The sequence below is a fragment of the Pseudomonas sp. MDV22-iso1 genome (assembly GCF_058145095.1).
This window is the reverse complement of sequence record NZ_JBYVMF010000003.1, coordinates 114719-344182: the sequence shown is the minus strand read 5'-3', so window position 1 is coordinate 344182 and position 229464 is coordinate 114719. Positions and strand designations below refer to the sequence as shown.

Annotated in this window: 208 protein-coding genes, 10 tRNA genes and 6 pseudogenes (2 of these 224 only partly in view); 141 read left to right on the top strand and 83 right to left on the bottom strand. The window is 57.9% G+C overall.

Features of this window, described 5'->3' with window-relative positions:
* The 6 genes from fadB to AC3ZVB_RS06130 all read left to right on the top strand — a co-directional run.
* Positions 1-7: the 3' end of a fatty acid oxidation complex subunit alpha FadB gene (gene fadB, locus AC3ZVB_RS06155; protein ID WP_490146063.1), read on the top strand. 2141 nt of this gene lie to the left of the window's left edge; only the last 7 of its 2148 coding nucleotides appear in the window; the start codon falls outside the window, past its left edge; its stop codon occupies positions 5-7.
* A gap of 32 nt (positions 8-39) precedes the next feature.
* Positions 40-1215 (top strand): acetyl-CoA C-acyltransferase FadA, encoded by a 1176-nt coding sequence (fadA, locus tag AC3ZVB_RS06150; RefSeq protein ID WP_162437423.1) that lies wholly within the window; start codon positions 40-42, stop codon positions 1213-1215.
* 98 nt (positions 1216-1313) lie between these two features.
* Positions 1314-1550 carry a DUF1653 domain-containing protein gene (locus AC3ZVB_RS06145; protein ID WP_162437422.1) on the top strand — a complete coding sequence of 79 codons (237 nt, stop codon included), beginning with the start codon at positions 1314-1316 and terminating at the stop codon, positions 1548-1550.
* 114 nt (positions 1551-1664) lie between these two features.
* Positions 1665-4295: a type I DNA topoisomerase gene (topA, locus tag AC3ZVB_RS06140; RefSeq protein WP_490146062.1), complete on the top strand. Its 2631-nt coding sequence runs from the start codon at positions 1665-1667 to the stop codon at positions 4293-4295.
* 141 nt (positions 4296-4436) lie between these two features.
* On the top strand, positions 4437-4961 hold the full coding sequence (locus AC3ZVB_RS06135) for a DUF6586 family protein (protein ID WP_490146061.1): 525 nt from the start codon (positions 4437-4439) through the stop codon (positions 4959-4961).
* A gap of 105 nt (positions 4962-5066) precedes the next feature.
* A complete protein-coding gene (locus AC3ZVB_RS06130; RefSeq protein WP_162437460.1) occupies positions 5067-5300 on the top strand; it encodes a hypothetical protein in 234 nt (77 codons plus the stop codon).
* A gap of 87 nt (positions 5301-5387) precedes the next feature.
* On the opposite strand, the gene sulA is transcribed toward AC3ZVB_RS06130, so the two are convergent.
* Complete coding sequence (gene sulA, locus AC3ZVB_RS06125; protein ID WP_162437419.1) at positions 5388-5861, bottom strand: SOS-induced cell division inhibitor SulA; 474 nt, start codon at positions 5859-5861, stop codon at positions 5388-5390.
* A gap of 10 nt (positions 5862-5871) precedes the next feature.
* Complete coding sequence (lexA, locus tag AC3ZVB_RS06120; RefSeq protein WP_046026989.1) at positions 5872-6480, bottom strand: transcriptional repressor LexA; 609 nt, start codon at positions 6478-6480, stop codon at positions 5872-5874.
* 230 nt (positions 6481-6710) lie between these two features.
* On the opposite strand from lexA, the gene AC3ZVB_RS06115 reads away from it, so the two are divergent.
* The 4 genes from AC3ZVB_RS06115 to AC3ZVB_RS06100 all read left to right on the top strand — a co-directional run bounded on the left by AC3ZVB_RS06115 (position 6711) and on the right by AC3ZVB_RS06100 (position 12686).
* The gene (locus AC3ZVB_RS06115) at positions 6711-7418 is read left to right on the top strand and encodes a TetR/AcrR family transcriptional regulator (RefSeq protein ID WP_162437418.1); all 708 of its coding nucleotides are present in this window, start codon (positions 6711-6713) and stop codon (positions 7416-7418) included.
* A gap of 158 nt (positions 7419-7576) precedes the next feature.
* On the top strand, positions 7577-8587 hold the full coding sequence (gene nagZ, locus AC3ZVB_RS06110; RefSeq protein ID WP_490146060.1) for a beta-N-acetylhexosaminidase: 1011 nt from the start codon (positions 7577-7579) through the stop codon (positions 8585-8587).
* A 12-nt stretch (positions 8588-8599) separates the two neighbouring features.
* Positions 8600-9346 (top strand): S-methyl-5'-thioinosine phosphorylase, encoded by a 747-nt coding sequence (locus tag AC3ZVB_RS06105; RefSeq protein ID WP_490146059.1) that lies wholly within the window; start codon positions 8600-8602, stop codon positions 9344-9346.
* Positions 9347-9386: 40 nt separating this feature from the next.
* On the top strand, positions 9387-12686 hold the full coding sequence (locus AC3ZVB_RS06100) for a DEAD/DEAH box helicase (RefSeq protein ID WP_490146058.1): 3300 nt from the start codon (positions 9387-9389) through the stop codon (positions 12684-12686).
* A gap of 336 nt (positions 12687-13022) precedes the next feature.
* Here the strand turns inward: AC3ZVB_RS06100 and AC3ZVB_RS06095 are convergent, their stop codons facing one another.
* Genes AC3ZVB_RS06095 through mfd form a run of 3 tightly spaced genes read right to left on the bottom strand, consistent with a single transcriptional unit; the run spans position 13023 to position 19754 of the window.
* Entirely contained in the window at positions 13023-15716 is a 2694-nt protein-coding gene (locus AC3ZVB_RS06095; RefSeq protein WP_490146057.1) for an SNF2-related protein, read from the bottom strand.
* Between the two features lie 11 nt (positions 15717-15727).
* Positions 15728-16294: a CsiV family protein gene (locus tag AC3ZVB_RS06090; RefSeq protein WP_162437413.1), complete on the bottom strand. Its 567-nt coding sequence runs from the start codon at positions 16292-16294 to the stop codon at positions 15728-15730.
* A gap of 10 nt (positions 16295-16304) precedes the next feature.
* Positions 16305-19754 (bottom strand): transcription-repair coupling factor, encoded by a 3450-nt coding sequence (gene mfd, locus AC3ZVB_RS06085; RefSeq protein WP_490146056.1) that lies wholly within the window; start codon positions 19752-19754, stop codon positions 16305-16307.
* A gap of 363 nt (positions 19755-20117) precedes the next feature.
* On the opposite strand from mfd, the gene AC3ZVB_RS06080 reads away from it, so the two are divergent.
* The 5 genes from AC3ZVB_RS06080 to AC3ZVB_RS06060 all read left to right on the top strand — a co-directional run bounded on the left by AC3ZVB_RS06080 (position 20118) and on the right by AC3ZVB_RS06060 (position 28148).
* Positions 20118-21581: a glyceraldehyde-3-phosphate dehydrogenase gene (locus AC3ZVB_RS06080; protein WP_162437411.1), complete on the top strand. Its 1464-nt coding sequence runs from the start codon at positions 20118-20120 to the stop codon at positions 21579-21581.
* Positions 21582-22100: 519 nt separating this feature from the next.
* Positions 22101-23306, top strand: a complete 1206-nt coding sequence (locus AC3ZVB_RS06075) for an HlyD family secretion protein (protein ID WP_162437410.1) — start codon at positions 22101-22103, stop codon at positions 23304-23306.
* Positions 23303-24547, top strand: coding sequence for a hypothetical protein (locus AC3ZVB_RS06070; protein WP_490146055.1), 1245 nt, complete (start codon positions 23303-23305; stop codon positions 24545-24547). The genes AC3ZVB_RS06075 and AC3ZVB_RS06070 overlap by 4 nt, the downstream gene beginning before the upstream one ends.
* A 1-nt stretch (position 24548) precedes the next feature.
* Positions 24549-26699 (top strand): glycosyltransferase family 2 protein, encoded by a 2151-nt coding sequence (locus AC3ZVB_RS06065; protein WP_490146054.1) that lies wholly within the window; start codon positions 24549-24551, stop codon positions 26697-26699.
* Positions 26700-26708: 9 nt separating this feature from the next.
* Positions 26709-28148 carry an efflux transporter outer membrane subunit gene (locus AC3ZVB_RS06060; RefSeq protein WP_490146053.1) on the top strand — a complete coding sequence of 480 codons (1440 nt, stop codon included), beginning with the start codon at positions 26709-26711 and terminating at the stop codon, positions 28146-28148.
* A gap of 129 nt (positions 28149-28277) precedes the next feature.
* Here the strand turns inward: AC3ZVB_RS06060 and AC3ZVB_RS06055 are convergent, their stop codons facing one another.
* The gene (locus tag AC3ZVB_RS06055) at positions 28278-29576 is read right to left on the bottom strand and encodes an MFS transporter (RefSeq protein WP_490146052.1); all 1299 of its coding nucleotides are present in this window, start codon (positions 29574-29576) and stop codon (positions 28278-28280) included.
* Between the two features lie 354 nt (positions 29577-29930).
* On the opposite strand from AC3ZVB_RS06055, the gene AC3ZVB_RS06050 reads away from it, so the two are divergent.
* Positions 29931-30962, top strand: a complete 1032-nt coding sequence (locus AC3ZVB_RS06050; protein WP_490146051.1) for an FAD:protein FMN transferase — start codon at positions 29931-29933, stop codon at positions 30960-30962.
* Positions 30963-31162: 200 nt separating this feature from the next.
* Positions 31163-32557 (top strand): Si-specific NAD(P)(+) transhydrogenase, encoded by a 1395-nt coding sequence (gene sthA, locus AC3ZVB_RS06045; RefSeq protein WP_490146050.1) that lies wholly within the window; start codon positions 31163-31165, stop codon positions 32555-32557.
* Between the two features lie 42 nt (positions 32558-32599).
* Here sthA and AC3ZVB_RS06040 read toward each other — a convergent pair whose 3' ends face one another.
* Both AC3ZVB_RS06040 and AC3ZVB_RS06035 read right to left on the bottom strand, forming a co-directional pair.
* Positions 32600-33322: a glycerophosphodiester phosphodiesterase gene (locus tag AC3ZVB_RS06040; RefSeq protein ID WP_490146049.1), complete on the bottom strand. Its 723-nt coding sequence runs from the start codon at positions 33320-33322 to the stop codon at positions 32600-32602.
* A gap of 14 nt (positions 33323-33336) precedes the next feature.
* Positions 33337-33918 carry a PilZ domain-containing protein gene (locus AC3ZVB_RS06035; protein ID WP_194690427.1) on the bottom strand — a complete coding sequence of 194 codons (582 nt, stop codon included), beginning with the start codon at positions 33916-33918 and terminating at the stop codon, positions 33337-33339.
* 94 nt (positions 33919-34012) lie between these two features.
* Between AC3ZVB_RS06035 and AC3ZVB_RS06030 the strand changes: the two genes are divergently transcribed.
* The 3 genes from AC3ZVB_RS06030 to AC3ZVB_RS06020 all read left to right on the top strand — a co-directional run bounded on the left by AC3ZVB_RS06030 (position 34013) and on the right by AC3ZVB_RS06020 (position 37265).
* On the top strand, positions 34013-35263 hold the full coding sequence (locus AC3ZVB_RS06030; protein ID WP_194690426.1) for a lipoprotein-releasing ABC transporter permease subunit: 1251 nt from the start codon (positions 34013-34015) through the stop codon (positions 35261-35263).
* A 7-nt stretch (positions 35264-35270) separates the two neighbouring features.
* Positions 35271-35954: a lipoprotein-releasing ABC transporter ATP-binding protein LolD gene (lolD, locus tag AC3ZVB_RS06025; protein WP_178114293.1), complete on the top strand. Its 684-nt coding sequence runs from the start codon at positions 35271-35273 to the stop codon at positions 35952-35954.
* Positions 35955-36020: 66 nt separating this feature from the next.
* Complete coding sequence (locus AC3ZVB_RS06020) at positions 36021-37265, top strand: lipoprotein-releasing ABC transporter permease subunit (RefSeq protein WP_490146048.1); 1245 nt, start codon at positions 36021-36023, stop codon at positions 37263-37265.
* A gap of 199 nt (positions 37266-37464) precedes the next feature.
* On the opposite strand, the gene AC3ZVB_RS06015 is transcribed toward AC3ZVB_RS06020, so the two are convergent.
* Both AC3ZVB_RS06015 and AC3ZVB_RS06010 read right to left on the bottom strand, forming a co-directional pair.
* On the bottom strand, positions 37465-38814 hold the full coding sequence (locus AC3ZVB_RS06015; RefSeq protein WP_490146047.1) for a heavy metal sensor histidine kinase: 1350 nt from the start codon (positions 38812-38814) through the stop codon (positions 37465-37467).
* Positions 38814-39494: a heavy metal response regulator transcription factor gene (locus AC3ZVB_RS06010; protein WP_162437399.1), complete on the bottom strand. Its 681-nt coding sequence runs from the start codon at positions 39492-39494 to the stop codon at positions 38814-38816. Before AC3ZVB_RS06010 ends, AC3ZVB_RS06015 begins: the two co-directional genes overlap by 1 nt.
* Before the next feature lie 155 nt (positions 39495-39649).
* Here AC3ZVB_RS06010 and copI point away from each other — a divergent pair, with 155 nt between their 5' ends.
* Both copI and queF read left to right on the top strand, forming a co-directional pair.
* Positions 39650-40177: a copper-resistant cuproprotein CopI gene (gene copI, locus AC3ZVB_RS06005; RefSeq protein ID WP_162437398.1), complete on the top strand. Its 528-nt coding sequence runs from the start codon at positions 39650-39652 to the stop codon at positions 40175-40177.
* A 102-nt stretch (positions 40178-40279) separates the two neighbouring features.
* Positions 40280-41110 (top strand): NADPH-dependent 7-cyano-7-deazaguanine reductase QueF, encoded by an 831-nt coding sequence (queF, locus tag AC3ZVB_RS06000; RefSeq protein WP_490146046.1) that lies wholly within the window; start codon positions 40280-40282, stop codon positions 41108-41110.
* Positions 41111-41266: 156 nt separating this feature from the next.
* On the opposite strand, the gene AC3ZVB_RS05995 is transcribed toward queF, so the two are convergent.
* Both AC3ZVB_RS05995 and pcrP read right to left on the bottom strand, forming a co-directional pair.
* Positions 41267-41530, bottom strand: a complete 264-nt coding sequence (locus AC3ZVB_RS05995; RefSeq protein WP_162437396.1) for a DUF4404 family protein — start codon at positions 41528-41530, stop codon at positions 41267-41269.
* A gap of 125 nt (positions 41531-41655) precedes the next feature.
* Positions 41656-42276: an HAD superfamily inactivated hydrolase PcrP gene (pcrP, locus tag AC3ZVB_RS05990; protein ID WP_162437395.1), complete on the bottom strand. Its 621-nt coding sequence runs from the start codon at positions 42274-42276 to the stop codon at positions 41656-41658.
* A gap of 196 nt (positions 42277-42472) precedes the next feature.
* On the opposite strand from pcrP, the gene AC3ZVB_RS05985 reads away from it, so the two are divergent.
* Positions 42473-43162, top strand: coding sequence for an MlaA family lipoprotein (locus AC3ZVB_RS05985; RefSeq protein WP_490146045.1), 690 nt, complete (start codon positions 42473-42475; stop codon positions 43160-43162).
* Positions 43163-43223: 61 nt separating this feature from the next.
* Here AC3ZVB_RS05985 and AC3ZVB_RS05980 read toward each other — a convergent pair whose 3' ends face one another.
* Positions 43224-43523 (bottom strand): PilZ domain-containing protein, encoded by a 300-nt coding sequence (locus AC3ZVB_RS05980; protein WP_162437393.1) that lies wholly within the window; start codon positions 43521-43523, stop codon positions 43224-43226.
* A gap of 274 nt (positions 43524-43797) precedes the next feature.
* On the opposite strand from AC3ZVB_RS05980, the gene rssB reads away from it, so the two are divergent.
* Together rssB and rssC are read left to right on the top strand one after the other, a co-directional pair.
* Positions 43798-44982, top strand: a complete 1185-nt coding sequence (gene rssB / locus AC3ZVB_RS05975) for a two-component system response regulator RssB (protein WP_162437392.1) — start codon at positions 43798-43800, stop codon at positions 44980-44982.
* On the top strand, positions 44979-45461 hold the full coding sequence (gene rssC / locus AC3ZVB_RS05970) for an anti-sigma factor antagonist RssC (protein WP_123403442.1): 483 nt from the start codon (positions 44979-44981) through the stop codon (positions 45459-45461). Before rssB ends, rssC begins: the two co-directional genes overlap by 4 nt.
* A gap of 181 nt (positions 45462-45642) precedes the next feature.
* On the opposite strand, the gene tal is transcribed toward rssC, so the two are convergent.
* Positions 45643-46569, bottom strand: a complete 927-nt coding sequence (gene tal, locus AC3ZVB_RS05965; protein ID WP_162437391.1) for a transaldolase — start codon at positions 46567-46569, stop codon at positions 45643-45645.
* Between the two features lie 178 nt (positions 46570-46747).
* Positions 46748-47743 (bottom strand): tRNA dihydrouridine(20/20a) synthase DusA, encoded by a 996-nt coding sequence (gene dusA / locus AC3ZVB_RS05960; protein ID WP_194690419.1) that lies wholly within the window; start codon positions 47741-47743, stop codon positions 46748-46750.
* A 137-nt stretch (positions 47744-47880) separates the two neighbouring features.
* Between dusA and AC3ZVB_RS05955 the strand changes: the two are divergent.
* Positions 47881-48258 (top strand): annotated as a pseudogene (locus AC3ZVB_RS05955) (lysis protein); the annotation flags it as partial.
* 53 nt (positions 48259-48311) lie between these two features.
* Here the strand turns inward: AC3ZVB_RS05955 and AC3ZVB_RS05950 are convergent.
* The gene (locus AC3ZVB_RS05950; protein ID WP_490146044.1) at positions 48312-48647 is read right to left on the bottom strand and encodes a GrlR family regulatory protein; all 336 of its coding nucleotides are present in this window, start codon (positions 48645-48647) and stop codon (positions 48312-48314) included.
* Positions 48648-48888: 241 nt separating this feature from the next.
* Between AC3ZVB_RS05950 and AC3ZVB_RS05945 the strand changes: the two are divergent.
* The 3 genes and pseudogenes from AC3ZVB_RS05945 to AC3ZVB_RS05935 form a co-directional block, all read left to right on the top strand.
* A pseudogene (locus tag AC3ZVB_RS05945) lies at positions 48889-49209 on the top strand (DNA adenine methylase); the annotation flags it as partial.
* Positions 49204-49727 (top strand): annotated as a pseudogene (locus AC3ZVB_RS05940) (IS66 family transposase); the annotation flags it as partial. The pseudogenes AC3ZVB_RS05945 and AC3ZVB_RS05940, both read left to right, overlap by 6 nt.
* Positions 49728-49784: 57 nt before the next feature.
* Positions 49785-50048 carry an NIPSNAP family protein gene (locus tag AC3ZVB_RS05935; RefSeq protein ID WP_490146043.1) on the top strand — a complete coding sequence of 88 codons (264 nt, stop codon included), beginning with the start codon at positions 49785-49787 and terminating at the stop codon, positions 50046-50048.
* Positions 50049-50918: 870 nt separating this feature from the next.
* Here AC3ZVB_RS05935 and AC3ZVB_RS05930 read toward each other — a convergent pair.
* A complete protein-coding gene (locus tag AC3ZVB_RS05930) occupies positions 50919-51248 on the bottom strand; it encodes a hypothetical protein (RefSeq protein WP_490146042.1) in 330 nt (109 codons plus the stop codon).
* Between the two features lie 185 nt (positions 51249-51433).
* On the opposite strand from AC3ZVB_RS05930, the gene AC3ZVB_RS05925 reads away from it, so the two are divergent.
* The 4 genes from AC3ZVB_RS05925 to AC3ZVB_RS05910 all read left to right on the top strand — a co-directional run bounded on the left by AC3ZVB_RS05925 (position 51434) and on the right by AC3ZVB_RS05910 (position 54690).
* The gene (locus AC3ZVB_RS05925; RefSeq protein ID WP_490146041.1) at positions 51434-52276 is read left to right on the top strand and encodes a winged helix-turn-helix domain-containing protein; all 843 of its coding nucleotides are present in this window, start codon (positions 51434-51436) and stop codon (positions 52274-52276) included.
* Entirely contained in the window at positions 52266-52760 is a 495-nt protein-coding gene (locus AC3ZVB_RS05920) for a hypothetical protein (protein ID WP_490146040.1), read from the top strand. Before AC3ZVB_RS05925 ends, AC3ZVB_RS05920 begins: the two co-directional genes overlap by 11 nt.
* Positions 52761-53231: 471 nt before the next feature.
* Positions 53232-53582 (top strand): ArsR/SmtB family transcription factor, encoded by a 351-nt coding sequence (locus AC3ZVB_RS05915; protein ID WP_490146039.1) that lies wholly within the window; start codon positions 53232-53234, stop codon positions 53580-53582.
* Between the two features lie 37 nt (positions 53583-53619).
* Positions 53620-54690, top strand: a complete 1071-nt coding sequence (locus AC3ZVB_RS05910; RefSeq protein ID WP_490146038.1) for a flavin-containing monooxygenase — start codon at positions 53620-53622, stop codon at positions 54688-54690.
* A 53-nt stretch (positions 54691-54743) separates the two neighbouring features.
* Here the strand turns inward: AC3ZVB_RS05910 and AC3ZVB_RS05905 are convergent, their stop codons facing one another.
* Positions 54744-55946 carry an MFS transporter gene (locus tag AC3ZVB_RS05905; RefSeq protein ID WP_490146037.1) on the bottom strand — a complete coding sequence of 401 codons (1203 nt, stop codon included), beginning with the start codon at positions 55944-55946 and terminating at the stop codon, positions 54744-54746.
* Between the two features lie 137 nt (positions 55947-56083).
* On the opposite strand from AC3ZVB_RS05905, the gene AC3ZVB_RS05900 reads away from it, so the two are divergent.
* The 11 genes from AC3ZVB_RS05900 (at position 56084) to arsJ (ending at position 64715) form a co-directional block, all read left to right on the top strand.
* A complete protein-coding gene (locus AC3ZVB_RS05900) occupies positions 56084-56581 on the top strand; it encodes a MarR family winged helix-turn-helix transcriptional regulator (RefSeq protein ID WP_490146036.1) in 498 nt (165 codons plus the stop codon).
* A 65-nt stretch (positions 56582-56646) separates the two neighbouring features.
* On the top strand, positions 56647-57150 hold the full coding sequence (locus AC3ZVB_RS05895) for an arsinothricin resistance N-acetyltransferase ArsN1 family A (RefSeq protein WP_490146035.1): 504 nt from the start codon (positions 56647-56649) through the stop codon (positions 57148-57150).
* Between the two features lie 14 nt (positions 57151-57164).
* Complete coding sequence (locus tag AC3ZVB_RS05890; RefSeq protein WP_490146034.1) at positions 57165-58520, top strand: NAD(P)-binding domain-containing protein; 1356 nt, start codon at positions 57165-57167, stop codon at positions 58518-58520.
* 321 nt (positions 58521-58841) lie between these two features.
* Positions 58842-59255 carry an arsenate reductase ArsC gene (locus AC3ZVB_RS05885; RefSeq protein WP_490146033.1) on the top strand — a complete coding sequence of 138 codons (414 nt, stop codon included), beginning with the start codon at positions 58842-58844 and terminating at the stop codon, positions 59253-59255.
* Between the two features lie 8 nt (positions 59256-59263).
* A complete protein-coding gene (locus AC3ZVB_RS05880; RefSeq protein ID WP_490146032.1) occupies positions 59264-59635 on the top strand; it encodes a metalloregulator ArsR/SmtB family transcription factor in 372 nt (123 codons plus the stop codon).
* Between the two features lie 27 nt (positions 59636-59662).
* On the top strand, positions 59663-60133 hold the full coding sequence (locus AC3ZVB_RS05875; RefSeq protein ID WP_490146031.1) for an arsenate reductase ArsC: 471 nt from the start codon (positions 59663-59665) through the stop codon (positions 60131-60133).
* A 17-nt stretch (positions 60134-60150) separates the two neighbouring features.
* A complete protein-coding gene (arsB, locus tag AC3ZVB_RS05870; protein ID WP_490146030.1) occupies positions 60151-61224 on the top strand; it encodes an ACR3 family arsenite efflux transporter in 1074 nt (357 codons plus the stop codon).
* Entirely contained in the window at positions 61217-61933 is a 717-nt protein-coding gene (gene arsH / locus AC3ZVB_RS05865; RefSeq protein WP_490146029.1) for an arsenical resistance protein ArsH, read from the top strand. Before arsB ends, arsH begins: the two co-directional genes overlap by 8 nt.
* Positions 61934-61944: 11 nt before the next feature.
* On the top strand, positions 61945-62457 hold the full coding sequence (locus AC3ZVB_RS05860; RefSeq protein WP_490146028.1) for a cyclin-dependent kinase inhibitor 3 family protein: 513 nt from the start codon (positions 61945-61947) through the stop codon (positions 62455-62457).
* 23 nt (positions 62458-62480) lie between these two features.
* On the top strand, positions 62481-63485 hold the full coding sequence (locus AC3ZVB_RS05855) for an ArsJ-associated glyceraldehyde-3-phosphate dehydrogenase (protein WP_490146027.1): 1005 nt from the start codon (positions 62481-62483) through the stop codon (positions 63483-63485).
* A gap of 9 nt (positions 63486-63494) precedes the next feature.
* Positions 63495-64715, top strand: coding sequence for an organoarsenical effux MFS transporter ArsJ (gene arsJ, locus AC3ZVB_RS05850; protein WP_490146026.1), 1221 nt, complete (start codon positions 63495-63497; stop codon positions 64713-64715).
* A gap of 20 nt (positions 64716-64735) precedes the next feature.
* Here the strand turns inward: arsJ and AC3ZVB_RS05845 are convergent, their stop codons facing one another.
* Positions 64736-64945, bottom strand: coding sequence for a hypothetical protein (locus tag AC3ZVB_RS05845; RefSeq protein WP_490146025.1), 210 nt, complete (start codon positions 64943-64945; stop codon positions 64736-64738).
* Positions 64946-65408: 463 nt separating this feature from the next.
* Here AC3ZVB_RS05845 and AC3ZVB_RS05840 point away from each other — a divergent pair, with 463 nt between their 5' ends.
* The gene (locus tag AC3ZVB_RS05840; RefSeq protein WP_490146024.1) at positions 65409-66401 is read left to right on the top strand and encodes a threonine ammonia-lyase; all 993 of its coding nucleotides are present in this window, start codon (positions 65409-65411) and stop codon (positions 66399-66401) included.
* A gap of 98 nt (positions 66402-66499) precedes the next feature.
* Here AC3ZVB_RS05840 and AC3ZVB_RS05835 read toward each other — a convergent pair whose 3' ends face one another.
* Both AC3ZVB_RS05835 and AC3ZVB_RS05830 read right to left on the bottom strand, forming a co-directional pair.
* Positions 66500-67291 (bottom strand): transporter substrate-binding domain-containing protein, encoded by a 792-nt coding sequence (locus AC3ZVB_RS05835; protein ID WP_490146023.1) that lies wholly within the window; start codon positions 67289-67291, stop codon positions 66500-66502.
* 110 nt (positions 67292-67401) lie between these two features.
* Entirely contained in the window at positions 67402-68106 is a 705-nt protein-coding gene (locus tag AC3ZVB_RS05830) for a murein L,D-transpeptidase catalytic domain family protein (protein ID WP_490146022.1), read from the bottom strand.
* Between the two features lie 81 nt (positions 68107-68187).
* Between AC3ZVB_RS05830 and AC3ZVB_RS05825 the strand changes: the two genes are divergently transcribed.
* The 3 genes from AC3ZVB_RS05825 (at position 68188) to AC3ZVB_RS05815 (ending at position 72523) form a co-directional block, all read left to right on the top strand.
* Positions 68188-69936 (top strand): L,D-transpeptidase family protein, encoded by a 1749-nt coding sequence (locus AC3ZVB_RS05825; RefSeq protein WP_490146021.1) that lies wholly within the window; start codon positions 68188-68190, stop codon positions 69934-69936.
* 10 nt (positions 69937-69946) lie between these two features.
* Entirely contained in the window at positions 69947-70744 is a 798-nt protein-coding gene (locus AC3ZVB_RS05820; RefSeq protein ID WP_162437385.1) for a lipopolysaccharide biosynthesis protein, read from the top strand.
* 207 nt (positions 70745-70951) lie between these two features.
* Positions 70952-72523: a sensor domain-containing diguanylate cyclase gene (locus AC3ZVB_RS05815; RefSeq protein ID WP_490146020.1), complete on the top strand. Its 1572-nt coding sequence runs from the start codon at positions 70952-70954 to the stop codon at positions 72521-72523.
* A gap of 58 nt (positions 72524-72581) precedes the next feature.
* On the opposite strand, the gene AC3ZVB_RS05810 is transcribed toward AC3ZVB_RS05815, so the two are convergent.
* Entirely contained in the window at positions 72582-72899 is a 318-nt protein-coding gene (locus tag AC3ZVB_RS05810; RefSeq protein WP_490146019.1) for a hypothetical protein, read from the bottom strand.
* A gap of 23 nt (positions 72900-72922) precedes the next feature.
* On the bottom strand, positions 72923-73051 hold the full coding sequence (locus tag AC3ZVB_RS05805; RefSeq protein ID WP_268932847.1) for a hypothetical protein: 129 nt from the start codon (positions 73049-73051) through the stop codon (positions 72923-72925).
* Between the two features lie 34 nt (positions 73052-73085).
* Here AC3ZVB_RS05805 and AC3ZVB_RS05800 point away from each other — a divergent pair, with 34 nt between their 5' ends.
* Positions 73086-73880, top strand: coding sequence for an exodeoxyribonuclease III (locus tag AC3ZVB_RS05800; RefSeq protein WP_490146018.1), 795 nt, complete (start codon positions 73086-73088; stop codon positions 73878-73880).
* A gap of 111 nt (positions 73881-73991) precedes the next feature.
* The gene (locus AC3ZVB_RS05795; protein WP_162437381.1) at positions 73992-74819 is read left to right on the top strand and encodes an arylamine N-acetyltransferase family protein; all 828 of its coding nucleotides are present in this window, start codon (positions 73992-73994) and stop codon (positions 74817-74819) included.
* 72 nt (positions 74820-74891) lie between these two features.
* On the opposite strand, the gene AC3ZVB_RS05790 is transcribed toward AC3ZVB_RS05795, so the two are convergent.
* Positions 74892-75062, bottom strand: coding sequence for a hypothetical protein (locus AC3ZVB_RS05790; RefSeq protein ID WP_490146017.1), 171 nt, complete (start codon positions 75060-75062; stop codon positions 74892-74894).
* 242 nt (positions 75063-75304) lie between these two features.
* Here AC3ZVB_RS05790 and AC3ZVB_RS05785 point away from each other — a divergent pair, with 242 nt between their 5' ends.
* Entirely contained in the window at positions 75305-76822 is a 1518-nt protein-coding gene (locus AC3ZVB_RS05785; RefSeq protein WP_490146016.1) for a nucleobase:cation symporter-2 family protein, read from the top strand.
* Between the two features lie 66 nt (positions 76823-76888).
* Here AC3ZVB_RS05785 and AC3ZVB_RS05780 read toward each other — a convergent pair whose 3' ends face one another.
* The 15 genes from AC3ZVB_RS05780 to antA form a co-directional block, all read right to left on the bottom strand.
* Positions 76889-78121, bottom strand: coding sequence for a dienelactone hydrolase family protein (locus AC3ZVB_RS05780; RefSeq protein WP_194690403.1), 1233 nt, complete (start codon positions 78119-78121; stop codon positions 76889-76891).
* 28 nt (positions 78122-78149) lie between these two features.
* On the bottom strand, positions 78150-78938 hold the full coding sequence (locus AC3ZVB_RS05775) for an SDR family oxidoreductase (protein WP_490146015.1): 789 nt from the start codon (positions 78936-78938) through the stop codon (positions 78150-78152).
* A complete protein-coding gene (locus tag AC3ZVB_RS05770; RefSeq protein WP_490146014.1) occupies positions 78935-79528 on the bottom strand; it encodes a cysteine hydrolase family protein in 594 nt (197 codons plus the stop codon). Before AC3ZVB_RS05770 ends, AC3ZVB_RS05775 begins: the two co-directional genes overlap by 4 nt.
* The gene (locus tag AC3ZVB_RS05765; protein WP_490146013.1) at positions 79528-80061 is read right to left on the bottom strand and encodes an aromatic-ring-hydroxylating dioxygenase subunit beta; all 534 of its coding nucleotides are present in this window, start codon (positions 80059-80061) and stop codon (positions 79528-79530) included. Before AC3ZVB_RS05765 ends, AC3ZVB_RS05770 begins: the two co-directional genes overlap by 1 nt.
* Positions 80051-81382: an aromatic ring-hydroxylating dioxygenase subunit alpha gene (locus AC3ZVB_RS05760; RefSeq protein WP_162439758.1), complete on the bottom strand. Its 1332-nt coding sequence runs from the start codon at positions 81380-81382 to the stop codon at positions 80051-80053. The genes AC3ZVB_RS05765 and AC3ZVB_RS05760 overlap by 11 nt, the downstream gene beginning before the upstream one ends.
* Before the next feature lie 17 nt (positions 81383-81399).
* Positions 81400-82344, bottom strand: coding sequence for a PDR/VanB family oxidoreductase (locus AC3ZVB_RS05755; RefSeq protein WP_490146012.1), 945 nt, complete (start codon positions 82342-82344; stop codon positions 81400-81402).
* Between the two features lie 242 nt (positions 82345-82586).
* Positions 82587-83390: an alpha/beta hydrolase gene (locus AC3ZVB_RS05750; protein ID WP_490146011.1), complete on the bottom strand. Its 804-nt coding sequence runs from the start codon at positions 83388-83390 to the stop codon at positions 82587-82589.
* A 6-nt stretch (positions 83391-83396) separates the two neighbouring features.
* Entirely contained in the window at positions 83397-84083 is a 687-nt protein-coding gene (locus AC3ZVB_RS05745) for an ABC transporter ATP-binding protein (RefSeq protein WP_194690397.1), read from the bottom strand.
* Positions 84076-84825 (bottom strand): ABC transporter ATP-binding protein, encoded by a 750-nt coding sequence (locus AC3ZVB_RS05740; protein WP_194690396.1) that lies wholly within the window; start codon positions 84823-84825, stop codon positions 84076-84078. Before AC3ZVB_RS05740 ends, AC3ZVB_RS05745 begins: the two co-directional genes overlap by 8 nt.
* The gene (locus AC3ZVB_RS05735) at positions 84822-85838 is read right to left on the bottom strand and encodes a branched-chain amino acid ABC transporter permease (RefSeq protein WP_490146010.1); all 1017 of its coding nucleotides are present in this window, start codon (positions 85836-85838) and stop codon (positions 84822-84824) included. The genes AC3ZVB_RS05740 and AC3ZVB_RS05735 overlap by 4 nt, the downstream gene beginning before the upstream one ends.
* Positions 85839-85848: 10 nt before the next feature.
* A complete protein-coding gene (locus AC3ZVB_RS05730; RefSeq protein WP_162439752.1) occupies positions 85849-86760 on the bottom strand; it encodes a branched-chain amino acid ABC transporter permease in 912 nt (303 codons plus the stop codon).
* Positions 86761-86826: 66 nt separating this feature from the next.
* Positions 86827-87987 (bottom strand): ABC transporter substrate-binding protein, encoded by a 1161-nt coding sequence (locus tag AC3ZVB_RS05725; protein ID WP_162439751.1) that lies wholly within the window; start codon positions 87985-87987, stop codon positions 86827-86829.
* A 104-nt stretch (positions 87988-88091) separates the two neighbouring features.
* Positions 88092-89114 carry an anthranilate 1,2-dioxygenase electron transfer component AntC gene (antC, locus tag AC3ZVB_RS05720; RefSeq protein WP_490146009.1) on the bottom strand — a complete coding sequence of 341 codons (1023 nt, stop codon included), beginning with the start codon at positions 89112-89114 and terminating at the stop codon, positions 88092-88094.
* Between the two features lie 19 nt (positions 89115-89133).
* Positions 89134-89625: an anthranilate 1,2-dioxygenase small subunit gene (gene antB, locus AC3ZVB_RS05715; protein WP_194690394.1), complete on the bottom strand. Its 492-nt coding sequence runs from the start codon at positions 89623-89625 to the stop codon at positions 89134-89136.
* 2 nt (positions 89626-89627) lie between these two features.
* Positions 89628-91031 carry an anthranilate 1,2-dioxygenase large subunit gene (gene antA / locus AC3ZVB_RS05710; RefSeq protein ID WP_490146008.1) on the bottom strand — a complete coding sequence of 468 codons (1404 nt, stop codon included), beginning with the start codon at positions 91029-91031 and terminating at the stop codon, positions 89628-89630.
* Positions 91032-91390: 359 nt separating this feature from the next.
* On the opposite strand from antA, the gene AC3ZVB_RS05705 reads away from it, so the two are divergent.
* The 4 genes from AC3ZVB_RS05705 to AC3ZVB_RS05690 all read left to right on the top strand — a co-directional run bounded on the left by AC3ZVB_RS05705 (position 91391) and on the right by AC3ZVB_RS05690 (position 95618).
* Complete coding sequence (locus AC3ZVB_RS05705; RefSeq protein WP_162439747.1) at positions 91391-92641, top strand: OprD family porin; 1251 nt, start codon at positions 91391-91393, stop codon at positions 92639-92641.
* Between the two features lie 259 nt (positions 92642-92900).
* Positions 92901-93914 carry an AraC family transcriptional regulator gene (locus AC3ZVB_RS05700; protein ID WP_178114324.1) on the top strand — a complete coding sequence of 338 codons (1014 nt, stop codon included), beginning with the start codon at positions 92901-92903 and terminating at the stop codon, positions 93912-93914.
* A gap of 1 nt (position 93915) precedes the next feature.
* Positions 93916-94911 (top strand): AraC family transcriptional regulator, encoded by a 996-nt coding sequence (locus AC3ZVB_RS05695; protein WP_490146007.1) that lies wholly within the window; start codon positions 93916-93918, stop codon positions 94909-94911.
* A gap of 470 nt (positions 94912-95381) precedes the next feature.
* Complete coding sequence (locus AC3ZVB_RS05690) at positions 95382-95618, top strand: hypothetical protein (RefSeq protein WP_490146006.1); 237 nt, start codon at positions 95382-95384, stop codon at positions 95616-95618.
* Here the strand turns inward: AC3ZVB_RS05690 and AC3ZVB_RS05685 are convergent, their stop codons facing one another.
* The 3 genes from AC3ZVB_RS05685 to AC3ZVB_RS05675 form a co-directional block, all read right to left on the bottom strand.
* Entirely contained in the window at positions 95619-99269 is a 3651-nt protein-coding gene (locus tag AC3ZVB_RS05685) for a hypothetical protein (RefSeq protein ID WP_490146005.1), read from the bottom strand.
* 444 nt (positions 99270-99713) lie between these two features.
* Complete coding sequence (locus AC3ZVB_RS05680) at positions 99714-101531, bottom strand: hypothetical protein (protein WP_490146004.1); 1818 nt, start codon at positions 101529-101531, stop codon at positions 99714-99716.
* Positions 101532-102124: 593 nt separating this feature from the next.
* A tRNA-Asn gene (locus tag AC3ZVB_RS05675) sits at positions 102125-102200 on the bottom strand.
* Positions 102201-102427: 227 nt separating this feature from the next.
* Here AC3ZVB_RS05675 and AC3ZVB_RS05670 point away from each other — a divergent pair.
* Positions 102428-102658, top strand: coding sequence for a hypothetical protein (locus AC3ZVB_RS05670; RefSeq protein ID WP_194690388.1), 231 nt, complete (start codon positions 102428-102430; stop codon positions 102656-102658).
* Here the strand turns inward: AC3ZVB_RS05670 and AC3ZVB_RS05665 are convergent.
* On the bottom strand, positions 102655-102864 hold the full coding sequence (locus AC3ZVB_RS05665) for a hypothetical protein (protein WP_490146003.1): 210 nt from the start codon (positions 102862-102864) through the stop codon (positions 102655-102657). The genes AC3ZVB_RS05670 and AC3ZVB_RS05665 overlap by 4 nt on opposite strands.
* A 247-nt stretch (positions 102865-103111) precedes the next feature.
* On the bottom strand, positions 103112-104308 hold the full coding sequence (locus AC3ZVB_RS05660) for an amino acid aminotransferase (protein ID WP_490146002.1): 1197 nt from the start codon (positions 104306-104308) through the stop codon (positions 103112-103114).
* Between the two features lie 351 nt (positions 104309-104659).
* Between AC3ZVB_RS05660 and uvrB the strand changes: the two genes are divergently transcribed.
* Positions 104660-106675, top strand: coding sequence for an excinuclease ABC subunit UvrB (gene uvrB / locus AC3ZVB_RS05655; RefSeq protein WP_490146001.1), 2016 nt, complete (start codon positions 104660-104662; stop codon positions 106673-106675).
* A gap of 132 nt (positions 106676-106807) precedes the next feature.
* On the opposite strand, the gene AC3ZVB_RS05650 is transcribed toward uvrB, so the two are convergent.
* Both AC3ZVB_RS05650 and AC3ZVB_RS05645 read right to left on the bottom strand, forming a co-directional pair.
* Positions 106808-108358, bottom strand: coding sequence for an MDR family MFS transporter (locus AC3ZVB_RS05650; protein ID WP_490146000.1), 1551 nt, complete (start codon positions 108356-108358; stop codon positions 106808-106810).
* Positions 108348-109397, bottom strand: coding sequence for an HlyD family secretion protein (locus AC3ZVB_RS05645; RefSeq protein WP_490145999.1), 1050 nt, complete (start codon positions 109395-109397; stop codon positions 108348-108350). Before AC3ZVB_RS05645 ends, AC3ZVB_RS05650 begins: the two co-directional genes overlap by 11 nt.
* Before the next feature lie 220 nt (positions 109398-109617).
* On the opposite strand from AC3ZVB_RS05645, the gene gltX reads away from it, so the two are divergent.
* The 10 genes from gltX (at position 109618) to AC3ZVB_RS05595 (ending at position 115703) form a co-directional block, all read left to right on the top strand.
* The gene (gltX, locus tag AC3ZVB_RS05640; RefSeq protein WP_162439737.1) at positions 109618-111099 is read left to right on the top strand and encodes a glutamate--tRNA ligase; all 1482 of its coding nucleotides are present in this window, start codon (positions 109618-109620) and stop codon (positions 111097-111099) included.
* A gap of 315 nt (positions 111100-111414) precedes the next feature.
* Positions 111415-111490 (top strand) — tRNA-Ala (locus tag AC3ZVB_RS05635).
* Positions 111491-111569: 79 nt separating this feature from the next.
* Positions 111570-111645, top strand: a tRNA-Glu gene (locus AC3ZVB_RS05630).
* Between the two features lie 53 nt (positions 111646-111698).
* Positions 111699-111774, top strand: a tRNA-Ala gene (locus AC3ZVB_RS05625).
* Between the two features lie 80 nt (positions 111775-111854).
* Positions 111855-111930, top strand: a tRNA-Glu gene (locus AC3ZVB_RS05620).
* 183 nt (positions 111931-112113) lie between these two features.
* Positions 112114-112653 (top strand): TetR/AcrR family transcriptional regulator, encoded by a 540-nt coding sequence (locus AC3ZVB_RS05615; protein ID WP_162439736.1) that lies wholly within the window; start codon positions 112114-112116, stop codon positions 112651-112653.
* A 31-nt stretch (positions 112654-112684) separates the two neighbouring features.
* Entirely contained in the window at positions 112685-113518 is an 834-nt protein-coding gene (locus AC3ZVB_RS05610) for an alpha/beta fold hydrolase (protein WP_490145998.1), read from the top strand.
* A 48-nt stretch (positions 113519-113566) separates the two neighbouring features.
* Positions 113567-114022 (top strand): acyl-CoA thioesterase, encoded by a 456-nt coding sequence (locus tag AC3ZVB_RS05605; RefSeq protein WP_194690384.1) that lies wholly within the window; start codon positions 113567-113569, stop codon positions 114020-114022.
* A 153-nt stretch (positions 114023-114175) separates the two neighbouring features.
* Positions 114176-115135 carry a tRNA dihydrouridine synthase gene (locus tag AC3ZVB_RS05600; RefSeq protein WP_162439733.1) on the top strand — a complete coding sequence of 320 codons (960 nt, stop codon included), beginning with the start codon at positions 114176-114178 and terminating at the stop codon, positions 115133-115135.
* A gap of 121 nt (positions 115136-115256) precedes the next feature.
* Positions 115257-115703: an Hsp20 family protein gene (locus AC3ZVB_RS05595; protein WP_162439732.1), complete on the top strand. Its 447-nt coding sequence runs from the start codon at positions 115257-115259 to the stop codon at positions 115701-115703.
* A 54-nt stretch (positions 115704-115757) separates the two neighbouring features.
* Here AC3ZVB_RS05595 and AC3ZVB_RS05590 read toward each other — a convergent pair whose 3' ends face one another.
* Both AC3ZVB_RS05590 and AC3ZVB_RS05585 read right to left on the bottom strand, forming a co-directional pair.
* A complete protein-coding gene (locus tag AC3ZVB_RS05590) occupies positions 115758-119036 on the bottom strand; it encodes a PAS domain S-box protein (protein ID WP_490145997.1) in 3279 nt (1092 codons plus the stop codon).
* A gap of 65 nt (positions 119037-119101) precedes the next feature.
* Positions 119102-119992, bottom strand: a complete 891-nt coding sequence (locus tag AC3ZVB_RS05585; protein ID WP_162439724.1) for a LysR family transcriptional regulator — start codon at positions 119990-119992, stop codon at positions 119102-119104.
* 140 nt (positions 119993-120132) lie between these two features.
* Here AC3ZVB_RS05585 and leuC point away from each other — a divergent pair, with 140 nt between their 5' ends.
* From leuC to AC3ZVB_RS05455, 26 genes are all read left to right on the top strand, one after another.
* Positions 120133-121551, top strand: coding sequence for a 3-isopropylmalate dehydratase large subunit (leuC, locus tag AC3ZVB_RS05580; protein ID WP_490145996.1), 1419 nt, complete (start codon positions 120133-120135; stop codon positions 121549-121551).
* A gap of 10 nt (positions 121552-121561) precedes the next feature.
* Positions 121562-122206 (top strand): 3-isopropylmalate dehydratase small subunit, encoded by a 645-nt coding sequence (gene leuD, locus AC3ZVB_RS05575; RefSeq protein WP_490145995.1) that lies wholly within the window; start codon positions 121562-121564, stop codon positions 122204-122206.
* A 145-nt stretch (positions 122207-122351) separates the two neighbouring features.
* On the top strand, positions 122352-123116 hold the full coding sequence (locus AC3ZVB_RS05570) for a class I SAM-dependent methyltransferase (protein ID WP_162439721.1): 765 nt from the start codon (positions 122352-122354) through the stop codon (positions 123114-123116).
* An 80-nt stretch (positions 123117-123196) separates the two neighbouring features.
* Positions 123197-124279, top strand: a complete 1083-nt coding sequence (gene leuB / locus AC3ZVB_RS05565) for a 3-isopropylmalate dehydrogenase (protein WP_490145994.1) — start codon at positions 123197-123199, stop codon at positions 124277-124279.
* 69 nt (positions 124280-124348) lie between these two features.
* On the top strand, positions 124349-125461 hold the full coding sequence (gene asd / locus AC3ZVB_RS05560) for an aspartate-semialdehyde dehydrogenase (protein WP_162439719.1): 1113 nt from the start codon (positions 124349-124351) through the stop codon (positions 125459-125461).
* Positions 125462-125739: 278 nt separating this feature from the next.
* Entirely contained in the window at positions 125740-126750 is a 1011-nt protein-coding gene (locus AC3ZVB_RS05555) for an aspartate-semialdehyde dehydrogenase (RefSeq protein WP_490145993.1), read from the top strand.
* 208 nt (positions 126751-126958) lie between these two features.
* Entirely contained in the window at positions 126959-129622 is a 2664-nt protein-coding gene (locus AC3ZVB_RS05550) for a FimV/HubP family polar landmark protein (RefSeq protein WP_490145992.1), read from the top strand.
* A 221-nt stretch (positions 129623-129843) separates the two neighbouring features.
* A complete protein-coding gene (truA, locus tag AC3ZVB_RS05545; protein WP_194690765.1) occupies positions 129844-130668 on the top strand; it encodes a tRNA pseudouridine(38-40) synthase TruA in 825 nt (274 codons plus the stop codon).
* A gap of 63 nt (positions 130669-130731) precedes the next feature.
* Complete coding sequence (locus AC3ZVB_RS05540) at positions 130732-131358, top strand: phosphoribosylanthranilate isomerase (RefSeq protein ID WP_490145991.1); 627 nt, start codon at positions 130732-130734, stop codon at positions 131356-131358.
* 177 nt (positions 131359-131535) lie between these two features.
* Positions 131536-132456, top strand: coding sequence for an acetyl-CoA carboxylase, carboxyltransferase subunit beta (accD, locus tag AC3ZVB_RS05535; protein WP_162437753.1), 921 nt, complete (start codon positions 131536-131538; stop codon positions 132454-132456).
* On the top strand, positions 132453-133760 hold the full coding sequence (gene folC, locus AC3ZVB_RS05530; protein ID WP_490145990.1) for a bifunctional tetrahydrofolate synthase/dihydrofolate synthase: 1308 nt from the start codon (positions 132453-132455) through the stop codon (positions 133758-133760). The genes accD and folC overlap by 4 nt, the downstream gene beginning before the upstream one ends.
* On the top strand, positions 133744-134409 hold the full coding sequence (locus AC3ZVB_RS05525; RefSeq protein WP_490145989.1) for an SPOR domain-containing protein: 666 nt from the start codon (positions 133744-133746) through the stop codon (positions 134407-134409). Before folC ends, AC3ZVB_RS05525 begins: the two co-directional genes overlap by 17 nt.
* A 274-nt stretch (positions 134410-134683) precedes the next feature.
* Positions 134684-135244: a CvpA family protein gene (locus AC3ZVB_RS05520; RefSeq protein WP_162437750.1), complete on the top strand. Its 561-nt coding sequence runs from the start codon at positions 134684-134686 to the stop codon at positions 135242-135244.
* Positions 135245-135285: 41 nt separating this feature from the next.
* A complete protein-coding gene (gene purF, locus AC3ZVB_RS05515; protein WP_162437749.1) occupies positions 135286-136791 on the top strand; it encodes an amidophosphoribosyltransferase in 1506 nt (501 codons plus the stop codon).
* A 64-nt stretch (positions 136792-136855) separates the two neighbouring features.
* Positions 136856-138067: an O-succinylhomoserine sulfhydrylase gene (locus AC3ZVB_RS05510; protein ID WP_490145988.1), complete on the top strand. Its 1212-nt coding sequence runs from the start codon at positions 136856-136858 to the stop codon at positions 138065-138067.
* A complete protein-coding gene (locus tag AC3ZVB_RS05505) occupies positions 138064-138840 on the top strand; it encodes an SDR family oxidoreductase (RefSeq protein WP_162437747.1) in 777 nt (258 codons plus the stop codon). The genes AC3ZVB_RS05510 and AC3ZVB_RS05505 overlap by 4 nt, the downstream gene beginning before the upstream one ends.
* A gap of 227 nt (positions 138841-139067) precedes the next feature.
* Positions 139068-139143, top strand: a tRNA-Val gene (locus AC3ZVB_RS05500).
* Between the two features lie 55 nt (positions 139144-139198).
* A tRNA-Asp gene (locus AC3ZVB_RS05495) sits at positions 139199-139275 on the top strand.
* 92 nt (positions 139276-139367) lie between these two features.
* Positions 139368-139444: transfer RNA gene (locus AC3ZVB_RS05490), tRNA-Asp, on the top strand.
* 250 nt (positions 139445-139694) lie between these two features.
* Positions 139695-140204 (top strand): sigma-70 family RNA polymerase sigma factor, encoded by a 510-nt coding sequence (locus tag AC3ZVB_RS05485; protein ID WP_490145987.1) that lies wholly within the window; start codon positions 139695-139697, stop codon positions 140202-140204.
* A complete protein-coding gene (locus tag AC3ZVB_RS05480) occupies positions 140201-141151 on the top strand; it encodes a FecR domain-containing protein (protein WP_490145986.1) in 951 nt (316 codons plus the stop codon). Before AC3ZVB_RS05485 ends, AC3ZVB_RS05480 begins: the two co-directional genes overlap by 4 nt.
* Positions 141152-141218: 67 nt before the next feature.
* Positions 141219-143642 (top strand): TonB-dependent siderophore receptor, encoded by a 2424-nt coding sequence (locus AC3ZVB_RS05475; protein WP_490145985.1) that lies wholly within the window; start codon positions 141219-141221, stop codon positions 143640-143642.
* A gap of 309 nt (positions 143643-143951) precedes the next feature.
* Positions 143952-146783, top strand: coding sequence for a xanthine dehydrogenase family protein molybdopterin-binding subunit (locus AC3ZVB_RS05470; protein WP_490145984.1), 2832 nt, complete (start codon positions 143952-143954; stop codon positions 146781-146783).
* The gene (locus tag AC3ZVB_RS05465) at positions 146776-147315 is read left to right on the top strand and encodes a (2Fe-2S)-binding protein (protein ID WP_162437742.1); all 540 of its coding nucleotides are present in this window, start codon (positions 146776-146778) and stop codon (positions 147313-147315) included. The genes AC3ZVB_RS05470 and AC3ZVB_RS05465 overlap by 8 nt, the downstream gene beginning before the upstream one ends.
* Positions 147316-147317: 2 nt before the next feature.
* Positions 147318-148553, top strand: coding sequence for a c-type cytochrome (locus tag AC3ZVB_RS05460; protein ID WP_490145983.1), 1236 nt, complete (start codon positions 147318-147320; stop codon positions 148551-148553).
* A gap of 1 nt (position 148554) precedes the next feature.
* A complete protein-coding gene (locus AC3ZVB_RS05455; RefSeq protein WP_490145982.1) occupies positions 148555-149526 on the top strand; it encodes an XdhC family protein in 972 nt (323 codons plus the stop codon).
* 57 nt (positions 149527-149583) lie between these two features.
* Here the strand turns inward: AC3ZVB_RS05455 and AC3ZVB_RS05450 are convergent, their stop codons facing one another.
* Entirely contained in the window at positions 149584-150867 is a 1284-nt protein-coding gene (locus tag AC3ZVB_RS05450) for an NAD(P)/FAD-dependent oxidoreductase (RefSeq protein WP_490145981.1), read from the bottom strand.
* Positions 150868-151052: 185 nt separating this feature from the next.
* On the opposite strand from AC3ZVB_RS05450, the gene AC3ZVB_RS05445 reads away from it, so the two are divergent.
* The 6 genes from AC3ZVB_RS05445 (at position 151053) to AC3ZVB_RS05420 (ending at position 153963) form a co-directional block, all read left to right on the top strand.
* Positions 151053-151129, top strand: a tRNA-Val gene (locus AC3ZVB_RS05445).
* A 257-nt stretch (positions 151130-151386) separates the two neighbouring features.
* The gene (locus tag AC3ZVB_RS05440; RefSeq protein ID WP_490145980.1) at positions 151387-151695 is read left to right on the top strand and encodes a hypothetical protein; all 309 of its coding nucleotides are present in this window, start codon (positions 151387-151389) and stop codon (positions 151693-151695) included.
* 83 nt (positions 151696-151778) lie between these two features.
* A complete protein-coding gene (locus tag AC3ZVB_RS05435) occupies positions 151779-152546 on the top strand; it encodes a hypothetical protein (protein ID WP_490145979.1) in 768 nt (255 codons plus the stop codon).
* A 109-nt stretch (positions 152547-152655) separates the two neighbouring features.
* Positions 152656-153084 (top strand): response regulator, encoded by a 429-nt coding sequence (locus AC3ZVB_RS05430; protein WP_490145978.1) that lies wholly within the window; start codon positions 152656-152658, stop codon positions 153082-153084.
* Positions 153085-153086: 2 nt separating this feature from the next.
* A complete protein-coding gene (locus tag AC3ZVB_RS05425; RefSeq protein WP_490145977.1) occupies positions 153087-153518 on the top strand; it encodes a hypothetical protein in 432 nt (143 codons plus the stop codon).
* A gap of 73 nt (positions 153519-153591) precedes the next feature.
* The gene (locus tag AC3ZVB_RS05420; protein ID WP_490145976.1) at positions 153592-153963 is read left to right on the top strand and encodes a Rap1a/Tai family immunity protein; all 372 of its coding nucleotides are present in this window, start codon (positions 153592-153594) and stop codon (positions 153961-153963) included.
* A 10-nt stretch (positions 153964-153973) separates the two neighbouring features.
* Here AC3ZVB_RS05420 and AC3ZVB_RS05415 read toward each other — a convergent pair whose 3' ends face one another.
* From AC3ZVB_RS05415 to AC3ZVB_RS05400, 4 genes are all read right to left on the bottom strand, one after another.
* A complete protein-coding gene (locus AC3ZVB_RS05415; RefSeq protein WP_490145975.1) occupies positions 153974-154192 on the bottom strand; it encodes a hypothetical protein in 219 nt (72 codons plus the stop codon).
* 363 nt (positions 154193-154555) lie between these two features.
* Positions 154556-155608 carry a hypothetical protein gene (locus tag AC3ZVB_RS05410; RefSeq protein ID WP_490145974.1) on the bottom strand — a complete coding sequence of 351 codons (1053 nt, stop codon included), beginning with the start codon at positions 155606-155608 and terminating at the stop codon, positions 154556-154558.
* Positions 155609-156021: 413 nt separating this feature from the next.
* Complete coding sequence (locus tag AC3ZVB_RS05405) at positions 156022-156576, bottom strand: tyrosine-type recombinase/integrase (RefSeq protein ID WP_490145973.1); 555 nt, start codon at positions 156574-156576, stop codon at positions 156022-156024.
* A 593-nt stretch (positions 156577-157169) separates the two neighbouring features.
* Positions 157170-157388, bottom strand: coding sequence for a helix-turn-helix domain-containing protein (locus AC3ZVB_RS05400; RefSeq protein WP_490146094.1), 219 nt, complete (start codon positions 157386-157388; stop codon positions 157170-157172).
* A 334-nt stretch (positions 157389-157722) separates the two neighbouring features.
* Here AC3ZVB_RS05400 and AC3ZVB_RS05395 point away from each other — a divergent pair, with 334 nt between their 5' ends.
* On the top strand, positions 157723-158088 hold the full coding sequence (locus AC3ZVB_RS05395) for a hypothetical protein (RefSeq protein ID WP_490145972.1): 366 nt from the start codon (positions 157723-157725) through the stop codon (positions 158086-158088).
* A 404-nt stretch (positions 158089-158492) separates the two neighbouring features.
* Here AC3ZVB_RS05395 and AC3ZVB_RS05390 read toward each other — a convergent pair whose 3' ends face one another.
* From AC3ZVB_RS05390 to AC3ZVB_RS05360, 7 genes and pseudogenes are all read right to left on the bottom strand, one after another.
* Entirely contained in the window at positions 158493-159041 is a 549-nt protein-coding gene (locus AC3ZVB_RS05390; protein WP_490145971.1) for a hypothetical protein, read from the bottom strand.
* Between the two features lie 16 nt (positions 159042-159057).
* A complete protein-coding gene (locus AC3ZVB_RS05385) occupies positions 159058-159435 on the bottom strand; it encodes a hypothetical protein (RefSeq protein WP_490145970.1) in 378 nt (125 codons plus the stop codon).
* A 1263-nt stretch (positions 159436-160698) separates the two neighbouring features.
* Positions 160699-161535 carry a helix-turn-helix domain-containing protein gene (locus tag AC3ZVB_RS05380; RefSeq protein WP_490145969.1) on the bottom strand — a complete coding sequence of 279 codons (837 nt, stop codon included), beginning with the start codon at positions 161533-161535 and terminating at the stop codon, positions 160699-160701.
* Positions 161536-161868: 333 nt separating this feature from the next.
* Positions 161869-162435 (bottom strand): phage antirepressor KilAC domain-containing protein, encoded by a 567-nt coding sequence (locus AC3ZVB_RS05375; RefSeq protein WP_490145968.1) that lies wholly within the window; start codon positions 162433-162435, stop codon positions 161869-161871.
* Between the two features lie 780 nt (positions 162436-163215).
* Positions 163216-163549 (bottom strand): annotated as a pseudogene (locus AC3ZVB_RS05370) (site-specific integrase); the annotation flags it as partial.
* A gap of 99 nt (positions 163550-163648) precedes the next feature.
* Positions 163649-164605: a tyrosine-type recombinase/integrase gene (locus tag AC3ZVB_RS05365; protein ID WP_490145967.1), complete on the bottom strand. Its 957-nt coding sequence runs from the start codon at positions 164603-164605 to the stop codon at positions 163649-163651.
* A 312-nt stretch (positions 164606-164917) separates the two neighbouring features.
* A complete protein-coding gene (locus AC3ZVB_RS05360) occupies positions 164918-165298 on the bottom strand; it encodes a hypothetical protein (RefSeq protein WP_490145966.1) in 381 nt (126 codons plus the stop codon).
* Positions 165299-165632: 334 nt separating this feature from the next.
* Here AC3ZVB_RS05360 and AC3ZVB_RS05355 point away from each other — a divergent pair, with 334 nt between their 5' ends.
* Positions 165633-166070 (top strand): GNAT family N-acetyltransferase, encoded by a 438-nt coding sequence (locus AC3ZVB_RS05355; protein ID WP_490145965.1) that lies wholly within the window; start codon positions 165633-165635, stop codon positions 166068-166070.
* 59 nt (positions 166071-166129) lie between these two features.
* Here AC3ZVB_RS05355 and AC3ZVB_RS05350 read toward each other — a convergent pair whose 3' ends face one another.
* The 4 genes from AC3ZVB_RS05350 to AC3ZVB_RS05335 form a co-directional block, all read right to left on the bottom strand.
* Positions 166130-166708 (bottom strand): hypothetical protein, encoded by a 579-nt coding sequence (locus tag AC3ZVB_RS05350; RefSeq protein ID WP_490145964.1) that lies wholly within the window; start codon positions 166706-166708, stop codon positions 166130-166132.
* A 128-nt stretch (positions 166709-166836) separates the two neighbouring features.
* Complete coding sequence (locus AC3ZVB_RS05345; RefSeq protein ID WP_490145963.1) at positions 166837-167091, bottom strand: hypothetical protein; 255 nt, start codon at positions 167089-167091, stop codon at positions 166837-166839.
* Positions 167092-167142: 51 nt separating this feature from the next.
* Entirely contained in the window at positions 167143-167352 is a 210-nt protein-coding gene (locus AC3ZVB_RS05340; RefSeq protein WP_490145962.1) for a hypothetical protein, read from the bottom strand.
* 52 nt (positions 167353-167404) lie between these two features.
* Complete coding sequence (locus AC3ZVB_RS05335) at positions 167405-168157, bottom strand: carbonic anhydrase (RefSeq protein WP_490146093.1); 753 nt, start codon at positions 168155-168157, stop codon at positions 167405-167407.
* A 241-nt stretch (positions 168158-168398) separates the two neighbouring features.
* Here AC3ZVB_RS05335 and AC3ZVB_RS05330 point away from each other — a divergent pair, with 241 nt between their 5' ends.
* Positions 168399-168854, top strand: a complete 456-nt coding sequence (locus AC3ZVB_RS05330; protein WP_490145961.1) for a DUF2214 family protein — start codon at positions 168399-168401, stop codon at positions 168852-168854.
* A gap of 89 nt (positions 168855-168943) precedes the next feature.
* On the opposite strand, the gene csrA is transcribed toward AC3ZVB_RS05330, so the two are convergent.
* The gene (csrA, locus tag AC3ZVB_RS05325) at positions 168944-169135 is read right to left on the bottom strand and encodes a carbon storage regulator CsrA (protein ID WP_045057924.1); all 192 of its coding nucleotides are present in this window, start codon (positions 169133-169135) and stop codon (positions 168944-168946) included.
* Positions 169136-169385: 250 nt separating this feature from the next.
* On the opposite strand from csrA, the gene AC3ZVB_RS05320 reads away from it, so the two are divergent.
* Positions 169386-169751 carry an SPOR domain-containing protein gene (locus AC3ZVB_RS05320; RefSeq protein ID WP_490145960.1) on the top strand — a complete coding sequence of 122 codons (366 nt, stop codon included), beginning with the start codon at positions 169386-169388 and terminating at the stop codon, positions 169749-169751.
* A 243-nt stretch (positions 169752-169994) separates the two neighbouring features.
* Here the strand turns inward: AC3ZVB_RS05320 and AC3ZVB_RS05315 are convergent, their stop codons facing one another.
* The 3 genes from AC3ZVB_RS05315 to AC3ZVB_RS05305 form a co-directional block, all read right to left on the bottom strand.
* A complete protein-coding gene (locus AC3ZVB_RS05315) occupies positions 169995-170684 on the bottom strand; it encodes an endonuclease (RefSeq protein WP_490145959.1) in 690 nt (229 codons plus the stop codon).
* A gap of 4 nt (positions 170685-170688) precedes the next feature.
* Positions 170689-170958: a DUF1654 domain-containing protein gene (locus AC3ZVB_RS05310; protein WP_162437730.1), complete on the bottom strand. Its 270-nt coding sequence runs from the start codon at positions 170956-170958 to the stop codon at positions 170689-170691.
* Positions 170959-171095: 137 nt separating this feature from the next.
* Entirely contained in the window at positions 171096-172184 is a 1089-nt protein-coding gene (locus AC3ZVB_RS05305) for an asparaginase (RefSeq protein ID WP_490145958.1), read from the bottom strand.
* 359 nt (positions 172185-172543) lie between these two features.
* Here AC3ZVB_RS05305 and AC3ZVB_RS05300 point away from each other — a divergent pair, with 359 nt between their 5' ends.
* The 8 genes from AC3ZVB_RS05300 (at position 172544) to AC3ZVB_RS05265 (ending at position 180166) form a co-directional block, all read left to right on the top strand.
* A complete protein-coding gene (locus AC3ZVB_RS05300; RefSeq protein ID WP_490145957.1) occupies positions 172544-172990 on the top strand; it encodes a hypothetical protein in 447 nt (148 codons plus the stop codon).
* Between the two features lie 196 nt (positions 172991-173186).
* Entirely contained in the window at positions 173187-174143 is a 957-nt protein-coding gene (locus AC3ZVB_RS05295) for a sugar ABC transporter substrate-binding protein (RefSeq protein WP_490145956.1), read from the top strand.
* 55 nt (positions 174144-174198) lie between these two features.
* On the top strand, positions 174199-175752 hold the full coding sequence (locus AC3ZVB_RS05290; protein WP_490145955.1) for a sugar ABC transporter ATP-binding protein: 1554 nt from the start codon (positions 174199-174201) through the stop codon (positions 175750-175752).
* A complete protein-coding gene (locus AC3ZVB_RS05285) occupies positions 175749-176726 on the top strand; it encodes an ABC transporter permease (RefSeq protein WP_162437725.1) in 978 nt (325 codons plus the stop codon). Before AC3ZVB_RS05290 ends, AC3ZVB_RS05285 begins: the two co-directional genes overlap by 4 nt.
* A 3-nt stretch (positions 176727-176729) precedes the next feature.
* Positions 176730-177749 (top strand): LacI family DNA-binding transcriptional regulator, encoded by a 1020-nt coding sequence (locus AC3ZVB_RS05280; protein ID WP_162437724.1) that lies wholly within the window; start codon positions 176730-176732, stop codon positions 177747-177749.
* A gap of 24 nt (positions 177750-177773) precedes the next feature.
* Entirely contained in the window at positions 177774-178691 is a 918-nt protein-coding gene (gene rbsK, locus AC3ZVB_RS05275; RefSeq protein WP_162437723.1) for a ribokinase, read from the top strand.
* The gene (rbsD, locus tag AC3ZVB_RS05270) at positions 178688-179092 is read left to right on the top strand and encodes a D-ribose pyranase (protein WP_194690361.1); all 405 of its coding nucleotides are present in this window, start codon (positions 178688-178690) and stop codon (positions 179090-179092) included. Before rbsK ends, rbsD begins: the two co-directional genes overlap by 4 nt.
* A gap of 45 nt (positions 179093-179137) precedes the next feature.
* Positions 179138-180166 carry a nucleoside hydrolase gene (locus tag AC3ZVB_RS05265; protein ID WP_490145954.1) on the top strand — a complete coding sequence of 343 codons (1029 nt, stop codon included), beginning with the start codon at positions 179138-179140 and terminating at the stop codon, positions 180164-180166.
* Between the two features lie 31 nt (positions 180167-180197).
* On the opposite strand, the gene AC3ZVB_RS05260 is transcribed toward AC3ZVB_RS05265, so the two are convergent.
* Positions 180198-180410 carry a hypothetical protein gene (locus AC3ZVB_RS05260; protein ID WP_162437720.1) on the bottom strand — a complete coding sequence of 71 codons (213 nt, stop codon included), beginning with the start codon at positions 180408-180410 and terminating at the stop codon, positions 180198-180200.
* A 132-nt stretch (positions 180411-180542) separates the two neighbouring features.
* Here AC3ZVB_RS05260 and AC3ZVB_RS05255 point away from each other — a divergent pair, with 132 nt between their 5' ends.
* Both AC3ZVB_RS05255 and AC3ZVB_RS05250 read left to right on the top strand, forming a co-directional pair.
* Positions 180543-180848, top strand: coding sequence for a hypothetical protein (locus AC3ZVB_RS05255; protein ID WP_490145953.1), 306 nt, complete (start codon positions 180543-180545; stop codon positions 180846-180848).
* Positions 180849-181013: 165 nt separating this feature from the next.
* On the top strand, positions 181014-181334 hold the full coding sequence (locus AC3ZVB_RS05250; protein WP_162437718.1) for an I78 family peptidase inhibitor: 321 nt from the start codon (positions 181014-181016) through the stop codon (positions 181332-181334).
* Between the two features lie 72 nt (positions 181335-181406).
* Here AC3ZVB_RS05250 and AC3ZVB_RS05245 read toward each other — a convergent pair whose 3' ends face one another.
* Both AC3ZVB_RS05245 and AC3ZVB_RS05240 read right to left on the bottom strand, forming a co-directional pair.
* Positions 181407-181619 carry a cold-shock protein gene (locus tag AC3ZVB_RS05245; RefSeq protein ID WP_003179963.1) on the bottom strand — a complete coding sequence of 71 codons (213 nt, stop codon included), beginning with the start codon at positions 181617-181619 and terminating at the stop codon, positions 181407-181409.
* 292 nt (positions 181620-181911) lie between these two features.
* Complete coding sequence (locus AC3ZVB_RS05240; RefSeq protein WP_162437717.1) at positions 181912-182214, bottom strand: hypothetical protein; 303 nt, start codon at positions 182212-182214, stop codon at positions 181912-181914.
* A 374-nt stretch (positions 182215-182588) separates the two neighbouring features.
* Between AC3ZVB_RS05240 and thrS the strand changes: the two genes are divergently transcribed.
* The 9 genes from thrS to AC3ZVB_RS05195 all read left to right on the top strand — a co-directional run bounded on the left by thrS (position 182589) and on the right by AC3ZVB_RS05195 (position 190043).
* Positions 182589-184511: a threonine--tRNA ligase gene (gene thrS, locus AC3ZVB_RS05235; RefSeq protein ID WP_490145952.1), complete on the top strand. Its 1923-nt coding sequence runs from the start codon at positions 182589-182591 to the stop codon at positions 184509-184511.
* Positions 184511-185062, top strand: a complete 552-nt coding sequence (gene infC / locus AC3ZVB_RS05230; protein ID WP_176469887.1) for a translation initiation factor IF-3 — start codon at positions 184511-184513, stop codon at positions 185060-185062. The genes thrS and infC overlap by 1 nt, the downstream gene beginning before the upstream one ends.
* Positions 185063-185122: 60 nt before the next feature.
* Positions 185123-185317, top strand: a complete 195-nt coding sequence (rpmI, locus tag AC3ZVB_RS05225; protein ID WP_008145659.1) for a 50S ribosomal protein L35 — start codon at positions 185123-185125, stop codon at positions 185315-185317.
* Positions 185318-185344: 27 nt separating this feature from the next.
* Positions 185345-185701, top strand: coding sequence for a 50S ribosomal protein L20 (gene rplT, locus AC3ZVB_RS05220; protein WP_007905879.1), 357 nt, complete (start codon positions 185345-185347; stop codon positions 185699-185701).
* A 109-nt stretch (positions 185702-185810) separates the two neighbouring features.
* The gene (gene pheS / locus AC3ZVB_RS05215) at positions 185811-186827 is read left to right on the top strand and encodes a phenylalanine--tRNA ligase subunit alpha (protein ID WP_007905876.1); all 1017 of its coding nucleotides are present in this window, start codon (positions 185811-185813) and stop codon (positions 186825-186827) included.
* A 26-nt stretch (positions 186828-186853) separates the two neighbouring features.
* Positions 186854-189235: a phenylalanine--tRNA ligase subunit beta gene (gene pheT, locus AC3ZVB_RS05210; protein ID WP_490145951.1), complete on the top strand. Its 2382-nt coding sequence runs from the start codon at positions 186854-186856 to the stop codon at positions 189233-189235.
* A gap of 3 nt (positions 189236-189238) precedes the next feature.
* Positions 189239-189541: an integration host factor subunit alpha gene (gene ihfA / locus AC3ZVB_RS05205; protein WP_002553164.1), complete on the top strand. Its 303-nt coding sequence runs from the start codon at positions 189239-189241 to the stop codon at positions 189539-189541.
* A complete protein-coding gene (locus AC3ZVB_RS05200) occupies positions 189522-189878 on the top strand; it encodes a MerR family transcriptional regulator (RefSeq protein ID WP_093218077.1) in 357 nt (118 codons plus the stop codon). Before ihfA ends, AC3ZVB_RS05200 begins: the two co-directional genes overlap by 20 nt.
* 88 nt (positions 189879-189966) lie before the next feature.
* Positions 189967-190043: transfer RNA gene (locus AC3ZVB_RS05195), tRNA-Pro, on the top strand.
* Positions 190044-190162: 119 nt separating this feature from the next.
* On the opposite strand, the pseudogene AC3ZVB_RS05190 reads toward AC3ZVB_RS05195, so the two are convergent.
* A pseudogene (locus AC3ZVB_RS05190) lies at positions 190163-190354 on the bottom strand (transposase domain-containing protein); the annotation flags it as partial.
* Positions 190355-190413: 59 nt separating this feature from the next.
* On the bottom strand, positions 190414-191316 hold the full coding sequence (locus AC3ZVB_RS05185) for a universal stress protein (RefSeq protein ID WP_490145950.1): 903 nt from the start codon (positions 191314-191316) through the stop codon (positions 190414-190416).
* 327 nt (positions 191317-191643) lie between these two features.
* Between AC3ZVB_RS05185 and AC3ZVB_RS05180 the strand changes: the two genes are divergently transcribed.
* Positions 191644-192618 (top strand): TerC family protein, encoded by a 975-nt coding sequence (locus AC3ZVB_RS05180; RefSeq protein WP_490145949.1) that lies wholly within the window; start codon positions 191644-191646, stop codon positions 192616-192618.
* A gap of 495 nt (positions 192619-193113) precedes the next feature.
* Here AC3ZVB_RS05180 and AC3ZVB_RS05175 read toward each other — a convergent pair whose 3' ends face one another.
* Positions 193114-194568, bottom strand: coding sequence for a TrkH family potassium uptake protein (locus AC3ZVB_RS05175; RefSeq protein WP_162441015.1), 1455 nt, complete (start codon positions 194566-194568; stop codon positions 193114-193116).
* An 80-nt stretch (positions 194569-194648) separates the two neighbouring features.
* On the opposite strand from AC3ZVB_RS05175, the gene AC3ZVB_RS05170 reads away from it, so the two are divergent.
* The gene (locus tag AC3ZVB_RS05170) at positions 194649-195017 is read left to right on the top strand and encodes a hypothetical protein (RefSeq protein ID WP_490145948.1); all 369 of its coding nucleotides are present in this window, start codon (positions 194649-194651) and stop codon (positions 195015-195017) included.
* Between the two features lie 29 nt (positions 195018-195046).
* Here the strand turns inward: AC3ZVB_RS05170 and AC3ZVB_RS05165 are convergent, their stop codons facing one another.
* Positions 195047-196009: a bifunctional GNAT family N-acetyltransferase/nucleoside diphosphate kinase regulator gene (locus AC3ZVB_RS05165; RefSeq protein ID WP_490145947.1), complete on the bottom strand. Its 963-nt coding sequence runs from the start codon at positions 196007-196009 to the stop codon at positions 195047-195049.
* A 612-nt stretch (positions 196010-196621) separates the two neighbouring features.
* Here AC3ZVB_RS05165 and AC3ZVB_RS05160 point away from each other — a divergent pair.
* The 7 genes and pseudogenes from AC3ZVB_RS05160 to AC3ZVB_RS05130 all read left to right on the top strand — a co-directional run bounded on the left by AC3ZVB_RS05160 (position 196622) and on the right by AC3ZVB_RS05130 (position 205981).
* Positions 196622-197788 carry an efflux RND transporter periplasmic adaptor subunit gene (locus AC3ZVB_RS05160; RefSeq protein ID WP_490145946.1) on the top strand — a complete coding sequence of 389 codons (1167 nt, stop codon included), beginning with the start codon at positions 196622-196624 and terminating at the stop codon, positions 197786-197788.
* Entirely contained in the window at positions 197785-200961 is a 3177-nt protein-coding gene (locus AC3ZVB_RS05155) for an efflux RND transporter permease subunit (protein WP_490145945.1), read from the top strand. The genes AC3ZVB_RS05160 and AC3ZVB_RS05155 overlap by 4 nt, the downstream gene beginning before the upstream one ends.
* Positions 200958-202409 carry an efflux transporter outer membrane subunit gene (locus tag AC3ZVB_RS05150; protein WP_490145944.1) on the top strand — a complete coding sequence of 484 codons (1452 nt, stop codon included), beginning with the start codon at positions 200958-200960 and terminating at the stop codon, positions 202407-202409. The genes AC3ZVB_RS05155 and AC3ZVB_RS05150 overlap by 4 nt, the downstream gene beginning before the upstream one ends.
* Before the next feature lie 106 nt (positions 202410-202515).
* Positions 202516-203346: a DUF8832 domain-containing protein gene (locus tag AC3ZVB_RS05145; RefSeq protein ID WP_490145943.1), complete on the top strand. Its 831-nt coding sequence runs from the start codon at positions 202516-202518 to the stop codon at positions 203344-203346.
* 394 nt (positions 203347-203740) lie between these two features.
* Positions 203741-204124, top strand: coding sequence for a c-type cytochrome (locus AC3ZVB_RS05140; RefSeq protein ID WP_490145942.1), 384 nt, complete (start codon positions 203741-203743; stop codon positions 204122-204124).
* A gap of 90 nt (positions 204125-204214) precedes the next feature.
* Positions 204215-204388: pseudogene (locus AC3ZVB_RS05135) on the top strand (LPXTG cell wall anchor domain-containing protein); the annotation flags it as partial.
* A gap of 162 nt (positions 204389-204550) precedes the next feature.
* Positions 204551-205981 carry an amino acid permease gene (locus AC3ZVB_RS05130; protein ID WP_194690340.1) on the top strand — a complete coding sequence of 477 codons (1431 nt, stop codon included), beginning with the start codon at positions 204551-204553 and terminating at the stop codon, positions 205979-205981.
* A gap of 409 nt (positions 205982-206390) precedes the next feature.
* Here the strand turns inward: AC3ZVB_RS05130 and AC3ZVB_RS05125 are convergent, their stop codons facing one another.
* Positions 206391-208118, bottom strand: coding sequence for a cobaltochelatase CobT-related protein (locus AC3ZVB_RS05125; RefSeq protein WP_247267002.1), 1728 nt, complete (start codon positions 208116-208118; stop codon positions 206391-206393).
* Positions 208119-208138: 20 nt separating this feature from the next.
* Positions 208139-209119 carry an AAA family ATPase gene (locus AC3ZVB_RS05120; RefSeq protein WP_162440499.1) on the bottom strand — a complete coding sequence of 327 codons (981 nt, stop codon included), beginning with the start codon at positions 209117-209119 and terminating at the stop codon, positions 208139-208141.
* A 159-nt stretch (positions 209120-209278) separates the two neighbouring features.
* On the opposite strand from AC3ZVB_RS05120, the gene AC3ZVB_RS05115 reads away from it, so the two are divergent.
* Positions 209279-209587 (top strand): hypothetical protein, encoded by a 309-nt coding sequence (locus tag AC3ZVB_RS05115; protein ID WP_247267001.1) that lies wholly within the window; start codon positions 209279-209281, stop codon positions 209585-209587.
* A gap of 61 nt (positions 209588-209648) precedes the next feature.
* On the opposite strand, the gene AC3ZVB_RS05110 is transcribed toward AC3ZVB_RS05115, so the two are convergent.
* From AC3ZVB_RS05110 to AC3ZVB_RS05100, 3 genes are read right to left on the bottom strand one after another with little or no spacing between them, the layout of a single operon-like run.
* Positions 209649-210584 (bottom strand): CobW family GTP-binding protein, encoded by a 936-nt coding sequence (locus AC3ZVB_RS05110; protein WP_490145941.1) that lies wholly within the window; start codon positions 210582-210584, stop codon positions 209649-209651.
* Positions 210571-212199 (bottom strand): amidohydrolase, encoded by a 1629-nt coding sequence (locus AC3ZVB_RS05105; RefSeq protein ID WP_490145940.1) that lies wholly within the window; start codon positions 212197-212199, stop codon positions 210571-210573. The genes AC3ZVB_RS05110 and AC3ZVB_RS05105 overlap by 14 nt, the downstream gene beginning before the upstream one ends.
* On the bottom strand, positions 212196-213611 hold the full coding sequence (locus tag AC3ZVB_RS05100) for a sodium/glutamate symporter (RefSeq protein WP_490145939.1): 1416 nt from the start codon (positions 213609-213611) through the stop codon (positions 212196-212198). The genes AC3ZVB_RS05105 and AC3ZVB_RS05100 overlap by 4 nt, the downstream gene beginning before the upstream one ends.
* Before the next feature lie 169 nt (positions 213612-213780).
* Here AC3ZVB_RS05100 and AC3ZVB_RS05095 point away from each other — a divergent pair, with 169 nt between their 5' ends.
* Positions 213781-214674: a LysR substrate-binding domain-containing protein gene (locus tag AC3ZVB_RS05095; RefSeq protein WP_162440496.1), complete on the top strand. Its 894-nt coding sequence runs from the start codon at positions 213781-213783 to the stop codon at positions 214672-214674.
* A 70-nt stretch (positions 214675-214744) separates the two neighbouring features.
* Here AC3ZVB_RS05095 and AC3ZVB_RS05090 read toward each other — a convergent pair whose 3' ends face one another.
* From AC3ZVB_RS05090 to AC3ZVB_RS05080, 3 genes are all read right to left on the bottom strand, one after another.
* The gene (locus tag AC3ZVB_RS05090) at positions 214745-215878 is read right to left on the bottom strand and encodes an aminotransferase class V-fold PLP-dependent enzyme (protein ID WP_490145938.1); all 1134 of its coding nucleotides are present in this window, start codon (positions 215876-215878) and stop codon (positions 214745-214747) included.
* Positions 215879-216071: 193 nt separating this feature from the next.
* Positions 216072-217394, bottom strand: a complete 1323-nt coding sequence (locus AC3ZVB_RS05085; RefSeq protein WP_162440494.1) for an MFS transporter — start codon at positions 217392-217394, stop codon at positions 216072-216074.
* 68 nt (positions 217395-217462) lie between these two features.
* The gene (locus AC3ZVB_RS05080; protein ID WP_490145937.1) at positions 217463-219127 is read right to left on the bottom strand and encodes a GMC family oxidoreductase; all 1665 of its coding nucleotides are present in this window, start codon (positions 219125-219127) and stop codon (positions 217463-217465) included.
* Positions 219128-219347: 220 nt separating this feature from the next.
* Here AC3ZVB_RS05080 and AC3ZVB_RS05075 point away from each other — a divergent pair, with 220 nt between their 5' ends.
* The 8 genes from AC3ZVB_RS05075 to AC3ZVB_RS05040 form a co-directional block, all read left to right on the top strand.
* Positions 219348-220133: an IclR family transcriptional regulator gene (locus tag AC3ZVB_RS05075; RefSeq protein ID WP_490145936.1), complete on the top strand. Its 786-nt coding sequence runs from the start codon at positions 219348-219350 to the stop codon at positions 220131-220133.
* A 202-nt stretch (positions 220134-220335) separates the two neighbouring features.
* Positions 220336-221724, top strand: coding sequence for an aminotransferase family protein (locus AC3ZVB_RS05070; RefSeq protein ID WP_162440491.1), 1389 nt, complete (start codon positions 220336-220338; stop codon positions 221722-221724).
* Positions 221725-221972: 248 nt separating this feature from the next.
* On the top strand, positions 221973-223439 hold the full coding sequence (pdxR, locus tag AC3ZVB_RS05065; RefSeq protein ID WP_490145935.1) for a MocR-like pyridoxine biosynthesis transcription factor PdxR: 1467 nt from the start codon (positions 221973-221975) through the stop codon (positions 223437-223439).
* A 467-nt stretch (positions 223440-223906) separates the two neighbouring features.
* On the top strand, positions 223907-225667 hold the full coding sequence (gene xsc / locus AC3ZVB_RS05060) for a sulfoacetaldehyde acetyltransferase (RefSeq protein ID WP_194690331.1): 1761 nt from the start codon (positions 223907-223909) through the stop codon (positions 225665-225667).
* A gap of 116 nt (positions 225668-225783) precedes the next feature.
* Positions 225784-226737 carry a bifunctional enoyl-CoA hydratase/phosphate acetyltransferase gene (locus AC3ZVB_RS05055; RefSeq protein ID WP_162440488.1) on the top strand — a complete coding sequence of 318 codons (954 nt, stop codon included), beginning with the start codon at positions 225784-225786 and terminating at the stop codon, positions 226735-226737.
* A gap of 23 nt (positions 226738-226760) precedes the next feature.
* A complete protein-coding gene (locus tag AC3ZVB_RS05050; RefSeq protein WP_162440487.1) occupies positions 226761-227060 on the top strand; it encodes a DUF6506 family protein in 300 nt (99 codons plus the stop codon).
* A 475-nt stretch (positions 227061-227535) separates the two neighbouring features.
* Complete coding sequence (locus AC3ZVB_RS05045) at positions 227536-228606, top strand: YeiH family protein (protein WP_490145934.1); 1071 nt, start codon at positions 227536-227538, stop codon at positions 228604-228606.
* A gap of 102 nt (positions 228607-228708) precedes the next feature.
* Positions 228709-229464 carry the 5' portion of a TSUP family transporter gene (locus tag AC3ZVB_RS05040; RefSeq protein WP_162440485.1) on the top strand. The gene runs 18 nt beyond the window's last position, so 756 of the gene's 774 nt are visible here — the first part of the coding sequence; the start codon lies at positions 228709-228711; its stop codon lies off the right edge, out of view.

Sequence of the window (229464 nt, the reverse complement as noted above, 5' to 3'; positions counted from 1 at the left end):
CGGTTAAGCGTCCCAACTTTTGAGCGAGAGTGAAATTTTATGAGCTTGAATCCAAGAGACGTCGTGATTGTCGACTTCGGTCGTACTCCGATGGGCCGCTCCAAGGGCGGCATGCACCGCAACACCCGCGCCGAAGATATGTCGGCGCACCTGATCAGCAAATTGCTGGAACGCAACGTCAAAGTTGACCCGAGCGAAGTCGAAGACGTGATCTGGGGCTGCGTAAACCAGACCCTGGAGCAGGGCTGGAACATTGCCCGCATGGCGTCCCTGATGACGCAGATCCCGCACACTGCCGCCGGCCAGACCGTCAGCCGTCTGTGTGGCTCGTCGATGAGCGCGCTGCACACTGCCGCACAAGCGATCATGACCGGCAACGGTGACGTGTTCGTGGTCGGCGGCGTCGAGCACATGGGCCACGTGAGCATGATGCACGGTGTCGATCCGAACCCGCACATGTCCCTGTACGCGGCGAAAGCCTCGGGCATGATGGGCCTGACCGCTGAAATGCTGGGCAAGATGCACGGCATCACTCGCGAACAGCAGGACGCTTTCGGCGTGCGTTCCCATCAGCTCGCTCACAAGGCGACCGTGGAAGGCAAGTTCAAAGACGAAATCATCCCGATGCAGGGCTATGACGAGAACGGTTTCCTGAAACTGTTCGACTACGACGAAACCATTCGTCCGGAAACCACCCTGGAAAGCCTGGCGGCTCTCAAGCCTGCTTTCAACCCTAAGGGCGGCACCGTGACAGCCGGTACTTCGTCGCAGATCACCGACGGTGCCTCGTGCATGATCGTGATGTCGGCGCAGCGTGCTCAAGACCTGGGCATCCAGCCTTTGGCCGTGATTCGCTCGATGGCAGTGGCAGGTGTGGACCCGGCAATCATGGGCTATGGTCCAGTACCGGCTACACAGAAAGCGCTGAAACGCGCGGGTCTGGGCATTAACGATATCGACTTCTTCGAGCTCAACGAAGCTTTCGCCGCACAGGCCCTGCCAGTGCTGAAAGATTTGAAAGTGCTCGACAAGATGAACGAGAAGGTTAACCTGCACGGCGGCGCGATCGCCCTGGGTCACCCGTTCGGTTGCTCCGGTGCGCGTATCTCCGGCACTCTGCTGAACGTGATGAAGCAAAATGGCGGCAACCTGGGTGTTGCTACCATGTGCATTGGTCTCGGCCAAGGCATCTCCACCGTCTTCGAACGCGTTTAAGCATTTCGTTGATGGAAGCCGGGGCCAAGTGCCCCGGTTTTTGTTTTTCTGAATTTTTTTTATTTTATTTTTGAAAAGATTTGTGCGAGGGCCAAACCATGTCGATATCACCTGGGCTCTACCAGCATTACAAAGGTCCGCAGTACCGCGTATTCAGCATTGCGCGGCATTCGGAAACCGAAGAAGAAGTGGTCTTCTACCAAGCCCTGTATGGCGATTACGGCTTTTGGGTGCGTCCCTTGAGCATGTTCCTGGAGTCGGTCGAGGTTGACGGCGAACAGGTGCCACGCTTTGCTTTGGTGCAAGCCGAACCGAGCGTTTTTTCCAAGCCATAAGCTGAGTGCGCGCCGAACCCTGCGCTTGACCTCATCTTGTAGCCACTATATATAGCGGTGCCGCGTCAGGCGCCAACCGCCTTTCACTTCTAGAATTCAGGAATTTTCTGATCCATGGGCAAATCGCTGGTCATTGTGGAATCCCCGGCTAAGGCCAAGACCATCAACAAGTATCTGGGTAACCAATACGTGGTGAAGTCGAGTATCGGCCATATCCGAGACCTGCCCACCAGCGGTTCGGCTAGCGCCAGCAAAGAGCCAGCCGCCAAGCGCGGCAAGGCCGCCGCGGGTGAAGGTCCGGTGCTCACGCCGAAAGAGAAGTCGCGCAAGCAACTGGTCTCGCGCATGGGCGTCGATCCCGAACATGGCTGGAAAGCCAAGTACGAGATCCTTCCAGGCAAGGAAAAGGTCATCGAAGAGCTGCGCCGGCTCGCCAAAGATGCTGACACCATCTATCTCGCAACCGACTTGGATCGCGAGGGGGAAGCCATTGCCTGGCACCTGCGCGAAGCCATCGGTGGTGATGACAGCCGCTACAAGCGCGTGGTGTTCAACGAAATTACCAAGAAGGCGATTCAGGAAGCCTTCTCCAAGCCGGGCGAGCTGGACATCGACCGTGTAAACGCCCAGCAGGCGCGTCGTTTCCTCGATCGCGTCGTGGGTTACATGGTTTCGCCGCTGCTCTGGGCGAAGATCGCCCGTGGCTTGTCTGCCGGTCGTGTGCAATCGGTGGCCGTCAAGCTGGTGGTTGAGCGTGAGCGCGAGATTCGGGCGTTCAATCCGGAAGAATACTGGGAAATCCACGCTGACCTCGGCACCGCCAAGGGCGCGACCGTGCGCTTCGACGTGGCCCGCGAGAAAGGCGAAGCCTTCAAGCCGCTCAACGAAACCCAGGCCATGGCCGCGCTGGAGAAGCTCAAGGCGTCCAGCTACAGCATCGCCAAGCGTGAAGACAAGCCGACCAGCAGCAAGCCGTCCGCACCGTTTATCACCTCGACCCTGCAGCAGGCTGCGAGCAACCGCCTGGGCTTCGGCGTGAAGAAAACCATGATGATGGCCCAGCGTTTGTACGAAGCCGGCTACATCACTTACATGCGTACCGACTCCACCAACCTCTCGGCCGATGCCGTGACGATGGCGCGTACCTATATCGAGAGCGAGTTCGGCAAGAAGTACCTGCCGGAAAATCCGAACGTCTACAGCAGCAAGGAAGGCGCACAAGAGGCTCACGAAGCGATTCGTCCCTCCGACGCCAACACCGAGCCAAGCAAGCTGTCGGGCATGGAGCGTGATGCAGAGCGGCTTTACGAGCTGATCTGGCGCCAGTTCCTCGCTTGCCAGATGCTGCCAGCCCAATACCTGTCGACCACGGTCACCGTGGGTGCAGGCGACTTCGAGCTGCGCGCCAAGGGCCGCATCCTGAAGTTCGACGGTTACACCCGCGTCATGCCGCAAATCGCCAAGCCAGGCGACGACGATGTGTTGCCGGACATGGCTCAGGGCGATGCGATGAAGCTGATCAAGCTTGATCCGACCCAGCACTTCACCAAGCCGCCGGCGCGTTACTCGGAAGCGAGCCTGGTTAAAGAAATGGAAAAGCGCGGTATCGGTCGTCCTTCGACTTATGCGGCAATCATTTCGACCATCCAGGACCGTGGCTACGTTGCGCTGCATAACCGTCGTTTCTACTCGGAAAAGATGGGTGACATTGTCACCGAGCGTCTGTCCGAGAGCTTCTCGAACCTGATGGACTACGGCTTCACCGCCGGCATGGAAGAGAACCTCGACGACGTGGCCCAGGGCGAACGCGACTGGAAAAACGTGCTGGACGAGTTCTACGGTGACTTCAAGAAGAAACTCGAAGTCGCTGAAAGCGCCGAAGGCGGGATGCGCGCCAACCAGCCGGTGATGACTGACATTCCATGCGTGGTGTGCGGTCGTCCGATGCAGATTCGTACGGCATCGACCGGTGTGTTCCTCGGCTGCTCGGGTTACAGCCTGCCGCCGAAAGAGCGCTGCAAGGCCACTGTCAATCTGGTGCCGGGCGATGAAATCGCCGCGGACGACGAGGGTGAGTCGGAGTCGCTGGTACTGCGTGGCAAGCATCGCTGCCCGATCTGCAGTACGGCGATGGACGCTTACCTGCTCGACGAGAAGCGCAAGTTGCACATCTGCGGTAACAACCCGGATTGCGATGGCTACGAGATCGAGGAGGGCACTTACCGCATCAAGGGCTACGAAGGTCCGAGCCTGGAATGCGACAAGTGCGGCAGCGAGATGCAACTCAAGACCGGCCGTTTCGGCAAGTTCTTCGGTTGCACCAACGCGACGTGCAAGAACACCCGTAAGCTGCTGAAAAGCGGTGATGCGGCGCCGCCGAAGATGGATCCGGTGAAGATGCCTGAGCTGAAATGCGAAAAGGTCAACGACACCTATATCTTGCGCGACGGTGCGTCCGGCCTGTTCCTGGCGGCCAGCCAGTTCCCGAAAAACCGCGAGACCCGTGCTCCGCTGGTGATGGAAATTGTCCCGCACAAGGACGAGATCGATCCTAAGTATCACTTCCTGTGTGAAGCGCCGCAGAAGGATCCGGACGGCTTGCCGGCAGTGATTCGTTACAGCCGCAAAACCAAGGAGCAATACGTTCAGACAGAAGTCGACGGCAAGCCGACTGGCTGGAAAGCGTATTACGACGGCGGCAAGTGGACTGTGGAAGACAAGCGTCCGGCTAAGGTCAAGGCTTGATCAGGAGCTGATGTAAAAAAGCCGCATGAGAACCTTCGGGATTTCATGCGGTTTTTTTTGATTCGCTTGCCGCAGGCCGGGTGTATCCACGACACTGTCTGACCTGCGTGAAGCAATTATTTCGTTGTGGAGGCTGCCGTCATGGCCCACGAGCTCTATACCCGTACCAATCAGAAAATCTGTTTCGCCGGCCTGTCGCTGGAAGCGTTGGCCAAAGCCGAAGAGGGGCGGGCAATGAACTCCCTGGCGCTGATTCAGGCCGGGCGCGAATCGGCGTTGTTTCACCTGTACGGGGCGTTGTTGGGGCTATGCCACGAAATCGCCGGCTTCTATCGTTTGCCACAGGCTAATGCGCCACGCGCGGAAATGTTGCTGACTCGCGAAGTGCTTGAAGCAATCGCGATTCCTGAAATGGCCGAGATGGTCGAGCTGGCTCAAAATCCGGAAACCTGGTTGGCCAGACTACTAGCCGCCCATGCCGCTTTGTTTCAACCGCCTCGTGCTCCGCACAAGCCCAAGGGCGATGTCACGCAGCCACTGATTCTGGCGGTTAACCTGGATGAAGAAGAGGCGCCGCAAGAGCTGAGCCGAGCTGAGCTCGAGAGCTGGCGTCAGAACCTGAAAGGTCTGGCGATCCGTTTTCGTGAGGGTTTGAACGAGTGCTGATTGCCGTGGGTCCGGCGCGCAATTAACAGTGCTGCTGGTCAAGATCCCGAGCGAAGCATGACCGATGCCTATATAATCCCCGCCTTTCGTGGAGAACAGACTTTTATGCCAACGTCCTTTCTAGAAATTGTCGAGTTACCAGACGGCCGTATCGAGCTGCGCAGGGCCGAGGACGAGGGTTCTCTGGTTACTTTGGATTTCTCCGAGGATGCCAAAGCCTTTCTGCAAGGCCAACACGTGGAAGTCGCCAAGGCGATGTTGAGCGTCGGTGTTCAGATGGCCGGGCGCATGGTTGAAGGCGAATTCGAGAAAGATGACGGGTCGCGGGTTCTGCACTGATCCCGCCCGTCGGTTTCCTGTCCTTCAATTCGGCTTCTCTATTCTTGGAGAAGCCCCGCGCAGTTTCGGGCGCGTAGCTTTTCTCGCTTAACCCAATCGAATGTTCAGGCTTTGTGCGTCCCCGATGCGGGCAGCGCTGATCAACTGTTGCCGTTGGGGTGTATTCAACGGGTTGATCCAGCTGACAACGGTGTGGCTGCGACCCAGTCGAAGCGCTTCACAGGTCAGTTGTTGAGCGCTCTGGGTGCCACGGGGTTGCAGCAGCAGGATGCGTTCGCGATTGAGTCCGGCGTCCCGCAACCAGGCTTGGGTCAGGCTGGCGGGCGGGGCGATCAGGGTCAGCCAGCGTGCATCCTGATCCTGGCTCAGTTCCCTGAGGATCGGCGCGAGAAGGTTGAGGCAGTTCCCGGCCGCACCACGCAACGACAACTCACTGAAGACTTCCGGCTCGGCGCTCCAGGGCGACTCGACCACGTCCTTCAGAATCGGTGCCAACGGTTGCACCATGAACGCCTCGAACAACGGCAGTTGGGCTTGCTGTGATGTGTGTGGGAACTGCATAAAGCCTCCTTTAGCGGCGAATAACGCCAACACTCAAGCCTTCGATCACCAGTTCCTGATCTTTCAGGTTGACTTCGATAGGGGCGAATTCAGGGTTTTCGGCAATCAGCCAGACTTTGCTGCCATCTCGCTTGAAGCGCTTGACGGTCACTTCGTCGCCGATCCGGGCGACCACGATCTGGCCGTTGCGGGCTTCGCGGGTGGTGTGGACCGCCAGCAAGTCACCGTCGAAAATACCGACGTCCTTCATGCTCATGCCATGCACGCGCAGCAGGTAATCGGCGCGCGGATGGAAGAAGGCAGGGTTGATGTTGCAGGACTCTTCGATGTGCTGCTGGGCCAGGATCGGCGCACCGGCAGCAACCCGGCCAATGATCGGCAGGGTGGAGTCGTCCGCCTTGGCTTCGAAGCCGGGGATACGAATACCCCGTGAAGCGCCGGGCGTCATTTCGATTGCACCCTTGCGGGCCAGCGCCTTGAGGTGCTCTTCCGCCGCATTGGGGGATTTGAAACCCAGTTCCTGAGCGATTTCCGCACGGGTCGGCGGGTAGCCGTTGTCTTCGAGGCAGCGTTTGATGAAGGCCAGAATCTCTGCTTGGCGTGGCGTCAGCTTTAGCATATTGATCGCTCTGTCTTTTTATACAGTGACTGGGATTATATACAGTGAAACGGTCTTGGCAATGCCCCTTTTTTTCAGCTGCCGCTGGACGGTCGGTTTACCCTCTGATTGAAGCTTTGCCGTTGTATGGTTAAATAGCTGACTGACCATTCCCAAAACGAACCGACAGGCTTGACAATACATAGTCTGAAACGTATGTTTCAAACAAGTGTTTGTCAGGCGGAGTAGCCATGGCCCAGTCGGAAACCGTTGAACGCATTCTTGATGCAGCCGAGCAGTTGTTCGCGGAAAAAGGTTTCGCTGAAACCTCATTGCGTCTGATCACCAGCAAGGCCGGTGTCAATCTGGCAGCGGTGAACTATCACTTCGGGTCAAAGAAGGCGCTGATTCAAGCCGTCTTCTCGCGGTTCCTCGGGCCGTTCTGCCTGAGCCTCGATAAAGAGCTGGAGCGACGCCAGGCCAAGCCTGAGAACAAGCCCACGCTTGAAGAGCTGCTGGAAATCCTCGTCGAGCAAGCCCTTGTGGTGCAGCCACGCAGCGGCAACGATCTCTCCATCTTCATGCGCTTACTCGGCTTGGCCTTCAGTCAAAGCCAGGGCCACTTGCGTCGTTATCTGGAAGACATGTACGGCAAGGTGTTCCGCCGCTACATGACGCTGGTAAACGAAGCCGCGCCGCGCATCCCGCCGATCGAACTGTTCTGGCGCGTGCACTTCATGCTCGGTGCCGCCGCGTTCAGCATGTCGGGCATTAAAGCGTTGCGCGCGATTGCCGAGACCGACTTCGGCGTTAATACGTCCATTGAGCAGGTCATGCGTCTGATGGTTCCGTTCCTGGCCGCTGGCATGCGTGCCGAAACCGGGGTCACTGACACCGCCATGGCCACTGCGCAACTGCGTCCGCGCAGTAAATCGACGCCGGTTGCCGCCAAGGTTTAACCGCGCACGGGTGGGCGCGGCAGCTGACATCCGCTAAGCTAGCCGCCCATGCCCACTCCCGTTCTGAACCCGCTCCCCATTGATACCGCCGACCTGCCGGGCCTTGCCCATGGCGGCGCGTTCGCGCGAGCCGGATTTACTGTTATCAAGGAATCTCTATGACTGCTGGCCTGCAAGGCTCGTTGATGGTGGACGTCGCCGGTACCTGGTTGACGGCTGAAGATCGCCAGTTGCTGCGCCAACCTGAAGTGGGTGGCCTGATCATTTTCGCCCGCAACATCGAGCACCCTCGTCAGGTCCGCGAGCTGAGTGCGGCAATCCGCGCCATCCGCCCCGACCTGTTGCTGGCGGTGGACCAGGAAGGTGGGCGCGTGCAACGGCTGCGTCAGGGCTTCGTGCGATTGCCAGCGATGCGCGCCATTGCCGACAACCCGAACGCCGAATACCTGGCCGAGCAGTGCGGCTGGATCATGGCCACCGAAGTGCTCGCCGTTGGCCTTGACCTGAGTTTCGCCCCGGTGCTGGACCTGGATTACCAGCGCAGCGCCGTCGTGGGCACCCGTTCGTTTGAAGGTGATCCGGAGCGCGCTGCGCTGCTCGCCGGCGCCTTTATTCGCGGGATGAACAGCGCCGGTATGGCCGCCACCGGGAAACACTTCCCCGGCCATGGTTGGGCCGAAGCGGATTCCCACGTCGCCATCCCTAACGATGAGCGCAGCCTTGACGAAATCCGCGCCAACGATCTGGTGCCATTCGCCAAATTGAGCAAGCAACTGGCAGCAGTCATGCCGGCTCACGTGATTTACCCGCAAGTCGATTCCCAGCCCGCCGGTTTCTCTCGGCGCTGGTTGCAGGATATTTTGCGCGGCGAGCTGCAATTTGATGGCGTGATCTTCAGCGATGACCTGTCCATGGCCGGTGCCCACGTGGTCGGCGACGCGGCGAGCAGAATTGAAGCCGCACTGACCGCCGGATGCGACATGGGTCTGGTGTGCAACGATCGCGCCGCCGCCGAACTTGCCCTGACTGCCGCGCAACGCTTGAAGGTCAAACCTTCGCCGCGGATTGCGCGGATGCGTGGCCAATCCCATGCCAACTCTGAACACCGTCAAAACCCGCGCTGGCTGGCAGCGGTCGGCGCGCTCAAAGAGGCTCAACTGATCGAGTGAGGACGTTTCGCTATGACGGTTTACGCAATTATCGGTGGTACCGGACTGAGTCAACTTGAAGGCCTGAGCATTCGTCAGTCACTGGCCGTGGACACGCCCTACGGCGCACCCTCGGCCGAGGTGCAGATCGGCGAGTACGCAGGCAAGGACGTGTTGTTTCTGGCCCGTCATGGCCATCCTCATCGCTTGCCCCCGCATAAGGTGAATTACCGTGCAAACCTCTGGGCGCTGAAACAGGCGGGAGCCGAAGCCATTCTTGCGGTCAATGCAGTGGGCGGGATTCATGGCTCGATGGCCACGGGCCATTTCTGCGTGCCGCATCAGTTGATCGACTACACGAGCGGTCGCGAACACACCTATTTCGCCGATGATCTGGAACAGGTCACGCACATCGACTTCAGCTCTCCCTACAGTGAAACGTTGCGTCAGCAATTGATTGCGGCGTTGGCGGCTGAAGGTGTCGACCACAGCAGTCAAGGTGTGTACGCCTGCACTCAGGGGCCGCGCCTGGAAACAATCGCCGAAATTGCAAAGCTTGCGCGTGATGGCTGCGATATCGTCGGAATGACCGGCATGCCGGAAGCGGCATTGGCTCGGGAGCTGGATCTGGATTACGCCTGTCTCGCACTGGTGGTGAACCCGGCAGCGGGGAAGTCGGCGGCGGTAATCAGCATGGCCGATATCGAGCAGGCATTGCGGGACGGGATGGGGAAGGTTCAGTCGACGTTGGCGCGGGTGCTTAAAGGTCAGGCGGTTTGATGTCCGTTACCGTTCAGTCATATTCAGAAGCGTTGATTTAATGTCGGCCATTATCGAGCAAATTCAGCACATTCCGTGGGAAGAAGAATTCAGTCATCGCGCGCTGGATAAAGCGCGCCGGTATGCCCATGAAGGTCGGCTTCACATCGTCGACCTTGATGATGTGTCGGTCAGCGCCAATTGCAGAGGTTCCCAGGGTCATGTTTACCAGCAGTCCATCGAGCTGCTGGAACTGCCGAATGGTGCATTTGCGCTGCATTGCTCCTGCACTTGTCCTGTAGGGGTCGATTGCAAGCATTGCGCGACAGTGATTTACCACTTGCAGACGCTCGCCGTCGATGCGCCCGACAGCACTGCGCCTGTTCGCCTGAACCGTGAGCTGGAGCGTTGGCTCGATGGTATTCCCGATGATGATCGCGACGGGGTCACTAAAGGCACCGGCACTTGTTGGGTGTACAAGCTCAAGGCGACGTCGACCTCGGGCAAGTGGCTGCTGGAAATCTGCAAGGCTCGTCAGCTGAGCGATGGACGATTGCAGGACATTCAGTCGGTGATCTCGCTGTCAGACGCTCTCATGCGAGAGTTTGCCTATCTCACCGAGCTGGACCTGCGAATCGCCAGGTTGCTGGTCGCCATCCATTCATACCATGCTCATTACAGCGGTTACCCGCTGCAAGGCGGCAGCGGGGCCGAAGTGCTCCAGTTGGCGCTGAAAACCAATCGGTTGTTCCTCGATTTCGAACAATTGCAGCCTTTGAGCTTAGGTATGAGCAGGCCGGCGCAGTTCGCCTGGGCCGAACAAGCCAACGGCAGTTTCCGGCCTCAATGGGGCAGTGAAGACGTCCCGGAAGAGACGATCCTGGCCCTGGAACCGTTGTATTACCTGGACCGCGAGCGGATGCAGGTCGGGCCGCTTGAAACCGGGTTTGATGCAAAACTGGCGTGCCATCTGTCCTTGGCTCCCGCGATCCCTGGTCGACAAGCCGCGCAGTTCAGTCATCGAATGGGCGCAGCAACGAAGATCGCACCGCCGCCGCGGGTATTGACCGACAGTTTCATTGATGACGTTGAGCCCCAGCCTGTACTGACGCTTGCCTCGACCAGGCGTTATATAAAGTGGAAGTACGAACCCGAGCATCGCGCTGCCCTGGCGTTCACTTACAACGGTCACTTGGCGACGGGCAAAAAGTCTTCCGAAGTGCTGATTCTGTCCGGCACCGAAACCCAGCATATTCAACGCAAGCCCGCCGCGGAAAAAGCCTTGCGCCAGGCCTTGCAGAGACATGGCTTGAAAAAAGCCTCCCGCAAGAGTGATGCCTTGCCCGACAGTGCGGGTGAGATGTTCGATCTGCCAGACGAATCGGCGTGGCTTGCCTTTGTGCAAAACGGCGTTCCTGCGCTCAAAGATGCCAATTGGCAGATCAGCATCACCGACAGCTTTCATTTCAATTTACAGCCAGTAGATGAATGGTATGCCGATGTCGAAGAGTCTCCCGGGCGCGAGTGGTTCGATCTTCAGTTAGGCATCGTCGTCAATGGTGAGCGGCACAGTTTGCTGCCTATCCTGCTGCAGCTGTTGCGCACACAACCGCAGTTGATGGAACCGGGTAATCTGGCCTTGCGTGACGATGATGATCAGGTGCTGATCGATCTCAATAGTGGGCAATTCGGTGCCAAACCTGGCATCAAGGTCGCACTGTCCCTCGGGCGGATCAAGCCGTTGATGGCGACGCTCAGCGAGTTGTATTTGGGTGTGAACAGTGGTCATTCCCTGCGCTTGAATGGCCCTGATGCGGCACGCTTGAGCGCGCTTGATGGCCTGCCGTTGGTGTGGCAAGGCGGTGAGCGGTTACGCAGTTTCGCGAAACGTTTGCGCGACTCCACTCAAAGCAACGTTGCTGCTCCAGCAGGCCTGAATGCAGTACTGCGGCCCTATCAGCTCGAAGGCTTGAACTGGTTGCAGACGCTTCGAGAGCTCGAAGTCGGCGGCATCCTCGGCGACGACATGGGGCTGGGAAAGACCCTGCAAACCCTGGCTCACTTGCTCTTGGAGAAACAGGCAGGCCGCCTCGACCTGCCCGCGCTGGCGGTGATGCCGACCAGCCTCATTCCCAACTGGCTCGATGAAGCGGCACGCTTTACCCCGCAACTGAAAGTCCTGGCGTTGCATGGCTCTTCCCGCCAAAAGAATTTTGCCCGTCTTGCCGAGTACGATCTGGTCTTGACCACGTATGCGTTGTTACCACGTGATCTGGAGATTTTGCAGCCGCAACTCTGGAGCGTGCTGATTCTCGATGAGGCGCAGAACATCAAGAACCCGATCAGCAAAGCGGCTCAGGCGGCCCGGGATCTGAGCGCCCGGCAGCGCGTGTGTCTATCAGGCACCCCGTTGGAAAACCACCTCGGCGAACTCTGGTCGCTGTTTCACTTTCTGTTGCCCGGCTGGCTTGGCGACAGCAAGACGTTCAATCGCGACTACCGCACACCGATTGAGAAACATGGCAACAGCGAACGGATGCAGCACCTGAGCTCCCGGATAAAACCCTTCCTGCTACGGCGCAAGAAGGAACAGGTCGCCACGGAGTTACCGCCCAAGAGCGAGATTGTGCATTGGGTTGAGCTCAGCGATGGACAACGTGACGTGTATGAAACCGTGCGCGTGGCGATGGACAAAAAAGTACGCGACGAAATCACCCGCAATGGCGTTGCGCGCAGTCAGATCATTATCCTCGACGCGTTACTCAAGTTGCGTCAGGTGTGTTGCGATTTGCGGTTAGTCAAAATGTCGCTGACTGCGAAAGCGCTAAAGGCAGGTAGCGGCAAGCTGAATGGCTTGATGGAAATGCTCGAAGAGTTACTCACGGAAGGTCGCAAGATTCTGTTGTTCTCGCAGTTCACTTCGATGCTCGCATTGATAGAAGAAGAGTTGCAGCAGCGAGGAATTGGTTTCTCGTTGTTGACCGGGGATACGACGGATCGGCGTACTCCCGTCAAAGACTTCCAGAGCGGCAAGGTGCCGTTGTTTCTGATCAGTTTGAAAGCGGGTGGCACAGGTCTGAACCTTACAGCGGCCGACACCGTGATCCACTTTGATCCGTGGTGGAACCCTGCTGTTGAAAACCAGGCGACCGACCGTGCTTACAGAATCGGGCAAGATAAGCCGGTGTTCGTCTACAAGATGATTGCCCGGGGTACGGTGGAGGAGAAGATCCAGGCGTTGCAGCAGGAGAAGGCAGCTTTAGCCGGTGCGATACTTGAGGGGGGAACAAGCGGCGGGTGGAAGCTCGAGCAGAGTGACATTGAAGCGCTGTTTGCTCCGCTGCCCACTCTCGATTCATGAGAGCAGTTCGCTTGAGTAATGGCCCCATCGCGGCATAGGTGTCTACACATCCGTCGTAGCACACACCGGAATTGTGGCGAGGGAGTTTACTCCCGCTGGGCTGCATAGCAGCCCTGAAACAGGTCGCGAAGTTTTTTCTGAAGGACCGAAGCCGCCCTATTGGGGCCGCTGCGCGACTCAGCGGGAGTAAACTCCCTCGCCACGGGGTTTGGTGGCTCCTGAAAGAGGTGTATATGCCTATGCCCATCGCGGGCAAGTCACGCTCCCACAGAAAGACCACTGAATCTGTGGGAGCATGGCTTGCCCGCGATGGCGACCTGACAGGCGCCAACTCTCTCAGCGCTTCTCCAGCTTCTCCGGCAACGGCGCAAACAACGCCTCGATATCATCACTCTGCAGCTTCCAGTCGCCGGCGCTGCGTCCATCCAGCACGCCAGCCGCCAGGTCGGACTTTTCTTTCTGCAGGTGCTGAATCTTCTCTTCCACGGTGCCCCGGGCAATCATCTTGTAGACGAATACCGGTTTCTCCTGGCCTATTCGATACGCACGGTCGGTTGCCTGATTTTCGGTTGCCGGGTTCCACCACGGGTCGTAGTGAATCACCGTGTCCGCTTCGGTGAGGTTCAGGCCGACACCCCCAGCCTTCAAGCTGATCAGAAAGATCTGCCGCTTGCCGCTTTGAAAGTCTTTCACCGGCGCGCGGCGGTCGCGGGTTTGTCCGGTCAAAATCGCGTATTCGACGCCGCGTTTCTTCAGTTCCTCTTCGATCAGCGCCAGCATTGAGGTGAACTGCGAGAACAGCAGAATCCGCCGACCTTCTTCGAACAGCTCCTCGAGCATTTCCATCAAGCTGTCGAGCTTCCCCGACGTGCTCCCGCGAGTAGGCAGCACGGCATCATTGACCAGGCGCAAGTCGCAACACACCTGACGCAGCTTGAGCAACGCTTCGAGAATGATGATCTGGCTACGTGCCACGCCTTTGCGGGTGATCTCGTCGCGGACCTTCTTGTCCATGGCCAGGCGCATGGCTTCGTAGACATCGCGCTGTGCTTCGTTGAGTTCGACCCAATGGATGATCTCGGTTTTCGGCGGCAATTCTGTCGCGACCTGTTCCTTGGTTCTGCGCAACAGGAACGGCTTGATCCGACCGTTGAGGTGCTGAAGCCGGACTTCGCTGGCACGCTTTTCGATCGGTACGCGGTAATCGCGGTTGAAACTCTTGATGTCGCCCAGCCAGCCGGGCAGCAGGAAGTGAAACAGCGACCACAACTCGCCGAGGTGGTTTTCCAGAGGCGTACCACTCAGGCATAGACGCTGACGCGCGTTCAGCTCGCGGGCGGCCTGGGCGGCTTTGCTGTTGGGATTCTTGATGTATTGCGCTTCATCCAGCACCAGTACATGCAAGGGCTGAGCGGACAGGCGTTCGACGTCTTTGGGCAGCAGCGCATAAGTCGTCAGGATCAGGTCGTAATCGGCCAGGGTGTCGAAATGTTTTTTGCGACTGGCACCGTACAGCGCCAACACCTTGAGTTGGGGCGTGAAATGCGCCGCCTCGTCCAGCCAGTTCGGAATCAAACTGGTGGGCATCACCACCATGCAGGGACGATCGAGGCGGCCGGCATTTTTCTCACTGAGAACGTGCGCCAGCGTCTGTAGGGTTTTGCCCAGCCCCATGTCGTCCGCGAGAATTCCGCCGACTTCCAGTTGGCGCAGCGACTGCATCCAGCTCAGGCCTTCGAGTTGGTAGGGGCGCAAGGTCGCGTTCAACCCTTCAGGTGCGGTGGCGGTGAAATCCTTGATGTCGCGCAGGCGTTGGGCGAAGGAGCGGATGTGCTCGCCGCCTTCCCAGATCAGCGGCATGCCTTCCAGGGGGTTCAATCGTGTGGCGTCGGCCTTGCTCAGGCGCAGCGTGGTTTCGCCTGGCTCTTGCAGGTAAAACTCGCCGAGGGTGGCCAGCACCGGTTTCAGCCGGCCGAAGGGCAGGGCGACCTGCAGAGGCCCGTACTCGGAATTCGGTCGATTGGGAATGTTCACCAGAATCAGCTCGTCGTCACGACGGCGGGCGAGGCGTTCCGGATTGAGAATCTCGGTGTGTGAGCGCATCAGGTTCAACAGGATCGGCAGCAGGCTCAGGCGCTCGCCGTTGACGATGATGCCGAGCTCCAGATCGAACCAGTCCCGCTCAGGCGCCTGATCGACGGTGGCGTACCAATCATCCACGGCGGTGAGGTCAAAACCGAAATCCTCATCGATCTGCAACTCCCAACCTTGGCTGCGCAGTTTCGGCAACTCGTTGAGCGTGAAGGTCAGCCAGGCACTGTCGTTGACCATCTCGAAGAGTTCGCCGGCGCTTTCCGGCAGGGCTTTGCTTTGCCGAGTGGCAATCTTGAAGCCGAGAATTCGCAGTTGTTCCCTGTAGGACTGTTCCACCTCCGGGTGGCGTTTTATCCGCAGCGTTTGGGTTTCCTGGCGAATCAGTACGTCGGCGTTCTTCTGTCCGGAAACGTATTCGTCCAGATAGTTGAAAGACAGCGCTGCACGGTGCTGGATATAGCGCTGCATCTTGCCGTTGCGCGGTTCGAAGGCGCTGAACTCGATGCTCGCCAGCCACAGGCGGGGCACCGGCTGCACGTCATCCACCTGCACCTGTGGCGATGCTTTCGGACTGCGGTTCTCCAGCACGGCGGAGAGTTTTTCCAGCAGCTCGGCGTCCTTGGCGGCGGCAGGGTACGCGAGGGTTTCCTGCACTTGCAGCAGCACGGCGGCGCAGTGCTTGCAGTTGCTGCGCACAGGGCAACTGCACGTGGCGTCGACCATCAGCAGCGTGGATTTTGCCGACTCGCGCAGACGAATCGTCTGACGGTAGACGTTGCCGCCTGAGCCTTCGCACGCGGCGACAATCGTAGCGTCGCCGACCTCGACGAACCTGACGCGATTTTCCAGCGCATAGCGACGGCCGCGCTCCAGGCTCTGTTCCTTGAATCGACTGACCCAGGAAGGTGCCAGGGGTTTGCTCAGGGTCGGGGGCATAAAGACTTCAATCAGTCCGGAATTTCATCGGGGACTGGCCGAGGTGCAGGGGCGGTCAACGAAGTGATTTTGATCAGCAGGCCGAGGTGGCCGTTGTCGAGAAAGTTTAACTGGCCGTTCTTGGTGTGGCTTTCCTGCTTCAGGCGTTCACTGGCAGTCACCAGGCCATTGGCGTCGATCTGGTTGACCCAGAAGTCGGCGTCGACGTCGGTGAATCGCCCCAGTTTGAGATTCAACGTGCCCTCGATCGGGAACTGACCGAACTGTTCCGCGCCGTCGCTGATCGCGATTTTGCTGGCTTCTTCGCCAAGGGTCTGCTGCCAGGCCTTATGCAAAAGCACCGTGTAATCGTTGCTGGCGGTGAGTTTCTCTACTTCACCGTTCAACGTCGGTGTGCGCAGGCTGTCGGGGCTGACGCGTTGTGCACCGGCGGCCCAGTCTTCCGGTGCCGCACGGCTGACGATGGCCGGAACGGCATTTTGCCGGACCAGAATCATTTCGACCTGATACAGATCGTCGGCAAACGCCGTGGGTGTGACCAGGGTCATCAACAAGGTCAGTGAGCGAAACAGGCGCATGCGGCGTCCTTCAAGCAGTTTTCGGAATGAGGCATTCAAGCAGCGCCTCTACAGTATTAAAGCGCTCTTCCGGGCGCTCCATCGGGACCATGAATTTGAACATCGTGGCGCCTTCGAACTTGTAGCGTTTTGGCTGGCCCTGGATCAGTTTGATCAGTGTCAGCGGGTCGACCGGCGTCTGCGCGGTGAACTCGATGCGGCCGCCTTGCGGGCCTCCATCGACTTTCTTGATGCCGAGCAATTCCGCCTGCAACTTCAGCGCGGTGATGCGCATCAGGTTCTTGGTCGGTTCCGGCAACAGGCCGAAGCGGTCGATCATCTCCACTTGCAGGTCCTTGAGACCTTCCTCATCGGTGGCCGAGGCTATGCGCTTGTAGAGAATCAACCGGGCATGAACGTCCGGCAGGTAGTCTTCGGGAATCAACGCGGGTACCCGCAAATTGACTTCCGGACCGCCGCCAAGGGGTTGATCCAGGTTCGGTTGTTCGCCCTTGCGGATCGACTTCACCGCGCGCTCGAGCATTTCCATGTACAGCGTGAAACCGACGGCCTGAATCTGTCCGCTCTGACCGTCGCCCAGCAGTTCACCGGCGCCGCGGATTTCCAGGTCATTGGTGGCGAGCACGAAGCCCGCGCCCAGATCCTGGGTGTTGGCGATGGCTTCCAGACGCTTTTCCGCATCCGGCGTGATTTGCTGGCGCGGCGGTGTCAGCAGGTAGGCGTACGCCTGGTGGTGACTGCGGCCGACGCGACCGCGCAACTGGTGCAACTGCGCCAGGCCAAATTTGTCGGCACGCTCGATGATGATGGTGTTGGCGCTCGGCACGTCGATGCCGGTTTCGATGATGGTCGAGGCAATCAGCACGTTGAAACGCTTGTGATAGAAGTCGCTCATCACCTGTTCGAGTTCGCGCTCACGCATCTGTCCGTGGCCGATGCCGATCCGTGCTTCCGGCACCAGTTCGGCGAGGTCGGCGGCACACTTCTCGATGGTCTTCACGTCGTTATGCAGGTAGTAGACCTGACCACCACGCAGCAACTCACGCAGCAGGGCTTCTTTGACCGTGCTCTTGTTTTGTTCCATGACGAAGGTGCGCACCGACAGGCGTCGCGCTGGCGGCGTGGCGATGATCGACAGGTCGCGCATGCCCGAGACGGCCATGTTCAGCGTCCGGGGAATCGGCGTCGCAGTGAGCGTGAGGATGTCGACTTCGCTGCGCAGGGCCTTGAGCTGTTCCTTCTGACGGACACCGAAACGGTGCTCTTCGTCGATGATCACCAGCCCCAGGTTTTTGATTTTGACGTCGTCCTGCAACAACTTGTGCGTACCGATCACGATGTCGATCTTGCCTTCGGCGAGGTCGGCAACGGCGGCGTTCACTTCCTTGGTCGACTTGAAGCGGCTCATCACTTCCACGGTCACCGGCCAGTCGGCAAATCGGTCGCGGAAGCTGTTGTAGTGCTGTTGGGCGAGGAGGGTGGTCGGCACCAGAATCGCCACCTGGCGACCGCCATGCACCGCGATGAAAGCGGCGCGCATCGCTACTTCGGTCTTGCCGAAACCCACGTCGCCGCAGACCAGGCGATCCATCGGCTTGGGCGCGAGCATGTCGGCGCGTACGGCGTCGATGGTGGTTTGCTGATCCGGGGTTTCTTCGAACGGGAAGCCGGCGCTGAAGGTCGCGTAATCGGCTTTCGGGTCTTCGAAGGCATGCCCTTCGCGAGCGGCGCGGCGCGCATAAATGTCGAGCAATTCGGCGGCCACGTCGCGCACCTGTTCGGCGGCTTTGCGTTTGGCTTTCTGCCAGGTCTCGGAGCCGAGACGGTGCAGCGGGGCCAGCGCATCGTCGCTGCCGGTGTACCGCGCGATCAGGTGCAGGTTGGCGACCGGCACATACAGCTTTGCGCCTTCGGCGTACTGCAGCGTGAGGAACTCTGCCGCCTGGTCATCGATCTCCAGTGTCGCCAACCCGAGGTAGCGGCCCACGCCGTGATCGATGTGCACCACCGGCGCGCCTTCGCGCAGCTCGGTGAGGTTCTTGATAACGGCATCGTTGTTGGCATCGGCGCGCTTTTCGCGACGACGGCGCTGCATCACGCGCTGGCCAAACAGCGGGCTTTCCGCCACCAGCGCCAAGGCTGGATTGTCGAGCACCAGGCCTTCGTCGAGCGGCGCAATGGTAATCGACAGGCGTTCTTTGCTTGTGACGAAATCGGGCCAGCTGTCGACGGTCTTCGGTCGCAGCTTCAGGCGTTCGAGCAATTCCAGCAGCACTTCGCGACGACCCGCAGACTCGGCGGTAAACAACACGCGGCCGGGGAACTCGTCGAGGAAGCCGGCCAGCGCCGCCAATGGCTGAGTGGCCTTGGCTTCGATGGCCAGGTTGGGCAATTCCCGCGCCGGGAAGCGCTCGCGGCCGACGCCGGTCTCAATGTCTTGCTGGCTGGCAACCACGCGCGGCCAGCTCTTGAGGCGTGCGAAGCAATCTTCCACCGGCAGAAACAACTCGGCGGGCGGTAATAAAGGACGCGCCGGATCGACGCGTCGCTCTTCATAGCGATTGCGCACATCGTTCCAGAAGTTTTCCGCGGCTTGCTCGATGCCTGGCAGGGAGAACACTTGGGTGTCCTGTGGCAGGTAATCGAACAAGGTTGAGGTTTCGTCAAAGAACAGCGGCAGGTAGTACTCGATACCGGCCGGCGTAATCCCGCTGCTCAGATCCTGAAAGATGGGGCAGCGACGGAAGTCGACATCGAAGCGCTCACGAAAACGCGCCTTGAAGCGCGTGACGGCATCTTTCTGCAGCGGGAATTCGCGTGCCGGCAACAGGCGGACGGTGTCCACCTTGTCGATGGAACGCTGGTTCTCCGGATCGAAAGTGCGCAGGGTTTCGATTTCGTCATCGAACAGGTCGATGCGGAAGGGCAGCTTGCTGCCCATCGGAAACAGATCGATCAGCGAGCCGCGTACGGTGAATTCGCCGTGCTCGTACACCGTATCGACATAGCGATAACCGCTGGCCTCGAGCCGGGTGCGCATTTGTTCGACATCCAGCTTTTGGCCGACGTCCAGAACAAGGCTGCTGCCCAGCAGGAATTTGGTGGGTGCCAGGCGATGCAGGGCCGTGGTGATTGGCACGACGAGCACGCCATGACTCAGCTCCGGCAGCCTGTACAAGGCAGCGATGCGCTGGGAAATGATGTCCTGGTGCGGCGAAAACAGATCGTAAGGCAGGGTTTCCCAGTCCGGGAAATGCAGTACTGGCAAGTCCGGGGCGAAGAAACTCAGCTCCTGTTCCAGCCGTTCGGCACTTTGGCTGTCGGCGGTCAGCAGCAGGGTAAAGCGCTTGGCAGCGCTGGCAGCCTCGGCGATGGCCAGGCTCAGGGCGGCACCGGGCAGATTGCCCCAATGCTGTTTACCTGCCGCAGCAGGGAGAATCGGTAGACGCAGAACGGGCACGGAAGGTTGAGCTCCAAGCGTTGCGACAAAGTCGGTAATTGTAGCGGTCCCGGGTGCCGCCTGTCAGTTGAAGACTGCGTCTATTACGCAGGTTTGGCGAAATGTAGTGGTAAAGACAAAAACCGGCTGTTTTTTGCAGTTTTTTTGGGATTATGTAGTGCCGAAATGGGTGAGTGTTACGGATGGTTACGGACAAGGCAGCGCTGTCTCCAAAAAATACGCAACGCTGGAAGCCACGGTTTTACTGGGCTTGAGCGAGGCGTAATTTTTTTCGATGGGAATTTGTTACGGCCCGTTCGACAGGATCGCATTGCTACGTGACGGTTGGGGCGGCATAATGTAGCCCCTTTTTTCTGCCCCTACATGTGGAAGGTTCCCGTGACTCAGAAGCCCGACCAGTGTCTTGGTGAATGGATCGACCGTGAAGCACTCGCAGAAGCGATGATTCCGCTTATCGGTCAGCTCTACCGCAATAACAACGTGGTGAGCTCGATCTATGGCCGCAGCCTGATCAATCGTTCAGTCATTGCGATTCTCAAAGCTCACCGCTTTGCTCGTCATCGTCAGTCCGATGACAGCGAATTGTCCGTCCACGAAACATTCCCGCTGCTCAAAGCGATGAGCGAGCTCAAGCTCGGCGCCGCTTCGGTAGACCTGGGCAAGCTTGCGGTCAAGTTCAAGGCCGAAGGCAATGGCCGTACTGCCGAGCAGTTCGTCCGTGAAGAACTGGCCGACGTCGTTGGTCAGCAAAACGCTTCCGCTCGCAAAGGCACCGATGTTGTTCTTTACGGCTTCGGTCGTATCGGCCGTCTGCTGGCGCGTATCCTGATCGAGAAAACCGGTGGTGGCGACGGCCTGCGTCTGCGCGCCATCGTTGTCCGCAAGGGCGCCGAGAACGATCTGGTCAAGCGTGCAAGCCTGCTGCGTCGTGACTCGGTTCATGGTCCGTTCGACGGCACCATCACCATCGATGAAGCCAACAGCACCATCACCGCTAACGGCAACCTGATCCAGGTTATCTACGCGAAGAACCCGACTGAAGTGGACTACACCCAGTACGGCATCAAAGACGCGCTGCTGGTGGACAACACCGGTGTATGGCGTGACGCCGACGGCCTGGGCCAGCATCTGGCCTGCCCGGGTATCGACCGCGTTGTTCTGACCGCGCCTGGCAAAGGCAAGCTGAAGAACATCGTTCACGGCATTAACCACGGCGAAATCACCGCTGACGACAAGATCGTTTCCGCCGCTTCCTGCACCACCAACGCCATCGTGCCGGTGCTGAAAGCTGTGAACGACAAGTTCGGCATCATCAACGGTCACGTTGAAACGGTTCACTCGTACACCAACGACCAGAACCTGATCGACAACTTCCACAAAGGCGATCGCCGTGGTCGTAGCGCCGCGTTGAACATGGTGATCACCGAGACCGGTGCTGCTACCGCTGCTGCCAAGGCATTGCCTGAGCTGGCCGGCAAGCTGACCGGTAACGCGATCCGCGTTCCGACGCCTAACGTGTCGATGGCCATTCTCAACCTGAACCTTGAGAAAGCCGCTACCCGTGAAGAGATGAACGAGTACCTGCGCTACATGGCGCTGCACTCCGATCTGCATAAGCAAATCGACTACGTCAATTCGCAGGAAGTGGTTTCCACTGACTTCGTTGGCTCGCGCCACGCAGGCGTTGTGGATGCTGAAGCGACCATCAGCCAGGACAACCGCGTTGTACTGTACGTTTGGTACGACAACGAGTTTGGCTACAGCTGCCAGGTTGTTCGCGTGATGGAAGACATGGCCGGTGTAAACCCGCCAGCGTTCCCACGCTAAGCGTCACAGGTAAATGAAAACGCCCCGGCACTTGTCGGGGCGTTTTTTTTATAACGTTTTAATCTGTTTGTTTTGAAATTAATGATTGTCTCGAACTCGATACAAAGTTTATTTCAGTACTAAAAATAAAAACCCCTAATAAAAATAAACAGTTGTCGCGCAAACGCGTGTGGATGATCCAAGCGGATCCAATCCGAAAATCGCTATATATTTGGCGCCATTTAATTGCTCTGCACAAATGCTTGACACTCTATAACACTGAATCTAGTGTCTTCCCTGTCGGCGCCCGCTCTGCCTCGGGCAACACACGCTTTTACCGTCACTGCGCTGTCGTGTATCTCTCCAACAAGACAGGAATCCCATTCCTGCTCACATCAAATAAATCCTGATAAGAAAGTGTCGGCTTAGTTGCCGTCCATAAAGTCTCTTTGTTTTTCGCTCACCCTGCCAAAAGTGTTTCGCAGTCACGGCCTGCTATTGCCTGACTTTTACGCGGTTGGTCTATCGGGAGAGTTGAACATGGCTGAAGAGCGCTCAAAGCTATTGTCATTGTTACCGCGCCTGGTGGGTCTGGGCGTTCTTGGATTCATCATCTGGCTGTTGTTGTCGACGTTGTTGATGCCTTTGGTTTCAGCTTCCGCAACGCGGGCGATTTTGAATGCACCGGTGATTCTGCTCACGACACCGATTGACGGTGTGGTGAGCACGCTGGAGGTCAAACCCGGTGCGACCTTTGTGCAGGGACAGAAAATCGCGGTCGTGGAAAACCCTCGGGCAAACCAGGAAACATTGCTCACCTTGCAAACGCGACGATTGACCCTTGAGCAGCAGCTGTCCTCGTCGGCGAGTCAGGCCGAGCACGATCAGCGGTATTACGAGGCGCTGGAAAAGACCAGCCAGCAGTACCAGACGGCGTTTCATACCCGCCAGCTGTTCACCCAAAGAGCCCTGAAAGCCGAGAACAGCGCTGCCAGTGCCCGGTTGATGGATGCCCAGGAAACCGTCGAACGCAATCTGGAGTTGTTTGTGCAGGGGGCAGTGAGTGGCGCGGTGGTCGCGTCATCCAAAGCCCAGTTGGCCTCGTTGCAAGGCGCGGCCGAGTCGGTTCGCTCGCAGTTGCGGATCAACGATGGTGACGTCAGCGCTGCCAACAAGCAGGTCTACCTCGATCCGGATCAATTGAGGATGTTCGACCTCAGTGCACAAATGACCACGCTCAAGCTCAGTCTCGAGAATCAGGCGCGCAATCGGGCGACCTATCAACAGGAACTCGACAACCTCAACCAACTGATCGAAACCGAGCAAAATCGGGTCAGGCTGATGGCCGGTTATGACGTCGTGGCGTACTCGCCGGGTACCGTCCAGGAGTTGTTGGCACCCCAAGGCACGCTGGTGCAGGCCGGGTCGACCTTGTTGCGCGCCACTGATTGCGGACAGAGCTACGTGATCGCGGTGTTTCCCGAACGCATGGCCAGCAAGATCGACCGTGACAGTGTGCTGACGGTGAAGATCCGCGGCCTGGATGAACCTCTCAAGGCCAGTGTGGTGCAGTTGTTGTCGAGCACGTCGGACATCCGCGCCAACACCTACAGCGTGCCGTTCCCCTATGCCGAGCAAAACTCGGTGTACGTGGTCGGGACCTTTGCTTCGGACCTGACGGACACCCAGCGAGCCATGACCTGCAACCCGGGCTTGTGGGCCAGTGCCGAGGTGTCGCGGCGATGAACAGTGTCCTGAAGGCAGTGGTCGGCGTGATGCTGATCAGCAGCGGGGCGTCCGCACTGGCGGCGCAGGCTCGGCCGCAACTGGTGGCGATGACCTGCGCGGCGCTGGATCGGGCGGTGGCTTCACAACCTGAAGGCCCGGTGTTGTTGGCCAGCTATCCGCCACTGGAGGGGCAACCTTCACCGATCCTGGCCCTGCGCGGTGTCGCCTTCACCTACGACAACGCTTTGGCGAGCATCGCGTTGTTCGCGTGTGGCAAAGCGGTGTCAGCGCGGCGGATAGCCGATGCCCTGGCGTTCGCGACAAATCACGATCCCGAGTATCAGGACGGCCGCCTGCGCAACGCCTACGCCGCCGGCCCGGTGGGTGCACCGTCGATGAAGTTGCCGGGCTATTGGAGCACTGAACGTAACGCCTGGAATCAGGATGCCTATCAGGTCAGCAGTGCCACGGGCAATCAGGCGTGGGCTGCGTTGGCGTTATTGGAGGCTTATCGTCAGAGCGGGGAGGCGCCTTACCTCGAGGCCGCACGCAAAGTCCTGCAGTGGTCGCAGAAAAACACCTACGACGGGCAATCGCCAGCCGGCTTCAGCGGCGGTTATTACGGTTACTTTGCCCAGCAGGTGCAGCAGAACTGGAAGTCCACCGAGCACAATGTCGACCTGGCCGCCGCCTGGTCGGCACTCAATGCGGTGGCGCCAGACCAAGTGTCGGCGCAACAGGCGCAGATCGCCCGGCAATTTGTCTCAAGCCAGTGGGACTCGAAAGAAGGGCGGTTTCTGATCGGCACCGGGGAGGATGGGCAGACATCCGACCGCATCCGCTCGGGGCTGGACGCACAGATCTGGCCGTTGATTGCCTTGCACGATCCGCCCAAGGATTGGCGTCGGGTGTTCGCGTTCATCGATCACGCACACCGTGCTGGCGAAGGTTATGGCTTCAACCGCGACCCCGATGGTTTGTGGACCGAAGGCACCGCGCAGGCTGCTGCTGTCGCACAGTTGAGTGGCTTGAGCGACATGGCCCAACCGTTATGGAGCGTGTTGTTAGCCCAGGAAGCCAGTAATGGCTGGCTGTTCGCAACGCCGGCAGCGCGCATCAGTACCGGGCTGGCCATAGGCCCGGACTCCGTCACCAACGACTTTTTCTATTACCACCTGCCTCACTTGGGCGCTACGGCGTGGGCGGCGATTGCGGCCACCGGCGTCAATCCCTTTACTGGTTCGCTAGAGGCTGACTGACATGCAGGCACTGGACTCGCTGCAACTGCTGCAAATCAATTTCTGGACACTGGCGGCGGTGATTCTGTTCACCTGCCTGACGCATCGGGACCAATGGGCGGCGCGGGCAGGTTTCGGTGCCGTCACCGCGTTGTTGTTGCTCAACTACGCTGCCTGGCGGATTCGCGACACCTTGCCCGATAGCCACTCAGGCTTCGCCACGGTGTGGGCGTACGCCTTTCTGTTTTTTGAAATGCTGGCGATCGGTTACACGCTGTTCTCCATTGTCGTGATGCTCTGTCGATCGGATCACAGCAAGGACGCGGACGCCGGCGAGCGAGGGTTGCGCGCCAGGGGGGCGAATGTGCCCGCGGTGGACGTGTTTATCGCCACCTACAACGAAGGCCTGGAGATCCTCGAAAAAACCATTATTGCCGCCCAGGCCGTCGACTACCCCAACTTCACTATTTGGGTGCTCGACGACACGCGTCGCGACTGGTTGCGCGATTACTGTGCCGAGGTGGGCGTGCAATACGCGCGACGCCCGGACAACTCCTTCGCCAAGGCGGGCAATCTGAACAACGGTCTGCGTCAATCGGCGCTAGGCAGCAACGCGCCATACATTCTGGTCCTCGACGCCGACTTTGCCCCGCAGCAACCGATTCTGTTGCGCACGCTCGGGCTGTTCGACGACCCGAAAGTCGGCCTCGTGCAGACGCCGCAGTTCTATTACAACCCCGATCCAATCCAGCACAACCTCGGTACTTCGGCCTGCTGGGTCGATGAGCAGCGGGTGTTCTTCGACGTCTACCAGCCGGCGAAAGATGGGTGGGACGCGGCGTTTTGCGTCGGCACGTCCTTCGTCGTGCGACGGGACTTGATCAACGAGATCGGCGGTTTTCCCACAGGCTCGGTCTGCGAAGACATCTACACGACGTATCGATTGCTGCAAAAAGGTTACGTCACGCGCTGGTTGAATGAGCGTCTGTCGATCGGTTTGTCTGCCGAGGGTTTGACCGAGTACATCAATCAGCGTGGGCGTTGGTGCCTCGGCACCATCCAGGTGGCGCTGCTCAAGGACGGCCCGTTGCGGGGCAGCGGCTACACGCTCAATGACCGGTTGCACTATATCCACGGGCTGATGCATTGGTTTTCCAAGCCGTTCATTTTGATGATGCTGGTGTCCCCGGTGTTGTATTGGTACTTCGGCATTGCCGGGTTCTACGCCAACCCGGTGGATTTCCTTGCGTTCGGCATGCCGGCGTTGATCGCGTTCTGGGGATACGGCACCTGGGTCACGGATCGGCGCACCTTGCCGATTTTCACCGAGGTCACCCAGATCGTCGCCTCGCTGGCGGTCACGGCCACCATTGTCAGCGCCATGATCCGGCCCTTTGGACGTCCCTTCAAAGTCACCGCGAAAGGGCTCGACCGGACGAAAACAATGGTCCACTGGAAGCTCTTCGGCTTCTTTTTTGCCCTGACGCTGTTTTCACAGATCGGCGCGTACATCGCCATCAGCACGGCGGCCTCGTTCGACGGCAACATGCTGTTCAACCTGTGCTGGACGGTGGTCGCGCTGGTGTACAACCTGGCGACGCTGGTGGCGTGCGTCGACCGCCCACGGTTGCACGGTGAAGAGCGCTTCCCGTTCGACAAGCCCACCGGGTTTCGCTTCGGCGGCAAAGTCCTGCCCGGGCGCCTGGTGGATATCTCCCTCAGCGGCACGTCATTGAAATGCGCCTTCGCGTCCTCGATCAAACCCGGGCTGTGCGGCCAATTGTGGATCGACAAACTGGGCTGGCTCGACGTCGAGGTGATGCGCAATCACGACGACGATCAGTTGGGCTTGAGGTTTCTCGACCTCGATGAACCGCTGCGCCGGCAACTGATTGCGCGCCTGTTCAGCGACGCGACGATCAATGTGGTGAGCAAGGCCGAGCCGGCGCTGGCGTTCGGTACGTTGCTGCGTCGGTCATTACTTGGAGATAAGCGTACGAAGTCGCGTTTGCCTGCGCAGGACAAGGTTCCGTCCTACTCGCCATTGCCAAGGTGGCGTCCGGTGCGTGTGCGTTCGCGGGAACCGGCACTGCCGCACATCAGTGTCGGACGTTCAGGTTTGTGGTCTTTGCTTCTTTCTCCCTTGCGAGCTTTGCTCGGCCAACGCTTGTAGGTGCGCCCCATGACGAACAGTTACTTACCCACTTCATGCTTCATGTTGTTATTGCTCGGCGGCTGTTCCCTGGAGCCGACTTACGAGAAGCCCGATGCGCCCATCGACCAGCAGTGGCCAGCGAACACAGCGGGTGAGTGTTGCGCGGGCAAGCAGGCGTTCGACAAGGATTGGCACGGTTTTGTGGTCGATGATCGTCTGCGTCAACTGATCGAAATGGCGCTGACCAACAACCGCAGCTTGCGACAATTCGCAGCCAGCGTCGAAGAAGCGCGGGCCGGTTATGACAGTGCACAGTCGGGACTTTTTCCTACGATTGGCATCGATACCTACGCGGGACGCAGCAAATTACCGCCGTTGGTGCGTACGCCGGGAGGCGGTGACAGCGCCGGCAGCATCGCCAACACGTTTCAGGCGACGGGTGGGTTCACGTCCTACGAGCTTGATCTGTTTGGTCGCATTCGCAGTCAACGCAACGCCGCCGGGGCGCGCTTCGAGGCGTCCGAAGCGGATTACCAGACGGCGCGCCTGGCATTGATTGGCGAAGTTGCCAGCACCTGGTTGAGTCTCAAGGCCAATCAGCATCTGCTTGATCTTGCACAGAACACTTACCAGTCCCAGGACAAGTACGGACAGCTGTTGCGTAAAAGTTTCAATCTCGGGTCCAGTGCGCGCATTGACGTTCACCAGGCGGATGCGCAAACGAATACCGCCGCAGTGCAGGTCAACACCTACCGCATGCAAGTGGCGCAGAACAGCAATGCCTTGCGGGTGCTGGTGGGGCAGCCGGTGCCGGTGGGTTTGTTGCCCACGGGTGTGCTGGGCGAGCAGTTGGCAACGCTTGACGTTCCGGCGGGTTTGCCGTCGTCACTGGTCGAGCGCCGGCCGGACATCATGTCAGCCGAAGCCCAGTTGCGAGCCGCCAACGCTGATATCGGCGCCGCTCGCAGTGCGTACTTTCCAACGTTTTCGCTGACCTCGGCGTTGGGCAGCCTGACTGGCGATTTTTCGCGGTTGCTCAGTGGCCCAGCGGAATTCTGGTCGGTGGCGTTGGCGGGGTCGTTGCCGTTGATTGACGGCGGTGCGCGGCGGGCGCAAGTGGATGCCAGTCATGCGCGGTTCGACGGTCGAACGGCGGCGTATGAAGCCACGGTGCAGAATGCGTTTCGTGAAGCGGCCGATGCCTTGAATGCGCGGCAGGAAATGCTCACCCAGGTGGCGTTCCAGAAAAAACTGGTGGGGGATTATCAAGAGGCGTATCGCCAGTCGCGCCTGCGTTTCGAGGCGGGGCTCGACAGCTATTTTTCGACCATGGATGCGCAGCGTTCGTTGTTTGATGCGCAGCAGAAATGGGCGCAGCTTGAGTTGGCGCGGGAGATTAACCAGGTGACGTTGTACAAGGCGTTGGGCGGGGGGTGGAGTCGTTCGTTGAAGGTGGCGGAACGGTGAGTTTGCGGTGCTTTTTCGGGCTTCATCGCGAGCAGGCTCACTCCTACAGGTTATGCGCTAATTTTGAAATCGCGCACGAACCTGTGGGAGCAAGCTTGGTCTGGGCGGCATTCCGACGATGGCGATTGGTCAGGCGCCGCCAACCACCGCCGCCTGCGCCGTCCGCAGTTCGTGCCGGTTACCACGGAACAGCACCAGCGTCGCGATCAGTCCCATCACCGCCGCGCCCGTGAGCCAGATTCCCGGCGCCGCCTTGTTATCCAGGACATGAATCAGGTACGTGCAGGCCGCCGGAGTGAAACCACCGAAGGTCGCGGTGGCCAGGCTGTAGGCCAAAGAGAAACCGGTCGTACGAACTTCCACCGGCATGATCTCGGTCAGCGCCACGACCATCGCGCCGTTGTACGAGCCGTACAGGAACGACAGCCACAACTCGACGATCAGCAAATGACTGAAGCTCGGGTTTGCCACCAGCCACGACAGGGCAGGGTACGCAGTGAAAATCGCGAAAATCGTCGCCGCCAGGAGTAAGGGTTTTCGCCCGACCCTGTCCGACACAGCCCCCATCACCGGCAACCAGAAGAAATTCGACAGGCCAATGCACACCGTCACCAGCAATGCGTCCAGGTCCGACAAATGCAGTTCGGCTTTGCCGAAGGTCGGCGTGTAGGCTGTGATCAGGTAGAACGACACGGTGGTCATTACCACCAGCGCCATGCCGGCGATGACGATGCCGAAATTCTGACCGATCGAGCGGATGATTTCCTGCAGGGTAGGGCGATGTTTGCGCGCCTGGAACTCGGGGGTCTCTTCCAGCGAACGGCGGATCACGAAGATCACCGGCACGATCATGCAACCGATCAGGAACGGCACGCGCCAGCCCCAATCACCCATTTCTTCCGGGCTGAGCCAGTGGTTCAAGCCCACCCCCAGCAATCCGGCAAAGACCACGGCCGCTTGCTGGCTGGCGGACTGCCAGCTGACAAAGAAACCTTTGCGCCCCGGCGTGGAAATCTCGGCGAGGTACACCGACACGCCGCCGAGCTCAACGCCTGCCGAGAAACCTTGCAGCAGGCGTCCGAACAGCACGAGCAGCGGCGCCGCCACGCCTAATGTGGCGTATCCCGGCACGCAGGCAATCAGCACCGTACCGGCCGCCATCATGGCCAGTGTGATGATCAAACCTTTACGACGGCCATGACGGTCGATGTAGGCACCCAGGAAAATGGCGCCCAGCGGACGCATCAGGAAACCGGCGCCGAAGGTGGCGAGGGACAACATCAGCGAAGCGAAAGCGCTGTCGGTGGGGAAGAAGGTTTTGGCGATAGCTGTGGCGTAAAAGCCATAGACCATGAAGTCGAACATCTCGAGGAAGTTGCCGCTGACAACGCGAAAAATCGCCTTGCCTTTGCCCGTATTCGAGGACATTGGTACGTACTCACTTTTGGCTGGCTGGTTGGAAATCCTTGTTCTAGAGGCGTCCTCGGCGCTTTCAGGAAGCCAGGCTCCTTGGGCGAACAGTTTTGTAACGATATGTGTATAGAGATCGTTAGGCAACAACTAGTTAGCTTGCTGCTTAAACGTTATTGCCATTACGCGGCATGAATTGCGCACTGGAGGTAATGACAATCTGTGTGTAACGCATGGTCCCTGTAGGAGCTGCCGAAGGCTGCGATCTGTTGATCTTGGCGAATAAGATCAAAAGATCGCAGCCTTCGGCAGCTCCTACAGGGGTGATGCATAATGCTCGCCGTGGTGGTGTGTCAGAGAGTTATCCAGGGGATGCGGGAATTGTTGAAACGCCGGTTGTATTGTCTTGTTGTGCTCAGCTTCATGTTGTCCGGCTGCGGCAACGGCGATTCCATGGAAACCTTCAGTGGCCCGACCATGGGCAGCACTTATTCAATCAAATACCTACGCCGCGAAGGCCTTCCCGCCCCGAAAGACGTCCAGGCAGAGGTTGAAAAAATCCTCGCTGAAGTCGATCAGCAGATGTCCACCTACCGCAGTGATTCCGACATCGAACGCTTCAACGATCTGCCCGCCAACCGCTGTCAGCACATGCCTGCGCCGGTCCTCAAGTTGATACGCGTCGGTGAACAACTGTCGGAACAAAGCGAAGGTTCCTACGACTTGACGGTGGAGCCGCTGCTCAATCTCTGGGGTTTCGGTCCCCAGGCGCGTGAGGAAAAGGTCCCCGACGCCCAAGCGCTGGCGCAAGTACGCCAGCGAATCGGCTACCAACACCTGCGCATCGAGCGTGATCAACTGTGCAAGGACGCTGCGGTCGAAGTCGACTTCAACAGCATCGCCGCCGGTTACGCCGTTGACCGGATCGCCGCAAAGCTTGAGGCGATGGGCATCCACAATTACCTCGTCGAAGCCACCGGGGAGCTGAAGGCGGCGGGCAGGAAACTCGATGGCTCACCCTGGCGTATCGCGCTGGAGGAGCCCCGCGACGATCAGCGAGTCGCCCAGCGAATAATCAATATCGACGGGTATGGCGTGTCCACCTCAGGCGACTACCGTCATTATTTCGAGAAGGACGGCAAGCGGTATTCCCACACCTTCGATGCTCGTACTGGCGCGCCGGTATCCCACACCCTGGCGTCCGTCACGGTGATTGATCCTTCGGCCATGATGGCCGATGGCTTATCGACGCTGCTGCTGATTCTCGGACCCGTGCGCGGGTGGGACTACGCCGAAAAACACGACATCGGCGCATTTTTTGTGATTCGCAGCGACAGCGGTTTCGTCACACGAACCAATCAGGCTTTCGAACGGTTGAGCACTGGAAAACCGAGTGATCACTGAGTCGCGAGGATTGAAAACTGGCGTTGTAGTGCAGGCAAAAGTAGCCTACGACGCGACCAAGGGTTAATGTGCGCGGCGTTGACGCTTCTATAGACTGTGTCCGGGTTTTGCATTGACCCCAAATTGTTCCTTCACGCCGCAGATCGGCGTGATTTAGCCGCAGGTGCCGATGGCGCCGCGGCCTGTTCTGAGGAGTACGCATGGCTGTCTACAACTACGACGTGGTGGTGCTGGGTTCTGGTCCGGCAGGAGAAGGCGCGGCAATGAACGCCGCCAAAGCAGGGCGCAAGGTGGCAATGGTCGATAGCCGTCGCCAGGTCGGCGGCAACTGCACCCACCTGGGCACCATCCCGTCCAAGGCACTGCGTCACTCGGTCCGGCAGATCATGCAGTTCAACACCAACCCGATGTTCCGGGCCATTGGTGAGCCGCGCTGGTTCTCGTTCCCGGACGTGCTGAAAAGCGCTGAAAAAGTCATCTCCAAGCAAGTCGCTTCGCGCACCGGCTACTACGCCCGTAACCGCGTCGACGTGTTCTTCGGCACCGGCAGCTTCGCCGACGAGCAAACCATTGAAGTGGTCTGCGGCAATGGCGTCGTCGAAAAGCTGGTGGCCAAGCACATCATCATCGCCACCGGTTCGCGCCCGTATCGCCCGGCGGACATCGATTTCCACCACCCGCGTATCTACGATAGCGACACCATCCTCAGCCTCGGTCACACCCCGCGTAAACTCATCGTTTACGGCGCAGGCGTGATCGGTTGCGAGTACGCCTCGATCTTCAGTGGTCTGGGTGTGCTGGTCGAGCTGGTGGACAACCGCGGTCAGTTGCTGAGCTTCCTGGACTCGGAAATTTCCCAGGCCCTGAGCTACCACTTCAGCAATAACAACATCACGGTTCGCCACAACGAAGACTACGACCGCGTCGAAGGTGTGGACAACGGTGTGATCCTGCACCTTAAGTCCGGCAAGAAGATCAAGGCCGATGCCTTGCTCTGGTGCAACGGCCGTACCGGTAATACCGACCAGTTGGGTCTGGAAAACATCGGCGTGAAGGTCAACAGCCGTGGCCAGATCGAAGTGGACGAGACCTACCGTACCTGCAAGCCGAATATCTATGGCGCCGGTGACGTGATCGGCTGGCCAAGCCTGGCCAGTGCCGCGCATGACCAGGGGCGTTCGGCCGCTGGCACCATCGTGGATAACAACAGCTGGCGCTTTGTGAATGACGTGCCAACCGGCATCTACACCATTCCGGAAATCAGCTCGATCGGCAAGAACGAGCAGGAGCTGACCCAGGCCAAGGTGCCGTACGAAGTGGGCAAGGCGTTCTTCAAGGGCATGGCGCGTGCGCAGATCGCCGGCGAGCCTCAGGGCATGCTGAAGATCCTGTTCCACCGCGAGACGCTTGAAGTGCTGGGCGTTCACTGCTTTGGTTATCAGGCGTCGGAGATCGTGCACATCGGTCAGGCGATCATGAGCCAGCCGGGTGACTTGAATACGCTGAAGTATTTTGTGAACACCACGTTCAACTACCCGACCATGGCCGAAGCCTATCGGGTAGCGGCGTACGATGGCCTCAACCGGCTTTTTTGAGCGGCTCCGGCCGGTGGCCTGAGCCGGCCGGGGAGACCGATTTCAGCAATTCTCGAGCGTGGCGCTGGCCAAACCGGGAAAGTCTGTAATCAGGCTGTCAACGCCGAAGTCGGCGAGTCTGCGCATCAGCGCGGGCTCGTTGACTGTCCACACCGACACATGCAGCCCTTGACGCTGCGACTTCTGCAGGCGTTCCGGCGTACACAGGGTCCAGTTCAGCGCCAGAATTTCACAGCCATAGCTTTGCGCGACCTTCAATGGATCGAGCCAGGCGTATTCGGCCACCAGTCCGCGAGAAACATCCGGTACTAGGTCCAGCGCGGCTTTCAATACTTCACGGGAGCTCGAAGTGATAGTCACTTTGTCGAGCAGGCCGTGACGTTGCGCCATTTCGCGAATCGCCAGCACGGTAGTTGCTGCGCGGGTGCGTGAAGCGCTTTTCACTTCCAGTTGCCAGTGCTCGAAATCACACTTCTCGAACAGTTCTTCCAGCGTTGGAATCGGGCATGGCTTGATCCAGCCCGGGCCGCCCTTGCGCGCGTCGTAGGTCGAAAGCTCGGCCGCCGAATGCTCGACGACCTTGCCGCGCCGGTCGGTGGTGCGCTTGAGGGTCGGGTCGTGGATGACCATCAGTTCGCCGTCCTTGGACAGGTGCAAGTCCAGCTCGCAACGGCGCACGCCGTGCTTGAGGCATTGCTGAAAGCTGGTCAGGGTGTTTTCCGGTGCTTCGCCTTTGGCGCCGCGATGGCCGTAGATGAGGGTCACGGTTCTTCCTTAAATTAGAGGCCTGATTCGTTTTGTTCGCGGGCCAGACGTCGTTCCTGGGCCTGCTTTTGCAAGATGTAGCGGGCCAGCAGTTGGCGCTGGGCGTCGGTCGGGATCTGGAATTCGGTGCCGATGTCGTAGCCGTCACCCTTGGGATCACAATGGGTGACGCGAGCTCGCAGCAACAGGCCGAGGGCTTGAGGCATCAGCACCAGCTTGATCGACAGGTGTGCGCCGGCGGCAATCGGGGTGGGGTGCTGAAAGTCGATGCCACCTTCGGAGATGATCACGGGTTGTGGCTCGCCGATCTGGCCAAGCACGGTGACCGCGATCACCTGGCTGAGCAAATCGATGCGTTTGTTCTGGGATTTCAGGAACGCCGCGAGGTTGCGGTCCCGCTCGCTGATCTGGCGCAACAGGTGCTGCGACTCGAATTCGCTCAGGTGCAATTCGCTGAGCAAGTTGAAGAGTGGAGAAGCATCCTGCAACACTTCCTGGCCTGCGGCCTCGGCAGCGGACAGGGGCCGAATTTCCAGTGCGATCATGTCCTCGATACGGTAGTATTCGCGGCGATCTTCTTCATCTAATGTCGACATGGCGAACCCATGGTAGCGGCGGTGGTCTGAGTGTAAAGCTGGTTATCGACCCCCGCCACAAGGACGTTCCTTTTCCCTCCGAACAAGCCCCGACATGTTCAGACCTCTCTTCGTATTTATTGGCACGCGTTATACCCGTGCAAAGCGTCGCAATCATTTTGTGTCATTCATTTCCCTGACCTCGATGATCGGGCTCGCCCTGGGCGTGGTCGTGATGATCGTCGTTCTGTCGGTCATGAATGGCTTCGATCATGAGATGCGCACCCGCGTGCTGGGCATGGTGCCCCACGCGACCATCGAGTCCGGTGAGCCGATCAACGACTGGCAAAGCCTGGCCGCCAAGGTCAAACAGAACCCGCAGGTGACGGCCGTAGCGCCGTTTACTCAAATGCAGGGTTTGCTGACCAATAACGGCAAAGTCTCCAAGGTCCTGCTTAATGCCATCGATCCGGCACTGGAGCGCCAGGTCTCGATCATCGACAAGTTCATGCTGCAGGGCAAACTCGACGACCTGACGCCGGGCAGTTTCGGCATCGTCATCGGTGACAAGGCTGCGGCCAAGCTCGGTGCGGCCATCGGCGACAAGCTGACATTCGTCGCCCCGGAAGTCACCGTCACCCCTGCCGGGATGTTTCCGCGCATGAAACGCTTCACCGTGGTGGGCATTTTCCACGTTGGCGCCGGTGAGATTGACGGTTACCTCGGCGTCACCAACCTGCAGGATCTGGCCAGGCTGCACCGCTGGAAACCGGATCAGGTACAGGGCATCCGCCTCAAGTTCGATGACCTGTTCCAGGCTCCGCGCACCGCGTGGAACATCGCCCAGCAGTTGGGCCAGGACCATTTCTACGCTCGCGACTGGACCCGTACCCACGGCAATCTGTATCAGGCTATCCGCATGGAGAAAGCCATGATCGGCCTGCTGTTGCTGCTGATTGTTGCCGTGGCGGCGTTCAACATCATTTCCACGCTGGTGATGGTGGTGAATGACAAGAAAGGCGACATTGCGATTCTGCGTACCTTGGGTGCTACGCCGGGCACGATCATGCGCACGTTCATGGTGCAGGGCACGGTCATCGGCGTGGTCGGCACAGCGATTGGCGCCGTGGTCGGGATCTTTGCCGCCCTGAACGTCAGCGCCGCAATCTCGGCCCTCGAAGGGCTGATCGGCCACAAGTTCCTGAACGCCGACGTGTACTTTATTGATTACCTGCCGTCGCAAGTGCAGAGCCAGGACGTGTTGATGGTCTGCGCCGCCGCGTTGGTCCTGAGTTTCCTCGCCACCCTGTATCCAGCCTGGCGTGCCGCGCGCACCCAGCCTGCGGAGGCGCTACGTTATGAGTGAGTTGGGCATGAGTGAAAAAGCAATCCTGAGCTGCCGCAATCTGGGCAAATCCTACGAGGAAGGCCCGGAATCGGTGGAGGTTCTGGCCGGCCTGCAACTGGAGTTGCACCCGGGCGAGCGTGTGGCGATTGTCGGCACTTCGGGTTCGGGCAAAAGTACCTTGCTGAACCTGTTGGGCGGCCTCGACACGCCGACCAAGGGCAGTGTGTGGCTGGACGGCGAAGAGCTGTCGGCACTGAGCGAGAAGAATCGCGGTCTGCTGCGTAACCGGTCCCTGGGGTTCGTGTACCAGTTTCACCATTTGCTGCCGGAATTCACCGCGCTGGAAAACGTCTGCATGCCGTTGCTGATCGGCAAGACGGCGATCCCGGAAGCGCGTAAACGCGCGACGGCGTTGCTGGAGCGGGTAGGGCTGGGCCATCGCCTGGAGCACAAACCGTCCGAATTGTCCGGTGGCGAACGCCAGCGCGTGGCGATTGCCCGCGCCCTGGTGAACAATCCGGGCCTGGTGATGCTCGACGAGCCGACCGGCAACCTCGACTCCCACACCGCCCAGGGCATTCAGGACTTGATGCTGGAGCTCAGCACCTCGATGCGCACGGCGTTCCTGGTGGTGACTCACGACATGAACCTGGCCCGCCAGATGGATCGCGTCCTGCATTTGCAGGAAGGTTGCCTGACCGCCATCTGACTGGCCCAAGCCCGACGTCACTAAACAGTGCGTCGGGTCTTTTATTTTTATACGGTGCCCAAGCGAATGTTCAGACCGTTATCGATCTTTATCGGCGCGCGCTATACCCGCGCCAAGCGTCGCAATCGCTTTGTTTCCTTCATCTCGATGACCTCGATGATCGGCCTCGCCCTCGGCGTGTTGGCGATGATTGTGGTGCTGTCGGTGATGAACGGATTTCAGCGCGAGATGAGCTCGCGGATCCTCGGCATGGTGCCTCATGCGACGATCGTCGGCGTCAATCCTATTGATGATTGGCAACCGGTTGCCGCGGCGGCGATGAAAAATCCCGAAGTCACCGCCGCCGTGCCGTTCACCGAGATGGAAGGCATGCTGTCCTATAAGGGCACGATGCAGCCGATCCAGGTCAGCGGCGTCGACCCGGCGCTGGAAGGCAAGGTGTCGATCGTTGCCCAGCACATCGTCCAGGGACGTCTGGATGACTTGAAGCCCGGTGAGTTCGGCGTGGTGATTGGCGAGATCACGGCGCGGCGTTTCCGCTTGAACGTCGGCGACAAGATCACCCTGATCGTGCCGGAAGTCAGCACCGCGCCGGGGGGGATTACCCCGCGAATGCAGCGCCTGAATGTGGTCGGTGTGTTCAAGGTCGGCGCCGAGCTGGACGGTTCGATGGCACTGATTCATGTGGCCGATGCGGCGCACATGCAGCACTGGCAGCCGAATCAGGTACAAAGCGTGCGTCTGGCGGTGAAGGACCTGTACTCCGCGCCGAAAGTGTCCGGCGACATCGCCAGCGGCTTGGGTGCTGATTACCGGGCTGACGACTGGACCCACACCCAGGGCAGTCTGTTCAGCGCGATGAAGATGGAAAAAACCATGATCGGTCTGCTGTTGCTGATGATCGTCGCGGTGGCGGCGTTCAACATCATTGCCACCCTGATCATGGTGGTGAACGACAAAGGCGCGGACATTGCCATCCTGCGTACCATCGGCGCCACACCACGGCAGATCATGGCCATCTTCATGGTGCAGGGCACGGTGATCGGGATCGTCGGCACCTTGATCGGCGGCGTGTTGGGCGTGATTGCGGCGCTGAACGTCAGTGAGCTGGTGGGCTGGGTCGAACGGGTGAGCGGTCAGCACATCTTCAGTTCAGATGTGTACTTTGTCAGTAACCTGCCTTCGGAACTGCAGGGCGGGGATGTGCTGCTGATCTGCTCGGCGGGATTTGTCCTGAGTTTTCTGGCCACGGTTTACCCGGCCTGGCGAGCGGCGAAGATCGAGCCGGCTCACGCGTTGCGGTATTCGTAAGACTTCAGTCCGCCATCGCGAGCAAGCTCGGCTCCCACAGGTTTCGAGCAGGCTCACGCGTTGCGTTTTTCGTAGCCGGTAGACCGCTATCGCGAGCAAGCTCGGCTCCTACAGGTTTTGGAGTTGACCCTGAATCTGTGGCTCAACTCGATCCCTGTGGGAGCCGAGCTTGCTCGCGATGAGGCCGGCGCTGCTGGCCTCAATCTCCCCTTGGCAGCTCAATCACAAACCGCGTCAAGCCCTTCTCCGATTCACACCAGATCTGCCCGCCATGGGCACGTATGATCGAACGGGTGATCGCCAGCCCCAAGCCCGCATGCTCACTGCTGCCTTCCTGGCGTGCCGGATCAGCCCGGTAGAAACGATCAAACAACCTCGGCAACAACGCCTCGGAAACCTCGTCCCCCGTGTTCTCAATGGTCAGGCTCAACCCTTGCGGTTGATCAGTGATCCGCACCCGCACTTCGCCATCGACCGCCGTGAACCGCAACGCGTTATCCAGCAGATTGGAAAGCGCGCGCCGCAACATGCTGCGATCGCCCACCATGCGTGCAGTGCCCTCGCGGCTCACGGTCACGTGGGAGTCATCGGCCAAAGGCGCAAAAAATTCAAGCAACACATCCACCTCGTCCGCCAGGTTCAGCGGTTCGCGACTGGGCATCAACAACCCGTGGTCCGCCTTGGCCAGGTACAGCATGTCGTTGACCAGTTGCGCCATCCATTGCAGCTCTTCGAGATTGCTGTGCAGTGCCTCGCGATAGTCCTCGATCGGACGTGGGCGGGTGAGGGTGACTTGCGTGTGGGTCAGCAGGTTCGACAGCGGCGTGCGCAGTTCATGGGCAATGTCGGCGGAGAGCGCAGAGAGTCGCTGAAAGGAGTCGTCCAGGCGCCCGAGCATGGCGTTGAAGTGGTGGGCCATTTCCGCGAGTTCTGGTGGCATGTTTTCTTCGGGCAAACGCGCGTTGAGCGATTGCGCCGACACCCCGCGAGCCACCGCGCTCATGCGCCGCAATGGCCGCAACCCGCTACGCGCCGCCCAGGCGCCGAGCAACGCAGTGGCCAATGCGGAGAGTCCGACAGTCAACCAGATCAAGTGCTGCATGCGCTGTAGAAAGTGCTGGTGATGAGTGATGTCCAGCAACAGCGTCAATTGCGGCGAATCGGGTTTGTCGGGGTAGAGTGGCGCGTTCAGGACTCGATAGTCCGTGCGATCACCTTTGAGGGTCGACAGGCCTGGTGTTAGCGCAAGTGTCTCCGGCAGGTGCGCCGAGCTGTCGTACCAGCGCTGACCATCGCTGCCCGTGATCCGCAGATACAGATCCGCCTGTCGACTCAACTCATCTGCCAGTTTGACTTCGCTAGTACTGGACTGAATGTCCTGCAGCGACCGGCGCAGGCCAATCAACTTGCCCTCCAGCAACTGTTGATCAAGTTCGATGAAGTGCGCCTCGCTGGCACGGTTGAACAACACGCCAGCGAACAACGACACCACGGCCGTGCAGGCGGCAAACAACAGCGCCAGGCGACTGCTCAAGGACAATCGACGCATCAGGCGGGGCGCTCTTCAAGGACGTAACCCATGCCGCGTACGGTATGAATCAATTTGTTGGGGAATTCATCATCGACTTTCAGGCGCAAGCGGCGGATGGCCACTTCGATGACGTTGGTGTCGCTGTCGAAATTCATGTCCCAGACCTGGGACGCGATCAATGACTTGGGCAGCACTTCGCCCTGTCGGCGCAACAGCATCTCCAGCAGGGCGAATTCCTTGGCTGTCAGGTCGATGCGCTGACCGCTGCGTTCGACCCGGCGGCGGATGAGGTCGAGGCGCAAGTCGGCCAGTTGCAGGCTGGTGTCCTGAGGCGGCGCACTGCCGCGCCGCAACAGGCTGCGGACCCTGGCCAGGAGCTCGGAAAAGGCGAACGGTTTGACGAGGTAGTCGTCGGCTCCCAGCTCCAGACCATGAACCCGGTCTTCCACTGCGTCACGGGCGGTCAGAAACAGTACCGGCGTATCCAGTCCGGCACCGCGGACCGCTTGCAGGATCTGCCAGCCATCGCGACCGGGCAGCATCACGTCGAGGATCAACAGGGCGTAATCGCCACTCAATGCCAGCTGCTGACCAGTGCTGCCATCGGCCACCAGTTCGGTGTTGAACCCGGCTTCGGTCAAGCCCTGGCGCAAGTAGTGGCCGGTTTTCAGTTGGTCTTCGACGATCAGCAGTTTCATGGATAACTCGAGGCTAATGGAGCGAATGCTTTATACCGTGGGCAGCGTGAATGCTGGCCAACCTGACAAAGTTGTAATCTGGCTGTCAGGTTCAAGCCAGTGACAGCAGTTTAATGTCTTCTGCAGGCTGAACCTTATCTTGTTGGAGTATGACTATGTTTTTGCACAAACCTCTTCTGCTGTGCGCCTGCCTGTTGGCGCTGAGCACGCCGACATGGGCGGCGCCCGCGCACTCTTACGATTTCGGTCAGCCGGCACCAGCGTCCAAGGCGACGCGCAGCATTGAAGTGGTGATGGGCGATATGTCGTTCGACCCCAAGGCCATCGAGGTTAAGGCAGGGGAAACGGTGCGCTTTGTGCTGGTGAATAAAGGCCAGCTGCTGCACGAATTCAACCTGGGTGACGCGGCGATGCATGCCCGTCATCAGCAGGAAATGCTGCAAATGCAGCAAAGCGGCATGCTGACGCCGACAGGCATGAAGAAAATGGACCACGGCGCCATGGGCAAAATGGATCACGGGATGAAGCACGACGACCCCAACAGCGTACTGGTGGAGCCCGGCAAAACCGCCGAGTTGACCTGGACGTTCAGCAAAGCCACCAACCTGGAATTTGCCTGCAATATTCCTGGCCATTACCAGGCGGGCATGGTCGGCAAGTTAACCGTAGACGCAGCTAAGTAAAACGCCGCGGAAACCGGTGTAGAGGAAAACCCTCTGTAACAGCACTCAAAGGCGGGAGCAAAGGCTGGTAGAATCGGCTGATTCTTCAGTCAGGTTTCCGCCATGCATCCCGCAGCCGAACACTCGCCGCTGGGCAAATCCAGCGAATACATCGCCACGTACACACCGTCCCTGCTGTTCCCGATTCCGCGCACCGCGAAATGGGCCGAGTTGGGCCTGACCGCAGAAACCTTGCCTTACAAAGGTGTGGATTTCTGGAACTGCTTCGAGCTGTCCTGGTTGCTGCCATCGGGTAAGCCCGTCGTCGCGATCGGCGAGTTCAGCATCCCGGCGGATTCGCCGAATATTATCGAATCCAAGTCGTTCAAGCTGTATCTCAATTCGCTGAATCAGACACCGTTTGCCGATACTTCGAGCCTCGAAGCTGCGCTGGTCAAGGATTTGTCCGCCGCTGCCGGCAAACCGGTCGGCGTGCGCATCCGCAGCCTGAAAGACGTTGAAGCCGAAGGCGTGGTGGCATTGCCGGGCGTGTGCATCGACGATCTGGAGATCACTGTCAGCAACTACGAGCACCCACGTCCGGAGCTGTTGCGTTGTGACGATTCACGCATTGTGGAAGAGAGCGTGCACAGCCATTTGCTCAAATCCAACTGCCCGGTGACCAGCCAGCCGGACTGGGGCAGCGTGACCGTGGAATACCGCGGCGCGGCTCTGGATCACGCGAGCTTGCTGGAATATATCGTGAGTTTCCGCCAGCACTCGGATTTCCATGAGCAGTGCGTCGAGCGGATCTTCCTTGATCTGCAGCGGCTGCTGAAACCGGAGAAATTGACGGTGTATGCGCGCTACGTACGACGCGGCGGGCTGGACATCAACCCGTATCGCAGCACTGAAGAGGTGCAACTGCCGAACCATCGTCTGGTCCGTCAGTAACGATCTTGTTTATGTAGCAGCTGGCGCAGCCTGCGTTTGGCTTCAACGCAGGCTTCGCCACCTGCTACAAAGGGTGTGCAGTTCAAAACATTTTGTCGGCCGTTGAAAACAAAAAGCCCCGCCATCACTGGCGGGGCTTTTTTGCATTTAACGGGTTCAGATCCCGATATTGCCCAGGGTCAGCACGATGTTGCGCAACGTGCCTGCAATGGCAGGGTGTTCGAGTTCGAAGCGTTCTACCGCCAGGTTTACACCGTCGGCAAGGCTGGAATCCTGGGTCTTGGTCTCAAGCTCGATCTCCAGCTCGATCTGTTGCATCAGATCGTGGAGGTTCTCGCGCTCGGCTTCGGACAGTGGCGGATTCTGTTCCAATTGCTCGCGCAGAGTATTGAGCTGTTCTTGCAGTTCGCGGGCAGGCATGGCGTTCTTCCTTTTATCGATAGGCACTGGCATAGACCGCAGCAGCATGCCAAAGGTCTATGGCTTGCCTCTAGATTAATCCACTCGCGTATAAGCTGCATGTGTTCATGTCAATGAGGTGGCGTTCAGGGCTTTTCGCCCTTGAGTCGGCGCTGATTGATGTCCGCGAGGCAGGTATCGAGGTCGCCCAGGTGATCGATCACTGAATGCACGCCCAGGCCGAACAGCTGAACCGTCGCTTTGCCACGTTTGATTTCCCGCTGTTGTGCCGTCAATGCCTGCCACTCAGTGGGTGCCAGTCCGCAGAGCGAACCGCACGACGCCAGGCCAATCGTCCACAACCCGGCGTTCAGGCCTGATTGCAGCAGGCGTGGTTCACCGCTGACCAGGACACACCCCTCCAGTCGATCAACGTTGAGCGACATCAACGCTTCCCAGCAGGCGTGAGGCGCCGGCCATGGATTGTTTGTTTCGATTTGTTTCGACGGTTTGACCCATTCCGGCAATGCGAGGGCCAGGGAATGGCTGAGGGAAGGGGGCAATTCATCCACCCATGCGCATGGAATCTGTTGGCGCTGCAGGCTGTGCAGGCTATCCAATGCGCCGGGAGTCAGTTCCGCGTGAGTGGTGCAGAGGTCGCGGCGTTCACGGGTTCGGGCGCCGAAATCCACCAGGCAACCACTGAGACCAAACAAAACGGCGGTCAGGCGCGGAGCAACGAGGGGCAAGACTTCGGCGTGCGGCATATCAACGTCCCTGAAATAGTACGAGGCTATGCGTCGCCGATGACAGTTGAGTGACAATCAAGTGAATCGCCTGACATCGCCACTGTCCCTAAAGCAGCGGACGCCGATGCTGCCTAACGCGGCGTTTCCGTCTTATACTGTCGAGCTTAACGTCTGGGCCGTGAGCCCACGTCAGTACAATCCAAGGAGTTTTTCTATGCGCTGGAGCAATCTTCTAGCTCAGCTTTGTGTGTGTTCCAGCGTATTGCTGATTCCGTTTGTTGCTCAGGCAGCATCGGAAGATGACCCTTTGGAAAGCATCAACCGTCCAATCTACAAGTTCAACGATGTGCTCGACACCTATGCGCTGAAGCCTTTGGCCCAGGGCTACCAGTACGTGACGCCGCAGTTCGTTGAAGACGGTATTCACAACTTCTTCAGGAACATCGGTGATGTTCGCAACCTGGCCAACGACGTGCTGCAAGCCAAGCCGGCCGCGGCGGGTGTTGATACCGCGCGGTTGATCTTCAACACCACGTTTGGTTTGCTGGGCTTTATCGATGTCGGCACCCGAATGGGCCTGCAGCGCAACGACGAAGACTTCGGCCAGACCCTCGGCTACTGGGGCGTACCGAGCGGTCCGTACCTGATGCTGCCGCTCTACGGTCCGAGCACCTTGCGCGATGCGCCAGCGAAGTATGCTGACTCCTACGTCGGCGCTTATCGTTACGTGGACGATGTGCCAGTGCGTAACTCGTTCATGGCGCTGGATGTTGTCGATACCCGTGCGAGCTTGCTGTCGGCCGAGAAGCTGATCAATGGCGACAAGTACATCTTCATCCGCAATGCGTACCTGCAAAACCGCGAATTCAGGGTCAAGGACGGTCAGGTCGAAGACGATTTTTGATTTCGACCGGTAAAACAAGGAAGGCGGCCATCAGGCCGCCTTCTTTCGTTTGAAATCGCCGTTATTTCATCTTCAAGATTGTAAGCCCGAGTTTCTGGCTCCCGCCGTCCTGATCCTTGACCCATACCACCTCGGTGTCGGCTTCAAGGCCCTTGAGCGCAGCATGTTCTGAATCTATCCGCACGTTCAACAGGTCGCCGACCTTAAACAAGCGGGGCGCTTCAACCTGCATGCCGCTGCTGGAAAGGTCGATACAGACGGCTGGAACCTCATCCCCCTCATGAATCAGCGCCACCTCGGCATCCACTCGCATGCGGATGAAATCGCGTTTTTCGCTATAGTCCCGATCGGTTTGACTCATGGGGTTCAACCTTCCATTGGGTTACGGTTTTGACAGTTCTTATAACTCCCGGTCATTTGACAAGTAAAGAGCTCAAGCGACCATCGCCGTATGCTTGAAACGCCCCGCGGATGGGAGTACCGTCTGCGCCTTAGAAGGGCACCTCTGGTGTAACTGTGTGTAGGGCAAATGCCTGAAAGCGGTGCGACAGAGAGGCTAGAAAGCGAATCCAGTAGTACGGTGAGGTTGAAAACCTGCCGGCTACGCCAACCTAATTCTGGCGCCGTTTGCCCACATGCCAAAAACCAGTGCCACGCTGCTGATAATCGATGATGACGAAGTAGTGCGCGCGAGCCTCGCCGCCTATTTGGAAGACAGTGGTTTCAGCGTCCTGCAGGCCAGCAATGGTCAGCAAGGTCTTCAGGTATTCGAGCAAGACAAGCCCGACTTGGTCATCTGCGATCTGCGCATGCCGCAGATGGGCGGACTCGAACTTATCCGTCAGGTCACCGAGCTTTCGCCGCAGACACCGGTGATCGTGGTTTCGGGCGCCGGCGTGATGAACGACGCGGTCGAGGCCCTGCGCCTGGGCGCGGCGGACTACCTGATCAAGCCTCTCGAAGACCTGGCCGTGCTCGAGCACTCTGTGCGCCGGGCTCTGGATCGTGCGCGCCTGCTGCTGGAAAACCAGCGCTATCGTGAAAAGCTGGAGAAGGCCAATCGCGAGCTCGAAGCCAGCCTGAACCTGCTCCAGGAAGACCAGAACGCCGGTCGCCAGGTGCAGATGAACATGCTGCCGGTGAGTCCCTGGACAATCGACGATTTCCAGTTTGCCCACCAGATCATCCCGTCGCTGTACCTCTCGGGTGATTTCGTCGACTACTTTCGGGTCGACGAGCGCCGTGTAGCGTTCTATCTGGCGGACGTTTCCGGTCACGGCGCTTCATCAGCCTTCGTTACCGTGCTGTTGAAGTTCATGACCACGCGTTTGCTGTTCGAATCCAAGCGCAGCGGTACATTGCCCGAATTCAAGCCTTCAGAGGTGCTTGGTCATATCAACCGAGGCCTGATCAGCTGTAAGCTGGGTAAACACGTCACAATGGTCGGTGGAGTCATCGACGAGGAGACAGGTTTGTTGACCTATAGCATCGGTGGTCATTTACCGTTGCCAGTGTTGTACACACCGGACAGTGTTCGTTATCTGGAAGGGCGTGGTCTGCCCGTGGGCCTCTTCAATGAAGCCACTTACGAAGACCACGTACTGGAGCTGCCGCCGACGTTCAGCCTGACGCTGATGTCCGATGGCATTCTGGACCTTCTGCCAGAGCCTACACTCAAAGAAAAAGAAGCGGCGTTGCCCCAACGGGTCAAGGCTGCGGGCGGCACCCTGGATGGGTTGCGGCAGGTTTTTGGATTGGCCACGCTAGGGGAGATGCCGGATGATATCGCCCTGTTGGTGTTGAGCAGGAATCTTCAATGAGTACCGGTAGAATCCAGTTCGCCGAGCAGGACGGCACCTTCGTCCTGAAGTTCGTCGGTGAAGTTCGCCTGACCCTATGTTCGGCGTTGGATGCGACTATTGAGAGGATCTTCACCGCGTTGAACTTCAACGCGATCGTGATCGACCTGACCGAAACCCGCAGCATCGACAGCACCACCCTTGGCCTGCTGGCCAAACTGTCGATCCTGTCGCGGCAAAAGGTCGGCCTGCTGCCGACCGTCGTGACCACCCACGAAGACATCACGCGTCTGCTGCAGTCCATGGGCTTCGAGCAAGTGTTCAACATCGTTGACCGCCCGATCCCATGCCCTGAATGCCTGACCGACTTGCCAGACCAGGATCAGTCCGAAGAGATCGTACGGATCAAGGTGCTCGAAGCGCACAAGATCCTGATGGGCCTTAACGATTCCAACCGTGAAGCCTTCCACGACCTCGTGAACGCGCTAGAGCGGCACTGATGCGGTAGGCACCGCATTGCCCTGTGGCGAGGGAGCTTGCTCCCATTGCCCCCAACCCTTCATGGCGTTGCGTCAGACAGCCTCTGGCCAGCCAAATTAGCCTGAACCTCGCATCAATCCCAGCGCACAAAAAAGGGCGAACCCACCAGGGTTCGCCCTTTTTGCATTGCCTAGTCCTAGATCACAGCTTGGCTTGCAACAGCGCCTCAAGCTTCTCCTGATCCCGAGCAAACTGGCGAATGCCTTCCGCCAGTTTCTCTGTTGCCATCGCATCTTCGTTGGACAACCAGCGGAATTGCGCTTCGTTCAGGCTCAGGCGCGCTTCCCCGGCATGCCCCGGCGCCAGTTTGCGCTCAAGCTTGCCGTTGTCCGCCGCCAGTTTCTCCAGCAATTCCGGGCTGATGGTCAGGCGATCGCACCCGGCCAATTGCTCAATCTGGTTCAGATTGCGGAAGCTCGCGCCCATCACCACAGTCTTGTAGTCATTGGCCTTGTAGTAGTTGTAGATACGCGTCACCGACTGCACGCCCGGATCATCCGCGCCGGTGTAGTCATTGCCGTTGGCCTTTTTGTACCAATCGTAGATACGGCCTACAAACGGCGAAATCAGGAACACGCCCGCATCGGCACAAGCCGCTGCCTGAGCAAACGAAAACAGCAGCGTCAGATTGGTCTGGATGCCTTCCTGCTCCAGCTTCTCCGCAGCGCGGATGCCTTCCCAGGTGGACGCGATCTTGATCAGCACACGGTCACGGCCAATGCCGGCCTTGTCATACAGCTCGATCAGACGGTGCGCGCGCTTCAATACGGCGTCAGTGTCGAACGACAGACGCGCATCCACTTCAGTGGAAATGCGCCCCGGTACAACCTTCAAAATCTCTTGACCGACGGCCACGCCAAAACGGTCGCTGGCCAGGCCGACATCGCCCTTGCAGTCATGAACGCAAGCGTTCAGCAATTCGGCATAACCGGAAATGGCCGCCGCTTTCAGCAACAGGGAAGGGTTGGTGGTAGCGTCCACCGGTTTAACGCGAGCGATCGCTTCGAAGTCGCCGGTATCGGCAACCACGGTAGTCATTTGTTTGAGTTGTTCCAGCTTGGAAGTCATGAGTGTGCTCTGTCCTTTGGATTTGATGACATTACCCGAGCGCTGACAGCCACTCAAGGGCGCGTGTACCTATCGAAGGCCCCAGCGGCAACAACCTGAAAACAGCTGTTTGAAAGGTGGGGCGCGGTGTTGATAAATACGATGCCGAAACAGTGAACAGGTTCAACCCGGGCGACCGTTAACGCCCCTCCAGCAACTCCGCCGCCTGATCCAGCAACGCCAAAGGCTCCTTGGCCTTGTGAATATCCACCGACAACAACTGCCGAAACTTGCGCGCACCCGGAAAACCGGTGCCCAGTCCCAGCACATGCCGGGTGATATGGTGCATCGAACCACCCGCATCGATATGCGCGGCTATATAAGGACGCAACTGCGCCAGCGCCTCAGCCCGAGTGATCACCGGTGCCGTGCTGCCGAACAACTGCTGATCCACCTCGGCCATCACATAAGGATTGTGATACGCCTCACGACCCAGCATCACACCGTCGAACGTCTGCAAATGCTCATGACAGGCTTCCAGCGTCTTGATCCCGCCATTGAGAATAATCTCCAGCTCCGGAAAATCCGTCTTCAACCGCGCCGCCACGTCGTAGCGCAGCGGGGGAATGTCGCGATTCTCCTTCGGCGAAAGCCCCTCAAGAATCGCAATCCGCGCATGCACCGTAAAGCTCGTGCACCCGGCATCCCGCACCGTGCCAACGAAATCACACAGCTGCTCGTAACTGTCCCGCCCATTGATCCCGATGCGATGCTTCACCGTCACCGGAATCGACACCGCATCGCGCATCGCCTTCACACAATCAGCCACCAACTGCGGATGCCCCATCAGCATCGCGCCAATCATATTGTTCTGCACCCGATCACTCGGGCAGCCAACGTTCAGATTGACCTCGTCATAACCATGCTCCTGAGCCATACGCGCACACGCGGCCAGATCCAGCGGAACACTGCCACCGAGTTGCAGCGCAAGCGGGTGCTCGGCGTCATTGTGGCGCAGGAAACGCTCGTGATCGCCGTTGAGCAACGCGCCGGTGGTGACCATCTCGGTGTAGAGGAGGGCGTGCTTGGAGAGCAGGCGCAGGAAGAAGCGGCAATGGCGGTCAGTCCAGTCCATCATGGGGGCGACGGAGAAGCGGCGGGAGAGCGGTGCGGGTGTGGCAATGGCTGGAGGCATTAGAAGAATCTGGAATCGGTCGGGCTAGGGAGTGGGCAGTTTATCAGGGTTGGGCAGTTGGGACGCGTGGCAGTAATACAGGGGGCAAGGCGTGACGCTGGGTGCGAGTAAACAGATGGAAAATGGATTTTCCTCATTTGGTCAAACAAACGCTGGCAGCGGCTACGCATCGCCAAGCCGAGCAGCACAAGCGCCTGGCGCTCGAGCAGCGGCTTTCCGTCAGTGAACAAATCCATTACCGAGTTTTAAGCGATGCCCAACGTGATCAAAGTCGCCTGCGCGACCGCCTTGCCACTGTTGATCTGCGCTTGTCAGTCCTACTCGACGTCACTGCAGGCGCTGGCATTGGATCGATGCCAGCCACCACCGCCACCAGCGGCGTGGTTCATGGAGTCACAAGAGCCCAACTTTACACAGCGCATGCTCAACGAATTATCGGCATCACCGATGAGGGTGACCGAGGACTGATCGCCCTGGCGGCCTGCCTATGTCAGAGTAGTCTCGTTTCTAAGTGAGAGCAGATAGCTGACTCTGGTAGCTTGAGCTATCTAACTCTCGTGGGTGAAGCCTACACAGCTGCAGCGATTCTTCTGCCAGAGAGATCTACACGAATACTGGCATCACCAACAACTGTTCCTGTGAGTGAAATAGTGCCCTTTTCATAGTCGATCTCGCCGGTAGCATCGAGAGTGTAGTTATCGAGCCCCGTGACATTGGTATTCCCTGGTTGCCACATTGAAACCTGAAATTTTTCTGCGAACCTTCCAGAGGTTGTGGGAACGCTGCCTTGATATAGAAAGTTGGGGTCTCCTCCATTGACGGCGCCGTCCTTGATTACGACGAGACCCTCACCGTTATCAGGCCGGTTCGACCTGAATTTCACTTCGAATATTCCGTTCGACATTTTTTAACTCCTGTTTGATGGCCGCTTGAGGCTAGGTCAACGATAGGAATAAGCGAGGAGAAGCGGATCAGGACCGCGAACTCAATGTTCTAAAAGAGCGGCCGGAATGGATGCGCCAACATCCACCCCGGCCGCCGTCCCTGCAGATTGCCCCTGCAAGTCCAGCCAAGGCTCTTACTCCTTGCACAAAGCGCGGCGAGCCTAGCGCCTGTTTATCCATACAGCAAAGATCTTGCTCTCTATGTCTACACCCATCATCCCTTGGATGGGCGGCAAACGCCGCCTGGACGACCGCCTCATCCCGCTCTTCCCACCACACGAATGCTACGTGGAAGTCTTTGCCGGCGGTGCCGCGCTCTACTTCATGCGACCCCAGGCCGCGCCCGTTGAAGTCCTCAACGACATCAACGGCGACCTAGTCACGCTGTACCGCGTCGTGCAGAACCATCTGGAAGAATTCGTGCGCCAATTCAAATGGGCGCTTAGCTCGCGCCAAGTGTTCGAGTGGCAGAAAATGACCCGCTCTGAAACCCTCACCGACATCCAGCGCGCCGCCCGGTTCGTCGACCTGCATGTGGCGAATAAAAGCCAGTTGGCGGAGCAGGCGCTTCACTCGATTGGTGGGCTGTACGAAATCGAGCGACACGCTAAGGAAGTGAACGATGAAGACCGTTGGCGATTACGCCAGGAAACGGCGGTGCCCATCGCTGAAAAACTGCATGAGTGGATGCTGGCCCAACGAGAACTTGTCCCGGAGGGCTCGGCTACGGCCAAGGCCCTGGATTACAGTCTTAAACGCTGGGTAGCGCTGACGCGCTACTTGGGGATAGTGCTGTGCCCATCGACAACAACCAGATCGAGAACTTGACCCGGCCGTGGGCGGTTGGGCAGTCGAACTGGTTGTTTGCTGGGTCGCTACGCAGCGGCAAACGAGCTGCGGCGATTATGAGTCTGATCCAGTCGGCGCGGCTGAATGGTCATGACCCTTACGCCCATTTAAAGGATGTTCTCACGCGCCTGCCGACGCAGAAATCGAGTGAGCTTACGCAACTGCTGCCGCATAGCTGGACTACCGTCTAATAGGGTAAGTTGGGATGTACGGACGCTCACACTGAACTCCACATTGGAAGATTTGGAATGACTCGAATTATTGAAATCCTAATGTACACCTTAAAACCAGGATCGGGACTGGATTTTCATGAAATAATGCAGAATGTGAGCGTTCCACTTCACCTAGAAGCTGGCATAGATGTCGTTTCTTATGGCTGCTCACTGCATGATTGTGACAGCTATCACCTGATTCGTTCCTATGAAAGCGAGAGCCATCGCCAAGTGTCTCAAGATGCTTTTTACGCAAGTGCTACTTGGAAACACGGCCCGAGACATTATCAGTCGGATTGATATTAGTACAACGACGGTTATGGCGCTCGCTCAATGCGCAATTGATGCCATCAGAGCTTCCGTAGATCTATCTATAGCCGAAGCTCGATCCGCGTAGCTGACATCGACAAAGGAAGACCCCGTAGTCTCAAACGCAGGGGGGCAGGAGGATGTGTTGGCCGAACGGTTACCGTCGAGAGAAGTGATTCCTCCATCGTCCCATAAAATTGGGGTGTTAATATTGTTTCCGGCAAATACTCCGTCGTTCGATGAACCTGTAATGGATGTGGGCGCTGCGAGATAACCCTCTATAGGTACTAAAGATTTGTTAATGGTAAATGATGTGCGGAAAGCAAAGGCTTCGGCATTCGAACCAACCCAGCCAGCAATAAATTTTCCATCCTTAGATATTATTGAGGCTTCACTTGAGTCTTGACTGTGACTAATGCTAGATATGGGAGTTGTTGTCCCAGCTAGCAAGTCGGCGGCAAGAACCGCTGAACCGCTGAAATGTTGAAGAATAAGATTGGTGTTGCCAGTGGGGTCCTTGTGGTTTTCAGTATAGAGATCAATTTACTAATGGGGGATTTTCTGTGATTCCCTAATCGTAGGAGGGGGCGCACGCTTGGATAAAGGGTGGAAGTATTAATGAGGTTGTTAATTTATTGTTAATGCTGTTATTTTTCGGCAACTTTCTGTTTTTCATGAATAAAAAATTTCCTAGCGAAGCGTTGGACTAGACTTTGTAGATGAGTTTAGCTTGCTCTGTCTTTTCGGGTAGAGACATTATTTCGGAATAACTAGAAAGTGCTGCTCGAATATTGGGGCGGTCAGCAAATGTATGCTTCGAGTAAAAAGTTTTTTTTGGATGGGCCAGTTCTTGTAACTGGCCTACCTCTTTGCTGGGGGATAATGCTCGGCCGCGAAGGAGTTTTTGTTGAGAGATATTTTCAACTGAAGTTTGTTCTCTCGCATGGACGTGATTTCAATTGATATTTTTTCGCAAGGATAGGTGGAGTTATTGGTAATTTGTGACGGGAGATTATTTATGATGATGCGATCTCCCAGTGCGGTTGCGAAGGTCTGGCTTAGGGTGCCGCTTCTCACCGCCGTAGGCGCTGACTGACGGGAATTCAAATCAAGGATTTGCTGCTGATAGTCATCAGGCAAATGATCGTGTTCTATAAAAATCAAATTATTGGTTTCCGATTTGGCTAGCATGTTTGTTACCTCGTGAAAGTTTCCTGAAGTATCAAAGTTATTCCTCGTATGATCAAATCATTAAATGGTTAATAATCTTATTAGTTTCTTTTTTTTGGTGGGCGCCCACGTGGGTCGTTGCTAACTCGGGGGCATTGCGTCACTATCGTCTTGGATAAGAACGGGACTAATGTGAGGGGGCGGTTATGCCTGACTTGGTAAAAAATGGTGGTATTCAGGGCTACAGCGTCTACGTAAACTCTGGAAAAGAAAAGTCAATTCGTATGCTTTTTGACTGTACAAGCTGGAAGCTAAATATAGTGGATTCAGACGGTCTACCGGTCGCCTCAACTTTGGGTGCCGCTGAGGTTAGAGTTTTGTATCAGCTCATCTCCAAATCAGGAGAAGTTTTTAGTAAGGAACAGTTAATACTAACTGGGTGGCCAGGTCGTGTAGTTACTTTTGGTAGTCTAACCCAGGCTATTTTCAATATCAGATCCTGTTTCGGTGCAGAAGGGCATGCTGTAATTGTCACAAGTCCGAAGGCTGGTTACATGTTTAACCAAAGTTTTTTGGTGGTTTCTTTTGATGGTGAAAGGTTGCAGGATAATGTTGTTGATATGGTGACTGGTGAAGCATTGGTGAAGCCAGTTGTAAAAACTAGAGTTTGGAAAAAAAATTTAGGCAAGTCAATGTTAGTGATGGCAGGTGTGTTTTTTATTCTGTCTATGCTTTATTTGCTAAAGCCAGAAGTAGATATTCTGGAGAATGATCACTTAAAAACTGCGAATATTTCTGTTGGGAGTCTTGAAATTCAGTTTATTACGTCGGTAAAGAAAAATGTAGCCTACAATTTGGTAAGTCAAATTAAGGACATTACGCCATACTACTCTGGAAAGGTACTAGTAAGAGTGAATGATAAAAGATATAGGCTTGTTTGTTATACAGCCGAAGGCTCGAGTTCTTTCGCCGTGCCGATAGATGTACCATTGCATATGACCATCGCTCGTTGTATGTCCCGCGCAGAGGGTGTGAGTGTTGAACATTAAGAAAAATGCTTTTTTGATTGCAGCGGTTCTCGGTATGGCTTCGATTGCTGTGGTGCTTTACTTTAGAGAGTTAGGGGTAGAAAAGAATGTAGAATATAAAATGGCTACGTCATTGTATACGGATAAAGACGCCGCTATGGTAGGAGCGCCAGCTGTCATTAATATTGAGACCATGGCTTTCGGACATCGTGCATTTCAATATGCTTCAACTTGGCAGGGAAAAGGGAAGACTGAATATCTTTATGTTTCTGGATATATAACGCCTATCTGGGGTGAATATGCCTACATGGTTGTTGAGAATCGGGTTGTTACAGATGGGTTTGATGAGTTTTTAGCAGGGCTTGACGTGCCCATTATATTGGATAGACAGTTGCAGTTGTCTGAGGGTAGTACCTCGTACATTCGTCTGATAAAAAATGACTCTTCAGGAATGTGCTTTTATCACTATGATAATAATAGTTTGTTCTGCTTTGGTCTTAGATGAATGGGCCGAAGCGATGGTGAATATGCAAAGCTCCCCATCGATATCTGGTGCCCAGGGGGCTGCAGCGGTCAAAGCCCGTGCCGGAACAGAGCGGCGTGAAAAATTTAGGGCAAAATTAGGGCAGGCAGCGGCCCGTTTTAGGCCGCTTGACGCCTGTGACAAGAGGCAAAAATCCATAATTCTCTGGCCTAAAGCGACCTGCCTTAGTATTAGAAGGGGTTCGAATCCCTATCTATACCTTCTGCCTCATATTAGAAATGCAGTTACAACAAAAAACTCATATCTAGCATTCTGCAATGGCTGAAATCGGTCGATTGCTGCCTGTCGTGAAGGGCATCTACCGACCCATAGCTGACGTTCGAATTCATCATTCTGGAGCTTGCAGGCATTGATCAGGCGCTATTGAGATCTGTTGTTGACGCTCATTCAGACAATTGACGCGTGCATGGATATGCACATATAGTCCTCCGCATGACAAGCCGAATCTCTACACGTTCCCGTGCAATTGATGCTGCAATCGACTCTCTTGATGGAGCCTTCTTCAAAGCTCTGTGCGAGCCGTCGCGGGTAGCTGTGCTCAAGCGAGTCATGCAACTGGGGCGTGCGGATATCGGCGAGATCGCTGAAGGATTACCTCAAGAGCGTTCAGTGGTGTCCCGTCATCTGCAAGTGCTATTAGAGGCGGGCATCGTCCGTGCTACCAAGGTCAGTCGGCAGATGTTCTACGAGGTGGATGGACCGGCGGTGGTGACACGGCTCGAAGCCATTCTCCAACACATGAAGAGTCTGGCCCCTTTTTGCTGCCCAGGTTCGCCAGAGTAGCTTTTTGTTGTTTTAATATATGCATGAGTGCGCATACATGAGCATAATTAATGAGCCCACGGATGTCATCGTTATTGGTGCGGGCCAAGCTGGGCTCGCGTGCGGTTGGCATCTGCGGCAGCAGAACCTCAGGTTTCTCATCCTGGATGCCGAGAGCCAGCCAGGTGGAAACTGGCGAAATTACTACGACAGCCTGAGACTTTTTTCCCCTGCTGCTTACTCATCGTTACCTGGGATGCCCTTTCCAGCTGAAGCCAAGCATTATCCGCTACGCGATGAAGTCGTACGTTATTTGGAGCAGTACGCGGAGGCTTTCCAGTTACCCATTCGGCAGAACATACGAGTCCAGAATGTGCGAAGGGAGGATGGACTCTTTTTGCTTCAGGCATCTGATGGTCAGCGTTTCTGCTCAAAAGCATTGATCGTTTGCACTGGCGGATTCAATCAGCCGTTCATCCCTGACATTCCAGGGCTTGAGAGTTTTCGCGGGCAACGTTTACACAGTGCTGATTATCGAAATGTCGACGGCTTCGGTGATCAACGAGTAGTGGTCGTAGGTGCTGCCAACTCAGCGGTACAAATTGCCCATGAGTTGGCTCAAGTCAGCAGCGTCGTATTGGCGACAAGGGAATCGATTCGATTTTTTCCGCAAAAGATCCTCGGTGTGGATTTTCATGCTTGGCTCAAGTGGACAGGGATGGAGAAGACTCGTTGGCTGAATGACCAAAGTACTCCTGTACTGGATGATGGCACCTATCGTCGAGCCATGAAGCAGGGACTTTTTGAGCGCAAGCCGATGTTCACCCAGGTAACGTCAACGGGCGTGCTCTGGGCCGATCGTCAGCACACCGAAGTGGATAGTTTGGTTTTCGCGACCGGATTGCGTCCAAACCTGGGTTTTTTGGCAGGTCTACACATGGAGGCCAATGGGAAACTGACTCAGCGAAATGGGCAGGCGGAGCACGTACCGGGTTTGTATTTTGTGGGATTACCGAAGCAGCGCAACTTTGCTTCGGCCACCCTTAGAGGCGTTGGGCCGGATGCTTCTCACATCATCCCTAGCTTGATGCGCTTCATTCACAATGCACCACACCCCGTGTTCGCTTGATGCCGGGTATCGACTTTCTTCTGCTCAACTCTGCGTCTACCGGAACATCGTAATTACCTGCCTTTTTGCGTAGTTGGCAGACGCCAAGTGGCGATGAAGCACAGCAACAGAAGCCCGCACATCAGGCTAAGCAGTACCGATGCTCCGAAGCTGTCCAGTACGTAAGCGGCGGCGATGGGGCCGCAAGCTTGGGCGACAAGGACGGGCCTTGCGAGCAGTCCCATTCGTACGCCATACCCTTGAGGCCCGAACAGCGCCAAAGGAAGAGTCCCGCGAGCGATGGTGAGGATGCCGTTACCGGCTCCGTAAAGTGCTATCGCCACAAAGGCCAGCCAGGGCAGGCCTGAGATCAGCAGTCCAAGCCCGATCAAACAAAGCAACACGCCGGCTCGTGCGGACCAGGTTGGATGGAGGTTCCTGCCTATGGAAAACTCAGCCACCCGTGCCAGGACTTGCGAAGGACCAATCACCATGCCGATGGCCAAGGCCACAGCAGTCGCGATCCCCAATTGCTTGAGGACATTGAGCAGGTGCACTGAGATACCTGATACCACCAGCGCCAGTATCGTCAGCATGGCGCCAATCAGTAAGAACAGATGATTGGTGGTGTCGGGGCGAAGTACTGATGCATTGTGTGTTTCTGTAATGACGGGGTGAGGCGGTTGTTTTGTACTTCCAGGAATCAACAGGGCATGAATAGGGAATCCGATTAGCAAGTGAGCTGCGGCGATGGCAAAGCAGGCGCTCCTCCAACCGATCCAACTCTCCAGCCCCGCAATCACCGGCCAACCTATGGTGCTGGCGAGGCCACCTAACAAGGTCAGCCCGGTAATGGATGTTCGAGCCCCTTCGCCGAAAAGACGTCCCAGGGTTGAGAACGCTGCGTCATATAAACCCGCCGCCATGGCAACGCCGATCAGCGTCCAGGCGACATAGTAGGTGGCAACGTTGCCCGCCAGCCCCATCAGTAGTATGCCGAGAGCCAGCAGCAGTGAACTGGCGGCAAGGACAGAGCGTCCGCCATGGCGATCAATCTGGCGGCCAACAAATGGCGAGGAGGCTCCGGCTACCAGCAACCCCCAGGACAGGCCGCCCACCACGCTGGTGATGGACCACCCCGTCTCTTTGGCTATCGGAGCTGCAAGAACTGCGGGCAAGTAATAGGTCGAGCCCCAGGCAAGAATCTGAGTAAATCCCATTCCCCATACGAGCCTGGAGCGATTGATCGGGGGATGAATCTGCTCTGGATGTGTCACGACTGGCGCGCTCATTTTTAGTTGTCAGTAACAACAAGCTAGCGCCTTCCTCTGGGGACCGTCAACCTGAAGATCGGTGTTGACGATTCTAAAATACGAGGATTATTGTTGCAGCTAACAACTAATTTGTGGCGGTTATGACGAAGCTTAAAAACGATCAACTGACCCAGGATTCCGAAGACTTGTACGAGGCTTTGAACCAGCTTGTTCGCGTCTATCAGTTCCGTGATCGTGACCGGATCTGCTGTTACGACGTGTCGGTGACCCAGTGCTATGCCGTCGAAACGCTGGTTAAAAGGGGCGCATTGCGCCTTCAGGTCTTGGCGGAAGAGATGTTCTTGGACAAGAGTACGGCGAGTCGAGTGATCGATACCCTGGAACGCAAAGGGTATGTGTCCCGCGTTGAGGATGATGAAGATCGGCGCGCAGTGCGAATCCAGGCAACGGATGCTGGGCGTGAGTTATACGAAAAAATCAGGGCAGACCTGATTGCTGAAGAACGAGCGATGATCGAGAACCTCTCGGCCGAGGCCAGACAGGGAGCGTTGAGTTTGCTCAGGCAGATTACGCGGGCCACAGAAATTCGCTGCGGGCTCGCGAGCGAGTGCTGCCCAGCCGTGAAGAACAAGAATTGAAAAGGGAAGAATTGCCCCTTTTTTGCCAATAATGTTGTTACTGCCAACGTAATGGGGCTCCAACGATGCGAGTTCGTTTAGCTGAACCCAAGGACACCGTTTCAATAGCGGCCATCTACAACCAGGGCATCGAGGAACGTAGCTCTACGTTTGAAACTGCCCCTCGAAGCCCGGCGGACATGCTTGATCGCATCAACGCAATGGAGCGTTATCCAGTGTTGGTCATGGTCGACGAGGCAGATCAGGTTGTTGGCTGGGCTGGGCTCAGTAGTTATCGCGCTCGTGCCTGTTACGACGGCATTGCGGATTTTTCTATTTACCTGGACCGCAGCGTTCGCGGACAGGGACTCGGCAAACAGTTACTTCAGTCACTGCTGAAAGAAGCCGAAGTTCGCGGATTCTGGAAAGTCCTTTCACGCATTTTCACCTTCAATCACGCCAGCCTCGCATTGTGCGAAACCTGCGGTTTCCGCCAAGTTGGGGTGTATGAAAAACACGCCTGCCTTGAAGGACGCTGGCTAGACTGCGCGATTGTCGAGCGCCTGTTCCCGAACAATCAGCCAACCTGAAGAAGGAGTTGATCATGGATAACGCTCACCTTCCCGTCGCCATAATCGGTGCCGGTCCAATGGGCCCGGCGGCAGCTGCTCACCTGCTGGCGCGAGGTCTCACGCCGCTGATTCTGGAAGCGGGCCCGAAAGCGGGGTCCAGCATTGAAAAATGGGCGCATGTGAAGATGTTCTCTCCGTGGCAGTTCAATGTGGACAAGGAGGCGGCCAAACTTTTGCTGGCCGATGGTTGGACTCCACCACCGGAGAGCGAGTATCCAACGGGCCGTGAACTACTGGATTGCTTTGTTCGACCTCTCGCGGACCTCGATCAGATCAAGCGTCACTTGCAGCTCAATACCCGTGTTCTGGCAGCCACTCGCGTCGGTCAGGATGTGATGAAGACTCAGGGCAGATCAGCAGCTCCTTTTTTACTGCGTGTCTCAGGGTCAGCGGGTGAACAGAATGTGCTGGCCAGTGCTGTCATTGATGCCTCGGGCACCTACCTGACACCAAACTGGATGGGCGCCCATGGCATCCCAGCTTTGGGCGAGATCGAGCATGCAGCACACATTGCATACGGCATTCCGGAGGTGCTGGGTCGTGCGCGGAATCGCTATGCCAACAAAAGAGTGCTGGTGGTGGGTGGTGGTCACTCCGCGTTTAACGCCCTACAGGATCTGGTGCGTCTGATTCAGGAGGCACCGCAAACCAAAGTGCTCTGGGCGGTCCGGGGTAATTCTCTTGAGCGCATTCTGGGTGGTGGTGCGAATGACCAATTGGAAGAGCGCGGAAAGCTCGGCCTGAAGATTCGCCAGTTGCTGAATGACGGCGTGATCGAGTTGTTCAAAAACGTCGCCATCGATCAAGTCGCAGGCAATGGCCAAGGGCTGGTCGTGAAGGCAGGAGAGCGGATACTCCCACCAGTGGACGAACTCATCGTGGCGACTGGATTCCGCCCAGATCTGAGATTGCTCAGCGAGCTACGTACCGCACTTGATCCCGCAACTCAAAGTGCAGTGTTACTCGCTCCAATGATCGATCCCAACGAGCACAGCTGCGGTACGGTCAGACCTCATGGCGCGATAGAACTTGCCCATCCTGAGGAAGGTTTGTTCATTGTTGGAATGAAGAGCTATGGTCGGGCGCCTACGTTCTTGTTGATGACGGGGTATGAGCAAGTTCGCTCTGTCATCGCGGCGCTGGCGGGTGATTGGGATGCAGCCCAAAGGGTTGAGCTGATCCTCCCGGAAACGGGCATTTGCAACTCGGATTTCGATGAAGTCGATGATCGCTTGAAGGTTTCGGCAAGTCAGGCGTCTTGTTGTGGCACCGGAGAGACGATCCTTGAGGCCGCGCCTCGTACCTCGCCGGGTTGTTGCAAAGCCTAGTGCGCAGCAACCGAACCCGCCCTCGATGACCGGGGCGGGTTAGGGGCGACCTTCTTATTTTCTTTTGCACGTCCAGGTAGTCCTTGAACCAAGGAGCGACCTATTTCTGCGTGAGTGACAGATTCATTACAGAAACCATATATACACCGCCGCAGATATTTGAAGAGGCGCGGAAGGCTGGCTAGCGCCGTAATACACAGCTTTCATTGAAGTTGCTTGACGGGGTCCAATCGTTTAGATGGATTAATGGGTCGTTGGCTCTTTACCTTGCATGCGGAAAAACATATATTCGTTAAACCGCATATGAGCTGAGGCTTCACAATGGCCAGCAAAGCCCGTGTCCTGTTCGTCTGTACCGCCAACGCTGCACGCTCCCAGTTGGCCCAAGCATTGCTGAGGCATACCGATTCGGAGCATTTCGAGGCGTTCAGCGCCGGCACAACTCCGACTCAGGTAGATCCGCGCACCTTTGAAGCGCTTTCACATATCGGTGTGAGCACTGAAGGATTACGTAGCAAGTCGATAGACGAGTTTCGTGGTGAGCGTTTCGATTACGTCATCACCTTGTGTGATAAAGCCGCAGCGGAATGTCAGTCGTTACCTGGAGCCGGTAAGGCATTGGCCTGGAGTTTTGAGGATCCGGCCACCAGCACCAAACCCGACGCCTTCCGTCACACGCTTCACGAAATTCATGAGCGCATCAAGATGTTCGTCTTGGTCAAAAACAAACACTGAGAAACGATATGGCTGACCATCTGACACCGACCACTGTTTTCAAATGCCTGGCTGACGACACTCGGGTGCGCACGATGATGCTCATCACCCGTGAAGGAGAGCTTTGTGTTTGCGAGCTGACCTGCGCGTTGAACGAGAGTCAGCCAAAAATCTCCAGGCACCTGGCGCAACTGCGTACTTGCGGCCTGTTATCGGACCGTCGGCAAGGCCAATGGGTGTATTACCGACTGCACCCGAATCTCCCTGATTGGGTTCATCAGGTGCTGACCACTGCGCTCGAAAGCAACAAGCATTGGTTGAGCCCTGATGCCAAACGCCTTGATGAAATGGGTGACCGTCCTGAACGGGCAGCCGTGTGCTGTGAAAGCAAAACCGCCTGATTCCGCCTTCGACTACGAGATCGCTCGATGAAAATCCTGTTCCTCTGTACTGCCAATAGCTGCCGCAGCATCCTTTGTGAAGCAGCCTTCAATCACTTGGCACCGCAAGGCATGAAAGCCTACAGCGCTGGCAGTCAGCCCAAAGGCGAAGTGCATCCGCTGAGTCTAAAAACGTTGGAGAAAGCAGGTATTTCGACAGACGGATTGTTCAGTAAGTCCAGCGATGTCCATGTGAATCTGGCACCTGATTTCGTCATCACGGTGTGCGACAAGGCTGCCGGTGAGGCCTGCCCGGTATTTTTTGGACCCGCCACCAAAGCCCACTGGGGTCTGGCTGACCCTTCGGAATACCACGGAACTCAGGAAGAGATCGAGGCGGCTTTTGACGCCACCTTGGAGCAGATCAAAACCCGTATTGAAGCTTTCTTGGCTTTACCGCTTTCCCAGCTGAGTGCCGAACAGCTCAAGGCAGAGCTGGCCCTGATTGGCACGCTGTAACCACAGGAGCAACGATCATGAGTAAAAGCCGCCTTTCCTTTCTAGACCGTTACCTGACGCTATGGATTTTTCTCGCCATGGCCTTAGGCATCGGTTTGGGAAGCCTGTTTGAAGGCTGGCCGCAGTGGCTCAACAGTCTTTCTGTGGGCACAACCAACATCCCCATCGCTATTGGCTTGATCGTGATGATGTATCCGCCTCTGGCCAAGGTTCGTTATGAGGAACTGCCGGAGGTCTTCAAGGACAAGCGAATCCTCGTCTTGTCACTGGTTCAGAACTGGGTCATCGGCCCGGTGTTGATGTTCACACTGGCGATTATCTTCCTGCGGGACCAGCCGGAATACATGACGGGTCTGATCCTGATCGGCTTGGCTCGTTGCATCGCGATGGTGCTGGTCTGGAATCAGATCGCGGGTGGCAACAATCAGTACGTCGCCGGGCTGGTGGCGTTCAACAGCATCTTCCAGATCCTGTTCTTCAGTGTGTATGCCTGGGTCTTCCTTGGGCTGTTGCCTCCGCTGTTCGGGCTGGAGGGCAGTGTGATCGAGACCAGCTTTGTCAGCATTGCCGAGTCGGTACTGATCTACCTGGGTGTGCCATTCCTGGCGGGCTTCCTGACCCGCAAGATTCTCATTGCCAGTAAAGGCGAAGCTTGGTTCCAAGAACGCTTCATTCCGAAGATCAGCCCGCTGACGCTGGTAGCACTGCTGTTGACCATCGTGGCCATGTTCAGCCTCAAGGGTGACGTGGTGCTGCAATTGCCATTCGATGTGTTACGGATCGCGATCCCGCTGACGATCTATTTCGTGGTGATGTTCTTCATCAGTTTCTGGATGGGCAAATTGCTCAAGGCTGACTATCCGCGTACCACCGCGTTGGCTTTCACCGCCGCGAGCAATAACTTCGAACTCGCCATTGCGGTCGCTATCGCCACCTTCGGCCTGGCTTCCCCGGTCGCCTTTGCCACGGTAATTGGTCCGTTGGTGGAAGTACCGGTACTGATTTCTCTGGTAGGTGTGGCCCTTTGGTTGAAACGCCGCTGGTTCGATGAATCCAAGAGCGCCGTTGCGCAGGACAAAGACTATGTTTGATGACCATATCCCCCAACTCGATACCGAACTGGTTGATCTCCCATCGACAGACAAACTCGGTATCGAAAAGACCTCCACCCACAAACCACGCATTTTGCTGCTGTACGGATCGACCCGTGAGCGCTCCTTCAGTCGCCTGTTGGTAGAGGAAGCCGCTCGACTGCTTGAGCACTTCGGCGCCGAGGCGCGGATTTTCAATCCGTCAGGTTTGCCGCTGCCAGATGACGCCCCCGACGATCATCCACGTGTGAAGGAGCTGCGCGAGCTGATGCTGTGGTCCGAGGGGCAGGTCTGGTGCTCTCCAGAGCGCCACGGTTCCATGAGCGCAGTGTTCAAAGCGCAGATCGACTGGGTGCCACTGGCGATGGGCGCGGTACGCCCGACTCAGGGCAAAACCCTCGCCGTCATGCAGGTGTGCGGTGGCTCGCAGTCGTTCAACGTGGTCAATCAGCTGCGCGTGCTGGGACGTTGGATGCGCATGTTCACCATCCCCAACCAATCCTCCGTGCCGAAGGCCTATATGGAGTTCGACGACAACGGCCGGATGAAGCCTTCTCCGTTCTACGACCGAGTCGTTGATGTGATGGAAGAGTTGGTGAAATTCACGCTGCTGCTTCGCGACCGTCAGGACTATCTGGTGGATCGTTATTCCGAGCGCAAGGAGTCGGCGGAAGAACTTATGAAACGTGTCAATCAGCGCTCCATCTGAGGATTTTCACCGTGCTACAACACCCATATTCCGTACTGCCGCTGGCACAGTTCAATGGCCAATTGATCTTCACCCCGTGCCCAGGCACGAAGGGCACCCGACCTTTCGAAGCGTTGCAAACCCTTAAGGATGCAGGCGCATCGGCGTTGCTGACGCTGATGCCGACCGAAGAGTTGCTTCAGAACGAGATCGACCTGCTGCCCGAAGAATGCCAAATGCTAGGCATCGAGTGGTTTCACCTGCCAGTAGAAGACGATCAAGCGCCTGGCGAAGCATTCAAAGCCGCATGGGAACAGCATCATCCGCGACTCCAGCAGTTGCTGACCGAAGGGAAAACCATTGCCATCCATTGCAAGGGCGGCTCGGGCCGTACCGGTTTGATCGCGGCACAACTGTTGATCGAAAGCGGTGTGCCATTCAGCGATGCCATCCGCGATGTTCAGACGTTGCGTCCGCGGGCCATTCAGCATCCTGCCCATATCGAATACATCGGCCAGTTCGACACTCAGTCGAACTCCCACTGACAACAGATACAGAGCACAACAACATGACTATCAAAGTTGGCATCAATGGTTTTGGTCGGATCGGTCGTCTCGCTTTGCGAGCAGCCTGGGGCTGGCCAGAATTCGAATTCGTGCAGATCAACGATCCGGCAGGTGATGCGGCGACCCATGCGCACCTGATCAACTTCGACTCGGTGCATGGCCGTTGGAACAACGAAGCCATCGCTGAAGGCGACAGCGTCGTCATCGACAGTAAGCGGATCAAAGTCACGGCCAACAAGGCGATTGCCGATACCGACTGGTCAGGCTGCGATCTGGTGATCGAGGCCAGCGGCAAGATGAAAACCGTGGCGGTGTTGCAAGCCTACCTGGATCAGGGCGTTAAGCGTGTGGTGGTTTGCGCGCCGGTGAAGGAAAAAGGGGCGTTGAACGTCGTCATGGGCGTCAATCATCAGCTGTTCAATGCGGCGGAACATCGCATCGTCACCGCTGCTTCGTGCACCACGAACTGTCTGGCGCCAGTGGTGAAAGTGATCCACGAGAAGCTGGGCATTCGCCACGGCTCGATCACCACCATTCACGACCTGACCAACACCCAGAGCATTCTCGATCAGCCGCACAAGGATCTGCGCCGTGCGCGTGCTTCGGGCATGAGCCTGATCCCGACCAGCACCGGCTCGGCCACCGCGATTGCCGAAATCTTCCCAGAGCTGCGTGGGCGCCTAAACGGCCACGCCGTACGCGTGCCGCTGGCCAACGCTTCACTGACTGACTGCGTCTTTGAAGTCGAGCGTGCCACCACTGTTGAGGAGGTGAATCAATTCCTCAAGGACGCCTCCGAGAACGAGCTGAAAGACATCCTCGGTTTTGAGGAGCGTCCGTTGGTGTCCATCGACTACCGCACCGACCCGCGCTCATCGATCATCGATGCACTGTCGACGATGGTGATCAATGGCACTCAAGTGAAGATCTATGCCTGGTACGACAACGAATGGGGCTATGCCAATCGCGCCGTCGAACTGGCCAAACTGGTCAGTCTGGCGGACTAAGGAGCGGTCATGAAAGCGTTGTCAGCCCTCGCTCCGGAAGTGCGGCAGTATTTGCTCGTCACGGGCAACTATTGGGCCTTCACCCTCACCGACGGTGCCTTGCGCATGTTGGTGGTGTTGCACTTTCACGCGTTGGGCTACAGCCCACTGCAAATCGCGGCGTTGTTTCTGTTCTACGAAATCTTTGGCGTGATCACCAACCTGGTGGGTGGCTACCTCGGCGCCCGGCTGGGCCTGAACCGAACCATGAACATCGGGCTGGGGATGCAGGTTGTGGCGCTGCTGATGCTGACGGTTCCGGTAGCCTGGCTGACCATCCCGTGGGTGATGGGCGCTCAAGCACTGTCCGGGATCGCCAAAGACCTGAACAAGATGAGTGCCAAAAGCTCCATCAAGCTGCTGGTTCCGGATGGGCAGCAGGGGCAGTTGTACAAGTGGGTAGCAATCCTCACTGGCTCGAAAAACGCACTCAAGGGCGTCGGCTTCTTTCTGGGCGGAGCCTTGCTGGCATTGATCGGCTTCAAAGGCGCCTTGCTGGCCATGGCGAGTGTTCTGGCGTTGATCTGGATCAGCAGTTTGATCCTGTTGAAAAAGGACCTGGGCAAGGCCAAAGCCAAGCCCAAATTTCGCGACATCCTGTCCAAGAGCCGGGCAATCAATATCCTCTCGGCGGCTCGGATGTTCCTGTTCGGTGCCCGCGATGTCTGGTTTGTGGTGGCCTTGCCGGTGTACCTGAGTAGCGTGTTCGGCTGGGACTTCTGGGAGGTTGGCGGCTTCCTTGCGGCCTGGGTGATTGGCTACGGCATCGTGCAGTCGTTTGCGCCCAACATCACTGGCAAGAAACGCGGCCACGTACCGGATGGTAGGGCGGCATTTCTGTGGGCCATTGCACTGGCGGGGCTGCCTGCGGCAATCGCTCTCGGGCTGAACACCGGGCTGTCGCAACAGGCGGTGCTGTTGGGTGGATTAATGGTCTTTGGCGCGTTGTTCGCGGTGAATTCGTCGCTGCACAGCTATCTGATCGTGTCCTACGCCAAGGAAGATGGCGTGTCGCTGGATGTGGGTTTTTATTACATGTCGAACGCGATGGGGCGACTTATCGGCACAGTGCTCTCTGGCTGGGTTTATCAGTTGTATGGGCTGGGTGCGTGTTTATGGATATCGAGTGCATTTGTGCTGCTTGCAGCTTTGATTTCGATTGCATTGCCTCGTCACGCATGTGATGAATGACCACTTTTGGCCGATTGGAGTCAGTCCGGAGTCATCAAAACCGCAAGCGTCATATTGATAAACTCTTCGTTTTTATCAATAGTTTGCAGGGCGCCGCGGACATTGCCGGCGACTTCTGCTGAGCCGCGCTGCTCAACCCATAGCGTCAGCTCCATGATGGCTGCTTCCAGGGCGAGCTGGTACTCGTTGATTTTATATAGAAGGGAAGGGAGCTGGTCTGAGTTTGGCAATCGCGAATCCTCCGTGAAGAATTCAGCGTAGCAGTCGAATGGTGAGTGGGGTGAAGTACTGCCGGCGCTTCCCGAGTAATCGGCGACGCCAAAGACGACAAGCAAAGAACCGGTAGTGCCCGTGACAGGCCTGTCTGGAAGGCTGCTTAAAAATTGCTACAAAGGCGCAGAGATAAAGCAGGATGGTCTAGGCGGGCCGGGGGTGCGGAGGATAGCTACATCCAATCCATCATCCGAGCAACAGAAAAACGGCGGGACAATGGCGCAGGTGCAGCGGTGATTGGCAGCATGGGGATGTCTGAAATCGGTAAGGCTGGGAGGTGGTGGAGTTTATCAGGATTGCGGCTGTGAGGTTCGGGCGAGTCCTGCTTCCATGCCCTGTAGCAGCGAGGTGGATTACGCAAGACAGTCATAAAACAGGCTGCTAGCATCCGCCTACCGAGTTTTTCAAGGAACGGATTCCATGTTTAAAAAATCGCCCAATTCACGCCCAGATCTCATCAACTTCAACTCCATCGTCGCCGCCGCGCAACGAATATCTGGTTCAGTGATCCGCACCCCAACTGTTTCGAGCCCTCGTCTGACTGAACAGACCCAACGGCCCGTCTTCCTCAAGCTTGAAAACTTGCAAGTTGGCGGATCGTTCAAAGCCCGCGGTGTGCTCAATAAATTCTCGGCATTGTCGGAAGATGTAACCAGCGCAAAATTCGTCGCAGTCAGCGGCGGTAATTTTGGTATTGCCATCGGCGAGGCCGCGAAGCGCTTCGGTGCTGATGTGACGGTCATTGTCCCGAAGAGTGCGCCGTCGTCGTCGATTGACCGGATTCGTGCCTCTGGCAGTTCGGTCATTGTGGAAAGCGATGTTTACGCTGCGTTTGCCAGGGCGAAAGCGCTGGAGGAAGAGGGGTATGGGGTCATTGATGATTGCAGCGATACGCTGATCGCTGAAGGCCACGGAACGCTTGCCCTTGAGTTTATTGCGGACTGCCCTGCACTCACTGACGTCTTCGTTGCTGTCGGTGGCGGGGCGATGCTGGCGGGGGTGGCGACGGCGTTGAAGGCGATCAAACCCGACATCCGGATCTGGGGCGTCGAGACCGTCGGGGCGAGTTCCATGTACCAGGCGTTGCAGGCAGGAAAGCCGGTTGACGTCGAGATCAGTTCGATCATCTCAACGCTGGGCGTGCCGGTTATCGATGAGCTGATGCTGGCCCACGCTCAACACTATGTAGAAGACATGGTGATCGTGTCTGATCAGGAGGCGATCGAGGGCATGCTTGCCTTCGGAGAGGAGGCGGGACTCTGGGTAGAGCTCGCGACGGGGGCGCTTATTCCTGCGGTACTTGCTACCGCACCTGAGCTTCCTGATAACGCTGTCATCGGCCTTGTGGTGTGTGGCGGGAATATATCGCATCAAGAGATGGGGAAGTGGGCGGACGCTCCGCGAATGTCCTGATTGGGCGACAGCGGCCCTCCTGCTTTGGGAGGGCGCTGAACTAGCGATTGCTTCGCGAGCGGACGCAGGCTTCGCCAGCGGCTACAGGAGATTTGTTGTTAGTTAGGGGCGGGTACCGCCAGCCACTGTCCCAGCACTTTCTGATAATTCCCGGTGACCTTGGCCAGGTGCAGCCACTGATCGACATACAGCTTCCAGGTCATGTCATCGCGAGGCAGCAAGTAGGCCTTTTCACCGTACTGCATGAATTGAGTCGGATTTACCGCGCACAACCCAGGCTTGAGTTTTTGCTGGAACAACGCTTCCGACGCATCGGTAATCATCACGTCTGCTTTCTTGTCGAGCAGCTCCTGAAAGATGGTCACGTTGTCGTGCAACCGCAGCTGCGCCTTGGGCAGGAACGCGTGAACAAACGCTTCGTTGGTACCGCCCGCCGGTTCCACCAGGCGTACCGTTGGCTGGTTGATCTGCTCGACTGTCTGGTACAGCGACTGATCTTCGCAGCGCACCAAGGGGATTTTGCCGTCGACATCAAGCGTGGTGCTGAAGAAGGCTTTCTTCTGACGTTCCAGAGTGACGGAGATACCGCCCATGCCGATGTCGCATTTGCCCGCGATCAGGTCGGGCATCAGGGTTTTCCAGGTGGTTGGCACCCATTCGACCTTTACGCCCAGGCTATCGGCCAGTGAGCGGGCCATGGCAATGTCGATGCCGGAGTATTCGCCGTCTTCAGCTTTGTAGGTATAGGGTTTGTAGTCGCCGGTCGTGCAGACGCGCAGCTGGCCCTGCTGCAGAACGCTGTCCAGATGAGAGGGGCCTTCCTGGGCCTGCACGCCCATGGACAGGGCGAGCAGGCTACCGAGTAGCATCGTGCTTTTCAGGTTTTTCATTATTTTTGGGCTTATTTGATGGTTCGGGTGAACCGATCAAACCATCAAAGCAAAGCAGAATCCAGCATTGAACTCGCCGCCTTGGGCGGGGGCGGCAAGTTCAAATGTACCTACTTGCGGCTGGTTGTTTTCCCTGCCGAGGCCACAGTGGCGCCGCTGCAATTAATATAAGAAGAAGATTTCAGCCAGCGTTGATCCGGGTAATACGAAAACAGCAGCTGCCCATCTTTCATCGAATCAATCAGTCGGCGGGCAACCGCAGGTCGCACGGCCGGGCAACCCAGGCTTCTGCCGATCCGGCCGTTGGCACGGGCCAGCACCGGGCTGACGTAGGGCGCGCCGTGGATGACGATGGCGCGGTCAAAAGCGTTGTCATTGAAGCCGGGCTCCAGGCCTTCCATGCGCAGTGAATAGCCATTTTGGCCGACATAACTTGCCTGGGTGCGATACAACCCCAGACTGGTGGCGAAGCTTTCATTTTGATTGGAGAAGTTCACGGCCATGTTCTCGCCGCTGTTTCGGCCGTGGGCAACCAGTTCATGAAAAAGCAATTTGCGCTTTTTCAGATCGAACACCCACAGGCGTTGTTCGGTCGAAGGCAGTGAGTAATCGATCACGGCCAGACGCTGGGCAGGAATTGCGCCCTGGACTTGTGAGCATTGTGAAGCACGTACGGCGAGGTTTATAACAGTGGCGTTGGCATCGGGAGCGGCTTTGACGAGAGCGGCTGCAAGTGAATCGGCGTACGCTGCCGGTACTGAAAGGGATGTCAGCAGCAGGGCCGTGAATAACGAACGAATGCGGTCTCGCGCCATATAGATGTCTCATCGTGATAGTTTCGAGTCTAGCTGTTTGCGGGAAGCTAGCCGTTTAATTCGGGAGATTAAGGATTATCCATGGTGCAATCAACAAGGTTATTCGTCATAAGCCGCGTGTTTTTTATGGTCTTTCTGATCAGCGGTTCTGCGCTTGCAGAAAATTCGTCGATTGAGCCGACAATTGCTCCGAACATCCTTAGGGGTGCCGCCGTCGACGACAACGTCGGCCAGGCGATTCAAGCGAAGCTTTCTCCACTTACCACCGCCTTTCCGCCATTGCTGACTTCGTCGCGTTACAAGCGAGTCGATATCAGTCGTATGGTGCTGGATTTCTATTCCCATCGCGGTTACCGCGCGGCCTGGACACACGAAAAGGACGTCGCGCAGTTGTTCACCAGCCTGCACGCCACTCAGGTTGAAGGGTTGAACCCGGCGGATTTTCACATTGATGAGCTGGCCAGGTCCCAGCCGTTGATGCAGGCCGAAACATCGACCCCCGAGCAACGCGCCGCGTTTGATATTGCCGCGACCCACACGTTCCTGACTGCGCTGCTGCAGTTGCGCCGGGGCAAGGTCGACCCGTCTCGATTGGATATTCACTGGAATTTCGACCCCGCGGATGTTGACCCGCGTGAAGACGTGAACAAGTTTTTCATCGCACTCGATGAGCATGATGTGGCCAGGGCCTTTGCCCAGGCGCCGCCTCAAGAGGCCGTTTACGTAGGCTTGCGTGAAGGCTTGGCGCAGTTGCGCAAGGTGCGCGAGATCGGTGGCTGGCCGAAAGTCGCCGAAGGTCAATCGCTCAAGCCAGGTATGGATCTACCTGCCGTCGCGCAGTTGCGTGCGCGGCTGGTGGCTGGCGGTTTTCTTGATCCGCGCCTGGCGCGGGGAACCCAGTACGATGCCGCCGTCACTGCGGCGGTGAAGAAGTATCAGACCGATCAATACCTTGGCGCCGATGGCGTGGCAGGGAAGACGACCCTGGCGGCGCTGAACGTGCCCGTCGACGCGCGTATCGATCAGGTGCGCGTGAACATGGAGCGTGCGCGTTGGCTGCTGTACAAGCTGCAAGGTACGTTCGTGATTGTCGATATCGCCGGGTACAAAGTGGCGATGTACCGTGACGGCAAACCGATCTGGCGGTCCCGGGTGCAGGTGGGCAAACCGTTTCGCAATACCCCGGTGTTTCAGGCCGAGATCACTTATGTGACGTTCAACCCGACCTGGACGGTGCCGCCGACGATTCTCAAGGAAGATGTGATACCGAAGATCCAGAAGAATCCAGGTTACCTCGCCGCGAACCGTATTCGAGTGATCGACCGGCAGGGCGCGGAGCTTGATCCGTCGAGCGTTGACTGGAGCAACCCGCGTGGCATCAGCCTGCGCCAGGACGCCGGTCCGGACAGCTCGTTGGGTCAGGTGGTCATCCGGTTCCCCAATGACTACGCGATTTATCTTCACGACACGCCCCATCGCGAGTTGTTCTCCAAAACCGTGCGCGCCACCAGTTCGGGCTGCATCCGCGTAGAGAACCCGTTGCAATTGGTCGAGCTGCTGTTTAACGACCCGGTACATTGGGACAGTGCAGGTATTCGGAAACAGTTGGCCAATGGCAAGACGCAAAACATCAAGCTGCCGGTCAAAGTGCCGGTGTTGTTGGCGTACTGGACGGTGGACCTGAGTAAGGACGGACGGGTGACCTTCAAACCGGATGTCTACGACTACGATTCGGCGGTCCTGCGGGGTTTGAATCTGCCGTCGAAGTTACCCATTCTGGATTTGCTGCGGGCAGGAGCTCCCGCCGTGGTGATCAACCCGAAACAATAGGGGGCTGAATATGGATGTTGCGCAAGAAGCCAGGGAACTGCTCAAAAGTCCGCGACAGGTGCGTGACCTGGAGGAGTGCCGCAATATTGAAAGTGGTGCGGTTTTTATCATCGCCTCGGGTGCATCGGCCAAAGACTTTCCCCTGGCGAAGTATGCCGACGTGCCGATGATCACAATGAACGGCGCGATTTCTTTGTTCATTGGCTCTGGCGTCAAACCGTACTTTTACATCTGCTCGGATGACGCTTTCTACAGGGAGCAGCCCCGTCTGAGTGGGGAAGCGATGCGCCTTAGTCAGCGTGTGGCCGTGCCACAAAACCACATGCATTACGAGGCACTTGATCCTGCGGGCCAGCTGTATCTATTGACCCGTGCGCCGAAACTTTCCTGGTTCGATCTGATGTGTCGGCGCGACGAGGAGCTGATCAGAAGTCGAAAGTTGGGGGCAGGTCGCAATAGAAGCCTGGGGTTCAGCAAGAACCTCAAACGCGGTTTTTTTGATGCCCGCACCGTGGCCTATCTGGCGTTGCAAATTGCCTATCACGTGGGATTTACCAAAGTGTTTTTGGTGGGCGTCGATCTGGATCAGTCGGCGAATCGTTTTTATGAAACGCCAGGCTCGTTCGTGTCACCTTGTACGCTGGACGAGCATTTTCATACCCGTATCCTGCCGTCGTTCAAGATTTTGTCGAAGTACGTCATGAACAAAGACTTTCAGGTCTACAACCTGTCCAGGTCCTCAAGGATTCCCGCCGAACTGGTTTCCCGAGTGACGTTTGAGGACGTCGACAGGATGATTGCTGGTTAACCCCCCCCTGATGAAACCAAATCTGTAGCAGCTGGCGAAGCCTGCGTCCGGCTGCTACATAAAGCGGTTCAAGGTCGTCGGCTGCTATGCATAGCGCGAGGCGATACCTCTAAAGGACAATTGTCTCGTCACTAAGGCGTAGACTACGCTCACAAAAAACAAGGGCTTTGGGTCGATGCCCATGCCTTGCCCTCTCAGGATGAGCTTTTGCCAATTCCCCTTCACGATCCGCTTCACACCCCCGGTGGTACGTTGAAACGATTACCGCTGCGTAAGGCCGCGGTATTGTTTATTGCGGCGGTCTGCCTGTGTCTCTGTGGTCTGTTGTACCTGCAACTGGAGCAGTCACGCCGCCATGACCTGGCTGAAGCGCAGGTGGCATCGTCCAACCTGACCCGTGCCATGGCGCAGCAGGCCGAAGACACCTTTATGAAGGCCGACCTGGTACTGAGCAGCCTGGCCGACTGGATTCAGGCCGACGGCTATGGCGCTGCGCAATTACCACGGCTACGCAAAACCTTCGCGCGGCGAGTAATGGCGCTGAATCAGTTGCACGGGATTTTTCTGTTCGACAAGCAGGGACAGTGGGTGGTGACCTCGTTTGACGACCTGCCTCGCGGTGCGGGTGTGGCAGATCGTGAGTATTTCAAATTTCACCAGCAGAACGTTTCATCCGTGGCTCACATCGGCCCGGCTATCCGCAGCAAGGAAAACGGAGAGTGGATCATTCCGGTGTCCAAGCGGGTGAACGACCGAAACGGCAAGTTTCAGGGCGTCTTGATGGCCGGGATCAAGATGTCTTACTTCGACCAATTCTTCAAAAGCTTCAGCATTGATGACAACGGTTCGATGTTCTTGGCGCTGACCGATGGAACCTTGCTGGCTCGACGACCGTTTGTGGAGGCGCAGATCGGTACGTCATTGGCCCAGGGGGAAATTTTTCAGACATTGCTGCCCAAAGCATCCACCGGCAACGCCATGATCGGCTCAGTAGTGGACGGCATTGTGCGGTTGTATGGCTACCGTCAGCTGGACGCGTACCCGCTGGTCGTGTCCGCCGCGTCCTCCGAGGATGCGATTCTCAAGCACTGGTACGACACAGCGTTTCAATCCATCGTAATTGTCGCGTTGGTGTTGCTCGGTGTGGGGCTGTTCGGTTGGGTGTTCATTCAGCAGGTGCGCAATGGCGAAAGAATAGAGGCTGATTTGCGTGAGGCTCAGGAAGCGCTGGAGTTGATCGCGACCCATGACAGTCTCACCGGATTGGCCAACCGACGGCTGTTCGAACGGGCGATGGACATCGAGTTCGGACGTGGGGCCCGCCAGGCGAGTTCATTGAGTCTGATCATGCTCGATATCGATTTCTTCAAGCGTTACAACGATACCTACGGGCACGTGGCCGGTGATCACTGCCTGGCTGAAGTGGCCCGGGCGATAAAGGGTTGCTGCCATCGCAAGGCCGATCTGGCCGTGCGTTACGGCGGGGAGGAGTTTGCGGTGTTGCTGCCGGACACGGACATTCGGGGCGCGATGGTGATTGCCGAGCAAATACGCCGCAGTGTCATCGACAAGAACATTAGCCACACGGGTTCGCCCACAGGCAATCTGACGGTTAGCCTGGGGTGCTATTCATTCGTGCCAACAGGGCGCGACAGTCTCGAAGTGTTCGTCGAGCGCGCAGACGCTGCGTTGTATCAGGCCAAACATTCAGGTCGCAATCGCGCTGCGGCGCTGTCGATGGAAAGCGCCGCCGATGCGCTGATGCGGTCTGATCGTTGAGATGAGCGAGCGGGCGAACAAAGCAGCCGACAGTTGATTATCGACTGCCTTTACGCGTTCAGCTGCCAGTCCCACCCCCCGCGCCACCTGTGCCTCCGCCGGCCGCACCGGTACCTCCGCCTGCGCCAGAACCGCTTGTGCCGCCGTTGGAGTTAACGCCTGAGCCGCTTGATGAACTCGATCCACTGCTGCTGCCCGAAGTGCTGCCCGGTGCAGGTGCGCCCTTGGTGTTGTTGGGCGACATCGTCGAACCACCGGTCGAACCTGATTGGGTACCGGTTGCATCAGCGCCATCGCCGGGGGCTGCATAAGTGGCGAAAGAAGCCGCGGACAACAAGCCTGCCAGTATCAGGGAAGAAATTTTGAGATTGATCATGGTACGTCTCCAAAAGTGAGTCGTTACCTGAAATTGGTGTCGCGGACCGCGTAATTGGTGCCTTTTGGATGACGAGTGGTCGACAACGCCAAGCGCGCTTCATCCAGCCAGTTCAATACCGGGACGCAACCACCCAAACGCGCAGGTGTCACACCCTAGACACCTCGCTATCAGGAGCGTTGGCCCGTGAAAAAACTACGAATCGCCACCTTCAACGTCAACGGCATGCGTGCCCGACTGCCCAATCTGCTCGCCTGGCTGGAGCGCGAGAAGCCGGATATTGCTTGCTTGCAGGAGCTTAAATCGGTCAACAGTGCCTTTCCCGCCGCCGAGCTTGAGACTGCCGGCTATGGCGCGATCTGGCAGGGCCAGTCGTCGTGGAACGGGGTGGCGATTCTGGCGCGGGATGCGCAACCGCTGGAGAGTCGGCGCGGTTTGCCGGGCGATGACAGTGATACGCACAGCCGGTACCTGGAAGCCGCCGTACACGGCGTTCTGGTGGGTTGCCTGTACCTGCCCAATGGCAACCCTCAGCCAGGACCGAAGTTCGATTACAAACTGGCCTGGTTCGAGCGGCTGATCGCCTACGCCAAGGACTTGCAGGCCAGTGACCATCCGGTGGTGCTGGCAGGCGATTACAACGTGGTGCCAACCGATCTGGACATCTACAACCCGCGCTCCTGGCTCAAGGATGCGCTGCTGCAACCGGAAAGTCGTGAGTGTTATCAGCGCCTGCTCGATCAAGGCTGGACCGACTCCCTGCGTCATCTGTACCCGGAAGATCGGCTCTATACGTTCTGGGACTACTTTCGCCAGCACTGGCAGAAAAATTCCGGCCTGCGCATCGACCATCTGCTGCTTAACCCCGCCTTGAGCCCTTATCTGGAGGAGGCGGGCGTGGATGCCTGGGTGCGCAACGAGCCCCATGCCAGCGACCATGCCCCAACGTGGATCAGGTTGGGCTCGCGCAAACGCCGTTGAAGTTTTCTCGCAGGGCTATTGGCTAAATCAATTGTCGGTCCGATGAGCTTTTGGCCTATACCTGTGGCCCATTGGTGGAGCGATCCGCGGCCACTTCAAAAGGACTGAACAATGAGCGAGCCTCGCCTGACACATCTCGCGCAGTACCTGCAACGACTCGGTTTCGATACCCCTCCGGCACCCACGCTGGAAACACTGCGCCTCCTTCAATTGCGCCATACCGGCGCTTTTGCATTTGAAAACCTTTCGACTTTGGCCGGCGAGCCGGTACTGATCGATTTGCCGTCGATCGAGCGCAAAGTGCTGCACGAAAGGCGGGGCGGGTACTGCTACGAACTCAACTGTCTGTTCCTGGCCTTGCTGCAAACGTTGGGCTTCGATGCGCGGGGCATCAGCGGTCGAGTGGTGATGGGGCAACCCGAAGGCGCGTGGACCGCCCGCACGCATCGTCTGAGTCTGGTAAGCCTGGAGGGCGTGCGCTACATCACTGATGTCGGCTTCGGTGGCATGGTCCCCACCGCGCCACTGCTGCTCGATTCACTTGCCGAACAGCTCACGCCGCATGAGCCGTATCGCATCGAGCCGCATGCCGATGGCTACACGCTTCGCGCCAACGTCGCGGGTGATTGGCGCGCGATGTACATCTTCGATCTGCAACGCCAGGAAGACATCGATTACGTCGTCGGCAACTGGTATGTCTCGACCCATCCTGAATCGTCTTTCACCAGGCAATTGATGGTGGCGCGGACTGGGGAAGGGTGGCGACGCACGCTCAACAACGGCAGTTTCGCCATTCACCGGATGGACGCTGAAAGTGAGCGGCATCAGGTGGCGAATGTGGATGAGTTGATTGATCTGCTGAAGACGGAATTCGGCATTCAAGTGCCGGCGCATGCGCGCTTGCGGCAAGTGTTGGAGCGGTTGATTCAGGGCGTATGAATACCTGCAGGACAGATTTAAAAGGGCAGCGCTGCCAAGTCTGCCCTTGGTCGCCCATTACCGGCATCGGACTCAAGGCTTCATCACCCGATGGATTTCGTTGAGTGCCTCGGCCAGTTTTTTCTCTAGATTTTGCAGTTCAGCGGTCGTTATTCCTTCGTTGATATGCGGCGCATTGCCAACAGCGGTGTGTTGATCGGCACCGACCGTTTTGCCTTTCTCGTTGAGCAAGGCCTGGCGCAAGGTATTTAAGCGAGGGGCGTCCGTGCCAACGGTCGCTAGGCGTGATGAAGATTAGCGGGGGAGGGAGGCGGGACAGGCAGGATGTGTTTCAAGGATTTTTCCGGGGGAAAAAGTCAACGCATGCAGGGGAAAATGGACATATGTCCATTATCTGACTGATGAGTTGTATACAACTCTATAGACATTTGTCCTGAGTCTTGCATACAGTGTGCGCAGAATAAAAACCAGGGAACCCCCCAACCATGAAAACGCCCCATGTTTCACACCAACGGCCCGAGGATGAAAATCTTGGAGTCGGCGCAAATATGGCTTATGGCCTGCAACACGTTCTGACCATGTACGGCGGTATCGTCGCAGTGCCATTGATTATCGGCCAGGCGGCCGGGCTTTCGCCGGCGGACATCGGTTTGTTGATTGCTGCTTCGTTGTTTGCAGGGGGGCTGGCGACGTTACTCCAGACCCTTGGTTTACCGTTTTTCGGTTGTCAGTTGCCGCTGGTACAGGGCGTGTCCTTCTCTGGCGTTGCGACCATGGTGGCGATTGTCAGCAGTGGCGGGGAGGGTGGTTTCCAGTCGATTCTTGGGGCGGTCATTGCCGCGTCGTTGATCGGGTTACTGATCACGCCGGTGTTCTCGCGCATCACGAAGTTTTTCCCGCCGCTGGTGACGGGCATCGTGATCACCACCATCGGCCTGACGCTGATGCCGGTGGCCGCACGCTGGGCGATGGGCGGCAATAGCCATTCCCCTGATTTCGGCAGCATGGCGAACATTGGCCTGGCGGCGGTGACCCTGGTGCTGGTGCTGCTGTTGAGCAAGATCGGCAGCGCAACCATCTCCCGTCTGTCGATTCTGCTGGCGATGGTGATCGGTACCATTCTCGCGGTGTTCCTCGGCATGGCGGACTTCTCGAACGTGGCCCAGGGGCCGATGTTCGGCTTCCCGACACCGTTCCACTTCGGCATGCCAACCTTCCACTTCGCCGCGATTCTGTCGATGTGCATCGTGGTGATGGTGACGCTGGTGGAAACCTCCGCCGACATTCTGGCCGTCGGTGAAATCATCGACACCAAAGTGGATTCCAAGCGCCTGGGTAATGGTCTGCGTGCCGACATGCTGTCGAGCATGATCGCGCCGATCTTCGGCTCCTTCACCCAAAGTGCCTTCGCCCAGAACGTCGGGCTGGTGGCGGTGACCGGGATCAAGAGCCGCTTTGTGGTGGCCACCGGAGGTTTGTTCCTGGTGGTCCTGGGTCTGCTGCCGTTCATGGGACGGGTGATTGCCGCGGTGCCGACTTCGGTGCTCGGTGGTGCCGGTATCGTGCTGTTCGGTACGGTGGCGGCCAGCGGTATTCGCACCCTGTCCAAGGTCGACTATCGCAACAACGTCAACCTGATCATCGTTGCCACTTCCATCGGCTTCGGCATGATTCCTATCGCCGCACCCAACTTCTACGATCATTTCCCAAGCTGGTTCGCGACCATTTTCCATTCGGGCATCAGTTCGTCGGCGATCATGGCGATCGTGCTTAACCTGGCGTTCAACCACCTCACCGCAGGCAACTCCGATCAGCAATCGGTGTTTGCAGCAGGGACTGAGCGTGTTCTGCGTTATCAGGATCTGGCAGCGTTGCGCGAAGGGGATTACTTCAGCGAAGGCAAGTTGCATGACTGCGATGGCAAGGAAATCCCGGTGATCGAGGTGGATCACGGGCACGGAGAACCGCGGCCGGCGCATGCGAAAAGCAGTGAACATGTCTGACGTTCGCAGCGAATGAAAAAGGCCGATCTGTTGCATGACAGATCGGCCTTTTTTCTTACCCGGTCGTTATTGCTCGCTTTGCGTCCAGCGCCCCATCAACGTGTTGGACGGCCGCTGTTCATCCAGCAACTTCCTCGCCGTTTCCACCCCGGCCACCGGCAGCCCCTCAGGGTTCAACAAGCCAATCTGCACCAGCACACTGGCCTGGTCCCAGTAGATGTGCTCGTGATACAGCTTGTCCCCGCGAAACTTGATCACCCCCAGCATCGGAATCTCGACGTACTTGCCGGTCGGTGCCACGTTGGGCAGCATCCAGTCGATTTCGGTGCTGTGGGTAAAGCACATGATGAATTCATCAACGATCTGCAGTGCTCCGATGGTGCGGGAGATCGGGATGAGCTTCATGTCCGGCGGGTTGCCGTGGACAAAATGGTGCTGGTAGAAGCGGCTGAGTTCCTTGGCTCCGACACCGCCGGTCATGGTCGGAATATGGTTGACGTAGGGTTCGGCGACCATGGTTGCCATGGTGGCGGGCACGTCGCGGGTGTCGAACTCATGGCGGATGTGTTCTTCCCACAGGGCGGACAGGTTGAAGTGCGGGCCGATCTCGCGCTTGAGTGCGGCGATACTGCGTTCATGGGCCATCAGCGAGGCGGACTTGTCGAAGTGCGCGCTGCCGGCCCGGGCGAAGGCGTGGTCGACGCCTGGGTACACGTAGATTTCGGTTTTGTCGTTGCCGCCGAGGTGCTCGCTGATCCGGGCGCGTGCACTGGCGTCGCAGTAGCCATCGTTTTCGGCAAAATGCAGTACCAAGCGGCCCTTGAGGTTTTCCGACTCGTGCAGCAGGTGTTCGATGCCCATGCCGTAGTAGCCGACGGCGCAGGCCACATCGGTTCGCGTGGCGGTGAGCCAGGCCAGTTTGCCGCCCATGCAGAACCCGACATAGCCCAGGCCCGTGCCTTCGACTTCAGGCAATGCACGCAGGGCGGTGAAGCAGGCGTCGATGTCGCCGACGGCCTTGTCCATGTCCAGGCGCTGAAACAGATCAATGGCGACGGCAAAGTCCGCTTCGGTGTAGCCCAGGTCAACGCCCGGCTGAAGGCGCCAGAACAGGTCCGGCACCAGCGCCACGTAACCTTCCTCGGCATAGAAATCGGCTACTGCGCGCATGTTGGCGTTGACCCCGAAAATCTCCTGGCCGATCACCACGCCGGGGCCCTTGCCGCTGGCGGGCAGGGCCAGGTAAGCGCCGAACGTGGCGCTGCTGTCCGTTGCCTGGATCTCAATCATCTTGCCCATGTCATCTACCCCATTCGGTTATCAGGTTTTATTGGCTGTCACGGTGTTGCTGGAACCACACCCGCGGCGACACGCCACGGTCTGGCCCGAGAATCGAAAAGCCGCCGTCTACTGGCACATCGACACCGGTCATCCAGCTTGCACCGGCGCTGCACAGAAAAGCCACCACGCTGCCGATCTCATGGCCACGGCCGATGCGCCCGAGCGGGTGAAAAGGTGCCCCGACGCGATCCGCCAGGTCCGGGTCGTTGTCGCTGAAGTCGGCGACGCTGGGCGACCAGGTCCAGGCCGGGGATACGCTCAGCACCCGGATGTGCTCCGGGGCCAGGGTCATGGCCAGGTTCTTCGTCAGTTGCAGGATGCCGGCCTTGGAGGCGGGGTACAGCGCGCGCCCGGCCGCGCCGAATTTGCCGCCGGTGCTGCCCATGTTGATGACCACGCCACCGGCGGGCAGATGCACGGCGGCTTTCTGGGTAAAGATGGCCGCCGACACCAGATTGACGTTCAGGGTTTTCAGCCATTGTGCGCGGTCCGAGGCCAGTCCCTGATCGGCGTACAGGCACGCGTTGTTGACCAGGATGTCGAGCCTGCCGAAGCGCTCCAGCGTGGCGGCGATGCAGGCGTCGATGTCTTCGTCACGCTCCACGTCGCAGGCTGAAAACGCGCAGTTCATTGTTTGCGCCAATGCCTGGCCAGCGTCGGCGTTGCGCCCCACCAGCATCACTCGGGCGCCCTCGGCTAACAGTTGCCGTGCGATATCCAGTCCCAGCCCCTGAGTACTGCCGGTGACAATCGCAACTTTGCCTTCGAGCATCATGACCATTCCTCCAGTGCTTGCGTGACGGGGCTGATACGGGCTATCACCGCCATGCTCGCCAGCGAGGCCGCATGCATGCCGCTGTCTGCGCTGGCGCAGGCATCTGCCGCCACCGTCACCTCGAATCCGCAATCCACCGCATGGCGCACCGTGCTTTCCACCACGGAGTGGGTCGCCACGCCAGCGATCAGCAGGTGCGAAGGATTGAACTGGCGCACCACGGTTTCCAGCGCCGAGCCAAAAAAAGCGTTGATCCGGTGATGGGTGATGACGAACTCATGATGGCTGTCCAGCGGCGCCAGGGCGCTGAAAAACTCCGCGCCCCAACTGCTTTCCCGGACTGCGCCGAGGCTGGCGACCGTGCGCAGGATCGGCGCGTTCTGGATCAGGTCGCCGTAGTCCGCACGGAACGCCACGCGCACGTGGACGATGGGCCAGCCCTTGGCGCGTGCGCCGGCGAGCAGTCGGCCGGCCGCTTCGAGCAGCGCAGCACGCGCGCGGTCATCGGCGCCCAGCCCGACCCGAATCTTGCCCTCGGGGTGCAATACGTCGTTTTGATAGTGCAGGGCGATCACCACCGGCGCGCTCATCACACGAACACCTCAAGATTGGCGAACACGTCGTTGCAGTTGATCAGGTCCACACGCTTGAGCTGGATCTGCCAGCCACCACCGTCCTGGGCGGCCAATTTGTAGGTGTAGCGACCGGCGAGCTGGCGCTGTTCCAGGCGCCATTCGCTGTACTGGAAGCTCGCGCTGATCACCAGCAGGCCCTCGGCGTCGAGCCCCTCGACCATCACATTGCCGACCAGGTGCGCGGTTTGGGTCTGCGGTTGCTGGGACCAGTTGCGAGCGTTCTCCACCCGCCGAATCCGCACCTCACGCAGCATGCGGTTTTCCCAGAACAGCGAGATATGATCGAACGGGTCGGCCTGCTCGTGTTTGTGCGGCACCCAGTACATACCGGTGTCGGTGAACAGCTTGTCCCACTCCCAGAAACGCCGCTCATCCAGCAGGCGCGCCTCCCGGTAAAGAAATTGTTCGAGCTGGCGCAGGGTCTCGACGGGCACATGGGCGGGGGTCAACTGGCGGGTGTCGACGTCGATTCGGCGGTCAAGCAGCATGGGTGCTCTCCTTGGCGATCAGCGTGGCGGTCATGAACTGTTTCCAGGCGGCGAACTGGTTGCGCATCGGCAGTTCGCTGGTGCCGTTGGTGGACACCGCGCCGTCGTCCAGCAGCTGATCGGTACCGACGTAGCGGTGCATGCTGATCCACTCGCCACCGCGGGTCATGTTGCCTTCCTGGCAGCGCGCATAAACCTCAACATCGTCGGGCATCACGTTGGAGGAGGGCGAGTTGATGACGTTGGCATAGGTCAGCGCGCGATCGAACACGGCCTCCGGCGCACCTTTGCAGCGGAAGGTCTGGATCTCGACCATGGTCTGGTCGACGGCGATCGGGCGGATCACCCGGAATTGCATGAACACCGTGTGCGGCGAGCCGCTGCCGTAGATCACCGTGTTGTGGCGGTTCATGCCCAGGATTTCCTTGGCACGCTGTTCGCCGTAGGCCTGGCTCAGGCATTCGAAATGAGCGCGGGAGACCTCGTCGCGCTCGGCGGCGGCCGGGTCGAAGATGGCTTCCATGTAGCCGTGGCCGTTGTGGTAAGCGCGCAGCTCGAGCTTTTCCCAGAAGTCATAGGGCTCGCCGTTGCCGTCCATGATCAGCAGCTCGAAGGGCATTTCACCGATGGCTTCGGCTTCGCCACGCGCAGCGTCAACCGACGATTCGTGGGTCACGCGAGCGTGCATGGTGTCGTGCAGGTTCTCGTAAAACACCTTCCAGTTCGAGCGTTGCTTGACGCGGAAAATGCCGCCCGCCACTTCGACTTCACCGACCGGTGAGCGGTCGCACAGGTTGTCGATGGAGGTGATGACGCCGCCCAGAAATGCTTTCAGGTCCGGTCCGAATGCGGCCTGGCTGGCAAACACAAACCCGCGATAGGTGTCGACGCGGGCCACACTGGCCATGGAGAAATCCGGATGTTTGGGGTCGTAGCAGGTGCCTTCGAAACCGCTCTTGAGCGGCGCCGACAGATGCTGGCCGTCGAGCTTGAAGGTCCAGGCGTGGTACGGGCAGCGGAAGAATTTGCCGACACTGCCGTCACCGTCGGCCACCAGTTTCGCGCCCTTGTGCGGGCAGCGGTTGTACAGCACGCTGACTTGCTGATTGGCGCCGCGCACCATGATGACATCCTGATCACCGATGCGCGTGGTGTGGTAGTCGCCGGGGTTCTTGACCTGGCTTTCGTGGCCGACGTAGATCCAGGCGTTGCCGTAGATGCGTTCCATTTCCAGCTTGAACAGGGTCGGGTCGGTGTAGACGCTCTTGTGAACGCTGTCCTCGCGGATCAAGGCAGCGATTTGCTCATTGGTCGGTATCACGGGATGTCCTCGGCTTGTCACAGATCGAGCACCAGCAGCGCGCTGCTGGCACGGGAGACACAGGTACAGAAACTGCCGCTGGCGCGGTCGCGCGCCGACAGGCAGATGTCGCGGTGATCGGGCTGACCGTCGATGACCTGGGCGACGCACACGCCACAGTCACCCCGTCGGCAGTCGAACATCGGGTCCAGGCCAGCCGCGAGCATGGCGTCCAGCACGCTTTGCCCGGCGGCGACTTGCAGGCTCACGCCGCTCTCGCGCAGGTGCACCTCAAAACCGTGATCACCGGCCATTTCCAGGGCGCCGCTGAACAGTTCGTAATGCAGGTGATCTTCGGCCCAACCCTGATCGCGGGCGCAGGCCAGTACGCTGTTGAGCAGGGCGGTCGGGCCGCAGATGTAGAGGTGCAGGCCCGGTCTTGGCGAGGCCAGGATTTCGGCGGCCGGGAAGCGCTTTTGCGGGTCGCCGCCGCTGATCCAGCAGTGGTGGTCCAGGCAGGCGCGGGCCTCTGGCAGATACGCCATCTGCACTTCATCACGACCGGCGTAGTGCAGGGTGAACGGCTTGCCCGCTGCTTGCAGCGATCTGGCCATGCTCAACATGGGCGTGATGCCGATGCCACCGGCGATCAGCAGGGCGTGTTCGGTGTTTTCACACAGCGGGAAGTGGTTGCGTGGTGCATCGGCCAGCAGTTCATCGCCGACCTTGAGCGAGTGCACCCAGCGCGATCCCCCTGTGCTCGTCTCTTCGAGCTGGACGGCGATTTCGTAGTGCTCGCCGTCAGGCAGGTTGACCAGGGAATAGGCACGGCGTTGAGCGCGATGGCCAGGGACATGCAACTCAAGGTGCGCCCCGGCGGTGAAGCCCGGCAGTCTCTGCGCGTTGCTGGATACCAGCAACATGCGGCGGATTCTGGGGGTCAAGGACTCGATCTGTTGGACCCTGAGCGAGAGGCTGGACATACGCAATTCCTGTCTGAATTCGTAGCCACTGTATGAAGCTTGAGGGGGTCAAAAAAGCCGCAAACGGCAAACCGGTATCCACTTTTGGCGAGAGTGATCCACTTCCTGAAAGCACCGCGCGCAATCTGGATACTGCACCCAGTACCCTGTAGGAGCGAGCTTGCTCGCGATGGTCGTCAACGATGACGCGGGGATCCTGATTCCCCGCGGTGTTCTCTGCTTCATCGCGAGCAAGCTCGCTCCTACAAGGAATGGGGTTTCAGGTGTTTCAATAGCGCATGCAACTGTTCGCCATCCGCCCGGGCCAGGTCGTCCAGCACTGCAAAGTGATGACACCCTGCAAGCTCGACAAGGCTCACGGCCTGCCCGGCCTCGTGACAGGCAGTGGCGTAGTCGCGTGAGTGCCGGATCAGTTCCGGTAATTCATCCGCGCCCACGGTCAGCAATAACGGCGCGCCATCGCCGATCAGCCGCTGGGGGCTGTAGCGCTGAATGTCTTCTGCGCTCAGGTGCAGCTTGTCGTTCAGCCAGCAGTGACTGATGGGGTCCAGTTCCATCAGGCCGCTGATGGGCATGGCCAGGGTCACCAGCGGGTGCTGGCGATACAGCGCGGTCAGATGCCCGCCCGCCGAGTGTCCGCACAGCACCACCTGCTGACCGATGTTCAAGGCTTCGCGATGCTTCAGCAGATAGTCCAGTGCCTTGCCGATTTGCCCGACGATGGTGCCCATGCTCGCCTCGGGCGCCAGGGTGTACTCCAGCAATCCGACATTGAACCCGGCTTCGATCAGGCCTTCGGCGACGAAGGCATAGTCGTCCTTGTCCGAGGCCTGCCAGTAACCGCCATGAATGAACAGCACTGTCGGCGCCCCGGCATCCGCCTGGGCATACCAGTCGAAACGCTCGCGCAGGGCCTCGCCATACGGCACGTCTCGTTGCCAGGCATGGCGTGCGTAGGTCTCGGCGCTGCACTGGCGAAAACGCTGCATGATCTGTGGAAAATCACCCACGGCGGCGACGTTGTTGTAGGCCTGATCGAGGTCCATGGCGGTTCACACTCCCAAGTAGCGTTGCGACAGTTCCGGTTGTGCCGCCAGTTCCAGCGGTGTGCCGTCCCAGACCTGGCGTCCCTTCTCGATAATGTGATGACGGTCGACCACCCGCGCCATTTCCTTGAGGTTCTTGTCGATCACCAGAATCGTCTCGCCCTCGGCCTTGAGCGTGGCCAGGCAATGCCAGATCTGCTCGCGAATGATCGGTGCCAGGCCTTCAGTGGCTTCGTCGAGAATCAGCAGGCTGGGGTTGGTCAGCAGTGCGCGGCCGACCACCAGCATCTGCTGCTCGCCGCCCGACAACGTGCGTGACAGCTGGTCCTGGCGTTCCAGCAAACGCGGGAACAGTTCATAGACCCGCGCCAGGTCCCACTTGCCCCGCGTGGCGGTGGCCAGCAGGTTTTCCCGCACGCTCAAGGTGCCGAAGGCGCGGCGGCCTTCCGGCACCAGCCCCAGGCCCGCCTTGGCGATGCGAAAGGGCGCTGCACCGCGCATTTCCGTGCCGTTGATGCGGATGCTGCCGGCACTGGGCTTGAGCAATCCCATGATCGATTTGACCGTGGTGGTCTTGCCCATACCGTTGCGGCCGATCAGCGATACCACCTGGCCTTGCTCGATGCTCAGGTGCATGTCGAACAGCACCTGGCTCAACCCGTAGCCCGCTTTCAAGCCTTGAACTTCAAGCATGTTCTTCTCCCAGGTAAGCGGCCCGCACTTGCGGATCGTTGCGCACTTGCTCGACGCTGCCGGTCAGCACCGTCTGGCCGTACACCAGCACCGTAATGCGGTCGGCGAGGGCGAATACCGCGTCCATGTCGTGTTCAACCAGCAGGATCGCGTAGCGGCCCTTGAGGCTTTGCAGCAGCTCGGTCATGCGCGCGGATTCGTCGGCGCCCATCCCGGCCATCGGCTCATCGAGCAACAGCACCGACGCTTCCTGTGCCAGCGCCAAGGCGATCTCCAATTGCCGCCGTTCGCCATGGGACAGCTCGTGGACCGGGTCTTGCGCGCGAGGGCCCAGGCCCACCTGCTGCAAATAGCCCAGCGCCGGTTCCAGCAGGCGGGTATCGCGGCTCAACGGACGCCACATGCCGAACGCCTTGCCTTCGCGGGCGGCGATGGCCAGGGCGATGTTCTCCAGCAGCGTAAACTCGGTGTACAGCTGACTCACCTGGAAAGCCCGTGCCAGACCCAGGCGCGGCCGTTGCCAGGCCGGCACGCGAGTGATGTCCTTGCCGTTGAGGTGGACCTGGCCCTGATCGGGGAAAATCTCCCCGGCGATCTGCGCAATCAGCGTGGATTTACCAGCGCCGTTAGGGCCGATGATGGCGTGCAATTCGCCCTTGGCCAGTTCAAGGCTGGCGCCGTTGGTGGCTTTCACCGCACCGAAGGATTTGTACAGATCACGAATCGACAGTTGTGAGCTCATGGGCGTGCCTCCACGGCGACGTTCGGTTTGACGGCCACCACCTTCGGTTTGCGCTGCAACACGCTCAGCAGCAATCCGTAAACGCCTTTCTTGCCGAACAGCACCACCAGCAGCAACAGGGGGCCGAAGATCAACATCCAGTGTTCGGTCCATTGGCTCAGTACCTGTTCAAGGCCCAGGTAGGTGGCCGCGCCCAGCAGTGGGCCGATCAGGGTCCCGACGCCGCCGAGGATCACCATCGCCATCAGCTCGCCGGACTTGTGCCAGGCGCCCATGTCGGGGCTGACGAACAGTGCGTAGTTGGCCCACAGAATCCCTGCCAGACCACCGCCGGTGCCGGCAATCACAAACGCCGTCAGGCGATAGCGCAAGGGTTTGAAGCCCAGGCTGACGCTGCGCCGCTCGCTCTGCTTGAGCCCGCGCAGCACGTAACCAAAACGCGAATTGACCAGCCGCCGGCACAGCAGCAACCAGCCGGCCAGCAGCGCTACGCACAGGTAATAGAAGTGGTTGGGGTCACCCAGGTCCAGTGTGCCGAGGGTATTGCGCCCGTTGAGCAGAATGCCGTCGTCGCCGCCATACAGCGACAGCGATCCGAGCACGAAATAGAGCATCTGGCCGAATGCCAGGGTGATCATGATGAACTGCACACCGCTGGTGCGCAGCGACAGATAACCCACCAGCAGCGAGAGCAGCGCACACACCAGCAGGGCCAGCGGCCACACCACCAGCGCGCTGTTGCTGCCTTGCCAGCCCCACAGCGGCATGCCTTGCGAGGTGTGAAAGGCAACGATGCCGACGATGTAACCGCCCAGGCTGAAGAACGCGGCATGGCCGAAGCTGACCATGGCGCCGTAACCGATCAGCAGGTCCAGGCTGACAGCCGCCATGCCGTAGATCGCCAGGCGGGTGAAAAAGCTGACCAGATAAGGTTCGTGTAACCAGTGGGCCAGCAGCGGCATGCAGGCGAAGGTCGCCAGGCACGCAAGATCGATGATGAGACGGGGTGACATAGCGTTCTCCTCAGGCGCGGGCCGGCAGCAGGCCGCGCGGACGCACCAGCAGCACCAGGGCCATGACGATGTAGGCGCTGGCGGAAATCAGCCCGGCGCTCAGGGTGCTGCTGGTGTCGCTGGGCAGCAGTTGGTCCAGCAACGGCGGAATGTAGGCACGGCCCAGGCTGTCGACCATGCCGATCAGCAAGGCGCCCACCAGCGCACCGCGCACCGAGCCGACGCCACCAACGACGATGACCACAAAGGTGGTGATCAGGATCTTCTCGCCCATGCCGATCTCCACCGACAGCAACGGTGCCGCCATGAATCCGGCCAGCCCGCACAGCACGCAGCCAAAGACAAACACCAGGGTGTACAGCCGGGCGATGTTGACGCCCAGTGCACCGACCATTTCATGGTCGTCGGCACCGGCGCGAATCAGCATGCCCAGGCGCGTGTGGTTGATCAGCAGCCACATGCCGATCGCCACGAGCAGCCCGGCGGCGATGAACAGCAGCCGGCTGACCGGGTACATCAGCCCCGGCAGCACTTCGACAAAGCTTGAATACCATTCAGGCGTGGGCATTGCCGGCGGGCTGCGGCCGAAGATCAGGGTCAGCAGTTCGTTGCTGAAGAACACCACGGCCAGGGTCGCCAGCACCTGATCCAGGTGATCGCGTTGGTAGAGGCGGCGCATGATCGAGGTTTCGATCAGCACGCCGTAGCAGGCCGAGCCAATCAGCGCAGCCAGGCCACCCAGCCAGAACGAACCGGTGGCCATGGCGGTGTAGGCGGCGCAGAAGGCGCCCACCATGTAAAAGGCACCATGGGCGAGGTTGATCACGCCCATGATGCCGAAAATCAGGGTCAGGCCGGAGGCCAGCAGAAACAGCAAAGCGCTGTATTGCAGGCCGTTGAGAATCTGTTCGAGCAATAACATGACTGCGTTCCTCATGAAAACGCCCCGCAGGTGTTCTGCGGGGCGAGGACGGGGCTCAGAGACCGGTCAGATCGAGCATTGAGCGGCGTAGCTGTCGACGTGGCGGGTCGCCAGGGTCTTGATCGGCACTTCGATCAGCTTGCCGTCGGCGCCGGTCTGCACTTGCAACAGGTACCAGTCGATGACCGGGTGCCGGTTCTGGGCGAAGCTGAAGTCACCGCGAATGGAGTCGAACTTGACGTTCTTCATCGCCGCGCGAAAGGCCGGTTGGTCTTTCAAATTGCCCTGGGAGGCTTTCAGGGCGGCGCCGATCAGCCGTGCCGTGTCGTAGGTTTGAGCGGCATACACCGTAGGGACGCGCTTGTACTTCTCGGTGAACGCCTTGATGAAGGCCTGGTTGGCCGGGTTGTCCGATTGCGGGTTCCACAAGGTCACAACGTTGGTGCCCTTGGCCACGTCGCCGACAGCGGCGAGCATGCGTTCATCCATGGAGAACACCGGTACGACCATCGGAACCTGTGCCGACAGGCCCGAGCCGCCGTATTGCTTGGCGAAGTTGATACCGCCGCCGCCCGGGTGAAACTGGAAAATTGCGTCCGGCGCCAGTGAGCGCACGCGTGCCAGTTCTACCGAAAAGTCGAGCTGATTGAGCTTGGTGTAGATCTCGGTCACTTCGCCCTTGTAGGTGCGCTTGAAGCCGGCGAGCGCGTCACGGCCACCCTGATAGTTAGGCGCCAGAATCACCATTTTCTTGTAGCCCAGCTCGTTGGCGGCGACACCGGCCATTTCGTGCGGGGTATCGTTCTGGTAGGAGCCGACGAAGTAGTTGGCCATGCACTTTTCGCCGGCAAGGGTCGAAGGCGCGGTGTTGTTGCTGACGTAGAACGCGTCCTTGGTGGTGGTGTTGATCACGGCCGCCAGTACGTTGGAAAAAATCACTCCGGTGTACAACGAGATGCCGTCCAGGCTCATACGGTCGGCGATCTGCTTGGCCTTGGCCGGTTGCAGGCCATCGTCTTCCACAATGAGTTGCACCGGCACGCCGCCGAGCTTGCCGTCTTCCTGGTCGATCGCCAGCTGGAAGCCGTCGCGCGAGTCTTCGCCGAGGTAACCGGCGGGGGTGGAGAGGGTGGTGATGAAGCCGATTCGGACAGGCTCCACGGCCTGCGCAGCCGTCGCGGCGCAGAGGGAAGTTGCCAGACATGCACGCAATACCAGGTTTTTCATGAGGCGGCCTATGAAGTAGGTCGTGCCAACGCACGGTAGATGTCGATGAGGGCAGTGATGCAGTGTTCGGTCGGGCCGATTAATTGTTGTTATGGGGTGCGGTGTCAGCTGTTGCTCTCGGTGAACTTCTCCAGGTAAAGGCGGCTTTGATCCAGGCCGTGTTGCTGGCGCCAATCCTTGATCGACTCGACCATTGGCGGCGGGCCGCACAGGTACAGGTCGAACGGCTGGTCGCGCAGTTCAGCCAGTTCGAGGTGTTCGGCGATGTAACCGGTCCTGCCCGGCCAGTCGGGGTTGGGATTGCTGACCACGGGGGTAAAACGAAACCCTGGAATCCGTGCGGCATAGGCCTCGATGCGCGAGACCTCGCACAGGTCCGCGGCTTCGCGCACGCCGTAGTACAGGTGCACCGGGTGGCCGCAGCCTTGCCGGTCGGCAATCTGCTCGAGCATGCCGAGGAAGGCCGACAGCCCGGTGCCGCCGGCGACCATCACCAGTGGGCGGTCGATATGGCGCAAGTAGAAGGCACCCAGCGGCGCCTCCATGTGGATCACGTCACCGACCTGGCAGCGATCGCGCACGTAGTCCGTCATCACGCCGCTGGGCAGCAGCCGAATAAGAAACTGCAAGTGGCTGCTGCCCGGCGCGCAGGCAAAGGAATACGAACGCCGATGCTCGGTGCCCGGTACTTGCAGGCGGGCGTACTGGCCCGGCAAGTAGTCCAGCGCTGCGCCCGCTGCACCGACCTCCACGTGCACGATGGCGGTGGTCGGAGAGACCTGCCGCACCTCGCTGACAGTGCCTTGCAGGCTGCTCGGGCCATTGCTGCCGCAAAGGCTGGAATCGAAATCGAAGTAGAAGGCAGCGTCCGACTGCACGCGCGTCTGGCAGGTCAGCACCTTGCGTTCGGCCAGGTCGCTGGCCGACAAGGCTTCATCGTCCACGTAGTCCTGGGTGTACTGCCCGGATTCACAGCGGCCCTGGCAGGTCGCGCAAACCCCTTCGCGGCAGTCCAACGGAATCTTGATCCCGCTGCGCAGGGCCGCGTCGAGCAGGATTTCATTGTTCTGCACGTTGCAGAAGAGTGTTTTGCCGTCGGCGAAACTGAAGGCGACCTTGTGCGTCATAAGCGTTAATCCGCAGGGTTCAAAGATGGTAGAAATCGAGCACGGAGTTGATCGTGTCGTTGAGCAGCACCACGTGTTTGCGGGCGATTTTCCAGCTCTCGCCGTCGGGGCGCAGGCGGTACGTGGCGCGGCCGAAGAATTGCTCGGCGGTCTGCATGCGGTAGTACAGGGTGCTCCAGTTGACGCGCACCTCCAGCTCATCGTCCTGCAGCGGCGCAATGCGCACGTTGCTGATCAGGTGCAGGGTGCGCGGCATCGGGATGGTCGACGCGGCCTTGCCGGTGCGAATGCGGAACACCCGGTCTTCCAGGCCGCCCCGGTTGGGGTAATAAATCAGCGACATGCCTTTTTTCGGGTCGGTGGTGTAGACGTGCTCCGAATCCCATTGCGGCAGGTGGAATTCGCTGTCGTCGCTGAACATGTCCAGGTAGGTGTCCCAGTCCTGGGCATCACAGGCTTCGGCGTTGCGGTAAAGAAATTGCTCGACGCGGTATTGCAGTTGCGAATTCATGTTCACACCTCACGCAGTTTCAACGGTTGTTGTTCGGCCGCCTTGCGCGCCAGGCCTTCGAGCAAAAAGCGCTGCCAGTTGGCGTGCTGATTGACGTACAGGCCTTCATGGGTGAATTCGGTGCCGGTCAGTGCCGGAGCGATGCCAATGGTCTCGCTGTTGCGGGTGGCGCCTTCGACCCACTTGCCGTGGCCACGGGAAATGTCGCTCCAGCGTTCCAGGCGGGCCTGGAAGCCGCGCTGGGCTTCACGGAATTCCACCAGGTCATCGGGGGTGCCCATGCCGGACACGTTGAAGAAGTCTTCGAACTGGCGGATGCGGTTTTCCCGATCCGCATCTGACTCGCCGACCACGCCCAGGCAGAAGCTGTTGATCTCGGTCTTGTTCCAGGCCAGCGGGCGGATGATCCGCAACTGCGAGCTGATCTGGTCGAGGAAGAACATGCTCGGGTAGACGTTCAGGTTGCGCAGGCGATGCATCATCCACTCGGCCTTGCCCTGGCCGTGTTCCTGGACCAGGCGCGGCATGATGCTGGCGTAGCCCGGGCGCACGGCCGGGTTGGGCATGTCGCTGAACAGCAAGCTGTGGCCGTTGTGGAACGCGAACCAGCCGTCGTCGGTTTCCTTGTCGCCGGCACCCAGCTTGCTGTAGTCAAGGGTGTCGCTGGCGGTGAGGCCTTTTTCGGCGTTGACCTGCTGGCGGTGCTGCACGGTGGCCACGTAGTTGTAGTGCACGGTGCTGACGTGATAACCGTCCAGGCCGTTCTCGTTCTGCAGTTTCCAGTTGCCTTCGTAGGTGTAGGCCGACTTGCCCGGCAGGACTTCGAGCTGACCGGTCGGCGACTGCGCGACCATCATGTCGAAGAAGACCTTGGCGTCACCGAGGAAGTCTTCGAGGGTGTCGGTGCCTTCCACGCTGAGACTGACGAATACAAAGCCGTTGTAGCTTTCGATACGAGCCTTTTTCAGACCACGGGTGGCCTTGTCGAAATCTTCGGGGTATTCGCCCGGCGCCTTGACCTTTACCAGTCGGCCGTCGCTTTTGTAGCACCAGGCGTGGAAGGGGCAGGTGAAGGTTGACTGGTTACCCTTGCCAACGCGGGTGAGGGTGGTGCCGCGGTGCTGGCAGGCATTGATCAGGGCGTTGAGACGACCTTCACCGTCGCGGGTGATGATCAGCGGCTGGCGCCCGGCACGCAGGGTCATGAAGTCGTGATTATTGGCGATCTCGCTTTCGTGGCAGGCGTAGATCCAGTTCTTCTCGAATATCAGTTCCATTTCCAGATCGAACAATTCCGGGTCGGTAAACATATCGCGGGCAATACGATAAGCACCGTCTTGCGGACGGAAGTCCAAGCAACTTTCTATGTAACTTTTCCACTGTTCGACACTTCGTGCAGTTGTCATATCCCGGTCCTCGGCCAATGGGCTAATTCATGGGTTCATTTAATGACGTGGTGGCGAGCCCGGTCTATCCGGTTATTAGTGGAAACCCATCCGCAAAATAAGCTCTATTTTTGGTTGATAGCGCAATAGCCCAGTAAATACAGGCTTTCGTCGCGTCTGGCGGCTGAGCAATCGGCTAATTGTCTTTCAGTAACGGGATAGCCGTTGACGAACTTATTGCGGCTTAATTTCAATCGAAGCACCACCAGAGTGTCTCGCTGCAGGTCACTGGGAACTGCCATTGCTCATGGCCTTGGGTTCTGTGCCAGAAGGGCCTTCTATTAATGTTTGTTCTATACGCGGCAGGGGGAATAAATAATATGTTGGATAAGACGTGGCTCATACGGGGCGTTCAAACAGTTGGCTTGTTGACGCCATTATTGGCACAGGCGGATGTGGTCAGTGACAGCAAGCTGACGCTGGGTACCCGTAACTTTTACATCGATCGGGATTACAAAGAGGACAACCCGCCGCATTCACGGGTGGGCAGCTGGACCCAGGGTTTCGACCTGCGTTTCGCTTCCGGCTATACCGAAGGCCCGGTGCAGTTCGGCCTCGATGCAGAGGCGCAGTATGCCTATCGTCTGGACGGCGGTGGCGGGCGCGGAGATGACTCCATCATCCCCTACAGCCAAAGCCGTCAGGAGCAGGCCGATGACTATGGCCGTGGCGGTGTGACGCTGAAAATGCGCTACTCGAAAACCGAGCTGAAAGTCGGTGAGTTGCGGCCGTTTCTGCCCGTGGTGATCATCGACGACTCGCGCCAACTGGTCACGACCTATCGCGGTGCCTTGCTCGAGTCCAAGGAGGTCGACCGTCTGACATTGACCGCCGGACGGCTGACGGAGATCGGGGCGCGTAACTCTTCCAACTACGAAAAGCTGTACCTGCAGACCGGCTCCGGCGTGCGCCACGGCAGCGATGGCCTTAACCTCGCCGGCGCCAGCTATGCCTTCACCCCGTCGTTGACCGGCACCTACTTCTACGCACAACTGGAAGACATCTACCAACAGCACTACCTGGGTATCACCCATCTGGCAGACCTGGGTGACGGTTATGGGCTGAAGACCGACCTGCGTTACTTCAACAATAACGAAGATGGCGACGCCCTCTACGGCGACATCGACAACCGCTCCTACGGCGCCATGACCTCGCTGAAAAAGGGCGGGCATCGATTTGGCGTGGGCTACCAGCGCATGCTTGGCGACAGCAACTTCCCGACCTTGGGCGGCTATGTCCCGCAGCCGTTTCTGGTGAACTGGTCGCGGGTCGCGTTCATCAAGCCCAACGAAAAATCCTGGCAATTGCGTTATGACTACGACTTTGCCGCCCTCGGCGTCCCGGGCCTGACCTTCATGACCCGTTACTTCAAGGGTACGTCGGTGGACCGCGGCGGCGACCTCAGCCAGGCAGCAGAGCAGGAACGCAACCTGGTGCTGTCGTATGTGGTGCAAAGCGGTCCGCTCAAAGGCGTCGGTGTGGAGGCCGGCAACGTCGTCGCCAAATTCAGCCACGGTAATGACTGGGTGGAGAACCGCCTGATCACCACTTACACCTGGAAATTTTGGTAACGTCCTGCCCTCAAATCGAGCGCGGTTGGGCGCTGAAGTGACGCCTTGGGTAGCGCATTACCCGGGGCGTCGACCCTGATCGGCACCGTTGCGGTGCGCGTCAACGCCGCACGATGCGCTCGATATCCAGATAGTGTCCGATTACTAGCCTGAAAATGCGGATATCGCCTGTTCGCACCGGCTGGGCATAGCCCTTGCTAATCCATTGAGAATACGCGCCGAAGAGCGTGTCGATGTTCATTGCCGTGGGTGTACTGAAATGACCGAACCAAACGTTGCCCAGTTTCGAGATATCCGTATAGACCGCTATGACCTGGCCGGCGCCCGTGCATGGATGGCCGGCATTTGCGGGCCGCACGAATTGCAGACCTCTCAACCGAACCGGATTCAGTTTCACCACAAGGCCAATGTGTTCAAGTCCATGTCGACGACCTTGGGCCGGATGGAGTACGGCACCGACGTGACCATCGGCGTCGAGGATGTCGAACACCTCAATTGCTACAGCCTCAGCCTGCCCATTCGCGGCGAGCAGGAGCTGATCAAGGACGGCCGCCGGTTGTACTCCAGTCAGGACCAGGGCCTGATCGTGACGCCTCACGAAACCCAGTCACTGAGCATGGCCGGCGATTGCCACAAAATCTCCGTGGTGATCACCCGCATGGCGATGCGTCAGACCCTCGAAGGCATGCTGCAGCGTCCACTGGAAACGCCGCTGAAATTCGAGCCTGTGATGGATGCGGTCAACGGCGCCTCAGCCTCCTGGTGGCGGCTGGCCCGTCACTACATTGATGAGCTGGAGCGCGGCCACGACCTGTTCAACCAGGTGTATTTCACCCGCGATATCGAAAGCGCGCTGATCAAGGGCCTCATCCTTTCTCAGCCCAACAACTACAGTGCCGAGTTGCGTGAGCAGCTGGGCGCCAAGTTGCCGTACTACCTGGTCCGCGCCAAGGATTTCATTGAAAGCAACGCCCGCGAAGACATGCACCTGGAAGACATCGAGGCGGCGGCAGGTGTGTCACGTTTCAAACTGTTCGAAGGCTTTCGCAAACACTTCGGCGTCTCGCCCATGGCTTACCTGAAAAAGTTTCGCCTCGGCGCCGTGCGCCAGGAAATCCTTGAAGACGCCTCGGTGCGCAACATTTCCGTGATCGCGATGTGCTGGGGATTTTCGCACCTGGGGCGGTTCGCCAGCGAATACCGCAAGCTGTTCAACGAAACGCCCAGCAAAACCCTGCAACGCAGCGAAGCCCGTCGCAACCGGTCGCTTTGAAATGACGACTTTTCACGCGGCCACCGCCAACAGCGTCGGCCTGAACTTGTCGCTGATGTGCCGCGAGCCGGTCTTCACCAGCCGCTCGGCGCAGGAAACCCAGCGGTTGATGGGGCAAGCGCTGGTGGAACATGAGCTGGATTGGCCGCGAGGCGGTGTCGATACGGCGTTCTATCGCGGCAAGGTCGCCAGCTGCGAACTGTATGCGCTGCGCTATGGCGGCCAGGTTGAAATCCGCCCGCAGCCTTTCGAAGATTTCGTGTTGGTGCAGATGCCACTGCGCGGCAGCGCCACCCTGGAGTCTGACGGCATGGGTTTTAGCGTCTGTCCTGGAGAAGTGGCAATTCTGTCGCCGCGTGAACAGGCCCGAGTAGTGTGGGAGGAGGGCTGCGAGCAACTGATCCTCAAACTGCCACGGGCATTACTCGACGAGAGCCAGCGGGCGCTGGCCGATGACTTGCCTTCGGGATTCACCCTGGCGCCGGTCAGCCGCCTGCAACGGCCGCTGGCAATGCGCTGGTTTCGTCTGGTCAGCGAATTGCTGGAACACCTGCCCGAGGGCCCGGCGAGCACAACGCCTTCGCGCTGGTTACAGCATTTGGAGCAAAGCCTGCCGCTGTTTCTGCTCAGCCATTGCGGGGTTGCCCAGCAAACGTCGCCTTCGCTGCGGCAGCCTACCCGGCATTTGCATAAAATCGACGCCTGTATGCGCGAGCACCTTGCCCAGGGCATCAGCCTGGCTGAACTGGCGACAGCCGTGGGCATGAGCATTCGCAGTTTGAATACCTTGTGCCAGCGCGAGTACGGCCAAAGTCCGATGGACCGCTTGCGTGGGTTGCGCCTTCAAGCCGCTCGGGAGTATTTGCTGGCCAGGCCACACGCCAGCGTGACTGAGGTAGCGCTTGAATTTGGCTTTGGGCACGTGGGGCGGTTTGCCAATTATTATCGGCAGCGTTTTGGAGAGTTGCCCAAGCAAACGGTGAAGTCACAAGCGTGAGCCGGTTCAAGATATAGATCATCAGAAACGAAAAAACCCGCCAGAAGGCGGGTTTCTTTTTGGCTTCAGAGAATGTGGACGCTTTCTCTGGAGACTTGTCTGGCTCCACTGCCTGGACTCGAAAAGATAAATAAGTATTTGTTTTTAAATGGATTTTTTATTATTTTGTAAAGTTTATATCACTACGATTATCCTAATAAATCCCAGATTTTATGCGAACTCTTTGGATTCCCATGAGCACGGCAGTTGCGTCCGTCCCGCCTACCGATCAGTGCAGTAGTTCGTTTCCTCGTGATCACTGTGTCCGTCCGAAACGGACTTTAGTTGGGCGGTTTAGGTATTGAGAAAGACGTCCTGAGTTTCGACAGGTTTTGATTCGTTGTTTACATATCTGCCGGCCATCGATGGCATTGATTCTGACCATCTTTTGCATCCGGCTTGACCGATACTCGTAGAGAAGGTGATCGGCAGTGAGTAACCCGAACTGGTCAGTCGTACAGGTAACAATCGGCCATATGTGGACGTTTGTTGCTGCGCGCATTTCGGCTTTCGTCAAGTATTGTCTTGATAAATGCGAAGGACGCATCGCTAAGGCTGTATCTATCCAATGGCAGCTCGGTGGCATAGCATTTTATCACCCGACAGCCATTCGATTGAGCGAATTTCTACTTCGAAAAAACTTTCCAGTGCTGGAACTCAAGGATTAATCAAAGCCTAGCCAAACCTATTTTTTCTCCCGACGCGTACTCTCTCCATATATTCATGATTTTTTCTGCAAATTGGGTTCTGGCAGATTGAATCGCAAATTCAATAGCTGGAAGATTCTCGGCGCGAAGAAATTTGGCGACCATCTGACAAAAGTCCCAGAAGAATTGAGTATCTTGTTCTCGCCATATTGGGATGGATGCAACCGTATTCAGCACCATGTCAAGGACATCCTCGCACCAGCAATTTTCGACTGCCTGGCAGACAATATGCAATGCTGCAGGATGGGCATAGGAGGCTTGCAGTTCTCTTTCAAGAAGTTTGATACGGCTGTCGGTTGGTTTGCGATTGCTTACGATCAACAGCACTGAAAGGCGCGTCCATCTATCGGTTATGCCAGTCAGCACATCATCGACATAAATGTCCTCTACATCAGATAACATCTCGCGCTGGAGCTCAACTAAACCCTCATATCCGTTTGTTTGAAAGGGGAGTAAGAGAAGCAAGTCATTGTGCGATAGCAGGTGGCGAGCCTTTGCAGCGGCAGGAATAAGCTCTGCAGCAAGACCTCCTAGACGAATAAGCATGTGCTCTGACTTGATGGAGTTAAGTGCTTGGAGGTCAGAGGGTGAAAGGCATGAGTAGTCATTACCATCTACTGCGTGACGAATCCTTGCCAATCGCTCTATCATTATTGAAAGACTGGTAGCTGCCTTAGCAGTAAATCCAAGTATTCCCACTAGCGCAAATACCCTAGATGTAGTCCAGTCGTACGCATTCGCCTCCTCTGATAATCCCTTTTCGCATAAATTCAATAGCTCCTGCTTTGGGGTAAGAGCAGAGTGCACCATTTCAATAAAGTAGTTGCAGGCATTGCCTCGATCCGAGGTCCATTTATCAATACAAGAAAATGCATACAGAGAAATCGCGGAACTATCACATCGATGAGCTACTTGCCACAACCGAGCCTTTCTTGGGCCTGTAGTGCGGGGTAGGTCTTGTTCGACAATAGAGACCATATCGTGCGGCAACTCCGCACTCTTCAGTACATCAGAGATAAGTTGTTGTAGATAATATTCCGAATGATTATCCGGCTCACTAGGCATCGTCTCGGCTATGGCACATTCAAAGGCCATACGTGTGTCGATATCTATGCCAATGCAAGCTGCTGCTCTTATCAGTCTAGCCTTGTCGTGTGGTTCGACGTACTCTAACAGTACTTCATCGAAAAATTTCTTTGCTTGCGAAGGATCAACAGCATGGAGCGCGTATAAGCCAATCTGAAAGGCTGTCAAATCAGAGGCTGCTCGTAGATGCCGCTCGATGGCAGGTACGTCGCTGGGATCTTTCTCATAGGCAAGGAGAAATAGCGATTCACCTACCGGTTCCCCAGCACCGCATCGGGACAGCCTTTCTCTTGCAAGGCTGATTCGCATTGATAAAGGGGCGGCCTCCCAGATGGCGACATTCCCACCCGAAATTTTTATGGGAGTTGATTTGAGTTTATCAATTTCAGGAAGTAAACCTCTGAGATAAATTGCATCTCCTGCAGAGGCGAGTGCTCGAAAGGCCGAATATCTCATCTGGCTGTCAGCCTCACTCGTAGCCTCCCTCAATCGCCTCATAGCTTTGGGAGTACCGAGTCTGGCAAGCGCATACAGTCCCTGAAGTCTAAAGATCATGGATACCTCTGGCGCAATTGATCGACTCAGCATTTCCTCCGCTATATCTTGAAGATCACTTGGAAGCTCTCTCGCAACTCGAGCTCCCAAAATCAGATCAGCGTCAAGTACAACTGTAAGGAAGTTTTCCATGTGCTCACGTGAGACTAACCTTGCAGCAAACACCCAAGCATCATCTGCTACAGATTCACGCAGAGAGTCTAAATGGTTGCGCCATGTTTGTGCCAGCATTGCAGCTGACAGGCTACCGGCTAGCAGTTGATGTCCAAAGCCGATATATCCTCTTTCAGAGATACGCAATAGCTCTTGACTGACGAGAAGATCAACTATTTCTGTGTCCTTAAGATCTCCTATGCCAAGTGCGTCGCTGCAATGGGTTTTTGATTCACGAATCCATTTTCCGGCTTCGCTTATAGGAAACTCAAGACGTCTACTGATAAATACGCACTGAAATGCTAACGCACTTGCAAGCTGAAGAAGAACCGTTGAATGGACTTTTGATTGTGGGAAACTCGAGTTGCGAATTGATCGTGATTCGAGCAGTGCTTCAATCATCTCACCTAAAGTGCTAGGAATCGCTGACTTTAGTTTCCAGACCCGCAATGCGACTTTAACAGCAAACGGGGTCCACAGAAGTAATGATCCAGATTTTTCGGCAAGTAACACATAGTTCTTCGTGAAGACGTCAGCGGCTTGCTGATCAAGCTCACCTTCTGCTATGCGTCGCATGGCGACAGGAGTGATGCTCTGTACTTCTACGCACGCCAGCGGAAATTGCGGAAGAATAATATTGTTCAGCCTATTGGGCTCACGAGACGAAAGGACGCAAGCAATACGCCTGCGCCTAAGTAGGGGACTTAGCTCGCCAAAAAACGCCGTCATGTTGGCATGAGTACATTCATTTAATCCATCACAAAGTAATAGCACCTTGTCCGGTAGCAAGCGCCAAGTGCCGTAATCAGCACTGAGTTCCTGATTAATTAGCCGATCAAGAGCGCCTGGGACATATGTCGCCAAAGAAATCAAAATCGGCAGTACGCATTCCGGGCTTGTTTGCAATGCTCTGGCACGGATTAGAGCCAGTGAGGTGGACTTTCCGACGCCCCCTTGCCCTACTAGAAGTGCAAGATCACCCACATCAAGTTGTAGGAAATCGTCGATGGTACTGAAATTTTTTAATGCTGTTTTTTGACCCGCATTGATATTCACATCCGTGCCAATGGAAATGCCAGTAGGCAGGTCAGTGCTGACAAAGCGCGGTTCGATGATGGTGTGGAAATGACGATACTCGGCAATGTAGGCCAAACGATCAAAGGCAGCGCGAGGGTTATCCCGTACAACTGTCGCTATCCGGAAGTAACGCTGTGCCACCTCTAGTATCGCCTCCCAACGGGGAGACAATGCAGCGTCGAACTCTTTAAGATTCCAAGCTGTAAGGCGATCAAGCTTAAGTACATACGATTCCGCGATCATCCGAGGTGTCTCCCCTCGCTGCTCTAGCTTAACGCGAAGGGAAACGAGCTCCGCATCAGTAGCACTCTGCAAGGTATTTCCGACTTCAGTGGCTATCTCCTGTCGTGAGGTGGCCCGCAATGCGCTGACTACTTTCTTGCGGACACCTCCAGTGCAAATGAATCGGTGCTCTCCAATACTTGAGCCTTCCAGCGCTGACGTTGCCGCAACTTTTGCAAGCTCCTTTATCAGCTGCCCCATGTCCAGAGGTTGACCTTGTCGCTTACATTGAACGCACACGAGGCGGCCAGTAGCCACAACAACCCCTTGAACATCAAATCCCCCATCTCCAGAGCCAGATGGTTTGCCAATAACTCTCAGACCAAGTATGTCCTGAATACTTAGGAGGCAACCAAAAACAAAATTTTCGAAATCGTCCGAACTCAGGCGGTCGATAGGAAAACCTAGACCCTCGTAATATGGTGCTTGGTTAGAGACGGTATTTGGGTCATTTGACATTTATTTGGTCTAATTTCAAATCACATGTTCACTTGGCATCATTTTGACTCATTTGAATACCTGAGTAGCAATCCAAATTTCGCGCCTTACAATGCGGTCAAGTAGCTGAGTTTGATAGGTGATGGACGACGAAGATGTTGGTGGCTTTTTGTACCCTTACGACAAATTGCCCGATGCTCACTTAGGAGTCAAGAACCTTGAGGCAAAGCGGCTCATGCTTCGCATTTTCTATGTGTGACCTGGAGTCCGTCGAAGGAGGTCTTGGTCTTGGTCTTGGTCTTCGTGCTACGGACAACAGAAATAGAATGCAGGTCAGGCACTCACATACACCGAACAGCTAATTGGTTCGTGCTGCGGGAGGGAACCGAACCGATTAGGCATGGATACCGATCTTACAGGTGGCTAAAGCACACAATCATAGCTTCCGCCTTTTTAAGAGGGTGCTCACTCTTGGCAGATAACGCAACCGAACGCCCCGACCTCGGTGCAAGCTGCAAAGAAAGACGAGAGTAACCAGTACAGTTGCACGAAGTAGGGATCAACGGCAGCACCGGCGGCAATGTCTTGGAAGACTTGCCCCACAGCTACTTTGCTCAGCGAGGAGGTGACGATGGCCACCCGCTTTGTTGTATGCGGAGCGTTGCGACAAAAATCCACTGCTGCTTGGGTATCAGCCGGCGTGCCACGGCACGTGCGGGAAATGCGCGTTCTAGCCCCCTTGTTGTTGTAAAGGCGACTCCACCTCCTGTACTTCACTGGCATGGATGATGTGGGTAACGAGAGATTGCCGAGATTCTTGATCGCCTGGCCTACCGAGACGTGAAATGGGCTGGCCCCCAAGGATAGATCTCCATGCTTGGCGTGGTAGAACGTGATTCTTGGCGCAGATGGATCTGTCCGAAAGCCGATGAAGTCAGCCCACTCATCGCCAAGGTCGTCGCACACCATGACATTGTCTTCCGGCGCTACCGTAGACAGCATGACGCCAAAGGTTGAGTCGTTATCAAATGTGTTGTGTGCCGCTGTGAACGTGCCTTTTTCATCAACGACATTTGCTAGCTCGGCATTGCCGAAGAAGTAGCCCAGGAACAACGCCCCGCCGTTAACCAGTGAGTCGTCTTGATATAAAGTTCCATCAAGGTAGGCGAACTGTGGCTGATCGAATAGGACGATGTAGGCCTCCTGTTTATCGATAAACTGCTTCAACAGCGCACGCCCATTATCTGCTCCGACCCCGAATTGTGTGTCCTCGACGTGGACCTGGGAAAGAGAGGGCAACTTCAGACGCCTCAATGCGATCCGCGTTTTGTTGATCGCCATCTCTCCGACCTCGGCCCCGGTGTCCGACTTGGAAAGGACTAGCTTTCGCGTAGCATCGATCGTGATGTGCAGTACGGCTGTCAACTCTTCCAGAATCGCTTCGACTTCGGCTTGAGAAAGTTCACGAAAACCTGGACCGTCCGGTTTCACCAGGCGAATGATTTTGTCACCAAGGATGGCCTGCCTGAGGATGGCGGTGTCCACCGCAAATTGACTGGGTGCCGCTGTCAGATCCGACAACTCCATTGGCCGGGCGAAAGCTGCCAGGAAGGGTGAGGAAGACGGCCTTCCTGGCCTAGGGTGCAGACGGTCAATGATGCTGCAGGCGTAATCCACCAAATCGAGGTAGCCCGCGCGGTCTGCTCGCAGGGAAATGCGTCCGGTTCGCGGAGTCGTCGAGTAATGCTCGGCTGCTTCCCGAAAGCTGTACCCCAACGGAGCGAATCGAGCGGATGAAGCCATACCCACGTTATTCTGGAGATTTTCCCCCTCAAGTGTCTTGCTACGTAGAGCAAATCGCGACAGCGACATATGCCTCAGTCGAACGCGGTCGAAGATGGAGTCCTTGCTTGTGAGGCCACGATCAACTTCCAGCGGGCTGATCCGTTGCAGATGTCGTTTCGCGAATTCAGGCGTTACGTCGATTTGTGACTTGAATATTGCGACGTGGCTACGGTACTCCACAATCAATAGGTACCCAGTGACCCGGTCGACCACGGTATCAGCGCCAGGTAGAAAGGCCGGCGCTCTGTCGAACTGGAAGCACAACGCAGACCAAAGCGCTGCCCCATGGGACTCTCGATTGAATGAGAAAAAATTGTTCGATGAAGAGGTTTGCGCGCCCCTGATAGCTCGGAACAGCGCGGTGATCGCCACAGCTGTGATAGATGCACGCTGGCGGAAGAAGTAGCAGGATTTGCTGGCGTGGAGCTCATCGATCATTTTCGTGTCCCTACGAGACAGGGTCACTGTGTGGATCCTGTTATGAAGCAAAAGGTAGCTGAGTGCCACCATGCCTGTCTAGGTGAATCATGGTACCTCAGTTTATAAGGCAGAGCGCCGCCACCCTTAAAAGCTTGTGATGCATGACCTGACGCTTGGCTCAGTAGCGGAAAGCTCAATAGGGTGATCGAGGATGCTAGTAGTCTGGCGAATGTCCGCTCCACATTCGTTTTCTGACCTTCGCTTAGCGGTTGAACTGCCAGGATTTTCCTAGGCGATAAGTGAGTAATTGCATGGTCAGCAAATAGTAAAAACGCGTCGAGTCAGTGCGCTGGCCGCAAAGCTGGCGTCTTGTAGACGCGGTCTGTGGGCTTGGCCGAACGGCAAGCGGCGTCGGAGAGTGGAGCAGTAGTGCGCGACATAAGGGTACTCCCTTTTATCGAAGTGACCTGTATCCCAAACTCTACCCCTAAAACGGTTGGTATCCACCAGTTTCTGACGGAGACCGATGAAACACCAAAACGAAAAAACCCGCCATGAGGCGGGTTTTTTTGGGCTTCAGAGAATGTGGACGCTTTCTCTGGAACCTTGTCTGGCTCCACGACCTGGACTCGAACCAGGGACCCAGTGATTAACAGTCACTTGCTCTACCAACTGAGCTATCGCGGAATGGCGTGTATGTTACTGATTCAAAAAGAGAAGTCAAGCATCTGTTGCTAACTTGATGGATTCATCGGGACGGGCGGTGGTTAATCGGTCATTGGCGGTTACCAGAATCGGTTCAGAGGTCTACCATGGCCGCCCGGAAGTGGTTACACGCGCTGCCGGCCATTCGCCGAAAAGGTACGCGCCATGAATCACTCAGTCCTAACGCCTCAAACTACCGAGGTGAACGCATGACTATCGCTCAGATCAGCCTGCCTAAAGGTGTCGGCCCCCACGCCGAGAAACTGTTCGATGCAATCACTCAGGCCAGCACGGCTGACGAATTGAATCGGGCGGGCGGTAAGGCTGAAGGCTTCGTCCTCGGTCTGGAAAGCACCAAGGCGATCAAAAGCCAGGTCGCTGAATCGCTCTATGTTGCCTATGACGATGCCGCCAGCCAGCGTGCAGCCGAACTGGCTTAACCGCCAAAGGTAAAGGTGCCCAGCATCAGTTTGGCGTAGAGCATCGTGGCGGCCAGTTGCACCAGCCATAAGGCGAGGCCGCCGAGAAACACGCCAGCGGCCACTTGCATCACCAGGTTATTGCCACGTTTGGCCGGGGTGCGAGGGACGAAATGGTCCAGTTCATCCAGATCATCGCGGTCAGCGCGTAGGTCATCGTTCTTCATGTGGGTTCTCGTCAAAATCTCGGGATGTACATCGCACCTGTAGGAGCGAGCTTGCTCGCGAAAAACTTGAGGGCGGTGAGCGCACCAGGTAGTACGCGTTATCGTTAACGTCCTTCGCGAGCAAGCTCGCTCCTACAGGGTAGATGTGTGGAGTTTAGAGGGCTGAGCCTCGGCTTTGAGATTTATCTGCAACAAATAAAAAACGGGAAGCTCGATGGCTTCCCGTTTTTTCACATCACGACGCGCTTCAGATAACCTGAATAATCGCATCCGTAACGGCCTTGATGTTGCTCTGGTTCAGTGCAGCCACGCAGATACGGCCGGTGTCCAGGGCGTAGATCCCGAACTCGTTGCGCAGACGGGTGACTTGCTCAACCGTCAGGCCGGAGTAGGAGAACATGCCGCGCTGACGACCCACGAAGCTGAAGTCACGCAGCGGGGCGTTTTTTGCCAGCAGGTCCACCATCTGGGTGCGCATGCCGCGAATGCGAAGGCGCATTTCAGCCAGTTCTTCTTCCCATTTCGCACGCAATTCCGGGCTGTTCAGCACGGCAGCAACAATGCTTGCGCCGTGGGTCGGCGGGTTGGAATAGTTGGTGCGGATCACGCGTTTGACTTGCGACAGCACGCGCGCGCTTTCTTCTTTCGATTCGCTGACGATCGACAGGGCGCCAACGCGCTCGCCGTACAGCGAGAAGGATTTGGAGAACGAGCTCGAGACAAAGAAGGTCAGGCCCGAATCCGCGAACAGGCGCACGGCGGCGGCGTCTTCGTCGATGCCATCGCCGAAACCTTGATACGCCATGTCGAGGAACGGCACGTGACCTTTGGCTTTCACCACTTCCAGGACGTTTTTCCAGTCTGCCGGGCTCAGGTCAACGCCGGTCGGGTTGTGGCAGCAAGCGTGCAGCACCACGATCGAACCGGACGGCAGGGCATTCAGGTCTTCCAGCAGACCCGTACGGTTGACGTCGTGTGTTGCCGCGTCGTAGTAGCGATAGTTCTGCACCGGGAAACCGGCGGTTTCAAACAGAGCGCGGTGGTTTTCCCAGCTCGGGTCGCTGATTGCCACGACAGCGTTCGGCAGCAACTGCTTAAGGAAGTCGGCACCGATTTTCAGTGCGCCGGTACCACCAACAGCCTGGGTGGTGAGGACGCGGCCGGAAGCGATCAGCGGCGAGTCATTGCCAAACAGCAGTTTTTGCACGGCCTGGTCGTAGGCGGCGATACCGTCGATCGGCAAGTAGCCACGGGAAGCGTGTTGAGCGACGCGAATCGTCTCGGCTTCGACAACGGCGCGCAGGAGTGGAATTCGCCCCTCCTCGTTGCAGTAAACACCCACCCCCAGGTTGACCTTATTGGTACGGGTATCGGCGTTGAATGCTTCGTTGAGGCCCAGGATTGGATCGCGTGGTGCCATTTCGACAGCGGAGAACAGGCTCATTTTTGCGGCGGCTCTGAATGGAGAGTGGAGGGACGTGTCGCGCTCCAGCCGAATGCACTAGAGCGGTGCACAAACGGGGAGCTAGTATAGAGGCCATCGGCGATTGAAGGCGACAGACGAATCGGCTTTTCGGGTAAGTTTTTTGGAATATTTTTCGACCGTTAGTCGAATGCCCGCGTCAAAGACTTCAAGGGATGTAGGACTTTTGCCTTGAAAGCGCGGGCAATCGACTCCACATTGACCACAATCAAGTTTTTTCCTCGGGCGACGTCAGTCGTTTGCGGCCTTTCTCGTTGCTGCCGGTTTGACCGGACTGGCGCGACTCTTTGCTCCGAGAACCATGAGGTATGCATGTCTGAATTTCAGCTAGTCACCCGCTTCGAGCCCGCCGGCGATCAGCCGGAAGCCATCCGCCTGATGGTCGAGGGCATCGAAGCCGGGCTGGCGCACCAGACGTTGCTCGGTGTGACTGGCTCGGGCAAGACCTTCAGCATCGCCAACGTCATCGCTCAGGTTCAGCGTCCAACCCTGGTGCTGGCGCCGAACAAGACACTGGCCGCGCAGCTGTATGGCGAGTTCAAGGCGTTCTTCCCCAATAACGCCGTCGAGTATTTCGTTTCCTACTACGACTACTATCAGCCTGAAGCCTATGTGCCGTCCTCGGATACCTTCATCGAGAAAGACGCCTCGATCAACGACCACATCGAACAGATGCGACTCTCCGCGACCAAAGCGTTGCTGGAGCGCAAGGACGCGATCATCGTCACCACGGTGTCGTGCATCTACGGCCTGGGCAGCCCGGAAACCTATCTGAAGATGGTTTTGCACGTGGATCGTGGCGACAAGCTCGATCAGCGTGCCTTGCTGCGTCGCCTGGCGGACCTGCAATACACCCGCAACGACATGGAATTTGCCCGAGCGACCTTCCGGGTGCGCGGTGATGTGATCGATATTCACCCGGCGGAATCCGATTTCGAAGCCATTCGCATCGAGTTGTTCGATGACGAGGTCGAGAGTCTTTCCGCTTTCGATCCGTTGACGGGTGAAGTGATCCGCAAACTGCCGCGCTTCACGTTTTATCCGAAAAGCCACTACGTGACACCGCGAGAAACCCTGCTCGGCGCCATCGAAGGGATCAAGGTCGAGTTGCAGGAGCGCCTGGACTATCTGCGTTCCAACAATAAGCTGGTGGAAGCGCAGCGGTTGGAGCAGCGCACCCGTTTCGACCTGGAGATGATCCTCGAACTGGGCTACTGCAACGGCATCGAAAACTACTCGCGCTACCTCTCCGGCCGTGAATCCGGCCAGGCGCCGCCTACCTTGTTTGATTACCTGCCGGCCGACGCCTTGCTGGTGATCGACGAATCCCACGTCAGCGTGCCGCAGGTGGGCGCGATGTATAAGGGCGACCGCTCCCGCAAAGAAACCCTGGTGGAGTACGGCTTCCGCCTGCCGTCGGCGCTGGATAACCGGCCGATGCGTTTCGATGAATTCGAAAACATCAGCCCGCAAACCATCTTCGTTTCTGCCACGCCGGGTAACTATGAGGCGGAGCACGCCGGGCGCGTTGTCGAGCAATTGGTGCGGCCGACCGGCCTGGTGGATCCGCAAATCGAGATCCGTCCGGCGTTGACTCAGGTCGACGACCTGCTGTCGGAAATCGGCAAGCGTGTAGCGCTAGGAGAACGGGTGTTGGTCACGACGTTGACCAAGCGCATGTCCGAAGACCTGACCGATTACCTGGCGGATCATGGTGTGCGGGTGCGCTACCTGCACTCGGACATCGACACCGTGGAGCGGGTCGAAATCATTCGCGATCTGCGCCTGGGCACCTTCGATGTGTTGGTGGGGATCAACCTGCTGCGTGAAGGCCTGGACATGCCAGAGGTCTCGCTGGTGGCGATCCTCGATGCGGACAAGGAAGGCTTCCTGCGATCCGAGCGTTCGTTGATCCAGACCATTGGGCGCGCGGCGCGTAACCTCAATGGCCGGGCGATTCTGTACGCAGACCGGATCACCGGTTCGATGGAGCGCGCGATTGGCGAAACCGAACGCCGGCGCGACAAGCAGATCGCGTTCAACCTGGCCAACGGCATCACGCCCAAGGGTGTGTTCAAGGACGTTGCCGACATCATGGAAGGCGCCACCGTGCCGGGTTCGCGCAGCAAGAAGCGCAAAGGCATGGCCAAGGCTGCCGAGGAAAGTGCTAAGTACGAAGCCGAACTGCGCTCGCCGGGCGAAGTCGCCAAGCGCATCAAGGCCCTGGAAGAGAAGATGTATCAGCTTGCGCGTGATCTGGAGTTTGAGGCTGCGGCGCAGATGCGCGATGAAATCACCAAGTTGCGGGATCGGTTGATTGCTGTCTGATATTCGCGGTGCCTGGGCTGGCCTCATCGCGAGCAGGCTCACTCCTACAATGGGCTTCGCAACGTTCACGATCGCGTGAATACCCGAAAAACCTGTAGGAGTGAGCCTGCTCGCGATGGGGGCAACCCGGTTTCAATGAGCCTCGCCAGCCTTCAACCCCGCCGGCAATTTCTTGGTCAGCAACACCGCGATCATGCTGATCCCCAGCGCAATCCCCACAAAATGAAACGCATCGTTGTACGCCATGATCGACGCCTGTTGATGGGCGATCTCGCTCAGCTTGCCCAGCGCCGCCGTTTCACTGCCGAACCTGTCCGCCATCGACGCCATTCGCTCGGCCACCTGCGGGTTGGTGGGCACCAGCGCCTCGCGTAAGTAATCAAAATACGTCTTCGTTCGCGCGTCCAGCAGCGTGGCGAGGAGGGCGATGCCAATCGCGCCGCCCAGGTTACGCAGGATATTGAACAGGCTCGATGCCGACCCCGCATCCTGGGGCAGGATGTAGGCGGTGGCGATCAACGAAATGGTGACCATGATCAACGGCTGGCCCAGCGCGCGAATAATCTGGATTTGATTGAACTGCGGCCCGGCAAAATCCGGGTTCAGCACCCCTGACGAAAAACTCGCCAGCCCGAACAGCCCGAAGCCCAGGGTGCACAGCCACTTGGGCGAGATGTACTTCATCAGCTTGGGCACCAGCGGAATCAGGAACAGCTGCGGAACGCCCATCCACATGATCACTTCGCCAATCTGCAAGGCGTTGTAGTTCTGGATCTGCGCCAGGTACAACGGCAGCAGGTAAATCGAACCGTACAGCCCGACGCCCATCCCCAGGCTGGAAATGCTCGACAGGCCGAAGTTGCGATTGCGCAAGATGCCGAGGTTGATCAGCGGATTGGGTTTTGACACTTGCACGATCACAAAGGTGATCAGGCTGATCAGCGCAATGCTGCCCAGGGAAACGATCAGGCTCGATTCCAGCCAGTCCTTGCGATGGCCTTCCTCCAGAAAAACCTGCAAGCAGCCGAGGCCGACACCCAGGGTGAGAATGCCCATGTAGTCCGTGCTTTTGAGCAGTTCCCAGTGTGCTTCCTTCTTCTCCAAGCCATACATCAGGCCGGCAATCATGATCAGGCCCGGTGGGATGTTGATGTAGAAGATGTATTCCCAGCCCCAGTTTTCAGTCAGCCAGCCGCCCAGCGTCGGGCCGATTGAAGGTGCAAACGTGGCGGTCATGGCAAACATCGCCATGCCTTTCGCGCGGTGGTGTTCGGGGAGCTTGATCAGCGTCAGGGTAAACGCCAGCGGGATCAGTGCGCCGCCCGTGAAGCCTTGCAGGGCGCGGAAGACGATCATGCTTTCCAGGCTCCAGGCCATCGAGCAGAGCAGCGAGGCCACGAGAAATCCCAGCGAAACCCACACCGCCAGCCGGCGTGCCGAGAGCAACTGCACCAGCCAGGCGGTCAGCGGGATCATGATGATTTCCGCGACCAGGTAGGAGGTGGAAATCCACGAGCCTTCTTCGAGCGTGGCCGACAGTGCGCCTTGAATATCCTTGAGCGACGAGTTGGTGATCTGGATATCGAGCACGGCCATGAAGGCGCCGAGCATCACACTCATGACGGCGATCCAGTCCCGGCGAGTCGGTTCGCCGGCCGGGCGGATCAGTTGATCACCGGCCATCGTCAGGGGCGTCTTTGATGTTCACTTTGGCGGTGACCGACATGCCCGGGCGAATCTTGCCGTGCAGCGGATTGTCCGCGGCGAAGGTCAGTTTTACCGGAATCCGTTGTACGACTTTGGTGAAGTTGCCGGTCGCATTGTCCGGCGGCAGCAGGCTGAACTGTGCGCCCGAGGCGGCGAACAGGCTGTCGACCCGGGCTTCGATCGGGGTGTCGCTGTAGGCGTCGAACATCAGTTCGGCTTTCTGGCCGGGCTGCATGTGCCCGATCTGGGTTTCCTTGAAGTTGGCCTGAATCCAGATGTCTTGATCCGGCACGATCGACAGCAAATAGGCGCCAGCCTGCACGTATTGGCCATTGCGCGCAGCGCGTTGGCCGATCAGGCCGCTGATGGGCGCGTGGATTTCGCTGCGAGTGAGGTTCAGTTCGGCCTGGGCCAGGTCGGTTTTGGCGTTGGCGATCATGGCGTCCAGGCGCTTGATTTCGGCGCTCAGGGCGTTGACTTGCTGGCGCTGACTTTGCGCATCCGCCTGGGCCTTGGTCACTTGCGAGCGCGCAATGTGATTGTCGGCGGAGAGGGTGGTGACCCGTTCTTCCGATACATAGCCGGGTTTGCGCAAGGTTTCGGCGCGGGATAAATCGATCTGCGAGCGGCTGAGGCTGGCCTGGCTGGAGGCGACCTGTGCGTCGCTGGCGGCGATCTGGCTGGCTTGTTGAGTGAGTTTGCTCTGGGCTTGCAGGCGTTCGGCCTGGCGAGTGGCGAGGGTGGCATTGGCCCGGTCGACGGCGAGGTGGAAATCATCGCCTTCAAGCTTGATCAGCAACTGGCCTTTCTCCACGTGCTGGTTGTCATGCACCAGCACCTCATTGATACGCGCCCCCAGCTGGCTCGAGACGCGGGTGATCTCGCCCTGCACATAGGCGTTGTCGGTGCTTTCGTAAAACCGTCCCTTGAAGAACCAGTGGGCAAAGAAGCCCCCGGCGATCAACAGGACGATCAACAGGAAAATAAACAGGCGACGCTTGAGTTGGGCAGGCATGGGGCAGACTGTAGTCGAGAAATTGTAAGGAAAGTTATCAGTCGGTGAATCTCGCATACAGCCGATAAACGGTAAATGCCATTGGCTGATATTTGGCCATTCACCGGGCAATCAGCACTTTGTAGGCGCAACCTTGGCTTAAATGCCCTGCTGACTGGAGCCGGGCCGCTGTCGCCTGTTACCATTCGCCCTTTGTTTTATCTTCATTTCGAGACTTGCCATGACCACCGTCCGCACTCGCATCGCGCCATCGCCTACCGGGGATCCCCACGTAGGTACCGCTTACATCGCTTTGTTCAACTATTGCTTTGCCAAGCAGCATGGCGGTGAGTTCATCCTGCGGATTGAAGACACCGATCAATTGCGTTCGACCCGCGAGTCCGAACAGCAGATTTTCGACGCCCTGCGCTGGTTGGGTATCGACTGGAGCGAAGGTCCGGACGTGGGCGGCCCGCACGGTCCTTATCGTCAAAGCGAGCGTGGCGAGATCTATCAGAAGTATTGCCAGCAGCTGGTCGAAATGGGTCACGCTTTCCCGTGTTTCTGCACCGCCGAAGAACTGGACCAGATGCGCGCCGAGCAGATGGCGCGTGGCGAAACCCCGCGCTACGACGGCCGTGCGCTGCTGCTGTCCGCCGAGGAAGTCGCCCGCCGCCTGGCCGCTGGCGAACCTCACGTGATCCGCATGAAAGTGCCGAGTGAAGGCGTTTGCGTGGTTCCGGACATGCTGCGTGGCGACGTCGAGATCCCGTGGGATCGCATGGACATGCAAGTACTGATGAAGACCGACGGCCTGCCGACGTACTTCCTGGCCAACGTGGTCGATGACCACCTGATGGGCATCACCCACGTGCTGCGCGGTGAAGAGTGGCTGCCATCGGCGCCGAAACTGATCCTGCTTTACGAGTACTTCGGCTGGGAACAACCAGAGCTGTGCTACATGCCGCTGCTGCGTAACCCGGACAAGAGCAAGCTGTCCAAGCGCAAAAACCCGACCTCTGTGACGTTCTACGAGCGCATGGGCTTCATGCCGGAAGCGATGCTGAACTACCTGGGGCGCATGGGCTGGTCGATGCCGGACGAGCGCGAGAAGTTCTCGCTGCAGGAAATGGTCGACAACTTCGACCTGAAGCGCGTTTCCCTGGGCGGGCCGATTTTCGACATCGAGAAACTGTCCTGGCTCAACGGCCAGTGGCTGCGTGATCTGCCGGTGGAAGAGTTTGCTTCGCGCCTGCAGACCTGGGCACTGAATCCTGAATACATGATGAAGATCGCACCGCACGTACAGGGCCGGGTTGAAACGTTCAGCCAGGTCGCACCGCTGGCCGGCTTCTTCTTCGCTGGCGGCGTGAACCCGGATGCGAAGCTGTTTGAATCGAAGAAGCTGTCGAGCGATCAGGTGCGTCAGCTGATGCAGTTGATCCTGTGGAAGCTTGAGAGCCTGCGGCAGTGGGAGAAGGACAGCATCACCGCGACGATTCAGGCGGTGGTCGAATCCCTGGAACTGAAGCTGCGTGACGCCATGCCGCTGATGTTCGCCTCGATCACGGGCCAGGCCAGTTCGGTCTCGGTGCTGGATGCGATGGAGATCCTTGGGCCGGACCTGACCCGTTTCCGTCTGCGCCAGGCGATCGACTTGCTTGGTGGTGTGTCGAAGAAAGAAAACAAAGAGTGGGAAAAACTCTTGGGCAACATCGCCTGACCTACCGAATCCTTGACGCTCACCCGTCATTGATGACGTTCACCTGTAGCAGCTGCCGAAGGCTGCGTTGGGCTGCGAAGCAGTCCTTGATGGCCGCCACGTAATCTGCCTGAAAGGGCAAGGCGTCCGGTGGAGCGAGTGCTACGCACTCGAACGCAGCCTGCGGCAGCTGCTACAGGAACGGATACATCCCCGGATTTACGGGGGAAGGGCGGTAAGTGATTGTTATGTCGGCAAAAAACTTTGAAATATTTTAAAAATAAGTTTGACAGCCTTTCGATGCGCCATTAAGATTCGCCCCGTCCTCAGCGATGAGGGGCTATAGCTCAGCTGGGAGAGCGCTTGCATGGCATGCAAGAGGTCGACGGTTCGATCCCGTCTAGCTCCACCAATTTACACTTCAAGGTCTGGCCACACCGGCCTTGAAGCGATCAACACTCAGCGTTGATCTGTTGTATAGAAGGGTTTGCGTCCCCTTCGTCTAGTGGCCTAGGACACCGCCCTTTCACGGCGGTAACAGGGGTTCGAGTCCCCTAGGGGACGCCAGTTTTACAGAAGCGATGTTGCAAGATGTCGCTCCGCCGCGAGGCGAAAAATCCGGGGCTTTAGCTCAGCTGGGAGAGCGCCTGCATGGCATGCAGGAGGTCAGCGGTTCGATCCCGCTAAGCTCCACCAATTTTACAGTTCAAGGTCTGGCCACACCGGCCTTGAATCGATCAGCTCTCAGCACTGATCAGTTGTATAGAAGGTTTTGCGTCCCCTTCGTCTAGTGGCCTAGGACACCGCCCTTTCACGGCGGTAACAGGGGTTCGAGTCCCCTAGGGGACGCCACGATTACCCGCTCTGCGGGATTTTATAAGGGTCATTCAATTATTGAATGGCCCTTTTGTTTGTCTGGCGTTTGGCCAAACCCTCAATTTCTCTCACACTCTTCTTCAGACCAGCGGTCACATCCACGACTTGCGGAAAATTATTATGAGAATAATATTCTAGTCGTAATATTCGGAGGCAACGATGAACGATAAAAAAGCACAAACCCGCGAACGCATCCTCAAGGCCGCCAGCGCAGCGCTGATTCAGCGCGGCCCGGCCGAACCGAGCGTGGGCGAGGTGATGGGGGCTGCTGGCCTGACGGTTGGCGGCTTCTATGCGCACTTCGAAAGCAAGGACGCCATGATGCTGGAGGCGTTCAAACAGTTGCTCGGTCATCGTCGTGAGCTGATCGCCGATATGGATGACCAGTTGACCGGTGAAGAGCGGCGGGCGTTGGTCGCTGCGTTTTATCTGTCGCGCAAACACCGTGACTCTTCTGATTCCGCTTGCCCGATCCCGGCGTCTGTCGGCGAATTGGGGCGGCTGCCAGACGCATTTCGTGTCGCGCTGAATGAGCACGTGGAGATGATGGTCGCGCAGTTGGCGGCCAGCCCGGAAGAAACCGAAAAGGCCCTGGCCGACATGGCTTTGATGGTGGGTGGTTTGGCTCTGGCGCGGGCGCTGGGGCCGGGAGAGTTGTCTGATCGATTGCTGCGCGCCGCAAAATCAGCGGTGCAATGACCTGAAGGCGAACGCCTGGGGAGTGAGAGCGATGAACGCGTTAAAGTGGGTTCGTGGCGTTAATGGCACCTTGGGCTGGTTTGCACCGCAGTTGGTCGCAAGCAAAATGCGACTCGCATTCATGACCCCGCGCACGCGGCCACCGCGTGATTGGGAGTTGCCGTTGCTGGCAAACTCCGAGCGCATCACGTTGCGCTTCGGTCTCTCCGCACTGCGCTGGGGGCAGGGCCCGGCGGTCTTGCTGATGCACGGTTGGGAAGGGCGCCCCACGCAGTTCGCCAGTCTGATCACCGCACTTGTTGAGGCCGGTTATAGCGTGGTTGCGCTGGATGGCCCGGCACATGGTCGTTCTCCGGGTAGAGAGGCAAATGTCGTGCTCTTCGCCCGCGCCATGCTCGAAGCCGCCGCTGAGTTGCCACCGCTGCGCGCTGTCATCGGCCATTCCATGGGGGGCGCCAGTGCGATGCTCGCCGTGCAGTTGGGCCTGCGCACTGAAACCCTGGTAACCATTGCCGCCCCGGCACGAATTCTCGGAGTACTGCGTGGTTTTGCGCGCTACGTGCGGATGCCACCCAAAGCGCGCTCGGCATTCATTCGTCAGGTCGAGAATGACGTCGGCATGCGCGCCGCCACGCTGGATGTGGCGCACTATCAGCTCGATATGCCGGGCCTGATCGTCCATGCCGAAGATGATGATTTTGTCCTGGTCAAAGAGTCTCAGCTGATCCATGAAGCCTGGTTCGACAGTCGTCTGTTGCGTCTGGAGGCGGGTGGTCATCAGCGAGTATTGGCCGATCCTCGGGTCATTGATGGCGTGTTATCACTGTTGGCCGGACGCAGCCTGCAATCGCGCCAATCCGCTTGAGCATCCGTTACACTGCCCCGGTCAAAATTTTCTGACTGGGAGTGGGGCATGGGCTGGGATCGGGCAACGCCATTTATCATTGATCTGGAAGTGGGCGCCGAGGACATCGATGGGCTGGGGCACGCGAACAACGCGGTCTATGTGACCTGGCTCGAGCGTTGCGCCTGGCGCCACTCCCAGCGCCTGGGCCTGGACCTGGTCGAGTATCGGCGTCTTGACCGGGCGATGGCCGTGGTCCGGCACGAGATCGATTACCTCGCGGCTGCCTATGAAGGTGACGAGTTACAGTTGGCAACCTGGATTGTCGATTGGGACCAGCGCCTCAAAATGACCCGGCACTTTCAACTCAAGCGCCCCAGCGACAACACCACGTTGCTGAGGGCGCAAACCACGTTCGTCTGTATCGAGCTGTCCACCGGCAAGCCCAAGCGCATGCCGGCAGAGTTTATCGAGGGCTACGGGCCGGCGTTGTTGTCGCAAGAATTGAACACCACCCAAATCTAGTGTGGGAGTGAGCCTGCTCGCGATTCGGGCGGCGCGGTTTAGCCATTACGCCGCGTCATCGTTTATCGCGAGCAGGCTCACTCCTACAAGGAATCTGCGATTCCCCGCGCAATCCAGTAAACTGCGGCACGTTTTTCGTCGAGTGTGTTTTTCATGCAAATTGCTTTGGCGCCCATGGAGGGGTTGGTCGACAACATCCTGCGGGACGTGCTGACTCGGGTGGGCGGTATCGATTGGTGCGTGACCGAGTTCATCCGCATCAACGACCAGCTGCTCACGCCTGCCTATTACCACAAGTTCGGCCCTGAACTGCTGCACGGCGCCAAAACCGCTGCCGGCGTGCCCCTGCGCGTGCAGTTGCTGGGTTCCGACCCGGTTTGCCTGGCGGAAAACGCCGCGCTGGCCTGCGAACTGGGCTCCCAGGTAATCGACCTTAACTTCGGTTGCCCGGCCAAAACCGTGAACAAATCCCGCGGTGGCGCCGTTCTGCTCAAAGAGCCTGAGCTGTTGAACCAGATCGTTGAGCATGTGCGCCGCGCGGTTCCGGCTCACATCCCGGTCACCGCCAAAATGCGCCTGGGCTTCGACAGTCCCGACGGCTCGCTGGTCTGCGCCACGGCGCTGGCCGAAGGCGGTGCGGCTCACATCGTCGTGCACGCACGAACCAAGACCGACGGTTACAAGCCACCCGCTCATTGGGAATGGATCCCGCGAGTGCAGGACGTGGTCAAGGTGCCCGTGTTCGCCAACGGCGATATCTGGAGCGTCGAAGACTGGCGTCGCTGCCGCGAAATCAGTGGCGTGGAAGACATCATGCTCGGTCGCGGCCTGGTGTCGCGTCCCGACCTGGCGCGTCAAATTGCTGCGGCGCGAGCCGGTAAAGACGTCGTCGAGATGACCTGGGCCGAACTGTTGCCGCTCATCCAGGACTTCTGGCTGCAAGCCAAGGCACAGATGACACCCCGCCAATCACCCGGCCGCCTGAAGCAATGGCTGGCGATGCTGACCCGCAACTACCCCGAAGCAGTTGAACTTTTCACCGTGCTGAGACGCGAAACCGAACTCGATCAGGTCTCGCGTTTATTGGGTTTGCAAGTTCGCGAAGCGGCCTGAAAAAATCTTCAAAAAACCTCTTGAAATGTAATCAGTGGTCCCTATCTAAGGGTTACGCGATGCCGAATTCGGGTCGCGGAGACATAGAACCTTGCTGATTATTTTCAGGAGATTTTGAATCATGAGTACTGCATTTTCCCTGGCGCCCCTGTTCCGTTCCTCGGTGGGTTTCGACCGTTTCAACGACCTGTTTGAAACCGCCTTGCGCAACGAACCAGGCAGCACCTACCCGCCTTACAACGTTGAAAAACACGGCGACGATCAATACCGCATCGTCGTAGCGGCAGCCGGTTTCCAGGAAGAAGACCTGGACCTGCAAGTCGAGAAGGGTGTGCTGACCATCAGTGGCGGCAAACGCGATGCAACCGAAGGCGTCACCTTCCTGCATCAAGGCATCGCCCAACGTGCGTTCAAGCTGTCGTTCCGCCTGGCGGACCACATCGAGATCAAAGCCGCCGACCTGCGTAATGGTCTGCTGAGCATTGACCTTCTGCGCGTCGTGCCGGAAGAGGCGAAAGCCAAACGCATCCCTATCAACGGGACGCAGCAACCTGCTCTGCAGCATTAATTCAGAGCAATCAAGAAGGGCGCCAATGGCGCCCTTTTTTTGTCTGCCAGTAAATCAACGAAGGAGCTCCTGAAACTCCTCCACCGGCAACGGCCGACTGTGCAAATACCCCTGATAAAAGTGACAGCCCAGCCCCTGCAAAAACTCCAATTGCTCCGCTGTCTCAACCCCTTCTGCAATCACCTTCAACTCCAGGCTTCGGGCCATGGCGACAATGGCGCGGATGATTTCGGCGTCGTTGGGGTCGGTGGTTGCGTCGCGGATGAATGACTGGTCGATTTTCAGGGTGTCGACCGGCAGGCGCTTGAGGTAGGTCAAGGAGGAATAGCCGGTGCCAAAGTCATCCATCGCGAAACTCACGCCGAGTTTTTTCAGGCGGCGCATTTTGTTGATGGTGTCTTCCAGGTTCTGGATGACGATGCCTTCGGTGATTTCCAGTTTCAGCAGTGAGCAGGGCAGCCCATGGCTGCTGAGGCTGTGTTCGATGCGCTCGACGAAGTCATTCTGGCGAAACTGTCGTGGGCTGATGTTCACGCACAGGCTGAAATCGAGCGGATCGATCAGACCCTGGGCCATCAATTGCTTAAAGGCGCCGCAGGCCTCGTCGACGATCCAGGCGCCGACCTCGAGAATCAGTCCGCTGTCTTCGAGCACCTTGATGAATTCGGTGGGCGATTGCGCGCCGAGTTCCGGGTGATTCCAGCGCACCAGCGCTTCCGCGCCGACGATGCGGTTGTCCCGGGCGTCCACCTGGGGTTGGTAGTGCACGCGAAACTCGCCCCTTGAAAGTGCCAGGCGCAGGTCGGTTTCCATGCGCAGACGTTCGCTCGCGGCCTTCTGCATGGTGTTGTGGTACATCTGCGTGGTGTTGCGGCCTGAATCCTTGGCCCGATACAGCGCGATGTCCGCGCGTTTGAGCAGGTCGGTTGGCGTCGAGCCATGATCGGGAATCAAGGCGATACCGATACTCGGCGTCACTTGCAGGCGCTGGCCGTCGAGGAACATCGGTTCCGACAGCAGTTCACGCAAGGTGTCCGCCAACTCGCGCACCTGGGCGCTGACTTCGTTGCGCGAGCCTTCCAGGCCGCTCAGCAGCACGACAAATTCATCGCCGCCCAGGCGCGCGACCGTGTCTTCCATGCGCACGCTGGCTTCAAGGCGCGCGGTGATGATTTTCAGCACCGTATCGCCGACCGGATGGCCGAGCGAGTCATTGATGTGCTTGAAGTGATCGAGATCGAGAAAGAGCAGTGCGCCTCGCAGGTTGTGGCGCTTGAGCAGGGCGATCTGTTGGCTGAGGCGATCCATCAGCAGTGCGCGGTTGGGCAAATTGGTCAGTGGATCGTGATAGGCCAGGTGACGGATCTGCGCTTCGGCGTTCTTCAGCAGGCTGACGTCACGCGCGGTCAGCAGCAGGCACGCGGTTTCGTTAAGGGTGATCGGTTCTACCGAAACTTCGACGGTCAGCAATTCGCCCCGTTTGTTGCGCCCGAGCATTTCCTGGTGGTGAACCCGGCCTTTGAGCTGTAACTCGGCCAGCAGCGAGGACCGTTGTTTTTCTTCGGCCCAAATGCCCACCTGGTACACCGTCCGCCCGATGACTTCATCGGCGCGGTAACCGGTGAGTCGGCAGAACCCGTCATTGACCTCCAGATAGCGTCCGGTGTCGCGCTCGGTGATGGTGATGGCGTCGGGGCTGGAGTGAAACGCCTTGGCGAACTTCTCTTCGCTGGCCTTGAGTGCCGCTTCGGAGCGCTGCTGTTGCGTGATGTCACGCAGGTTGGTGACGATGCACGGCTGGTCGCCGACGCTGATCTGGCGACTGGAGATCACGCAGGTCAACGACTGCCCGTTCTTGTGTTGGACGTGGATCGCCACGTTGCTCAATCCCTGTTCACGGATGACCTGTTCGATCCGCTGCAGGCTTTTGGACGAGGCGTCCCACAGGCCGATTTCATCGGCGCTTCGACCGATCACATCGGCGGCGCTCCAGCCGAACGTCTGGGTAAAGCTGGAGTTGATTTCGATGAATTGGCCACTGTCCTGATGAGTGACACAAATCGGATCCGGGCTGACCTGGAACAGCGTGGCGAACTTTTCTTCCGAGGCAATCAACTGCTGTTCGCGCTCCACCTGTTCGGTGATATCCAGCAGGGTGCCAGCCATGCGCAAGGGCGTGCCATTTTCATCGCGATAGAGGCGGGCGCGGCTCTCCAGATACCGCGAAGTGCCGTCCGCCAATTGCACTCGATAGGTCAGCTGATAATTGCCGGCGGGACCTTCGCGCAAGCTGCGGTAGGCGTCACGCATGGTGTCGCGCTCTTCACCGGGCACACCCTCGAAAAACTCGTCGAAGGATTCATGGACGGGTTTGGCTTCCATTCCGTGCAATTGCGCAGCGCGCGCCGAGCCGTAAAGCATGCCGCTGGGAATGTGCCAGTCCCAGGTGCCGAGTTGCGCAGAATCCAGCGCCAGGTCCAGACGCTCCTGACTGTCTTTCAGGGCATGCTCGGCGGCCTTGCGTTCAGTCGTGTCGAGGAAGGTGCTCAGCAGATACGGTTGGCCTTCGAGCTCGACCTTTTGTGCGCTGAGGATGCCGTCGTGGATTTGCCCGTTGCTGGCACGAAACTGCACTTCCATGCTGACCAGCTCGCCTTTGGCCTTGGTGGCTTTGACCAGGTGCTCGCGATGTTCCGGGTGCACCCACAAGCCAAGCTCGAGGGTGGTGCGGCCAATGGCATCCTGCACGGGCCAGCCGAACAGGCTCTCGAAATACTGGTTGGCCTCGGTGATCAGGCCATCTTCCTGACGAGTCAGCAGCACCATGTTCGGGCACAGGTGAAACAGCGTTGCGAAGCGCTTCTCCGAGCTGGTCAGGGCTTGTTCGCGCTGGCGCTGATGGGTGATTTCGCGGATTACGCCGATCATGCGTGGGTGCCCATCCTTGTCTGGCAGCAGGCTGCCATTGATTTCGAGCCAATGCAGGCTGCCATCGGGCCAGCGAATACGGTGGTGCATCGCCTGTGCCAGCGGTGCGCCGGCGATCACTGCGTTAAAGGCGCGGACGGTCTTCGCCCGATCTTCTGGCGGCAGCAGGTCGAGGTATTCCAGGTCGGCGGGCAATGGCGCGTGCGGGTCGAAGCCGAACAGCGCTTGAGTGCCCCGTGACCAGCTGATCTGCCCGCGCTCGATGTCCCAATACCAGGCGCCCAGGCGTGCACCGTTAAGGGCGGCCAGCAATTGCGGTGCGCTTTCCCAGCTCTGCTCTGACTGTTTTGGGTCAAGCGCCTGAATACGCGGCATTGGCGGAATTCGGTCAACAGATTTCGGCATTGGCAAGCCTTAAGCTGAGTGGGCGTTAGGCGCAGGGTCTCGCGGCTCTATAGGCGTAGCACACGTTAGCCATGAGTCCCTGGCCGATCGATTTGTGCATCCAGCAAGGCCATAAAGGCCCGTGCCGCATTCGACAGCGTCCGTTCGGTGTGCACGATATAGCCTAGCTGGCGAGTGAGCTGTATGCCCGGCAAAGGTATACGCGCCACCTGATCATCGAGCATGGTGCGTGGCAATACACTCCAGGCCAGGCCAATCGAGACCATCATCTTGATGGTTTCCAGGTAATTGGTGCTCATGGCGATGTTTGGCGTCAGGCCCTGCGCTTCAAACAGACGCTGGACGATGTGGTGGGTAAAGGTGTTGCCGCCGGGGAACACGGCCGGATGCAGGGCAATGTCCGCCAGGCTGACGGCACCGTTGCTGATGAGTGAATGTTCCGGCGCGACCACAAAGTCCAGCGGGTCGTCCCACACCGGTGTGGCCTTGACCAGCGAGTGGGGCTCTGGTGCGAGGGTGATGACCGCCAGTTCGGCGCGACCGTGGAGGATTTCTTCGTAGGCTACTTCCGAATCGAGGAACTGAATATCCAGCGCGACCTGGGGGTAGCGTCGTGTGAACTCCCTTAATAAGGGCGGCAAACGGTGCAGGCCGATGTGGTGACTGGTCGCCAGGGTCAGGCGGCCCGTCACTTCGCCGGTCAGGTTGGTCAGGGCGCGGCGGGTATCGTCGAGCACATTGAGGATTTGATAAGCCCGCGGCAGCAGGGCGCGACCAGCCTCGGTCAGACCGACTTCACGGCCCAGGCGATCGAACAGGCGTACCTTCAATTGCTGCTCCAGACCGGCGATGCGTTTACTGATCGCAGGCTGGGTCAGGTGTAACCGTTCGCCTGCGCCAGAGAAGCTGCCGGTCTCGGCAATCGCGATAAAAGCATTGAGGTTGGCGAGGTCCATTGCAGTATTCCAGTTGGTTATCCAAAGCATAAAAAATATGAATTTGAGTTATTTAATGTAACCCCCTAGGATCGACCTCACAAGCCAAGGGGTTATTGAAAAAGCCCAGGGCATAGAAACAAGCTGATGAGGACCGTCTGATGGCCGGCAAAACGCTTTACGACAAGCTTTGGGATTCCCATGAAGTGAAACGGCGCGACGATGGGTCGTCGCTGATCTATATCGACCGCCACATCATCCATGAAGTGACTTCGCCCCAAGCTTTCGAAGGCCTGCGCCTGGCCGGGCGCAAGCCTTGGCGCGTCGACTCGATCATCGCCACCCCGGACCACAACGTGCCGACTACCCCGGATCGCAAGGGCGGGATCGAAGCAATCACCGACCAGGTCTCGCGTTTGCAGGTTCAGACCCTCGACGACTATTGCGACGAATATGGCATCACTGAATTCAAAATGAATGACGTGCGTCAGGGGATTGTTCACGTGATCGGCCCGGAACAGGGCGCGACCTTGCCGGGCATGACTGTCGTCTGCGGCGACTCGCACACCTCGACCCACGGCGCGTTTGGCGCGTTGGCACACGGCATCGGCACTTCCGAGGTCGAGCATGTGTTTGCCACGCAGTGCCTGGTCGCCAAGAAAATGAAAAACATGTTGGTGTCCGTCGAAGGCCAATTGCCGTTCGGCGTCACCGCCAAAGACATCGTGCTCGCGGTAATCGGCAAGATCGGCACCGCTGGCGGTAATGGTCATGCGATCGAGTTCGCCGGTAGCGCGATTCGTGATCTGTCGATCGAAGGCCGCATGACCATCTGCAACATGTCCATCGAGGCCGGTGCTCGGGTAGGTCTGGTCGCTGCGGACGAAAAAACCGTGGAATACGTCAAAGGCCGTCCATTCGCCCCGAAAGGCGCGGAATGGGACATGGCGGTCGAAGCCTGGAAAGACCTGGTGTCCGACGCTGATGCCAAGTTCGATACCGTGGTTGAACTCGACGCGACCCAGATCAAGCCGCAAGTCAGTTGGGGCACCTCGCCAGAGATGGTCCTGGCCGTTGATCAGAACGTGCCGGACCCGGCCAGGGAAATGGACCTGGTCAAGCGCGGTTCCATCGAACGCGCTTTGAAATACATGGGTTTGAGTGCCAATCAGGCCATCACCGATATCCAGCTGGATCGCGTGTTCATTGGTTCGTGCACCAACTCGCGAATTGAAGACCTGCGCGCCGCGGCCGTCATCGCCAAGGGCCGCAAAGTCGCTTCGACCATCAAGCAAGCCATCGTCGTGCCAGGCTCGGGCCTGGTGAAGGCGCAGGCCGAGGCAGAAGGTCTGGACAAGATTTTCCTCGAAGCCGGTTTCGAGTGGCGTGAGCCGGGGTGCTCAATGTGCCTGGCGATGAACCCGGACCGTTTGGAGTCGGGCGAGCATTGCGCCTCGACTTCCAACCGCAACTTCGAAGGGCGTCAGGGCGCCGGTGGCCGTACGCACCTGGTGAGTCCGGCCATGGCCGCGGCGGCTGCCGTCAACGGTCGTTTCATCGACGTTCGCGAACTGATCTGAGGAACCGCACATGAGAGCTTTTACCCAACACACCGGTTTGGTCGCGCCATTGGACCGGGCCAACGTCGACACCGACCAGATCATTCCGAAGCAGTTTCTGAAGTCGATCAAGCGCACCGGTTTTGGTCCGAATCTGTTTGACGAGTGGCGCTATCTGGACGTGGGCTACGCCTACCAGGACAACTCCAAGCGTCCGCTGAACAAGGATTTCGTGCTCAACGCCGAGCGTTATCAGGGCGCCAGTGTGTTGCTGGCCCGTGAGAACTTCGGTTGTGGTTCCAGCCGTGAACACGCGCCGTGGGCCCTGGAAGAATACGGTTTCCGTAGCATTATCGCGCCGAGCTATGCCGACATCTTCTACAACAACAGCTTCAAGAACGGCTTGCTGCCGATCATCTTGAGTGACGCTGAGGTTGATGAGCTGTTCCAGCAGGTTGAAGCGAATCCTGGCTACGAGTTGACGGTCGACCTGCAAGCCCAGACCGTGACCCGGCCGGATGGCAAGATCTACAGCTTTGAGCTGGATGAATTCCGCAAGCATTGCCTGGTGAATGGTCTGGACGACATCGGCCTGACCTTGCAGGACCACGAGGCGATTGCGACGTTTGAAGGCAAGCACCGGGCGAGTCAGCCTTGGTTGTTTCGTGACGCGTAAATTTGCGTAAGGCGTGATGACGCCGTCGCCAGCAGGCTGGCTCCCACATTGGATTTGCGGGGTTCACAAAACCCTGTGGGAGCTGGCTTGCCAGCGATGAGGCCCGACCAGGCAACACAAGGCTTAAACCCAAAAGGAAATCCCCATGACCAGCACCGCCCACAGTCAGGTTGTACAAAAGCAATTCGGTGAACAGGCCTCCGCCTATTTGAGCAGCGCCGTACACGCTCAAGGCACCGAATTCGCGCTGCTACAGGCCGAACTGGCAGGGCAGGGCGATGCACGGGTGCTGGACGTGGGTTGCGGCGCCGGTCACGTGAGTTTTCACGTCGCCTCGCTGGTCAAGGACGTGGTGGCTTATGACCTGTCGCAGCAGATGCTCGACGTGGTGGCCGGTGCTGCTGCTGACCGGGGCTTGAGCAACGTGTCGACGGTCCTTGGCGCTGCGGAACGCCTGCCGTTCGCCGACGGTGAATTCGACTTCGTCTTCAGTCGCTACTCCGCGCACCACTGGAGCGATCTGGGGTTGGCGTTGCGCGAAGTCCGTCGGGTACTGAAGCCGGGTGGCGTGGCAGCGTTCATCGATGTGTTGTCACCAGGTAGCCCGCTGTTCGACACTTACCTGCAAAGCGTCGAAGTACTGCGCGACACCAGCCATGTGCGCGACTATTGCGCCGGCGAGTGGTTGCGTCAGGTCAGTGAGGCGGGGTTGCATACCCGCAGCACCACCCGTCAACGTCTGCGCCTGGAATACAACTCCTGGGTCGAACGCATGCGCACGCCACAGGTGATGCGCGCGGCGATCCGCGAGTTGCAGCAGTCGATGGGCAACGAAGTGCGCGAATATTTTGAGATTGAGGCCGATGGTTCGTTCAGTACCGATGTGCTGGTTCTGTTTGCAGAACGCTAAGCACTGAACGATAGCCGCCGGACGATAGAATTTTTCCGGGTGCGCCCAAGGGGTGCACCGACTGATGACATGAGGAAAGCATGAGCAAGCAGATTCTGATTCTCCCAGGTGACGGTATTGGCCCGGAAATCATGGCCGAAGCGGTCAAGGTGCTGGAGCTGGCTAACGACAAGTACAGCCTGGGCTTTGAATTCAGCCACGACGTGATCGGCGGCGCGGCCATCGACAAACACGGCGTGCCGCTGGCCGACGAAACCCTGGCGCGTGCCCGCGCGGCTGACGCTGTGTTGCTGGGCGCCGTGGGCGGCCCGAAATGGGACACCATCGAGCGTGACATCCGTCCAGAGCGCGGTCTGCTGAAAATCCGTGCGCAATTAGGCCTGTTCGGCAACCTGCGTCCGGCGATCCTCTACCCGCAACTGGCTGACGCCTCCAGCTTGAAGCCGGAAATCGTTTCCGGTCTGGATATCCTGATCGTTCGCGAGCTGACCGGCGGCATCTACTTCGGCGCGCCACGCGGTACCCGCACCCTGGAAAACGGCGAGCGTCAGTCTTACGACACGCTGCCTTACAGCGAAAGCGAAATCCGCCGTATCGCCCGTGTCGGTTTCGACATGGCCATGGTGCGCGGCAAGAAGCTGTGCTCGGTGGACAAGGCCAACGTGCTGGCGTCCAGCCAACTGTGGCGTGAAATCGTCGAAGAAGTGGCCAAGGATTACCCGCAAGTCGAACTGAGCCACATGTACGTCGACAACGCCGCGATGCAACTGGTGCGCGCACCCAAGCAGTTCGACGTGATCGTGACCGACAACCTGTTCGGCGACATCCTGTCTGACCAGGCTTCCATGTTGACCGGGTCCATTGGCATGCTGCCGTCGGCGTCCCTGGACACCAACAACAAGGGCATGTACGAGCCGTGCCACGGTTCGGCGCCGGACATCGCAGGCAAAGGCATTGCCAACCCGTTGGCGACCATTTTGTCGGTGTCGATGATGCTGCGTTACAGCTTCAACCAACAGGCTGCCGCTGATGCCATCGAGCAAGCCGTGAGCCTGGTTCTGGATCAAGGCCTGCGTACCGGTGACATCTGGTCGACGGGTTGCACTAAGGTCGGTACGCAGGAAATGGGCGACGCAGTAGTCGCCGCGCTGCGGAATCTGTAATCTCTCGGGCCCGCTGCCACTTTCAACGTCGAAAGCAGCGGCCCACTTTTTAAAGAAGGTGTAGTTGCGATGAAACGTGTAGGTCTGATCGGTTGGCGCGGTATGGTCGGTTCCGTGCTCATGCAGCGGATGCTGGAAGAGCAGGATTTCGATCTTATTGAGCCGGTGTTTTTCACCACTTCCAATGTCGGTGGCCAAGGCCCGTCCGTGGGCAAGGATATTGCGCCGCTCAAGGACGCTTACAGCATTGAAGAGCTGAAGACCCTCGACGTGATCCTGACCTGCCAGGGTGGCGACTACACCAGCGAAGTCTTCCCGAAACTGCGCGAAGCTGGCTGGCAGGGTTACTGGATCGACGCCGCTTCCAGCCTGCGCATGCAGGATGACGCGGTGATCGTGCTGGACCCGGTAAACCGCAAGGTTATCGACCAGCAGCTCGATGCGGGCACCAAGAACTACATCGGCGGCAACTGCACCGTCAGCCTGATGTTGATGGGCCTTGGCGGTCTGTTCGAAGCCGGTCTGGTGGAGTGGATGAGCGCCATGACGTATCAGGCGGCCTCCGGTGGCGGCGCGCAGCACATGCGTGAGCTGATCAAGCAAATGGGCGTGACCCACGGCGCTGTCGCCGATCAATTGGCGGATCCTGCCAGCGCGATCCTCGACATCGACCGTCGTGTGGCCGAAGCCATGCGCAGCGACGCGTACCCGACCGAAAACTTCGGTGTTCCGTTGGCCGGCAGCCTGATCCCGTGGATCGACAAGGAACTGCCGAACGGTCAGAGCCGCGAAGAGTGGAAGGCTCAGGCCGAGACCAACAAGATACTGGGTCGTTTCAAGAACCCGATTCCGGTCGACGGTATCTGCGTGCGCATCGGCGCCATGCGTTGCCACAGCCAGGCGCTGACCATCAAGCTGAACAAAGACGTGCCGATCGCCGACATCGAAGGGCTGATCAGCCAGCACAACCCATGGGTCAAGCTGGTGCCGAACAACCGTGAGATGAGCATGCAGGAGCTGAGCCCGACAAAGGTCACCGGCACCTTGAATGTACCGGTTGGCCGTCTGCGCAAGCTGAACATGGGTTCGCAATTCGTCGGTGCCTTCACCGTCGGCGACCAGCTGTTGTGGGGCGCGGCCGAACCGCTGCGTCGCATGCTGCGGATTCTGCTTGAGCGTTGATCGATTGATGCAATGAAAGAACCCGTGCCTTGAAAGAGGTGCGGGTTTTTTTACGCGCCGATTAACCCCTGTAGCAGCTGGCGAAGCCTGCGTTCGGCTGCGAAGCAGTCGTAGAAACTGAACGCTGGGTTCTTTTGAACGATTGAGGGATCCCCTAAGCGAGGGCTTCGTCCCCGAACGCAGCCTTCGGCAGCTGCTACAAGGTTTCGCCGATCAATTGCTTGCATGCCACCCACCCGGTAAAGTGCCGCTCCCCCCGTTTCGCCAGAGGTAAAACCATGAGCCAGACCCTTGATATTGCCGTGATCGGCGCGACCGGTACTGTCGGCGAAACGCTTGTGCAGATTCTCGAAGAGCGCGACTTCCCGGTGGGCAACCTGCACCTGCTTGCCAGCAGCGAGTCCGCCGGGCATTCGGTACCATTTCGCGGCAAGAACGTACGAGTGCGCGAAGTCGATGAGTTCGACTTCAGCAAGGTCCAGCTGGTGTTCTTCGCCGCCGGTCCCGCGGTCACCCTCAGCTTCGCCTCGCGCGCCACGGCTGCCGGCTGTTCGCTGATCGACCTGTCCGGCGCGTTGCCCGCCGACCAGGCGCCGCAAGTCGTGTCTGAGGCCAATGGCGATATCCTCGTCGGGATGAAAAAGCCTTTCCAGGTCAGCAGCCCAAGTCCTTCGGCCACCACCCTGGCCGTGCTGCTGGCGCCGTTGCTCAGCATCATCGACCTGCAACGTATCAATTTGACGGCGAGTCTGGCGGTATCAGCCCAGGGTCGTGAAGCCGTGACTGAACTGGCCCGGCAAACCGCCGAGCTGCTGAATGTGCGTCCGCTGGAGCCGACGTTCTTTGATCGGCAGATGGCGTTCAACCTCCTGGCTCAGGTCGGCAAGCCGGATGAACAGGGCCATACCCTGCTGGAAAAACGCCTGGTTCGCGAAGTGCGTCAGGTGTTGGCGCTGCCTTCGTTAAAGATTTCCGTTACGTGCATTCAAGCGCCGGTGTTTTTTGGCGATAGCTTTAGTGTGACCCTGCAGTCTTCGCGTGAAGTCGACCTGGCGAAAGTCAACGCGGCCCTCGAAGACGCGCCAGGCATCGAACTGGTAGAAGCTGGCGATTACCCGACAGCGGTGGGCGACGCGGTAGGGCAGGATGTGGTGTACGTCGGTCGGGTCCGCCGGGGAATCGACGACCCGTCGGAACTTAATGTCTGGCTGACGTCAGATAACGTACGCAAAGGTGCCGCGCTCAATGCTGTGCAGGTGGCTGAATTGTTGATAAAAGACCTAGCGTAAAAGATACTTGGCAACAATTTGTCGACTGAATCTGGCCGGGCGCTATGCTTGGCCGAAGTGCTGATCGCGAGTCACCCTTCGGGGCTTCGCGTGGCAAGAAAGAAAAGATCGCGCGCGACGACCCTTCGCCGCCGCGCGCAATGCCTTACGGCAGCGACTATCAACACCTTCTCGCTGGCCGAGGAATGTTCAAACAAAGGATGAGGCTATGGTTCAAGTTCGCAAACTGGTGTTAGCAATAGCGGCCGCCTCGGCGCTGTCCTCCGGTGTGGCGCATGCCCTCGGGCTCGGGGAGCTGACCCTGAAGTCGACGCTGAACCAGCCGCTGGTGGCGGAAATCGAGCTTCTTGATGTCAAGGAGCTCACTGCTGCTGAAGTGGTGCCGAGCCTGGCCTCACCCGAAGATTTCGCCAAGGCCGGTGTCGACCGCCAGGCGTTTCTCAACGACCTGACCTTTACGCCGGTGCTCAACCCCGGCGGTAAAAGCATCCTGCGTGTGACATCCAGCAAGCCACTGTCCGAGCCGATGGTGAAATTCCTGGTTCAGGTCATGTGGCCAAGCGGTCGGTTGATGCGCGATTACAGCGTGTTGCTCGATCCCTCCAAATTCTCGCCGCAGACCGCTGACGCGGCTGCTCAGCCTGCACCGACGCAAACTGTCGCTGCACCGGTCACCGGCGCGACCAAACCCGCCCAGTACACCACCACGCCGCGCGATACTTTGTGGGAAATCGCTGCGAAGGCGCGTAATGGCGGTTCGATTCAGCAGACCATGCTGGCCATCCAGGCACTGAACCCGGATGCCTTTATCGATGGCAACATCAACCGGTTGAAAACCGGTCAGGTGCTGCGTCTGCCGGATCAGGCGCAAAGCACCAATCTGCCGCAACCTAAAGCCATCGCCGAAGTCGCCGCACAGAACACCGCCTGGCGTCAGGGCCGTCGCTATGTACCCAAGGCGGGCGCTGGCCAGCAACAACTGGATGCCACTAACCGTCCTCGCGGTGATGGCGCGACCTCGCAAGCTCCCAAGGACAACTTGAGCCTGGTCTCGGCCGAGACGGGCAAGCCCGGTGCCAAAGGCGCTGCGGGCGATGCGAAGAAATTGAGCAACAAGCTGGCGGTGACCCAGGAAAGCCTCGACACGACCCGTCGTGACAACGCCGAACTGAAAAGCCGCATGACCGATCTGCAAAGTCAGCTGGACAAGCTGCAACGCCTGATTGAACTGAAGAACAACCAATTGGCCAAGTTGCAGGCTGAGGGCGCTGCAGACGCTCCGGTGGACGTTGCTGCCGCGCCCGCCATGTCGGCGGAACTGGCGTCCAGTCCGGCGGCTGCGACGCCTGCTGAAGCCGTGCCGACTGCACCGGTGACGCCAGCGCCGGAGGCGGCGGTACCTGAGGCCGCGCCGGCACCTGCCGAGAAGCCTGTCGAGCCGACGCCGGTTAAAACCACTGACGATCAGAAATTCAATGAGCTGCTGACCAATCCATGGTTGCTGGGCATGGTCGGCGGTGGTGCAGTCATCCTGCTGCTTCTGTTGCTCTTACTGGCCCGTCGGCGCAAAGCTCAGCAAGAAGCTGAAAAGCATCTGCGCATGGCTCGCGCATTGTCCGAGGAGCAGGAATTCTCGGTCGATCACGATTTGCCGGAAAGCAGCTTCGAAGGCCTGGAAGTTCCGCCTGCAAGCGTGAAGCTCGCCACGACGCCGGCTGTAGAGCCGACTCCAGCGCCTGTGCCTGTGCCTGCACCGGCGCCAGTGATCGCTCCGGTCATCGTAACGCCACCGATCGCAGCGCCGCTGATCTCGCCAGCCGCCGAGCACAATGATGATGTGTTGGGCCGGGCGCAGTCGCACATTGCTGCCGGTCGCCTGAATCAGGCCGCCGCGATACTGGAAGATGGCATCAAGCAGGAGCCGCAACGCAGTGATTTGCGCTTGAAGCTGATGGAAGTCTACGGGCAGCAGGGCGATCGCGATGCGTTCGTCGCCCAGGAGCGCAAGCTGATTGCCAACGGCGACAACTTCGCTCAGGTCGAGCAGTTGAAAAGCCGCTTCCCGGCCATGGCGCTCGTGGCGGCGGGTGGTATCGGCGCTGCGGCGATCGCAGCGCAAATGGATGCCCAGTACGTCAAGGACCTGATGCTGGACGAGCCAGAAGCGCCTGCGCCAGTGGTGCCGGCTGATGACAGCTTTGATCATGACTTCGACTTGAGCCTGGATGATCTGGAAGCCGCTTCTCCGGCCGTCGTTTCTCCCGAAGCGGACCCCGTGGAAGAGCTGGACGCATTCCCGTCTGACGATGATCTGAGCTTTGAGTCGGTATTGCAGCAGCAGACTGACATCAAGGAAAACCTCGACGACCTGTCTGATTTTGATCTGGACATGGACCTCGGGGGTGAAGCTTCGCCAGCCACGTTGGCCGAAGATGATTTCCTGCTGAACCTGGACGACGATGCCAAGGATCTGCCGGTAGTCGAAGCGCCGACCGTCCCGGAAGTAGCACTGGACGATCTGGAGTTGCCGGCCGACTTCGACCTGTCGCTGGCGGACGAAATGGACGCCCCCGTCGCTGCCGACGATTTGTCCGCCAAGCCGGACGACTTCAGCGCGGAGCTCGACCGCCTGTCCCAGGACATCAGCGGGCCGACCTTTTCAGCGGAAGACGCCATGGCTTCCGCCGCTGACGAGCCTGAGTTCGACTTCCTTTCCGGTACCGACGAAGTGGCGACCAAACTCGATCTGGCCCAGGCCTACATCGACATGGGCGACAACGACGGTGCGCGGGACATCCTCAACGAGGTGGTGACCGAGGGTGATGACGGGCAGAAGAGCGAAGCAAAGGAGATGTTGTCGCGTCTGGCTTGAATGCTCGGTAAGTCGTAAAGAGAACGGCAGCCCATTGAGGCTGCCGTTTTTGTTTGCGTGCAATGAATACAGAGCCTGTGTAGGAGCTGCCGCAGGCTGCGATCTTTTGATCTTTGGGTAACCGTCACTGGCTTCCACCTCCCACAGCCTTATAATGCCCGCCTTTGCGTACATCAGCAGGCTGTCACCCCTTGGCAAATATAGATAATCCTGCCGCCGAAATGGCGGCCGACGGCTTTTTCCGGATCGCGTTGGGCGTTGAATACAAAGGCTCGCGTTATCGCGGCTGGCAGCGTCAGGCCTCCGGCGTGCTCACCGTGCAGGAAACCCTGGAAAAGGCGTTGTCGAAAGTCGCCGACTCGCCTGTCTCGCTGCTCTGCGCCGGTCGCACTGACGCCGGCGTGCACGCATGCGGACAGGTGGTGCATTTCGACACGCAGGTCGAGCGCTCGATGAAAGCCTGGGTCATGGGGGCCAACATCAACTTGCCCCACGACATCAGTGTCAGCTGGGCCAAGGCCATGCCGGCGGATTTTCATGCGCGGTTCAAAGCCATTGCCCGGCGCTATCGCTACGTGATCTACAACGATCAGATCCGTCCGGCGCACTTGAACGATGAAATCACCTGGAACCACCGGCCTCTGGACGTCGACCGTATGGCCGAGGCGGCGCAGTATCTGGTGGGTACCCATGACTTCAGCGCTTTCCGCGCGGGTCAGTGCCAGGCCAAGTCGCCGATCAAGGAGCTTCACCACCTGCGAGTCACTCGCCACGGCAAGATGATCGTGCTGGACATCCGTGCCAGCGCGTTCCTGCACCACATGGTGCGCAACATTGCCGGCGTGCTGATGACCATCGGTGCCGGCGAGCGCCCGGTGGAGTGGATGAAAGAGGTGCTGGAGAGCCGGATCCGTCGTTCTGGCGGGGTGACCGCGCATCCTTTCGGCTTGTATCTGGTGCAGGTTGAATACCGCGACGAGTTCGAATTGCCGCAGCGTTACATTGGCCCGCACTTCTTGACCGGTTTCACCGAACTTGACGGCTGACGCCCTCGAACGCATTTGTTACCATCCGGGACTTTCTCGGATTTGCCTTGGGGTTCTATCGACATGTCAGCCGTTCGCAGCAAGATTTGCGGGATTACCCGCATAGAAGATGCGTTGGCAGCGGTAGAGGCCGGGGCAGATGCGATCGGATTCGTCTTCTATGCAAAAAGCCCGCGTGCCGTGACGTTTCAGCAAGCGCGGGACATTATCAAGTCGCTGCCGCCGTTCGTGACCACCGTGGGATTGTTTGTCAACGCCAGCCGTTGCGAGTTGGGCGAACTGCTCGACGCCGTGCCGCTGGATCTGTTGCAGTTCCATGGTGATGAAGCGGCGGCGGATTGTGAAGGCTGGCACCGTCCGTATATCAAGGCGCTGCGGGTCAAGGCCGGTGACGACATTGCGGCCGCTTGCGATGCCTTTCCAAGTGCCAGCGGTATCCTGCTGGATGCCTACGTCGAGGGCGTGCCTGGGGGAACCGGGGAAGCGTTCGACTGGTCTCTGATACCTCAAGGGTTGAGCAAACCGATCATTTTGGCGGGTGGCCTGACACCGGACAACGTTGCCGAAGCGATTGCGCGGGTCCGGCCTTACGCGGTCGACGTCAGTGGCGGGGTAGAGGCGAGCAAGGGAATCAAGGATCACGCAAAGGTTCAGGCGTTCATCAAGGCAGTACGAGGCACGTTGATGTGACGGCTGGCACACTGCCGCCGTCCACAGGCATGGCTGAGGGTTTTTGGGTGGTACGCAGGTCACGTTTGCTGATCCGGCCACCCAGTCGATCATCGCCGCACATATGAATTTAGCTCAAGGGCATACGCGGGGCTGCGAACCAAAGTGTTCGAGCCGCCGGTACTGGAGAAAGAAAGCATGAGCAACTGGTTAGTAGACAAACTGATCCCTTCGATCATGCGTTCCGAGGTCAAGAAGAGCTCGGTGCCTGAAGGTCTGTGGCACAAATGCCCGTCTTGCGAGGCTGTGCTGTATCGTCCGGAGCTGGAAAAGACCCTGGACGTTTGCCCCAAGTGCAATCACCACATGCGTATCGGCGCCCGCGCCCGTATCGACATTTTCCTCGACGCTGAAGGCCGTGCCGAACTGGGCGCTGAGCTGGAGCCCGTCGACCGTCTGAAATTCCGTGACGGCAAGAAGTACAAGGACCGCCTGACCGCCGCACAGAAAGCGACCGGCGAAAAAGATGCCCTGATCTCCATGAGCGGTACGCTGCTGGGCATGCCGGTCGTGGTGTCGGCTTTCGAATTCTCCTTCATGGGCGGTTCGATGGGTGCCATCGTCGGTGAGCGCTTTGTACGCGCTGCCAACTACGCACTGGAAAACAAATGCCCGATGATCTGCTTCGCGGCTTCCGGCGGCGCGCGGATGCAAGAAGCCTTGATCTCCCTGATGCAAATGGCCAAGACCTCCGCGGTGCTGGCGCGTCTGCGTGAAGAAGGCATTCCGTTCATCTCGGTACTGACTGACCCTGTCTACGGCGGTGTTTCCGCCAGTCTGGCGATGCTGGGCGATGTGATCGTCGGCGAACCGAAAGCCCTGATCGGCTTTGCCGGTCCGCGCGTCATCGAACAGACCGTGCGTGAAAAATTGCCGGAAGGCTTCCAGCGCAGCGAATTCCTGCTCGAACACGGCGCGATCGACATGATCATTCACCGTCAGGAGCTGCGTCCGCGTCTGGGCAACCTGCTGGCACAGATGATGGGCCTGCCGACGCCTAAGTTCGTTGCTGCACCTATCGAGCCAATCGTGGTTCCGCCGGTGCCTGCCAACATATGACCCAACGTACCCTTGGCGAGTGGCTCGCCTACCTTGAGCAGTTGCACCCTTCGGCCATCGACATGGGCCTGGAGCGCTCGCAACAGGTAGCGTCCCGCATGGGACTGGGCAAGCCGGCGCCTCGGGTGATTACGGTCACCGGCACCAACGGCAAGGGTTCTACCTGCGCATTCGTGGCTTCGTTGCTACGGTCGCAAGGCCTGAACGTCGGTGTCTACAATTCTCCGCACCTGCTGCGTTATAACGAGCGGGTGCAGGTCAACGGCGTTGAAGCAACCGACGCCGAACTGTGCGAAGCCTTTGCTGCAGTCGAGGCGGGCCGCGGCGACACTTCCCTGACGTACTTCGAAATGGGCACCCTGGCGGCGTTCTGGCTGTTTCAACAGGCCGGGCTTGACGCGGTGGTGCTGGAAGTCGGTCTGGGCGGGCGTCTGGATACAGTCAACGTGGTGGATGCCGACATGGCACTGGTCACCAGCATCGGCGTCGATCATGCCGACTATCTGGGTGATACCCGGGAATCCGTGGCGTACGAAAAAGCCGGAATCTTCCGCCAGGGCGCGCCTGCGCTTTGCGGCGATCTGAATCCTCCACAACCTTTGCTTGATAAGGCGCGCGAGCTGGCTTGTCCGTTTTTCCTGCGCGGGCGTGATTTTGATCTGGGTGTGACCGATCATCACTGGCAATGGCGCGGTGTCGACGCTCAAGGGCAGGTGATTGAGCTGCGTGATCTGCCATTGCTTGACCTGCCGATGGAAAACGCCGCGCTGGCGCTGCAGGCTTATCTGCTGATGGACCTGCCGTGGGTGGACGCACAGATTGTCGATGCCCTGAAGGCTACGCGGGTGGTAGGGCGTCTTGATCGCCGTCAGTTCGATTGGCAAGGCAAGCGCCTGAACCTGTTGCTGGACGTGGGGCATAATCCTCATGCGGCCGAGTACCTGGCTCGTCGACTGGCCAGTCGGCCACCGGCAGGCAAGCGTCTGGCCGTGTTCGGATTGCTGGCGGACAAGGATCTCGATGGTGTTGTGGGCGAGTTGAATGCTAGTGTCCAGCACTGGGCGGTTGCGCCGCTAAATTCGCCCCGGTCACGGCCAGTTGCCGATTTGCACGGGGTGTTGCAGAACCTTGGCGCATCGGTAACGTCCTATGACAGCGTGGCTGCAGCCCTCGATGGGCAGTGTGCATTGGCCACGAGCGACGACGAGATTCTGTTGTTCGGATCATTTTATTGTGTCGCCGAGGCCCTTGAATGGTTGGCCCGGCGCTCCACGGAGGAAGCGGCAAATGGCATTGCTGGATAAAGCCTACAAACAGCGGATGGTCGGTGCCCTGGTTCTAGTGGCACTGGCGGTGATTTTCCTGCCGATGCTGTTTTCGCGTCAGGATGAACAACGCCAGGTGAGCGTTGAGGCGCCCGCCGCACCGCAAGCACCTTCGATGCCGCAAGTGCAGGTCGAGCCCGTGGTCGTGCCCGAGCCGCAGACGCTTCCGCAAGAGCCGGTACCGAGCGATGAGGAAATCGCCCAGCAGGAAGAGCCTTCGATGCCTATCGCTCCGACTGCCCCTGTCGCGCCTGCACCTGCTGCCAAACCCGTCGCGCCGGCGCCTGTACCAGCGATGGCGGCCAAGCCAAGCACGCCGCCTGCCCAGCCAATCACCGCGGCCCCTGGCAAACCCGATACCACGCAAAGTCGCGTCGATGCCAATGGCCTGTCGGTCAGTTGGTCGGTGCAACTGGCCAGCCTGTCGAACCGTGCCAGCGCTGAAAGCCTGCAGAAATCCTTGCGCAGCCAAGGCTACAACGCCTACATCCGCACAGCGGACGGCAAGAACCGGGTATTCGTCGGGCCGCTCATTGAGCGCGCAGAAGCCGACCGTTTGCGCGACTTGCTAAGCCGCCAGCAGAACCTCAAGGGTTTTGTGGTGCGCTTCCAGCCCGAGCGCGGTTAAAACGCGCTTATCCCTGTAGCAACTGGCGAAGCCTGCGTCCGGCTGCGAAGCAGCCGTCAATCACGCTTGCACGGTGTGCCAAATAGACCCAATTGCCTGATTTTACGGCTGCTGAGCAGCCGGACTCAGGCTTCGCCAGCTGCTACAGGGGCGAGTGCGGTTTCGATAGTAGCTAAAACTATCACCCCGATTTGAAATGCACTGACAATCGCAGCTTACCGATCAGCATGGGCTCTGCTAAAATGCGCCGCCTTATCCGTCTGTAGGCTGCACTGTGCCATTTACCTGGGTTGATTGGGCGATCGTTGCAATAGTCGCCATCTCCGCATTGATCAGTCTGAGCCGCGGCTTCGTCAAAGAAGCATTATCGCTGGTGACCTGGATCATCGCAGGAGTCGTCGCCTGGATGTTCGGTGGTTCATTGTCCGAGTACCTCGCCGGATACATAGAAACGCCATCGGCTCGTGTAATCACGGGCTGTGCCATCATGTTTGTCGCCACGTTAATCGTAGGCGCAATGATCAATTATCTTATCGGCGAGTTGGTTCGCGTCACCGGGCTATCCGGGACCGACCGATTTCTCGGCATGGCCTTCGGCGCAGCGCGTGGCGTGTTGCTGGTGGTCGTGGCGGTCGGGCTGTTGAGCCTGGGGCCGGTACAGCAGGACGGGTGGTGGAAAGAATCACAGCTCGTGCCAAAGTTTCTATTGGTCGCAGACTGGTCCAAAAACCTGATTCTCGGGTGGAGCAGTCAGTGGCTTGCCAGCGGTATCAGCGTACCCGCTGAGATACCGTTCAAGGAGCACCTCTTGCCGACGGCCAAAACGCCTCAGTGAGTGTTGTTCAGTTCAGATCCATTAAGTAGGGGTTGCGTCGCATGTGTGGCATCGTCGGTATCGTCGGTAAGTCGAACGTCAATCAGGCGCTGTATGACGCGCTAACCGTGCTCCAGCACCGCGGCCAGGACGCTGCCGGTATCGTGACCAGCCATGATGGCCGGTTATTCCTGCGCAAGGATAATGGCCTGGTACGTGACGTGTTCCATCAGCGTCACATGCAGCGCCTCGTCGGGCACATGGGCATTGGCCATGTGCGTTACCCGACCGCAGGCAGCTCGACTTCGGCTGAAGCTCAACCGTTTTACGTCAACTCGCCTTACGGCATCACCCTGGCGCACAACGGTAACCTGACCAACGTTGAACAGCTGGCCAAGGAGATTTACGAATCTGACCTGCGCCACGTCAACACCAACTCTGATTCGGAAGTACTGCTGAACGTGTTCGCGCACGAGCTGGCCCAACGCGGCAAGCTGCAGCCTACCGAAGAAGACGTATTTGCTGCCGTCACTGACGTGCACAACCGTTGCGTGGGTGGTTACGCGGTCGTTGCGATGGTGACCGGTTACGGTATCGTCGGTTTCCGCGACCCGCATGGCATCCGCCCGATTGTCTTCGGTCAGCGTCACACCGATGAAGGCGTCGAGTACATGATTGCCTCCGAGAGCGTCTCCCTGGACGTGCTCGGTTTCACCCTGATTCGCGACCTCGCGCCGGGCGAAGCGGTCTACATCACTGAAGACGGCAAGCTGCACACTCGTCAGTGCGCAAACAACCCGTCCCTGACTCCGTGCATCTTCGAACACGTGTACCTGGCGCGTCCGGACTCGATCATCGACGGCGTGTCGGTCTACAAGGCCCGTCTGCGTATGGGCGAGAAACTTGCCGAGAAGATCCTGCGCGAGCGTCCGGAACACGACATCGACGTGGTCATTCCGATCCCTGACACCAGCCGCACCGCAGCGCTCGAGCTGGCGAACCACTTGGGCGTCAAGTTCCGCGAAGGCTTCGTGAAGAACCGCTACATCGGCCGGACTTTCATCATGCCTGGCCAGGCTGCACGGAAAAAATCCGTACGCCAGAAGCTCAATGCCATCGAGCTGGAATTTCGCGGCAAGAACGTGATGCTGGTGGACGACTCGATCGTACGCGGCACCACGTGCAAGCAGATCATCCAGATGGCTCGCGAAGCGGGCGCCAAGAACGTTTACTTCTGCTCCGCGGCACCGGCCGTTCGCTACCCGAACGTCTACGGCATTGACATGCCGAGCGCTCACGAGCTGATCGCACACAACCGTTCGACCCAGGACGTGGCGGATCTGATCGGCGCTGACTGGCTGATCTATCAGGACCTGCCTGACTTGATCGAAGCAGTCGGTGGCGGCAAGATCAAGATCGAGAAGTTCGATTGCGCAGTGTTCGACGGCCAGTACGTTACCGGCGACGTCGACGAGGCTTACCTGAACAAGATCGAGCAGGCTCGCAATGATGCCTCCAAGGTCAAGACGCAGGCAGTCAGTGCGATCATTGATCTGTATAACAACTGAGTAACTACCGGCCCTGAGGGGCCGGTTTTGTATCTACTAAAAGAGCAAGGCAAGGAGTGACAGCATGAGTCAGGATTGGGATGCCGGTCGGCTGGACAGCGACCTCGACGGCGTAGCGTTCGATACCCTGGCCGTACGCGCCGGTCAGCACCGTACGCCAGAAGGCGAACACGGTGATCCGATGTTCTTTACTTCCAGTTACGTGTTCCGCACCGCTGCGGATGCGGCGGCGCGCTTTGCCGGGGAAGTCCCGGGCAACGTTTACTCGCGCTACACCAATCCGACCGTGCGTGCGTTCGAAGAGCGTATTGCCGCGCTGGAAAGCGCCGAGCAGGCCGTCGCCACCGCAACCGGCATGGCTGCGATCATGGCCGTGGTGATGAGCTTGTGCAGCGCCGGCGACCATGTGTTGGTGTCTCGCAGCGTGTTTGGCTCGACCATCAGCCTGTTCGAAAAGTACTTCAAGCGCTTCGGCATCGAAGTCGATTACGTTCCCTTGGCAGATTTGTCCGGTTGGGATGCGGCGATCAAGGCCAACACTAAACTGCTGTTCGTCGAGTCTCCGTCCAATCCGCTGGCCGAACTGGTGGACATCGCTGCGTTATCGGAAATCGCTCACGCGAAAGGCGTGATGCTCGTGGTCGACAACTGCTTCTGCACCCCGGCGTTGCAGCAGCCATTGAAACTCGGCGCAGACATCGTCGTGCACTCGGCAACCAAGTTCATCGACGGCCAGGGTCGTTGCATGGGCGGTGTCGTGGCCGGACGCAGCGAGCAGATGAAGGAAGTGGTCGGCTTCCTGCGCACTGCAGGCCCAACCCTGAGTCCGTTCAACGCCTGGATCTTCCTCAAGGGCCTCGAAACCCTGAACCTGCGGATGAAGGCTCACTGCGCCAACGCCCAGCAACTGGCCGAGTGGCTGGAGCAACAGGAAGGCATCGAGAAAGTCCATTACGCCGGGCTGAAAAGCCATCCTCAGCACGAACTGGCTCAGCGCCAGCAGAAGGGCTTTGGCGCGGTCGTGAGTTTCGAAGTCAAGGGTGGCAAAGAGGGCGCCTGGCGCTTTATCGATGCGACCCGCCTGATATCCATCACGGCTAACCTCGGTGACACCAAGACCACCATCACTCACCCAAGCACCACCTCCCACGGTCGTCTGGCGCCGCATGAGCGTGAAGCGGCGGGTATTCGTGACAGCCTGATCCGCATCGCGGTCGGCCTCGAAGACGTGACAGACCTGCAAGCCGATCTGGCGCGCGGTCTGGCTGCGCTGTGATCGAATTGTCGACGCCGGGTACTGGCACCAATGGCCGCGTCGCGATGGTCACGGGTGCTGCGCGGGGCATCGGTCTGGGGATATCGGCCTGGCTGGTCAGCGAAGGCTGGCAAGTCGTGCTGACCGACCTGGATCGGGTCCGCGGTTCGAAAGTGGCCAAGGTGCTGGGCGAAAATGCCTGGTTCATCGCCATGGACGTGTCCAACGAAGGTCAGGTGGCGTTGGGTGTGGCCGAGGTGTTGGGACAGTTCGGCCGACTTGATGCGCTGGTGTGCAATGCGGCCATTGCCGATCCGCACAACATCACGCTGGAAAGCCTCGATCTGTCTTACTGGAATCGGGTGCTGGCGGTGAACCTCAGCGGGCCGATGCTGTTGGCAAAGCATTGCGCGCCTTACCTGCGAGCTCACAGCGGGGCTATCGTCAATCTGGCCTCGACCCGCGCCGGGCAGTCGGAACCTGACACTGAGGCGTACGCGGCGAGCAAGGGAGGGCTGTTGGCTCTGACTCATGCGCTGGCAATCAGCCTTGGGCCGGAGATTCGCGTCAATGCCGTCAGCCCGGGATGGATCGATACGCGTGATCCGTCTGCCCGTCGCGCCGAACCTCTTACCGATGCCGACCATGCCCAGCACCCGGCGGGCAGGGTAGGGACAGTCGAGGACGTGGCGGCGATGGTGGCATGGCTGCTGTCGCGCAATGCAGGGTTCGTCACGGGCCAGGAGTTCGTGGTGGATGGCGGGATGACCAAGAAGATGATTTACAGCGAGTGACAGGCTGAAGCATCGATGGTGGCTGTTCTTCTGTTATCGCGAGCAGGCTCACTCCCACAGGTGCAACGCAGACTATTGTGGGAGTGAGCCTGCTCGCGATGACGGTCTGGCTGTCACCACTGTCACCAGCCACCGACACGATTTTGTCTTTTTCAGAAAAACTTCAATCCTGCTATTGACTTAGGTTCGCTACCTGCGTAAATTTCGCGGCCTCGGAGATGCAAACCGGGTGATTAGCTCAGCTGGGAGAGCGTCTGCCTTACAAGCAGAATGTCGGCGGTTCGATCCCGTCATCACCCACCACTTCCGAGAGTCTTGCGAAAGCAAGATGGAAGCTTTTAAAAGCCTCCACCGACGCGCAGCGGTAGTTCAGTCGGTTAGAATACCGGCCTGTCACGCCGGGGGTCGCGGGTTCGAGTCCCGTCCGCTGCGCCATATTTCCGAAGCAGGTTTTACCTGGTTCGAGATTGATAAGCCTCGAAGCTTTCAGTCAGACGAGTTACTTGGACGCAAGTCCAAAGCGATACGCAGCGGTAGTTCAGTCGGTTAGAATACCGGCCTGTCACGCCGGGGGTCGCGGGTTCGAGTCCCGTCCGCTGCGCCATATCTGCTACAAGGCCCACTGAACGCCTTGGAGCTACGAAGAAAAGCCTCAGGCTGTCTTCGAGTCGATAGCAAAGACCCTGGTCGAAAGACCGGGGTTTTTTGTGTCTGAGATTCAGCGATTTCTCCCTCCCGATCCTCCCCATCCAGCCTTTCTGCTCAACTGACGCATAAAGCGCTTCCTTCGCACGGCTGACATTAATTAGAATCACTCTCATTAACGATAACTCGTTGGCACAGGGCTTCTTGAGATGAGTGATGCAGTAATGCCAGAGGAGCAATCTTTCAACGACCTCTACCGCGATCATCGTGGTTGGCTGGAAGGCTGGTTGAGACGGCGCATGAGCAATGGCCATGATGCGGCGGACCTCAGCCAGGACACCTTCGTACGCTTACTCGCCAGCTCTCAGCGCATTGCTGATCTGCAAGAACCCCGTGCCTATCTGGCGACTGTCGGCAAGCGGCTCCTGACCAATTTCTACAAGCGTCGCAGCCTGGAGCAGGCCTACCTCAATGCGCTGGCCTTCTTGCCTGAGGATTGTGTCCCATCTCCTGAACAGCGCTGGATCCTCCTGGAAACCCTGCAAGCCCTCGATGAATTGCTCGATGGACTGCCAAGACCGGTGCGCAGGGCGTTTCTGTGGAGTCAATTGGAAGGTTTGACGTATCAGGACATCGCCGAGCACCTGGGCGTCTCGGAGCGCACGATCAAGCGCTACATGGCCCAAGCCTATGAGCATTGCCTGCTGGTGACGCTGTGATCGGCCCAGCACCTTCCGCTGAAGCCCGCCAGGCCATACGGGCCGCTGCACAATGGCTGGCGCTTATGGAATCCGGTGCTGCCAATGAGCGGGATCGCGCCGAACTGCAGACCTGGCGAAACAGCCATTCCAGTCACGAGCAGGCCTGGCAGAAAGCCCAACTCCTGCGTCAGCGCTTTGCCGAACTGCCGTCAGCGCTGGCGATGGCCAGTCTCGATCGACCGAAGGAAAGTCGGCGTACCGTACTCAAGCGTGCCTTGGGGGCGGTGGCATTGGTGCCGGCTGCCTGGCTGATCAGTCGACAGTTACCACTGGATGTCTGGAGCGCGGACCTGCGAACCGCGACCGGAGAAGGCAAGACGGTCCACTTGGCCGATGGAAGCTCGCTGCAACTGAACACCGCAAGCGCCGTCGACATCGATCTGACGAAGCGTTGGTTGAAACTCGTGGAGGGCGAGATAGCGCTGAGCGTTCCTGGTACCTCGCCGTTGACCGTGCAGACCCACTTCGGGCAAGTCATCGTCAGTCAGGGTGAAGTGTGCGTTCGTCAGGGGCAGACGGGTTGCAAGGTGTCAGTCTTGAAAGGAGCGGTGCGATTGCAACCGTTGCGTGGACCGGACTTCTCGTTGCAAGCCGGCCGGCAAGTCAGTCTTCAAGCAGCGGGTGCGGGCGCTATTGAACCCTTTGACGTACTCGCGCCAGGCTGGCGTGAGGGTGTACTGATGGCGCAGAACCAACCCTTGGGTGATTTCTTGCGCGAGCTCAGCAGCTATCGTCCGGGCGTCTTGAGCTGGGAGCCAGCGCTGGAATCCCTGCGCGTCACCGGCAGTTTTCGTCTGCAAGATACCGATCGAATCCTGGCGCTGCTGGCGGCCAGCCTTCCACTGGAGGTGCATTCGCGTACGCGTTATTGGGTAACGCTGCTGCCGCGCAAAAATAGTGTGTAAGGCGTGTCCCCTTTTTTCGTATCGATTGTCATTCAAGGCAAGTGAACGAACTAAGAGAGCTTTTTCAATGCCTGCAGTGTTCCCGTCCAGTCCGCGTTTGGTCCCCGCCAGCCGTCGTCCGTTGTTGCACTTGAGCCTGTTGTTGAGCCTGAGTGCTTGTCCGTTGTTCATCACCGCCGGTTGGGCTGAAGACGCGTCTCGACGCAGTTATCAGGTGCCGGCAGGAAGTCTCAGTGCCGCGCTCACGCGCTTCGCCGGGTTGGCTGGCGTCAATCTGTCGGTGGACCCGGCGCTCGTTGGCGGGCGCAACAGTCCTGGTCTTGCCGGCGAGTTCGCGGTGGAGGAGGGCTTCGCTCGACTGTTGCAAGGTTCCGGTCTGCAACTGCAGCCAGTGGGCGATCAAGCGTACATCCTGACCCCGGCGCCAGAAGGCAGCAGCCTGCAACTGGCGCCGACCTCGATTCTCGGTGCCACGGGTGGGGCGGACGGCGAGGTATATGCCGGCGGCCAGGTTGCGCGGCGCGGTTCGCAAGGATTGCTGGGCTCGAAAGACTTCATGGAAACGCCGTTCAGCATGACCACCTACACCAGTGAGGTGATCGAAAACCAGCAGGCTCGTACCTTGGGCGACTTGATCGCCAACGATCCGTCGGTTCGCGCCACCAACCCGGCGGGTGGTCGTTATGAGCAGTTCACCATTCGTGGGCTCAGCCTGTTCAACAGTGATGTTGCCTACAACGGCCTCTACGGCGTCCTGCCCACTTATACGATCGACATGGAGATGGCCGACCGCGTCGACATCCTCAAAGGTCCTACCCAGCTCATCAACGGTATCTCGCCGAGAGGCAGTGTGGGTGGCGGCATCAACGTGGTACCCAAGCGTGCCACCGACAAGCCGATCACTTCGTTCACCGGCAGTTACGCGTCCAACAACCAGCTCGGCGGCGCCGTGGATGTCGGTCGGCGCTTTGGTGAGGATGACAAGTTCGGCATCCGCTTCAATGGCGTGAAGCAGTCCGGCGATACCGAATGGGATCACCAGAGCGTCGATCGCGATATGGCGGTGCTGGGCCTGGATTTCCGTGGTGAACGCCTGCGGCTCTCAACGGATATCGGGCACACCGAACGTGACACCGATGCACCGCAGGAGCGCGTGCAGGTTGGCGCCAATGCCCAGGTTCCCCGTGCCAGCGATGTCCGCCACAACTATGCGCAGGCCTGGAGCAAGGCGCGCACCAAAGATACGTTCGGAACAGTGAACGGCGAATTCGACGTCAGCGATTCCGTCATGTTGTACGGCGGCGTGGGCGCGCGTAAAAGCAATCATGACTTTCTCCGTCATGCCGTCTCGGTCACTAACGACGCTGGGGACTTCAGCGTTCAACCTCGCGACTTCACCCGTGACGAAAATGTCCGGACGGCCACGGCAGGGGTACGCAACTGGTTTCATACCGGTCCGGTGAGCCATGAGGTCAATCTGGCTGCCAGCTACTTCTACATGGACTTTGAAAACGGCGGTGCCCGGTACGCCTCGGCTCCCAGCAACCTTTACGACCCGGTCGAAACACCGAAGCCTGGAACCCCGACGCGATTCGATTCAAAGGTGTACACGGAGAACCGCTTCAGCGGTGTCGCGTTGTCCGACACGCTGGGCTTCTTTGATGATCGGCTGCTGCTGACACTCGGCGCCCGCTGGCAGCGAGTGAAGGTCGACGACTGGTCGGATAACATCAAAGGCGACACCGCTTATGACGAGGAAAAGGTGTCGCCATCGGGGGGCATCCTGTTCAAGGCGACTGAGAAGCTGTCGTTGTACGCCAACTACATGGAGGGACTGAGCCAGGGCAAGATCGCGCCATCGACTTCGGTGAACGAGGACGAAATCTTCCCGCCGTTCATCAGCCGCCAGGTTGAGGTCGGCGCCAAGTATGACGCGGGCCCTTTTGCCGTGACCGCCGCAGTGTTCCGGATCAAGCAACCGGCCTACGAGACCAATGCCACGACTCGCGTCTTCGGTCCGAACGGCAAGCGTCAAAACGACGGTGTTGAAGTGAGCGTGTTTGGTGAGCCGCTAACAGGTTTCCGCCTGCTCGGCGGTGTCATGTACATCGACAGCGAGTTGACCAGCACCACCAATGGCACTTTTGATGGCAACCGGGCGCCTGCCACGCCGAAATACAACGTCAACCTTGGTGCCGAGTGGGATGTGCCGACCGTGCAGGGCCTGACCTTGACCAGTCGCGGCCTCTATTCCAGCTCGCAGTACCTGGATCAGTCCAACAACAAGGAAATCGACTCCTGGGAGCGTTTCGACGTGGGCGCACGTTATGCGTTCCGGGTCGACGAAAAGACCATCACCCTGCGTGGCAATATCGAGAACGTAGCCGACAAGCGCTACTGGAGTTCGGCGGGCGCATCGGATGACAGCGAGCCCGGTTTGACGCTATCGACCCCGCGTACTTACCTGCTGTCGGCGACTGTCGATTTCTGAGGCCAGCGGCACAGGGAGCGCGTGTCTTCTGAAATCCCTTGTTTTCATACATCCTGCTCAAGCCGCGCGTCAGCTGGAGCAGGGCTTTCTAACGTTAATGCGGTGCAACGCTGCCTTAATTTGATCTTTCAGTCAGTTTTTTGTAACTGGTTGTTTGCCGCGAGCGCATAAACCTTTAAAGTTAACCTTTCGGTCAGCTTTGCACTGTCAACACAGCCCTTTGCTTCGTCCAAAAAGGGTTCCTGCAAGACTCGAGATTTCCAGAACATAACCAGAAGGGCGGGCCTATAACCGCCCAGAGGATGATCCATGTCCAACCGTGATATATCCCGGCGTTCGTTCCTTCAGGGCGGGCTGGTGGCAGGTGTGAGCGTGACGCTTACACCGCTCAGCACCCAGGCGCTGGCTGCCTTGATGGAAAACAGCGTGACCGTGCCGTCCGAGCAATGGCTCGGCAACAACGGCAAGGCGCGCTCGCGTAACGATGCCTTGTCCAAAGTCTGCGGCAGCAAAGTTTTTGCCCGCGACATCCGTGCCAAGGACATGCCGGGCTGGCCTGAGCAGCAAGGGCACGCCATGCTGCTGAAAATCACCAAGGCCGACCGCCTGTACGCCGGTTACGACTTGTCGTGGCTCGGTGCTGACTTGCAGCCTGACCGCATTGTCACCGCCGAAGACCTGGAAAAGGACGGCATCGTCTTTCCGGAGGAGCACGCGCCTGATCCATTGCTGCCCGTGGGCAAAGTGCCGATGTTCATCGGTCACCCGGTGGCGATCCTGATCTGGAATGATTTCGAGCGCTTCCGTCAGGCCAAAGCCAAACTCAAATTCAATGACAAAGCGATTCGTTATGGCGCCCAGGTGCCTTTCTACGAAGGCGATCCCTACGGCAGCTTCCGCTACGTACGCGTCGGCGGCGCGACCTCGGCGGACGAGGATGAATTCGCCAGCCTCAAGGATTCGATCCTGTTCCCGATGCTGAAAAACCGTCGCCCGGTGTGGAATTCCCAGCCGGACCTGCACGGTAACCTGACCGAACGGGGGCTGTTTTACGCTGACCGCATGAAGCAGCAAATCGACTCGCCGCCAGACAACTGGCTGGTGTTCGACGAGCGCTACAAAACCCCGTCGATCGAACCGGCCGCAATGGAGCCGGACAACGGCAACGGCTGGTACGATCCTGCGACCAAGACCCTGCATTTCGTCGTCGCCACCCAGTGCCCGCTGGAAGCCGCCACCGAGACCGCGAAGATGATCGCGCCGTCGCGTTTCGGCCTGGCCAACCTGAACATGCACCCGGGCTACACCGTCGGCTACGGCTCCAAAGACCACAACATCTTCGTCTACTACGCAGCCCTTGCTGCGTTGTACGGCGCCGGTGTGCCCGTGCGTTTGGCGAATGACCGTTACGAGCAGTTCCAGAGCGGCATCAAGCGTCACCCGTTCGACATCCGCTACCAGCTGGCGGTCGACAAGACCGATCACAGCTTCAAGATTTTCCGCGCCGAGATGAGTGTCGATGGCGGTGGACGAATCAACTACAGCCCTTCAGTGGCGGCGGTAGGCGCGACGGCGGCGCAGTCGATCTATTACATGCCGCAGAACGATTTGCAGGTCACGGCCTACCATTCCCGCGCGGTTGAAGCGGGCTCGATGCGTGGTTACGGCACGCTGCAAAGCATGGCGTCCACCGAGATGATGGTCGATGAAATCGCCGGTCGTCTTGGTATCGATGCCATCGACCTGCGCAAGAAAAACGCCATGGTCTCGGGTATGAAAAACACCCAGGGCGCGGTGCCGGCGGGTGCGTTGCGCCTGCACGAGATTCTCGACAAGGCGGCCGTGCACGACGTCTGGAAAAACCGCGATGCGATCAAGCAGCAGCGCGAGGCCCAGGACCCGGATCACTGGTACGGCGTCGGTTTCGCCATTTGCCAGAAAGACTTCGGCACCGGCTCGGAAGCGCCGATGGCCAGCATCGAATTCACCGCCGAAGGCCACGTGACCCTGCGCCACATCGGCATCGAAATCGGCACGGGCATGTCCACCTCGCAAGCCCTGGTGGTGGCGGATTTCATCGGCATCCCGGCCACTGAAGTGAAGACTGGCGAAACCGAATGGAAGGAGTTGCAGCTGATCACCGGCGGCAACCCCTACATCATGAGTCAGGCCGAACAGGACGGTTTCCTGCGCAATCCACGCTGGGTCGGCAAGCTGGCCTCGGCCTCGTCGGCGACCAACTCCGCCTATTACTTCAGCCACGCCACCCGTGAAGCGGCGCGTGTGCTGTTCAACCACGGCTTGTGGCCAGCGGCGCTACAGATCTGGGGCCAGGGCCCTTACGGCGGTCAGGCCAATCCTTATGTGGTGCGCCGCGAAGACGCCCATTGGGTCAACGGCAAACTCACCGCCAACGGCATGCAGCCACTGAGCTTTGAACAGTTGGCAAAACACGCCCACGAAAAAGGTCTGGTGACGGGTGCCACCGTGCACGGTTTCAACCGCTGGAGCTGGGCCGAGGCCGAGTTCAGCATCGACGGCGTGCGCGAGCGTCTGCCCCTCGATGGTCTGGCCGTGAAGTACGGCGACGGCGCGCCGAAGGCAAAACTGGCGCAGATGACCAGCAACGGTTTCCACCTGCTGGATCGCCAGAACGTCCATTACCCGGACATCCAGTTGAACAACGCCGCGGTGACGTACTACAGCCCGGTGGCGACGCTGGTGGAGTTGAAAGTGAACAAGGGCTCCGCCGAAGTGCAAGTGCTCAACCATCACTCGTGGGTCGAGTGCGGTCGGGTGCTGGTGGAAGAACTGGTCAAGGGTCAGCTCGAGGGCGGGATCGCCATGGGCATCGGCCACGCGTTGCTGGAAGAAATGCCGCTGTACGAAGGCGGGCCGGGGGAGGGTGACTGGAACTTCAACCGTTACCGTTTGCCGATGGCGCGACACGTGGCTGTGTGGAATCAGACGGCCGAGATTTTGCCGCCGCTGTCGCCGAGCGACCCGTCCAAAGGCATCGCCGAGGTGGTGATGATCCCGGTGGTGGGCGCCATCGGTAACGCCGTGGCTCATGCCATCGGTAAACGTGTTCGCGACCTGCCTATCACTTCTGCACGCATCAAGGAGGCCCTCAATGGCTAACCGTCCGCTTCAACTGACCCTCAACGGTCAATCCGTCGGCCCGGTGGACATCCCTGATGACCTGCCGATGATCGACTACCTGCACGAATACAAGAACCTCACGGGCTCCCGACTGGGTTGCGGTCAGGGCATCTGTCACGCCTGCGTGGTGATTGTCGACAACCCGGACGGCACCAGCGAAGAAGTGCGCACCTGCATCACGGGTGCGCATTATTTCGAAGGCAAGAAAGTGCGGACCATCGAAGGTCACGCGACCCGCGATGAGCAGGGCAAAGTCACCGAACTGAACCCGATCCAGCAGCGCTTTGTGGATGAGTTCGCGTTCCAGTGCAGCTACTGCGCGCCAGGTTTTGTGAATGCCGCCACCGTATTGGTGGAGAAGCTTCAGCGCCAGCCAATCGTCAAGAGTCAGCTGGAACAGGTGATCGAGGACAGCCTCGGTCACCACGTCTGCCGCTGCACCGGCTACGTGCGCTATTACAGCGCCACGCGCAACGTGCTGACCGATCTCGGCCTGGTCAAGGAGGGTTAAGCATGAAGCATCTACTTTCCCGCCTGGCGTTGGCGGTCGGTCTGGCTGCACCGGTATTGCTGGTTCATGCGGATGATCAGGTCAAGCGCGGCGAATACCTCGCGCGCGCTGCCGACTGCATGGCGTGCCACACCGCACCAGGTGGTGCGCCGTATGCGGGCGGTCTGCCGATTGTCTCGCCGTTCGGCACGATCTACGGCACCAACATCACCCCGAGTAAAGAGCACGGTATCGGCCTGTACAGCGATGACGAATTCTTCGCTGCACTGACTGAAGGCAAGCGTCGCGATGGTGCCAACTTGTACCCGGCGATGCCCTATACCTCGTACCACCTGATGCCGCGTGAAGACTCTGATGCGATCCACGCGTATCTGAAAACCATCGAGCCGATCGAGCGTGCGGCACCGGTCACCAGCTTGAGCTTTCCGTTCAACGTGCGCTTGGGTCTGATGGGCTGGAACATGCTCTATGGCAAGGACGTAAAACTGTTGCCCACCGAGGGCAAAAGCGAAGCGTTCAAGCGTGGCCAGTACATGGTCGACGTCCTTGGTCACTGTGGCGAATGCCACACGCCACGCGGCTTGCCCGGCGCGATGCAACAAGACAAGCGCATGACCGGTGGCCTGCTCAATGGTTATCTGGCACCGAGCCTGCTGGCCAACGACCTGGCGGCGCGCGGCTGGAATCACCAGGACTTGAGCTCGTTTCTCAAGCACGGGATGAGCGCCCAGGGCACGATGTTCAACGAGATGTTCCCGGTGTTCCACAACAGCACCCAAGGCCTCACGGACCCGGATCTGGCGGCGATGGCGACTTACCTGCTCGGCGATCAACCGCCGGCAGCGAAGGTGCTGACCGACGTGCCGTTGGACAAACTCAGCGCCAGCGCCCAGCGCGGTCGTCAGGAATACCTGAACGTCTGCGCCGGTTGCCATGCGGTAGAGGGCGAGGGCAAACCGCACATCGCGGTGGCCATGCGCGGCAATACCACCTTGCGCCTGGAAGATCCGCGCAACCTGTTGCGGGTGATCGAGGACGGGATCGGCGAACAGCAGTTCGTCGGCTTCGAGCGCATGCAGCCGATGCCGGGCTTTGCCGACAAACTCAGTCAGGAACAGCTGGCCGATCTGCTCAACTACCTGCGTCAGGGTTGGGGTGGGCAAGCCGGTGATCTGGCCGTCAGTGACGTGCAGAAGCTGCAAGCGGATGCCCCTTCGGCCGAGCACAAGGCGCACTGATATGCAGCATCTCGATCTGCAAGTGGTGAGGCGGGCGCTTGAATGGTCGGCGGCCGGGCAGTGCGTGTGGCTGTGCACGGTGCTCGCCACCTACGGCTCGGCGCCTCGCGCGCCGGGCTCACTGCTGGCGGTGAACGCTGACGGGCAATGGATCGGTTCGTTGTCGGGCGGCTGTGTCGAGGAAGACTTTCTCGAACGGGTCGCCGAGGGCGCATTTTTTGAGCCGGTCAATGTGGTGCGTTATGGCGAAGGAGATGACCCGCGCTCCCGGGTCAGCTTGCCCTGTGGCGGGATACTTGACGTGCTGGTGGAGAAGCTTGAGCCGGAGTGTGAGGTTCAGGCCCATCTGCGCGAGCTTGAGTCGGCGTTGTTGGGTCAGCGGCGGCTTATCCGCGAGGTCGATCTGGTCAGCGGTGCGCGCAGTCTGTTTACCGATCGCGAGCAGGGTGCGCGCATCGAGCGTGAAGTCGATCGGGTTCGTGTGCGGATCGGGGCAGCTCAGCGATTGTTGCTGGCGGGTTACTCCAGCGTCGCTCAGGCGTGCGCAGAGTTTGCCGTCGGGCTGGGTTTCGAAGTGATTCTCTGTGATCCCCGGGACGAGGTGCTGGAAGGCGTGGTGCTCGACAACGTCGAAATTCGTCGGCAACTGCCCTCGGTGTTTATTGCCGATGGCGGCTGTCACAGCGATACGGCGGTGGTGGCGCTAACCCACGATCCGCGTATCGATGATTTGGCGATGATGGAAGCGGTACGCACCGATGCGTTTTACATCGGCGTGATGGGGTCGATGCAGACGTCGCAAAAGCGCTTCGAGCGGTTGCGGCGCATTGGTGGGCTGGGGGATGCCGAACTGTCGCGGATTCATGCGCCGATCGGGCTGAATCTGGGCAGTAAAATCCCCGCTGAAATCGCTTTGGCGGTGCTCGCTGACATCCTGCGCATCCGCAGCGGGATTGCACGGGATCGGCTCTGACGACCTTCGCACCGGCGCTTGTGAAAGCGCCGGTTACATCAATGAGTGACAAGCCTGTCAGAAACCGAACGTATCCCGCAGCCCGTAATACCAGGCCCCTAGCGCAGCGAACGGTGTACGCAGCAATTGGCCGCCAGGGAACGGGTAGTGCGGCAGGTCCGCAAACGCATCAAAACGCTCGGCCTGACCGCGCAACGCTTCGGCCAGCACCTTGCCCGCGAGGTGCGTATAGGTCACACCGTGGCCGCTGCAACCCTGGGAGTAGTAGATGTTGTCACCCAACCGCCCCACCTGAGGCAGGCGCGACAGGGTGAGCAGGAAATTACCGGTCCACGCGTAATCAATCTTCACGTCCTTGAGTTGCGGGAATGCCTTGAGCATCTTCGGCCGAATGATTGCCTCGATGTTCGCCGGATCCCGCGCGCCATAGACCACTCCGCCACCGAAAATCAGGCGTTTGTCGCCCGTCAGACGGTAATAATCGAGCAGGTAATTGCAGTCTTCGACACAGTAATCCTGAGGCAGCAAGCTGCTCGCCAAAGCTTCGCCCAACGGTTCGGTCGTAATGACCTGGGTTCCGCAAGGCATCGATTTGGCCGCCAGTTCCGGCACCAGATTGCCGAGATAGGCGTTGCCCGCCACGATGATGAATTTGGCCCTAACCTTGCCTTGTGGCGTATGCACCACCGGATTCGCGCCACGCTCGATGCGTACCGCTGGCGACTGCTCATAAATCGTCCCGCCAAGTGACTCGACGGCGGCCGCTTCGCCCAGCGCCAGATTCAGCGGATGGATATGTCCACCACTCATGTCGAGCATGCCGCCGACATACTGATCGCAATCCACTGCTTCACGGATGCGTTTCTGATCCAGCAGCTCAAGTTGCGTGTGGCCGAAACGTTCCCATAAACGCTTCTGGGATTCCAGGTGACCCATCTGCTTGGCGGTGATGGCTGCAAACACGCCGCCGTCTTTCAGGTCGCACTGGATATTATACGTGGCAACCCGCTCGCGAATGATCCGCCCGCCCTCGAACGCCATCTGACCCAGCAGTTGAGCCTGCTTGGGGCCGACGCTGCGCTCGATCACATCGATGTCTCGGCTATAACTGTTAACGATCTGGCCACCGTTGCGGCCCGACGCCCCAAAACCCACCTTGGCGGCTTCCAGCACCGTGACCTTGAAACCGCTCTCGAGCAAAAACAGGGCAGAAGACAACCCGGTGTAGCCGGCGCCAATCACACAGACGTCAGTCTCTACATCGTTCTGCAATGCCGGACGCGGAGGAACCGCATTCGCCGATGCGGCGTAATAGGACTCTGGGTAGGGGGTGTTCGCCATCCTGCTGCCTCTGTGTTTAATATATTTTACGAGCGCTTCGATCCTACCCGAGTTAAAAATCGACCGCCAGCCACCGTAAAATCTTCTTCACGGCCGCGAAATTAAATATTTTGCATATTCATAGGGTTAGCTCGAAAAAAGGTGTTGACACCCTTTCGGAATTCCGTAGAATGCCGCCTCACAGCAGGCACGTAGCTCAGTTGGTTAGAGCACCACCTTGACATGGTGGGGGTCGTTGGTTCGAGTCCAATCGCGCCTACCAAACAAAATCCGCTCTGCTGGGCGGTCTAGAAGGGCTCACCGAAAGGTGGGCCCTTTTTTGTTGCCTTGGGTTTCATGCAGAACGTTCACAATTTATAGGCTTCGTTCACACTGGGCAATGTGAACGCCGTGAATGCCAGTTCGTAGGGTGGAGTTCTTCACCTACTACTCAGTCCTTTCCGCCTCCTGTCATCTCTCCCTTGAGCGACCGCTTACCAATCTGTACTGTACGCATATACAGTAATTGGTGTGTGCGTGATGGAAGACGATTTGATCGACGATTCTGGGTTTGAGTTGGGTATGCCTACGCATGTGGAAATGCTCAAGCACTACTGCTCGGTACTGGAAGCTGAGCTAGACACAACGCGTCAGGATCTACGCAGGGCCCACAAGACCATTGCCGGGTTGATCGTCATGTACAGGGACGGATCGAAGGAACTTGCCGCCCTGAAGATCGAACACGAACGGCTTAGGTGGACACTTAGTGATATGTATCGCCGTGAGCGTGAGCAAGAAACATCGCGGATGGGCTACGCATATGGTGATCACACCAAGGGGAAGACCTAGCTCACGGGCAATGGAGTGAGGTAATGGCAGCAGGCCACAGCAACCGGTAAGCTCCATTCACAACTCACTGAGCATGGACGACCATGGGTATCTTCGATATTGACGATTATCTTGCACGAGCAATGACATTCATCGAAGCGGGCGACGAGAATTCGTTACGACACGCTTGCCTTGAGATGCGACTGGCACTTGAACGTATCGTCTATCAGAAGCTGGGACAAATCGGCCCTAAGTTACCTCCCGCCATATTTCGGAAATGGCAACCAGACAAAGCGTTGAGGATGCTTCGCGGCTTTGAGCCAAAGGCTGATTTGGACATGTCAATCGCGTTTACGGGCCCCGACGGTGTTCCATTCCCCATCGGCGACTACAAGATGTTTTCGGTCGATTGGCTCAACAAGCATTACCAAAAGCTAAGCAGTTTCTTGCACGCGCCGGCCCTTGCTGATACACGCAACCTTAAGTTCACTACATCTGCTGTTCGAGAAATTCTGGACGAGATTGAACGTGTTGCGTCAGCCACGGTGGTGATGTCAATAAACAAAATCGACACGTTCGCTTGCGACGCATGCGGGAAGGAGATGTACGCAAGCCAATCTCAGGTTGAAGCCGGTGCCACGGTCGAATGTCCAACGTGCGGCAATAAACACCTCGTTAGATGCGAAAACGAAGAAACCTACATAATCGAACCATCGAACCTTTGCATCGCACCCTGCATGAAATGCAATAGCCCAATGGCGATAGAGCATCTTGAAGTGAACGAGAGAAAGGCGTGCTGGAGCTGCGGTCAACTGCACCATTTTGACTGGATGTATACGATGGTCCCGCCCGACTCAGAAGCCTCACGATAAAGAAACTGCTTCCCAGGGGGCTGCGAAAATCACACCGAAGCAATACGTGGACCTGGTGCGATGAAGGTGAAAGACTCAAAGTTCAAGAGCTGATTCAGGGCGACACGGCATGGATGTGAATTTTCGGCTTCAGCCAATCGATGGCGAAATCGTTATTGTCGAGGACGATGTCATCTTGCGTGATCTAATGCGAGAGATCTTGCAGGATGTAGGCGCTCAGTGTGTTGCGTTCGCTACCGCTGATGATGCTCTGATCCACCTGCTTCAATCTGGTACGCGTTGCGCCTTAATCGTTGCTGACCATGGGCTACCGGGACAGGTTCAGGGTGCTGAACTGGTTGGGCTTGTCCGTGACAAATGGCCGGAGATACCTGTGGTTGTAACAAGTGGCTGGACACAGGCCTTTATCGGCTTACCCACCGGATCCAATTTCCTTGCAAAACCGTGGACGCTTGAGGGGCTGGTTACCGCAGTTGCGGACTTGCTCCAGCCCGGCGTGCCATTTGCGAAGACTGCAACGCATCAAATCAAGGAGTAGAGATGTCAGGACAACAAGGCTCAGTGCAGCAACTCATCACAATGCACAATGAAGCGGCGAGCAAGCTGGACTACTTCATCCTTGGCGTTACTCTTGCAATCTGCGCCTACCTAGCTCAAACCAATCCCTACGCCCAGCTTGGCGTCAACACGGAAACATTCCTACTTGGCACGCTGCTAGTGTTCGCCTCGAGTGTAGTCTGTGGCTTCAAACGAATTGAAGCGACAATCAAAGCTCTCCGGATGAACGCATTTGCACTTGACCACCGTGAGCCCCAAGCCAGAGCGTTCTTAGTTGCTAAGCTCAAGGCTGACCCTGTTGCCGCCCGCTGGTACAAGGCACGCAATTATCTGCTTGGTGCTGGGTTGCTGTGCTATCTAGTGACGAAGGTGTGGGCTACGTACCAAAACAACGGATGGCTACCATTGCATTAACAAAAGGCAGTTCGCTTGCGCCACACCATTGCTCTCAGCAAGATCGAGGCATCCACACACCAAGGGAATCAACATGAAGGCATGGATCGGGGCAGCTGCACTGGTTGGGGCTCTAGCAAGCGGCAGCGTCTCGGCGCTAGACGGAAATGGCCTGCTGAGTTCCTGCCAAACAACAATCAAATATTCTGACGGTGACAAGAACATTTCCCCTTTCGATGTGGGCCAATGTACCGGAATGGTCGAGGGTGTTGAGGGGTCAATACTCGTATTGAACGACTCGCTGACCCCCAACATGAAAACCTGCTATCCAACGGATGGAACTACAAACATCCAAAAGGCGAGGATCGTTGTTAAGTACTTGCAAGAACACCCGGACCAGCTGCACCTGCCTGCATCTATGCTGACCGTGATTGCCTATATGGGGGCATTTCCCTGCAAGAAGTAATCGATGTTGCCTATGAAAGGCGTAACCGCATAATTGCATCTGTGATGCCTTCTGCGTTGTTGTCCAGAGCCTCCATTGCCGCCATTGCGTTAAGGGCGACACTTCCCACCCCATTCTCAGCTAGCCACTTCGTCACCTCTTCAATGGCAGCAGCTAAGGCGTGCTGGTTGTGCAGGAGCAATGTCAGTGCATCCGCCGTGGCGATGTTGGCTTCTGAATTATCTGGCATGACTATCGTCCTTGAGTGTTGTTACGGGAAGCCTAGCTCACCTTGCCGTTGGCGGGGCATCACTTTTCCCAATCCGCTGACATCTGGTAATTGCACTGATTTGGCTGCTCATTTGCAATCGACAATCGACAATCGACAATCGACAATCGAGCTTGACCAGCACACTTCGCAATCATCACAGTAAGTGAGTGGCCGAAGCGACGTTGGCGACTTGCAACAGTTCGCTGGTTGCAGCCTGTGGCGAAGCTCACCAAACGATTCTGCGTTGGTGGTAGCCAGCCAAGCCTTTAGCTGCAACGCGACTGTTGAGCCAGATCGACTTCGATGATTGTCAGTTCACGGCGAGATGCGCTTGTTATCAGCCTACAAATTCATGTAGTAATACGCATAATTGCCCACAACCCCCGCGGATACTGCTAACGCATATGAAATGAGCTGTTTGATAAGGTGTTTGTTGTTGGTTGTCTTTAGTTTTGATGCGACTTCTTTATCTTTCTTGGTCATCAGGATGAACGAAGGGTTTTCTCTTGTGAATATAATCAGTGTAGTGATTGCAAGCCCTATTCCAGCAAGAAAAGAAGCAGCTTTGTACCATGCTTGACCGCGATAAAGTTGATTGTTTGGGTCTAGTAATTTTATTACAAGATTTAATTTTTCGTTAATCGCCAAGGACTCAAGTGTAGCGCCTGTAGGTATAACGCTGAGAAATATTTCAGCTCTTTCTTTTTCTCTTATTAGTTGTTCAATGTAGTCGGGTATAAAAATACCTATTGCAAGCATGCTTAGAGCTACAATAAACGTCGAGTATCCAACGATTCTTGAAAGCCAAGTTTCTGTTTCAAAAATAGTGTCAATTTCGCGATCTAGTAAGGAGGCGATATCATCCCCCCAGGTTCGCTCGGTGTGGGAGACGGAAAATCTAGCGACGCCATGGGATGTTGATATAGTTCGAGCGACGAACGGGATATCTGAGCTTACGGTTGCGGTTTTTTCCGTAATAAGCTGTAGTGATATTTCCTGTTTCTCGGGCGTGGGTTTATTAGGGAAACTTACAAGGTAAGTCCAAGTAATGGCTAAGCTCTTTGTTGATACAATCTTTGCCTCGTTGAAATGAAGGAAACCTTCAATGGTTGTTATTTTTCGGTCCGGCCCCTTGTCGTATTTAAGTTTTGCAGAAAAATCAACGAGGGCGCTTGAGGATTGCTGCTTTATTCGCTGATCAATTAAGTGGTGTAAATGAACTAGCCACTCGTGAGATGCTTCAAATGTACCTACCGATACGCCACTAATGTTTTCTGGCTGCCCTAATAAATTGGTGATGAAGTCACCAAAATCTTTTTTCTTTATAGGCACCTGGACATATTGGGTTTCGGAGCTATCTCCTGAGATTACTACATTCAGTCCATCGTTTGACATTGTTCCCTCGCCTATAAAAACTTGGTGTGTATTACGTTAAAGCCTCCAGTCAGATGCGTTTAGTTTCGTATCTTGCTGATGACTGATTATATAAACGATTCAATAGTAGCCTATAGCTACTATGCGAGCTACAAAAAGTGGCAGATCCCTGTCGGTCATAAGCCTCTCTTTGACATCAGCTGATACCCAAATTTTCAAAAGCGGCCTTTGCCCGAAGCTGAGGATCCTTCAGGAATCGATTGCGGAATATCGAGGTGGCATCTGTGAAAGCGACGGAAATTGCGCACTGGCAGGGTCGGTCCTTAACGGCATTTTTGTGTCATGTCGCCGTCAGCGACCACGAATTCAAAATATTGTCGGCATGAAAAAGTCGCCGTGGGCGGCTGAGATCACACTACTGGGGCTTACAGAGCCTAAAACACGAACTCATGGTAAGTGGCGTTGACTTCTGCCTGTGTGATGCCGATGTAGGCCATCGTGACGGCGGGGCTTGAGTGGTTCAGTACCTTGCAGATTTTCTCGATGGACACCCCGCCGTTGTACATCAGCCAGCCCCTAGTCTTTCGCATCGAGTGGGTCCCAAGTTGCAAACTCATTTCGTCACCTACGGCTTTGAAGGCATTGGCCACAGCTACGCGGCTTACAGGCTTACCTTTGGCACGGTTACTGTCTACCTCGAACAGAAACGTGTGCGTGGGATGAGCAGCCCTGCGGCGCCCTACAATGGTCTTAACAGAACTGTTCAGGTCAATAACGCGGGTTTTGCCGGTCTTTCCTTCCTTGATCACCAGCTTATCGCCTTGCACATCCACGAAGGTAAGGCTGAGCAGGTCGCTTATACGAAGGGCGGTGTTAACACCGAACCGCCAGATATCAGCGTAAAGGGTATTGCCCCTGGCGTTCTTGGTTAGCTTGCGGGAGATGGTCTCGGCTTCGCCTTCTGTTTTCACCGCTTCTACGATGTTCATCTCTAATTAACACTCCATGGTATTCCGCGTTGATGTGTTAATTAGAGCACAGCACTTCGGACATAGTCCAGTGTTTTAAAGGGTTGGCTTATTTACACAATAGTATTGTGTTAATTAGGGCGAAGGCGTCCGTGTAACTGCACTTGTGGAAGCAAGAAACCGGTTGTGCCGTGTTGCCGTTGTCTTGGTCGTGAGATTGTCGTCGCGTCATAACTGTTGGCGGTGTCGCCATGGGCGTCTGCGATTGCGTGCATGCCGCTGGATGTAGTGTGGGTCGATCTAGTGCTTCCGTGGTCAATCGGCTCTCTGAAATGGCTCTGGGGCGTTGTACCGCGATACCTCAAAGCCGACCCCACGGTGATGCAATTCTGGCACTTCCTATTGCTTTACTCAGGTTGGTGTAAGGAAATCTGCTGCTACTTCGTAAACCGCCTGCCGAGAGGGCTTGGCTTAGTCCTGCTATGACAATACGCCCGGAAACAGGGGTTTTGACGTGCTACAAGTTGGAATCATCCACGCTTGGGCCGGCCAATGCTGTTAGATAATCAACCGTTCCTCATTAGATATGTTGCTACTGCTGGCGAAGTCATTGATCAGTCTTGGCTCACCAGAGGCTCGACATCCGCAATCAACGCCGATGGCTGGCACTTCAATGCAGCGGCCAACTTGAAAATGACGTTGATAGTCGGCTGGTTGACGCCTCGTTCGATAAGGCTAACGTAGTTCCGTTGCACATCTGCCTCCAAGGCCAACTGCTCCTGTGTCAAGCCTGCTTGCTTGCGTCTCTCGCGAAGAACTCTACCGAATGCCAAGCCTGCGTCCAAACCATATCCCCCTGATTGAAGGGTGGACTGTCGGTGGAGCAGGGTTGAAGGTCTTCACAATATACTGTGAATATGCAGCTTTACGTGGCACCATTCTCTATAGCGTTGTTGAAATTGCTGGTCAACCTGAGGGCCAGCCTAGAGTCATCATGTGAGCAAAAGGCTATCGCCGATCTCACTGATGTCGGTTGGATCCGCTCGGTAAATACGAGCACCGAACCCGGTGGCCCACGGGGGTGCTTTGTGAACGCTGAACTGGCCAGAGCGGAAAAGCCTGACGAGCAAATGTTAATCAATCCGGCCCATAGTAGAGAAGCGACTGATGACTGATCAAAAATTACCCCAGGACCAGGCTGTGCATGCTCCAAGATACGCGTTTGAGGCTATGGCGGCTTATTCAGCGCTGGACGAGGACAAAGTGGCAGTGATGCTGCTACTGCTCGTGCGAATGGACCGTAACCGTGCTGTGACGATTAATACGGGTCTGTTGCCTGATTTTCTTACGGTCAAAAGTGAGCGTGCTGACCATGCGATCTCAAGCCTCATCAGGAATGGCTGGGTACATTCAGTTGATGAAGAGGCGATGCGACGCCGTGTCCTCGATTGCGTTGTTCACTCAGCGTTCGTCAACTCGGACTTCGATTCGTTAATGAGGGAATTGCTTTCCCGTCGTGTGACGACTGTCTGAGTCGGGACTGTCACTGAACTATCGGAAGGCCATCTCTGCACATTAATACCCATATCTGGACGTTAACGCGCGAGGGGGTGGGCTACCCCTAGCCCATCTGGGAGGGCTACTTAACGTCGTCCTCTTGCATAACAAGTTCACTACAGTCCCGTAACGTCCACTATCATTGCCGTTGGTGGTGAAGCCTCGGGTGTGTTTGCCGGGGCTGGATCACCCACGCCGCCCCCGAGGCGATTACTTCGCCGCGTTCCGTTTTTGTTGTTGCATCGAGTTGATATAGCAGCGAACCATGTATTCTACGAATTCGCGTAGCGGCATCTTCTGTTTGCGAGCGTGGCCATTGAGAAGATGAAACTCATTGTCCGTGAACGAGATACCAAGCATTCTAGTGTGGTTGTCCTGTTTCATCCTTCGACCCCGGCTTCTTTCTTAACCTTTGGCTTGACTGGTTTTGCGTACGCCTGTAGCAAGTCAGCTAGTGCAGCATTCTGAATTGTTGCCAACTGATCCGCTGCTGCTTGGGCTGCTGCCGCCTCAGCTACACGCACTTCACGGGCTACAGTAATAGCCACCTGACGCTTCGTTTCTTCCACGTTCCGGGCATAACGCTCTTTGGCATAATCAGCCTTGGCTTGTTTGCTAATGTTAATTAGGTCGGAATCAATAATAGAATTCGGCTTCCGAAGTTGAACGTTGAAGTCAAGAGGCTTGGAGTAAGCTGTTACTACCTTATATCCTTTGAGCAACAATTCGGTTAATTGGTTGAGGGCTACAGCCATTGGTTGGTCACTAGACCAGCTTACGTGAACCCCAGCCTGTGGGTGGAGTAAAGATTCGCTGCGGCGAAAGTAATCAACTTCTCGTTGAGCGATGAAGTTCTTTAAAGCTTCATCATCGTGTTTGATGAACTCGACAACATTAGTGCCGTAGTTGTATTGCAGGGTAGTACTCATATTGTGTTTCCTTGGGCTACTTACGTGAACGGTGCTTCCGCATAGCCGCTATGAGGCTCGCCTTGGCGTTCTTGTTGTTTGTTTGTGGGTTGTTATTGCTAGAGTGGCTGTTGGGCTTCTGGTGCGACTGTAGAGCGTTAGAAGCGGGCTTGTTTGCTGTTGTTCCGGCCTTCTTTGCCGCTATTACCCGTGCCCGATGGGCCTCCAAGTCTTTCAAAGTAGCCACCATGCCAGGGGGGAAAACGGCGTCTTCGAGAATCGACAGGTAAAGCAGTTCGTCCTTGGTTACTTGGACATACTCAACCTTGTCAGACGGTGCAGTTGGTCGTTCCAGGAAATACGAAAGAACTGCTTGGTTGGCTTTGTCTATCTCTAACCACACTGTGTCGTTCATCAGGCGACACCTTGTTCTGGGTAATTGGTGTTCTCGAGCTCTTGATTGATGAACTGTTGTTCCAGTTCCTCCGAGGTGAATCGGTTGCGAGCTCGCCATTCACGAACTTGGTGAGCGACGCAGCAATAGCGGCTGAGGGTCGAACGGCTGTAAAAGTTGCGTCCGCAAGATACGCAAGTTCGCAAGCGGAGTGGTCGTTGTGCTGCCATATATATACCTTTGAATGTATGTTGGTCTTTGTTCAAGACAAAAAGAACCCGTTCCTCGAAGTTGAGGTTGCGGGCGGTGGGTACTGCTAAGTGTCGTACTTGTTATGGGCAAGTACGGTATTTCCCCATTGCAGGACAAATATGATAATTAGTTGCCAGTTCGTTGCACCTCTGGCCAAGGCGGGACATCGAAGGCTTTTGAAATCTCGCGAACTCCAAGCCTATCCATGTACAACTAAGCCGATCATTCTGCTTCGGAATCGGGAACGAAGTTATACGGCATAGTTGGAAAGGAATGGTCCGAACTATGTCGTAGCAGGCGGGTGTGTTTTGTAGTGTTACGGAGGGAGAGGGTGTATCTCGATTTACATGTAAATAGTATCATGGAAAGTGCATATTGTCAATACATTCACTGGTTATTAGTTGCATTTTCCTGATGTTTCTGAGTGTTTTTACTTGGCTGCTACTAGTGATGTCGCCTGTAAGAATAGTATGTTCCATTCTGTAATATTTTGGTTGTCATCTTATAATCCTTGGCACGGTGGATGTTGGAACTGGTAAGGTTTTCTTCTGGTAAATATGAGGTGGGGGCAGTGGCCCAAGCCCCCCCTGACGCAGTAGCTATTATGGTATATATTATAGTGACGGTTCGTTACGAAGTGTCCGCCTTTGTAATTATCATTTTGCCTCTCGGCAAATATGTAGTAGTGGGGGCAGAGGAGAAAGCCCCCAAGCTTTTGATTTTAACCGTGCAGATATATTGTGACGTTCCGTCACGAATTAATCATCTTTGCAGTACTCTGCACAGTTAACGGCAAGATCAAGATCAAGATCAAGATCAAGATCAAGAGCGGGGAGGGGTCTTCACCCCATCTCTCCCCTTGGTTATATAGAGTTGTAATCCGTGCCTCAGGCACATGTTATATATATATAGAAGTAGTTAATCTCAAAGCTACGCTTTGGCGATTGTGCCCTATTCCGCCGTTTGGCGGAAGTTGGCACTTGCCTATGATACATGCGGCCGAATCACTCCCCCCTCCTCACGCTGGGGGGGTCAAGCAGTTTGGAACTCGCCTTGTGCAGCGAACACTTCGTCGCGCCACTTCCTGATGGTCTTCGGACACACTCCGGTTTCTCTCTCGATGGGTTTGATCTTCATTCCATCCATTAGCATTTTCAGCACTTGGCCCTTCTTTGGATGCTGCTGGCGGGTAGGAAAGTGGATAATGTTCGGCGTGAGTGTGTCGTACTCCGAGTCCGAGTCATATTCTTCGGCGGTCTTGTACTGGGTAAGCGTCCTTAAGTCGTGATGAAGCTTGGTCAATTCTTCACGTGTTGGTTGGCACAGTTCCTCTTGGTCGTGCCACTCGGATATCGGTTGCTCAAGCTCGACGCCTTCCATGTCGTATTGCAGTAACCTGGGGCGACACTCCATCATCCTAGGGATAATTAGTTCAATTGCTTTTACATAACGCCTCGAATGTCGTTCACCCATTTGCATCAATTCCTCGACGGCGTCGTTCGTTACGAACGGCAGCTGTTCCAGGATTACCGCTAGGTTACGTATAGAAAGAGGCATTGACTTGCCTCCTGCCCCGACAGGTCGGTCATGCCAATCTAATCTACCAATGCCCTCTATGATGTCGAGTGCGAATACCGGATAACGCCCCCAGTAGGTGAAGCTCCCTATATATCCATAGAATGGGTTTCGGATCATCTTGGCTTGTCGCCCACAAATGTTTTTCGGCATTCGAGGGATCTTGGGCTTGATCTTCGGTACGTTAACTTCCAGCCATTTATTAGCATTGGCGGCGATGCGCGCGTCCAACTCTTTAACTTCGGACTGAGTATATGTTCTAGTAGTGCAGGTGTTGCGGGAGTGCGATTTCATATTCGTGTTACTCGTTGTGATGTTATTAGTGCATGGGCAAGCCCTCGGTGTGTTCCGGCTATTGTCGGTGGGAACGCGTGTCCCTTATCGCAGACGCAAGAAAACGCATCTGCTCAGCGGCCTATTGGCTTGAACAAGTAATATAATGTTATATGGCGGAATGCATGGTGGATGGCCAGTGTATTGTCACCAGCCACCTTCAAAGAGCGGTAAGCCATGACCGGTGCATAACGTCGTCCCCGGCTCCGCACTTTCCCATTTTGACCCGGCTCACCAAGTGGCAATCATGATGCAGTGGTGTTTACCGCATTGGTAAAGTCATAGCAAAACCGATTACAAACCTTGTCGTCCGTTCTGCTTAATGAATTGCTGGATCCAGATAATCCCTTTCCCTGTGAATAGAGAAACTGGAGCGATTTTCCGCTTGCCGGTCTTGCGGTCTAAGCAATTGACCCATGCAGCCTCAAGTCGTCCTGCATCCAGATGCTGCTGGTATGGTAAGTTACGCTTATTTCCGCTACCCATCAGGATCTTATGCTTACGAAGGTAGTTTAGGAACTTTGTCTTCCCGGTCCCTAACGTCTTGGCAACGACACCTGTATTAAAAAGCTCCTCTGTATCAGCCATGTCGTCATAGAACTCTATCTTTGGGGCGTCTTCGGTAACTTTATCGTCCAGCTCTAGTACTTGCTGTGTATAAATCAAGAGTAGGCGCCATAGCGTTGGAAGATCATTTAAAGCCTTTGATAGGTTCATTACTTCGCCCTCTAGCACAACACTGGTTTGCTGAGGAAGCAGCGGGATTACCTCCGGCTGTACAAAGAGTCCCAATCCTTTGATTCGAGTAGTTTTGTTTTTGCCTTGGGACGCTGCGTGGTTGTAGCTCGCAATATTATTCATTAATTCTCTTTTATTTGTATTCGGTTTTTAATCAATAGATCCCCGTCGCTCTGTTGTTGAGCGTTGTTAATTTGGGGTATCAGAGTGCGCGTATTTCGCGGAGGTTATGTATATCTACGTATGCGGCGGGTATGCTTGGTTTCTATTTCATTAAAAAATCTATCATGGTTGGCTAATGGTTGGTTCGGCAAGTTGTAAACGGCAAATTCATTTGTCGTCGGGACCAGTTAAGCGTGTGCTCCTCTGTCAAGAGTACTATTCGAGTTAGTGGGGTTCGCGGTATTCATCAAGTCGGCATTTCGCTTCCCTTTCAGTTTGCAAGTAGATTGGCAGTGTTCGGTTGCTTTCTTTCGCAAGCCTAATAGAGAAGCTTGCTTGCTTCTTTTCTCTCGTCGAGAGTCTGCCGATTGGTTACCTACTTTGTTAGCTGGCTCTGTTTCCTTGCTCAGTTGGTGTCGCCATAATATCCATTATTGTTTTGGCGTCAACCGCATAACTCGCGACTGCGATAAAATTCGTCTAATACTTAGCTCGCTGTTGCCACAAAACCTTGTTAACACTTAACTCGGTGTTACCGTAAAACTCTCCTTAAACTTAGATTGGTGTAGCCGGACTACCCAGCGATACTTGGCTCGGGCTCGTCGTGTTCTGCTAAAACATAACTCGGTACTGCTGTAAAACTCCACTAAAACACTTACCTCGGTGTTACCGTAAAATTCTTCTAATACTCTGGCTCACATTTACCTGATTTTGCATGGCTACGTTGGTGTCGTGGTGAAATCAGTGAGAAAATTCCATGTCAACGTGGTTAAGAGCCTGTGCCATCGCCTTCAATGGGCTGCGGCTACCATAAATATTGAACGTCACAACATCGTTCTCGTTTCCTGCTATCCACTTGATGAGCGAGTCTTGGACACCAGCATCCCGCAGGTTGTCGATGAGCGTGTGCCGGAAGCTATAGAAAGTCTTCCGTCGGGTCGGTGATGCCCTGCGTTGTCTTGTATCGACCGAACGAATTCGATGGTGCGTGGCCCAGCTTTCCCCGCACGGGTTCCAGTTCAGGGAGCAGGCGATCTGCTCCGGTGATCCTGACCGACTCGGGATGCCGCAGTAGGCTTGGACTGAAGAAGTTCTATGAATGCGAACGCATAGCGTTTGCGACGCATATGCCGCCAACCGACGCAGAGTTGGCTGACGGACTCAGAGTGATGGGTCAGTCAATAAGGTGTAAAACGTCTTTCACATTGAGATGCGAGTAGCGCGCCACAGATCGCGTATCCCGATGGCCTGACACGATCATGATTTGGGCGTTGTTGAATCCCTTCTTCGCCACATTGGTGATCCGGGTGTGCCTGAGTTGGTGCAATCGTACGCTGCTGTCCAAGCCCGCCTTTACTCGTGCCAATCGCACTGCCTGCGATACGGCGTGTGGTGTAACCGTGAACACCTGACTGTCTGGGTGTCCTGCTACAGTTGCCCAAAGTTGAGCGAGCTGGAGTATCTCCACGGCACGGTGGGTCAGCGGGACGGACCTCGTACCGTTCTTCCCATCGATCACGTCGGCTATTCGATCCTTGAGGTGCAGGCAGTCTTTTGTCAGATTCAGGATTTCAGATCGCCGCATGGCAGTTTCGTATGCCAGTTCGACAATCAGCGCCATGGTTGGAGACAGTTTGGCCAGAAGTCGCTGAAGTTCGCTGGCAAGGATTACTTTGTCGGAAGACTTGTCAGGCTTGGGCAGGGCGATGTCACTGACCGGATTATGGATGTCGATCAGTAGGCCGCGTTTTGCGAATCGGTAGAATCGGGACATGAACGCAAGCTGCGTCCTGCACGTGGACGGCTTCACAGTCTTCAATCGCATAATTTTGAAGTCGTTGATCATTTGCGGCGTGATGTCGTGAATCGACTGAGTGAAGTGCCTGCCTAAATGCTCCACGATCTTCAGTGCGTGGTTGTAACTGCCTTTGTCCTTGAGCATGGTCTCGCAGTAGGTCATGCCCAGCGTATAAATAGTGTGATACTTGCGATCCACCGTTACGGCTTCGATCTGGTTTGCCCAAGATTCTGCTTCGGCTCTCGTAGTGAAGGTTTTCGACTGTGGAGATTTACCCTTTACTCGTACTTGAGCGTTCCAGTTGCCGGACGGAAGTAAGCGGAAATTTGCCATTGTTGACGCCTCATAATGTGAATGGGCGTTCTGTGAAACCCTTGAGCACCGGGGCTTGCAGCTTGCTCAAGCAGACCTTGACATGGTGGGGGTCGTTGGTTCGAGTCCAATCGCGCCTACCAAACAAAATCCGCTCTGCTGGGCGGTCTAGAAGGGCTCACCGAAAGGTGGGCCCTTTTTTGTTGTCTGCGATTCGCATAACTGTTGCAAAACCTCAGTCAAGACGCCAGTGCGGCGCCTTTCTCCACCCAAGGGCGGGCGCATTGATGGTAACTGGTACCAACGGGCCCGCTGAATGACGTGTGAAAAGCCCTACGACGCGCTAGGTGGCTGAGCGGTATCGCTGACGTTCATCCCTGGTTCAAGTTCGCACGCTTTTACGCGGGCGGTGTCGATCAGCGAAGAGTAGTAACTGTCAGATCGTGTTGTCCTCGCCAATTCGGCCAAGGCGCCCTCAGGCGAACTGAAAAATCCAGTCTGACGAAAATCCTGGCTTGCACAGTCGAACTGAAAGGCGCGATAGGACGTGAATTCTGGACCGCTTCTTTTCACCACTACATTGCGGACAGGCGATTCGCCCATCACTCTGTCGATGGAGTATGCGGCGTAGTAATCGTCTGCGGCAGAAAGGGTATTGGCGGAATAAGTAACGGCGGCGAGCAGAAGCGTGGCAAAGACTGCTGATGATTTCATTGCGCTCTTCCCTGACGAGGTTTTCCAAGCTGAGACTGGTCAGCGGCTGCATTGTAGAGCTGAAATATGACGAAACGGAATCGGTAAATGAGAAGAAATATCAGCTTGTGAGTGTCGGCCGCCGAACGGTCATCATGGTCGCGTCATGCCTTGCTGATCTCTTTGGTTAGCTAGTCCGGGTTAACATTTCAAGTATCAGTAAGCCCACCACAGCCCAGGCAGTCTGAGTTGGAGGCGATCCGTCAGGCTTTCCGTCAGCCTCCCTCGCTGAGCGGGGACATGGGAGGCATCGCAATTAAATCAAATTCGGGCTCATTCACCGGGAGGTGCAATCATGAATCTGCAAATCAGACAGGCGGTTTTGAGCGATATCGAATGGTTGGTTCGTCTGGATCCTTTAGCGGCAGAAGAAAGTGGCCGCCGGTCGTACATCGAAAAGGCAGTCGCGCAGTGCGAATGCCTGGTTGCATGTGAAAGAACCGAACCTGATGTTCCGATTGGTTACGGGCGCCTGGAGAAATGCTTTTTTGGGGAATGGTTCATACCCCTGGTAGTTGTCTCCAGCGTTCACCGACGTTCTGGGGTGGCCACGCAAATCATCACTCACTTGGAGCATGGCGCATCTGCTAAAAAAATCTTCACTTCTACCAACCTGTCGAATGTAGCCATGCAGCAATTGTTGGTGCGGATTGGATATGAATCCAGCGGCACGATAGAGAACCTGGACCCAGGGGACCCAGAGCTAATCTTTGTGAAGTTTTTCGACAGTTAAACGTGGTGTTTCTCTTGTTGAATTGAGCCTGCGTTTTCAAATGAAGCCTATTTGCCCACCTACGTTAGCTCAAGTCGCTCTAACGCATAATCCTTACCGGCCAAGGTAAGCATAAAGATGGTGGAGCCAAACGTGCCCCGCGTCACATCCCGCTTCACAAGGCGTTTGACTTCGAGTTGCTTAAGACCTGATTCAACTTCCAGCGTGCTGAGTGAAACGAGTTTGCAAACCGAGTCAAAATTTGCAATTTTCCTGAAGTTTGCGTGATAAGCCAACGCTTCCATCAGTATCGTCTCGTTGTCTGTCAGCTGGGGAAACTGAGGGTTGTTCTTTTTGTAAACTCTTCGCTCTATTTCATGTAATTCACCGTCCGCAGGTTCAGTCGTGCGGGTGTAGTAAATTGCCACGGACAGAAAAACGATCAAAGGCGCGATCATCAGCAGCAACCAGTTCGGCACTGGCGTTTCCAGCGTAAGCCATTCCCAGGCAACTGACAGCCATTCCTCGGTATCTGTAAACAATCTCAAGTCGAAGTGAGTATCGAGCAGCTTTGTGACAATCCAAGCGACAAACAAGCCTCCAGCCGAGTAGGCAGTAGCCTTAAAAGCAAGAGGGGATCGCATGCCTGCTGCTGCCATGCTGTTCGTCTCTGGTGTGGAGAGTTGGCACTATCAGCATAGCAGTGGAAGAGAGGCCCTCAAGCCATTGCACAGTCGGTGCGGATGATTTTTCGTCGAGCCTCTGCCGATGTTGCCTCGTCGTCTAATTACTCAGCTTTGCTTCGCACTATCCTTCCTGCCTTCACCTCATCCGCGTAGAGGCTGATGATTGCTTGCTGATCCTTCAATAATGCCGAGATCTTGCTGAGTGTTATGGCTTCCTCAGGCGATTTGCCTCGGCCTGCCATGCTGCTCAACTCTGTCGCGGACCAGCCGATGATCGCGGTCGCATCTTCAAGGTCATAAAACAGCTCTTGTTGGGCTGTTCTTGGGCCGTCTAGCCCTTGTATTAGATCTGGCAACTGTTTGTCCGTCCGTTCGCGTCGCGGTTTTAAACGACCCTGTGGTCATTTTCAATGAAGCGTCTTAATCTTGCGACTCTCGCCAATCCTGATCCGGTCCAGCGCCCGATTTAGAGAGTCCAGCGCATCCAACAGGGCTTTCGCCTCGATTTCTCGACCCTCTCCCCAAAGGCGCTCAGCCATCTTGTTCAAGGCCTGGATAGCTCTCTCAATTTCGGCGGCAGTTACTGCCGCCGTACTTGCCACCTGTTTTGTCGGCATGCGTAACCCTTTCGTTGGGGGCTTCGTATCTGTTTTTTTGCATCGATGAGCTTCAAGCGATCAATTCGACTTTACCTGTTGCCAAGCGATAAATACCTCCCACTATCTTCAGTTTGCCCCTTGCGAGCGCGTCGGTCAGCAGGGGGGTGGCTTTCTTGAGGCGCTCGACCGAGTCTTTGACATTCTGCTCGGTCGCGTTTTCCGCGATATCTCCGGGTTGTTTGATCACTGTCTCAATCGAGGATTTGAGAGCGTGCGTCAGTTTCGGGATATGCCCTGGGAACACCGTTTGGTCTTTAACGGCTTTTATGCCCGCCTCGATGGCGCCACAGCGCTCATGCCCCAGCACCAGAATGAGCGGGGTTTCCAGCACAGCAACACCGTACTCAATACTGGCCAGGCCTTCGTCAGTGACAAAGTTGCCAGCGACGCGTACAGCAAAAAGATCACCTCGCGCGGTGTCGAAGGCGTACTCGGGTGCAATGCGCGAGTCAGAGCAACTCAGCACTGCCACGAACGGGTTCTGGCCGGAAACCAGCGCTTCGCGTTCGTCCTTGAAGTCGTGTGTCACTGAGTTACCGCTGACGTACCGATCATTTCCCTCCATTAACCGCTTAAGCGCTTCATCCGGGTTGATGACGTTTTTCGGTTTGGGTGGTGCCGAAGGTATTTCGGCGGCCTGAATGATTCGGTTGGGCAATATACCTGCAAGTAGCAGGGCGCCGGCCCCTAATCCGGCAAGGCGCAGAAAGTGGCGGCGCTCATTGAGTTTTGCAGCAGGTTTCGGATCACATGGCTCACACATGATTTTGTGTACTCGGTTCAGTGCGGTGGGAACAAGTGCTGTTGGATTTTGCCTGCAGGAACTTGTCGCACTGGCGTGTTGGAGTCCAGCGAGTCGCTGTAACGCCATGTATTTCTTCGGCTTCGCAGTCAGCCAGGTAGTTTGAACCTGCCAGGCGGCGAGTTCCGGAGCGGGTGCGCTACATCGTTTGATGGGCTACTACTGACAGACCGGCTCAATTCATTCCGATAGGAGTATCTAGATGCTGACCCACTGGTTTCTGGCTGCAATACATTTGTTAGTGTTTGGATTGGGTTTTTGGGCTGTGCTGTCACGCGGTACTGCGTTCAGGCGCCTGTCTGCGGGGGTGGGGCAGGCTCAAAGCGTATTGATCGCGGATAATCTTTGGGGGATCTGCGCAGTCATTCTGCTGGTTACTGGTGGGACAAGAGCGTTTGGCGGGTATGAAAAGGGCACTGACTACTATCTTCACCAGCCACTGTTCCATTTGAAAATGACATTGTTCGTAGTGATTTTGCTATTGGAAGTAGCGCCGATGGTGACGCTGATCAAGTGGCGAATTGCGTTGGCGCGAGGCAGGGCTATCGATGACCGTCGTGCAAAGCTGTTTGCGCGAATCAGCCATGTCGAGGCGATGCTGGTGCTGCTGATGGTGGTAGCGGCCACGGGCATGGCGCGAGGGGTGGGATGGGGTTAGTCGGGGGGCAACAGCAGTCACGTTGCGCTTGAATCTTAGCCAGCCGTGGTTCGGAATGCGAACGGGCTGGCTACTGACTGCTGCGGAACTCAGTTTTGCGGTTTGTCCGGAGCGGTCAAACCAGCCTGAATGCGCTGGTAGATCTCTTCGCGGTGCACCGCAACGTCCTTCGGGGCGTTGATGCCAATCCTGACTTGCTGGCCGCTGACGCCGAGGATGGTAATCGTAATGTCATCGCCAATATTTATGCTTTCACCGACTTTGCGGGTGAGTATCAGCATGGTCTTCTCCTTGATTGCTTTGTAGGGCACCTGATTCGAACAGTGCAGAGGTCGGTGGTACGTATAGATTAGTGCGAAGTTTCACAGTTTGGGTGCCTCTTTCTGACGCGCAGATGCTGCATTAATTCCCAAGGCGTAACTATACAGAGGCCGCAACCATCATTCTCGTTGTTTTATGGCCATTTTGCGGCCCTAAAGAACTATTCATGAATGTTAAAATCTCGTCTTTTAGCCTTCAGAGGGAAGCGTCGTGCGCAAATTGGTCTTGGTAATCGCGGTACTGGCGTTGGCGGGATGCGGGGAAGGCAAGCGCGTTGAAGGGCAGAAGCCCCAGTCGGCGGTGTCGACCGCGCCGGTGACGGCTCCTGCACAGCAGTGGGATCTGGAAGTGCGAGGCGAGATTACCCAGGCAGTCAGCGATCTGAGTGGCTGGCTGATAGAGCACAGTTTTGTTGCCAATGTCATCAAGGAAAATGGCAAGACCCGCATTCTGATGGGACCTTTCAATTCGAAAGCGGAGGCCGAGGCCAAACAGGCAGAGGTCGCCGCTGCGCTCACCCGGGCGAAAAAGCAGAACATCCAACTGCTGGTCGTGGAGCATGTGGTCGCGCAGTAACAGGCTTAATGCCGGCACCGTTAGTCTGAGTCCTAAGGAAGTGGAAAGGTGACGTGTTTCCAAGCACGGTTAATGAGTGCTTCTGTGGCCTCCACGAGCCCTTGCGAGCCTTTCGACGCGATCCTGCTTCAACAATCCACGCTCAGCCCTTTCCTGGTTACTGGCGCTACAACAAAGTTGGCGGCTAGAACGAAAAAAGGCCTCGAGGTTTATGCTCGAGGCCTTTGTGTTCCAAGCCAGCCGTCAGCCACAGGTTTTCATGTCCACCGGCCCGACAAACTCGTTGCCACGGCCCATGACGCACGCGACGGTTTGGTTGCGCTGAAGCTCCCAGGCCTGCACTGGATAGGTTTTGTTCCAGGCTTCGTAAAGCTGGCGGTCCTGTTTGGACAAGCGCAAACCGTACTGTTTGCTCATATAGAAGTACGTCCGGGCAATCATGCCGCGTATTGAAGGGCGCGGCATCACCTTCTTCGCCTTGAAGTCGACCTGGGTCAGGCACGACCCGTATTGACCGGTTTGTACCGGAAGCCAGCCGAAACTGAAATTGCTGCGATCACCGTTCACTTCGCCGATGCTGGGAACAAGGTTATGCAGATCAGCCTCGGCCTTCTGATAGACCGGGTCATAGCGTGTGCAGTTCTTGCGTCCGCCCTCTTGCCAGCATTGACGCTGATGGCCGATCTGCCAGGCCGGCACAATGTGCTCCCATTCAATGCGAGAAGCGCGTTTGGCACTTTTACGGGGTACATAACCACAGGCCGCGAGGTTGACCTTGTTGCCAGTGTACTTGCAGCCGCAATAGAACTCGGTCGATTGCGGGGCATAGAGTTTCCAGGCGACTTTCTTGGCTTCTTCAAAGGTTCGAGGGGCGGCAGCCTGGGCGCCCATGGCGCAGAACAAAAACAGCAGAGCAAAAAAACGGACACTCATTGACTCAATCTTCCTTCGGCACAACCCAGAAAATCTGCACACCACCATCGTCGCGATAGGCGAGGGTGACGTTATCGTTTTCGTCGATTTCTTCGAGCAGTTGCTCCCACTCGTCCACCGGTTCGTCCGGCAGGCGAAAGATCAGCGCCGCTTTGGCTTTCTGGGCGGTGGGGGAATTGATGATTTTTTGAACGCGCATGCCCATGCGTGCATAGGCGTCCGGGGAGTCGGAAGTGGTGGCCACAAAATTATCCTTATTAAGCTGTACGTGCATACAGTATTAAACTGTAAGGATTATCGCAACTGCTTAAAATTCAAGAAAATCTTCTGACAGCGTTTTTCGTGGTTTGGTGTAGGACAGGAGAAATTTGTATCGAGGTGCCCGGCCGGAACCGGCCGGGCGAGGGTCAATCAGTATTCCCAGAACATCCGCTGCAGCTCTTTGCTGTCATTGGTCTTGGTCAGTGCGACCATGGCCAGGATGCGGGCTTTCTGTGGGTTCAGGTCGTGAGCCACAACCCAGTCGTACTTGTCGTCTGGCTGTTCGGCGTTACGCAGGACGAAACCACCGGCATTGACGTGAGAAGAGCGAATGATTTGTACGCCGTCCTTGCGCAGGGCCTGCAGGGTAGGGACCACTCGCGAGGACACCGAGCCATTGCCCGTGCCGGCGTGAATGATCGCTTTCGCACCCGACTGCGCCAGGGCTTTGTAGGCGGTATCGCTTACGTTGCCATACGAATAGGCAATTTCGACGTCGGGCAAGCTCTTGATGGTTTTGATGTCGAATTCCGAGTCCATGGTGTGGCGCTTGGCAGGCAAGCGGAACCAGTAGGATTTGCCTTCAACCACCATGCCTAGCGGCCCCCAGGCACTCTTGAATGCTTCGGTCTTGATGTTGATCATCTTGCTGACATCGCGACCCGACTGAATTTCGTCGTTCATGGTGACGAGCACGCCTTTGCCTCGCGCCTCTTTACTGCTGGCCACCGCCACGGCGTTGTACAGGTTCAACATGCCGTCAGCGGACATGGCGGTGCCTGGACGCATGGAGCCGACCACGATGATCGGCTTGTCGGTTTTTTCCACCAGGTTGAGGAAATAAGCGGTTTCTTCGAGAGTGTCGGTGCCGTGGGTGATGACGATGCCATCAACGTCTTTGCTGTCGGCCAGCTCCGCCACTCGACGACCCAGTTGCAGCAAGTTGTCGTTGGTAATGCTCTCCGAGGCGATTTGCATGACTTGCTCGCCGCGAACATTGGCCAATTGACTCAGCTCCGGAACGCCGGCGATCAATTGTTCGATACCGACTTTCGCCGCTTGATAAGTCGCACTGTTGGCCGCGCTGGCGCCTGCGCCGGCAATGGTGCCGCCGGTGGCGAGGATGACCACGTTAGCGAGCTTCTGTTGGGTTTCAACTTCTTTTGCCTGGAGGGCAGTCGGCAGGAGGAGCAAAAGGGCCAAGGCGCCCGGTACAAAGGTCTTCAAAGCAGATGTCATTATTTTTCTCTCTAGTGGTGAGACGGTGCAGAGTGCAGGTTCATCTAGATATGCCTCAGGTCGATCTGAACGCTTGAGGTGTAGGGGAAGGAGCAAGAGCTGTACCAGTAATATCCAGAGTTAATTTAATGATGTAACTGAATGATATATAAAGAATTTATTGATCTATGCAACCGCTTGGTCGCAAAGAAACGTCCGGCTTTCCGAACGTATGCGGCTTTTCCGTTCGGCCCACCGAAAAGTCCTGCGCACCCTTTCTTGTCAGAAATTTCACTCGCTCATGTTTGCCAAATTACCTTTAAAGAAACTCGCGTAGCGGTCGATGCCTCCATACGGATCTTTTTTGGGAGGGAATTCAGATGTCGCTGACAATCAGTCCATCAAATGCGGCTGTTATCAAAATTGGCGGTAAGACTGCAACGACAGTCGATACCCTGAATGACGATGCGACAGAGAAGCTCCCATCAGGCTCAGGGCTGGAAAATGGCGATAAAAAATCTGTCGGCGCAGCGGGTGTGCAGGGCGATTCAAAGACCGAAAGTACCGCCAGCACTCAAAGCATTACCGTGCAGATGCTGCTCAAGCGGATGAAAGAGCTGCAACAACAAATGCGTGAACAACAGCAGCAATTGGCGGCGACGCAAGCGGCGAGGTTTGCGAATGCAGAAGCCAAAATCACTGCCATCGTGTCGATCCAGCAACGAATCACCGGTACCGCCGCGGCAATTTCAGAAGTGGCGGCAGCCTTGGCAGCGGAGTTAACCAAAGGCTCTGCTACCGGCAATTTGGTTAGCACCTCGGCTTGATTGTCAGGTCTTGTTATTTCGGGTAACAACGAAAAATCGGCATTCTCGGTCGTTGACAAATCTCGGCCGGGTTCGCATAGTTCGGTCTACGCAAACGTTTGCGACATGTTTCAGACGGGCTGATTGCCTTAAAGAGCGTTGTTAAACCAACCTGCGCAAGCGTTGCTCACAATAATCATAAGATCGGAGTAAATCCATGAAGCTGCCATTCGCTGGACGCCTTCTCGCTGTCGCTGTGCTGGCTGCCGTATCTGCCGCTTTACCTGTCTCATCGGCCTTCGCCGAAACCCCTGAAAAACCTAAAGTCGCGCTGGTCATGAAGTCGCTGGCCAACGAATTCTTCCTGACCATGGAAGACGGCGCCAAGGCATACCAGAAAGATCATTCCGCAGATTTTGATCTGATCTCCAATGGCATCAAGGACGAGACCGACACTGCCGGACAAACGCGCATTGTCGAGCAAATGATCCTGGCCAAAGTCAACGCGCTGGTCATCGCACCCGCTGACTCCAAAGCCATGGTCCCGGTGATCAAGAAAGCCATCGATGCCGGTATTACCGTGATCAACATCGACAATCAACTCGATCCAGCCGTCGTCAAAAGCAAAAGTATCACCGTGCCCTTTGTCGGCCCCGATAACCGCAAAGGCGCGCGTCTGGTCGGCGAGTATCTGGCCAAGCAACTGAAGGCCGGTGACGAAGTCGGCATCATTGAAGGCGTGTCCACCACCACCAATGCCCAAGCGCGCACCGCTGGTTTCAAGGACGCGATGGAAGCCGCGCAGATCAAGGTCGTTTCGTTGCAGTCCGGTGACTGGGAAATCGACAAAGGCAACAAGGTCGCCGCCTCGATTCTCAGCGAGTATCCGCAAGTCAAAGCCCTGCTGGCAGGTAACGACAGCATGGCCGTCGGTGCAGTGTCTGCCGTGCGCGCAGCAGGCAAGGCCGGCAAGGTGCAAGTGGTCGGCTATGACAACATCAACGCGATTAAACCGATGCTCAAGGATGGCCGTGTCCTGGCCACTGCGGACCAATTCGCCGCCAAGCAAGCAGTCTTCGGTATCGAAACCGCGTTGAAAATCATCAAGGGTGAGAAGGTCGACAGCGGTCCCAATGGCGTGATCGAAACTCCAGTCGAGCTGGTGACCAAGTAGTCCTTCTGGTGACACTACGGTGCTCGCCCGTCTGGGCGAGTGCATGGAGATTTCTATGTCAGTTTCCGCCCCGAACGCTGTCCTCTCGGTCAGCGGCATCGGTAAGACGTACGCCCAACCGGTCCTGACCGGCATCGACCTGACGCTCATGCGTGGGGAAGTGCTGGCGCTGACTGGTGAAAACGGCGCCGGGAAAAGCACGCTGTCGAAGATCATCGGTGGGCTGGTGACGCCGACGACCGGGCAGATGCAGTTCCAGGGACAAGATTATCGTCCCGGCAGCCGGACCCAGGCTGAAGACCTGGGTATCCGCATGGTCATGCAAGAACTCAATCTGTTGCCGACCTTGTCGGTCGCGGAAAACCTGTTCCTCGATAACCTGCCCAGCAGCGGCGGCTGGATCAGTCGCAAGCAATTGCGCAAAGCGGCGATCGAAGCCATGGCCCAGGTCGGCCTGGACGCCATTGATCCGGACACGCTGGTAGGCGAACTTGGCATCGGTCACCAGCAAATGGTGGAAATCGCCCGCAACCTGATCGGCGACTGCCACGTGTTGATCCTCGATGAGCCGACCGCCATGTTGACGGCCCGCGAAGTCGAAATGCTGTTCGAGCAGATCACCCGCCTGCAAGCGCGTGGCGTCTCTATCATCTATATCTCGCATCGACTCGAAGAGCTGGCGCAAGTTGCCCAGCGCATTGCGGTACTGCGTGACGGCAACCTGGTCTGCATCGAACCGATGGCCAACTACAACAGCGAGCAACTGGTCACCTTGATGGTTGGCCGGGAACTGGGCGAGCACATGGACATGGGGCCGCGCAACATTGGCGCCCCCGCATTGACGGTCAAAGGGCTGACCCGTTCCGACAAGGTTCGCGACGTTTCTTTCGAAGTCCGTGCCGGTGAGATATTCGGGATTTCCGGTTTGATCGGGGCAGGGCGCACCGAGTTGCTGCGCCTGATTTTCGGCGCGGACATTGCCGACAGCGGCACGGTGGCGCTGGGTTCACCGGCGCAGGTTGTCAGTATCCGCTCGCCAGCGGATGCCGTCGGTCACGGCATTGCTCTGATTACCGAAGACCGCAAAGGCGAAGGTTTGCTGCTGACTCAGTCGATCAGCGCCAACATCGCGTTGGGCAATATGCCGGTAATTTCCAGTGGCGGCATCGTCAACAATGGTGACGAAATGTCCCTGGCCCAACGCCAGATCGATGCCATGCGCATTCGCAGTTCCAGCCCGACGCAGCTGGTGTCGGAATTGTCCGGGGGTAACCAGCAGAAAGTCGTGATAGGGCGCTGGCTTGAGCGCGATTGTTCAGTGCTGCTGTTCGACGAGCCAACTCGCGGTATCGATGTGGGTGCAAAGTTCGACATCTATGCGTTGCTCGGTGAGCTGACTCGCCAGGGCAAGGCTCTGGTGGTGGTGTCCAGTGACCTGCGCGAACTGATGCTGATCTGCGACCGCATCGGCGTGCTGTCGGCGGGGCGTCTGATCGAAACCTTCGAGCGCGATACCTGGACCCAGGATGACTTGCTTGCCGCCGCGTTTGCCGGCTACCAAAAACGTGATGCGTTGCTCAACGAAGCGGCGCCAAGGGATCTTCCATGAAAACTGCAGCACCTGTCGGCAAACGTAGTGGCAACTTTTACGGCCTGGGCACCTATTTGGGGCTGGCCGGTGCCTTGCTGGCAATGATCGCGCTGTTCTCGGTCCTGAGCAGCCATTTCCTGTCCTACGACACGTTCAGCACCTTGGCCAACCAGATTCCGGACTTGATGGTGCTGGCCGTGGGCATGACCTTCGTGTTGATCATCGGCGGCATCGACCTGTCGGTGGGTTCGGTGTTGGCGCTTGCGGCGTCGGCGGTCAGCGTGGCGATTCTGGGCTGGGGCTGGAGCGTGCTGCCTGCGGCGTTGCTCGGTATGGCTGTTGCGGCGCTGGCCGGCACCATTACAGGTTCGATCACCGTGGCATGGCGCATTCCGTCGTTCATTGTGTCCCTGGGTGTGCTGGAAATGGCTCGCGGCGTGGCTTACCAGATGACCGGTTCGCGCACTGCGTACATCGGTGATTCCTTTGCGTGGTTGTCCAACCCGATCGCGTTTGGCATCTCGCCATCGTTCATTATTGCCTTGTTGATCATCATCATTGCTCAGGCGGTGTTGACCCGTACCGTGTTCGGTCGCTATCTGATCGGTATCGGCACCAATGAAGAAGCGGTGCGCCTGGCAGGGATCAATCCGAAGCCCTACAAGATTCTGGTGTTCAGTCTGATGGGGCTGCTGGCCGGTATTGCCGCACTGTTCCAGATTTCCCGGCTGGAAGCGGCGGATCCGAATGCCGGCTCAGGCCTGGAGTTGCAGGTGATCGCGGCGGTGGTGATCGGCGGCACCAGTTTGATGGGCGGCCGGGGTTCGGTGATCAGTACCTTCTTCGGCGTTCTGATCATCTCCGTCCTGGCGGCCGGGCTCGCGCAGATCGGCGCAACGGAACCGACCAAACGGATCATCACCGGTGCAGTCATCGTGATCGCCGTGGTGCTTGATACTTATCGCAGTCAGCGCGCAAGCCGGCGGACCTGATTCATGGCAACTATCAAGGATGTCGCAGCGCTTGCAGGAATTTCCTACACCACGGTGTCTCACGTGGTGAACAAGACACGGCCGGTCAGCGAAGAAGTGCGGATCAAAGTCGAGGCGGCGATCAAAAGCCTTGACTACGTGCCTAGCGCGGTCGCCCGGTCGTTGAAGGCGAAAACCACGGCGACCATCGGGTTGCTGGTGCCTAACAGCCTCAACCCATACTTCGCCGAACTCGCACGCGGCATAGAGGATTACTGTGAGCGCAATGGCTACTGCGTGATTCTTTGCAACTCCGACGATAATCCGGACAAACAGCGCAGCTACCTGCGGGTATTGCTGGAAAAGCGCATTGACGGACTGATCGTGGCATCGGCCGGTGGGGATGCCGGGCTGGCGGAAGGTCTCGCCGGTGTGCGCACCCCCATGGTGATTGTCGACCGTAATCTGGAAGGCGTGAATGCCGACCTGGTACGCATCGATCACGAATATGGCGCGTACCTGGCGACGCGTCATTTGCTGGAACTCGGGCATCGGGACATCGCGACGATCGGCGGGCCGGCGAGTACCAGTGTGGCCCAGATGCGTCTGGCCGGTTTTAGCCGGGCCTTGAAAGAGGCGGGCGTCGACGTAGCACCGGAGCGCAGGCTTGAAAGCGACTTCACCAGCACGGGAGGTTACAGCGCGGCTGCGATCCTGCTGGAAAACAATCCGCCCACCGCTATTTTCGCCGGTAACGACATGATCGGTATCGGCGTGTTGCGAGCCGCTGCCGAGCGCAATATTCGCGTGCCAAGCGAGTTGTCGGTCATCGGCTTCGACGACATTCAGATGAGCCGTTATGTCTACCCGGCCTTGACGACCGTGGGGCAGTCGATACTGCAACTCGGGGAGATGGCCGCTGAAGTGCTTTTGCGAAGGATCGCCACACCGGACATGGCCACCGATCAACGGATCGTGACGCCCAGCATTGTCCTGCGAGAATCGACTGCGCCATTGGCCGGGGTGTTCTCGGAATATCGCTAAACCAGAATTGACGAGTAGTGACGAATGTCAGCAAAAGTAGTGGTAATAGGCAGCCTGAACATGGACCTGGTCACCCGGGCGCCAAGGCTGCCCCAAGGCGGCGAAACGCTGATCGGTAACTCCTTTGCCACAGTGTCCGGCGGCAAGGGCGCCAATCAGGCCGTTGCTGCGGCAAGGCTCGGTGCGCAGGTGTCGATGGTCGGCTGCGTTGGCAGCGATGCCTACGGCGAGGAGTTGCGCGGCGCGTTGCTCGCCGAGCAGATCGACTGCCAGGCGGTCACTTGCGTAGAAGGGTCAAGCGGCGTGGCGTTGATCGTGGTCGATGACAACAGCCAGAACGCAATCGTGATCGTCGCAGGTGCCAACGGTGCGCTGACGCCTGCGGTCATCGGTTGCTTCGATCCCGTCCTGCAGGCTGCCGACGTGATCATCTGTCAGCTTGAGATCCCTGATGCCACCGTTGGTCATGCGCTCAAGCGCGGGCGAGAGCTGGGTAAAACCGTGATCCTCAACCCGGCGCCTGCCAGTCATCCGCTGCCAGCGGATTGGTATGCGGCCATCGACTACCTGATCCCCAATGAAAGCGAAGCCGCAGCGCTTAGCGGTTTGCCTGTGAACTCTCTGGAAACCGCCAAAGCTGCTGCCACTCGGCTGATTGCCCTGGGCGCCGGCAAAGTGATCATCACGCTCGGTGCTCAAGGCTCGCTGTTTGCCAGTGGCAGCCGCTTCGAACACTTTCCGGCGCCCCAGGTGAAGGCTGTCGACACCACGGCAGCTGGCGACACCTTTGTCGGTGGATTCGCCGCTGCACTGGCGACGGGCCAAAACGAAGTCGACGCGATCCGTTTCGGCCAGATTGCCGCTGCGCTATCGGTGACCCGAGCTGGCGCGCAACCTTCGATTCCCACGTTACTCGACGTACAGGCCTTTAAAACACAATGAAGAAGACACCTTTGCTCAACGTCGCGCTTTCGCGGCTGATCGCGTCACTGGGGCATGGCGACATGATCGTGATCGGCGATGCCGGTCTGCCGGTGCCTGCAGGAGTGGAACTGATCGATCTGGCGTTGACCCACGGCATCCCGGACTTCATCAGTACCCTGAAGGTCGTGCTCAGTGAAATGCAGGTCGAAAGCCATGTGTTGGCCCAGGAGATTCTCGACAAAAAGCCGACGGCACTGGCGGCTTTGGATGAGCTGAATGCCGCGGGCGATCTCGGACGGCGTGAGCTGCTCAGCCACGACCAATTCAAGGTGCTTAGCCGGCAAGCGCGAGCGGTGATTCGTACCGGCGAATGCCAGCCTTACTGCAACATCGTCCTGATATCGGGCGTTACGTTTTAACAGTCCTTTGACTCATTTTGTTTCCCCACGCACAAGGAGTGCGCTATGCACCGCTATGCTCAGAAACTGCACCAAATGCTTCGGAGTCTTCTGCTTTTGTCCCTGATTACTGCTACAAGCGCCCAGGCGGCGGAAAAAATCGATTTGATCATCGACACCGACCCCGGTGCGGATGACGTGGTTGCCTTGTTGTTCGCCCTGGCCTCGCCGGAAGAGTTGAATATTCGAGCGCTGACCACCGTGGCCGGCAATGTGCGGCTGGACAAGACTTCCCGTAATGCGCGGCTGGCTCGTGAGTGGGCGGGGCGCGAAGAGGTGCCGGTCTATGCCGGTGCCCCGAGGCCGCTGATGCGCACGCCTATCTATGCCGAAAACATTCATGGCAAAGAAGGTCTGTCGGGTGTCACGGTGCACGAACCCAAGAAAGGCCTGGCTGAGGGTAACGCGGTTAATTATCTGATCGATACCTTGAAAGCAGCCAAACCCCACAGCATCACGATCGCCATGCTTGGCCCGCAGACCAACCTTGCGCTGGCGCTGATCCAGGAGCCTGAAATCGTTCAGGGCATCAAGGAAGTGGTGATTATGGGCGGCGCCCATTTCAATGGCGGCAATATCACCCCGGTGGCCGAGTTCAACCTGTTCGCCGACCCGCAGGCTGCGGAAGTCGTTCTTAAAAGCGGTGTGAAGCTGACTTATCTGCCGCTGGATGTGACTCATAAAATCCTCACCAGCGAAGCGCGGCTGAAACAGATCGCGGCACTCAACAACAACGCCAGCAAGCTGGTGGGCGATATTCTCAATGAATACGTCAAGGGCGATATGGAGCACTACGGCATTCCCGGCGGCCCGGTGCATGACGCCACGGTCATCGCTTACCTGCTCAAGCCAGAGTTGTTCACGGGGCGTTCGGTCAACGTAGTGGTTGATAGCCGTGAAGGTCCGACCTTCGGCCAGACCATCGTCGACTGGTATGACGGCCTGAAAGCGCCGAAGAACGCTTTCTGGGTTGAGAGCGGGGATGCTCAGGGTTTCTTCGACCTGCTGACCCAGCGTCTGGCCCGTTTGAAATAAGATTCGCCCGCAGGCGCCAGCCTGCGGGGTTTTACCCTCGCCCTGACTGCGTCACACCCATATAGTCTGGGGGGTACTTCTCGAAGATCTGCGCGATAAATGACTGCGCTGCTTCGGTACCAAGTTCCTTGACCAAAAGATCTATGCCGATAATTGCCAACTCTTCCGGGCTGCCGGGGCTGTAGGAGCTGTGACCCTGTGGCCACTTGGCTTTGATGTCGGCGTCGATACTTACGGTGGTCATGAAGGCGCTCGTGAAGTCGGGGATGTCTGGCTGTGGAGTTAACCATTTTGCGCGGCATTTGGCACTCCGACTTAGGCATGAGAAGAGGGCTATGCGACACTTGGCCTTTGTAGACTCTCCAAGGACCTCGTTGTGCAGATCGATTTGAACACGCCTGGCGGCTTGACCCTCGAGTCCGTCCGTCAACTCCTGGCCTCTGCCAGTGATGATGAACACACTCAGCCGCGGGTGACCAAAGGCGGTATCGCCTACCTGTCTTCCGGCATTGTTGGCGGCACCGATATTGGCGGGCTGCTGTTTCGTCTGGAGACCTGGGCGAAAGGCTCCGGCTATGTCGGACGAGTCGCTGCCAGCGATGAGGTTTGGGTCATGCAAATCTTCAACGCGCTCAAGGAGAACTGGCCGAACCCGCCGTTCGACTACATCGACGTGTATTAAGGACTGTTCATATCCGGTCACGATTGAGGGATGAACAACTCTCGAGCGCTCGGGCAAACTCTGCGTTTAATTCGTTGAGGGCAAGGTGCTACCACGTTGGGTGAAACCAAACGTCGGAACGGTGGTCGCACAATCTCAGCATAACTATTGAAAAGAGGAGGCTGCATGCCTTGGAAGTTCGCGTCATTGGGTATTTTGTTGGGCGCCACGTTGCTGGCTGGTTGCAGCAGTACGTCTACCGAGTCGGCAACTGACCCTGTCACGACGACTGACGCAGGTCATAGCCGTTGCGAAGCAAAGGCAGCCGAATTCACCATCGGCAAAAAGGCTTCCGCTGAATTGCTGGAACAGGCGCGTACCCGCGCAGGCGCACAAAATGCCCGGTTTCTGATGCCCGACGACATGGTCACTCTGGAATACCGCTCTGACCGCTTGAACCTGAACACCGATGCCAATCGGGTGGTTACGCGCGTCAACTGCGGCTGATTGCTCCAGACTTTTGTTTGACCCATAAAAAACCCCGTCACATGGACGGGGTTTTTTTAGTGCGCCTGGAAATTACTCTGGGCGAACTTGAGCAGCTTGCATACCCTTTTGGCCTTTCTCAGCCACGAAGGAAACAGTCTGGCCTTCTTTCAGGCTTTTGAAACCGTCGCTTTCGATAGCTTTGAAGTGTACGAACAGGTCGTCACCGCCACCTTGAGGAGTGATGAAGCCGAAGCCTTTTTCATCGTTGAACCATTTAACGGTGCCGGTTTGGCGATTAGACATGGTGTATCTCCAAGAAACATATATTTTCAGTAGTACTGTGCTGCTCAGGCCAACTGGGCACACCGGGGTATCATAGTCGAAATGTTCGCTTTGGGAGCCCCCCGGAGGAGCTGTTTGACCTGCTGTCACGCTTTTCTTGTTGCTTGAGTCGGCTGAAAGCCCCGGTTTAAAGGGCTTTCAGTCGAAAGTAAAGACGATAAAAAAAGCTGTAAAACCTGCATAAATTGTACGAAAAAACGATTTTCAGGGGCTTTTCATGGGTCGCTGAGCCCCTCAAAGCGCGTCTTTGCGCTTATTTTTTTGCCTTGTTATCGGCCTTGCAGGAAGAAATCTGGGTCAGTGCTTTTTGTTTCAGGGCATCACTGGCCTTGTTGTCCATCAATGCCTGAATGTCGCTGGCCGGGTACGACTTGATTGCATCAGCACCGCAAGCGCAGTGGGCTTTTGCCGCGGCCGCGCCAATCTGCGGGGTGGCCGCCTGGGTGCACTGAGCCATGTATTTCTCGCGCTCGCCCTTGGGCCAGTCGGCATGGGCAGTCAGCGGCAGCAGCAGGACTACGGGGGCGATGACGGCGAATAAACGATTCAGACGCATGCTGGGATGCTCCTTGTGGGTCAATGTCTTGTTATCTGAGGGGTAAAGCCGGGTTCAAGTTCAGCACTCTGGCACAAAATTGCCCGATCTGCCCTTGTCTAAAGGCTCGTTGCATCGACGACCGTTCATCTGTGCTAGCATGCCCCGCTCGGGCGTTTGCAGGCTCCGGATGACCTTCAGTCCCGGCAGCGGCAGATGACCGAATAACCCTGATTTGAATCCCAGTCACTCTGGTTCGGTTTTCCGGTTGGCCGCAAGGCTCCTGCCGCTGTAAGGCAGGCGTTCGTTATTGAATGGCCTGGACCGGATCTTGTACTGGCTCATCCCAACCCACGTGACCTTTGGTAGGGGTCACCACTAGGAGAGGAGGCGCCATGCCAACTATTACTCTTCCCGACGGCAGTCAACGTTCATTCGATCACCCGGTTTCCGTAGCCGAGGTCGCCGCATCCATTGGTGTAGGTCTGGCCAAAGCCACCGTGGCCGGCAAGGTGAATGGCAAGCTGGTTGACGCCAGCGACATCATCGACAGCGATTCCACGCTGCAAATCATTACGCCAAAGGATGAAGAGGGGCTGGAGATCATTCGCCACTCTTGCGCCCACCTGGTTGGCCATGCGGTCAAGCAGTTGTACCCGACGGCCAAAATGGTCATCGGGCCGGTCATTGACGAAGGCTTCTATTACGACATCGCCTTCGAGCGTCCTTTCACCCCGGACGACCTGGCCGCCATCGAACAGCGCATGCAGCAGCTGATCGAGAAAGATTACGACGTGATCAAGAAAGTCACTCCGCGCGCCGAAGTGATCGAAGTGTTCAAGGCCCGCGGCGAAGACTACAAGCTGCGCCTGGTCGAGGACATGCCGAATGAGCAGGCCATGGGCCTGTACTATCACGAAGAATACGTCGACATGTGCCGCGGTCCACACGTGCCGAACACCCGCTTCCTGAAGTCGTTCAAGCTGACCAAGTTGTCGGGCGCCTACTGGCGTGGCGATGCCAAAAACGAGCAATTACAGCGCGTCTACGGCACTGCATGGGCCGACAAGAAGCAGCTGGCGGCTTACATTCAGCGCATCGAAGAAGCTGAAAAGCGCGACCACCGCAAGATCGGCAAGCGTCTGGGCCTGTTCCACACCCAGGAAGAGTCGCCGGGCATGGTGTTCTGGCACCCGAACGGCTGGACGCTGTACCAGGTGCTCGAGCAGTACATGCGCAAGGTTCAGCGCGACAACGGTTACCTGGAGATCAAGACTCCCCAGGTCGTTGACCGTAGCCTGTGGGAGAAATCCGGGCACTGGGCCAACTACGCCGACAACATGTTCACCACCCAGTCGGAAAACCGCGATTACGCGATCAAGCCGATGAACTGCCCTTGCCACGTGCAGGTCTTCAATCAGGGCCTGAAAAGCTACCGCGAGCTGCCGATGCGTCTGGCCGAGTTCGGTGCCTGCCACCGTAACGAGCCATCGGGTGCATTGCACGGCATCATGCGCGTGCGTGCGTTCACGCAGGACGACGCCCACATCTTCTGCACAGAAGAGCAGATGCAGGCCGAATCCGCTGCGTTCATCAAGCTGACCATGGACGTTTACGCCGATTTCGGCTTTAAAGACGTCGAAATGAAGCTGTCCACTCGTCCGGAAAAACGCGTGGGTTCCGACGAGCTATGGGATCGCGCCGAAGCCGCATTGGCTGCAGCCCTTGATAGTGCTGGTCTGCCGTACGATCTGCAGCCTGGCGAAGGGGCGTTCTACGGTCCGAAGATCGAGTTCTCGCTGAAAGATTGCCTTGGCCGTGTCTGGCAGTGTGGTACCCTTCAGCTCGATTTTAACCTGCCTGTCCGTCTGGGAGCCGAATACGTCTCCGAAGACAACAGTCGCAAGCACCCGGTTATGTTGCACCGGGCGATCCTCGGTTCCTTCGAACGTTTTGTCGGAATCCTGATCGAGCACTACGAGGGCGCGTTCCCTGCGTGGCTGGCTCCGACCCAGGCAGTGATTATGAATATCACTGATAAACAAGCGGATTTCGCTGCTGAAGTTGAAAAAACTCTCAACGAAAGCGGATTTCGTGCCAAGTCTGACTTGAGAAATGAAAAGATCGGCTTTAAAATCCGCGAGCATACTTTGCTCAAGGTTCCCTATCTCTTGGTTATCGGAGATCGGGAAGTCGAGATGCAGACTGTCGCTGTGCGTACTCGTGAAGGTGCTGACCTGGGCTCGATGCCCGTCGCCCAGTTCGCTGAGTTTCTCGCGCAAGCGGTTTCCCGGCGTGGTCGCCCAGATTCGGAGTAATTACTATTAAGCGTGAAATGAGACAAGATAAACGAGCTGCACCGAAAGCCCCGATCAACGAGAATATCTCGGCACGCGAGGTTCGGTTAATTGGGGCTGAAGGCGAGCAGCTTGGGATTGTGTCAATTGAAGACGCGCTTCTTAAGGCTGAAGAAGCCAAGCTCGATTTGGTGGAAATTTCCGCCGATGCAGTACCTCCTGTCTGCAAGCTGATGGACTACGGCAAATCGATCTTCGAGAAGAAGAAGCAGGTTGCCGCAGCCAAGAAGAACCAGAAGCAGATTCAGGTTAAAGAAATCAAGTTTCGTCCAGGGACGGAGGAAGGGGATTACCAGGTAAAACTGCGCAACCTGGTACGTTTCCTGAGTGATGGGGACAGGGCCAAGGTATCCTTGCGATTCCGCGGCCGTGAGATGGCCCACCAGGAGCTGGGGATGGAACTCCTCAAGCGAGTTGAAGGTGACTTGCTCGAGTACGGTTCGGTCGAACAGCATCCTAAGATGGAAGGACGCCAGCTGATCATGGTCATCGCCCCGAAAAAGAAGAAGTAATCAATAGGGCACGGCAGGCCTTCTGATTATGTTTATCAACTGAATGCGGAGTATCCGAACATGCCAAAAATGAAAACTAAAAGTGGTGCTGCTAAGCGGTTTCTGAAAACTGCTAACGGTATCAAGCACAAGCACGCTTTCAAGAGCCACATCCTGACTAAAATGTCGACCAAGCGTAAGCGTCAACTGCGCGGTAGCAGCTTGCTGGCACCGTGTGACGTGGCAAAAGTCGAGCGCATGCTGCGCCTTCGTTAATTTAGTCAAGAATAGAGGAAGTAACTCATGGCTCGTGTAAAGCGTGGCGTCATTGCCCGTAAACGTCACAAAAAAATTCTGAAACTTGCTAAAGGCTACTACGGCGCTCGCTCGCGCGTATTCCGTGTTGCCAAGCAAGCGGTAATCAAGGCAGGCCAATACGCCTACCGTGACCGTCGTCAGAAAAAACGTCAGTTCCGCGCTCTGTGGATCGCTCGTATCAACGCTGGTGCACGTATCAACGGCCTGTCCTACAGCCGTTTCATCGCCGGCCTGAAAAAAGCGTCCATCGAGATCGACCGTAAGGTTCTGGCTGATCTGGCAGTGAACGAAAAAGCGGCGTTTGCTGCGATTGTCGAGAAAGCTAAAGCCACCTTGGCTTAAGTACCCCCGACAGTCACCCGGCCCCATCTCTGTGGGGCCAGGTGTTAAACGTCATAAATAGGGGAAGAGCCTTCAAGCTCTTCCCCTATTTTGTATCTGGAGTCTGTACATGGAAAACCTGGACGCGCTCGTCTCTCAAGCTCTAGAGGCTGTGCAAAGCGCTGAAGATATCAATGCCCTGGAGCAAATCCGGGTTCACTACCTCGGCAAAAAGGGTGAATTGACTCAGGTGATGAAGACCCTGGGGAATTTGCCGGCAGAAGAGCGTCCGCAAGTCGGCGCCCTGATCAACGTTGCCAAGGAGCGTGTCACAGAGGTTCTCAATGCCCGCAAGGCACTGTTTGAAGAGGCCGACCTGGCTGCCAAACTGTCTGCCGAGTCCATTGACGTGACCCTGCCTGGCCGTGGCCAGACCTCGGGTGGTCTGCATCCGGTCACTCGCACTCTGGAACGTATCGAACAGTTCTTCACCCACATTGGCTACGGCATCGCCGAAGGCCCTGAGGTCGAAGACGATTATCACAACTTTGAAGCGCTCAACATCCCAGGCCATCACCCGGCCCGGTCGATGCATGACACCTTCTATTTCAATGCCAACATGTTGCTGCGCACCCATACCTCGCCGGTCCAGGTCCGCACCATGGAATCGAAACAGCCGCCGATCCGCATCGTCTGTCCAGGCCGTGTGTACCGTAGCGACTCGGATATCACTCACTCCCCGATGTTTCACCAGGTCGAAGGCCTGCTGGTCGACCGCGATATCAACTTCGCCGACCTGAAGGGCACCATCGAAGAGTTCCTGCGCGTGTTCTTCGAGAAAGAACTGGCAGTGCGTTTCCGTCCTTCGTATTTCCCGTTCACCGAGCCATCCGCCGAAGTCGACATGGAATGCGTGATGTGCAGCGGCAAAGGTTGCCGTGTCTGCAAGCAGACTGGCTGGCTGGAAGTGATGGGCTGCGGCATGGTTCACCCGAACGTGCTGCGCATGTCCGGGATCGACCCGGAAGAGTTTTCGGGCTTTGCCTTCGGCATGGGCGTTGAGCGTCTGGCCATGCTGCGTTACGGCGTGAACGACTTGCGTCTGTTCTTCGACAACGACTTGCGGTTCCTCGCGCAATTTCGCTAGTCGTAACGAATTCTTAGGAGAGCAGGATGAAATTCAGTGAACAATGGCTGCGTGGCTGGGTAAGCCCGCAGGTAAGTCGCGACGAGCTGGTTGCTCGTCTGTCGATGGCCGGTCTTGAGGTCGATAGCGTTACGCTGGCCGCCGGCGAATTCACCGGTGTGATCGTGGGCGAGGTGCTGAGCACCGAACAGCACCCGGACGCCGACAAGCTGCGTGTTTGCCAGGTCAGCAATGGCTCGGAGACTTTCCAGGTGGTATGCGGCGCGCCAAACGTGCGCCCGGGCCTGAAGATCCCGTTTGCCATGATCGGTGCCGAACTGCCGGGCGACTTCAAAATCAAGAAAGCCAAGCTGCGTGGCGTTGAATCCAACGGCATGCTGTGCTCGCAAGCCGAGCTGCAGGTCGGTGAAGGAAACGAAGGCCTGATGGAATTGCCGGCTGATGCGCCGGTCGGTCAGGATATTCGTGAATACCTGAAGCTTGACGACGCCAGCATCGAAGTCGACCTGACGCCGAACCGCGGCGACTGCCTGTCCCTGGCCGGCCTGGCTCGTGAAGTGGGCGCGCTGTATGACGCCGAAGTCACTCGCCCAGTGGTTGCCAGCGTTCCTGCCGTGCACGACGAAGTGCGCTCGGTTGAGGTGCTGGCCCCGGCAGCTTGCCCACGTTACCTGGGTCGTGTGATCCGTAACGTCGACTTGTCCAAGCCCACCCCGCTGTGGATGGTCGAGCGCCTGCGTCGCTCCGACGTGCGCAGCATCGATGCCGCCGTCGACATTACCAACTACGTCATGATTGAACTGGGTCAGCCGCTGCACGCCTTCGATCTCGCTGAAATCAATGGCGGCATCCGTGTGCGCATGGCCGAAGAAGGCGAGAAGCTGGTACTGCTCGACGGTCAGGAAGTCAGCCTGCGTAGCGATACGCTGGTGATCGCCGACCACACCCGTGCCCTGGCAATCGCTGGCGTCATGGGCGGTGAGCATAGCGGCGTCAACACTGCGACGACTCGCGATATCTTCCTGGAAAGCGCGTTCTTCGATCAGATCGCTGTGGCTGGCAAGGCTCGTTCCTACGGCCTGCACACCGATGCCTCGCACCGCTACGAGCGCGGCGTGGATTGGCAGTTGGCCCGTGAAGCCATGGAGCGCGCCACTGGCCTGCTGCTGGACATCACCGGTGGTGAAGCTGGCCCGATCATCGAAACCGTCAGCGAACAGCACTTGCCGTCGATCGCACCGGTGACCTTGCGCTCCCAGCGCATCAGCCAGATGCTCGGCATGGAAATGGAATCGGCTGAAGTCGAGCGCTTGCTCAACGGCTTGGGCCTGAAGATTTCCGCCGATGGGGCAGGGCAGTGGCGCGTCGAAGTGCCAAGCCACCGCTTTGACATCAGCCTGGAAGTCGACCTGATCGAAGAGCTGGCCCGTCTTTACGGCTACAACCGCCTGCCGGTTCGTTACCCGCAAGCGCGTCTGGCTCCGCAAGCCAAGGCAGAAGCCCGCAGCGATCTGCCGGTACTGCGTCGTCTGCTGGTCGCCCGTGGTTACCAGGAAGCGATCACCTACAGCTTCATCGATCCGAAACAATTCGAGTTGTTTAATCCAGGTGTAGAGCCGCTGCTGCTGGCCAACCCGATTTCCAACGACATGGCCGCCATGCGTTCGTCCCTGTGGCCAGGTCTGGTCAAGGCGCTTCAGCACAACCTGAACCGTCAACAGGACCGCGTCCGTCTGTTCGAAAGCGGTCTGCGCTTCGTCGGTCAGCTGGAAGGCTTGAAGCAAGAACCGATGTTGGCCGGTGTCGTGTGCGGCAGCCGCCTGCCGGAAGGTTGGGCACAGGGTCGCGATGTCGTGGACTTCTTCGACGTCAAGGCTGACGTGGAAGCGGTGCTGGGTTTCGCCGGCGCACTCGATTCGTTCACCTTCGTGCCGGGCAAACACCCTGCGCTGCACCCGGGTCAAACCGCGCGCATCGAGCGAGAAGGTCGCCTGGTAGGCTTCGTTGGTGCTATCCACCCTGAATTATCGAAAACCCTCGGTCTCGACCGTCCGGTCTTCGTCTTCGAGCTGGTTTTAGCTGAAGTGGCGTTGGGCAAAATGCCTAAATTCCAGGAGTTATCGCGTTTTCCTGAAGTGCGTCGTGACCTCGCGCTGCTGGCCGACAAAGACGTCGCAGCCAGTGCCGTATTGGACGTAATCCGTGAAAATGCAGGCGAATGGCTGACAGACCTCAGGCTATTTGACGTGTATCAGGGTAAAGGCATTGATCCTGATAGAAAAAGCCTCGCCGTCGGCTTGACCTGGCAGCATCCATCGCGCACTCTTAATGACGATGAGGTGAATACCACGACACAAAACATCCTCACCTCGCTCGAACAAAGGTTGAACGCCACGTTAAGGAAGTGACGTATGGGGGCTCTGACGAAAGCTGAAATGGCGGAACGTCTGTATGAAGAGCTGGGCCTGAATAAACGGGAGGCCAAGGAATTGGTCGAACTGTTTTTTGAGGAAATCAGGCACGCTCTTGAAGACAACGAACAAGTCAAATTGTCCGGTTTCGGCAATTTCGACCTTCGGGACAAACGCCAGCGGCCTGGCCGCAATCCGAAAACGGGAGAAGAAATCCCGATCACGGCTCGCCGTGTGGTCACCTTTCGTCCAGGGCAGAAGTTGAAGGCCCGAGTTGAGGCTTATGCTGGAACCAAGTCATAACGACGAGCTACCCGTCATCCCAGGCAAACGCTACTTCACCATTGGTGAAGTTAGCGAGCTGTGCGCAGTAAAGCCACACGTGCTGCGCTACTGGGAGCAGGAGTTTCCTCAACTCAACCCTGTCAAACGCCGCGGAAACCGCCGGTATTATCAGCGACAAGACGTGCTGATGATCCGGCAGATCCGCGCGCTCCTTTACGATCAGGGGTTCACCATCGGCGGCGCACGCTTGCGTTTATCCGGCGATGAAGCCAAAGACGACACCACTCAGTACAAGCAGATGATTCGGCAGATGATTGCTGAATTGGAAGATGTGCTGATTGTTCTCAAGAAATAATTTCTGCTTTTAAATACTTCCAGTTTTCAAAAGCTTGCGATATATTCTTGAGCGTCCTTCGAGATGAGGGACGAGTTTCACGCCTAGTCGGGGCGTAGCGCAGTCCGGTAGCGCACTAGCATGGGGTGCTAGGGGTCGAGTGTTCGAATCACTCCGTCCCGACCATATAATTCAACGACTTAGCTCAATCTGAAAAGGTTGGGCTTTTTCATGTCTAAAAAATACTCCAGCATTTACTCCCACAGATATCTTGGAACTCGGAGATATGCGTAAGCGGTCAGCCATCACACCTTGCTGACCAGTTCCCGGTTGTGCGGCAGTAGCTCAGCAATCGCGCGCATACTCTGCGTCGTCAGCTGTTGCAGCTCCTTCAGATACTCGTATGGATCATGCTCGTTGAGTTTGGCCGACTGAATCAGCCTCATCAGCGCAGCCGCGCGCTTGCCGCTGCGCCGCGATCCAGCAAACAGCCAGTTCAGCTCCGGTCAAAACCACATCAGCACCCACAGCCGACTGCGAAGTTGCTTTATTTTGTTCACTGATTCGCTGGTCCCTTGATGGCCAACACGCTGCAAGGCACCTGATGCAGAACATGCTCCGTTGTACTGCCAACCAGCTTGCCCACCCCTTGGTGATGGGTATTTCCCATTACGAAGACATCCGCTCGAGTATGAGTCGCAAAGTCGACCATTGCTTTGGTTGGCGGTCCTGCAATGAAGTGTTGTCGCTCAGGCGGCACGCCGTGGTGTTCAGCCAAGGCAATGAAGCACTTTTCAAGTGACCGGCGCACGTCGTTGCTGAAACCTGGAATCGTCACGGCGCCAGCACCTGCATCAGAGAAATGTGTGTGTGTCAGTTCATAGGCATACAGCATGTGCAATTCAGCCTCACATTGCGTCGCCAATTCGTTCGCCGCCTGAATGACGCTGTCGTTGATTCCGCTGATCTGACCCTCTGGATGTGATGGATCAACCGCCGCCACAATCACCCGAGGAAGCGGACACCGGACTTCGCTGACCAGATGTATGGGGGTCGGACATTCACGCAACAAATGCCAATCCAAAGGCGTAACGAATACGCGTTTGAGCGCTGATTCATGATGTACGTCCTTGATGATCATGTCCGGCTGCATTTCAGCCACATGCCCCAGGATCTCTTGCAGCGGGTCACGGGTCAATGCAACTTCGGTGGTCACATTGATGCCCTTCCTGCGCATGAGTTCGGCCTCATCCGTCAACCACTGCAGGTTCTCCTGCCGGCAACTCTCACGAAGTTGTTCACTGTTGCTCAATAACCGCATAAGGTCGAAGTCTTCGATGAACACCGCGATATGCAGCGCCGCGCCTGTGGCATCGGCCAGCGCGATTGCCCGCTCCATTGCCGGCGAGTGACGCATGGTTGGACCTGCGATCAGAAAGAGTCGTTGATACTGCCTCATGTGGCACCTCCAAACGTTCTGGGTTATCCGCTAGCGCCCCCAGCACTCTCACTTGTCCCACCATTGGCGATCTCTTATCGCCTAACTACCTGGATCGACACTATCAATATACGCCAGCATTACCGGCTTATCAGTTTTCAGACCGGCGCGCGCCATGCTCCTCGCCTGGCGTCGCACCGGAAGCCATGCAACTGCCGGTAGTTGCGCACCTGAATCAATACTTCGTAAAAATCGAACTATTCGCAACGAATAAACGATTTTTGTTGATGTAAAAGGCTCGTTAGCATGACTCCTTCAGCCTATTTCTGCTTCATGCGGAGACAGTAAATGACCGCCATCAGCGTCGGCCAACCCTGGATGTGGGCCGCCTTCATTGTGTTCGTCCTTGCCATGCTGGCGCTCGATCTGTTCGTCTTCGGCGGACGCAAGGCGCATCGTGTTTCGGTCCGCGAGGCGCTGGTTTGGGTCATCGCCTGGATCAGTTTGGCGTTGGTCTTCGCTGTCCTGCTCTGGTGGTATCTGCGCAGCATGTTCGGCGCCGAAGTGGCCCAGCGTACAACGCTCGAATTCCTGACGGGCTACCTGATCGAGCAGTCGCTGTCGATCGACAACATGTTCGTTTTCGTGATGATCTTCGGCTACTTCGCCGTGCCGCCAGAGTTGCAGCGCCGTGTCCTGCTCTATGGCGTGCTCGGCGCCATCGTCATGCGTGCCGGTATGATTTTCGCCGGTGTCTGGCTGGTGCAGGAGTTTGCCTGGCTGCTCTATGTCTTTGGTGCTTTCCTCGTCATCACCGGCATCAAGATGCTGATCTTCGCCAACCAGCAGCCAGACCTCGAAAAGAACCCTTTGCTGCGCTGGCTGCGTAGCCATATTCGAATCACCGACGCCTTTCACGGCGAGCGCTTCTTCGTGCGCCAGAACGGCCTGCGCTGGGCGACGCCGATGTTCCTGGTGCTGGTACTGATCGAGGCCAGCGACCTGGTGTTCGCGGTGGATAGCATCCCGGCGATCTTCGCCGTCACCACCGACCCCTTCATCGTGTTCACCTCTAACATCTTCGCCATCATGGGCCTGCGCGCACTGTATTTTCTGCTTGCCGACATGGCCGACCGCTTTCACTTGCTCAAATATGGCCTGGCCATCGTACTGGTGTTCATCGGCGGCAAGATGCTGGTCGCGCCGTGGTGGCACGTGCCGATCCAATGGTCGCTGATCACAGTCGGCGGCATCATCTTGGTTTCGGTCCTGTTGAGCCTGTCTTTGACGAAGAACAAAACCCGGGTTACGGGAGAGCAATGAAGAATCAGAGTTGTTGGCGCCGAGCGGTTTTGACCCACGCTATCGAAAACAATGACCTACCCGAATACTTGGTAATCGATGGTCTTACGCGTGCCTTCACAAACCGTCTGAGGGTTACCTGAAGTCAGCAGCTTTGTTCAAAAAACGCACCAGCATCAACAATTTAATGCGGATTGGGCCTATTCGTAATGCACCTATCCAATCGACTCAAGACATCGAATCGCTCAAAATTGATGCGACTGAGAGTGAATTTGCAAATGAGTACTGCGTTTTGCTCGGCAGGGTATTGATACATCTGAACGGCCCGCGTGACAGGTACACCGTCGTCGCGCCATTAGTCCGGTCTGCCCCCCCTTGCCCTTGGCCGACCCCGCTGTTAAGACAGCGTCTGGCGTTTGCGTTGCAAAAAAGGGTGACATTTGTTGGAGAGGCTCTGCGAATCAACAGGCCTCAGATCGCAATGGAGTAGGTGATAAATCTCAAAAACCGTAAAGCTCAATATCTCCAAAAAACTGGAGTTACGAGTACCAGCACAGTCAGGATTTCAAGTCTCCCTAAAAGCATTCCAACGGTCAGCAGCCATTTAGCGGCATCGGGTAATGATGAAAAATTACCTGCCGGCCCAATGATCGTGCCAAGCCCCGGCCCGACGTTGCACACCGCAGTAGCGGCACCGCTCAACGCTGTCATCCAGTCAAGCCCAATGACAGCCAAGCCCAAGGCGATGACGGCAATAGTGACGGTGAAGAAAAACGAGAAGGTCAGAAGTGAGCGCAAGATCTCCTCGTCAATGGGATGACCGTTGTACTTCTTCTGAATCACGGCTCGAGGATGGATCAACTGCTTCAGACTACTGACCAGTAGAGCGGCAGCAACCTGAAAACGGAAGATTTTAAGACCACCTGCCGTCGAGCCTGAACATCCCCCGACGAAGGTCAGATAGAAAAAGAGCATGACGGCGAAGCTGCCCCATAACGTATAGTCGCCAACCGCAATTCCTGTGGTCGTGACGACCGAGGTTACGTTGACTGCCACGATACGAAATGCATCCCACCATCCGTAATCGCTGTGAAAACACAGCCAGGTCCCCACAGCCAGCGATGTGACGATCAAGAATCCAATAAATCCGCGTACCTGGTGATCCTTAATCAGCGCACGCCGATTTCCCCGCAATGTCGCGACGTACAAGGTGAACGGGAGGCTGCCCAGAACCATGATGGCAACTGCCACCCAATGCACCGCGGGTTGCGTCCAATGCCCCAGTGAGGAGTCCGAAGTGGAAAATCCACCGGTAGAGATCAACGACATCGCGTGGTTGACCGCTTCAAACGGCGTCATTCCAGCGACCCAGAGCGCCAGAGTTCCGATGACGGTAAGACCCAGATAGAGCACAAGGATGTACGTGGCTGCCATATGGGAACGCGGTGTCACTTTTTCCGACCAGTCTGAGGACTCTGTCTGGAACAGACGCATGCCACCGACTCGCAACAGTGGGAGGATCGCCACCGCCATGCCGATAAAACCGATGCCTCCCAACCAATGCAGCATGGAACGCCATATCAACAAACCGGGAGATGAGCTATCGAGACCGGTGAGTACAGTCGAGCCAGTGGTTGTAATGCCAGACATCGTTTCAAAAAATGCGTCGGTGTAGCTGATATCGCGGATGAACACCATTGGCAACGCTGCGAAGGTGCACACAACGACCCAACTGGCAGTCGTCAGCAGGTACATATCCCTCGGGCGAAGCTGGCCAGTATCCGGACGCCCCCGTGCGATCAACAGCAGGCCACAAATGATGGTAATCAAACTCGACCAGAGAAAGGCCGACAGATCGTCGTTACGCTCGTAGGCCACCAGCGTGATCATGGGAATAGCCATGCTTACGGCCAGTGTGATCAGAAAAATGCCGAGGATGAAGCCGATAAGCCGAATGGCTGCGAGGGACATAAAAAGTAGCGTTCCAGATTAGCGCCGGACAGTATCGGATGCCTCACTTCAGGCCCCCGTAAATTTTGCGTAAAAGTTCCATGGGCGTTCAGTCAAGCTGCGTAGCTAAGGGTTTTAAATTGCCTGGAGCTAGTGCAATAGGCGTAGACCTGGCGAAGCTTGAGTCTTGTATTGCTTGTATTGCTTGTGTTCGAGCGGAGGCCGGCCAGGACGAGAAAACCCGCGCTGACAAGGCCGAGGCGTTCGCTGCGAAATACAGCGACAAAGTGCCGGCCGGCTCCATCCGCGCAGTCGCTATTGATCAAGCAGTTCCGCTTGGCTGGTGGAGTGCTGTCGTAAAACATGATTGTTCAGGCAAAAAAAATCCCGCTGATCGCATGGAGGCAATCATCGGGATTTTCAGAACTGCGCAAGTGAAAGTTTCAAAAGCTTTCGGCAGTCGAACGTGAGGATCGACGAGCACTGAGCCAAAGGACAGTTATAGGTGGAAATCGCCTGCAGCCTCTGGCTGGTAAAGCACTTTCCTGATCTCAATCCGTCGGGTCCGATCAGAAACCCGCCAGTCGATGGCGTCCCCCTCCTGATAGCCCAGGATGGCAGCACCGATGTCGGAACACACGGAATGCTTGCCGGCATTGCTGTCCGCGTCTTCAGGGTAGACCAAGGCCACTTCGATCTTCTCGTCGTCCAGGTGCAGCAAGGCCCTGGAGTTCATCGTGACGACATTGCACGCCACCTGCTGCGCCTTGACGACAATGGCTCGCTCAAGCTCATGTTCGAGTTCTACAACCGCCGGGCCTTGCTCGAGCGCGATCAGACTCTCGAGCTTGGCCTTGTCGATTTCAGTGATGTAGATCCTGGTGGAGTCGCCAACGGCACCTTCGCGCAAGAGCTGGAGATAGCGCCCCGCGGTCATGGAAAATGACTTCAATGTCGGCGTTTCGCTTTCAAGCACAAAGCCGCTGCGCAGAAAGGCTTTCAGCGAGCGCGCGTTGTCCGGGTGGATCTTGGCGATAAGCTTCTCGGCCCGCATGTCGAGGAAGGCCAGTTTCATGCCTTCGCGAATCGTGCGCGCGCCAAGGTTTCGGCCCCATTTGTCGCTGTCTCCGATGACCAGGACTATCTCGCAATTTGAGCCGGTCTTGATGAGACGGACAAAGCCCACCGGGGCGTCGTGCCGGTCATAGGCCATGAAGAATCGGCCGCCCCGGTTGAATAGATGGGTCAGGATCGGCAATTGAATCCGATCGATGGCTTGCTCGATGGAGCGCGAGACATGACGCGAATCGCTCAGGTAGCAGGTGACGCGCTCATCCTCCAACCAATCCATCAGTGTCAGCGCGTGCGCCCGGGTAATTTCAGGGCACAGCGAAATGAAAGGCTTGTTCATCTTCACCACACATATTTGTAAAGGATGAAAGCCTGTCATGGCTATGGCCATGAGGGTTCTTTCGCCAACCGGCTATTTTAAGACATAACGCGAGCAATGCCGAACAGCCTGGAGAGTTCGAGGAAACCACCGTTTTGCCGGACACCAAAGAGCGACCAGCAGATGGTAAGGAAAGTGCGGATGTGCGGCACACTGTATCGTTAGGTGTGTGACTTCAGGGAGGATTGAGATGTTTTGGTATGGCAGCGAAAAAAACAGGTTCCGGGTTCAGCGTTGGATATCAATTATCGTGCTGTTCTTCGCACTCATTCTTTTGATTTCGAAAATATACCTGTTCGTTGCAGACGACGGATCCGGGTATGAGATATGTAAAGGGCTCGTCGCTACCGGCGTTGGTTTCCTCATGCTTTACCTTTCCAATAAGTGGTGAGAGCAGGCGCCGCTCTCTGTGGCGGATAGGGGCAATTTGATTTTGGCTAGGGCATCACGAGTGACCGCCACCCGCAGTAACCAAACCTTCATCCAGCCGCTCACCAACCCGTAACCGCACCCAAGCCCCACACCCCCACATCCGCATCTCCTTACCGCTTGACCTTCCCCTTGTGACAAGCCGGATAAGACCTCAAACCCAGGTCTGTCCTGAAAATCACAAGGAGGTACGCGATGTATGGCAAGCGATTAACCCTGGTCGCTGTGGCGGTAACTGGCGTGTTCGCGCTGGGTGGTTGCAAGGAGGGCGCGCCTGCGGCCGAGGCCGCCAGGCCGCCTGGCGTGCCGGTGGCCGAGGTGGTTGCGCAGCCGGTGACTCCGTTTGTTGAATACACCGGTTCGTTGACCGCGATTGATCAGGTTGAGCTGCGTCCGCGTGTTAGTGGTTACCTGCAAAGTGTCAGCGTGCCTGAGGGGCAATCGGTGGCCAGGGGCAGTCTTTTATTTGTGATTGACCCTCGGGAGTTCCAGGCTGCACTGAACGCTGCAAAGGGGCGTTTGCGTGAGGCTGAGGCCAACGCGTTGCTGGCCCAGGCCGAGCATGGCCGGGCCGAGCAACTGTTCGCCAAAAAAGTGGTGGCGCGGGATCGTCTCGACACCGCCATCGCCTCGCTGAATGCCGGCAGGGCTCAGGTCGATGCCGCCAAAGCCGCGCTGGACGCCGCACAACTGGACTTGAGCTACACCCGCGTTACCGCACCCATCAGCGGCCGCGTCGACCGTGCCCTTGTCACCGAGGGCAATTACGTCACCCGTGGAGTGACGCCGCTGACGACGATCGTCTCCATCGACCCCTTGCATGTGTATTTCGATGTCGACGAACGCACCTATCTGCGCTCGCTTGCCGCGACTCGGGCGGTTGCCGCGTCGAAAGGGGAGAAGGCCGCCAAGGTCATGGTGGCGATGCTCGACGATGCGAGTTATGCGCGGGCCGGGCGGGTGGACTTCCTGGCGAACGCAGCTGATCGCAAGACCGGCACCGTGCGCGCGCGTGCTGTGGTCGACAACCCGGATGGGCGCCTGACGCCCGGGCTGTTCGCCAAGGTCAAGCTGGACACCGGCGCGCCGCAACCCCGGGTGTTGGTGGCCGACCAATCCATTGGCACTGACCAGGGCCGCCGCTATGTGCTGGTGGTTGGCGCCGGTGACAAGACCGAGTATCGCCCCGTCGAGCTCGGGCCGATGGCCAACGGTTTGCGAGTGATTGAGCAGGGCCTGCAACCGGGGGAACGCATTGTCGTCAAGGGACTGGTGCGCCCGGGCATGCAGGTGACACCGCTGGCCGCCAACATTGAGGGGGCGCTGCTGGAGGCGCCGCTGGTTCTGGGGGGCGTGCAATGAACTTCCCACGCTTTTTCATTGACCGGCCGATCTTCGCCATCGTGCTGTCGGTGTTGATGATGATCGCCGGTATCGTGGCCTTCTTTCATTTGCCGCTCAGCGAATACCCTGCCGTGACGCCGCCCACCGTGCAAGTGACCGCTTCCTATCCGGGCGCCAACCCGCAGGTGATCGCCGAAACGGTAGCGGCGCCCCTTGAACAGGTGATCACCGGGGTCGAGGGCATGCTGTACATGACGTCGCAATCGGCGACCGATGGCCGCATGATCCTGACCGCGACGTTTGCCCAGGGTACGAACGCGGACATGGCGCAGATTCAGGTGCAAAACCGCGTCTCGCGAGCCCTGCCGCGCTTGCCCGAAGAGGTCCAGCGCCTGGGCGTGGTGACGCAGAAGACGTCCCCGGACATCCTCATGGTGGTCCATCTGCTGTCACCGGACCAACGTTATGATCCGCTCTACATCTCCAACTATGCCTACCTCCAGGTGCGCGACGAGCTGTCGCGGATTCCGGGAATCAACGACGTGCTGGTGTGGGGAGCGGGCGAGTACAGCATGCGTCTGTGGCTCGACCCGGACCTGATCGCCGCGCGTGGCCTGACCGCAGGCGACGTGATTACGGCGGTGCGTGAGCAGAACGTGCAAGTGGCGGCCGGCTCGGTCGGCCAGGCGCCTGATTCCAGCGCGGCATTTCAGGTGACGGTCAATACCCTCGGACGCCTGACGGACGAGGAGCAATTCGGCGACATCATCATCCGCACCGGCGATAACGGCCAGGTGACGCGTCTGCGTGATGTGGCCCGTATCGAAATGGGAGCCGATGCCTACGCGCTGCGCAGCCTGTTGGACGGCGAACCGGCCGTTGCCTTGCAGATCATCCAGAGCCCGGGCGCCAACGCGCTCGATGTGGCGCAGGCGGTGCGCGATACCATGCGGCGCCTGGAGGCCAACTTCCCCGAGGGGCTGGTGTCGCGGATTGCCTATGACCCGACCGTGTTTGTGCGGGCATCGCTGGAGTCAGTGGCCATCACCCTGATGGAAGCGATCCTGCTGGTGGTCCTCGTGGTGGTGGTGTTCCTGCGTAACTGGCGCGCGTCGCTGATACCGTTGATGGCCGTACCGGTGTCGATCGTCGGCACCTTCGCCGTCATGCACCTGATGGGTTTTTCCCTCAATACCCTGTCGTTGTTCGGCCTGGTGCTGTCCATCGGGATCGTGGTCGACGATGCCATCGTGGTGGTCGAGAACGTCGAGCGGCATATCGAGAACGGCGAGGAGCCTGCGCAGGCGGCGCGGCGAGCGATGGGCGAGGTCACCGGACCGATCATTGCGATCACCTCGGTACTCGCTGCCGTGTTCATCCCCACGGCGTTCCTCAGTGGCCTGCAAGGCGAGTTCTATCGACAGTTCGCGCTGACCATCGCGATTTCCACCATCCTGTCGGCGGTCAACTCCTTGACCCTCAGCCCGGCACTGGCCGGACTGTTGTTGCGCCCGCGCGGCGCGGCGGTGGTGCATGACCCGCGCAGCCTGCGTGGACGCGCCGCGTACCTGGCGCAGGTGCTGGGCCGGCCGTTCCACCATGCCCCGCAGGCGTATGGCAACACGGTGCGCAAAGTGGCGGGCCGTCGCGGCGCGGCGCTGTTGGTCTATGGCGGGTTGCTCGCGCTGACCTGGTTTGGCTTCAGCGCTGTACCGGCGGGCTTCGTGCCGATGCAAGACAAGTACTACTTGGTCGGCATCGCCCAGTTGCCCAATTCGGCTTCGCTGGATCGTACCGATGCGGTGGTGCGGCAAATGTCGAAAATCGCCCTGGGTGAACCGGGGGTCGAAAGCGTGGTGGCGTTCCCCGGGCTGTCGGTCAACGGCTTCGTCAATGTCCCGAATGCCGCCGTGATGTTCGTCATGCTCGATCCGTTCAAGGAACGTACCTCTCCCGACATGACGGCGGTTGCCATCGCCGGGCGCCTGCAAGCTAAATTCGCAAGCATTCCCGACGGGTTCCTCGGTGTGTTCCCGCCGCCGCCAGTGCCCGGCCTTGGGGTCACCGGAGGCTTCAAGCTGCAGGTCGAGGACCGTGGCGGGGTCGGGCTTGAGGCGCTGGTGCAGCAGACCCGGATGCTGATGACAAAAGCCACCGAGTCGGGCCAGGTCGTCGGGTTGATGACGAGTCTGGACGTCAACGCGCCCCAGTTGAATGTTGATATCGACCGCACCCAGGTCAAGAGCCAGGGTGTGCGACTGGCGGATGTGTTCGAGTCGTTGCAGGTCTACCTCGGTTCGCTGTACGTCAACGACTTCAACCGTTTCGGCCGCACCTACAAAGTGACCGCCCAGGCGGATGCGGACCACCGCATGCAAGCCGAGGCCATCGGCCGCCTGCAGGTGCGCAATGCGGACGGGGACATGCTGCCGTTGTCGGCGTTTGTCACCGTCACCCCGGGGTCCGGCCCCGATCGGGTGATTCACTACAACGGCTACCCTTCGGCCGACATCTCTGGCGGAGCGATGCCCGGGGTCAGCTCGGGACAGGCCGTGGCACTCATGGAGCGCCTGGCGCAAGAGGTGCTGCCCGAAGGCGTGACCTATGAATGGACGGACTTGACCTACCAGCAGAAGCTCGCCGGGTCATCGGCCCTGTTCATTTTTCCGCTCTGTGTGTTGCTGGCCTACCTGATCCTGGTCGCGCAATACAACAGCTGGCTGCTGCCCCTGGCGGTCTTGCTGATTGTGCCCATGTGCCTGCTCAGCGCGATCATCGGGGTCTGGCTGGTGGACGGCGACAACAATGTGTTCGTGCAGATCGGGCTGGTGGTGCTGGTTGGCCTGGCTGCGAAAAACGCCATATTGATTGTCGAGTTCGCGCGCAGTCTTGAAGCCGAAGGTGCCAGCCCGCTGGAAGCGGTTATCCATGCGTGCCAGTTGCGCCTGCGACCGATCCTGATGACCTCGCTGGCGTTCATCGCTGGCGTGGTGCCCCTGGTATTTGCCAGCGGCGCCGGGGCCGAGATGCGTCATGCCATGGGGGTCGCAGTGTTCGCCGGCATGCTGGGGGTGACGCTGTTCGGACTGTTCCTGACGCCGGTGTTCTACGTGGTGATGCGCAGCCTTGCGCTGCGCCTGGAGCGCAAGGGTTCGAGTCCGAAGGTGCAGATGGAGGAGCGCGTGTCATGAAATTGGCCTATCAAGCGTTTCTGTTGTCGTCGCTCCTGGTGTCCGGCTGCGCTGCGGTGGGGCCTGATTATTCCGCGCCCGTGCTGCCCGCTGCGCAACGGCCGGCGAGCTTCGGCGCGCCCATCGCCGGCCTCGGTACGGGCGACGTCGAGGTGCAGTGGTGGCGTGTGTTTGATGAGCCCGCACTCAGCCAATTGATCCAGCAGGCACTGGCGGCCAACCACGATATCGGCATCGCCGCCGCGCGGCTCGACGAAGCCAAGGCGATGCTGCGCGAGAGCCGCCAGGGATTCTTGCCCAGCGGCGGTGCCGCCCTCGGTTATGAGCACCGACAGCGCAGCGAAGTCGAGACCCCGTTCGGCCAGCAGCGCTCAGTGGAAACCACTCGCGCGGCAGTGGATGCCGCCTGGGAAATCGACTTGTTTGGCCGCGTCCGGCGCTCGGTGGAGGTCGCGCAGGCCCAGGCGGGATCGCGCCAGGCGTTGCTGCGCAGCGTGCAGGCGAGCGTCGCCGCCACTGTCGCCGCGACCTGGTTCGAGCTGCAAGGAATCGAAGCCGAACAGGCGGTGGTGGCGGACATCAGTCAAAGCCAGCGCGACAGCCTGGGTCTGGTGGAGCATTTGGTCAGCGTAGGGGCCGCCACCGAATTTGATCGGCTGCGTGCCGAGGCATTGCTGCGCAATGTCGAGGCGGTAGCGCCCGGCCTTGGGCAGCGTCGCGCAACGACCACTAACGCGTTGGCCGTGCTGTTGGGGCAGGCGCCGCAAGGGTTCAAGCCACCGCTGGCCAGGCCCGGTCGTGAGGCCTTGAAACTGCGCACCCTGCAGGTGGGCGATCCGGCCGGCTTGCTGGCCCGGCGCGCCGATATCGCCGCGGCCGAACGTGCGCTGGCGGCCGAAACCGCGCAGATCGGCGTGGAAACAGCCGGCTTGTATCCGGATATCCAGGTGCAGGGTTCCATCGGGCTGCTGGCGGGAAGCCTCGGCGCCTTGGGCGATGCGGGCATGCAGTCGAGCTTTATCGCACCGGTCATTCGCTGGTCGCTGCTGGACACCGGGCGGGTGCGTGCGCGGATCGCCGCCAGCGAGGCGCGCACCCAGGCGGCGCTGATCACCTACGACCAGACCGTATTGCGCGCCCTGCAGGAAACCGATGACGCGTTCCAGGCCAACAGCAGTGCGGGCAGCACCCTGGGCTTGCGGTTGCTGGAGGCGACGGCCAACCGCGAGGCGGCGAACCTGGCGCGCACGCGCTTCACGGAAGGTGAGGGGATGTATCTGGACGTACTGGAGGCCGAGCGAGCGGACTTCACCAGCCGCCGCGCACTGACCGTCGCACGCACGGAGCAGCGCTTGGCGGTGGTCGGCATCTACAAGGCACTGGGCGGTGGCTGGCAAATCTGCGAGCAGGCGGGGCAGGTGTGCAGCGGTGCCGCCGCGCTGCGTTAGACACCGTTGTTGTCCGCAAGCGCTGCTTGCGGTGTTTGGCGAAGGACGGCTGTGCGGCAGATGCCCTGTCGCAAGCCATTACTTATCGAATGAGGAGTAAACCCATATGGATACCAAAAAGGTTCTGACCGTTGGCCTGGCGGTTTTAGGCGCGGCAGCAATGCCGTCAATGGCGGCGCAGGAAAGTAAGAAGGGCACGTTCGCACTGCCCGGCGAGAGCGAAAAGGTCGTGGGGGAGTTGATCGTCAAAGAGACCGGCCCTTTGACACGGGAGTTGTCGATCGCTTTTACCGACAAGGCCACCGGGCAACCGATCCTGCAGTTTGACGAAGAACTGACCCAGCGACTCCATGTGCTGGCGACCGCCAGCGACTTCTCCAGCTTCATCCATGAGCACGCGGCCAAGCTGGGTGCCGACGGCCGTTTCAGGATCGCGATGAAGTTTCCCCGGTCGGGCACCTATTACGTCTATGCCGATGCCGTGCCGAGCGGGCTCGGCCAGCAGGTGGTGCGCTTCGAGGTGCCTGTGCAGGACGATACCGACCCCGCTGCCCAGGCGCCGGCCAAACCGGTGCAAGGTAGCGATGACCCCTATACGGTCAAGTTGGATACCTCGGCCCTGCGCGCCGGCACCGAAAGCATGATGTCGCTGACCGTACTCAAGGATGGCAAACCTGCCCAGGACCTGGACACCTACCTGGGTGTGGCGGCCCATGCGGTTTTCGTCAGTACCGATGAGCTGGACTATGTGCATGCGCACGCCATGGCGGCGCAGGCCGCCCACGGTGACCATGGCGACCCAGGCGCAGTCTCGGCGCAGTTGATGCTGCATGCCAAGCCCGCGCATGCGGGGCCTTATGCCTTGTGGATTCAATTCAAGGGTGGCGACAAAATTCGTACCGTGCCTTTCCTCGTGACAGTTCCCGCCGCGTCCTGAAGCCTTCGCTGTGGAACACGCTCAGCAAAGGGCATGGCGAAAATAATTCCCATTGGGGCGAGGAACGCAAAATTGCCGCCATTGCGATTCCCGTTATGCATGCGGAGCAGGTCATGGGCTGCCTGAATCTGGTGTACATCGCCAAGGCGATGCCCATCGAGGAAGCCGCGCGTCGCTACTTGCCGGCGATGCAGGAGGTCGTGGAAAAGATCCAGATTCAACTGGGCTGATGTTGCCAACGCTGAAAGCGCCCGGAGGGAGAGAAAAAGTCTAAATGCCAGTTTGGATCCAATCTGCTAGGATCTCACCACTCACCTGACTCTGGCTCTTTACCAGGCACGGATTGCCTGGCCAGAGTCGGGCGGGTTCTTGGGGGTATTCAGGCACAGGGACAATGAGAAAAAAAGCCGTATTCATCGCTTCTCTGACCGTTTTAACGCTCATCCAGACATCACTGTCTTTCGCGGATAACGTCAACGGAAAAAACCTCTATTTGCAGCGATGTGTCATGTGCCATGGAGCAGATATCAAGGGAACAGGACCCTTGGCCACCAAGAGCAATCCTCCCACGCCTGACCTGACGACAACCGCCTTCAAAAAACGCCTGAGTGATTATCCAGGCGTTATCGTGTCATCGATAATACTTCGCCCAAACGGCGACTTGATCCCAAGAACCTTGCGCGAGAATGGCGTCAAGCTGGCGCCGTACGCATGGCAGGTGAAAGATTTCCGCGATTTGAATCAATACATGAGCAGCGTGATTTCCAGAAATCGATGATGTCCAGAGGTGAGCTGGCTGAGGTTTTCATTGGCAGTCATCATCACCCGTCCCGTCGCCTGTTCAGGCGAGCCCGGAAATGGAGAAGCGCGCGGCACTGCCTTCGGTCGTTTCAATCGGATCAGTGGTGTCTGCACGCTGATCGCCAGCGTACTCGCCGGTTGGCTATGGCAGACTACCGGATCAAACAGCACGTTCCTCATGGGCGCATTGCTAGCCGCAGCCGCGCTGCTCCTGATGCTGTTCAAAAAAAATAATACGTGAGCAAACGTGGCTCCAGCAGCGTGCCGCAATTGGCCCTAAAAAGTTCTGCCCTCCCGGAAGACACTGCGTAGGCAGCCTGTTTCGCCCCCGACCATAACGGCGATGACCGGCTGCTTCTGTACTGACTTTCAACCTAAAATAAAAACGAATGGGGTGAGCAGCATGTCCGTACCTCAACAAACCCGATCGGAGAGCGCCAACGGCGGCCTGCAATCGGGACTCAAGCAACGTCACATGGCCATGATCGCCCTGGGTGGTGTCATCGGTGCCGGCCTGTTCGTCGGCAGCGGTGTCGTCATCCAGTCTGCGGGGCCCGCAGCCCTGGTGTCCTTTCTTGTCACCGGCGTACTAGTCATCCTGATCATGCGCATGCTTGGCGAGATGGCCTGCGCCCTGCCGACCGTCGGATCCTTCTACGAATATGCGCGCATGGCCTGGGCGGATCACAAGCAGACCAGCCAACTGGCCGGCTTCCTCACCGGCTGGATGTACTGGTACTTCTGGGTGATCGTTGTTGCAGTGGAAGCTGTAGCTGGCGCTTCGCTCATTCAGTTCTGGTTGCCGGACGTACCGGCCTGGGGCATCAGCCTCACGTTGATGATCATTCTGACCCTCACCAACCTGTGCTCGGTCGCCTCGTTCGGCGAGTTCGAGTTCTGGTTTTCCTCGATCAAGGTGGCGGCCATCATGGTGTTCCTGCTTCTGGGCGGGTTGTACCTCTTAGGCATGTGGCCGACTGAAACCCATCACGGGTTGACTTCGATGCTCAGTCACGGCGGCTTCATGCCGAACGGCATCGGCCCGGTGCTGACTGGCGCGGTGGCTGCGACCGGGTTTTATTTTGGCGCGGAGATCGTCACTGTGGCGGCCGCCGAATCGTCCGACCCGGTCCGCTCGGTGGCGCGGGCCACCAACTCGGTGATCACTCGCGTCCTGTTCTTCTACGTCGGCTCGATCCTGCTGGTGGTCACCCTGGTCCCTTGGGATTCGCCCGCCATGCTCACGCCGTATTCCAGCGCGCTGGCAGCCATGGGCTTCGACTGGGCCGCGCACGTGATGAACGCCATCGTGCTCACGGCCGTGCTGTCCTGTCTCAATTCGGGCATTTATGCGTCTTCGCGCATGCTGTTCGCACTGACCAAACGCGGCGACGCACCGCGCAGCCTGGCCAAGTTGTCCAAGAGCGGCGTACCGCGCCGGGCGATCTTCTTCGGCACGCTGTTCGGCTATCTGTCGGTGGTCATGTCGTACATATCGCCGGACACCATCTTCGCCTTCCTGGTCAACTCCTATGGCACCGTGGCGATCTTCGTCTATGTGCTGATCGCCCTGTCTCAACTGCGCTTGCGGGCGAAGCTGGAACGCGAGGCGCCGGAGAAACTCAAGGTGCGGATGTGGTGCTATCCCTACCTGACCTACGTCGCGATCTTCGGCATGCTCGGCATCGTAACCGGCATGGCCTTCATACCCGATCAACGCATGCCGCTGGCATTGGGTGTCGTCAGCCTGGCGATTCTGATTCTGGCGTTCATCAGTCGCACCATCTGGCGGCGGATCAAGGGCCTGCCGGAAATCGTACCGGTTAGCAGCTAGTCGTCAGGACTGAAAGGGATCTCAATAAAAGTCGCCGATGGGCGGCTTTTTTTGTGGTCTCTGATCACCGATCTCCAAAGCACCTGCGCCCCTATAGCAGCTGCCGAGCCCGCGAGGCTGCGTTAGGCTCGGGCCGCGATCTTGCGCAGCAGTCGTAAAAACAGACAACACTGTTGCTGAGTGATTTGTGGTGGTGGGAATGACTAGTCAGTGAAGAAACAATGCGAGTAATACATATCTGTGGCGAGGGGATTTATCCCCGTTGGGCTGCGAAGCAGCCCCAAAAACTGCAATCGAGGTGTATTTGGCAAACCGCATGAGCTGGCTTTACGACTGCTGCGCAGCCGGACGGGGATAAATCCCCTCGCCACAGGTTCTTATCATCACACTTGAATGATCGGCAGCAGGCTCAGCAACGGCCCTTAAGCAGCCGCAGGATTTCGTCGAACACGGCATTGTCCAGGCTGCGCGACAGATCGAGCTCCAGGCTATTGCGATAGTAGGGGCTCAGATCCAGACCGACACCAAGGGCATACAGCTCGATGCCGGGCTCCTGTTCGATCTGTCGTGCCACGTGTTTGAGGTGCAGGTCGAGGATGTCCTGCTGGTTGGTCTGGTGGGTCGCGCTGTCCATCGGGCAGCCGTCGGAGATGACGATCAGGATGCGCCGCCGTGCGTCACGCTGCAGCAGCCGTTGACGCGCCCAGAGGAGCGCCTCGCCGTCGATGCCTTCGCGAAACAGATCCGACTTGAGCAGTGCGGCAATGGTCGGCCGCGCGCGGCGCCAGGACGTTTCGGCATCCTTGTAGACCACATGGCTAAGCTCGTTGAGCCGTCCCGGATTGGCGGGCTGGCCCATGGCGCGCCAGCGCTTCAACGGGCGTCCGCCGTTCCATTGGCCGGTCGTGAACCCGAGGATTTCACAGCGTGCACCCGCCAGTTCCAGGGCACGACTGAAGGCGTCAGCCAGCAGGGCGACGCTGTCGATGTGGTTGCGCATGGAGCCGGAGTTGTCGATCAGCAGGCTGACCAGGCAATCACTGTGCGGACGCTCCTGTTCGTGGCGAAAAATCTCCCGTTGCTCGGGGCTGATGATCAGGCGACTGAGGCGCCCGGCATCGATCTGTCCGTCGGTTTGGGCGAAGGCCCAGCCATCTCGACGAGGCGCCGCCAACAGGGCGCCCAGGCGCTTGGCCAGGCGCGGCAGATTAAGGCCCTGACCGGCCAGGCGGCGGTCGAGGCGCTGGCGCAGTTCGCGCAACAATTCGGGCCGTACCAGGCTTGCGGCGTGACGCTCGCAATCGTAGTCGCGGCTGAACACCTGATAGGTAAAGGCGTTGCTGCTGCCGCGCGAATTACCTTCGGCAGCACCGCTGCTGTTGACCTCGCCCTCGCCATCCTGATCAACGTCGAGTAACAGGGCAAAGGCCAGGTGAGTCTTCTCGGTGATTTCCGAGACCTTGCGCTCGTCGTTATCGAGCAATTCGGCATCCAGGTTCTCGATCAATTCCTGTGCCTTGGCGGCGATCACCAGGGCATGCCCGGAAAATTCCACCTGGTGATGACGACAGCGACGCATCAGCCCGAAGGCCGCGCCGAAATGCCCCAACAGGCTCAAGCGAGGTGCCTCAATGAGCATCTCCGTCTGTTCCCCGGCGCGGCCGCCACACAGCAGAATCCAGCTCATCTGCGCCAGGGTGAAGAGCAGCAGGCCGACGTGTCCCTCGGCCTGTCCAGCGTCGAGAAACTGCTGGCTCCACTGCTCGAAGCGCTGCAACAGATTGCGCCGCACGCCGGGATGACAGTCGGCCACCAACGACTCGACGCGCAGTTGCTCAAGCAGTTCGAACACCAGGCGCGCGATGGGTTGCGCCGGCAGCACCTGGCGGACCAGGGCCGGATCGCTGTGTTTCAAACGCAGCGCCAGGCTGTCAGACACCCCGCGCCAGGCTCGACTTTCATCACGTTCCGGGTCTGGATGAAGGTGTGGCGCGCGCACCGGGAAGTGCCGTTCCTGCACTTCCAGACGGCCACCGCGATAACGTACGCGGGGCTCGCCGGACAATGCCCGCAGCGTCGCCGCACAGAGTTCCTCGAGTTGTTGCTGGCGTTTCTCGCGACGTGGAGGCGGGTTCATCGTGGTCTTCCTGTGCGGGTTCAGGCCAGTGCCAGCAGGGGGAACGCCGACTCGGTCAGCTCCTGATCGAAACAGCGTTGGTAGTACTCGGCGACGATGGGCCGCTCTGCTTCGTCGCATTTGTTGAGGAATGACAGGCGGAACGCCAACGCCGGGTCGCTGAAAATCTCCATGTTTTCCGCCCAGGAAATCACGCAGCGTGGCGACATCAGGGTCGACAGGTCGCCGCTGGCGAAGCCTTGGCGCGTCAGGTCGGCCACGGCCACCATCTGCGTCAGCAACGGTTCGCCGTGCCGGGCGAGCAAGTGCGGCACCCGGGAGGCGACGATCGCGACTTCTTCTGCCTGGGGCAGGTAATTCAGGGTGGCAACGATGTTCCAGCGATCCAGCTGCGCCTGATTGAGCACCTGAGTGCCGTTGTAAAGCCCGTTCAGATTGCCCAGGCCAACGGTGTTGGCGGTCGCGAACAGGCGGAACGACGGGTGCGGCAGGATCACCTGATTCTGGTCCAGCAGATTGAGCTTGCCGTCGCGTTCGAGGATGCGCTGAATCACGAACATCACATCCGGTCGACCCGCGTCGTATTCGTCGAAAATCAGCGCCATGGGGCGACGCAGGGCCCAGGGCAAAATGCCTTCCTGAAACTCGGTGACCTGCTTGCCCTCGCGCAACACAATGCCGTCCTTGCCGATCAGGTCCAGGCGGCTGATATGGCCGTCCAGGTTGACCCGGGTGCAAGGCCAGTTGAGCCGCGCCGCGACCTGTTCGATATGGGTCGACTTGCCGCTGCCGTGCAAGCCTTGCAGCATCACCCGGCGATTGCGCGTGAAGCCCGCGAGAATCGCCAGGGTGACTTCTGGGTTGAATCGATAGGCCGCGTCGATCTGCGGCACATGTTCGTCTGGCGTGAGAAACACGGGAACGCGCAGGCTGGAGTCGATACCGAACAACTCCCGTACAGGGACCAGGCGGCTGGCGGGTTCGAAGTTCAGGTCGGTCATGAATATCGCCTCGGGGGCCGGAAAGGAAGTCTTGATTCTAGGGAGGTGACCCGTGTTGGGGAGGGACCAGTTCCCGGCACCCGATGTGGCCAGTTGCAGTGACTGGCGCCACGGGTGGGCAGCGACTGGCCCTATGGTCCAGGGCGCTGGCGGCTAAGGATGGTCGCGCTGGTAAAACCCGTGGCGGTTGCCGCCGAACAACCTGGAGAGGTCAATCAGATGTCCGCCGATACCCTGACAATCAAGCTGGACCCGGAGCTCCTCGCACTCTTTCGCCGCTACGAGGCGCATATGCACATCACTCCGGAGTACTACATCGACGAACTGCTGGCCAAGACCCGGCCAACCCTGCAAGCAGTGGTAGAAGCGCTGGACGAAGCCGCTGGCGACCCTGAGGCACTGGCCAAGTTGTTTGGCCGCAGGATGGCCAGCCTGATGCAGCAGCAGGGCGAAAAGGTCAGCGCCTGAGACCGACTCTACAGCCAGAATCGGCCAGTGAATCCAGACGCGCGCCCCAGGCGTGTCTGGATCAGTGACGCGAGTCTTGAGTGCGCTCGAGTTGCATCAGTCGGGCGCCCAGTTCGTCAAAGCGCGAGCCTTTGATGCCGATGCACACCAGGTGGTTACCCGCCGCCGCCCGTGTGGCCGCCAGCCAGCGAATGCTGCGGCCACTCAGCTGCAACACCTGAGGCCCGTCACGATCGAGCCGCTCCAGTATTCCTTTGGCGCGGAGCAAGACATCGGCATATTCACCTAGCAGCTGTTCGAGCCGAGCGGCATCGATGGCCGCGGCGTACTTCACACTGATAGAACCCCAGCTGTTTTCACTCGCGGCCGCGGGTGACACGGGTGAGAGGCGATCAGTCGTCGGGACCGTGCGAGCGATGGCTGATGGAGCTTGCAAGCCGTCGTTTAGCGCTTGCATCGCGGGGCCATTCAGGTCCCGGAGAATGGCCTGCGCTCGCGCATACTCGACGCTACCGTCCGCCGGCAGGCGATTGATGATCAACTGGTCGGAGGCGGCAATCTGGGCCCGCCAGACGTCTGCGGTGTAACGGCTTTGGGCATGATGGGAAATCTGGCTGGCGTCGATCAGGCAGACCACCGACTCCAGCCTCAACTGCCGTGATACCCGCGCAATATCGGCGATGCGCGCAGGCTCCGCGACGCCGCTGGCTTCGATATAGATCGCGCCGGGTCGCTGCTCCATCCGCATCGCCTGGGCCAATTGTTCTGCCAGGGTGCCGCCCAGCGTGCAGCAGATACAGCCATTGCCCAGTTGCAGGATTCTGTCATCGCGGTAGTCAATCAGCTCGGCATCGATGTTGATGTCACCGAAGTCATTCACCACGATCAGGCTGTCCGGGGGCAATCCCTGTCGAATCAGCTCATTGAGGTAGGTGGTCTTTCCGCCACCGAGGAAGCCGGTGATGACCGTCAGGGGCACCGGGTCAGGTGTTGGCATGGACCTCACCTCCCAACACGGTTGCCAGCACGCGAACCGTGCGCAACTGCGCCGGATCGATGGTCAACGGGTCCTGATCGAGTACCACCATGTCCGCGAATTTACCGATTTCGAGGCTGCCGACCAGGTGATCGAGACGCAAGGTGTAGGCCGCGCCCAGCGTGATCATTTCCAGTGCCTGTGGAACACTCACGCGCTCTTCTTTACCCAACACTTCGCCGGAGGCGGTTTCGCGCATCACCGCGCACCAGGCCGTGAACAGCGGCCCAAGCGGCGTTACCGGCGCGTCACTGTGGATCGCGGTGACGATGCCCAGCCGCCGCGCGGAAGCGAGGGGCTCAAGTCGACGACTGCGCTCGTAGCCCAAGGTGTGTCGACGGTGAATGTCGCCCCAGTAATACAGATGGTTGGCAAACATGTTCAGGCACAGGCCGAGTTTGGCCGTGCGCCGTAGCTGAGCATGGTCGATCACCTGGCAATGCTGCAGCGTATGCCTGTGATCGGCACGTGGCCACAGATCCAGGGCGCTTTCCACGGCATCCAGCATCAGCTCGACCGCTTCATCACCGTTGGTGTGGATATGCAATTGCAGCCCCGCCTGATGGTAAACCTGCACCATCTCCTGCAGGGCTTCGGGTGGCGCGTTCCAGATGCCGTTGGCATGACCATCGTGGTAGTAAGGCCACTTCATTCGCGCCGTATAGCCCTGGATTGATCCGTCCGTCATCATCTTCACCAAGCCAAATTTCAGCTTGTCGTTGCCCAGTGGCAGGCAGTGCTGCAGGCGTTCGACGCCCTGTTCCGGCGACCAGGCCAGCGCACTCATCGCCGGCACCAGGCGCACGGGAAAATCAGCTTCGCTCGTCACCAATCTCAGCGCTGCGATACCGTCATCGGTCAGGGGGTTATAGAGGTCGGTGATGGTCGTGATCCCGGCATTGCGGGCAGCCTGACCATAGCGTCGCAGCGTGCCAGGGGACGACACGGCCTCAAACAGATTCATCTCCAGGGTTTCGAAAATGGCATGCATCGCCGCCATTTCCTGCAGCTCACCGTTAGGCCGGCCATCGGCGTCGAGCATGATCCCTTCGATCCCCGGATGGCGGTCAAGATCAGACTGTTCAAGCATCCGGCTGTTGACCGTCATGACGTGCAGGCTTGCATGCATGACCACGACCGGTCGGTCTTTCACGGCACCATCCAGCAGCTGCCGGTCGAGTCGGGCACCTTCGAAATAGACGGGGTCGAAGCCCCAGGCGATCAGCGGTTCGCCGGGTGCCAACCCTTCGGCAGCGTCGCGCAGGCGTTGTTGCATGGCGGCGATGCTGTCCGCACCGGACCAGTGAGTCCCTTCAGGATCGACGCGGGCAAAGTAGCCCAGGTAGAGGTAATTCCACATGGCGCCTTCGAGGGCGTGGCTATGCCCTTCGACGAAGCCCGGCAGGATGGTGTGGTCCGCAAAGCGCCGATCCAGCGTGTAGTCCCCCAGCTCTTGCATCACCTCCAGCGGGCCGACGCACAGCACGCGGCCGTCGCGCACCGCAATGTGTGTGGCTTCAGGCTGGGAGGGATTCATTGTGAGGATGCGCTTGGCGGTGAAGACGGTAATGCTCATTGGCAGGACTCCTTGATCGGGGTCGTCGGGGCAGGGGCGGTACTGGCCCTGAATTTCATCAGCAGTGGAACGCAGGCGAGGAAGACCAGTGCCGTGCCGCCGAAGACCAGCAGGTAGTTCCACCCGCCCAGCGAGGGCACGATCGGGGCAAAGAAAAACAGGATGTGGAACGTGCTGAAGATGATCGCCAGGTTGAAGAACGCGAGCTCCTTGGGCACGGAGGTACTGAAGTCGGCATCCATCATGCGTAACAGCAGCAGACCGGTGCCGGTCGAACCACAGCAGCAACCAAACGCGGTAATCGCCCGTTCCGGTCCGAGGGTTCCGCTCAGGCGCCCGAGATAGAGACAGCCGATCAATGTGACCAACGTCACGGCAACCGTCACCAGCAGGATCGGCGTGAGCAGGGCGTAGAGCACGGCAAACTGGATGCTCATCAGGGTGCCCACGACCATGAAGTCGATGGATGAACCGGTGATGCGTTTCAGGGTTTCGTCATCGACGCGATGGGCCAGACCGCAGCGGTCGATCACCAGGCGCATCAACACACAGACCGCCAGGCCATGAAGGAAAAACAGGTTGTAGCTGAACAGCACCGAGAGGTTGACGCCGCCTGCCGAGAAATCCTTGATCTGACCTTGCATGAAGCTCAGCCAGACGTAGGTGATCAGGTAGGCAACGGCGAGCAGTCCGAGGTGATAGGCCAGCGAATCCAGGTTTGCCGGGTGCGAGACCATGCGGCCGCTGCTCGGTACCTGCGTCCCGTTGTAAAAGCCCGATTTGAAGTTCTCATCGATGTTCGAGGCTTTGTTGGCATTGAGCCCACGGCGGATAAAGTTGTTGGCCATCGGCACACCGACAACGAAGGCCACCAGAAAGCCGAGGGACGCATAAATCAGACCGACCTGGGCCGCGTTTGCAATCCCGTACTCTTTCTCCCAGAGGCCGCCGTAGGTCAGCGCCTGGCCAGGGCCTTGGGTGAAACCATGGGTGACAATGGCGCCCAGCCATTCGCTGATACCGGCGCCGGTGACCGCGTCATAACCGCTGATCACCAGATAGCCAATCACGCCTTGCAGCCCCAGGCTGATCGTCCAGATCAGCGTGAGCCACAGTCCACCGCGCACCACGCTGCCACCTGAAAGGGCGGCGTCTTTGCTTTTGCCGGTGAGGCACAGGGACATGAAGCTCAGGGTGAAAAAGTGGAAGGTCAGGGCTTCGAAGTCACTGGCCTCAAACCCCGGTATCAGCCCGAACGATAACAGCGTAAATCCGAGCATGCCGCCGATCATGCTGGCCGGTGCCAGCGAGTTGCGGAACAGACCAATGCGGTTACGCAGGATACTGCCCACCAGCAGCATGCCCGCCAGCAGGGCAAAGGCGATTATTCCGTGGAAGGTGCTTTCCATCATCAACCCTCTTTTTATATTTATTGTTTTTTTGAATGGTGAACTGACGTCGCAGCTCATTGCGGGAAGCATCGATCACGCCATCGATACCCGACGCAACTCAACGGTAGAGCAATGAATGTGACCTGTATAATATCGGTTGGATAACGAGTGATGCCTGGAAGGTATTGATGTGCGAATCGATCTGCGTCATCTGCGAGCCTTCGAGGCCGTGGCCGAAGAACTGCATTTTCGCCGAGCGGCCGAGCGCCTGAATCTGGCGCAACCGGCCCTGAGTCGAACCATTCAGCAACTGGAGGAAAGCGTCGGCGAAGTGCTGTTGTTGCGCAGCAACCGACGGGTCGAACTGACCGAAGCAGGCCGGGTTTTCCTGGCAGGAAGCCGAACGGTCTTCGAGCATCTGGAGAGCGCCGTGCATGACGCACGCAAGGCGGGGGCCGGGCAGATTGGCCAACTGCGGATTGGTTACACCGACTTCGCGGTCTCAGGCCAGCTGCCACCCATCCTTGACGGATTTCACCGCGACTATCCGCAAATCAGGGCCGAACTCGTCTTCGGTTCGACCCAACAGCAACTCGAATTATTAAAGGGTGGGAGCATCGAGTTTGCGTTTATCACCGGGCCCTTGCTCGACCCGAACATCGACAGTATCGAAGTGCAGCGCGACCGCTTTGTCGCGGTGCTGCCGCAGCGACATCCGTTGGCGGAGCAGTCCGAGGTGAGTTTGTCGGACCTTGCGCAGGAGCCTTTTGTGATGGGCGTGATGAGTCACTGGTCGCACTATCGGCGACAGCTCGATGCGCTGTGCATCAGTGCCGGATTCCTGCCGCAGGTCGTACAAGAGGCGTACAACAGCGAAGGTGTTTTCGGGTTTGTCGCGGCCAATATCGGCGTGACGGTCCATCTGGAAAGTGCGGGGAATTTCAATCGCAAGGGCGTGGTGCTGATTCCACTGAAAAGCGTCGACGCGCGCGTCTGTACCCTGGCGGCCTGGCTGAAAAACTCGGTGACGCCGGTGCAGCAAAAGTTCATCGACTTTCTCAGGCAGCGGACGCCGCCTCTTTGAGGCTACGGCAGCAGCTGACCGGCTCGCAGGAGGTTGTCATCCTCTGCGAGCCTCAGCGAAGGCGGGTGGCTCAGCGCCCCATGACCTCGTTCAGCGCCTGTTCGAAGGTGCTGACGGTGCGCTCGATATTGTGCAGTTTGTCGAGCCCGAACAGACCGATGCGGAAGGTCTGGAAGTCGGCCGGTTCGTCGCATTGCAACGGCACGCCGGCCGCGATCTGCAGACCGTGGGCGGCGAACTTCTTGCCGCTCTTGATCTCCGGATCATCGGTGTAGCTCACCACGACACCCGGGGCTTCAAAACCAGCAGCGGCCACGCTTTTGATGCCTTTGCCGGCCAACAGCGCGCGTACCCGGTCACCCAGCGCCTGCTGTTCGGCGCGGACCTTTTCGAAGCCGTAGGCTTCGGTCTCTTTCATCACATCGTTAAAGCGCGCGAGGGCATCGCTGGGCATGGTTGCGTGGTAGGCGTGCCCGCCCTGTTCGTAGGCCTGCATGATCTGCAGCCATTTTTTCAGGTCACAGGCAAAGCTGCTGCTCTGCGTCTGTTCGATGCGCTCGAGGGCCAGGGGACTGAACATCACCAAGGCGCAGCAGGGCGATGCGCTCCAGCCTTTTTGCGGTGCGCTGATCAGCAGGTCGACCGCGCACTTCTGCATGTCGACCCACAGCGCGCCCGAGGCGATGCAGTCCAGCACGAACAGGCCACCCACGGCATGCACGGCGTCACCGACGGCGCGCAGGTAATCATCGGGAAGAATGATCCCCGAAGAAGTTTCAACGTGGGGCGCAAAGACAACCTGCGGCTTCTGCGCCTGAATGGCGGCCAGCACTTCGTCCAGGGGCGGTGGGGCGTAGGCGGCCTGGCGACCGGACTCGACCGGTCGGGCTTTGAGTACTGTGGTGGCAGCCGGGATGTTGCCCATCTCAAGGATCTGGCTCCAGCGATAACTGAACCAGCCGTTGCGGATCACCAGGCATTGCTGGCCGCCCGCAAACTGCCGTGCCACCGCTTCCATGCCGAAGGTGCCGCTGCCGGGAACCACCGCAACGGCCTGGGCGTTGTAGACCTTTTTCAGGGTGCTGGAGATGTTGTTCATCACCCCTTGGAACGTCTGCGACATGTGGTTGAGCGAGCGGTCGGTGTAGACCACCGAGTACTCGACCAGTCCCTCGGGATCGACACTGGGATATAGCTTTGACATGGGTGACTCCTGTGGCAGAAATCTCATTGGTATCGACCCTGCCTCAAGCCTCGGCAAATGACAAGGTGGCCCGGGATCAAATCGCAGGAACTGCAAGCCAGGTCAGATTTGCCTGGCATCCAGCGGGAAGAACGCACAAAGCCCGGTTCCGGTGGGGAATCGGGCGATGCGCTGAGCTTAGCGGATCAGGCCGTCATGAGGAGGAGGTGCGCGGGGCAGCGCTTAATTCGGGCGTCATCTGTTCGCCTTTGCGCTGGCCGATCCACCGGGCGCAATAAGCACTGACGGCGCCCGCGAACAGTACGTAGAGACAGGTCGTCCAGGGTTGCCCGCCGCTGCTGCGCATCAACGCGGTGGCGATCATAGGGGTCAGGCCGCTGGCGAAGATGCCGGAGAATTGATAGACGAACGAGATGCCGGTGTAGCGCACTTTCGCGTCGAACAACTCACAGAACATGGCCGCCTCAGGTCCGTAGACTGCCGCATAAAAAATCCCGAATGGGACCACGATGGCCATCCAGATCACGAACATGTCGCCCTGGCTGGTCATCATCAACCAGAAGGCCGGAAACGCCGAGAGAGCGGTGATCAGCGATCCCCAGAAGTAAACGCGGGTGCGGCCAATCCGATCGGACAAGGCGCCGAACATCGGGATGGTGAAGCACATCACCACCGCCGCGATCATCACCCCGATCAAGGCCTGGGAGCGCGGCAGATTGAGCGTCTGGGTCAGGTAGCTGAGCGAGAATACGCCGAACACATTGAAGAACACGCCGTCGATGTAGCGCGCGCCCATACCGGCCAGTACGTTTTTCGGATAGCGCTTCATCATGTCAACGAACGGAATGGCTGCTTCGGCGTTGGCTGCTTTGACCTTGGCGAATTCAGGGCTTTCCATCACGTTCAGACGAATCCAGGTGCCAACGAACACCAGGCCTGCGCTGAGCAGAAAAGCGATGCGCCAGCCCCATTCGAGAAACTGGGTGTCCGTCAGGATGTAAGACAGCAGCCCGACCACACCCGAGGCCAGGCACAAGCCGATGGCCAGGCCGATCTGCGGCAGGCTGGCGTAGAACCCGCGCTTGTGTTTCGGCGCGTACTCGAACGCCATCAGCACTGCGCCACCCCATTCGCCACCGAGGCCGATGCCCTGGACGACGCGCAGCAGCAGTAGCAGGATCGGGGCCCAGATACCGATGCTGTCGTAACTGGGTACCAGACCGATCAGAAAGGTGGCCACGCCCATGATCATCATCGTCATGATCAGCATGCTTTTTCGACCAATCTTGTCGCCGAAGTGACCAAAGATCACACCGCCGATAGGTCGGCTGAGAAAACCGACGGCGAACGTGCCGTAGGCCAGCATGGTGGAGACCAGGGGATCGTCGCTCGGAAAGTACAGATGGTTGAAGACGATGCCGGCGACGACACCGTAGAGGAAGAAGTCATACCACTCGATGGTGGCGCCAATGACACTGGCTATCACCACCTTGCGCACGGGATTTGGCGTGGACATCTCAGTATTCCTATTCTTGTATTTATAGGGAGGGTGAGCGCGAACGGCACGCGACTTTCACTGTTCCATCAGGACGCGACGGTGCTCAGAACCGGCGTCGGTGCCTCCGTGGCGTGAGGTGTACGGGCACTGGGTTGCAGGCAGTCTTCGAGAATCATCGTCGAAGCCTTTTCGGCGATCATCACCACCGGAACGTTGGTGTTGCCCGAAACCAGTGTCGGCATGATCGAGCAGTCGACGACGCGCAAGCCCTGCACGCCATGCACACGCAGGCGCGCATCCACCACGGCGAGCGGGTCGTTACCCATCTTGCAGGTTCCGGACGGGTGAAAAATGGTCGCTCCGTACTGGCGGCAGAATTCCAGAATCTGCTCGTCGCTCTGGGTCTCTTTACCAGGCCGATACTCGCTGCGAATCAACCGCTTCAACGGACCGGTCGCGGCCAGCTTGCGGGTGTAGCGCACGGCTGCAATCACCGTTTTTCGGTCCAGTTCGGTCGACAGGTAATTGGGCTGCATCGACGGCGGTTGCAGAGGATCGCTGGAGGTGATGCGCACATAGCCGCGACTTTCGGGACGCAGTTGGCAAACCGACAGGGTGAAGCCCGAGAAGGGATGCACGCTGCCGCCGGCCGAGTCGGCGCTGAGGGTCCCGAAGTGATACTGAATGTCCGGTGTGTCGCTTTGCTCCAGCACCCGAGTGAACAACCCGCCCTGGTTGATGCCAATGGCCAGCGGGCCACTGCGAGTCAGCAGCCATTGCAGGCCCATGCGCAACTTTCGTAGCGGCGAACGCAGTTCATCGTTGGTGGTGATCGGTTGGGTGCATTCGTAGATCAAGCGAATCTGCAAATGGTCCTGCAGGTTTTCACCGACGCCCGGCAGCACATGTACCGGCGCAATATTGAATTTTTTCAGCAACGGCGAAGGGCCGATGCCGGACAGTTGCAGTAACTGCGGTGACTGTAATGCGCCGGCGCTGAGTATCACTTCGCGCTTGGCTTTGACGATCTGCGATTGGCCGTTCTGGCGGTACTGGACGCCGACCGCACGGGTGCCTTCGAAGACGATTTTTTCGGCTTGGGCTTGCGCCTCGATGGTCAGGTTCGGACGGCGCTTGGCGGGGTTCAAATAGGCCACCGCCGTGCTGCAGCGCAAACCCTTGCGGGTGGTCAGTTGATAGTAACCGACACCTTCCTGATCACCGGTGTTGAAGTCCGGGATGTGCGGCACGCCAAGTTCTTTGGCCGCGCCGATAAAGCCTTCAGTGAGGGGATGCCGGGCCTTGATGCTGGACGCCGATAGCGGGCCGTCAGTGCCGCGCGTGGGGCCGGGGCCCAGGTCATTGGACTCGGCACGGCGAAAGTAGGGCAGGACGTCGTCCCAGCCCCAGCCGGTGTTCCCGGCGCTGGCCCAGGCGTCGTAATCGGCGCGTTGGCCACGGATGAAAATCAGCCCGTTGATTGAACTGCAGCCACCGAACACCTTGCCGCGTGGCCAGTAGATGCGTCGGTCGTTCATGCCGGGGTCTGGATCGGTGTAGAAGCCCCAGTTGTAGACCGGGTGGAACATGGTCTTGGCGTAACCGATCGGGATGTGAATCCACGGATAACGATCCGCAGGCCCCGCCTCGAGTAAGCAGACGCTGTAGCGCCCGTGTTCGCTGAGTCTATTGGCCAGCACGCAGCCGGCTGAACCGGCGCCGACAATGACGAAGTCATAAGTACGTGACATCCGAAATCCTCTTTTTTATTGTTGTGAACGCGAATCGAGATTTGAAAATAGAACAATACATTCCATTTATATGGAGCCAGAGTTAGGGTGTTTGTGAGTCCACGACGTATTTTTCGCGCCGTTTTTAACTAACCTGCTAATAATTAATGAGTTATAGGAAAAGTGATTTTTTATCGGGGTTTTAATAATGGTACGAAACAGACCAAAAGATGAGGAAAGCGTGCTGGAACCGGTCGCCGGCGACAATCCGGATCGAAGTCTGCGTGCCTTGCTGCTCCTGGAGGCGGTCGCTAATGCGGATGCGCCGATGTCCCTCGCACAATTGAGCGACCGGCTGGAGGCGCCCAAAGCCACCCTGTTGCGAATGCTCGTCGCGTTGGATCGGCTTGGCTATCTGTTGCGCGAAGTGGACGAGAAGGCCTACCTGCTCGGCCCACGCGCCAATCGTCTTGGGCTGTCGCTGTTGCGCAACGAAGTGGTGCTGCAGCGAAGCCGCCTGATTCTGCAGGCGCTGGTGCGGCAACTGGGTGAAACCTGCAACCTGACGGCGCTGGATGGCGAGCGTGTGATTTACATCGACCGCGTGGAAACCCACGAGCCCCTGCGCCTGCATGTCGAGCCGGGTACCCACGTGCCGCTGCATTGCACCGCCAGCGGCAAGTTGTTTCTTTCACAGATGCCGGCGGAACGACGCAGTGCCGTGCTCAAGCACCTTGAGCTGACGCCTCAGACCGATCGCAGCATTACTGACATCGACCTGCTGGAAACCGAGCTGGAGCGCATCCGCTTACGCGGTGTAGGCATCGACAGTGAAGAGTTCGTCAGGGGAATGGTCGCCGTCGCCGTGCCCATTATCAGTGTCGACGGTCATTGCCTTGCGGCGCTGGCCTGCCATGCGCCCACGGCACGCAAAAGCCTTGGCGACTTGATCGAACACATTCCCCGGTTACAGGCGGCGGCTGCGCAACTGGCCCTGGCCTTTGCGCTGGATTCTTCCCAGGGGTGAGCCTTGCTGATGATGGCTGGCATCACGCGTGGTCGATAACTGGTTCTAACTGCGAGCGCTGCTTGTTCTTAATTTCGACACAAGGGGTGGATCGGGCGGTGCTGCGTTGCGATGCCGAGTACTGCTCCTTCGTAAGTCGGTGCCTGGAGCGTGTCTCCTGCCCGGTGACCAACAATAAAAATGCACCAGTCGAGAGGTAAGCATGAAAACAACAGCTCACGAGTACGATGCAGTCGAGGCATTGGCCAGTGACCGCGCTCACGTCTGGCATCACCTGTCCCAGCACAAACCGCTGGAGCAGAACGATCCGCTGATGATCGTCGAAGGCAAGGGCATGCGCGTGCGGGACATCAAGGGCAACGAATTCCTCGATGCTGTCTCGGGTGGCGTGTGGACCGTCAACGTGGGTTACGGCCGTGAGACGATCGCCGACGCGGTGCGCGATCAGCTGGCGAAGATGAATTTTTTCGCCAACTCCGCGGGCAACATACCGGGCGCTTTGTTCGCCAAAAAACTGATCGAGAAGATGCCTGGCCTGAGTCGGGTGTACTACTCCAACTCCGGTTCCGAAGCCAACGAGAAGGCCTACAAGATCGTGCGGCAGATTGCGCACAAAAAGTACGGCGGCAAGAAACACAAGATCCTGTTCCGCGAGCGTGATTACCACGGCACGACCATTACGGCGCTGAGTTCCACCGGCCAGTTCGAACGCAAGAACCAGTACGGCCCGTTCACCCCGGGTTTCGTCGAGTTTCCACACTGCTGTGAGTACCGCTCGCAGTTCGGTGAAATCGCCGACTACGGCGTGCGCGCCGCCATGCAGATGGAGCGCGTCATCCTCGCCGAAGGACCGGATACCGTGGGGGCTGTGGTGCTTGAGCCGATCACCGCTGGCGGCGGTGTCATCACGCCGCCAGAAGGCTACTGGGAGACCATTCAGGCGATCTGCAAAAAGTACGACATCCTCCTGCACATTGACGAAGTGGTCTGCGGCCTGGGCCGTACCGGCAAGTGGTTTGGCTATCAGCATTACGGCATCAAGCCCGACATCGTCACCATGGCCAAGGGTGTGGCCAGCGGTTACGCGGCGATCTCCTGCACCGTGACCACCGAGGAAGTGTTCGAAGCGTTCAAGGGGGAGGCCGATGACCGGATGGGTTACTTCCGCGACATCAGCACCTTCGGCGGCTGCACTGCAGGTCCGGCGGCGGCGCTGGAGAACATGCGCATCATCGAGGATGAGGGCTTGCTGGAGAACGTCACCCACATGGGCGAGTACTTCATGGGTCGCCTGCGTGAGTTGCAGGACAAGTATCCAATCATTGGTGATGTGCGCGGTAAGGGGCTGTTCTGTGGTCTTGAACTGGTCAAGGACCGCAAGACCAAGGAGCCGGTGGAGGAGAGCGTGCCGATTGCCATCGCCGCTGACTGCATGCGCCAGGGTGTAATGATCGGACGTACCAACCGCAGCTTCGAGGAGTTCAACAATACGCTGTGCTTCGCCCCGGCGTTGATCGCCACACAAAAGGACCTGGATGAAATCATCACCGCCCTGGACAACGCCTTTGGCCGCCTTGCACCTCAACCATAACGCATAACGTTGCCGCTGCTGTCGGTGTTGAAATGCGATCCACTGTAGGAGCTGCCGCAGGCTGCGATCTTTTGATCTTGCTTTTGAAGCCAGGATCAAAAGATCGCAGCCTGCGGCAGCTCCTACAGGGGCTTCATTACAGGCGCCGGTCGTGCGCTGGATAGTCTTGCCGGGAGGTTGTTGCTAGTCTGCTGGCAATCGCCGCGTTAGCGCTGCCAGCGCTTGTCGTTCGTTCAGTCGAGGCCGCTATGTTCCAGTTGTTTCATTTGTCCGCCGGAAAAACCACCAACCTGCAGCAGCAACTGCGTGAGCAGATCGCCCAGGTGATTCTCAACGGCAATATTCCGCTCGACAGCCCGTTGCCCTCCAGTCGCAAGCTGGCCAAACAGCTGAACGTTGCACGCAACACGGTGGTGCTGGCCTACGAACACCTGCTCGACGACGGCTACCTGGTGGCCCGTGAGCGCAGCGGCTACTACGTCAATCCGGATATTCTGGCGAACAAAGTCGAGGCGCCGCGTGCGCGCCAGGATGAGGCCGCCAGCACCAGGCCGGACTGGTCGCAACGGCTCGTGATGCAACCTTCGCAGCAACGCAACATGAGCAAGCCACGGGATTGGCAGAATTATAAGTACCCGTTTATCTACGGGCAGTTCGACCCCGCCCTGTTCCCCACCGCCAACTGGCGTGAATGCTGCCGCGACGCGGTGAGCATTCCGGCGATCCGTGACTGGGCGTCAGACCGCTTCGACAACGACGATCCACTGCTGATGGAGCAGATCAGGACGCGCCTGCTGCCACGTCGTGGTGTCTGGGCCAAGCCTGAGCAGATCCTCGTCACGGTGGGTGCGCAGCACGCGCTGTACATGCTGGCGCGTCTGTTGTTGCGCCCCGACAGCCTGATGGGCATTGAAGAGCCGGGCTACATGGACATCCGCAACATTGCCATGCTCAATCCTTCGAGAATCCAGCCGCTGGCGGTGGACAATCAGGGGCTGATATTGAGCGAGGAACTCAATGACTGCGATCTCATTTACACCACGCCCAGCCATCAGTGCCCGAGCACGGTCACCATGCCGTTGGAGCGCCGTTATGAATTACTGGAGCGAGCCAATAAGCACGATTTTCTGATCATTGAAGACGACTACGAAAGCGAAACCAACTTCAAGGGCAGCCCGATTCCGGCCCTCAAGAGTCTCGATACGAATGACCGGGTCCTTTACGTCGGCAGCCTGTCGAAAACCCTGGCGCCTGGCCTGCGGGTTGGCTATCTGGTGGGTCCCGAGGCCCTGATCCGCGAGGCGCGGGCGTTGCGTCGACTGATGGTTCGGCATCCGGCGGCAAACAATCAGCGCTCGGTGGCGCTGTTCCTCGAACGGGGTTACCACGACGCATTGATCATGAGCCTGATGCGGGCTTACGAAGAGCGTCATCAGCAGATGGGCGAGGCCCTGCGCGAGTACCTGCCGGAGTCTTCCAAGGAGCCAAGCTTCGGCGGCTCCTGCTACTGGGTCAAAGGCCCCGACAACCTCGATGCGCGGCGCCTGCAGAAGGAAGCCGCCGAGCACGGCATCCTGATCGAGCCCGGCGATATTCACTTCATCGGTGAGCACCCGCCGCTCAACTACTTCCGCCTGGGCTACTCGTCGATCAACGCCGAGCGCATCCGCCCGGGGATCAAATTGCTGGCCGAGCTTATCCAGCGAATAAGCTGACCGTCACGCTATAGCGCATCTCATTGTGGGAGCTGGCTTGCCAGCGATGGCGTCCAGTCAGTCAACCTCATCATTGCCGACCCACCGCCATCGCGAGCAGGCTCACTCCTACAGGGTCCATGGCGTTTTCAACTATCACAGCCAACACAAATTGTGCACTGGCCGGGATCGTCTGTGCGCGCGGATAAATCTGGACCCAGCTGGCTCAACAGGTGGCCTTCAACTGGTCCTATCTGGCACCTCTCTCGACTCCTACTCTAGCCCCAAGGCAGCCAGTTCTCGCTTCAACGCGAACGTGAGACGGCTCGCTCGACCTGCCCCAACACTCCATCACAACAACAATCGGAGAGATCGGCATGCGTAAAGGACCTGACGTGAATCCCTGTGCGTCCATGTCGGTTAAAGGCTGAGCCCCGAGTCATTGGCGGCGCGGCCGCCGTACCTTAAGCAACGAGAGGAATATCGATATGCCACGCATGACCCCCAGCGAAGCAATGGTTGAAACACTGGTTGCCAACGGCGTCACCGACGTCTTCGGCATCATGGGTTCGGCCTTTATGGATGCGATGGATATTTTCGCTCCGGCCGGCATCCGTTTTATCCCGGTGGTGCACGAGCAGGGCGCCGGTCACATGGCTGACGGTTTCTCGCGGGTCAGTGGTCGTCACGGCGTGTGCATCGCGCAGAACGGTCCGGGCATCACCAACTTCGTGACCGCCATCGCCGCGGCGTATTGGGCGCACAGCCCGGTGGTAGTGATTACGCCGGAAACCGGCTCGATGAGTCAGGGCCTCGGTGGCTTCCAGGAAGCCCAGCAACTGCCATTCTTCGAAACCATCACCAAGTACCAGGCGCACGTTCCCAATCCTGCGCGGATGGCTGAACTGACCGGTCGCTGCTTCGATCGGGCGATGCAGGAAAACGGTCCGACCCAACTGAATATTCCGCGTGACTTCTTCTACGGCGACATCAATGTCGAGATCCCTGCGCCGATCCGTATCGAGCGCAGCGCCGGTGGCGAGCAAAGCCTGGCCGAGGCCGCGCAGATTCTGGCCGCAGCCAAATACCCGGTGATCATCTCCGGGGGCGGCGTGGTCATGGGTGATGCGGTCGACGCCTGTAAAGCACTTGCCGAATACCTCGGCGCCCCGGTGGTCAACAGCTACCTGCACAACGACTCCTTCCCGGCCAGTCACCAGTTGTGGTGCGGCCCGCTGGGCTATCAAGGTTCGAAGGCGGCCATGAAGCTGCTGTCGCGCGCCGACGTGGTACTGGCGCTGGGCACTCGCCTGGGCCCATTCGGCACCTTGCCGCAGCACGGTCTTGATTACTGGCCGAAGCAGGCCAAAGTGATCCAGATCGACTGCGACTCGAAAATGCTCGGCCTGGTGAAAAAAATCACGGTGGGCATCTGCGGCGACGCCAAGGCCGCAGCAGTCAACCTGCTCGGTCGTCTGGAGAACCTGGACGTGCAGTGCCTGGAAAACAAGGGCGCGCGTGCCGAGGAAATCGCCAAGGAAAAATTCGACTGGGAAAGCGAGCTCAACGCCTGGATCCACGAGAAGGACGAATACTCGCTGGACATGATCAAGGAGCAGAGCGGTGAGGACGGCAACTACCTGCACCCGCGCCAGGTCCTGCGTGAACTGGAAAAAGCCATGCCGGCCGACGCCATGGTCTCCACAGACATCGGCAATATCAACTCGGTCTCCAACAGCTACCTGCGCTTCGAGAAGCCACGTTCGTTCTTCGCCGCCATGAGCTTTGGCAACTGCGGCTACGCGCTGCCGACCATCATCGGCGCCAAGGTCGCGGCACCGCATCGCACCGCCATTTCCTATGCCGGTGACGGTGCCTGGGGCATGTCGATGATGGAAATCATGACCTGCGTGCGCGAGAACATTCCGGTCACCTCGATCGTGTTCCACAACCGTCAGTGGGGCGCGGAGAAGAAGAACCAGGTGGACTTCTACAACCGTCGCTTCGTGGCAGGCGAGCTGGAAAACCAGAGCTTCGCTGGCATCGCCCGCTCGATGGGGGCTGAAGGTGTCACCGTTGACCGTCTGGAAGACGTTGGCCCGGCGCTCATGGCCGCTTGCGAGGCACAAAAGGCCGGCAAGACCACGGTGATCGAGATCATGTGCACCCGCGAACTGGGCGATCCGTTCCGCCGCGATGCACTGTCCAAGCCAGTGCGTTTCCTTGAGAAATACAAAGACTACGTTTGAGTGGTCAAGGTGTCCGGTGTGCGCCGGACACCTGCATTCAATGCCCATGGCGAGGGGGTGAACTCCCTCGCCACAGGGGATCGCGGTTTCTACCGTGAACGACAAGGAATCCAATCATGTTGAGCACTATTCCACCGGAATGTCCGGCGTTCCTGCTTGATCGGGCCAAGGCACTGCCGCGCGTGGTCACGGCGGTGGTCAATCCGGTCAATCTGTTGAGTTTGAGCAGTGCCAAACGGGCGTGCGAGGAAGGGCTGATAGAACCGGTACTGGTCGGCGATCAGGCACAGATCCGTGCCCTGGCCGAAGAACTCGACTGGGACCTGCACGGCCTGCGTGTGATGCACGCCAGTGACGACGCACAGTGCGCTGAAATGGCCTGCCTGCTGGCGGGTTCCGGTGACGCGGAAACGATCATGAAGGGGCATTTGCACACAGACATCCTGCTGCGCGCGGTACTCAAGCGTGAAGCCGGACTGCGCGGCCCCAGCCGTCTCAGCCATGTGTTTCACATGACACTGCCGGGCAGCGACAAAGCCCTGTCGATCACCGATGCGGTGATCAACGTGCAACCGACGATCATCGACAAGATCCATATCGCCCGCAACGCCATCGAACTGATGCACGCCTTGGGCTATGAGAAGCCGCGCATGGCCGTGCTGTCCGGTACCGAAGAAGTGACGCGCAGCATGCCGTCCAGCCAGGATGCCGCCGAGCTGGCCAAACTGGCGGCAGTCGGTGCCTTGGGTGACGCCTGCGTCGAGGGCCCGCTGGCGTTCGACAACGCGGTGTCGCTGGAAGCGGCACGGATCAAAGGCATCAGCGGCGAGGTCGCGGGCCATGCCGATATCTTGCTGGTGCCGAACCTGGAAGCCGGTAATTTCCTGTTCAAACAAATGGTTTATTTCATGAGTGCCACGGCCGCCGGCCTGGTCCTGGGCGCGCGGGTGCCGATCATTCTTACCTCCCGTGCCGACCCGTTGGAAGCGCGCCTGGCGTCCTGCGCGCTGGCTTCCATTTTTATCGATTATCGTCGGCAGACGCGCAGTCGCCTGCTGGCGGCTGGCTAAGCAATCATCCAAGGAGCACCACGATGGCTGTGCAACGTTATGGCTTTATCTTCAAGGCGCCAGGCATGCAGTTCCTCACCCATAACGGGCGCCTCGAGTCCGAGACCTTTGCCGCGACACTGTGCGGCGTTGCGAGTGTCGAGGAAGCGCTGCTGGTGGCGCAGGAATTGTTGACCCGGCATGTGCAATTGATTGAACTGTGCGGCGCCTTCACCGAGGCCGAAGTCGAGCAGATCCGCACAGCCATCGACGATCGGGTGCCAGTGGCCGCCGTGCAGTACAGCCCTGAAACACGAGAGCGCCTGCAGCAGTTGGCTGACTGAGTAGGCCCAGCGCTGAGTTTCAGGCGAGCCCAACACTGTGGCGAGGGGATTTAGCGAAACGTCGCACCGCCCCGTTCGGCTGCGAAGCAGTCGTAAAACCTGTGTACGCGATGTACCTGAAACAACTCGGCGTTAGCTTTTGGGGCTGCTTCGCAGCCCAACGGGGATAAATCCCCTCGCCACAGTTAAATCCCCTCGCCACAGTTAAATCCCCTCGCCACAGTTAAAATCTCCTCACCACAGTTAAAATCCCCTCGCCACAGCTAAAACCCCCTCACCACAGTACCGTGCTCGTCCGAAAACTCTCCTTTTCCGGCGCGGTGTATCCGCGCCGGCGACCCGCTGCGCCCCCACCAAAAAATCGCCACCACAGACTGGCCCCTAACACCACCTCGAGGTGGTCCTAATGAGGCAGCACAGTTTTCTCTAGCATCGAAATCCAGTGATTTCATAACCACAGGGTTCTGGTGAGCACATGACAATAAAACAACACCACACAATCCCCCCCGTGCGCAGTCAGTTGCCGGACACGGCCCAACCGTCGACGTCCTGGTTGGTACGCCGCCAGCAAAAACTCAGCCTGTTACTGCCGGGCATCATCGCCGCCATGGTGGTCGCCGCCAGCGCCACTTTCCTGTCCGAACATTACGGTGCCCCGGTGATGCTGATGGCCCTGTTGCTGGGCATGGCCCTGGGCTTTCTTTCCCAAGAGGGGCGTGCGGTCGCAGGGATTCGCTTCACCTCCAGCACCATCCTGCGGGGCGGCGTGGCGCTGCTGGGCATGCGCATTACCGTTGAGCAGATTCTCTCCTTGGGCGGGACGCTGATGGCGGTGGTCATTGGTGCGGTGTTCCTGACCATCACGTTCGGCATCATCCTCTCTAAAATGCTCGGCCAATCCCGCGACTTCGGCATTCTCAGCGGCGGCAGCGTGGGCATTTGCGGCGCCTCGGCGGCGCTGGCCATTTCCGCAGTATTGCCCCAGGACAAGGACAGCGAACGCAACATCATCTTCACCGTGATCAGCGTCACCGCGCTGAGCACCATCGCGATGATTGCCTACCCGCCAATCGCCCAATGGATCGGCCTGGACGCCCACCAGGCCGGGATCTTCCTCGGCGCAACCATTCACGACGTGGCCCAGGTGGTCGGTGCTGGCTACAGCATGTCGGAAGAAACCGGCGACACCGCGACCGTGGTCAAACTGTTACGCGTGGCCATGCTGGTGCCCATCGTTTTCAGCCTGTCGTTGCTGCTGCGCAAGCGCGGCGATGGTGGTCCGCGTCCGGCACTGCCGTTGCCGTTGTTCATCATCTTCTTCGTGCTGTTTGTCGCCATCAACAGCAGCGGCATTGCGTCGACGCAGATGCAGGCGTTGGCCGGCGATGTGTCGCGCTGGTGCCTGGTGACGGCGATTGCCGCCCTGGGCATGAAAACTTCACTCAAGGCGCTGCTGGAAGTGGGCTGGCGCCCGGCGACCCTGCTTGTCAGTGAAACGCTGTTTCTCGCGACTATCATCCTGTTTGCGGTGAAGTGGCTGGGATGAGCCAACGTCATGGGTGACTGACATCGCCCCGTCAATCACCAGGCTGCCGCCGACACATTCACTGTGCGGCGGCATTCTGGTTTAACCAGCAAAAGGGGCAACATGAGCCTGCAAGTGCATCTGATTTTTCTTTGTTGTGTGGCCCTGGCCACCGTTGCCCAGAGCCTCACCGGCTTTGCCTTCGGCCTGATCCTGATGGGCCTGGTCGCGTCCCTGCACATGGTGCCGCTCTCCGAAGTGGCGGTGGTGATCAGCATCCTCACCCTGGGTAATGCCATGGGTACCCTGGGCGGGCCGAAGCCGCAGCTGGACCGCGCGGTGCTGATGCCGGTGTTGCTCAGCAGTCTGCTCGGCGTCAGCCTGGGGGTGTGGGGGCTCGAGGCGTTGAGTGGTAGCCAGCTGACCTGGCTGCGCCTGCTGCTGGGCATATTGATCGTCGCGGCCAGCCTCATGCTGGTGGTGCAAAACAAACCGAAAAAACGCCTGTCCCGGCAGCCTTCCTTCTGGCTGGCCGGCGGCCTGTGCGGACTGCTCAATGGCTTGTTCTCCAGCGGTGGGCCGCCGATTGTTTATCACCTGTATCGCCAGCCTCTGGGTTACGAAATCATCCGCAATACCCTGATCACGGTGTTTTCAGCGAACGCAGCGACGCGCCTTGGCCTGGTCGTCGCCCAAGGACAGATGCAGATGTCGACGTTGTTGTTGAGTGCCGAAGCGTTGCCGCTGGTGGTGCTGGTCAGTTGGCTGGTCCGCCGGTATCCGCCGAAGTTGTCGCCGCGCACCGTGCGATGGCTGGTCTTCGTGCTGATGGCGCTGGCGGGCGTCAGTTTGATCTGGGATTCAGTGCCGGGGCTGCTG

Coding starts and splice junctions, on each gene's coding strand:
- lexA (WP_046026989.1), bottom strand. CDS start 6,480: ATGCTAAAGCTGACGCCACGCCAAGCAGAGATTCTGGCCTTCATCAAA.
- leuD (WP_490145995.1), top strand. CDS start 121,562: ATGAGAGCTTTTACCCAACACACCGGTTTGGTCGCGCCATTGGACCGG.
- AC3ZVB_RS05070 (WP_162440491.1), top strand. CDS start 220,336: ATGAAAACAACAGCTCACGAGTACGATGCAGTCGAGGCATTGGCCAGT.
- AC3ZVB_RS05610 (WP_490145998.1), top strand. CDS start 112,685: ATGAACGCGTTAAAGTGGGTTCGTGGCGTTAATGGCACCTTGGGCTGG.
- AC3ZVB_RS05540 (WP_490145991.1), top strand. CDS start 130,732: ATGTCAGCCGTTCGCAGCAAGATTTGCGGGATTACCCGCATAGAAGAT.
- AC3ZVB_RS06010 (WP_162437399.1), bottom strand. CDS start 39,494: ATGAAACTGCTGATCGTCGAAGACCAACTGAAAACCGGCCACTACTTG.
- AC3ZVB_RS05415 (WP_490145975.1), bottom strand. CDS start 154,192: ATGCCAGATAATTCAGAAGCCAACATCGCCACGGCGGATGCACTGACA.
- AC3ZVB_RS05165 (WP_490145947.1), bottom strand. CDS start 196,009: ATGGCCATAGCCATGACAGGCTTTCATCCTTTACAAATATGTGTGGTG.
- AC3ZVB_RS05925 (WP_490146041.1), top strand. CDS start 51,434: ATGCCTGACTTGGTAAAAAATGGTGGTATTCAGGGCTACAGCGTCTAC.
- AC3ZVB_RS05105 (WP_490145940.1), bottom strand. CDS start 212,199: ATGAGCATTACCGTCTTCACCGCCAAGCGCATCCTCACAATGAATCCC.
- antC (WP_490146009.1), bottom strand. CDS start 89,114: ATGACGCACAAGGTCGCCTTCAGTTTCGCCGACGGCAAAACACTCTTC.
- uvrB (WP_490146001.1), top strand. CDS start 104,660: ATGTCTGAATTTCAGCTAGTCACCCGCTTCGAGCCCGCCGGCGATCAG.
- AC3ZVB_RS05435 (WP_490145979.1), top strand. CDS start 151,779: ATGGGTATCTTCGATATTGACGATTATCTTGCACGAGCAATGACATTC.
- AC3ZVB_RS05915 (WP_490146039.1), top strand. CDS start 53,232: ATGACAAGCCGAATCTCTACACGTTCCCGTGCAATTGATGCTGCAATC.
- AC3ZVB_RS05330 (WP_490145961.1), top strand. CDS start 168,399: ATGCTGACCCACTGGTTTCTGGCTGCAATACATTTGTTAGTGTTTGGA.
- AC3ZVB_RS05455 (WP_490145982.1), top strand. CDS start 148,555: ATGCAGCATCTCGATCTGCAAGTGGTGAGGCGGGCGCTTGAATGGTCG.
- AC3ZVB_RS05835 (WP_490146023.1), bottom strand. CDS start 67,291: ATGAAAAACCTGAAAAGCACGATGCTACTCGGTAGCCTGCTCGCCCTG.
- AC3ZVB_RS05880 (WP_490146032.1), top strand. CDS start 59,264: ATGGCTGACCATCTGACACCGACCACTGTTTTCAAATGCCTGGCTGAC.
- AC3ZVB_RS05365 (WP_490145967.1), bottom strand. CDS start 164,605: ATGGCAAATTTCCGCTTACTTCCGTCCGGCAACTGGAACGCTCAAGTA.
- AC3ZVB_RS06015 (WP_490146047.1), bottom strand. CDS start 38,814: ATGCGTCGATTGTCCTTGAGCAGTCGCCTGGCGCTGTTGTTTGCCGCC.
- arsB (WP_490146030.1), top strand. CDS start 60,151: ATGAGTAAAAGCCGCCTTTCCTTTCTAGACCGTTACCTGACGCTATGG.
- AC3ZVB_RS05615 (WP_162439736.1), top strand. CDS start 112,114: ATGAACGATAAAAAAGCACAAACCCGCGAACGCATCCTCAAGGCCGCC.
- dusA (WP_194690419.1), bottom strand. CDS start 47,743: ATGCCTCCAGCCATTGCCACACCCGCACCGCTCTCCCGCCGCTTCTCC.
- AC3ZVB_RS06060 (WP_490146053.1), top strand. CDS start 26,709: ATGACGAACAGTTACTTACCCACTTCATGCTTCATGTTGTTATTGCTC.
- pdxR (WP_490145935.1), top strand. CDS start 221,973: ATGTTCCAGTTGTTTCATTTGTCCGCCGGAAAAACCACCAACCTGCAG.
- gltX (WP_162439737.1), top strand. CDS start 109,618: ATGACCACCGTCCGCACTCGCATCGCGCCATCGCCTACCGGGGATCCC.
- AC3ZVB_RS05110 (WP_490145941.1), bottom strand. CDS start 210,584: ATGCCAACACCTGACCCGGTGCCCCTGACGGTCATCACCGGCTTCCTC.
- AC3ZVB_RS05180 (WP_490145949.1), top strand. CDS start 191,644: ATGACCGCCATCAGCGTCGGCCAACCCTGGATGTGGGCCGCCTTCATT.
- AC3ZVB_RS06065 (WP_490146054.1), top strand. CDS start 24,549: ATGCAGGCACTGGACTCGCTGCAACTGCTGCAAATCAATTTCTGGACA.
- AC3ZVB_RS05695 (WP_490146007.1), top strand. CDS start 93,916: ATGACGACTTTTCACGCGGCCACCGCCAACAGCGTCGGCCTGAACTTG.
- folC (WP_490145990.1), top strand. CDS start 132,453: ATGACCCAACGTACCCTTGGCGAGTGGCTCGCCTACCTTGAGCAGTTG.
- AC3ZVB_RS05775 (WP_490146015.1), bottom strand. CDS start 78,938: ATGATGCTCGAAGGCAAAGTTGCGATTGTCACCGGCAGTACTCAGGGG.
- AC3ZVB_RS05350 (WP_490145964.1), bottom strand. CDS start 166,708: ATGGCAGCAGCAGGCATGCGATCCCCTCTTGCTTTTAAGGCTACTGCC.
- AC3ZVB_RS05475 (WP_490145985.1), top strand. CDS start 141,219: ATGCCTGCAGTGTTCCCGTCCAGTCCGCGTTTGGTCCCCGCCAGCCGT.
- AC3ZVB_RS05650 (WP_490146000.1), bottom strand. CDS start 108,358: ATGGCCGGTGATCAACTGATCCGCCCGGCCGGCGAACCGACTCGCCGG.
- AC3ZVB_RS05705 (WP_162439747.1), top strand. CDS start 91,391: ATGTTGGATAAGACGTGGCTCATACGGGGCGTTCAAACAGTTGGCTTG.
- AC3ZVB_RS06070 (WP_490146055.1), top strand. CDS start 23,303: ATGAACAGTGTCCTGAAGGCAGTGGTCGGCGTGATGCTGATCAGCAGC.
- AC3ZVB_RS05670 (WP_194690388.1), top strand. CDS start 102,428: ATGACTATCGCTCAGATCAGCCTGCCTAAAGGTGTCGGCCCCCACGCC.
- AC3ZVB_RS05595 (WP_162439732.1), top strand. CDS start 115,257: ATGAGTACTGCATTTTCCCTGGCGCCCCTGTTCCGTTCCTCGGTGGGT.
- rbsK (WP_162437723.1), top strand. CDS start 177,774: ATGTCAGCAAAAGTAGTGGTAATAGGCAGCCTGAACATGGACCTGGTC.
- AC3ZVB_RS05510 (WP_490145988.1), top strand. CDS start 136,856: ATGAGTCAGGATTGGGATGCCGGTCGGCTGGACAGCGACCTCGACGGC.
- arsJ (WP_490146026.1), top strand. CDS start 63,495: ATGAAAGCGTTGTCAGCCCTCGCTCCGGAAGTGCGGCAGTATTTGCTC.
- AC3ZVB_RS05380 (WP_490145969.1), bottom strand. CDS start 161,535: ATGAAATCGCACTCCCGCAACACCTGCACTACTAGAACATATACTCAG.
- AC3ZVB_RS05090 (WP_490145938.1), bottom strand. CDS start 215,878: ATGTCAAAGCTATATCCCAGTGTCGATCCCGAGGGACTGGTCGAGTAC.
- AC3ZVB_RS06075 (WP_162437410.1), top strand. CDS start 22,101: ATGGCTGAAGAGCGCTCAAAGCTATTGTCATTGTTACCGCGCCTGGTG.
- AC3ZVB_RS05950 (WP_490146044.1), bottom strand. CDS start 48,647: ATGTCGAACGGAATATTCGAAGTGAAATTCAGGTCGAACCGGCCTGAT.
- AC3ZVB_RS05885 (WP_490146033.1), top strand. CDS start 58,842: ATGGCCAGCAAAGCCCGTGTCCTGTTCGTCTGTACCGCCAACGCTGCA.
- AC3ZVB_RS05770 (WP_490146014.1), bottom strand. CDS start 79,528: ATGAGCGCGCCGGTGGTGATCGCCCTGCACTATCAAAACGACGTATTG.
- AC3ZVB_RS05175 (WP_162441015.1), bottom strand. CDS start 194,568: ATGTCCCTCGCAGCCATTCGGCTTATCGGCTTCATCCTCGGCATTTTT.
- AC3ZVB_RS05240 (WP_162437717.1), bottom strand. CDS start 182,214: ATGCGTCTGAATCGTTTATTCGCCGTCATCGCCCCCGTAGTCCTGCTG.
- AC3ZVB_RS05600 (WP_162439733.1), top strand. CDS start 114,176: ATGCAAATTGCTTTGGCGCCCATGGAGGGGTTGGTCGACAACATCCTG.
- rbsD (WP_194690361.1), top strand. CDS start 178,688: ATGAAGAAGACACCTTTGCTCAACGTCGCGCTTTCGCGGCTGATCGCG.
- AC3ZVB_RS06035 (WP_194690427.1), bottom strand. CDS start 33,918: ATGTCGACATTAGATGAAGAAGATCGCCGCGAATACTACCGTATCGAG.
- AC3ZVB_RS05910 (WP_490146038.1), top strand. CDS start 53,620: ATGAGCATAATTAATGAGCCCACGGATGTCATCGTTATTGGTGCGGGC.
- AC3ZVB_RS05305 (WP_490145958.1), bottom strand. CDS start 172,184: ATGACATCTGCTTTGAAGACCTTTGTACCGGGCGCCTTGGCCCTTTTG.
- AC3ZVB_RS05250 (WP_162437718.1), top strand. CDS start 181,014: ATGCCTTGGAAGTTCGCGTCATTGGGTATTTTGTTGGGCGCCACGTTG.
- AC3ZVB_RS05265 (WP_490145954.1), top strand. CDS start 179,138: ATGCACCGCTATGCTCAGAAACTGCACCAAATGCTTCGGAGTCTTCTG.
- AC3ZVB_RS05405 (WP_490145973.1), bottom strand. CDS start 156,576: ATGAACATCGTAGAAGCGGTGAAAACAGAAGGCGAAGCCGAGACCATC.
- AC3ZVB_RS05410 (WP_490145974.1), bottom strand. CDS start 155,608: ATGTCAAACGATGGACTGAATGTAGTAATCTCAGGAGATAGCTCCGAA.
- AC3ZVB_RS05430 (WP_490145978.1), top strand. CDS start 152,656: ATGGATGTGAATTTTCGGCTTCAGCCAATCGATGGCGAAATCGTTATT.
- AC3ZVB_RS05780 (WP_194690403.1), bottom strand. CDS start 78,121: ATGGGCAAGATGATTGAGATCCAGGCAACGGACAGCAGCGCCACGTTC.
- AC3ZVB_RS06080 (WP_162437411.1), top strand. CDS start 20,118: ATGTGGAAGGTTCCCGTGACTCAGAAGCCCGACCAGTGTCTTGGTGAA.
- AC3ZVB_RS05140 (WP_490145942.1), top strand. CDS start 203,741: ATGAGAAAAAAAGCCGTATTCATCGCTTCTCTGACCGTTTTAACGCTC.
- AC3ZVB_RS05935 (WP_490146043.1), top strand. CDS start 49,785: ATGACTCGAATTATTGAAATCCTAATGTACACCTTAAAACCAGGATCG.
- rssB (WP_162437392.1), top strand. CDS start 43,798: ATGCCAAAAACCAGTGCCACGCTGCTGATAATCGATGATGACGAAGTA.
- AC3ZVB_RS05055 (WP_162440488.1), top strand. CDS start 225,784: ATGTTGAGCACTATTCCACCGGAATGTCCGGCGTTCCTGCTTGATCGG.
- AC3ZVB_RS05855 (WP_490146027.1), top strand. CDS start 62,481: ATGACTATCAAAGTTGGCATCAATGGTTTTGGTCGGATCGGTCGTCTC.
- arsH (WP_490146029.1), top strand. CDS start 61,217: ATGTTTGATGACCATATCCCCCAACTCGATACCGAACTGGTTGATCTC.
- AC3ZVB_RS06090 (WP_162437413.1), bottom strand. CDS start 16,294: ATGCGCCTGTTTCGCTCACTGACCTTGTTGATGACCCTGGTCACACCC.
- AC3ZVB_RS05100 (WP_490145939.1), bottom strand. CDS start 213,611: ATGATGGAAAGCACCTTCCACGGAATAATCGCCTTTGCCCTGCTGGCG.
- AC3ZVB_RS05550 (WP_490145992.1), top strand. CDS start 126,959: ATGGTTCAAGTTCGCAAACTGGTGTTAGCAATAGCGGCCGCCTCGGCG.
- AC3ZVB_RS06055 (WP_490146052.1), bottom strand. CDS start 29,576: ATGTCCTCGAATACGGGCAAAGGCAAGGCGATTTTTCGCGTTGTCAGC.
- antA (WP_490146008.1), bottom strand. CDS start 91,031: ATGACAACTGCACGAAGTGTCGAACAGTGGAAAAGTTACATAGAAAGT.
- AC3ZVB_RS05045 (WP_490145934.1), top strand. CDS start 227,536: ATGACAATAAAACAACACCACACAATCCCCCCCGTGCGCAGTCAGTTG.
- AC3ZVB_RS05590 (WP_490145997.1), bottom strand. CDS start 119,036: ATGCCGAAATCTGTTGACCGAATTCCGCCAATGCCGCGTATTCAGGCG.
- AC3ZVB_RS05085 (WP_162440494.1), bottom strand. CDS start 217,394: ATGTCCACGCCAAATCCCGTGCGCAAGGTGGTGATAGCCAGTGTCATT.
- AC3ZVB_RS05150 (WP_490145944.1), top strand. CDS start 200,958: ATGAAATTGGCCTATCAAGCGTTTCTGTTGTCGTCGCTCCTGGTGTCC.
- AC3ZVB_RS05280 (WP_162437724.1), top strand. CDS start 176,730: ATGGCAACTATCAAGGATGTCGCAGCGCTTGCAGGAATTTCCTACACC.
- AC3ZVB_RS05460 (WP_490145983.1), top strand. CDS start 147,318: ATGAAGCATCTACTTTCCCGCCTGGCGTTGGCGGTCGGTCTGGCTGCA.
- AC3ZVB_RS05875 (WP_490146031.1), top strand. CDS start 59,663: ATGAAAATCCTGTTCCTCTGTACTGCCAATAGCTGCCGCAGCATCCTT.
- AC3ZVB_RS05050 (WP_162440487.1), top strand. CDS start 226,761: ATGGCTGTGCAACGTTATGGCTTTATCTTCAAGGCGCCAGGCATGCAG.
- AC3ZVB_RS05170 (WP_490145948.1), top strand. CDS start 194,649: ATGGGCGTTCAGTCAAGCTGCGTAGCTAAGGGTTTTAAATTGCCTGGA.
- AC3ZVB_RS06020 (WP_490146048.1), top strand. CDS start 36,021: ATGTTCAGACCGTTATCGATCTTTATCGGCGCGCGCTATACCCGCGCC.
- purF (WP_162437749.1), top strand. CDS start 135,286: ATGTGTGGCATCGTCGGTATCGTCGGTAAGTCGAACGTCAATCAGGCG.
- AC3ZVB_RS05825 (WP_490146021.1), top strand. CDS start 68,188: ATGGTGCAATCAACAAGGTTATTCGTCATAAGCCGCGTGTTTTTTATG.
- AC3ZVB_RS05995 (WP_162437396.1), bottom strand. CDS start 41,530: ATGCCTGCCCGCGAACTGCAAGAACAGCTCAATACTCTGCGCGAGCAA.
- AC3ZVB_RS05820 (WP_162437385.1), top strand. CDS start 69,947: ATGGATGTTGCGCAAGAAGCCAGGGAACTGCTCAAAAGTCCGCGACAG.
- copI (WP_162437398.1), top strand. CDS start 39,650: ATGTTTTTGCACAAACCTCTTCTGCTGTGCGCCTGCCTGTTGGCGCTG.
- rssC (WP_123403442.1), top strand. CDS start 44,979: ATGAGTACCGGTAGAATCCAGTTCGCCGAGCAGGACGGCACCTTCGTC.
- pcrP (WP_162437395.1), bottom strand. CDS start 42,276: ATGCCGCACGCCGAAGTCTTGCCCCTCGTTGCTCCGCGCCTGACCGCC.
- AC3ZVB_RS05755 (WP_490146012.1), bottom strand. CDS start 82,344: ATGTCCAGCCTCTCGCTCAGGGTCCAACAGATCGAGTCCTTGACCCCC.
- AC3ZVB_RS05440 (WP_490145980.1), top strand. CDS start 151,387: ATGGAAGACGATTTGATCGACGATTCTGGGTTTGAGTTGGGTATGCCT.
- AC3ZVB_RS06135 (WP_490146061.1), top strand. CDS start 4,437: ATGGCCCACGAGCTCTATACCCGTACCAATCAGAAAATCTGTTTCGCC.
- AC3ZVB_RS05290 (WP_490145955.1), top strand. CDS start 174,199: ATGTCAGTTTCCGCCCCGAACGCTGTCCTCTCGGTCAGCGGCATCGGT.
- AC3ZVB_RS05115 (WP_247267001.1), top strand. CDS start 209,279: ATGGTCGCGCTGGTAAAACCCGTGGCGGTTGCCGCCGAACAACCTGGA.
- AC3ZVB_RS05375 (WP_490145968.1), bottom strand. CDS start 162,435: ATGAATAATATTGCGAGCTACAACCACGCAGCGTCCCAAGGCAAAAAC.
- AC3ZVB_RS05300 (WP_490145957.1), top strand. CDS start 172,544: ATGTCGCTGACAATCAGTCCATCAAATGCGGCTGTTATCAAAATTGGC.
- AC3ZVB_RS05900 (WP_490146036.1), top strand. CDS start 56,084: ATGACGAAGCTTAAAAACGATCAACTGACCCAGGATTCCGAAGACTTG.
- sulA (WP_162437419.1), bottom strand. CDS start 5,861: ATGCAGTTCCCACACACATCACAGCAAGCCCAACTGCCGTTGTTCGAG.
- AC3ZVB_RS06145 (WP_162437422.1), top strand. CDS start 1,314: ATGTCGATATCACCTGGGCTCTACCAGCATTACAAAGGTCCGCAGTAC.
- AC3ZVB_RS05665 (WP_490146003.1), bottom strand. CDS start 102,864: ATGAAGAACGATGACCTACGCGCTGACCGCGATGATCTGGATGAACTG.
- ihfA (WP_002553164.1), top strand. CDS start 189,239: ATGGGGGCTCTGACGAAAGCTGAAATGGCGGAACGTCTGTATGAAGAG.
- accD (WP_162437753.1), top strand. CDS start 131,536: ATGAGCAACTGGTTAGTAGACAAACTGATCCCTTCGATCATGCGTTCC.
- AC3ZVB_RS05765 (WP_490146013.1), bottom strand. CDS start 80,061: ATGCTGCTTGACCGCCGAATCGACGTCGACACCCGCCAGTTGACCCCC.
- AC3ZVB_RS05485 (WP_490145987.1), top strand. CDS start 139,695: ATGAGTGATGCAGTAATGCCAGAGGAGCAATCTTTCAACGACCTCTAC.
- AC3ZVB_RS05450 (WP_490145981.1), bottom strand. CDS start 150,867: ATGGCGAACACCCCCTACCCAGAGTCCTATTACGCCGCATCGGCGAAT.
- AC3ZVB_RS05465 (WP_162437742.1), top strand. CDS start 146,776: ATGGCTAACCGTCCGCTTCAACTGACCCTCAACGGTCAATCCGTCGGC.
- AC3ZVB_RS06105 (WP_490146059.1), top strand. CDS start 8,600: ATGACGGTTTACGCAATTATCGGTGGTACCGGACTGAGTCAACTTGAA.
- AC3ZVB_RS05245 (WP_003179963.1), bottom strand. CDS start 181,619: ATGTCTAATCGCCAAACCGGCACCGTTAAATGGTTCAACGATGAAAAA.
- AC3ZVB_RS05645 (WP_490145999.1), bottom strand. CDS start 109,397: ATGCCTGCCCAACTCAAGCGTCGCCTGTTTATTTTCCTGTTGATCGTC.
- truA (WP_194690765.1), top strand. CDS start 129,844: ATGGCGGCCGACGGCTTTTTCCGGATCGCGTTGGGCGTTGAATACAAA.
- AC3ZVB_RS05285 (WP_162437725.1), top strand. CDS start 175,749: ATGAAAACTGCAGCACCTGTCGGCAAACGTAGTGGCAACTTTTACGGC.
- AC3ZVB_RS05200 (WP_093218077.1), top strand. CDS start 189,522: ATGCTGGAACCAAGTCATAACGACGAGCTACCCGTCATCCCAGGCAAA.
- AC3ZVB_RS06050 (WP_490146051.1), top strand. CDS start 29,931: ATGCGGGAATTGTTGAAACGCCGGTTGTATTGTCTTGTTGTGCTCAGC.
- AC3ZVB_RS05660 (WP_490146002.1), bottom strand. CDS start 104,308: ATGAGCCTGTTCTCCGCTGTCGAAATGGCACCACGCGATCCAATCCTG.
- AC3ZVB_RS05155 (WP_490145945.1), top strand. CDS start 197,785: ATGAACTTCCCACGCTTTTTCATTGACCGGCCGATCTTCGCCATCGTG.
- pheT (WP_490145951.1), top strand. CDS start 186,854: ATGAAATTCAGTGAACAATGGCTGCGTGGCTGGGTAAGCCCGCAGGTA.
- AC3ZVB_RS05680 (WP_490146004.1), bottom strand. CDS start 101,531: ATGATCGATGAGCTCCACGCCAGCAAATCCTGCTACTTCTTCCGCCAG.
- AC3ZVB_RS05295 (WP_490145956.1), top strand. CDS start 173,187: ATGAAGCTGCCATTCGCTGGACGCCTTCTCGCTGTCGCTGTGCTGGCT.
- csrA (WP_045057924.1), bottom strand. CDS start 169,135: ATGCTGATACTCACCCGCAAAGTCGGTGAAAGCATAAATATTGGCGAT.
- AC3ZVB_RS06130 (WP_162437460.1), top strand. CDS start 5,067: ATGCCAACGTCCTTTCTAGAAATTGTCGAGTTACCAGACGGCCGTATC.
- rpmI (WP_008145659.1), top strand. CDS start 185,123: ATGCCAAAAATGAAAACTAAAAGTGGTGCTGCTAAGCGGTTTCTGAAA.
- AC3ZVB_RS05260 (WP_162437720.1), bottom strand. CDS start 180,410: ATGACCACCGTAAGTATCGACGCCGACATCAAAGCCAAGTGGCCACAG.
- AC3ZVB_RS05385 (WP_490145970.1), bottom strand. CDS start 159,435: ATGAACGACACAGTGTGGTTAGAGATAGACAAAGCCAACCAAGCAGTT.
- AC3ZVB_RS05340 (WP_490145962.1), bottom strand. CDS start 167,352: ATGCCGACAAAACAGGTGGCAAGTACGGCGGCAGTAACTGCCGCCGAA.
- AC3ZVB_RS05685 (WP_490146005.1), bottom strand. CDS start 99,269: ATGTCAAATGACCCAAATACCGTCTCTAACCAAGCACCATATTACGAG.
- rplT (WP_007905879.1), top strand. CDS start 185,345: ATGGCTCGTGTAAAGCGTGGCGTCATTGCCCGTAAACGTCACAAAAAA.
- topA (WP_490146062.1), top strand. CDS start 1,665: ATGGGCAAATCGCTGGTCATTGTGGAATCCCCGGCTAAGGCCAAGACC.
- asd (WP_162439719.1), top strand. CDS start 124,349: ATGAAACGTGTAGGTCTGATCGGTTGGCGCGGTATGGTCGGTTCCGTG.
- pheS (WP_007905876.1), top strand. CDS start 185,811: ATGGAAAACCTGGACGCGCTCGTCTCTCAAGCTCTAGAGGCTGTGCAA.
- AC3ZVB_RS05785 (WP_490146016.1), top strand. CDS start 75,305: ATGAAAACGCCCCATGTTTCACACCAACGGCCCGAGGATGAAAATCTT.
- queF (WP_490146046.1), top strand. CDS start 40,280: ATGCATCCCGCAGCCGAACACTCGCCGCTGGGCAAATCCAGCGAATAC.
- AC3ZVB_RS05315 (WP_490145959.1), bottom strand. CDS start 170,684: ATGAGTGTCCGTTTTTTTGCTCTGCTGTTTTTGTTCTGCGCCATGGGC.
- tal (WP_162437391.1), bottom strand. CDS start 46,569: ATGACTTCCAAGCTGGAACAACTCAAACAAATGACTACCGTGGTTGCC.
- AC3ZVB_RS05395 (WP_490145972.1), top strand. CDS start 157,723: ATGACTGATCAAAAATTACCCCAGGACCAGGCTGTGCATGCTCCAAGA.
- AC3ZVB_RS06030 (WP_194690426.1), top strand. CDS start 34,013: ATGTTCAGACCTCTCTTCGTATTTATTGGCACGCGTTATACCCGTGCA.
- thrS (WP_490145952.1), top strand. CDS start 182,589: ATGCCAACTATTACTCTTCCCGACGGCAGTCAACGTTCATTCGATCAC.
- AC3ZVB_RS05360 (WP_490145966.1), bottom strand. CDS start 165,298: ATGAAATCATCAGCAGTCTTTGCCACGCTTCTGCTCGCCGCCGTTACT.
- AC3ZVB_RS06115 (WP_162437418.1), top strand. CDS start 6,711: ATGGCCCAGTCGGAAACCGTTGAACGCATTCTTGATGCAGCCGAGCAG.
- AC3ZVB_RS05420 (WP_490145976.1), top strand. CDS start 153,592: ATGAAGGCATGGATCGGGGCAGCTGCACTGGTTGGGGCTCTAGCAAGC.
- AC3ZVB_RS05425 (WP_490145977.1), top strand. CDS start 153,087: ATGTCAGGACAACAAGGCTCAGTGCAGCAACTCATCACAATGCACAAT.
- AC3ZVB_RS06100 (WP_490146058.1), top strand. CDS start 9,387: ATGTCGGCCATTATCGAGCAAATTCAGCACATTCCGTGGGAAGAAGAA.
- nagZ (WP_490146060.1), top strand. CDS start 7,577: ATGACTGCTGGCCTGCAAGGCTCGTTGATGGTGGACGTCGCCGGTACC.
- AC3ZVB_RS05125 (WP_247267002.1), bottom strand. CDS start 208,118: ATGAACCCGCCTCCACGTCGCGAGAAACGCCAGCAACAACTCGAGGAA.
- AC3ZVB_RS05980 (WP_162437393.1), bottom strand. CDS start 43,523: ATGAGTCAAACCGATCGGGACTATAGCGAAAAACGCGATTTCATCCGC.
- AC3ZVB_RS05355 (WP_490145965.1), top strand. CDS start 165,633: ATGAATCTGCAAATCAGACAGGCGGTTTTGAGCGATATCGAATGGTTG.
- AC3ZVB_RS05830 (WP_490146022.1), bottom strand. CDS start 68,106: ATGGCGCGAGACCGCATTCGTTCGTTATTCACGGCCCTGCTGCTGACA.
- AC3ZVB_RS05735 (WP_490146010.1), bottom strand. CDS start 85,838: ATGTCACCCCGTCTCATCATCGATCTTGCGTGCCTGGCGACCTTCGCC.
- AC3ZVB_RS05740 (WP_194690396.1), bottom strand. CDS start 84,825: ATGAGCTCACAACTGTCGATTCGTGATCTGTACAAATCCTTCGGTGCG.
- AC3ZVB_RS05750 (WP_490146011.1), bottom strand. CDS start 83,390: ATGGACCTCGATCAGGCCTACAACAACGTCGCCGCCGTGGGTGATTTT.
- AC3ZVB_RS05120 (WP_162440499.1), bottom strand. CDS start 209,119: ATGACCGACCTGAACTTCGAACCCGCCAGCCGCCTGGTCCCTGTACGG.
- leuC (WP_490145996.1), top strand. CDS start 120,133: ATGGCCGGCAAAACGCTTTACGACAAGCTTTGGGATTCCCATGAAGTG.
- AC3ZVB_RS05555 (WP_490145993.1), top strand. CDS start 125,740: ATGAGCCAGACCCTTGATATTGCCGTGATCGGCGCGACCGGTACTGTC.
- leuB (WP_490145994.1), top strand. CDS start 123,197: ATGAGCAAGCAGATTCTGATTCTCCCAGGTGACGGTATTGGCCCGGAA.
- AC3ZVB_RS05335 (WP_490146093.1), bottom strand. CDS start 168,157: ATGTGTGAGCCATGTGATCCGAAACCTGCTGCAAAACTCAATGAGCGC.
- AC3ZVB_RS05310 (WP_162437730.1), bottom strand. CDS start 170,958: ATGCACGTACAGCTTAATAAGGATAATTTTGTGGCCACCACTTCCGAC.
- AC3ZVB_RS05930 (WP_490146042.1), bottom strand. CDS start 51,248: ATGCTAGCCAAATCGGAAACCAATAATTTGATTTTTATAGAACACGAT.
- AC3ZVB_RS05570 (WP_162439721.1), top strand. CDS start 122,352: ATGACCAGCACCGCCCACAGTCAGGTTGTACAAAAGCAATTCGGTGAA.
- AC3ZVB_RS05810 (WP_490146019.1), bottom strand. CDS start 72,899: ATGATCAATCTCAAAATTTCTTCCCTGATACTGGCAGGCTTGTTGTCC.
- AC3ZVB_RS05145 (WP_490145943.1), top strand. CDS start 202,516: ATGGATACCAAAAAGGTTCTGACCGTTGGCCTGGCGGTTTTAGGCGCG.
- AC3ZVB_RS05525 (WP_490145989.1), top strand. CDS start 133,744: ATGGCATTGCTGGATAAAGCCTACAAACAGCGGATGGTCGGTGCCCTG.
- AC3ZVB_RS05585 (WP_162439724.1), bottom strand. CDS start 119,992: ATGGACCTCGCCAACCTCAATGCTTTTATCGCGATTGCCGAGACCGGC.
- fadA (WP_162437423.1), top strand. CDS start 40: ATGAGCTTGAATCCAAGAGACGTCGTGATTGTCGACTTCGGTCGTACT.
- AC3ZVB_RS05725 (WP_162439751.1), bottom strand. CDS start 87,987: ATGAAAAACCTGGTATTGCGTGCATGTCTGGCAACTTCCCTCTGCGCC.
- AC3ZVB_RS05080 (WP_490145937.1), bottom strand. CDS start 219,127: ATGTCACGTACTTATGACTTCGTCATTGTCGGCGCCGGTTCAGCCGGC.
- AC3ZVB_RS05185 (WP_490145950.1), bottom strand. CDS start 191,316: ATGAGGCAGTATCAACGACTCTTTCTGATCGCAGGTCCAACCATGCGT.
- AC3ZVB_RS05985 (WP_490146045.1), top strand. CDS start 42,473: ATGCGCTGGAGCAATCTTCTAGCTCAGCTTTGTGTGTGTTCCAGCGTA.
- AC3ZVB_RS05795 (WP_162437381.1), top strand. CDS start 73,992: ATGAGCGAGCCTCGCCTGACACATCTCGCGCAGTACCTGCAACGACTC.
- AC3ZVB_RS05730 (WP_162439752.1), bottom strand. CDS start 86,760: ATGTTATTGCTCGAACAGATTCTCAACGGCCTGCAATACAGCGCTTTG.
- lolD (WP_178114293.1), top strand. CDS start 35,271: ATGAGTGAAAAAGCAATCCTGAGCTGCCGCAATCTGGGCAAATCCTAC.
- AC3ZVB_RS06095 (WP_490146057.1), bottom strand. CDS start 15,716: ATGCCCCCGACCCTGAGCAAACCCCTGGCACCTTCCTGGGTCAGTCGA.
- antB (WP_194690394.1), bottom strand. CDS start 89,625: ATGAATTCGCAACTGCAATACCGCGTCGAGCAATTTCTTTACCGCAAC.
- AC3ZVB_RS05605 (WP_194690384.1), top strand. CDS start 113,567: ATGGGCTGGGATCGGGCAACGCCATTTATCATTGATCTGGAAGTGGGC.
- AC3ZVB_RS05130 (WP_194690340.1), top strand. CDS start 204,551: ATGTCCGTACCTCAACAAACCCGATCGGAGAGCGCCAACGGCGGCCTG.
- AC3ZVB_RS05470 (WP_490145984.1), top strand. CDS start 143,952: ATGTCCAACCGTGATATATCCCGGCGTTCGTTCCTTCAGGGCGGGCTG.
- xsc (WP_194690331.1), top strand. CDS start 223,907: ATGCCACGCATGACCCCCAGCGAAGCAATGGTTGAAACACTGGTTGCC.
- AC3ZVB_RS05390 (WP_490145971.1), bottom strand. CDS start 159,041: ATGAGTACTACCCTGCAATACAACTACGGCACTAATGTTGTCGAGTTC.
- AC3ZVB_RS05890 (WP_490146034.1), top strand. CDS start 57,165: ATGGATAACGCTCACCTTCCCGTCGCCATAATCGGTGCCGGTCCAATG.
- AC3ZVB_RS05745 (WP_194690397.1), bottom strand. CDS start 84,083: ATGCTTGAAGTTCAAGGCTTGAAAGCGGGCTACGGGTTGAGCCAGGTG.
- AC3ZVB_RS05840 (WP_490146024.1), top strand. CDS start 65,409: ATGTTTAAAAAATCGCCCAATTCACGCCCAGATCTCATCAACTTCAAC.
- AC3ZVB_RS05160 (WP_490145946.1), top strand. CDS start 196,622: ATGTATGGCAAGCGATTAACCCTGGTCGCTGTGGCGGTAACTGGCGTG.
- AC3ZVB_RS05895 (WP_490146035.1), top strand. CDS start 56,647: ATGCGAGTTCGTTTAGCTGAACCCAAGGACACCGTTTCAATAGCGGCC.
- AC3ZVB_RS05700 (WP_178114324.1), top strand. CDS start 92,901: ATGACCGAACCAAACGTTGCCCAGTTTCGAGATATCCGTATAGACCGC.
- sthA (WP_490146050.1), top strand. CDS start 31,163: ATGGCTGTCTACAACTACGACGTGGTGGTGCTGGGTTCTGGTCCGGCA.